At 72.6% G+C, this 230,686-nt stretch carries 169 protein-coding genes, 1 tRNA gene and 2 pseudogenes (2 of these 172 running past the window's edge); 85 read left to right on the forward strand and 87 right to left on the reverse strand.

Annotation, left to right across the window (positions count from 1 at the left end):
- Positions 1 to 1,063, reverse strand: the 5' portion of a protein-coding gene (locus WMF34_RS21705; RefSeq protein ID WP_437994425.1) for a chemotaxis protein CheB. Its footprint begins 3,020 nt before the window's first position; only the first 1,063 of its 4,083 coding nucleotides appear in the window; its start codon is at positions 1,061 to 1,063; its stop codon lies off the left edge, out of view.
- 165 nt (positions 1,064 to 1,228) lie between these two features.
- Entirely contained in the window at positions 1,229 to 2,413 is a 1,185-nt protein-coding gene (locus WMF34_RS21710) for a lysylphosphatidylglycerol synthase domain-containing protein (RefSeq protein ID WP_437994426.1), read from the reverse strand.
- A gap of 304 nt (positions 2,414 to 2,717) precedes the next feature.
- Between WMF34_RS21710 and WMF34_RS21715 the strand changes: the two genes are divergently transcribed.
- Positions 2,718 to 4,007, forward strand: a complete 1,290-nt coding sequence (locus tag WMF34_RS21715) for a PAS domain S-box protein (RefSeq protein ID WP_437994427.1) — start codon at positions 2,718 to 2,720, stop codon at positions 4,005 to 4,007.
- Positions 4,008 to 4,060: 53 nt separating this feature from the next.
- Here WMF34_RS21715 and WMF34_RS21720 read toward each other — a convergent pair whose 3' ends face one another.
- From WMF34_RS21720 to WMF34_RS21735, 4 genes are all read right to left on the reverse strand, one after another.
- Entirely contained in the window at positions 4,061 to 5,029 is a 969-nt protein-coding gene (locus WMF34_RS21720) for a hypothetical protein (protein WP_437994428.1), read from the reverse strand.
- Between the two features lie 155 nt (positions 5,030 to 5,184).
- Entirely contained in the window at positions 5,185 to 6,003 is an 819-nt protein-coding gene (locus WMF34_RS21725) for a HugZ family protein (protein ID WP_012236827.1), read from the reverse strand.
- 62 nt (positions 6,004 to 6,065) lie between these two features.
- Complete coding sequence (locus WMF34_RS21730; RefSeq protein WP_437994429.1) at positions 6,066 to 7,895, reverse strand: radical SAM protein; 1,830 nt, start codon at positions 7,893 to 7,895, stop codon at positions 6,066 to 6,068.
- Between the two features lie 26 nt (positions 7,896 to 7,921).
- Positions 7,922 to 9,205, reverse strand: coding sequence for a glycoside hydrolase family 1 protein (locus WMF34_RS21735; protein WP_012236830.1), 1,284 nt, complete (start codon positions 9,203 to 9,205; stop codon positions 7,922 to 7,924).
- 58 nt (positions 9,206 to 9,263) lie between these two features.
- Here WMF34_RS21735 and WMF34_RS21740 point away from each other — a divergent pair, with 58 nt between their 5' ends.
- The 4 genes from WMF34_RS21740 (at position 9,264) to WMF34_RS21755 (ending at position 14,715) form a co-directional block, all read left to right on the forward strand.
- Positions 9,264 to 10,028 carry a tetratricopeptide repeat protein gene (locus WMF34_RS21740; protein ID WP_157906827.1) on the forward strand — a complete coding sequence of 255 codons (765 nt, stop codon included), beginning with the start codon at positions 9,264 to 9,266 and terminating at the stop codon, positions 10,026 to 10,028.
- A 101-nt stretch (positions 10,029 to 10,129) separates the two neighbouring features.
- Positions 10,130 to 11,827 (forward strand): AAA family ATPase, encoded by a 1,698-nt coding sequence (locus tag WMF34_RS21745; RefSeq protein WP_437994430.1) that lies wholly within the window; start codon positions 10,130 to 10,132, stop codon positions 11,825 to 11,827.
- A 291-nt stretch (positions 11,828 to 12,118) separates the two neighbouring features.
- Positions 12,119 to 13,369, forward strand: coding sequence for a zinc-dependent alcohol dehydrogenase (locus tag WMF34_RS21750; RefSeq protein WP_437994431.1), 1,251 nt, complete (start codon positions 12,119 to 12,121; stop codon positions 13,367 to 13,369).
- Positions 13,370 to 13,707: 338 nt separating this feature from the next.
- Positions 13,708 to 14,715, forward strand: a complete 1,008-nt coding sequence (locus tag WMF34_RS21755) for a cation diffusion facilitator family transporter (RefSeq protein WP_437994432.1) — start codon at positions 13,708 to 13,710, stop codon at positions 14,713 to 14,715.
- A 105-nt stretch (positions 14,716 to 14,820) separates the two neighbouring features.
- On the opposite strand, the gene WMF34_RS21760 is transcribed toward WMF34_RS21755, so the two are convergent.
- On the reverse strand, positions 14,821 to 16,713 hold the full coding sequence (locus tag WMF34_RS21760; RefSeq protein ID WP_437994657.1) for a phosphoenolpyruvate carboxykinase (GTP): 1,893 nt from the start codon (positions 16,711 to 16,713) through the stop codon (positions 14,821 to 14,823).
- Between the two features lie 495 nt (positions 16,714 to 17,208).
- Here WMF34_RS21760 and WMF34_RS21765 point away from each other — a divergent pair, with 495 nt between their 5' ends.
- Entirely contained in the window at positions 17,209 to 19,941 is a 2,733-nt protein-coding gene (locus tag WMF34_RS21765; protein ID WP_437994433.1) for a protein kinase domain-containing protein, read from the forward strand.
- A 155-nt stretch (positions 19,942 to 20,096) separates the two neighbouring features.
- Here the strand turns inward: WMF34_RS21765 and WMF34_RS21770 are convergent, their stop codons facing one another.
- On the reverse strand, positions 20,097 to 22,058 hold the full coding sequence (locus WMF34_RS21770) for a DUF6345 domain-containing protein (protein ID WP_437994434.1): 1,962 nt from the start codon (positions 22,056 to 22,058) through the stop codon (positions 20,097 to 20,099).
- 220 nt (positions 22,059 to 22,278) lie between these two features.
- On the opposite strand from WMF34_RS21770, the gene WMF34_RS21775 reads away from it, so the two are divergent.
- The 6 genes from WMF34_RS21775 (at position 22,279) to WMF34_RS21800 (ending at position 32,090) form a co-directional block, all read left to right on the forward strand.
- The gene (locus WMF34_RS21775; RefSeq protein WP_437994435.1) at positions 22,279 to 23,391 is read left to right on the forward strand and encodes a polyprenyl synthetase family protein; all 1,113 of its coding nucleotides are present in this window, start codon (positions 22,279 to 22,281) and stop codon (positions 23,389 to 23,391) included.
- A complete protein-coding gene (gene mvk / locus WMF34_RS21780; protein ID WP_437994436.1) occupies positions 23,388 to 24,416 on the forward strand; it encodes a mevalonate kinase in 1,029 nt (342 codons plus the stop codon). The genes WMF34_RS21775 and mvk overlap by 4 nt, the downstream gene beginning before the upstream one ends.
- Positions 24,413 to 25,420 (forward strand): diphosphomevalonate decarboxylase, encoded by a 1,008-nt coding sequence (gene mvaD, locus WMF34_RS21785; RefSeq protein ID WP_012236839.1) that lies wholly within the window; start codon positions 24,413 to 24,415, stop codon positions 25,418 to 25,420. The genes mvk and mvaD overlap by 4 nt, the downstream gene beginning before the upstream one ends.
- Positions 25,417 to 26,418: a hypothetical protein gene (locus WMF34_RS21790; protein ID WP_437994437.1), complete on the forward strand. Its 1,002-nt coding sequence runs from the start codon at positions 25,417 to 25,419 to the stop codon at positions 26,416 to 26,418. Before mvaD ends, WMF34_RS21790 begins: the two co-directional genes overlap by 4 nt.
- Before the next feature lie 510 nt (positions 26,419 to 26,928).
- On the forward strand, positions 26,929 to 27,834 hold the full coding sequence (locus WMF34_RS21795) for a hypothetical protein (RefSeq protein ID WP_437994438.1): 906 nt from the start codon (positions 26,929 to 26,931) through the stop codon (positions 27,832 to 27,834).
- 104 nt (positions 27,835 to 27,938) lie between these two features.
- Complete coding sequence (locus WMF34_RS21800) at positions 27,939 to 32,090, forward strand: PAAR-like domain-containing protein (RefSeq protein ID WP_012236846.1); 4,152 nt, start codon at positions 27,939 to 27,941, stop codon at positions 32,088 to 32,090.
- Between the two features lie 15 nt (positions 32,091 to 32,105).
- Here the strand turns inward: WMF34_RS21800 and WMF34_RS21805 are convergent, their stop codons facing one another.
- Positions 32,106 to 33,044, reverse strand: coding sequence for a hypothetical protein (locus tag WMF34_RS21805; RefSeq protein WP_437994439.1), 939 nt, complete (start codon positions 33,042 to 33,044; stop codon positions 32,106 to 32,108).
- Between the two features lie 91 nt (positions 33,045 to 33,135).
- On the opposite strand from WMF34_RS21805, the gene hisC reads away from it, so the two are divergent.
- Positions 33,136 to 34,227 (forward strand): histidinol-phosphate transaminase, encoded by a 1,092-nt coding sequence (hisC, locus tag WMF34_RS21810; RefSeq protein WP_437994440.1) that lies wholly within the window; start codon positions 33,136 to 33,138, stop codon positions 34,225 to 34,227.
- The gene (locus WMF34_RS21815) at positions 34,218 to 35,438 is read left to right on the forward strand and encodes a tetratricopeptide repeat protein (protein WP_437994441.1); all 1,221 of its coding nucleotides are present in this window, start codon (positions 34,218 to 34,220) and stop codon (positions 35,436 to 35,438) included. The genes hisC and WMF34_RS21815 overlap by 10 nt, the downstream gene beginning before the upstream one ends.
- 36 nt (positions 35,439 to 35,474) lie before the next feature.
- On the opposite strand, the gene WMF34_RS21820 is transcribed toward WMF34_RS21815, so the two are convergent.
- From WMF34_RS21820 to nuoE, 8 genes are all read right to left on the reverse strand, one after another.
- Positions 35,475 to 36,479 carry a hypothetical protein gene (locus WMF34_RS21820; protein ID WP_231864982.1) on the reverse strand — a complete coding sequence of 335 codons (1,005 nt, stop codon included), beginning with the start codon at positions 36,477 to 36,479 and terminating at the stop codon, positions 35,475 to 35,477.
- A gap of 195 nt (positions 36,480 to 36,674) precedes the next feature.
- Positions 36,675 to 38,201, reverse strand: a complete 1,527-nt coding sequence (locus WMF34_RS21825; protein ID WP_012236851.1) for an NADH-quinone oxidoreductase subunit N — start codon at positions 38,199 to 38,201, stop codon at positions 36,675 to 36,677.
- Positions 38,198 to 40,213: a complex I subunit 4 family protein gene (locus tag WMF34_RS21830; protein ID WP_012236852.1), complete on the reverse strand. Its 2,016-nt coding sequence runs from the start codon at positions 40,211 to 40,213 to the stop codon at positions 38,198 to 38,200. Before WMF34_RS21830 ends, WMF34_RS21825 begins: the two co-directional genes overlap by 4 nt.
- Positions 40,210 to 42,774: an NADH-quinone oxidoreductase subunit L gene (nuoL, locus tag WMF34_RS21835; protein WP_437994442.1), complete on the reverse strand. Its 2,565-nt coding sequence runs from the start codon at positions 42,772 to 42,774 to the stop codon at positions 40,210 to 40,212. Before nuoL ends, WMF34_RS21830 begins: the two co-directional genes overlap by 4 nt.
- 1 nt (position 42,775) lies before the next feature.
- Positions 42,776 to 43,087: an NADH-quinone oxidoreductase subunit NuoK gene (nuoK, locus tag WMF34_RS21840; protein WP_012236854.1), complete on the reverse strand. Its 312-nt coding sequence runs from the start codon at positions 43,085 to 43,087 to the stop codon at positions 42,776 to 42,778.
- Positions 43,087 to 43,725 carry an NADH-quinone oxidoreductase subunit J family protein gene (locus WMF34_RS21845; protein ID WP_012236855.1) on the reverse strand — a complete coding sequence of 213 codons (639 nt, stop codon included), beginning with the start codon at positions 43,723 to 43,725 and terminating at the stop codon, positions 43,087 to 43,089. Before WMF34_RS21845 ends, nuoK begins: the two co-directional genes overlap by 1 nt.
- Entirely contained in the window at positions 43,722 to 45,074 is a 1,353-nt protein-coding gene (nuoF, locus tag WMF34_RS21850) for an NADH-quinone oxidoreductase subunit NuoF (RefSeq protein ID WP_012236856.1), read from the reverse strand. Before nuoF ends, WMF34_RS21845 begins: the two co-directional genes overlap by 4 nt.
- 4 nt (positions 45,075 to 45,078) lie before the next feature.
- Positions 45,079 to 45,561: an NADH-quinone oxidoreductase subunit NuoE gene (gene nuoE / locus WMF34_RS21855; RefSeq protein WP_044965469.1), complete on the reverse strand. Its 483-nt coding sequence runs from the start codon at positions 45,559 to 45,561 to the stop codon at positions 45,079 to 45,081.
- Positions 45,562 to 46,229: 668 nt separating this feature from the next.
- On the opposite strand from nuoE, the pseudogene WMF34_RS21860 reads away from it, so the two are divergent.
- The 3 genes and pseudogenes from WMF34_RS21860 to WMF34_RS21870 all read left to right on the forward strand — a co-directional run.
- Positions 46,230 to 46,295 (forward strand): annotated as a pseudogene (locus tag WMF34_RS21860) (zinc-ribbon domain-containing protein); the annotation flags it as partial.
- Between the two features lie 39 nt (positions 46,296 to 46,334).
- Complete coding sequence (locus WMF34_RS21865; protein ID WP_269454246.1) at positions 46,335 to 47,618, forward strand: hypothetical protein; 1,284 nt, start codon at positions 46,335 to 46,337, stop codon at positions 47,616 to 47,618.
- Positions 47,619 to 47,711: 93 nt separating this feature from the next.
- Positions 47,712 to 48,095, forward strand: coding sequence for a DUF2752 domain-containing protein (locus WMF34_RS21870; protein ID WP_012236859.1), 384 nt, complete (start codon positions 47,712 to 47,714; stop codon positions 48,093 to 48,095).
- A 134-nt stretch (positions 48,096 to 48,229) separates the two neighbouring features.
- Here the strand turns inward: WMF34_RS21870 and WMF34_RS21875 are convergent, their stop codons facing one another.
- Together WMF34_RS21875 and WMF34_RS21880 are read right to left on the reverse strand one after the other, a co-directional pair.
- Positions 48,230 to 48,796, reverse strand: a complete 567-nt coding sequence (locus WMF34_RS21875; RefSeq protein WP_012236860.1) for a hemerythrin domain-containing protein — start codon at positions 48,794 to 48,796, stop codon at positions 48,230 to 48,232.
- A gap of 153 nt (positions 48,797 to 48,949) precedes the next feature.
- Positions 48,950 to 50,017 (reverse strand): serine/threonine-protein kinase, encoded by a 1,068-nt coding sequence (locus tag WMF34_RS21880; RefSeq protein WP_437994443.1) that lies wholly within the window; start codon positions 50,015 to 50,017, stop codon positions 48,950 to 48,952.
- A gap of 308 nt (positions 50,018 to 50,325) precedes the next feature.
- Here WMF34_RS21880 and WMF34_RS21885 point away from each other — a divergent pair, with 308 nt between their 5' ends.
- Complete coding sequence (locus WMF34_RS21885; RefSeq protein WP_012236862.1) at positions 50,326 to 50,880, forward strand: 3'-5' exonuclease; 555 nt, start codon at positions 50,326 to 50,328, stop codon at positions 50,878 to 50,880.
- Positions 50,881 to 50,899: 19 nt separating this feature from the next.
- On the opposite strand, the gene WMF34_RS21890 is transcribed toward WMF34_RS21885, so the two are convergent.
- On the reverse strand, positions 50,900 to 53,392 hold the full coding sequence (locus WMF34_RS21890) for a hypothetical protein (protein ID WP_437994444.1): 2,493 nt from the start codon (positions 53,390 to 53,392) through the stop codon (positions 50,900 to 50,902).
- 33 nt (positions 53,393 to 53,425) lie between these two features.
- On the reverse strand, positions 53,426 to 55,261 hold the full coding sequence (locus tag WMF34_RS21895) for a hypothetical protein (RefSeq protein ID WP_437994445.1): 1,836 nt from the start codon (positions 55,259 to 55,261) through the stop codon (positions 53,426 to 53,428).
- A gap of 137 nt (positions 55,262 to 55,398) precedes the next feature.
- Between WMF34_RS21895 and WMF34_RS21900 the strand changes: the two genes are divergently transcribed.
- Positions 55,399 to 56,091, forward strand: a complete 693-nt coding sequence (locus tag WMF34_RS21900) for an HAD family hydrolase (RefSeq protein WP_437803879.1) — start codon at positions 55,399 to 55,401, stop codon at positions 56,089 to 56,091.
- 16 nt (positions 56,092 to 56,107) lie between these two features.
- Here WMF34_RS21900 and WMF34_RS21905 read toward each other — a convergent pair whose 3' ends face one another.
- Both WMF34_RS21905 and WMF34_RS21910 read right to left on the reverse strand, forming a co-directional pair.
- Positions 56,108 to 57,319, reverse strand: a complete 1,212-nt coding sequence (locus WMF34_RS21905) for an AAA family ATPase (RefSeq protein WP_437994446.1) — start codon at positions 57,317 to 57,319, stop codon at positions 56,108 to 56,110.
- 674 nt (positions 57,320 to 57,993) lie between these two features.
- Complete coding sequence (locus WMF34_RS21910; protein ID WP_049876318.1) at positions 57,994 to 58,833, reverse strand: helix-turn-helix transcriptional regulator; 840 nt, start codon at positions 58,831 to 58,833, stop codon at positions 57,994 to 57,996.
- Positions 58,834 to 58,974: 141 nt separating this feature from the next.
- Here WMF34_RS21910 and WMF34_RS21915 point away from each other — a divergent pair, with 141 nt between their 5' ends.
- On the forward strand, positions 58,975 to 60,060 hold the full coding sequence (locus WMF34_RS21915) for an aldo/keto reductase (RefSeq protein WP_437994447.1): 1,086 nt from the start codon (positions 58,975 to 58,977) through the stop codon (positions 60,058 to 60,060).
- A gap of 69 nt (positions 60,061 to 60,129) precedes the next feature.
- On the opposite strand, the gene ileS is transcribed toward WMF34_RS21915, so the two are convergent.
- A complete protein-coding gene (gene ileS, locus WMF34_RS21920; protein ID WP_437994448.1) occupies positions 60,130 to 64,029 on the reverse strand; it encodes an isoleucine--tRNA ligase in 3,900 nt (1,299 codons plus the stop codon).
- Between the two features lie 98 nt (positions 64,030 to 64,127).
- Between ileS and WMF34_RS21925 the strand changes: the two genes are divergently transcribed.
- Positions 64,128 to 64,721 carry a Uma2 family endonuclease gene (locus tag WMF34_RS21925; protein ID WP_012236870.1) on the forward strand — a complete coding sequence of 198 codons (594 nt, stop codon included), beginning with the start codon at positions 64,128 to 64,130 and terminating at the stop codon, positions 64,719 to 64,721.
- A 34-nt stretch (positions 64,722 to 64,755) separates the two neighbouring features.
- On the opposite strand, the gene WMF34_RS21930 is transcribed toward WMF34_RS21925, so the two are convergent.
- The 5 genes from WMF34_RS21930 to WMF34_RS21950 form a co-directional block, all read right to left on the reverse strand.
- A complete protein-coding gene (locus WMF34_RS21930) occupies positions 64,756 to 65,373 on the reverse strand; it encodes a thiamine phosphate synthase (protein WP_437994449.1) in 618 nt (205 codons plus the stop codon).
- Between the two features lie 31 nt (positions 65,374 to 65,404).
- The gene (locus WMF34_RS21935; RefSeq protein ID WP_437994450.1) at positions 65,405 to 65,722 is read right to left on the reverse strand and encodes a hypothetical protein; all 318 of its coding nucleotides are present in this window, start codon (positions 65,720 to 65,722) and stop codon (positions 65,405 to 65,407) included.
- 107 nt (positions 65,723 to 65,829) lie between these two features.
- Entirely contained in the window at positions 65,830 to 67,101 is a 1,272-nt protein-coding gene (locus WMF34_RS21940) for a glycosyltransferase family 4 protein (RefSeq protein ID WP_044968912.1), read from the reverse strand.
- A 281-nt stretch (positions 67,102 to 67,382) separates the two neighbouring features.
- Complete coding sequence (locus WMF34_RS21945) at positions 67,383 to 68,648, reverse strand: glycosyltransferase (protein WP_012236874.1); 1,266 nt, start codon at positions 68,646 to 68,648, stop codon at positions 67,383 to 67,385.
- A 301-nt stretch (positions 68,649 to 68,949) separates the two neighbouring features.
- Positions 68,950 to 69,732 (reverse strand): thiazole synthase, encoded by a 783-nt coding sequence (locus WMF34_RS21950; RefSeq protein WP_012236875.1) that lies wholly within the window; start codon positions 69,730 to 69,732, stop codon positions 68,950 to 68,952.
- A 236-nt stretch (positions 69,733 to 69,968) separates the two neighbouring features.
- Here WMF34_RS21950 and WMF34_RS21955 point away from each other — a divergent pair, with 236 nt between their 5' ends.
- The 4 genes from WMF34_RS21955 to WMF34_RS21970 all read left to right on the forward strand — a co-directional run bounded on the left by WMF34_RS21955 (position 69,969) and on the right by WMF34_RS21970 (position 74,691).
- On the forward strand, positions 69,969 to 70,553 hold the full coding sequence (locus WMF34_RS21955) for a hypothetical protein (RefSeq protein WP_437994451.1): 585 nt from the start codon (positions 69,969 to 69,971) through the stop codon (positions 70,551 to 70,553).
- Positions 70,540 to 71,535, forward strand: a complete 996-nt coding sequence (locus WMF34_RS21960) for a matrixin family metalloprotease (RefSeq protein WP_437994452.1) — start codon at positions 70,540 to 70,542, stop codon at positions 71,533 to 71,535. The genes WMF34_RS21955 and WMF34_RS21960 overlap by 14 nt, the downstream gene beginning before the upstream one ends.
- Positions 71,536 to 71,549: 14 nt before the next feature.
- Positions 71,550 to 72,743, forward strand: coding sequence for a ribonuclease D (locus WMF34_RS21965; RefSeq protein WP_437994453.1), 1,194 nt, complete (start codon positions 71,550 to 71,552; stop codon positions 72,741 to 72,743).
- A gap of 190 nt (positions 72,744 to 72,933) precedes the next feature.
- Positions 72,934 to 74,691 (forward strand): mechanosensitive ion channel family protein, encoded by a 1,758-nt coding sequence (locus WMF34_RS21970; protein WP_437994454.1) that lies wholly within the window; start codon positions 72,934 to 72,936, stop codon positions 74,689 to 74,691.
- On the opposite strand, the gene bioB is transcribed toward WMF34_RS21970, so the two are convergent.
- The 8 genes from bioB to WMF34_RS22010 form a co-directional block, all read right to left on the reverse strand.
- Positions 74,633 to 75,682 carry a biotin synthase BioB gene (gene bioB, locus WMF34_RS21975; RefSeq protein WP_044968914.1) on the reverse strand — a complete coding sequence of 350 codons (1,050 nt, stop codon included), beginning with the start codon at positions 75,680 to 75,682 and terminating at the stop codon, positions 74,633 to 74,635. The two genes, WMF34_RS21970 and bioB, sit on opposite strands and share 59 nt — an antisense overlap.
- A gap of 181 nt (positions 75,683 to 75,863) precedes the next feature.
- Positions 75,864 to 76,916, reverse strand: a complete 1,053-nt coding sequence (locus WMF34_RS21980) for a type IV pilus twitching motility protein PilT (protein ID WP_012236881.1) — start codon at positions 76,914 to 76,916, stop codon at positions 75,864 to 75,866.
- A 111-nt stretch (positions 76,917 to 77,027) separates the two neighbouring features.
- The gene (locus WMF34_RS21985; protein ID WP_437994455.1) at positions 77,028 to 77,717 is read right to left on the reverse strand and encodes a thiamine biosynthesis protein; all 690 of its coding nucleotides are present in this window, start codon (positions 77,715 to 77,717) and stop codon (positions 77,028 to 77,030) included.
- Positions 77,714 to 79,099: a phosphomethylpyrimidine synthase ThiC gene (gene thiC / locus WMF34_RS21990; RefSeq protein ID WP_437994658.1), complete on the reverse strand. Its 1,386-nt coding sequence runs from the start codon at positions 79,097 to 79,099 to the stop codon at positions 77,714 to 77,716. The genes WMF34_RS21985 and thiC overlap by 4 nt, the downstream gene beginning before the upstream one ends.
- Before the next feature lie 157 nt (positions 79,100 to 79,256).
- On the reverse strand, positions 79,257 to 79,703 hold the full coding sequence (locus WMF34_RS21995) for an ExbD/TolR family protein (RefSeq protein ID WP_437873578.1): 447 nt from the start codon (positions 79,701 to 79,703) through the stop codon (positions 79,257 to 79,259).
- Between the two features lie 5 nt (positions 79,704 to 79,708).
- Entirely contained in the window at positions 79,709 to 80,125 is a 417-nt protein-coding gene (locus WMF34_RS22000) for an ExbD/TolR family protein (protein WP_012236885.1), read from the reverse strand.
- Positions 80,126 to 80,236: 111 nt separating this feature from the next.
- Positions 80,237 to 80,953, reverse strand: coding sequence for a MotA/TolQ/ExbB proton channel family protein (locus WMF34_RS22005; RefSeq protein WP_437994456.1), 717 nt, complete (start codon positions 80,951 to 80,953; stop codon positions 80,237 to 80,239).
- Positions 80,954 to 81,142: 189 nt separating this feature from the next.
- Complete coding sequence (locus WMF34_RS22010) at positions 81,143 to 81,934, reverse strand: energy transducer TonB (RefSeq protein ID WP_012236887.1); 792 nt, start codon at positions 81,932 to 81,934, stop codon at positions 81,143 to 81,145.
- 266 nt (positions 81,935 to 82,200) lie between these two features.
- Here WMF34_RS22010 and WMF34_RS22015 point away from each other — a divergent pair, with 266 nt between their 5' ends.
- Positions 82,201 to 85,395: a TonB-dependent receptor gene (locus WMF34_RS22015; protein ID WP_437994457.1), complete on the forward strand. Its 3,195-nt coding sequence runs from the start codon at positions 82,201 to 82,203 to the stop codon at positions 85,393 to 85,395.
- A gap of 30 nt (positions 85,396 to 85,425) precedes the next feature.
- Positions 85,426 to 86,403, forward strand: a complete 978-nt coding sequence (locus WMF34_RS22020; RefSeq protein WP_437994458.1) for a hypothetical protein — start codon at positions 85,426 to 85,428, stop codon at positions 86,401 to 86,403.
- A 255-nt stretch (positions 86,404 to 86,658) separates the two neighbouring features.
- On the opposite strand, the gene WMF34_RS22025 is transcribed toward WMF34_RS22020, so the two are convergent.
- The 3 genes from WMF34_RS22025 to WMF34_RS22035 form a co-directional block, all read right to left on the reverse strand.
- The gene (locus WMF34_RS22025) at positions 86,659 to 87,960 is read right to left on the reverse strand and encodes a hypothetical protein (protein ID WP_012236890.1); all 1,302 of its coding nucleotides are present in this window, start codon (positions 87,958 to 87,960) and stop codon (positions 86,659 to 86,661) included.
- An 86-nt stretch (positions 87,961 to 88,046) separates the two neighbouring features.
- Positions 88,047 to 88,712, reverse strand: coding sequence for a class I SAM-dependent DNA methyltransferase (locus WMF34_RS22030; RefSeq protein ID WP_012236891.1), 666 nt, complete (start codon positions 88,710 to 88,712; stop codon positions 88,047 to 88,049).
- An 8-nt stretch (positions 88,713 to 88,720) separates the two neighbouring features.
- Entirely contained in the window at positions 88,721 to 89,698 is a 978-nt protein-coding gene (locus WMF34_RS22035; protein WP_437994459.1) for an NAD-dependent epimerase/dehydratase family protein, read from the reverse strand.
- Positions 89,699 to 89,785: 87 nt separating this feature from the next.
- Between WMF34_RS22035 and WMF34_RS22040 the strand changes: the two genes are divergently transcribed.
- The gene (locus tag WMF34_RS22040) at positions 89,786 to 90,712 is read left to right on the forward strand and encodes a lysophospholipid acyltransferase family protein (RefSeq protein ID WP_012236893.1); all 927 of its coding nucleotides are present in this window, start codon (positions 89,786 to 89,788) and stop codon (positions 90,710 to 90,712) included.
- 28 nt (positions 90,713 to 90,740) lie between these two features.
- Here WMF34_RS22040 and WMF34_RS22045 read toward each other — a convergent pair whose 3' ends face one another.
- From WMF34_RS22045 to WMF34_RS22085, 9 genes are all read right to left on the reverse strand, one after another.
- Positions 90,741 to 91,727, reverse strand: a complete 987-nt coding sequence (locus WMF34_RS22045) for a S66 peptidase family protein (RefSeq protein WP_437994460.1) — start codon at positions 91,725 to 91,727, stop codon at positions 90,741 to 90,743.
- Complete coding sequence (locus WMF34_RS22050; RefSeq protein WP_437994461.1) at positions 91,717 to 97,026, reverse strand: hypothetical protein; 5,310 nt, start codon at positions 97,024 to 97,026, stop codon at positions 91,717 to 91,719. The genes WMF34_RS22045 and WMF34_RS22050 overlap by 11 nt, the downstream gene beginning before the upstream one ends.
- Positions 97,027 to 97,204: 178 nt before the next feature.
- A complete protein-coding gene (locus tag WMF34_RS22055) occupies positions 97,205 to 98,728 on the reverse strand; it encodes a protein kinase domain-containing protein (protein WP_437994462.1) in 1,524 nt (507 codons plus the stop codon).
- 248 nt (positions 98,729 to 98,976) lie between these two features.
- On the reverse strand, positions 98,977 to 99,993 hold the full coding sequence (locus WMF34_RS22060) for a hypothetical protein (protein ID WP_437994463.1): 1,017 nt from the start codon (positions 99,991 to 99,993) through the stop codon (positions 98,977 to 98,979).
- Positions 99,993 to 101,090 (reverse strand): tetratricopeptide repeat protein, encoded by a 1,098-nt coding sequence (locus WMF34_RS22065; RefSeq protein WP_437994464.1) that lies wholly within the window; start codon positions 101,088 to 101,090, stop codon positions 99,993 to 99,995. The genes WMF34_RS22060 and WMF34_RS22065 overlap by 1 nt, the downstream gene beginning before the upstream one ends.
- A 78-nt stretch (positions 101,091 to 101,168) precedes the next feature.
- The gene (locus tag WMF34_RS22070) at positions 101,169 to 101,477 is read right to left on the reverse strand and encodes a hypothetical protein (RefSeq protein WP_437994465.1); all 309 of its coding nucleotides are present in this window, start codon (positions 101,475 to 101,477) and stop codon (positions 101,169 to 101,171) included.
- Between the two features lie 56 nt (positions 101,478 to 101,533).
- Positions 101,534 to 102,610, reverse strand: coding sequence for a DUF4190 domain-containing protein (locus WMF34_RS22075; RefSeq protein WP_012236900.1), 1,077 nt, complete (start codon positions 102,608 to 102,610; stop codon positions 101,534 to 101,536).
- A 66-nt stretch (positions 102,611 to 102,676) separates the two neighbouring features.
- On the reverse strand, positions 102,677 to 103,798 hold the full coding sequence (locus WMF34_RS22080; RefSeq protein WP_044965481.1) for a hypothetical protein: 1,122 nt from the start codon (positions 103,796 to 103,798) through the stop codon (positions 102,677 to 102,679).
- A gap of 257 nt (positions 103,799 to 104,055) precedes the next feature.
- Positions 104,056 to 104,142, reverse strand: a tRNA-Leu gene (locus tag WMF34_RS22085).
- A gap of 392 nt (positions 104,143 to 104,534) precedes the next feature.
- On the opposite strand from WMF34_RS22085, the gene WMF34_RS22090 reads away from it, so the two are divergent.
- From WMF34_RS22090 to WMF34_RS22130, 9 genes are all read left to right on the forward strand, one after another.
- Positions 104,535 to 105,866, forward strand: coding sequence for a dihydroorotase (locus WMF34_RS22090; protein WP_437994466.1), 1,332 nt, complete (start codon positions 104,535 to 104,537; stop codon positions 105,864 to 105,866).
- Complete coding sequence (gene rimO, locus WMF34_RS22095) at positions 105,863 to 107,329, forward strand: 30S ribosomal protein S12 methylthiotransferase RimO (protein WP_437994467.1); 1,467 nt, start codon at positions 105,863 to 105,865, stop codon at positions 107,327 to 107,329. The genes WMF34_RS22090 and rimO overlap by 4 nt, the downstream gene beginning before the upstream one ends.
- A 109-nt stretch (positions 107,330 to 107,438) precedes the next feature.
- On the forward strand, positions 107,439 to 107,828 hold the full coding sequence (locus tag WMF34_RS22100) for a hypothetical protein (RefSeq protein ID WP_012236904.1): 390 nt from the start codon (positions 107,439 to 107,441) through the stop codon (positions 107,826 to 107,828).
- Positions 107,829 to 107,957: 129 nt separating this feature from the next.
- Positions 107,958 to 109,439: a sigma-54-dependent transcriptional regulator gene (locus tag WMF34_RS22105; protein WP_437994659.1), complete on the forward strand. Its 1,482-nt coding sequence runs from the start codon at positions 107,958 to 107,960 to the stop codon at positions 109,437 to 109,439.
- 84 nt (positions 109,440 to 109,523) lie between these two features.
- Positions 109,524 to 110,183, forward strand: coding sequence for a type IV pilin protein (locus tag WMF34_RS22110; RefSeq protein ID WP_231864986.1), 660 nt, complete (start codon positions 109,524 to 109,526; stop codon positions 110,181 to 110,183).
- A 156-nt stretch (positions 110,184 to 110,339) separates the two neighbouring features.
- Positions 110,340 to 110,951, forward strand: a complete 612-nt coding sequence (locus tag WMF34_RS22115) for a type IV pilin protein (protein ID WP_012236907.1) — start codon at positions 110,340 to 110,342, stop codon at positions 110,949 to 110,951.
- 79 nt (positions 110,952 to 111,030) lie between these two features.
- The gene (locus tag WMF34_RS22120) at positions 111,031 to 111,642 is read left to right on the forward strand and encodes a type IV pilin protein (RefSeq protein ID WP_012236908.1); all 612 of its coding nucleotides are present in this window, start codon (positions 111,031 to 111,033) and stop codon (positions 111,640 to 111,642) included.
- A gap of 60 nt (positions 111,643 to 111,702) precedes the next feature.
- A complete protein-coding gene (locus tag WMF34_RS22125) occupies positions 111,703 to 112,200 on the forward strand; it encodes a hypothetical protein (protein ID WP_012236909.1) in 498 nt (165 codons plus the stop codon).
- Positions 112,197 to 113,186, forward strand: coding sequence for a hypothetical protein (locus WMF34_RS22130; protein WP_437994468.1), 990 nt, complete (start codon positions 112,197 to 112,199; stop codon positions 113,184 to 113,186). Before WMF34_RS22125 ends, WMF34_RS22130 begins: the two co-directional genes overlap by 4 nt.
- 452 nt (positions 113,187 to 113,638) lie before the next feature.
- On the opposite strand, the gene WMF34_RS22135 is transcribed toward WMF34_RS22130, so the two are convergent.
- Both WMF34_RS22135 and WMF34_RS22140 read right to left on the reverse strand, forming a co-directional pair.
- A complete protein-coding gene (locus WMF34_RS22135) occupies positions 113,639 to 115,792 on the reverse strand; it encodes a PEGA domain-containing protein (protein WP_437994469.1) in 2,154 nt (717 codons plus the stop codon).
- A 576-nt stretch (positions 115,793 to 116,368) separates the two neighbouring features.
- Positions 116,369 to 119,188 carry a hypothetical protein gene (locus tag WMF34_RS22140; protein ID WP_437994470.1) on the reverse strand — a complete coding sequence of 940 codons (2,820 nt, stop codon included), beginning with the start codon at positions 119,186 to 119,188 and terminating at the stop codon, positions 116,369 to 116,371.
- A gap of 160 nt (positions 119,189 to 119,348) precedes the next feature.
- Here WMF34_RS22140 and gatC point away from each other — a divergent pair, with 160 nt between their 5' ends.
- The 7 genes from gatC to WMF34_RS22175 all read left to right on the forward strand — a co-directional run bounded on the left by gatC (position 119,349) and on the right by WMF34_RS22175 (position 127,079).
- Positions 119,349 to 119,660 carry an Asp-tRNA(Asn)/Glu-tRNA(Gln) amidotransferase subunit GatC gene (gene gatC, locus WMF34_RS22145; RefSeq protein WP_012236913.1) on the forward strand — a complete coding sequence of 104 codons (312 nt, stop codon included), beginning with the start codon at positions 119,349 to 119,351 and terminating at the stop codon, positions 119,658 to 119,660.
- 5 nt (positions 119,661 to 119,665) lie between these two features.
- A complete protein-coding gene (gene gatA / locus WMF34_RS22150) occupies positions 119,666 to 121,219 on the forward strand; it encodes an Asp-tRNA(Asn)/Glu-tRNA(Gln) amidotransferase subunit GatA (protein ID WP_012236914.1) in 1,554 nt (517 codons plus the stop codon).
- Positions 121,220 to 121,235: 16 nt separating this feature from the next.
- Complete coding sequence (locus WMF34_RS22155) at positions 121,236 to 121,832, forward strand: GNAT family N-acetyltransferase (protein WP_437994471.1); 597 nt, start codon at positions 121,236 to 121,238, stop codon at positions 121,830 to 121,832.
- A 78-nt stretch (positions 121,833 to 121,910) separates the two neighbouring features.
- Positions 121,911 to 123,083: an NAD-dependent epimerase/dehydratase family protein gene (locus WMF34_RS22160; protein ID WP_437994472.1), complete on the forward strand. Its 1,173-nt coding sequence runs from the start codon at positions 121,911 to 121,913 to the stop codon at positions 123,081 to 123,083.
- A gap of 20 nt (positions 123,084 to 123,103) precedes the next feature.
- Positions 123,104 to 124,369, forward strand: coding sequence for a lysophospholipid acyltransferase family protein (locus WMF34_RS22165; RefSeq protein ID WP_437994473.1), 1,266 nt, complete (start codon positions 123,104 to 123,106; stop codon positions 124,367 to 124,369).
- A 29-nt stretch (positions 124,370 to 124,398) separates the two neighbouring features.
- Positions 124,399 to 125,571 (forward strand): tRNA pseudouridine synthase B, encoded by a 1,173-nt coding sequence (locus WMF34_RS22170; RefSeq protein WP_437994474.1) that lies wholly within the window; start codon positions 124,399 to 124,401, stop codon positions 125,569 to 125,571.
- 164 nt (positions 125,572 to 125,735) lie between these two features.
- Entirely contained in the window at positions 125,736 to 127,079 is a 1,344-nt protein-coding gene (locus WMF34_RS22175) for a hemolysin family protein (protein ID WP_231864988.1), read from the forward strand.
- Between the two features lie 243 nt (positions 127,080 to 127,322).
- Here WMF34_RS22175 and WMF34_RS22180 read toward each other — a convergent pair whose 3' ends face one another.
- Positions 127,323 to 128,528 carry a formin gene (locus tag WMF34_RS22180; protein WP_437994475.1) on the reverse strand — a complete coding sequence of 402 codons (1,206 nt, stop codon included), beginning with the start codon at positions 128,526 to 128,528 and terminating at the stop codon, positions 127,323 to 127,325.
- Between the two features lie 686 nt (positions 128,529 to 129,214).
- Between WMF34_RS22180 and WMF34_RS22185 the strand changes: the two genes are divergently transcribed.
- Complete coding sequence (locus WMF34_RS22185) at positions 129,215 to 130,090, forward strand: alpha/beta fold hydrolase (protein ID WP_437994476.1); 876 nt, start codon at positions 129,215 to 129,217, stop codon at positions 130,088 to 130,090.
- Positions 130,091 to 130,130: 40 nt separating this feature from the next.
- Here the strand turns inward: WMF34_RS22185 and WMF34_RS22190 are convergent, their stop codons facing one another.
- From WMF34_RS22190 to WMF34_RS22210, 5 genes are all read right to left on the reverse strand, one after another.
- Positions 130,131 to 132,497, reverse strand: a complete 2,367-nt coding sequence (locus WMF34_RS22190) for a Tex family protein (RefSeq protein ID WP_012236922.1) — start codon at positions 132,495 to 132,497, stop codon at positions 130,131 to 130,133.
- A gap of 55 nt (positions 132,498 to 132,552) precedes the next feature.
- Positions 132,553 to 133,836: an imidazolonepropionase gene (gene hutI, locus WMF34_RS22195; protein WP_437994477.1), complete on the reverse strand. Its 1,284-nt coding sequence runs from the start codon at positions 133,834 to 133,836 to the stop codon at positions 132,553 to 132,555.
- The gene (nagZ, locus tag WMF34_RS22200) at positions 133,833 to 134,948 is read right to left on the reverse strand and encodes a beta-N-acetylhexosaminidase (protein WP_012236924.1); all 1,116 of its coding nucleotides are present in this window, start codon (positions 134,946 to 134,948) and stop codon (positions 133,833 to 133,835) included. Before nagZ ends, hutI begins: the two co-directional genes overlap by 4 nt.
- A gap of 136 nt (positions 134,949 to 135,084) precedes the next feature.
- Entirely contained in the window at positions 135,085 to 136,098 is a 1,014-nt protein-coding gene (locus tag WMF34_RS22205; RefSeq protein WP_012236925.1) for a zinc-dependent alcohol dehydrogenase family protein, read from the reverse strand.
- Between the two features lie 51 nt (positions 136,099 to 136,149).
- Complete coding sequence (locus WMF34_RS22210; RefSeq protein ID WP_437994478.1) at positions 136,150 to 137,145, reverse strand: DMT family transporter; 996 nt, start codon at positions 137,143 to 137,145, stop codon at positions 136,150 to 136,152.
- 146 nt (positions 137,146 to 137,291) lie between these two features.
- Here WMF34_RS22210 and WMF34_RS22215 point away from each other — a divergent pair, with 146 nt between their 5' ends.
- Together WMF34_RS22215 and WMF34_RS22220 are read left to right on the forward strand one after the other, a co-directional pair.
- Positions 137,292 to 138,362 carry a CAP domain-containing protein gene (locus tag WMF34_RS22215; RefSeq protein WP_437994479.1) on the forward strand — a complete coding sequence of 357 codons (1,071 nt, stop codon included), beginning with the start codon at positions 137,292 to 137,294 and terminating at the stop codon, positions 138,360 to 138,362.
- Complete coding sequence (locus WMF34_RS22220) at positions 138,359 to 139,543, forward strand: GspE/PulE family protein (RefSeq protein ID WP_012236928.1); 1,185 nt, start codon at positions 138,359 to 138,361, stop codon at positions 139,541 to 139,543. Before WMF34_RS22215 ends, WMF34_RS22220 begins: the two co-directional genes overlap by 4 nt.
- A gap of 54 nt (positions 139,544 to 139,597) precedes the next feature.
- Here the strand turns inward: WMF34_RS22220 and WMF34_RS22225 are convergent, their stop codons facing one another.
- The 7 genes from WMF34_RS22225 to WMF34_RS22255 all read right to left on the reverse strand — a co-directional run bounded on the left by WMF34_RS22225 (position 139,598) and on the right by WMF34_RS22255 (position 150,066).
- Positions 139,598 to 140,989, reverse strand: a complete 1,392-nt coding sequence (locus tag WMF34_RS22225) for a GH1 family beta-glucosidase (RefSeq protein WP_012236929.1) — start codon at positions 140,987 to 140,989, stop codon at positions 139,598 to 139,600.
- A 181-nt stretch (positions 140,990 to 141,170) separates the two neighbouring features.
- A complete protein-coding gene (locus WMF34_RS22230) occupies positions 141,171 to 142,229 on the reverse strand; it encodes an ABC transporter ATP-binding protein (protein WP_012236930.1) in 1,059 nt (352 codons plus the stop codon).
- A 2-nt stretch (positions 142,230 to 142,231) separates the two neighbouring features.
- Positions 142,232 to 143,191 carry an ABC transporter ATP-binding protein gene (locus tag WMF34_RS22235; protein WP_012236931.1) on the reverse strand — a complete coding sequence of 320 codons (960 nt, stop codon included), beginning with the start codon at positions 143,189 to 143,191 and terminating at the stop codon, positions 142,232 to 142,234.
- The gene (locus tag WMF34_RS22240; protein ID WP_012236932.1) at positions 143,181 to 144,137 is read right to left on the reverse strand and encodes an ABC transporter permease; all 957 of its coding nucleotides are present in this window, start codon (positions 144,135 to 144,137) and stop codon (positions 143,181 to 143,183) included. Before WMF34_RS22240 ends, WMF34_RS22235 begins: the two co-directional genes overlap by 11 nt.
- Positions 144,138 to 144,158: 21 nt before the next feature.
- On the reverse strand, positions 144,159 to 145,136 hold the full coding sequence (locus tag WMF34_RS22245; RefSeq protein WP_012236933.1) for an ABC transporter permease: 978 nt from the start codon (positions 145,134 to 145,136) through the stop codon (positions 144,159 to 144,161).
- A 48-nt stretch (positions 145,137 to 145,184) separates the two neighbouring features.
- Complete coding sequence (locus tag WMF34_RS22250) at positions 145,185 to 146,906, reverse strand: ABC transporter substrate-binding protein (RefSeq protein WP_012236934.1); 1,722 nt, start codon at positions 146,904 to 146,906, stop codon at positions 145,185 to 145,187.
- A 757-nt stretch (positions 146,907 to 147,663) separates the two neighbouring features.
- A complete protein-coding gene (locus WMF34_RS22255; RefSeq protein WP_437994480.1) occupies positions 147,664 to 150,066 on the reverse strand; it encodes a right-handed parallel beta-helix repeat-containing protein in 2,403 nt (800 codons plus the stop codon).
- A gap of 1,093 nt (positions 150,067 to 151,159) precedes the next feature.
- Here WMF34_RS22255 and WMF34_RS22260 point away from each other — a divergent pair.
- Positions 151,160 to 151,969, forward strand: coding sequence for a hypothetical protein (locus WMF34_RS22260; RefSeq protein WP_012236936.1), 810 nt, complete (start codon positions 151,160 to 151,162; stop codon positions 151,967 to 151,969).
- A 213-nt stretch (positions 151,970 to 152,182) separates the two neighbouring features.
- Complete coding sequence (locus WMF34_RS22265; RefSeq protein WP_437994481.1) at positions 152,183 to 153,724, forward strand: Glu/Leu/Phe/Val family dehydrogenase; 1,542 nt, start codon at positions 152,183 to 152,185, stop codon at positions 153,722 to 153,724.
- A gap of 76 nt (positions 153,725 to 153,800) precedes the next feature.
- Here WMF34_RS22265 and WMF34_RS22270 read toward each other — a convergent pair whose 3' ends face one another.
- On the reverse strand, positions 153,801 to 155,789 hold the full coding sequence (locus WMF34_RS22270; RefSeq protein ID WP_437994482.1) for a sigma 54-interacting transcriptional regulator: 1,989 nt from the start codon (positions 155,787 to 155,789) through the stop codon (positions 153,801 to 153,803).
- A gap of 129 nt (positions 155,790 to 155,918) precedes the next feature.
- Here WMF34_RS22270 and WMF34_RS22275 point away from each other — a divergent pair, with 129 nt between their 5' ends.
- Both WMF34_RS22275 and WMF34_RS22280 read left to right on the forward strand, forming a co-directional pair.
- Complete coding sequence (locus WMF34_RS22275; protein ID WP_012236939.1) at positions 155,919 to 156,233, forward strand: Mpo1-like protein; 315 nt, start codon at positions 155,919 to 155,921, stop codon at positions 156,231 to 156,233.
- 330 nt (positions 156,234 to 156,563) lie between these two features.
- Positions 156,564 to 157,382, forward strand: a complete 819-nt coding sequence (locus tag WMF34_RS22280; RefSeq protein ID WP_231864992.1) for an SDR family NAD(P)-dependent oxidoreductase — start codon at positions 156,564 to 156,566, stop codon at positions 157,380 to 157,382.
- 18 nt (positions 157,383 to 157,400) lie between these two features.
- On the opposite strand, the gene WMF34_RS22285 is transcribed toward WMF34_RS22280, so the two are convergent.
- Together WMF34_RS22285 and WMF34_RS22290 are read right to left on the reverse strand one after the other, a co-directional pair.
- Entirely contained in the window at positions 157,401 to 159,260 is a 1,860-nt protein-coding gene (locus WMF34_RS22285; RefSeq protein WP_437994483.1) for a response regulator, read from the reverse strand.
- A 203-nt stretch (positions 159,261 to 159,463) separates the two neighbouring features.
- Positions 159,464 to 160,462, reverse strand: a complete 999-nt coding sequence (locus WMF34_RS22290; protein ID WP_437994484.1) for a ferritin-like domain-containing protein — start codon at positions 160,460 to 160,462, stop codon at positions 159,464 to 159,466.
- A 333-nt stretch (positions 160,463 to 160,795) separates the two neighbouring features.
- On the opposite strand from WMF34_RS22290, the gene WMF34_RS22295 reads away from it, so the two are divergent.
- Positions 160,796 to 162,355, forward strand: coding sequence for an HAD-IG family 5'-nucleotidase (locus tag WMF34_RS22295; protein ID WP_044965488.1), 1,560 nt, complete (start codon positions 160,796 to 160,798; stop codon positions 162,353 to 162,355).
- A 49-nt stretch (positions 162,356 to 162,404) separates the two neighbouring features.
- Positions 162,405 to 162,728 (forward strand): hypothetical protein, encoded by a 324-nt coding sequence (locus WMF34_RS22300; protein WP_012236944.1) that lies wholly within the window; start codon positions 162,405 to 162,407, stop codon positions 162,726 to 162,728.
- Between the two features lie 31 nt (positions 162,729 to 162,759).
- On the opposite strand, the gene WMF34_RS22305 is transcribed toward WMF34_RS22300, so the two are convergent.
- Positions 162,760 to 163,614, reverse strand: coding sequence for an SUMF1/EgtB/PvdO family nonheme iron enzyme (locus WMF34_RS22305; protein WP_012236945.1), 855 nt, complete (start codon positions 163,612 to 163,614; stop codon positions 162,760 to 162,762).
- Between the two features lie 85 nt (positions 163,615 to 163,699).
- Between WMF34_RS22305 and truD the strand changes: the two genes are divergently transcribed.
- The 8 genes from truD to WMF34_RS22345 all read left to right on the forward strand — a co-directional run bounded on the left by truD (position 163,700) and on the right by WMF34_RS22345 (position 171,383).
- Positions 163,700 to 164,962: a tRNA pseudouridine(13) synthase TruD gene (truD, locus tag WMF34_RS22310; RefSeq protein WP_437994485.1), complete on the forward strand. Its 1,263-nt coding sequence runs from the start codon at positions 163,700 to 163,702 to the stop codon at positions 164,960 to 164,962.
- Positions 164,963 to 165,021: 59 nt separating this feature from the next.
- Positions 165,022 to 165,789: a MotA/TolQ/ExbB proton channel family protein gene (locus WMF34_RS22315; protein WP_012236947.1), complete on the forward strand. Its 768-nt coding sequence runs from the start codon at positions 165,022 to 165,024 to the stop codon at positions 165,787 to 165,789.
- Entirely contained in the window at positions 165,789 to 166,292 is a 504-nt protein-coding gene (locus WMF34_RS22320; RefSeq protein WP_012236948.1) for an ExbD/TolR family protein, read from the forward strand. The genes WMF34_RS22315 and WMF34_RS22320 overlap by 1 nt, the downstream gene beginning before the upstream one ends.
- Positions 166,293 to 166,311: 19 nt before the next feature.
- Positions 166,312 to 167,331 (forward strand): energy transducer TonB, encoded by a 1,020-nt coding sequence (locus WMF34_RS22325; protein WP_437994486.1) that lies wholly within the window; start codon positions 166,312 to 166,314, stop codon positions 167,329 to 167,331.
- Between the two features lie 68 nt (positions 167,332 to 167,399).
- Positions 167,400 to 167,873, forward strand: coding sequence for a cyclic nucleotide-binding domain-containing protein (locus WMF34_RS22330; protein ID WP_012236950.1), 474 nt, complete (start codon positions 167,400 to 167,402; stop codon positions 167,871 to 167,873).
- A 116-nt stretch (positions 167,874 to 167,989) separates the two neighbouring features.
- Positions 167,990 to 168,667 carry a hypothetical protein gene (locus tag WMF34_RS22335; protein WP_157906836.1) on the forward strand — a complete coding sequence of 226 codons (678 nt, stop codon included), beginning with the start codon at positions 167,990 to 167,992 and terminating at the stop codon, positions 168,665 to 168,667.
- 257 nt (positions 168,668 to 168,924) lie between these two features.
- On the forward strand, positions 168,925 to 170,364 hold the full coding sequence (purF, locus tag WMF34_RS22340) for an amidophosphoribosyltransferase (RefSeq protein WP_012236952.1): 1,440 nt from the start codon (positions 168,925 to 168,927) through the stop codon (positions 170,362 to 170,364).
- 32 nt (positions 170,365 to 170,396) lie between these two features.
- The gene (locus tag WMF34_RS22345; RefSeq protein ID WP_012236953.1) at positions 170,397 to 171,383 is read left to right on the forward strand and encodes a hydroxymethylglutaryl-CoA lyase; all 987 of its coding nucleotides are present in this window, start codon (positions 170,397 to 170,399) and stop codon (positions 171,381 to 171,383) included.
- 187 nt (positions 171,384 to 171,570) lie between these two features.
- On the opposite strand, the gene WMF34_RS22350 is transcribed toward WMF34_RS22345, so the two are convergent.
- Together WMF34_RS22350 and WMF34_RS22355 are read right to left on the reverse strand one after the other, a co-directional pair.
- Positions 171,571 to 173,238, reverse strand: coding sequence for a putative metal-binding motif-containing protein (locus WMF34_RS22350; RefSeq protein WP_437994487.1), 1,668 nt, complete (start codon positions 173,236 to 173,238; stop codon positions 171,571 to 171,573).
- Positions 173,229 to 173,690, reverse strand: a complete 462-nt coding sequence (locus tag WMF34_RS22355; RefSeq protein WP_231864993.1) for a hypothetical protein — start codon at positions 173,688 to 173,690, stop codon at positions 173,229 to 173,231. Before WMF34_RS22355 ends, WMF34_RS22350 begins: the two co-directional genes overlap by 10 nt.
- A 235-nt stretch (positions 173,691 to 173,925) precedes the next feature.
- Between WMF34_RS22355 and WMF34_RS22360 the strand changes: the two genes are divergently transcribed.
- Positions 173,926 to 174,909 carry a lamin tail domain-containing protein gene (locus tag WMF34_RS22360; protein ID WP_231864994.1) on the forward strand — a complete coding sequence of 328 codons (984 nt, stop codon included), beginning with the start codon at positions 173,926 to 173,928 and terminating at the stop codon, positions 174,907 to 174,909.
- A 76-nt stretch (positions 174,910 to 174,985) separates the two neighbouring features.
- Here WMF34_RS22360 and WMF34_RS22365 read toward each other — a convergent pair whose 3' ends face one another.
- Positions 174,986 to 175,786, reverse strand: a complete 801-nt coding sequence (locus tag WMF34_RS22365) for a peptidylprolyl isomerase (protein WP_012236957.1) — start codon at positions 175,784 to 175,786, stop codon at positions 174,986 to 174,988.
- 66 nt (positions 175,787 to 175,852) lie between these two features.
- Here WMF34_RS22365 and WMF34_RS22370 point away from each other — a divergent pair, with 66 nt between their 5' ends.
- The gene (locus WMF34_RS22370; protein WP_437994488.1) at positions 175,853 to 176,599 is read left to right on the forward strand and encodes a DUF192 domain-containing protein; all 747 of its coding nucleotides are present in this window, start codon (positions 175,853 to 175,855) and stop codon (positions 176,597 to 176,599) included.
- Positions 176,600 to 176,638: 39 nt separating this feature from the next.
- On the opposite strand, the gene WMF34_RS22375 is transcribed toward WMF34_RS22370, so the two are convergent.
- The gene (locus WMF34_RS22375; RefSeq protein ID WP_012236959.1) at positions 176,639 to 177,490 is read right to left on the reverse strand and encodes an MBL fold metallo-hydrolase; all 852 of its coding nucleotides are present in this window, start codon (positions 177,488 to 177,490) and stop codon (positions 176,639 to 176,641) included.
- A gap of 131 nt (positions 177,491 to 177,621) precedes the next feature.
- On the opposite strand from WMF34_RS22375, the gene WMF34_RS22380 reads away from it, so the two are divergent.
- The 6 genes from WMF34_RS22380 to WMF34_RS22405 all read left to right on the forward strand — a co-directional run bounded on the left by WMF34_RS22380 (position 177,622) and on the right by WMF34_RS22405 (position 185,135).
- Complete coding sequence (locus tag WMF34_RS22380) at positions 177,622 to 179,067, forward strand: hypothetical protein (RefSeq protein WP_437994489.1); 1,446 nt, start codon at positions 177,622 to 177,624, stop codon at positions 179,065 to 179,067.
- Between the two features lie 381 nt (positions 179,068 to 179,448).
- Positions 179,449 to 180,306 (forward strand): formylglycine-generating enzyme family protein, encoded by an 858-nt coding sequence (locus WMF34_RS22385; RefSeq protein WP_437994490.1) that lies wholly within the window; start codon positions 179,449 to 179,451, stop codon positions 180,304 to 180,306.
- A 217-nt stretch (positions 180,307 to 180,523) separates the two neighbouring features.
- Positions 180,524 to 181,381, forward strand: a complete 858-nt coding sequence (locus WMF34_RS22390) for a 1-acyl-sn-glycerol-3-phosphate acyltransferase (RefSeq protein WP_044965490.1) — start codon at positions 180,524 to 180,526, stop codon at positions 181,379 to 181,381.
- A gap of 255 nt (positions 181,382 to 181,636) precedes the next feature.
- Positions 181,637 to 183,064, forward strand: coding sequence for a serine/threonine-protein kinase (locus WMF34_RS22395; protein WP_437994491.1), 1,428 nt, complete (start codon positions 181,637 to 181,639; stop codon positions 183,062 to 183,064).
- Positions 183,061 to 184,092 carry a hypothetical protein gene (locus WMF34_RS22400; RefSeq protein WP_437994492.1) on the forward strand — a complete coding sequence of 344 codons (1,032 nt, stop codon included), beginning with the start codon at positions 183,061 to 183,063 and terminating at the stop codon, positions 184,090 to 184,092. Before WMF34_RS22395 ends, WMF34_RS22400 begins: the two co-directional genes overlap by 4 nt.
- Entirely contained in the window at positions 184,092 to 185,135 is a 1,044-nt protein-coding gene (locus WMF34_RS22405) for a hypothetical protein (RefSeq protein ID WP_437994493.1), read from the forward strand. Before WMF34_RS22400 ends, WMF34_RS22405 begins: the two co-directional genes overlap by 1 nt.
- A 54-nt stretch (positions 185,136 to 185,189) precedes the next feature.
- Here WMF34_RS22405 and WMF34_RS22410 read toward each other — a convergent pair whose 3' ends face one another.
- The 5 genes from WMF34_RS22410 to WMF34_RS22430 form a co-directional block, all read right to left on the reverse strand.
- Positions 185,190 to 185,966, reverse strand: coding sequence for a hypothetical protein (locus WMF34_RS22410; RefSeq protein WP_437994660.1), 777 nt, complete (start codon positions 185,964 to 185,966; stop codon positions 185,190 to 185,192).
- 18 nt (positions 185,967 to 185,984) lie between these two features.
- Positions 185,985 to 186,701 (reverse strand): DUF2914 domain-containing protein, encoded by a 717-nt coding sequence (locus WMF34_RS22415; protein WP_437994494.1) that lies wholly within the window; start codon positions 186,699 to 186,701, stop codon positions 185,985 to 185,987.
- Between the two features lie 276 nt (positions 186,702 to 186,977).
- Positions 186,978 to 187,172, reverse strand: coding sequence for a hypothetical protein (locus WMF34_RS22420; protein ID WP_044965495.1), 195 nt, complete (start codon positions 187,170 to 187,172; stop codon positions 186,978 to 186,980).
- 313 nt (positions 187,173 to 187,485) lie between these two features.
- Entirely contained in the window at positions 187,486 to 187,719 is a 234-nt protein-coding gene (locus WMF34_RS22425; RefSeq protein ID WP_012236968.1) for a hypothetical protein, read from the reverse strand.
- A 72-nt stretch (positions 187,720 to 187,791) separates the two neighbouring features.
- Positions 187,792 to 188,385 carry a hypothetical protein gene (locus WMF34_RS22430; RefSeq protein WP_437994495.1) on the reverse strand — a complete coding sequence of 198 codons (594 nt, stop codon included), beginning with the start codon at positions 188,383 to 188,385 and terminating at the stop codon, positions 187,792 to 187,794.
- 229 nt (positions 188,386 to 188,614) lie between these two features.
- Here WMF34_RS22430 and WMF34_RS22435 point away from each other — a divergent pair, with 229 nt between their 5' ends.
- On the forward strand, positions 188,615 to 189,883 hold the full coding sequence (locus WMF34_RS22435; RefSeq protein ID WP_437994496.1) for a serine/threonine protein kinase: 1,269 nt from the start codon (positions 188,615 to 188,617) through the stop codon (positions 189,881 to 189,883).
- Positions 189,880 to 193,095 carry a serine/threonine protein kinase gene (locus WMF34_RS22440; RefSeq protein ID WP_437994497.1) on the forward strand — a complete coding sequence of 1,072 codons (3,216 nt, stop codon included), beginning with the start codon at positions 189,880 to 189,882 and terminating at the stop codon, positions 193,093 to 193,095. The genes WMF34_RS22435 and WMF34_RS22440 overlap by 4 nt, the downstream gene beginning before the upstream one ends.
- Positions 193,096 to 193,290: 195 nt before the next feature.
- Here the strand turns inward: WMF34_RS22440 and WMF34_RS22445 are convergent, their stop codons facing one another.
- Positions 193,291 to 194,091 (reverse strand): hypothetical protein, encoded by an 801-nt coding sequence (locus tag WMF34_RS22445; RefSeq protein WP_437994498.1) that lies wholly within the window; start codon positions 194,089 to 194,091, stop codon positions 193,291 to 193,293.
- A gap of 503 nt (positions 194,092 to 194,594) precedes the next feature.
- On the opposite strand from WMF34_RS22445, the gene WMF34_RS22450 reads away from it, so the two are divergent.
- The 7 genes from WMF34_RS22450 (at position 194,595) to WMF34_RS22480 (ending at position 208,635) form a co-directional block, all read left to right on the forward strand.
- Positions 194,595 to 196,952: a cyclic nucleotide-binding domain-containing protein gene (locus tag WMF34_RS22450; RefSeq protein ID WP_437994499.1), complete on the forward strand. Its 2,358-nt coding sequence runs from the start codon at positions 194,595 to 194,597 to the stop codon at positions 196,950 to 196,952.
- Between the two features lie 292 nt (positions 196,953 to 197,244).
- Positions 197,245 to 200,334, forward strand: a complete 3,090-nt coding sequence (locus tag WMF34_RS22455) for a vWA domain-containing protein (RefSeq protein ID WP_437994500.1) — start codon at positions 197,245 to 197,247, stop codon at positions 200,332 to 200,334.
- An 11-nt stretch (positions 200,335 to 200,345) separates the two neighbouring features.
- Positions 200,346 to 202,046, forward strand: coding sequence for a DUF4215 domain-containing protein (locus WMF34_RS22460; protein WP_437994501.1), 1,701 nt, complete (start codon positions 200,346 to 200,348; stop codon positions 202,044 to 202,046).
- On the forward strand, positions 202,030 to 204,510 hold the full coding sequence (locus WMF34_RS22465) for an NAD(P)-binding domain-containing protein (protein ID WP_437994502.1): 2,481 nt from the start codon (positions 202,030 to 202,032) through the stop codon (positions 204,508 to 204,510). The genes WMF34_RS22460 and WMF34_RS22465 overlap by 17 nt, the downstream gene beginning before the upstream one ends.
- Before the next feature lie 45 nt (positions 204,511 to 204,555).
- Entirely contained in the window at positions 204,556 to 206,121 is a 1,566-nt protein-coding gene (locus WMF34_RS22470) for a vWA domain-containing protein (RefSeq protein ID WP_437994503.1), read from the forward strand.
- Positions 206,122 to 206,252: 131 nt separating this feature from the next.
- Positions 206,253 to 207,545: an endolytic transglycosylase MltG gene (gene mltG, locus WMF34_RS22475; RefSeq protein WP_437994504.1), complete on the forward strand. Its 1,293-nt coding sequence runs from the start codon at positions 206,253 to 206,255 to the stop codon at positions 207,543 to 207,545.
- Between the two features lie 439 nt (positions 207,546 to 207,984).
- The gene (locus WMF34_RS22480) at positions 207,985 to 208,635 is read left to right on the forward strand and encodes a hypothetical protein (RefSeq protein WP_437994505.1); all 651 of its coding nucleotides are present in this window, start codon (positions 207,985 to 207,987) and stop codon (positions 208,633 to 208,635) included.
- A 12-nt stretch (positions 208,636 to 208,647) separates the two neighbouring features.
- Here the strand turns inward: WMF34_RS22480 and WMF34_RS22485 are convergent, their stop codons facing one another.
- The 3 genes from WMF34_RS22485 to WMF34_RS22495 are packed head-to-tail and all read right to left on the reverse strand — an operon-like array spanning position 208,648 to position 213,556.
- Positions 208,648 to 210,138 carry a cation:proton antiporter gene (locus tag WMF34_RS22485; RefSeq protein WP_437994506.1) on the reverse strand — a complete coding sequence of 497 codons (1,491 nt, stop codon included), beginning with the start codon at positions 210,136 to 210,138 and terminating at the stop codon, positions 208,648 to 208,650.
- Positions 210,135 to 211,472: a cation:proton antiporter gene (locus WMF34_RS22490; RefSeq protein ID WP_012236981.1), complete on the reverse strand. Its 1,338-nt coding sequence runs from the start codon at positions 211,470 to 211,472 to the stop codon at positions 210,135 to 210,137. The genes WMF34_RS22485 and WMF34_RS22490 overlap by 4 nt, the downstream gene beginning before the upstream one ends.
- Entirely contained in the window at positions 211,469 to 213,556 is a 2,088-nt protein-coding gene (locus tag WMF34_RS22495) for a mechanosensitive ion channel domain-containing protein (protein ID WP_437994507.1), read from the reverse strand. Before WMF34_RS22495 ends, WMF34_RS22490 begins: the two co-directional genes overlap by 4 nt.
- 152 nt (positions 213,557 to 213,708) lie before the next feature.
- Between WMF34_RS22495 and WMF34_RS22500 the strand changes: the two genes are divergently transcribed.
- The gene (locus tag WMF34_RS22500; protein WP_437994508.1) at positions 213,709 to 214,800 is read left to right on the forward strand and encodes a glucokinase; all 1,092 of its coding nucleotides are present in this window, start codon (positions 213,709 to 213,711) and stop codon (positions 214,798 to 214,800) included.
- A 340-nt stretch (positions 214,801 to 215,140) separates the two neighbouring features.
- Positions 215,141 to 217,402, forward strand: a complete 2,262-nt coding sequence (gene thrS / locus WMF34_RS22505; RefSeq protein WP_012236984.1) for a threonine--tRNA ligase — start codon at positions 215,141 to 215,143, stop codon at positions 217,400 to 217,402.
- A gap of 2 nt (positions 217,403 to 217,404) precedes the next feature.
- Here the strand turns inward: thrS and pgl are convergent, their stop codons facing one another.
- Genes pgl through zwf form a run of 3 tightly spaced genes read right to left on the reverse strand, consistent with a single transcriptional unit; the run spans position 217,405 to position 220,807 of the window.
- Positions 217,405 to 218,130 carry a 6-phosphogluconolactonase gene (gene pgl, locus WMF34_RS22510; RefSeq protein ID WP_012236985.1) on the reverse strand — a complete coding sequence of 242 codons (726 nt, stop codon included), beginning with the start codon at positions 218,128 to 218,130 and terminating at the stop codon, positions 217,405 to 217,407.
- Positions 218,131 to 218,153: 23 nt separating this feature from the next.
- Positions 218,154 to 219,221: a glucose-6-phosphate dehydrogenase assembly protein OpcA gene (locus WMF34_RS22515; protein WP_231864997.1), complete on the reverse strand. Its 1,068-nt coding sequence runs from the start codon at positions 219,219 to 219,221 to the stop codon at positions 218,154 to 218,156.
- Positions 219,218 to 220,807, reverse strand: coding sequence for a glucose-6-phosphate dehydrogenase (zwf, locus tag WMF34_RS22520; protein ID WP_012236987.1), 1,590 nt, complete (start codon positions 220,805 to 220,807; stop codon positions 219,218 to 219,220). The genes WMF34_RS22515 and zwf overlap by 4 nt, the downstream gene beginning before the upstream one ends.
- A gap of 345 nt (positions 220,808 to 221,152) precedes the next feature.
- On the opposite strand from zwf, the gene WMF34_RS22525 reads away from it, so the two are divergent.
- The 4 genes from WMF34_RS22525 to WMF34_RS22540 all read left to right on the forward strand — a co-directional run bounded on the left by WMF34_RS22525 (position 221,153) and on the right by WMF34_RS22540 (position 228,024).
- On the forward strand, positions 221,153 to 221,434 hold the full coding sequence (locus WMF34_RS22525) for a DUF433 domain-containing protein (protein WP_231864998.1): 282 nt from the start codon (positions 221,153 to 221,155) through the stop codon (positions 221,432 to 221,434).
- A 354-nt stretch (positions 221,435 to 221,788) separates the two neighbouring features.
- Positions 221,789 to 223,087: a hypothetical protein gene (locus WMF34_RS22530; protein WP_231864999.1), complete on the forward strand. Its 1,299-nt coding sequence runs from the start codon at positions 221,789 to 221,791 to the stop codon at positions 223,085 to 223,087.
- Between the two features lie 327 nt (positions 223,088 to 223,414).
- A complete protein-coding gene (locus tag WMF34_RS22535) occupies positions 223,415 to 227,218 on the forward strand; it encodes a serine/threonine-protein kinase (RefSeq protein ID WP_437994509.1) in 3,804 nt (1,267 codons plus the stop codon).
- The gene (locus WMF34_RS22540; RefSeq protein WP_437994510.1) at positions 227,215 to 228,024 is read left to right on the forward strand and encodes a lysophospholipid acyltransferase family protein; all 810 of its coding nucleotides are present in this window, start codon (positions 227,215 to 227,217) and stop codon (positions 228,022 to 228,024) included. The genes WMF34_RS22535 and WMF34_RS22540 overlap by 4 nt, the downstream gene beginning before the upstream one ends.
- A 79-nt stretch (positions 228,025 to 228,103) precedes the next feature.
- Here WMF34_RS22540 and WMF34_RS22545 read toward each other — a convergent pair whose 3' ends face one another.
- Entirely contained in the window at positions 228,104 to 228,838 is a 735-nt protein-coding gene (locus WMF34_RS22545) for a Uma2 family endonuclease (RefSeq protein WP_012236992.1), read from the reverse strand.
- 271 nt (positions 228,839 to 229,109) lie between these two features.
- Here WMF34_RS22545 and WMF34_RS22550 point away from each other — a divergent pair.
- Positions 229,110 to 229,811, forward strand: a pseudogene (locus tag WMF34_RS22550) (DNA alkylation repair protein); the annotation flags it as partial.
- A gap of 166 nt (positions 229,812 to 229,977) precedes the next feature.
- Here WMF34_RS22550 and WMF34_RS22555 read toward each other — a convergent pair.
- Both WMF34_RS22555 and WMF34_RS22560 read right to left on the reverse strand, forming a co-directional pair.
- A complete protein-coding gene (locus WMF34_RS22555) occupies positions 229,978 to 230,526 on the reverse strand; it encodes a DUF892 family protein (RefSeq protein ID WP_437994511.1) in 549 nt (182 codons plus the stop codon).
- A gap of 94 nt (positions 230,527 to 230,620) precedes the next feature.
- Positions 230,621 to 230,686, reverse strand: the final stretch of a protein-coding gene (locus WMF34_RS22560) for an alpha/beta fold hydrolase (RefSeq protein ID WP_437994512.1). It continues 2,124 nt past the right edge of the window; only the last 66 of its 2,190 coding nucleotides appear in the window; its start codon lies off the right edge, out of view; its stop codon occupies positions 230,621 to 230,623.

Consider the following 230,686-nt stretch of genomic DNA (forward strand, 5'->3'; position numbering starts at 1 on the left):
CGAAGACCTTGAACGGGCGGTGGCCGCCCCCGGACGTGAGCTCGTGGAGGAGGATGGCGAGCGAATAGACCTCTTCGCCCGTCGCGCAGCCGGCGACCCACACGCGGAACGGGGCGTCCCGCGGCCCCGAGCGCAGCAGATCGGGGAGCACCGAGCGCTCGAGGATGCCGAACGCCTCCTCGTTCCGGAAGAAGCGCGTCACGCCGATGAGGAGATCACGGTAGAGCACGTCGAGCTCGCTCGACTTGCTCTTCAGGCGCTTGACGTACTGCTCGATATCGTCCGTATGCGCGAGCTGGATCCGCCGCTCGATGCGCCGGGTGACGGTGCTCGGCTTGTAGTGCGTGAAGTCGATACCGAACTGCTCCTCGAGCATCCCGTAAACCGCGCTCATCCCCTGATCGACGCCGACCGCGTCCCGCTCCGGCCGGCGCCCCTTGGACCTCACGTGCTCGAGGAGGACGCGCGGCATGTCCTGGGGAGGCAGGACGCAGTCGGCCACACCGGCGTCTCGCGCGGTCTTCGGCATCCCGTCGAACTGCGCGCTGTCGACGTCCTGCACGACGACCAGCCCGCCCGCATCGTGGACCGCGCGGATCCCCCGCGAGCCATCGCTGCCGCCCCCGGAGAGGACCACGGCGATCGCCCGCGGGCCGCAGTCCTGCGCGAGGGATCGAAAGAACACGTCGATGGGCAGCGCGAGCTCCTGGTCGCGATCCCTCTCGCTGAGGAGGAGGCGGTCTCCAGAGATGATCATCTCCTTCTTCGGCGGGATCAGGTAGACGTGGTCGGGCTCGACCTGCATGCCGTTCTCGACGAGGTGAATGGGCAGCTCGGTGCGGCGCCCGAGGATCTCGTCCATCAGGCTCTTGAAGTCCGGCGACAGGTGCTGGACAACGACGAAGGCCATCCCGCTCTCCTTCGGGATGTTCGCGAAAAAGTGCTCGAGCGCCTCGAGCCCCCCCGCCGAAGCGCCGATTCCTACGACGTAGGGCGCCACCTCTGGCCGGGCTGTGCGGGTTCTTGTCTTTGTGGCGTCGCGCACCTCGCGCTCGGTCGACATGACCGACCTCGACGGCAGCAAGCGTGCCCAGGCTGGGGCCGCTGGCGAGCGCCTTCACCTGGGCCAAAATCCCCTGAATTTCGGCGGAGGGCGGATGTCAGATGTGTGGCAAATTGCCTCGCTGCGCGCCACATGTGGTGGTCTTGCGGCGTCGCGACGGCCTCGTCATCTCGTCACCACACCGTCTCGTCCTCTCGTCGCCTCGCTCCCCGCCATGGGGGCGGGCGCCGGGCGGAAGGCCGCCCGGCCGCCGAAGAACACGAGCAGGCCGAGCGCTATCCACACGAGCTCCTTGGCGCGCTTGATGAGGACGAAGGCGGCGCCCACCGTGGCGGCGGCGGGCACGCCGAGCGCGGTCAGGAAGGCGACATAGCCGGCGTCCTGCACGCCGAGCCCGGCAGGCACGATGAAGGCGGCGGCGCGGAGGAGCGCGAGGACGACCTCGAACGAGAGGACCTCGGAGAGCGAGACGTCGACCCCGAGGAGCCGGAGGAAAAGGTACGTCTCCGCCCCCTCGGCGAGCCACATCCCGAGCAGCAGCAGCGCCGCCGCGGCGAGCGCAGCGCGACGCTCCCCGAGCGCGGCCGCGTGCCGATCGGTCGCGGAGAAGGCCGCGGCCCTCGCGTCGACATAGGCCTTCACGCGCTGGCCGGGCAGGCGCTTGAGCCACGCGAAGACCCGCGACGCGACCGTGCCCGAGAAGAGCGCGCCCCCGAGCGCGAGCGCCACGACGAGCAGGCCGAGCCCCGAGAGGACCACGAGCCACGGGAGCCCCGGCCCGCCGATCAGGGGGCGCGAGGCGCGCTCCAGATGGCCAAAGCCGAGCGCGAGGGCGATCGCGACATACGCCGCGTTCGCGAGGACGATGAGCGCCCTGCGCGCCGCGATGCCGGCGACGCCCTGCGGCCCCGGGATCCCGCACCACCGGTGCAGCAGATAGAACGTGACCGACTCGGAGAGGGCAGCGCCGGCGGGGACGCTCATGCTGAGCGCCTCGGTCGACAGCGTGAGCGCGAGATACCGGGAGAACGGCGCGGGGCGGCCGGACGCGGGGTTGCGCGTGCGCGTGTGCGTGTGCGTGTCGAAGACGCGCCGGCTCGCTTCGGCCTGGAAGAGCCGCGCGACGAGGTTGGGGACGAGGGCGAGCGCCATCATCGGCGCGGACACGGAGGCGATGAGCGCCGCGACGCTCGGGAGATCCGCGCCGCGTAGCGTGCTCCAGAGCGCCGCCGCCGCGACGGCGACCCCGAGCCACCTCAGCGCGACGGCGCCCGTGCCCGGGCGGGAGCGCGCCCCGCGGAGAGGCTCATCGTGGGCGTCACGGGCAGCGTCAGAGGCAAGGAGAGTCATCGCACGTTCGCGCTCCGGCGCCGGCCGAGGGCCTGAGGTCGAGTGCTCGTATCGCGCAGGCGCGTCGTGCGCTGATGTCATGGGCGCAACGCCGCGACGACACGCCACGACACGCGCGGCGGTGCGCCGAGCTCGTCCGCTCCGGTCGAGCGCGCCCGACGCGCCCGGACAGCCGACCGACGAGCGCGCGGCGTGACGTCGCGATCGGCTATCTTCCTGGTTCGTTGGAGACGCGCTGGAGGGGCGAGCGGCTCCTCGGCGGGGTGGGAGGGGGGCGGCCGGAAGGATGGAAGGAAGAGCGAACGTGGAGACGGATCAGGACAGCATCGAGCGGCTCCGGGTGGAGAACGCCGGCTTGCGCAAGGAGATCGACAGGCTCCGTGAGCAGCTGGGGCGCCGGGAGGAGCGGACGCGGCTGATCCTGCAGGCGGCCGGCGAGGGGTTCCACGTCGTCGGGATGAACGGCGAGATCCTCGACTGCAATCCATCCTTCGCCGGCATCGTGGGTTACGACCGGAGCGAGCTCCTGACGATGAACATCGGCCAGATCGACCCGCGGCCGCCGCACGAGGTCGTCATGGTCATCGAGGAGATCAAGGCCAGGGGGTCGCTCCGCTTCCTCGCGAGGCACCGCCACAAGGACGGCCACCTGATCGACGTCGAGGTGAGCTCTCACCTCGTCCAGAGCGGTGACGAGCAGTTCTTCTCGGCCTTCTCGCGCCCCCTCACGGAGCAGCTGAAGCGCGAGCAGGCGCTGCGCGAGAGCGAGCAGAAGTTCCGGGCGATCTTCGACGAGACCTCGATGTTCATCGGCCTGCTCACCCCGGACGGGGACCTGATCGAGCGCAACCGGACGATGGCCGATTTCACCGGGGCGCGGCCGGGCGAAGCGCGCGGCGGGCCGCTCTGGGAGGCGCCGTTCTGGGTCGGCGGAGCGAGCGCTGGGGAGCGGATCAGGGAGTGCGTCCGCCGGGCAGCTTCGGGCGAGCCGTCCTCGTGCGAGGTCCAGATCCACGGGCCCGGCGGGCGCGTGGCGACGCTCGACCTCAAGATGAAGCCGATCCTCGACACGCTGGGCCAGAGCGTCCTCCTGATCGCCGAGGGCTACGACGTGACCGAGCTCCGGCGGGCCGAGGCGGAGCGCGCGGCGCTTCAAGCGCAGATGATCGACGCGCAGGAGGCGACGATCCGGGAGCTCTCGACGCCGCTCATCCCGCTCGACGCGGGGATCCTGGTGATGCCCCTCGTCGGGCGGCTCGACCGGGTGCGCATCGAGCAGCTGCTGGAGCGCTTGCTCCAGGGGGTGGTCGCGCAGCGCGCGGCCGCGGTCATCCTCGACGTCACCGGCGTGCCCGTGGTGGACGCCGAGATCGCGGACTCGCTGATCAGGGCGGCCCAGGCGGTCAAGCTGCTCGGCGCGGAGGTCATCCTCACCGGCGTCGGCCCCGAGGTGGCGCAGACGATGGTGGGTATCGGCATCGACCTCCGGGAGATCGTCACGCTGAGCTCGCTCCAGAGCGGGCTCCACCACGCGCTGGGGCGCTCGCGCCGCGGCGGGAAGAGGTCGAGCAGCCCGCGGCGCCGCGACGGGTGACGGGCTGCGGCGCTCCTGCCCGGCGGGGCGTCGCCGTCAGGATCGCGCTCGGGTCAGCGGCGGATCGGCTCGGCGAGCCAGCGGACCAGCGCATCACTGTCGAGATCGAGCAGGGCATCCTCGACCTCGCCCGGCCCGATGGCCTGTGCGCGCTCGACGATCGAGCGCTCCTCCTCGGCGGTCGGCTGGCGCCCGACTCGCCGCGCGAAGAGGCGGCCGAGGAGCTCGGCGATGGCCTTCTGCGCCCCCGCCTGCGCCCCCGCCCGAGCGGCCTCCTGCGCGGCCACCTTCGCGCCCTCCTGTTCGGCCTCGGCGAGCATCTCTTCGATGATCGGTATGGTCCGGAGCAGCTTCTTCTCCGTCTCCCTGTCCTCCATCAGCATGACGAGCTCCTTCCGCAAGTTGTGCCCCCAGGGGTCGATGGCGGCCATGACCAGGAGCGCTGTATATAGCTCGATCCGTTCCTCGACGGTCGCCGCCCGCGCGGAGATCTCCGCGACGACCTCACGCATCGCCGCAGCGGTGGCGTCCCTGGTAAGCGGCGCGAACACGAGCCAGAACACGCTGCCTCGCGCCCGGAGCTCGGCCATCGTGCGCTGGTAGACCGCGTCGACACGAAAGTGCGCGCCGCTGAACGGCCGCCCCCGCCAGGAGGTACGACGCTTCCCTGTCGCCGGTAAACGCCGCCTGCGACCCGAGAGGACCACGGCGACGCTCTCGATCGGCGGTACCGGCGCTCCGGGAGCCTCGCGCCGGAGCGCGGAGAAGAGGAAGCCGAGGTACTCGAACATCTGGTCGGGTACGTCGTCGCGCAACGCGAAGCAGAACTCGACGTGCAGCACGCGCAGCTCGGCGCCGACACGCAGGCGCAGCGCCTTGTCGAGGCGCCGCTCGAGCTTCGTGACCTGGGTGTCGATCCAGCCGAGAACCTCGACCGACCTGTCCTCGGGGACAAAAACGCACGCCAGGTCGTCAGGAAACCGTCGGGCGATGTGGCGTAACGTGATGTCGGCGTCTCCCATGCGGCGCGATCTCGGCAGATCGCATGCCATGGGCCGGAGCGCCGGAATCAGCGTCGTCCTGGCAGAGAGGAGCGCGCTCCGGGGCTGGCGCCGCCATGGCGGACGGCGGCCTCGCCCGCGCCGGCTGCGGCAGGGCGCGCCCGCGCGGCGCGCCGCTAGGCGATGCGGCCGCGCGCCTCGCGCACCAGCGCCACCATCGCCTTCCGCACCTCGTCCGTCGTCGAGACCTGCGCGTCGAACGGGAGGCGCGTCGCCTTCGGCCCCGCCGGCGTGATGACGTCGAGCTCGAAGCCGTAACGATCGACCGAGGTCATCGTGGCGCCGGTGGCGTCCTTGATGCCGGCGAGGACCTTCGCGTACGCGAGGACCGCGTCGGCGTGATCGGTGTTCATGTGCTCGAGGATCCCCGCGGCGTCAGCGGCGAGCGGATCGGGCTCGGCGGCCGCGTACGCGTCGGCCTCGACCCAGGACATGCGGCCGAAGCCGCCGACGTAGCGGATCGACACCGGGTCGAGCCGGTAGAAAGAAAAGTCCGTGAAATCCACGTAGTACGACGCGCGCGGGTGCGCCGCGAGGAAGCTCGTCCGGGCGGCGGCCGCCTCCGCGCCCTCGAGGGGGCGGCACGGGCCGATCAGGGTCATCCGGCCGAGCGCGAGCGGGTCGGCCAGGCCCTCGGCGGGCTCGGCGAGGAGCAGCGACGCCTCGGCGCGGACCTTGAGGTTGCCCGTGTGCTCGGCGAGCGCCGAGAGCAGCAGCAGCGGGCGCCCGTGCGCGTCCACGGTGACGGCGACGAGCGAGCCGTACGGATAGCCGGCGGGATCCCGCGCGAGCGTGCACAGCGTGGCGGCGCGGGCCCGCTGCGCCAGCGTGCGGCAGCGCTCGGCGTGGCTCGGCGCCTTCGCGCCCTGGAGAGGTGGGTCCGCCGCCGGCTCCGGGCCGGCGCCGGGGCGGCCGTGGTCTGTGCTCCTCGACATGGCAGGGCGGGTAGCACGCCGGGAGGGCCGGAGGAACCGAGGCGGCGCCGCGCCGCCCCGCGCTACGACGGCAGCACCCGGAGCCGCCCGCGCTGCGCCGCTGCGTCGCGGGCGGCGGCCTCGGCCGCGCGCGGCGGCGCCGGCCGCGCCACGGCCTGCGGCCACACCGCGAAGTCCTCCGGGAGCGGCCCCGGGAGCGCCGGCTGCGCCGTCCGCTCCAGGAGCTGGAAGTCGCAGCGCGCGACGAGATCGAGCGGGAGCCCCTTGCCCGGCCCGCCCTTCGCGAACCACGCGCGCGCCGCCTGCACGTTGCGGATGAGCACGGCGTGCTGCGGGTCACGCTTCGCCGCCGCCGTGAAGTGATCCTGCATCGCCTGCCAGTCGCGCCGGCCCGCCGCGACGCACGCGAGCGCGTTGAGCGCGAGCCCCGGCAGCGGATGGCCGAGCTCCAGCGCGCGCGCCGCGTGCCGCTCCGCGAGGTCGAGCTGCCCCGCGTCGAGGTAGGCCACGCCGAGCTCCAGGTGCGCCGCGTGGTGATCGCCGAGCCGCTCGAGGATCGCCAGGCGCTCCCCCACCCCCTCGCGGTAGAGCTCGCGCAGCCCCTTGTTCTTCTCGAACCAGGCGCTCATCAGCGCCGTGTCCTCCTCCGAGGCGTCGAACGGCGTCTTGAGCTCCTGGAAGTCGCCGCGGAAATAGACGTCGCGCTGAAGCCAGCCGGCCGCCTCGGCGTCGTCGAAGTCGCGCGTGCCGGGGTAGATGGACAGGCACGAGAAGATGTACTGGTGCGGCCTCGCCGCCTCCAGGAACGCGAGCGTCTCCCGGAACGTCTCCGCCGTCTCGCCGCGGTTGCCCAGCATCATGTAGTAGCGGACCTGGATCCCGTACTTCTTCGCGAGCTCGGTCGACTCGATGATCTTCTTGACCGTGATCTTCTTGTCGATGTTCTTCAGGATGGACGGCGACCCCGACTCGACGCCGAGGCTCAGGCGCTGGCAGCCGGCGAGGCGCATCTCGCGGAGCAGCTCCTCGCCGAGCACGTCGACGCGCGTGTCGCAGCTCCACAGGAAAGAGATCTTCCGATCGCGGATGCCGCGGCAGATCTCGATGACGCGCTTCCTGTTCGTCGTGAAGGTGTCGTCCTTGATCTGGACCATCTTCACCGGCAGCTTCGCCACGGCGGCCTCGATGGAGTCGAGCACGTAGGGCACCGACTGGCCCCGGAAGCCGCGGCCCCAGGTCGCCTCGGCCCCGCAGAACGTGCACGCCCAGGCGCAGCCGCGCGAGGTCATCACGATGTGCGTGGCGAAGTGGTCGTGCGGCGACGCGAGCGCGTCGAGCTCCTCGATCGCGGGCCGGGGCGGGCCGAGCTCGACCCGGCCGTCGACGCGGTACGCCGTGCCGGCGACGCCGAGCGCGGGCCGGCCGGCCTCGAGGCGATCGAGGAGCTCGAGGAACGAGTGCTCGCTCTCGCCGAGCGTCACCGTGTCGATCTCGGGGTGGTGCCGCAGCATCTCGGCCGCGAGCGGGGTCGCGTGCGGCCCGCCGACGACGATGTGCGCCCCGGGGTGGAGCCGCCGGATGCACCGGGCGGTGAGCGCCACGCCGCGCCGGTTGGCGGTCCAGCACGACAGGCCGAACACGTCCGCGCCGAGCTCGCGCACGACCCGCTCGACCTGCGAGAACGGGTACGACGAGAGGTTCAGCACCTTCACCTGGTGGCCCGCGCGGAGCGCCTGCGCGCCCAGCGAGAAGAGCCCGTACGGGGTCTGGTGGAAGTCCGGGTCGAGGTCGCCCTCGCGGTACTCGGCCGGCGGGCCGTCGCCGCTCGTGTCGGGCGCCTCCCCGGGCGCGGGGATCTTCCAGGGCGGTGGGTAGAGCAGCGCGATGCGCATCGATCCTGCCTTTCCGGTGCCGTCCGTCACGCGGGCGCGGCGCCGCGCTCGCGCTGTGCGCCGCCTGGGCCGTCTGCCTCGATGCGGCGCGCGCGCGCGATCCGGGCGTAGAGCTCGGCGCTCGGCCGCGGGCTGCGCTCCTGGGTCACGCGGTCGACCTCGACCAGCCCGAAGCGCGGGGCGTACCCCTCGGCCCACTCGAAGCCGTCGAGCAGCGACCAGTGCATGTACCCGCGCACGTCGACGCCGCGCGCGATGGCCCGCGCGACCTCCGCGAGGTGCCCCACGAGGAACCGCGGGCGCTGGTCGTCGTCGGCGTCGGCGATGCCGTTCTCCGTGATGTAGATCGGGACCCGGGCGCGGGGCCACCAGGCGTCGAGCACGTAGCCGAGCCCCTCCGGGTAGATCTCCCAGCCGAGATCGCTGACCTCCGCCCCCTCGGGGACGAGCCGCCGGAGGAACCCCGCGCGCGCGTGCGCCGCCGAGAAGCGCACGAGGTCGCGGCTGTAGTAGTTCACGCCGAAGAAGTCGTGCAGGCCGCTGTCGCAGACGGCGCGCGCGAACGCGTCGTTGAACAGCCGCTCGAAGAGGGCCGCCCACATGCGGTCGGCGAGCCGCCCGAACCGCTCCGGCTCGATGACGCGCAGGTGGTGCGCGACGCCGACCGAGATGGAATGCCCGCGCCGGCCCGCGGCCTCGTGCATGGCGCGGTACATGGCGGCGTGGGCGCGGAAGAGGTTCTGGTGGGCGCGCACCGCCTCGACGGGCGAGCTCCGCGCCGGCGGCCAGACGCCGAGCAGGTGGGCCTGCAGGGCGAGCATGTTGGGCTCGTTGATGGTGACCCAGAGCTGGCACAGGTCGCCGAGCGCCTCGACGGCGCGCTCGGCGAAGCGCGAGAGGAGCGCCGGCAACTCCTGCGAGAGCAGGCCGCCCCGCTGCGCGACCCAGCGCGGCAGGGTGACGTGATGGACGGTGACCATCGGGGTGATCCCGGCGTCCCGGTGCGCGCCGAGCACGTCCCGGTAGTGATCCCACGTGGCCGGATCGAACTCGCCCGGCTCCCGCTCGACGCGGGCCCACTCGATGGAGAGCCGGTGCGCCCCCATACAGAGCCGCGCCTGGAGCGCGACGTCCTCGCGGAAGCGGTGCAGCTGGTCGCACGCGTCGTCCGGCGTATCGCCGCCGCGGACGCGCCCCGGCTCGCGCGCGAACGCGGCCCAGTCGCTCTGCGCGCAGTGCCCCTCGACCTGTGTGGCGGAGGCGGCAGTGCCGAACAGGAACCCGTCCGGGAAGCGCAGATCCTCACCCATGAGCGCGCATCCTACGCGAACTCGCGCCGGGCGGCTGCCTTCCGGAGCAGCCGTCCGATTGCTCCAGGGGCCGGGCGCCGGTACGCTCGGCCCGGTGTGCGCGGCGCGGTGCGTAGATGCGGGGGGCGCGCGGCGGAAAGCGCGCGCCCTCGCCGCCGCCTCGCTCGCCGCGGCGCTGCTGCACGGGGCCGCGCCGGCCCGGGCGGACGGGGTCGGCTGGGCGACGGCCCAGGCCGCCGAGCTGACGCGCCAGGCCGAGGCCCGCGCCTCGGCCGGCGAGGCCGATGTGGCGCTGCAGCGGTACCTGGAGGCGGTCCGCTTCGACGCGACCTACGGCCCGGCGTACCTCGGCCTGGGCGCCCTGTACGAGCGGGCGGGCGATCCGCGCGAGGCGGAGCGCGCGTACACCGTGGGGCTGGACCACGTGAGCGGCTTCGTCGAGGGCCACCGCGCCAGGGCGGCGCTGCGGTCGCGCGAGGGTCGGCGCGAGGAGGCGATCGACGACCTGGAAGCGGCGGCGGCGCTCCGCGGCGACGACGGCGAGCTGCTCCAGGAGCTCGCGGCCGCGTACGTGGCGGCGGGCGCGCTGCCGGCTGCGCTCGGCGTCGCGCGGCGGCTCTCGGCGCTCGCCGCGCGGGGAGGCGATCGCGCCCTCGCGGCTGCGGCGGCGACGCAGGCGCGCGCGCTGTCGGTGCTTGTCGGCGAGGCCGATCCCGTGCGCGCCGGCGGCGCCGATCGCGGCACGGTCCGGCGCGCGCTCGCGCGATACGCCGCGGCGCCTGAGCGGGGGAATGCCGCGGATCCGCGGCGCCAAGGGCGGTGACGCCACGACGCCGGCCCGGCGGCCGTATCGGGCACGGGGAGCGGCCTGCGGCGCGGCTCGCTTGACCTCCTACCAGACGGGTCGCATACGGCTGGAATCCCATGTCCCTCCGCGTCCCGCTCGGCATCGACGACTTCCGAAAGCTCCGCGAGTCCGGGCTGGAGTACGTCGACAAGTCCCACCTCATCCTGGAGCTCGTCGACAAGGGAGGCGTCGAGGTCGTCCTCCTCCCCCGCCCCCGGCGGTTCGGAAAGACACTGAACTTATCGATGCTGCGCTGGTTTTTCGAGAAGCGGCAGGAGGACCTGTCCCACCTGTTCGAAGATCTCTCGGTATGGCGGGCCGGAGAGCGCTATCGCGAGCACTTCCAGCGGTATCCCGTCATCTACCTGACGCTGAAGGGAGCGAAACAGGAGACGTTCGAGCGCTGCTGGGCTGCCCTGCGAGAGAAGATCGTCGAGCTCTACAACCAGCACCGCCACGTGCTCGACAGCGGCCAGCTCGGGGAGGTGGAGCAACGCCGCTACAAGGAGGTGCTGGACGGTACGGCGTCCGAGGCCGTTTATGGTCGGGCGCTCCTCGATCTGTCGAGCCACCTCCACCGCCTCCATGGCGAGCGCGTCGTGATGCTCATCGACGAGTACGACGAGCCCATCCACGCCGGGTATCTGCACGGTTATGCGCCTCGGATCCTCGACTTCGTGCGCACGTTCCTCACCGAGGGGCTGAAGGGCAATCCGCACCTCCACAGGGCCGTCCTCACCGGCATCCTCCGGGTGGCGCGCGAGAGCATCTTCTCCGGGCTCAACAACGTGGTCGCCTATTCGCTCCTCCGATCGGACTTCAACACCTGCTTCGGGTTCACGGAGGCCGAGGTGGAGGCGCTGCTCGAGAAGGCGGGGCGGCGCAGCCTGCTGGAGGTGATCCGCGCCTGGTACAACGGGTACGACTTCGGCGGCGCGGTCATCTACAATCCCTGGTCGATCCTCAGCTTCCTCGAAGGGCAAGACCAGGATCCGCTCCCGTTCTGGCTCGGCACGAGCTCCAACGATCTCATCCAGAAGGTGATCGAGGAGCACGCCGTGACGCTGCAGCCCGCGCTCGAGGTGCTGATGGAGGGAGGCGAGATCGAGCGCGTGCTCGAGGAGAACGTGGCCATCGGCGACCTCGCGCAGAACGAAGATGCGCTGTTCGGTCTGCTGGTCTTCTCGGGATACCTGCGCGCCGAGAAGCGCTCGCGCGGCCACGGGGAGCAGCCCGCGCACGCCCTGAAGATCCCGAACCGCGAGGTGCGGCTGCTCTACACGGGCACGTTCCGCCGCTGGGCGGAGGCGCGGCTCAGGCGGCAAGGCAGCAGCATGCAACGACTCCTCGCCGCGCTCCTCTCGGGCGACGCCGCGGGGTTCGAGGCGGAGCTCCAGGCCTTTGTCACCGGCGTGCTCTCGTACCACGACGCGACGAGGGTCGATCCGAAGGCGGTCTATCACGGCTTCGTCGCCGGCCTGCTCGCGGCGCTCGAGCCGGGCCATCAGGTGCGTTCCAACCGCGAATCCGGGCAAGGGCGGCCCGACGTGATGATCCGGCCGGCGCAGCCGGGCCGGCCTGGCGTCGTGCTCGAGCTCAAGGTCGCCCGCGCGCCGCGGGTCAGCCTTGAGCAGGCGCTCGACGACGCGGTGGCGCAGATCCGGGCGCGCGACTACGCCGCCGAGCTCCGCGCGAGCGGCGCCGCGCCCATCTTCGCGCTGGCCGTCGCGTTCGACGGCAAGGTCGTCCGCGTACGATCCGGCGAGCCCGGATAACCGGGCTCGCCCGCGGCGGGCGGCCCCGGACGGGGCAGATTGTCACGATCGCCCCGCCGCCCGAGGAGCAGCGCGCCGCGGATGCGGGCAGCGCGCTGGCGCTGGTTCTCCCGGTGATGTCCCGCTGGCACCTCGGTTGCTGCGCCCTCCGCGCCGCGGCTACACGCGCAGGCTGGCACGGGATCGGCACGGACACGCGGCGTCCAGAACTCGGCCATCTCTGCAGAGCGCGGCGGCCTGTGCCTCTCGGCCGGCCGGCGCGCCGCCCCTCGAGGGAGAAAGCGAGAACCCATGAAGGCGGTAGTGTTTCACGGCGTCGGCGACATCCGGATGGACGACGTCAAGGAGCCGAAGATCAAGGAGCCGACCGACGCGATCCTCCGGATCACGGCGAGTGCCATCTGCGGGACCGATCTCCACTTCGTCCGCGGGACGATGCCGGGGATGGTGCCGGGCACGGTCCTCGGCCACGAGGCGGTCGGCGTCGTCGAGGAGCTCGGCGCCGACGTACGGAACCTGAAGAAGGGCGATCGCGTCGTCGTGCCCTCGACGATCGCGTGCGGCTACTGCTCGTACTGTCGCGCCGCGTACTACGCGCAGTGCGACAACGCGAACCCGAACGGCAAGCACGCGGGCACGGCGTTCTTCGGCGGCCCCGCCATGTCGGGCCCGTTCGACGGGCTGCAGGCCGAGCTCGCGCGCATCCCCTTCGCGGGCGTCGGCCTCGTCAAGCTGCCGAACGGCGTCAGCGACGACCAGGCCATCCTGCTCTCCGACATCTTCCCGACGGCGTACTTCGGCGCCGAGCTCGCCGAGATCAAGCCCGGCGACACGGTCGCGATCTTCGGCTGCGGCCCCGTCGGCCTGTTCACGATCGCGAGCGCCAAGCTCATGGGCGCGGGGCGCATCCTCGCCGTCGATCGCGTGCCCGACCGGCTCGAGATGGCGCGCGAGCAGGGCGCCGAGACCGTCGACTTCTCCGCCGAGGACCCGATCGAGGCCATCCTGCGCCTGACCGGCGGCATCGGCGTGGACCGGGCGATCGACGCCGTGGGCGTCGACGCCGAGCGCCCGCACGAAGGCCCCGCCCACAAGGAGGCGAAGCAGCAGGCCAAGGCGTTCGACCTCGAGGTCAAGCAGATCTCCCCGGACGCGCGGACCAAGGGCGACGCCTTCCGCGCCGGCGACGGGCCGTCGCAGGTGCTGCAGTGGGCCGTCCGGTGCGTGGCCAAGGCGGGGACCATCGCCGTCATCGGCGTCTATCCGCAGACGTCGCGCACGTTCCCCATCGGAGAGGCCATGAACAAGAACCTCACCCTCCAGATGGGCAACTGCAATCACAGGAAGTACATCCCGAAGCTCGTGGACCTCGTGCAGACGGGGCAGGTGGAGCCCACCGCGATCCTCACCAGGAAAGCGCCCCTGGAGTCGGCGATCGACGCCTACAAGGCCTTCGATCGGCGAGACACCGGGTGGGTGAAGGTCGAGCTCCGCCCGTCGCGGGCGGGGATGGCTGCCCACCTGGACCGCGCCGTCGCGTAGCGCGGCGCCGCCTCCGCGACGCCGAGCCTCGCCGGAGCGCGTTGATCTGCGAGACATGGGGCTGCCGTCGACGCCGGAGCGCTCGAGTCCGCGCGCCTCGCCGAGGCGACGCGGCCACACGACCGGCGTGAAGCGCTTGCCGCGGCGACCAGGCGGGCTTCGCTGCGGGTCGCGCTGCGGCCAGGGGCACGCTGCAGGCGGCGATCGCGGCCTTCAGGCCCGCCCGCAGGTCCCGGAAGGTCTCCACGCCCGATCAGGCGTGCGTCGCGGTGCACCCACTCGGGTGGTCCTGACCACGCGCATGACGGGCAAGGGCGTCGCGGGGTAGCCTCCCGGCCATGAGCGGACCACGTCCTGCCGCCCGCCTCGCCCCCGTCCCCCGCCCCGACCCCGGCGATGCGCCCGCCGCCCGCGCCGTCGACCGCGGCGCCGCGCCCTCCGCCGAGCGCCGCCTCGACCCTGCCGACCGCGCCCGCGCCGCGCTGCGCGCCGGGCGCATCGCGGCGCTGACCGCCGGCGGCCTCGCCCTCGGCAAGCTCGTCGCCGGCCAGCTCGGCCAGTCGATGGCCGTGACCGCGAGCGCCGTCGACTCGCTCACGGACCTCTTCGCCTCCTCGGCGAACGCCCTCGCCATCCAGCTGGCCCACGCCGCGCCCGACCGCTCGCACCCGTTCGGCCACGCGAAGATCGAGACCCTCGCGACGGCCGGTCAGGGCCTGCTCATCGGCGGCTCGGGGGTCTACCTGCTCATCGAGGGGATCCGGCGGCTGCTCTCGCCCGAGCCGCTCCGCCTCGCCGCCGTCACGCTCGGCGCGATGGCCGCCGCCGCGCTCATCACGGGGGCGCTCGTGGCCTACCTCGGCCGGGTCGCCGCGCGCACCGGCTCGAGCGCCATCCAGGCCGACGCCGTCCACTACCGCACCGACATCGCCGCGAACCTCGCGATCCTCGCCGGCGTCGCAGTCACGTACGCGACGGGCTTCTCCCGCATCGACGGCGTCCTCTCGGTCGCGGTCGCCGTCTACATCCTCACGTCCGCGGGGACCCTCCTCCGGCTCGGCGTGCGCGACCTCATCGACACGAGCGCCCCGGAGGAGCGCGTCGGCGCCATCGCGGACGCGCTCGACGCCATGCGCGCGCGCGGTGAGCTCCTCGGCCACCACAGGCTGCGCACGCGGATCGCCGGGCGCACGCTGTTCGTCGAGGTGCACATCGAGCTCTCGGGCGACCTCCCCCTCGCGCGCGCGCACGCGACCGGCGACCGCGCGCGCGACGCCATCCTCGCCATCGAGCCCGACGCAGAGGTGCTCGTGCACATCGACCCCGAGCGCGACGAGCCCGCGTGAGGGCCCCCGGCAACGCCGCTCGGCCCGGCTGGGCGCTCGTTCGGCGCCGACGCGGGGGAGCGCCCGCGCAGTGCGCCGCGCGGGCGCCCTCACCCGGGAAGGCCTCTATGCGCTGGGCTCGTCGACGGCGGCGTCGTCTTCGTGCTCCTCGAGGTAGCGCTCGGGCGCGAGCTCCCACCGCTCGGGCGAGCGCCAGAGCTGCGACAGGAGCAGCTCGCGCATCAGCAGGATCTCCTTGGGCAGCCGGTCGTAGAGCCGCTCGAAGAGCTCCCCGTGCGAGCCGAACTCGACCTTCCACGCCTCGCGGTCGACCGCCATCAGCTGGTAGAATTGCTCTTTCGAGAAGCGGTCCATGCCCCGCCACTCGATGTCTTCGTAGCGCGGCATCCAGCCGAGCGGGCTCTCTTCCGCGAAGCCGCGGCCGTGCACGCGATCGACGATCCACTTGAGGACGCGCATGTTCTCGCCGAAGCCCGGCCACAGGAAGTTGCCCTGGTCGTCCTTGCGGAACCAGTTCACCGAGAAGATGCGGGGCGGATTGACGATCTGGCGCCCCATCTGCAGCCAGTGATTGAAGTAATCGCCCATGTGGTAGCCGCAGAAGGGCAGCATCGCCATCGGGTCGCGGCGCACCTGGCCGATGTTGCCGGCGGCCGCCGCCGTCATCTCCGAGCCGATCGTCGCGGCCGTGTAGACGCCGAAGCTCCAGTTGAACGACTGGACCACGAGGGGCACCGTCGTCGCGCGCCGCCCGCCGAAGACGATCGCGCTGATGGGCACCCCGTTCGGGTCGTCCCAGCGCGGATCGATCGACGGACACTGCGACGCAGGCGTCGTGAAGCGCGCGTTCGGGTGGGCGGCCTTGCGGCCGCAGTCCGGGGTCCAGGGCTTCCCCTGCCAGTCGATGAGCTCCGGCGGCGGCTCGTCGGTCATCCCTTCCCACCAGACGTCGCCGTCGGGCGTGAGCCCCACGTTGGTGAAGATCGTCCCCTTCCGGATGGTCGCCATCGCGTTCGCGTTCGACTTGTCCGACGTCCCCGGGGCCACGCCGAAATAGCCCGCCTCGGGGTTGATCGCATAGAGCTGCCCGTCCCGCCCGGGCTTCATCCAGGCGATGTCGTCGCCCACCGTCGTGATCTTCCAGCCCGCGAACGCCTTCGGCGGGATGAGCATGGCGAAGTTCGTCTTGCCGCACGCGCTCGGGAAGGCCGCGGCCACATACGTCTTCTCTCCCTTCGGCGACTCGACCCCCAGGATCAGCATGTGCTCCGCGAGCCACCCCTGCTCCCTGCCGAGGACCGAGGCGATGCGCAGCGCGAAGCATTTCTTGCCGAGCAGCGCATTGCCGCCATAGCCGCTCCCGTAGGACCAGATCAGCCGCTCTCCCGGGAAGTGGACGATGTACTTGTGCTCCGCGTTGCACGGCCACGGCACGTCGGGCTGTCCCGGGGCGAGGGGCATGCCGACCGAGTGCAGGCAGGGGACGAAATCGCCGTCTCCGAGCGCCTCGAGCACCTTGCGCCCCATGCGCGTCATGATGCGCATGCTCGCGGCGACGTACGGCGAGTCGCTGAGCTCCACGCCGATGTGCGCGTAAGGCGAGCCGATCGGGCCCATGCTGAACGGGATGACGTAGAGCGTGCGGCCCCGCATCGACCCGGCGAAGAGCCGGCGCAGCGTGGCCTTCATCTCCTGCGGCTCGGCCCAGTTGTTGGTGGGGCCGGCGTCCTGCTTTCGCCGGCTACAGATGAACGTGCGGTCTTCGACCCGCGCGACGTCGCTCGGGTCCGAGCGCGCGAGGTAGCTGTCCGGGCGCTTCTCCGGGTTCAGACGGATGAGCGTGCCCGCCTTGACCATCTGGTCGCACAGCGCGTCGTACTCCTCCTTCGAGCCGTCGCACACGTGCACGTTGTCCGGCTGGCACAACGCGACGACCTCGGCGATCCATTGCCGGAGCTTCTCGTTCGCGATCTTCGCCCGCAGGCCGGGGATCGACACCGGCGGCGGCGGCTCCGAGTGGAACGAGCTCTGGCTGTTCTGGCTGGCTGCTACGGACACTTGCGTACCCTCCTGGCTCTCTGGGTCGAACGCGCTCTGCAAAGCGCAGGCCCTGCCCGCCCTCGACGCCAATTCTGGCCGAAATGCGGCCGGAAGGCTGCCCTCATTCTTCCTGAGCCCGATCGCTACAGCAGGGCTGCGCGCACCACGTGCGCCCCGGGGGGCGAGCCCTGCGCCGCGCGCTGGGTCGTCGAGCCGCCCGAAATCCTGCCGACATCCGTCCGAGGGTGGCTCCGAGGGCTGCCTCGCTGGCAGATACGTGTGCTTGGACGCGGGTGAACGCGGGTGAACGCGGGTGAAGACGCAGGCGGAAACGCAGACGACGACGCCGGCCTGCCGTGATCCAGCCCGCGGGGGCGTTGACAAGGATAACGGGCTTTGCTCCCATACCCAGTCCGCTCGGAGCATCGCGCGCCCCTGAGGACGGCCGGTAACATGGTGGGCACGGGTCAAGACACCTCGGACGCGGAGCCGACCCAGGCGGCGATCATGGGCAAGTACCGGCTGATCGCGAAGCTCGGCCGGGGCGGGATGGGCGACGTGTTCCTGGCGATCGCGCGCGGGCCGGGGTCCTTCAACAAGCTCGTCGTCGTCAAGCGCCACCGCGGCGTGGGCGGAGCAGGCCGAGACGGCGAGAAGGTCGTCGCCATGTTCCTGGACGAGGCGAAGCTGTCCGCCCGCCTCAACCATCCCAACATCGTCCAGACCTACGAGGTCGATCACGACGACGCCGGCTACTTCACCGTGATGGAGTACCTGGAGGGCCAGCCGCTCAGCGCGATCATGCGGGCGGTGGCCGAGGGGGAGCCGGGCGCGGCGGGCTTCACGCGCGGCGTCTTGGTGAGGATCGTGGCCGACCTCCTGAGCGGCCTCCACTACGCGCACGAGCTCCGCGATTACGACGGCGCGCCGCTCGGCGTCGTCCACCGCGACGTCTCCCCGCACAACATCTTCGTCACGTACGACGGCGCGGTGAAGCTGCTCGATTTCGGCATCGCCAAGGCGTCCATCAACGCCGACCTCACCGAGACCGGGAAGCTGAAGGGCAAGGCGTCGTACATGGCGCCGGAGCAGGCCGTCGGCAGCGGGTCGACCGATCGGCGGGCCGACATCTTCGTCGCGGGGATCGTGCTCTGGGAGCTCCTCACGCGGGAGCGGCTCTTCGGGGGCGACGCCGTGAGCGCGCTCTGGAAGCTGGCGGCCGTGGACGAGATCCCGCGGCCCTCGCTCCTCCGGCCGGACGTCCCCCCGGCCCTCGACGCCATCGTGGCGCGGGCGCTCGACCGCGATCCGGCGAAGCGGTTCGCGACCGCGCAGGAGATGCGCGCGGCGCTCGAGGACCACCTGCGCGCGGCGGGCGAGGACGTCGGGTCCGACGAGATCGGCGCGAGCATGCTGGGGGTGTTCGCGGAGCGCCGGGCGAGCATGCAGCGGCAGGTCAAGGCGTACCTCGAGCAGAGCGCGCAGGGCGCGGACCGCCCGAGCGCGCCCGTCGAGCCCCGCCTCTCTCGCGTGAGCCTTCTCGAGGGCGCAGAAGGAAGGCGCATCCAGCCCGTGATCGCCCTCGACGAGGAGCTCGGGCAGAGGACCTCGGGGACGCCGGGCCCCGGGCGCTCCGCCTCGGACTCGACGAGCCTGAAGTCGAACCTCCGCACGGCCGCCGGATCTCAGCAGCGCAGCTACTGGATCGGGGCGCTCGGCGCGGCCGTTCTGGTCGCGGCGGCGGCGTTCTCCACGCGCCGCCCTGGTGGGCAGGCGCCCGCTGCCGGCTCCGCCGCGGCCGTGCTCGTCGAGCCGGACGCCGGCGCTCGCTGCACCGGGGTGCTCCGCGTCCGGATCACGACGGGCGACACGGGGACGGCCACCGACATCTCGCCGCCCTACAACTACGGGGTCTACGACTACCTGCGTCACCTCAACGACAGTCAGGGAGGGCTCCGGGGCTGTCCCATCGACGTCGACATGAAGGACGCGCAGTACGACCCCGCCAGGACGGAGGAGGTCATCGAGGCGTGGCGGCGGCAGCCCGGGTGGAGCGAGGTCTCCACGCTGTTCGTGTTCGGCACCGGGCCGACGACCCGCGTGGCCCCGAGGCTCACGGAGGAGAAGAAGCTCATCATTCCCGGCTCGTACGCCGGCTCGCTCGCCACGCCGGTGCCGATCTCGGCGGACGTGTCCCATGCCGAGTTCAACGCCCTGGGCCAGAGCGCCTCCGTGACAGAGCACAAGACGAGCCCTGGATATCCCTACATCTTCTTTCCGGCCACGGACTACTCGACAGCGATCCGCATCGGCATCAAGGCCGCCTGGAAGATCGCGCCCGGGCGCATCGCGATGGTGCACGACACGATAGACAAGTGTCTTTACTGCGTCGATCCGCTCGCCGCGGGCAAAGCCTACGTGGAGGAGCTGCCCGGGATGCTGCTCGGCGAGGATCTGATCGTCCCACAGACGTCGTCCCTCGAGGACGAGGGGCGCATCGTCGACGCGGTGATCGGCTATGTGAAGCGGGAGATCGAGAAGAAGCGAGCGGACCCGTCGTATGTGCCGGCGAGCTGGTTCTGGGCCGGCAACAGCGTGCTCTCCTCGTCCTTCGTCGGGAAGGGCGCGGCCGCGGCGCAGAAGCTCATCCAGCAGGCGTTCCCGGGGTCGGAGAAGGGCCGCTGGCAGCTGCGCGTGATGGCGAACAACTGGGGCATCGGCGAGAGGACCCTGGCGATCTGCGGCGCCGACTGCGCGGGGATCTTCTATGGGCTGTTCCCCGTGCCCGTCTACGGCGACACCCAGCACTCGAGCGGGATGGCGGAGATGCTGCGGATCCACAGGACCTACCGGGAGAAGGACGGCCACCCGCTGGAGCTGTACCAGGACCAGCCCTACGTCCAGGGCCACGCCGCGGCGCTCATGTGGCGCAAGGCCGTCGAGCGGGCCGTCGACGCCGGCCGCACGCACCCGACCGGAGCGGACCTGAAGGCCGCGCTCGAGGGCTTCCAGAACGTGGTGCTCGACGGGATGACGGCGGGGCCGATCTCGTTCAGCGCGACCGACCATCGGCCGCAGGCGAACGAGTCGGTGTACACCATCGGGGCCGCGGACGGGGGTGGGGTCGGGTTTCGGTTCGTCGATCACTGCTCGATCGAGCTCGACGCGAAGTGGCTCGGGTACTGAGCTGAGCCCGCGCCGCGCTGCCGGGAGTGGCAGAGAGGCCCGAGAGAATGGAACCGCCAAGACGCCACAAGACGCCAAGATTCTCTATGTTTCTTGGCGTCTTGTGGCGTCTTTGGCGGTTCCTCTCTCTCCGCGACGAACCTCCCGCAACAGGGCTAGGTCGGCCCAGAGATCCGCCAGAACCCGATCCTCGCGGCCCCCGTCAGATCCGGCCCGACCGGCCCCTTCCCCCAGAAATGGTCATCGTAGTTGGGCACCGTCCACCCCTGCCCGTACGCCCCCATCACCGCGTAGATCACCTCGTCGTCCGGCTGGACCTCGATCGCCGTCGTCACCCACGCCTGCCGCACCGGCGCCGGGCTCGCGTCGTCGAGCAGGTAGCGCGCGAACATGGATCCTTCGGTCGTGTCGTCGAACGACTCCGTCGCATAGCCGAGCAAGAGATGCAGCCCATCGAACGCGCCCGCCCACCGGTAGCGCCACGCGCCGCCGTCGTCCTGGAGCGGGCCGCAGGCGGCCACAACCATCCACTCCAGGTTGGCGTTGCCCCAGCGGGCATCGCTGAAATGGAGGACCCGGTCGTTCATCGCGCTGCAGAACATGAACCCGACGCCGTTCGCGTGCCCCGTGTAGAACGTGAGATCCACCGAATCCGCGAACGACGCGTCCTGGCCGCCCAGGGCCGGATCCTTGAAATCGACCTCCCACGCGCGCTGATCGCCCCAGTTGAAGCGCGAGTCGATGCCCCCCTCCCGGAAGCTCTTCAGCAGCCCGTCGACGTTCGCCGCCGAGTGATCCAGGCCGCCGCAGAGCCCGACCCACTCGGCGCCGACCACCGCGCGGCCGTCGTCGACCGGCGACGGGAGCGGCGGGCGCGCCGCGCCGAGCCCCGCCGACGCGCGGCCGAACGAGAGCCGCTGCGCCGCCGTCGCGACCAGACCGTCGGCGTCCGTGACATAGAGCGAGAGCGTCTCCGTCTCCCCGCGAAGGCCAGAGACGCCAGACACCTTCACCCGCGCGCCGCCTTCGCGCGCGTCGCCAGCCGAGTCGAGCCCCTCGAGCGAACGCGCCGACGATACCCACCTGTACGTGTATGGAGCAGTACCTCCGGTGACGCTCGCCTCCGCGAGCGCGGTCGCGCCGTCCACACGCACCGAGATCTCCGCCCTCGGAGCGTCTATGACGGCCGGCACGATCCGCTTGCGGACGTCCACCACCTCCCCGCCGACCGTCCGCCGTGCGCTGCACACGTAATGGGGCAGGATCCGCCGCACGTCGCGGGAGAGCGGCGGCGCGTAATAGACGAGCTCCGGCTCGGCCGCGATCACCGCGCCGCTGCCCAGCGCGCCGGCGCACAGCGCGGGGGCCTCGGAGGCCGGGACGATCGCGACGTCCTCCCCTCGCGCGAGCTCGCGCCGCGCGTAGATCAGGTGCGTCACGGCGCCCTCGCCGTCGAACGTCACCCGGACCTTGGCGCCGGGGCCGATCAGCCGGATCCCCTCGAGCTCGTCGCGAAAGCTCACCTGCGTGTCGAGCTCGGCCCGCGCCACGGTTCGCCCCTCCGCGTCGACCGCCTCGAGCAGCGCGTGGCCGACGGCGATGTCGCTCCCGGCCGGCAAGCCCGCGGCGTCCAGCGCGGCCCACGCCAGCGCCGCCGCGTCCGGCTCCGGCAGGACGCGCAGCGCCGCGAGCGCCTCGAAATCCAGGGCGTCATCGCCCGCCGACGTCTCGAAGCCGCGCTCGTCGCGGAACCCGGGCGCGGGCGGCGCGCCGGCCTTCCTCGTGGGCAAGCGCTGGAATCGCGCGCTGTCGAGGTAGCGGATCGCGCCGTCGGCCACGAGCGCGGCGGCGCCCCCCCGCGCGGGATCCTCCGCGAGCCCGAGCGCTGCGGCGAGCGCCGACGCCCGCGCGACGTCGGCGCCGCCGCCGATCACGCGGTACGCGGGCAGGGATCGCGGCTCCCTGCCAGGCGACCCCGCGGCGGGCGACGCCGCGCGGAGCACGCCGCGATCGGCGCTCTCCTGAAGATCCTCGCGGGCGTCGCGGCCGCCGCACCCGGCGGCGCCGAGGGTCACGAGGAGAAAGACGCCCAACACCCCATCCGGTGATCTCTTCATCAAAGTCCCCCTTTCCCTGCGGCCACGGCGAGGCTCGGCGCGCAACTCCGCACGAGCGATCTCGCAGGGAGCCTCCGCGCGGCGCTCGCGGCCCGCGACGCGAGCGCCACGCATTGCACGACCCAAGCCACCTCGGCCGCGCCGCTCCGCGGCGCGACTCCCCGCGCTCTCGGCCGAGATTGACCGCCTCGCGTCCGGCTCCTAGGCTGCCGCGCATTCCATGACAGCGCACACGAAGGACGGAGAGAGCGCGCCCGGCGCCGGCGATCGGACGCTCGAAGGGACAGCGGATCCCGGCGCGCGCCTGTTCCTCGACTTTCTCTCCTCGATCCGCCCCCGCGTCGACGCCGCGCTCGATCAGCGCTGGCGCGACAAGGCGGCCTCCGTGCAGCGCTACGGCCGCGAGGTCGAGGCCATGGTCTCCGAGGCGCGGAGCCTCACCCTGCGCGGCGGCAAGCGGTTCCGCGCGGGGCTGCTCGTCGCCGCCTACCAGGGCGTCGCGCCGGACGCGCCGCTCGGCCCCGCGATCGACGCCGGTGTCGCGCTCGAGCTGCTCCAGACGTACCTGCTCATCCAGGACGACTGGATCGACGGTGACACCGTCCGGCGCGGAGACCGCACCGTCCACGTCGCGCTGACCGAGACGCTCGGCGATCCGCACCTCGGGGCCTCGTCCGCGATCCTCGCGGGCGACCTCACCTGGAGCTTCGCGCTGAGCACGCTCGCGGGCGCGGACGCGCCGCCGGAGACGACGCTCGCGGCCGTCCGGCTGTTCTGCAAGATGCACGAGGACGTCGTGATCGGGCAGCACCTCGACGTGGTCGGCCGGGCCGAGGACGTCGAGCAGATGCACGCGCTCAAGACCGGCAGCTACACGGTGCGCGGCCCGCTCGCGCTCGGCGCCACCCTGGCCGGCGCGCCGGCCGAGACGGTGGCGGCGCTCGAGCGGTTCGCGGCGCCCGTGGGCGTCGCCTTCCAGCTGCGCGACGACCTCCTCGGCACCTTCGGGAGCGCCGCCGCGACCGGCAAGCCGGTCGGCAACGACCTGCGCGCCGGCAAGCGCACCGCCGTGCTGGCCGCGGCCGAGGGGCGCCTCGACCCCGCGGGCCGGAGCGCCGTCGAGCGCGCGCTCGGCCGCAAGGAAGCGAGCGACGACGCCGTGGCGGCCGCGACGCTCGCGCTCGAGGCGTGCGGCGCGCGGCGCGCGGTCGAGGAGCGGCTCTCCGCCCTGTGCGGCGAGGCCGAGGTCCTCGCGCGCTCGCTGCCCGTGAGCGCGCCGGCGCGGCAGATCCTGTGCGGGGCCGCGAGCGCGCTCCGGTGGACCGGCGCATGACCGAGGCGCTCGGCGAGGCGTCCGGCAAGGTCATCCTGCTCGGCGAGCACGCCGTCGTGTACGGGGCGCCCGCGCTCGCGGCCGGCATCGAGCGCGGCGCCCGCGCGCGGGCAACCCGCTGCTCCGGCGCGAGCGCCCTCCTCCTCGGCGGGCGCGAGCTCCGCGCGGCGCCGGCCGAGGAGGACGTCGCGCGGGCGTTCGCGGCGCTCCTCGGGGCGCTGCCCGACGTCGGCCCGGTGCGCGTCGAGGCCGAGAGCGATCTGCCGCCCGGCGGCGGCCTGGGCAGCTCGGCCGCGCTCGGGGTCGCGATCGCCCGGTCGGTGGCCGCGCTCGCGCGCGCGCCCGCGGCCTCCGCGCGGACCGCGTCCGAAGGCGCGGCCGCCGCGCACACCGCGGCCGACGCCGCCGCCGTGACCGACGCCGCCGCCGCCTGGGAGCGCGTGTTCCACGGCAACCCGTCGGGCATCGACACGACGGCCGCGGCCCGCGGCGGCTGCTTCCGCTTCACCCGGGCGCACGGCGCCACCTCCGTCGCCCCGCGCGACGACCTCTGGCTCTGCGTGGGCTCGACCGGGGTGTCTTCGTCCACGCGCAGCATGGTCGAGCTCGTGGCGAGGCTCTTCGAGCGCAAGCCCACGCTGGCCGCGACGTCCATCGCGGGCATCACCGCGCTCGTCGAGAACGCCGCCCTCGCGATCGAGGCGGGCGACGCGGTCGCGCTCGGGCGGCTGATGGACCTGAACCAGATGCTCCTCGCCGGCATGTTCGTCTCGACCGAGGCGATCGAGGCCCTGTGCAAGCTCGCGCGCGAGGCCGGCGCGCTCGGCGCCAAGCTCACCGGCGCCGGCGGCGGCGGCTCGGTCATCGCGCTGCTCCCGCCGCCTCCGCCGGGCGACCGCGGGGCGGCGGCGTCGAACGGCGCCGCGGACCGCGTGCTCGCCGCCTGGCGCGACGCGGGGTACAGCGGCTTCGTCACCCGGGTGAAGGCGGGCGTGACGAGGACGGAGTCACAGGAGCAAGCATGAGCGTCGTGAGCCGGGCGACCGCGATCGCCCATCCGAACATCGCCCTCGCGAAGTACTGGGGCAAGCGGGCCGATGGCCACAACCTGCCCGCCGTCCCGAGCCTCTCGGTGACGCTCGCCGGGATGGCGACGACGACCGAAGTCGCCTTCGACGCGTCGCTCGACCGCGACGAGCTCCACCTCGGCGGCGCGGCCTTGCCGCCGGACGCGGAGGCGACGCGCCGGGTCGCCGGGCTCCTCGACCGGGTCCGCGCCGCCTCGGGGCGGCGCGAGCGCGCCCGCGTGGTCAGCCGGAACGACTTCCCCACCGCGGCGGGCCTCGCCTCGAGCGCGTCGGCGTTCGCCGCGCTCGCGCTCGCCGCGAGCGCCGCCGCGGGCCTGCCCACCGCGCCTGCGCTGGTCAGCGATCTCGCGAGGAAGACCTCGGTCTCGGCCGCGCGCTCCGCGTTCGGCGGCTTCGTCGAGCTCCGCGCCGGCCGCCCCGGGGACGAGGCGCTCGCCGCGACGCCGCTCGCGCCCGAGGACCACTGGCCGCTCGCGGTCGTGATCGCGGTGACGCGCGAGGGCCCGAAGGACGTGGGCTCGAGCGACGGCATGCGGCACACCGCGATGACAAGCCCCTACTTCCCCGCGTGGGTGGACGCGGCGCCGTCGCTCTTCGACGCGGTCCGCGCCGCGGTCCTCGCGCGCGACCTCGCCGCGCTCGGCGCCGCGGCCGAGGCGAGCGCCCTGTGCATGCACGCCTCGAGCATCGCCGCCTCGCCGGGCCTGCTCTACTGGACCGGCGCCACGGTCGAGGTGATCGCCGCGGTGCGGAGGCTCCGCGCCCAGGGGACGCCGGCGTTCTTCACCATCGACGCCGGCCCGCACGTGAAGGTCTTCACGACGCCCGAGGCGCAGGCCGCCGTGGGCGCGGCGCTGCTCGCCGTCCCTGGCGTCCTCCGCACCATCACGGCGGTCCCCGGCGGCGGAGCCCGCCTCGCGCCCTCGTCCGGGGGCGCGTGATCGTCCGGGCGCCTGGCAAGCTGGTCCTCTCGGGCGCCTACGCCGTGCTCGAGGGCGCGCCCGCGCTGGTGGCCGCCGTCGATCGGTACGTCCTCGCCGACCCGGCGCGGCCCGCCGCGCTCGTCACCGACGAGGTCCAGGCCGCGATCGACGCCGGCGCGCTCGACGCGGCGGCGTGGTTCGACGCGTCCGCGCTCCGCTCGGCGGAGCCGGAGCCGCCCCTGGCCTCGCCGGGCGCGCCGCCCCGCGACGCGAGCCGCAAGCTGGGCCTCGGATCGAGCGCCGCCATCCTCGTCGCGACGCTCGCCGCGCGCGCCGCGGCGGCCTCGGAGGCGCGGGCGGCGCGCGGCGTCCAGCGCGTCCAGCGCGCGCCCGCGTGGGACCCCCGCGCGCTCTTCCTCGACGCGCTCGCGGCGCACCGGCTCGCTCAGGGCGGAGGCAGCGGCGTGGACGTCGCGGCGAGCGTCCACGGCGGCGTGCTCTGCTGCCGGCTCGGGCCGGGCGGCGAGCTCGACGTGGCGCCGCACGCCCTGCCGGGCGGCCTCGTGATCGAGGTCTTCGCCAGCGACGCCTCGGCGCGCACGAGCGCCATGCTCGAGCGCGTGCGCGCGCTCGCGGCCCGCGAGCCGGAGGCGCACCGCGCGCTGCTCGGCGCGGCCGCCGAGGGGGCGCGCGCCGCAGTCGTGGCCGCGGACGCCCGCGCGCTCGTGGCCGCGCTGGATCGGCAGGTCGACGCGCTCGCCGAGCTCGGCGACCGTTCGGGCGCGCCGATCGTCACCCCCGCGCTCAGGCGCCTCCGCCCCGCCGCGGCCGCCGAGGGCGCGGCGATCGCGCCGAGCGGCGCGGGCGGAGGAGACGTCTCCCTCTTCGTCGGCGGCGCGCCGCCCTCGACGGCATGGCTCGCCGCGGCGCGTGAAGCCGGCCTCGAGCGCGTGCCGATGTCGCTCGGCGCCCCCGGCGTCCACGTGCTGGACGCAGCCCCTCCGCTCCCCGCCTGAGCGCGTCCCCTCGCCGATCGTGCGCCGCGCGGTGCCGGAGCGCTTGGCACGGAGCCCGCTCTGCTCGCTCCCGGATCGACCGCGGCGCTGCGCTCGGGCGACGCACCGCGGTCCTTCATGAGGCCTTCGGGACGCGAACAGCAGGGAAAGCATGGACTTCGTGGAGCCGGCGATGCTGCAGCGCCGCCGTGAAAGCTTGAGTTTTCATGGTGATACCGCCTGGACGGCCGATGAGCGCGGTGGGCGCCCGGTCCTCCAAGGCGGGCTCCGCGGGCAGGAGGCTGCCGGCGCGGGCTCGGCGGGCGTGACCTGCGTTCACAGCGCGGTGACGGATCGGCGCGGGGGCGCGCGCAGGCGCGCCGGACCGCCGGCCGTCGGTCGCGGTTCGGCCGCGGGGGGTGGTGAACGGGGTGAGGTGGCACGAGGACCAGAGGACCAGGTGAGGAGGGGGGCTCCATGACGACGTGCGATCGAGAGCTTTGCCGATTGGAGGATGTGCTTGGCGCCAGCATGGCCGAGTCGAGGGCCATGCTGGCAGCGTTCGGCGTCCAGGTCGCACCGCTGCGGAGGCGCACCGCGAGCACGTACCTGGGGCGGGTGCTGGTCCACCCGTACAACCTGCTCGTCGTGGGGAGCGCGCTCCTCCTGAGCTTCATCGGCTGGAGCCCGCTGCTCCTGCTGCTCGGGCTCGGGGCCGAGCTCGTGATCCTGTGCGTCGTCCCCTGGCGCGGCTTCTTCCGGCGCAGCATCGACGCGCAGCTCGACGAGGTGGATCGGGCGGCCTGGTCGAGGGCGCGCGAGTCGTTGATCCGGCAGATGGACATCCGGCACCAGCAGGAGCTCGCGCGGCTCGACCGGCTGATCGATCGCACCCGCGAGAACATCCGGCGCCGCGGCGGATCGGTCCCGCCCCTGCTCGACGAGGGCTTCGGCCTGAGCCGCCTCATCATGAGCTACATCCGCCTCGCGATCGCGCACAAGGCCGGCCAGGAGTCGCTCGCGATGACCAACCACGGCGAGCTCATGGACACGATCCGCTCGCTCGAGGCGGTCCGGAGCACGTCCGCGGGGCGGACCCGCGGGCTGTCCGAGCGGCGCCTCTCGATCGCCTACCGGCGCGCCGAGTGCTGGAGCCAGACCCGCGAGGGGCTGGAGGTCGTCTCGCAGAAGCTCGCCACCATCCTGGAGCTCATCCAGCTCATGCACGAGCAGTCGATGACGCCCGTGGATTCGCCCGCGACGTGCGTGGAGATCGACCGGTTCATGCGCGAGCTCGACGATCTCGACAACGGCGAGAGCACGCAGCGCGAGCTCGCGGAGCTCGACATGGACATGGACAGGGCGTTCGAGCTCGAGGAGCTCGAGACCGAGCACATCCAGCACAGCCGCCCTCCGATGCGCCTCGTCGCGCGTTGATCCCGCTCGTGACGCCTTGATCCCGCCGTCGCGCCGCGTGCCGCGATGAGGACGTGCTCGCCGTTGCGGACCCGTTCAGGGGCGTGAGAGCATCCTTACCCACCATGGGTAAGGTCACTGCCCTCCACATGGACACCATCACCGAGAAATCCGGTCACCAGATGACCGGTATGGCGGTGAGCGTGTGTCTGACCCCGGCCGCGCCCAGCCCGTTGCCGATCCCCTACCCCACCATGGGCACCGTCGCGGAGGGGATCATCGACCCGTGCATGCGCACGAAGATCGAGGGCGCGAAGATCCTCACCGTCGGCGGCTGCATGAAGGCGTGCCACGGCAACGAGCCTGGCACGCTCAAGGAGGTCGTCAGCCTCAACACCGGCGGGCCTTGCTTCCCGTGGCTCGGCGCGCCGAACGTCATCATCGAGCTCGGCATGGCCGGCATCACCGGCAGCATGGGCCAGATGAACAAGAGCATCACCGTCGGCGCCGGCGCCAGCGCGAGCGGTGCAGGCGGGGGCGGCGGCGGCGGAGGGGGCGGCGGCGGCGGCGCCGGGGGCCCGCCCGGGGGCAGCCCGCAAGGCGGCGGCAACGGCGGCGGGGGCGGCGGCGGCAGCAACAGCGGCGCCGCGCCGCCGAGCCCTCCGGCGCCGCCGGGCGCCGAGGGCCAGGCGGCCGCGGGCCATCCCATCGACGTCGTGACAGGGACGCTGTTCACGATCCCGGCGGCCGACTTCACGCTGACCGGGTTCCTCTGGGTCCAGTGGATCCGCACCTACAGCACCTCGGCCGTGCGCCACCGCTGCGGCCTCGGGTGGGGCTGGTCGCACAGCCTCGCCTGGCGCGCCGAGCGCAACGGCGATCACCTCGTCCTCGTCGACGACCAGCAGCGCCGCACCGAGATGCGGCTGCCCGCGGCCGGTGAAGCGCTGCTCCTCCCCCACGGCCGGAAGGTGCACCTCGACGGGGACGCGATCGTCGTCGACCTCGGCGACGACCTCGCGCGGATCCTCCGGCCCACCGCGGATCCGCGGGCGTACGCGCTCGCCGAGCTGCGCGACGCCTTCGGCAACGCGGCCACGGTCGAGTGGGATCACGACGAGGTCGTGGCCATCACCGACTCGGTCGGCCGCCGCGCGGAGGTCTCCCGCGACGGGAACCTGCGCATCTGGTCCGTCGCCGTCGCGGACGAGGGCGGCAAGGAGCACCGCCGGCGCCTCGTGACCTACGAGCTCGACGGGCGCGGAGACCTCGTCCGCGTCATCGACGTGGGCGGCGCGGAGACCCGGTTCAGCTACGACGACGAGCACTACCTGCGCTCGGAGACGCGGGCCGACGGCGTCGTCTTCCATTTCGTGTACCAGGACGCGGGCGGCGAGCGGCGCTGCGTGGAGACCTGGGGCGAGCTGCCCGGCGGCGACCTCCTCGCCGCGCTCGGCGCCCCCGAGGCGCACGCGGCCGGCGGTCCCCGCGGCCTCTTCCACACACGCGTCGCGTACGGGCCCGAGCCTCACCAGACGACGGTGACGGACGCGCTCGGCCACGTGCATCGCTACCAGGGCAACGCGCTCGGCCTCGTCGAGCGCTACGTCGACCCGCGCGGCTACTCCATGCTGTTCACGTACGACGGGGTCGGGCGCCTCATCGCCGTTACCGACGGCGCCGGGGCCACGCAGCGACGCCGCCACGATCTCGCCGGACGGCTGATCTCCCTCAGCGACGGCGGCGGCACGGTCCGGTACCAGACGGACGACGAGCGGCAGGGCGTCACCACCATCGCCCCGAACGGCCACCGCTCCACCGAGCGGCGCAGCCGGGGGCGCGTCGTCGAGATCGAGGACGCGCGCGGCAAGACGACGGCCGAGTACGACGCGCGCGGCAAGAACACGAAGATCACGTACCCGAGCGGCCTCGTCGACACGCTCGAGTACGACGCTCACGGCAACCTCGTCCGCTACGCCCAGGGAGAGCGCGTGTGGACCTACGTGTACGATCTCCTGGGCATGCCCGTGCGCATCGAGTCGCCCGGAGGCGCGGTGACGTCGCTCGAATACGACTCCTCGGGCAACATCGTCAGCGCCGTGGGGCCGAGCGGGCAGCGCACCGAGCACGCCTTCGACGGGCTCGGGCTGTGCACGGCGACCTCGTACCCCGGCGGCGGCCGCGCGCACTACCGCTACGTGGCCAGCGCGCTCGTCGAGCAGGTGCTGCCGGACGGCTCGCGCTGGACCATGGGCTACGACGCGCTCCTCCGGCTGAGCTGGATGCAGAACGCCGCGGGCGAGCGGCGCTCGTTCGAGTACGACGCGTCCGGCAACCTCGTCCGCGAGACGACGTTCACCGGGCTCCAGTACCGCTACGAGTACGACGGCGCGGACCGGCTCGTGTCGATCCTCCGCCCCGACGAGTCGATCGTGCGCCTCTCGCGCGACGGCGCGGGCAACGTCGTCGCGCGGGAGTACTCGTCGGGCCTCGTCGAGCGCTTCGAGTACGACGCCCTGGGGCGCGTCGCGCGCGCGACGAACGGCGCCTGCACGACGGAGCTCGCGTACGACGAGCGCGGCGCGATCCTGCGGGACACCCAGACGTGCGGCGGCTTCAAGTTCGTCACGAGCTACGACTACGATGAGGGCGGCCAGCTCGTGGCGCGCCGGTACTCGTCCGGCTGGCGCGTGGCGCTGGAGCACGACGCGTACGGACGGGTCGCCGCGATGGGCGTCGGCCATCCGGACGCTGCCGAGCGCTTCGTCTTCGAGCGCGACGAGCAGGACGGCGAGCGCGCCCGCCGGCGCGACGGTGGCGCCGGCGCCATCCTGACCCGGCGCAACGCCGAGGGCTTCCCCGTGGAGATCCAGGTGGAGGGCGCGCCGGGCGACGTCGTCCGCTCCCGCGCCTACCGCTGGCACCCGGTCGGGGCGCTGGCCGCCGTGATCGACAGCGAGCGCGGCGAGCGCCGCTACGAGCTCGACGCGCACGGGCGGCCCGTGGACGTCCGCGGGCTCGGCGCGACGGAGGCGTTCTCCTACTCGCCGCACGGCACGGCGATCGCGCGGGGTGAAGCGTCGGTCGGCGCCGGCGGGCGGCCGCGCGCGGCGGGCGATCAGGTCCTGACCTGGGACCGGCTTGGCCGGCTCTCGGGCCGGGACGCGCCCGATCCGCGGCGCACGTGGCGGTACGCCTTCGACGAGAACGATCGGCTGACCGAGGCCGTGCGCGGCGACGGGCTGAAGATCCAGTACATCTACGACGCGCTCGGCCGCCGCGTGGCCGAGATCGTCGGCCAGGGGAGCACGTGGTTCGGCTGGGACGGCGACAGCATCGTCGAGGAGCGCTCCTCGGGCGGGCAGGTCACGCGCCGTGTCTTCGACGCGTCAGGCCACGTGCCGCTGCTCGAGTCGCAGGGCGGCGCGGGCTTCCGCCTCGTGGCGACCGACGCCGCGGGGACGCCGTGGCTCACCCTCGACGCGGCCGGCGAGATCACCGAGCTCGATCTCACCACCTGGGGCGAGGTCGCCCACGAGCGCGGCGAGCCGGGCGCGCTCCGCTTCGCCGGGCAGCGCGCCGACGAGCTCACCGGCCTCCACTACAACCGGTACCGCTACTACGCGCCCGACCTGCGCGTGTTCATCACGCCGGATCCCATCGGCCTCTCGGGCTCGCTGCAGGAGATCGGCTTCGTCCCGAACCCGACGCTCTTCATCGACCCGCTCGGGCTGCTCACGATCATCACGGCCTCGAACGATCCCAAGCTCCACAACGCCTACTATTCGCAGTACGCGGCGAAGTACCCGGGCGCGACGATCCTCAAGCCGAACCAGGTCGTGCCTGGCAGCCTCAAGGGGGAGACCGATGTCGTCGTCGACACCCACGGCTGGCCGGGCAGCGTCGAGTGGGCGGGGAAGAAGATCTCGGGGGCCCAGCTCGCGGACAAGCTGAACGCCGCCGGGTTCAACGGGAAGATGCCTGGAGCGCGCGTGGAGGTCGTCACGTGCAACGGCGGGACGAAGCCGAACTTCATGGGCCGCAGCGTCGCCCAGGCGGTCGCGGACCGGACCGGCGCGACCACGTCCGGCGCGACAGCGAAGGGCGTCCCTGGCGTGGCCTCCGCCGGGGCGATGGGCAACGCGGGCGCCTCCGGCCTGGTCAGCGGGATGCCGACGGGACTCGGGTCCGGCAACGCTCCGGGCGGCCTGCACGTCAGCGGCGGCGGGCACCTGATCAAGGACATCAAGCCGCGCTGGTACACGTTCGGGCAGTGACGGGCGGCCCGCCGCTCAGGGCGCGCCGGCGGTCGCGCCCTCGAGCGGCTCCGGCGACCCGATCCAGGCGGCGAGCCGCACCTCGTCCTGCGGCGGCGCACCCAGGACGACGACGAGGAACGGGCCGTCGCACACGAAGTAGCGCTCGTACATATCGCCGCGCCCGAGGGTGAGCGGCCCGGCCTCGGTCGGCGGGAGCGCGTCCCAGCCGAGGCGAAAGCGGACGGCGTGGCGGGCGTCCCCGATCCGGCGGCCATCCCCGTCCGCGAGCGGCTTGCCGGCGAGCTCCTCGTGCACACGGGCCGCGCACAGGTCGATCGGGGGGATCTTCAGCGCGCAGCGCCGGTCGAAGGGCTTCACGCCGAACCATCTCCCGAGCCAGCCCCTCGGCCTCCGCGCCGTCGCCACGACCTTCGCGACGACGGCCCCGAGCGTCTCGGGGCGCGGGCACCGGGCGACAACCACGCGCTCATCACCCCTGGCCTCCATCTCGATCACGAAGTCGTCGGGGCCGCTGTGGCGATGCACCGTCAGCTGCGCCGCGGCCCGCGACCACGTCGCGTCGTCGACGTCGTTCCAGAGCCCGAACGCAGGCAGGACGCGCTCGCCGAAGAGGACACCTTCACGCCGGCTGGCGAAGGGCGCTGCGAACGACGGGCGCACGAACGAGAACGCGTACGCCCCGAGGGCGTCTCCGGGCGCGCTCTCCGGCAGCGCGCCCTCAGGCAGCGGCCCGAACCTGCGCGCGCCCTCCTGCGCCACCTCCCGGAGCGCCTCTGCCGCGGCGCCGACGCGCGCGACCGACCAGGGCGACCCGGCGGCGCGCGACACGGCGGACGCCTCCCCCGCTCGCTCCTCCAGAGGGAAATCCGGCGAAAAGATCAGGGTCTGGTCTGGAGCGATGGGGGACGACAGCGACGGCACGAGCACGGTCGCGCGGCTCATCGTGGGCATGAGGTCCTCTGGTCCTGGAAGGAGGCGGATAGTATACCGCTCCCCTCCGCCTCCCCTCATCGCCGCGCCCGCGACGACCGTGGACCGAGCCATGCCGCTGCCCGATTTCCTCCCTGCGCTGCTTCGTCCGGAGCTCGCCGAGCTCCACGCCTACACCCCGGTCGCGGGGCATTTCCCTGTGCGCCTCGACGCCAACGAGAGCCCGCCGCTGCTCTCGGCCGAGGCGCGGGCGGCCCTCGCGCGCGCCGCGGCGCCCGAGGACTGGGGCCGCTACCCCGACGCGCGCGCCCTCGATCTCCGCGAGGCCATCGCCGCCCACTGCGGCGCCGAGCCCGACGAGATCCTGGCCGGCGTCGGCTCCGACGAGGTGATCTCGATCGTGCTCACCGCGCTCAGCCGCCCGCGGCAGGGCGCGGACGCGGCGAGCATCGTCACGGTCAGCCCCACGTTCGTCATGTACAAGCTGAGCGCGCGCGCGCGCGGGATGCGCGTCGTCGAGGTCCCGCTCGACGCCGGCTGGGATCTCGACGTGGCGGGCCTCCGGCGCGCCGTCGATTTCGCGCGCCCCAACGTCGTCTTCATCGCCTCGCCCAACAACCCGACGGGCGCGCTCATGTCGGAGGACCGCCTCGAGGCGGTCGTCACCGCGGCGAGCGACGCCCTCGTGATCGTCGACGAGGCGTACATCGACTTTGCCCCGCGCGACCAGCTCGCCCTCCTGCGCAAGCACCCGAACGTCGCCGTGCTGCGGACGCTCTCGAAGATCGGCCTCGCGTCGCTGCGGATCGGCTGGCTCATCGGCGCCCGGGAGCTCGTGGCCGAGCTCGACAAGGTCCGCCAGCCCTACAACCTGCCCACCCCGTCGCAGCGCGCGGCCGCCTTCGCCCTGCGGGAGCTCGGCGGCGAGCTCCGCCGCGCCGCCGCCGCCGTGACGGCCGAGCGCGAGCGCCTCGCGGCCGGGCTCGCCGCGCTCGGCCTCTCGGTCGCGCCGAGCCACGCCAACTTCCTCTGGATCGGCACGCGCCGCCCTGCCGGCGAGGTCTTCGAGGCGCTCGCGGCGCGCGGCGTCCTCGTGCGCAGCTTCCACGCGGCGGGCGGGCGCCTCGCGCACCGGCTCCGCATCACCGTCGGCCTCCCGGAGGAGAACGATCGCCTCCTCGCAGAGATCGCCGCGTGCGCGTAGCCGTGCCGCGCTCCGCCGCGCGGCGCGCGCCGCGCGTGTTCCTCGCGCCGCTCGCGGTGCGCGCGGCGTTGACGGCGTTGACGGCGTTGACGGCGTTGACGGCGTTGACGGCGTTGACGTCCATTGCCGGCTGCGCCGCCCCCCGGGTCGCGCGCTCGATCGACGGCCAGATCATCGAGGGTCGTTACATCGCGGCGCACGCCTATGCGCTGTATGCGATCGGCGCCGAGGCCGAGGCGCGCGGCGATCTCGCGACGGCGCTGGAGGCGTACGAGCTGGCGGAGAACGGAGACCCCGACAGCGCGGACATCTGGACCCGTATCGGGTCCGCGCGCTGCCGGCTCGGGCGCGGGGAGGCGGCGGGCGCCGCCTTCGAGCGCGCCCGCGCGATCGAGCCCGACTACGAGCCGGCCTACCGCGAGCAGGCGCGCTGCGATCTCTCGGCGGGGCGGCTCGAGGCGGCGCTCGGGCGGATCGATCGGGCGATCCTGCTCGATCCGGATCGTGACGACGGCGCCCTGCTCCGGGCCGAGATCCTGCGGCGGCTGGGCCGCACGGGCGACGCGCGCCTCGCCTTGCGGGCGCTCGTGGTGCGGCGCCCCTGGTCGACGGAGGCGTGGCGCGCGCTGCACGCGGCGGCCGTCGAGGCGGGCGATCGCGCGGCGGCCGAGCAGGCTGCGCGGCGCCTGCGGGAGCTGGCTGCGCCGGGAGCAGCCGTCCTGGGGCGGCGCATCCCGCCACGGGGGCAGCTGGCCGAGGTCGACGAGGCGCTCGTCCTGGGCCAGCTGCGCCGCGCCCGCCGCCTGGCGCGCGACGCGGATCTGACGCCCGCCGACGTCGCGGTGCGCGCCGCCGCGCTGGGCCGCATCGGCGAGGCCCGCGAGCAGGCCGAGCTCGTCTCCGCGGCCGATCCGGCGAGCGCCGAGGCGCTCGTGGCGCTCGCGGTGGCGGCCGATCTGAGCGGCGATCTCGACGCGCTGGCGCGGGCCTGCGACGCCCTCGACCTGCCCGCGGCGGCGGGCGGCCCCACGGTGGCCCCCTCGCGGCTCGCCCGGCTCCTCTTTGCCGAGCTGCTCTTCCGTCGCGTCGGCCGCGACGCCGCGCTCACCTGGCTCGGCCCGCCGCCGCCCCCTGCGCTCGTCGCCGGGGATGCGCTGTTCCAGGAGGTCGAGCGGCGCGTCCACCGAGAGCTCGCGAGCGGCGCCCCCTGATGGGCGGGTCAGCGCCGCGTGCCCCCGCCGTGGACCTCAAGGCGAGGGCCTGGTGTGCGGCTTCTCCTTGTACTTCTTGAGATCGAAGTTGAGCTCGAAATCGAGCGTGTTCTCGCCCTCCTTGATCTCGATCTCCCTCTTCACGTCCTGATCGATGGCCGGCAGCAGCGCGGCGGTGAGCACCTTGCCCACGGGGATGCCCTTGATCTCGTAGCTGCCGTCGAGCCCGGTCACGTCGTGGGTCGCGAACTTGAGCACGAAGACCTCGGCCTTGAGGAACGGTTTCGGCAGCTTGTCCACGAGGTGGTAGTAGCCTGGCTGCGGCGGGTAGAACTTCACCGGGTCGCCTTGCGGCACGGCGACGAGGACCGCCATGAAGGGGGCGCCCTCGAGGTTCGGCATGTACGGCTCCAGGGGATCGAGGTTCGCGACCTCGAGCCGCTGGCCATAGGACATGACCACGGTCCGCTTCGAGAACGCGCACCCGTGGATGGTCACCTTCTCCGCCTCTTCGCGTTCCGGCACGTAGCCGCTGTAGTTGACGACGGTGACGAGCGCGTCGGCGACCCCGTTCTGCTGTCCGACGCGGAACAGCCGCCCGTAGGTCGCGGCGGCCTCACCGCACTTGCCGATGGGGAAGCTGAGCCCTGTATCGGGCGGCGGGTCGCCCTTGATGGTGACGCGTCCTCGCAGCGTCCCCGTGGGCCCGCTGTACGGCGCCTGTCGCTTCGGGTTCATCACCTTCGCGACGTCCTCGGAGGTCAGCGAGATGTCGCGCGCCTCGCCCGCCCCGGCCTGCGCGCTCCCCACAGCGCCGGCGCTCGCGCTCCCCGCGGCCGCCGGCGCAGCGCTCCCTGCAGCCGCCGGCGCAGCGCTCCCCGTGGCCACAGGCACCGCGCTTCCCGCCGGTGTCGCGCTCCCCGCGGTCGCGCCGCCGCTCGCGTTCCCTCCCTGACACCCGAGCGCTCCGAGCAGCGCAACGCACGCCGCTCGCATCCTCGCATTGCCCGCTCTTCTCTGCAGCTTGTCGCCGGTTCGCATCGGCGCCGACTCTAGCAACTCGCGCGCCCCGCGCAGCACCGCGGATTCATCGCAAAAAAACGCGCGCCCACGGCGACCATCACCCCCCGCTGCCAAATCAGTTGGCGACGCGGTGCCCCGCGGATGACAGCGGCAGGCCCTCGGAGAGGAGCCCCCCCGGCGGAACCAGCGACAGACGTGAGTGTTCGAGGAGGTCTAGCGAGACGCCAGGACCGCGCGGACCGCGATCCCGAGCGAGGTCGTCGGCCAGATGCCGAGGACCATCACGAGCACCGCGGACACCACCAGGGCCGCGTTGACGTAGCCCGAGCGCATCGGCCGGGCGATCGGAGCGCCCGGGGCCGGCTCGCGCATGTACATGTACACGAGCACCCGCAGGTAATAGTAGGCCGACAGCACGCTGTTGAGGAGCAGCGCCACGGACAGCGTGTACAGCTCCGCGCCCATCGCCGCCTTGACGATGTAGAGCTTGCCGAAGAAGCCGGCGGTCGGCGGCACGCCGGCCAGCGACAGCAGGAAGAGCGAGAACGCGAGCGCCGCCACCGGGTGCCGCTTGCCGATGCCGGAGAGGTCCTCGTAGCTCACCGCCTCGGCCCCGCGGCTGCCGCAGAGGATGAGCGTCCCGAAGGCGCCGACCGTCGAGACCGTGTAGGCGAGCAGGTAGAACATCACGCTCGCCTGCGCGTCCTCGCTCGCGCGCACCGTCGCCGCCACGCCCACGAGCAGGTACCCGGCGTGCGCGATGCTCGAGTACGCGAGCATCCGCTTCACCGACTCCTGCCGGCCCGCGATGAGGTTCGCGACCGTCATCGTGAGCAGCGCCATCACCGCCACGGCCGGCGGCCAGCCCGCGGCCCACGACGAGAGCGCCGGGCTGCCGAACGCCCCGAGCAGCACCCGCAGGAGCGTCGCGAACGCCGCGCCCTTCACCGCCACCGCCATGAACGTCGTGGCCGGCGTCGGGGCGCCCTCGTACGCGTCCGGCGTCCACATGTGGAACGGCACCGCGCTCACCTTGAACGCGAGCCCGACGAGCACCAGCGCCGCCCCGATGAGCAGCAGCGCCGGGTTCGGCGCCGCCGCCCCCTTCGCGCCCGCGATGGCCTCGCCGATCCCCGCGAGGTCGGTGTGCCCCGTCGCCCCGTAGATCAGCGCGCCGCCGTACAGCAGCAGCGCCGCCGCGAACGAGCCGAGCAGGAAGTACTTGATCGCCGCCTCGGTGCTCCGCGGCGACGTCCGGCGGAACCCGGTCAGCGCGTACGCCCCGAGCGACATCGTCTCCAGGCCGAGGAAGAGCGTCAGCAGATCCCCCGCGCCGGCGAGGATGATCGCCCCGACCGTCGAGAAGGTCAGTAGCGGGTAGAACTCCCCGCGATCGAGCCGGTGCTCCGGGAGGTACCCCCCGGCGAGCAGCGCCGCCAGCGCGCCGCCCAGGCAGAGCACGAAGGAGAAGAACAGCGTGAACCGGTCCATGACCAGGTACGGGGCGAGCGAGTCGAACCCCTCCAGCGTCTCGGGGCCGACGAACCCGACCGCGCCCGAGAACACCGCCCCGGCGAGGAGCGTGATCGCGGTCCCGAGCGCCATGTCGGACGAGGGGCCGGAGCGGCGATCGTGCGACTCCTCGCGGCGGTGCGAGAACGCCTCCGCGAGCATCAGCAGCGCGCCGCCGAGCGAGATGACGATGAGCGGCGATACCGCGATGTACGGTCCGAGGATCATCGCGCCGCCTCCCCCGCGCGCGCCGCGAGCGCGCCGTCTCCTCGGCGCGCGCCCCGATCGCGCCGAGCCTGCTCGTCTTCACCCGCCCCCGCCTCGCCCTCACCGGAGCCCAGCGAGGGCGCCCCCTTCAGGAAGGCGGGGGAGAACGTGTCCTCGGGCAGGAGCTTCGCGTTCCGTTCGTCCGCGAAGAGGATCGCCTGCCCGGAGACGACCTTGAACTGGTTGTAAGTAGACAGGACCGACTCCTTCATCCGATCGAGGAAGATCGCAGGGAACAGGCCGATCACGAAGATCATGAGGATCAGGGGCGCGAGCGCGAGGCCCTCGCGGGGCGTCACGTCGGGCAGGTGCTTGTTCTTCGGGTTCGTGAGCGGCCCGAAGAACATCTTCTGCACCACGCTCAGCATGTAGACGGCGGCGAGGATGACGCCCGCCGCGGCGCCGATCGTGTGGATCCCGCTGAACGTCCCGAGGCGCTCGGAGGCGTAGGTCCCCATGATGATCATGAACTCGCCGATGAACCCGTTCGTGCCGGGCACGCCGACGGAGGCGAACGTCACGATCAGGAAGAGCGTCGCGTAGACCGGCATCACCTTGGCCAGGCCGCCGAACTCCGAGACCTCCCGGGTGTGCCGGCGGTCGTAGATCACGCCGACGAGGAGGAAGAGCGCGCCGGTGGAGACGCCGTGGTTCACCATCTGGATCACCGCGCCCTGGATCCCGCTCGGCGTGACGCCGAAGAGCCCGAGCATCACGTAGCCCAGGTGGGCGACCGACGAGTACGCCACGAGGCGCTTCACGTCGGACTGCTTCCAGGCGACGAGCGCGCCGTAGATCACCCCGCCGAGGATCGCGATGCCCGCCAGGTTGGCCGCGAGGCTGGAGGCCGGCCCGGGGAAGAGGCCCATCGAGAAGCGCAGGTACGCGTACGTCCCGATCTTCAGCATCACCGCGGCCAGGATCACCGAGCCGCCGGTCGGCGCCTGCACGTGGGCGTCCGGCAGCCACGTGTGCACCGGCCACATCGGCACCTTGATGAAGAACGCGATCGAGAACGCCCAGAAGCAGAGCATCTGCGCGCCCCGGGGCAGCACGACGCGCGAGAGCGCCAGGTAATCGAACGTGTAGGCGCCCGTGAGCTTCTGGTTCGCCCACACGAGGTACACGATGCCCGCGAGCATCAGCATCGAGCCCGCCATCGTGTAGACGAAGAGCTTGATCGCCGCCTTGATCTTCTCGACGCCGCCCCAGATGCCGATCATCACGAACATCGGCACCAGCATCAGCTCCCAGAAGAGGAAGAACAGGAACAGGTCGAGCGCGACGAACGCGCCGAGCATCGCCCCCTGCAGGAACAGGAGGCAGAAGCAGAGCTCCTTGATCCGGTTCTTGATGGATCCGAACGACGCGTACGCCGCGATGGGCGCGATGAACGTCGTCAGCAGGACGAGCCAGAGGCTGATGCCGTCGATGGCGACGTGCCACCGGATGCCCAGCGCAGGGATCCACTCCTTGATCGACTGGAAGTGCCAGCCCACGGTCATCGGCACGGTGAGCAGCCACAGCGAGGCGAGGAAGCCGGCGCCGAGCACGGCCAGCGTGAAGCCCCGGAGCAGCGAGAGCAGCTGCCGCGGCATGAAAAGCACCGCGGCGGCGCCCACGAAGGGCAGCCCGATGAGCACGTTGAGCAGCGACGACCACTCCCCTGTCGCCTCCGCCGCCTCCGCCGCGGCGCCGGACGGCCAGAGCCACTGCACGAAGAGCACCGTGAGCGCCGCGATGAGCCCGAGGCCAGCCCGCTGCCACGGGGTGTACCCCGCGGCGGCGTGGGCCTCTCCGTGCTCGTCGCCGTGGTGGTCGTCGCCGTGGTGGTCGTCACCGTGGCCGCCGTGGTGATCGTCGCCGGCGTGGGCGCCGTCGGCGCCCTGCCCGTCGCCCGGCGGGAGGATCGCCCCCACGACGCCGGCGGCGAGCGCCGGCCAGTAGTGCGTTACGAGGTCGAGCGCGCTCATTGCAGGCCTCTCGGCTGGATCAGGTCATGGATCTGCTCCGCCGGGGTCGCCCCCGGGGGCAGCGCGGGCACGTCCGAGCCCAGCATGGTGGTCGGGCCCGCGGGGGTCTTGCGTCCCGTCGGCCTGGAGAACGAGAACGTCTCGGTCGCCTCGCGGTCGAACGCGTTGCGCACGCGGAGGACGACGTCCTTCGTCTCGCCGGGCTCGAGCTTCACCGTGACGTCGGCCGCCTCGGAGAAGTCGCGCGCCGGCAGGCCGGGCGCCTCCCAGCGGTACCGGTAGCCGAGCCCCGGCGCGGCCGAGAGCCTCACCTCGCCGGACCGGCGCAGCTCCGCGTCATCGACGTTCGCGTCCGCGTGCGGCTTGACGAGGAACCAGCCGACGCCGGCGAGGCCGATGACCATCGACGCGGCGTAGACCTGCACGCGGCCCGTCTGGAGCGCGCGCAGCACCGTGCCGAAGAACCCGACCAGCGCCGCGGAGAGCTTCGCGATGATGCCGTCGATGATCCACTTGTCGGCCATCGTGAAGATGTCGGCGATCGCGTCGACCATGCCCACCACCGTGGCGTTGTAGAGCTCGTCGATCCGCCACTTGTCGTAGATGAGCCGGTAGAGCCCAGGGAAGCTCTCGGCGAAGCGCCGCTCGGGCTCGCCGCGCTTGTTCCAGTACACGAGCATCGCCAGGAAGATGCCGGTGAAGCAGGCCGCGACGCCGGGCAGCATCATCGGGAAGAGCAGCCCCTCCACCCCCTCGCGCGCCTTCACCGCCCGCTCCGTCAGCGAGAAGACCGGCTGGAGCAGGTGCGCGAGCGGCGCGAACGCGTGGTTGTGGGTGAGGTGCACGAGCGGCTCCGCCATGAGGAAGCCGGCGAAGACCGACAGCGCCCCGAGCACGATCAGCGGGATCGTCATCGGCAGCGGCGACTCGTGCGGCTCCGGGCCCTCGAGCTTCTCGCCGTGCGCGTGCCCGTGGTGGTCGTCGTGGTGGCCGTGCGGGTGCGGGTCCTTCCAGCCGCGCACGATCGTCCAGCCGCGGAACTCGCCGTGGAACGTCTGGAAGTACGCGCGGAACATGTAGAACGCGGTCATCGTCGCGGCGAGGATGCCGACCCAGTAGATCGCCGGGCCGAGCCACTCGGGCCACTGCCACACCGGCTGCCCGCGCGTCGAGACCGACTCGATCCGGCTGGAGAAGGCGCGCCACAGGATCTCGTCCTTCGACCAGAACCCGGCGAACCCGGGGAAGCCCGCGATCGAGAGGCACGCGAGGAGGAAGGTCCAGCGCGTCAGCGGCATGTGGTTCTTGAGGCCGCCCATGTTGCGCATGTCCTGGGACTGGTCGGTGTCGTGGATGCGGGCGTGCATCGCGTGGATCACCGAGCCGGCGCCGAGGAAGAGGCAGGCCTTGAAGAAGGCGTGCGTGAGCACGTGGAAGAAGCCGGCGGCGAACGCGCCGACGCCCACGCCGATGAACATGAACCCGAGCTGGCTCACCGTGGAGTAGGCGAGCACCTTCTTCAGGTCGTTCTGGAAGAGCCCGATCGAGGCCGCGAACAGCGCCGTGGCCACGCCGGTCACCGCGACGACCGCCATCGCGAACGGCGACAGCACGAACACCGCCGAGAGCCGGGCCACGAGGTAGACGCCCGCGGTCACCATCGTCGCGGCGTGGATGAGGGCGGAGACCGGCGTCGGGCCGGCCATCGCGTCGGGCAGCCAGACGTAGAGCGGGATCTGCGCGCTCTTGCCGGCGCAGCCGAGGAACAGCGCGAGCGCGGCCAGCGTCCCCGCGTACACGAGCACCGGCTGCGACGGGATGAGGAAGCTCAGGAAGCCGGGCACGGTGTCGGCCGACATGTTGCCGATCGGCCAGATCTTCACCGCGGCGAGCAGGTTGCCCGCGTTCGCCGCGATGCCGTCGAAGTTCAGCGTGCCCGTGTAGTAGGCGAGCATCGCCATCGCCACGAGGAGGCCGAAGTCGCCGATGCGGTTCACGACGAACGCCTTCTTGCCGGCGCTCGCGTTCTTGTCGTCCTTGAACCAGAACCCGATCAGCAGGTAGCTGCACATGCCGACGCCCTCCCATCCCACGAAGAGGACGGCGAGGTTGTCGCCCATGATCAGGACGAGCATCGAGAAGATGAACAGGTTCAGGTACGCGAAGAACCGGTAGTACCCCGGGTCCTCGCGCATGTACGCGGACGAGTAGAGGTGGATGAGGAAGCCGACGCCGGTGATGACGAGGATCATCGTCCCGCTCAGGCCGTCGACGCTGAAGGCGACGTCGATCGGGATCGACTGGCCCATCCGGCCGGTGATCGAGAACCAGCGCCAGGCCGTCCAGGTGAGCTTGCCGCCCTCGTGCGGCAGCATCAGGAACGTCGTGACGGCCGCCAGGAAGGCGCCGCCGAGCGCGGCGAGCGCCATCAGCCGGACCGCGTCCTTGCCGAGGCGCTTGCCGAAGAGGCCGTTCACGAACGCGCCGAGCGCCGGCAGGCCCAGAATGACCGCGAGCAGCGCGAACTCGGACGCGGGGAATAAGACTCTCAGGGCTTCCACGCTAACTCCTCAGGAGATCGGCGTCGTCCGAGCGCATCGTCTTCCGGATGCGGTAGAACGCGAGCACGATCGCGAGACCGACTGCGGCTTCCGCCGCCGCGATGGCGATGACGAAGAAGGTGAAGATCTGCCCGGCGTGATCGTGCGGGTGCACCCGGTTGTACGCGACGAGCGTGAGGTTCACGGCGTTGAGCATCAGCTCGATGCTCATCAGGAGGACCAGGAGGTTCCTGCGCAGCAGGAAGCCGATCGACCCGATCAGGAACAGCACCGCCGCGACGACGAGGTAGTACTCGATGGGGACGGAGATCATCAGTGCGGCTCCTTCGCCGACAGGGTGGCGTGTCCCGCGAGGGCGCCCGGCTGCGAGGCCCCCTGATCGCCCGGCTCGGGCGACGCGGTGTCCGGGCCTTCGCCGGCGGGCAGCAGCGTCGGGTCGACCTGCTTGCCGCGGGCGACGGCGACGGCGCCGATCACGGCGACGAGGAGCAGCGCGCCCGAGAGCTCGAACGGCACGATCCCCTTCGTGAAGAGCTCGTGCCCGAGCCCCTCGATGGTCCCGAGCGACTCGGGGGCGGCCGGGACGGCCAAGACCCCGGGCTTCGACGCGCTCGCGACCAGGGCGAGCGCGCCGATGCTGCTCGCCCCGAGGACGCCGGCGCCCACGTAGCGCGGCACCGCGGTGCGGGCGTCGCGCGGCGACGTCGCCGACGGGCCGAGGAGCATGATCACGAAGAGGAAGAGGATGACGATCGCGCCCGCGTACACGAGGATCTGGATCGCGGCGAGGAACTCCGCCGAGAGCATCAGGTAGAGCCCCGCGATGCCGACGATCGACGTGAGCAGGCCCATCGCGCCGCGGATCGGGTTCCTGGCCGCGACCGTGGCCAGGCCGCCGAGCAGGACGAGCAGCGACGCCAGCCCGAAGAAGGCGAACTCGAAGATTTTCACGGCGTAAGCACCCCTGTCGACGAGCGGCCCTTGGTCTGGATGTACGCCTCGAACTCCTTGCGGAACTTCCGGAGGAAGCCGAGCGCGGGCATCGCCGTGCCCTCGCCGAAGGCGCAGATGGTGTTGCCCATGATGTTGTCGGCGATCTCGTGCAGCCGATCGAGCTCCTCGATCGTCCCCTCGCCGTGAACGATGCGATCGAGGATCCGGTGGATCCAGGCGCTGCCCTCGCGGCACGGCGTGCACTGGCCGCACGACTCGTGGCGGTAGAAGCGCATCAGGTTGTGCATCGCGAGGACGGGGCACGCCTTGTCGCTGAGCACGATGGCGCAGCAGGTCCCGAGCATCGTCCCGAGCGCGCGGAACGTGTCCACGCCGAGCGGCACGTCGAGCACGCTCTGGCCGTGCCACGGGTGGAGCGGCGACTTGTCGCTCGGCGCGTTGACGACCTCGTCGGCGCGCAGGATCGGGCACGACGAGCCGCCCGGGATGACCCCGAGGAGCTTGCCGTGCTTCACGCCGCCGCCGTACTCGTAGATGAGGTCGCGGAGCGTGACGCCGACGGCGGCCTCGAAGATCCCGGGGTTGTTCACGTGGCCGCTCACGCCGAAGAGCCGGCAGCCGCCGTCCTTCAGGTGGTGCAGCGAGGAGAGCTTCGAGAAGTTCTCCCCCCCGAGCTCGAGCGCCGTGGGCACGGCCGCGATCGTCTCCAGGTTGTTCACGGTCGTCGGCATCCCGAACGCGCCGAACTGGGCGGGGAACGGCGGCTTGAGCCGCGGCTCGCCGCGCTTGCCCTCGAGCGAGTTGAGGAGCGACGTCTCCTCGCCGCAGATGTACGCGCCGGCGCCGGTGTGGACGTAGACCTCGACGGGGTAGTCGATCCCGAACGGGCGCTTGCCGAGGTAGCCCTTCGCGCGCGCCTCCTCGATGGCCCCCCAGAGCCGCGCCTTCGAGAGGTGCAGCTCGTCGCGCACGTAGATGTACGCGGCGTGGGCGCCGATCCCGAAGCACCCGATGATGCACCCCTCGACGACGGCGTGAGGGTTCTTCTCCATCAGGGTGCGGTCCTTGAAGGTGCCGGGCTCGCCCTCGTCCGCGTTGATGACGAGGTAGTGCGGCCGCTCGGGCTTCGGGGGCCACGGCATGAAGCTCCACTTCACGCCCATCGCGAAGCCGGCGCCGCCGCGGCCGCGGATGTTCGCCGCCTTCATCTCCTCGACGAGCGCCTCGCGCGTCATCCCGAGGGCGCGCTTCGCCTGCTGGTAGCCGCCGCCCTTCTCGTAGACGGCGAGCTTGTGGCCGTCGGGCGTGTCGTAGTTCTTGGTCAGATAGCGCGTCAGCCGGAGCATCTCGTCACCTCGTCAACCGATCGAGGATCGCGTCCACCTTCTCGAGCGTGAGGCCCTCGTGGTAGTCGCGATCGACCTGCATCATCGGGGCGGTGCCGCACGAGGCGAGGCACTCTGCGGTGCGCAGCGTGATCTTCCCGTCCTTCGTGGTCTCGCCGGCGTGGATCCCGAGCCGCTTCTCGCAGTGGTGGAGCACCTGATCCGCGCCGTTCAGCGCGCAGCTCAGCGTCCGGCACACCCAGACCTGGTGCTTGCCGACGGGCTCCTTGTTGAAGAGCGTGTAGAAGGTCGCGACCCCCTGGACGTGCGCCGCCGAGAGGCCGAGCTGCTCGGCGACCCAGCGGAGCACCCGCTCGGAGACCCACCCCTCCTGTTCCTGGCAGAGGTGGAGCACGGGGATGCACGCGGCCTGGCGGTTCGGGTAGCGCGCGAGGATCTTCTCGAACTCGGTTCGCCGCTCGGCGGTCAGAGCAAATTGTTCGGTCATGTCGGCTGTTGGCACGGTCCGCTGGCTCCCTGGGCGCGCCGCGCTCGCGGCGTGCCCGCTTCCACATGCAGTCGGGACCCCGCAATGCGGGCCCCTTTCAGCGAGGGTCCGCCCGGCAGACCGGGCGCTACCTCGTGCGCCTCCGATCTGGAGGCGCCTGCCGGAGGCGGACAGCCCCGCGCACCGGCGGCCGGGCATTCGGTTGTCCGTCGTACGGAGCCGTCCCGAGGCGCGGGCACGCTAGTGAGCGACGGTGGTCACTGTCAAGGCGCGCCGGGGGGGAAACATAAAAGCGGACCACACAAAGCCCGCCGCTGCCCAGAAACCGGACCTCTCCCCCCCGAGGTGGCCGCCCCCTCGATCGTTCTCCTAGTAGTCGTGGACGTGGACGTGGACGTGGACGTGGACGTGGACGTGGACGTGGACGTGGTCGTGGTCGTCGACGACCCCGCGGCCCCCCGCCTGAATCCCCGCCCTCCGCCTGGAGCACGTGGCTACGCGGTACTCCCTGGGTTTTCTGACGAAGACCGCGTAGCCTGCCGAGAAGTCCGCAGCGTTCTTCGTCTTTCACTTGAGAACCGGAACGCGCTTCAACTACCCTCGGCGCCCATTACGACGCGCAGGGGCGCGGATATCCGTAGCAGCGAACCCCCCGCCGGAGGTGGTGCGTGTTCTGTCCGAATTGTGGGACGCAAAACTCGGAAACGGCGTCCACGTGCACGAAGTGCGGCTACAACCTGAAGAGCGCAGCCGCGCCGAAGTTCAAGGGCACCATGCTGATGAGTCAGCCGTCCTCCGGGGCGGGCGCGGCGGGTCCGCGCGCGCCGGGGGCGCCTCCGCCTCCGGCGCCTCCTGCCGGAGCGCCGCCGGGCATGGCCGCGATCCCGAGCCCGCCGCAGGGCCTCGCCGGCACGGTGGTCGGCGTCCCGCCGGCGGGGCTCGGCGCTTCGGCGGGGCCTCCCCCTGCCCCGCCGCCTCCCGGCATGGGCTACGGCTCGCCGTCCCCCGGCGGACAGCAGCCGTCTGGCCCGGCCTTCGGCGGCGCGGCCGCGAGCCCGTCGGGCGGCTATGCGCCGTTCGGCCAGCAGCCCCAGGGCGTGAACCCGCTCGGCGGCACCATGGCGATCGACCAGCTGCCGGGGTACGGCGCCCCGGGCCAGCCGCCCGGCGGCATGGGCGGGGCCGCGGGCGCGCCGCCCGGCGCGTTCCCTCCGCCCGGCGGCTACGGGCAGCCCCCGCAGGGCGGCCCGGGTGGGAATCCTTTCGGACCGCCCCCGGGCCAGGACCCGATGGGCGGCCCCGGCGGCGCGCCTCCCGGCTACGGGCAGCCGCCCGGTTACGGGCAGCCGCCTGGCTACGGGCAGCCGCCCGGCTACGGGCAGCCGCCTGGCGGTGCGCCTCCCGGTTACGGGCAGCCTCCGCAGCACGGCGCCAGCGGGTACGGGCCGCCTCCGGGCCAGGACCCGATGGGCGGCGGCTACGGCAGCCCCCCGGGCGGCAGCTACGGCAGCCCTCCGGGCGGCGGCTATGGCGGATCGCCGGCTGGCGGCTATGGCAGCCCTCCGGGCGGCGGCTACGGCGGGCCGCCCGGCGGCAGCTATGGCAGCCCTCCGGGCGTGAGCGATCCCGGCTACGGCGGGTCGCCCGGCGGCGCTCAGATGTCGGCGCCCGGCCAGTTCGGCCAGGCTGCCAGCAACCTGGGCGTGTACGGCGGCGGCGGCTCGATGGCCCCGGGCGCGAAGGGTGAGATCCGCAACCCGGTCACGGTGTGCGTGATCGGGATGGTCTGCTTCCTCTACGCCCTCTGGCAGATGTGGGCGATGCTGAACGAGCTCCAGCAGGCGACGAAGGACCCCGAGTTCAAGCCCTGGTACCTCTTCATCCCGTTCCTCAACTACTACTTCCTCTGGGTGAAGGTGCCGGAGCAGGTGACCCGGGCCAAGCAGATGGCCGGCTCGCGCAACCAGCAGGCCGAGGGCATCGTGCTCTACGTCTTCCTCCCGCTCTACGCCCTCGCGAAGGACCTCAACGAGGTCTGGGACCCGAACGCCGCCTGACCCGCGCCGCGGTCCTCCGCCGTGTCGCCGTCCAGCTCGACCGAAGCCCGTTCGCCCGCTCCGTCGGCCCTGTCCCGATGGAGCGCGGCGCACGTGCGCGGCCGCGCTGCGCGCCTGGGCACGGTGGCGGCGGTGCTCGGTCTCCTCGTCGCCTGCGGCGCCCCGCTCTGCCCGTTCGCGATCGTCACCCGCCACCCCTGCCCCGGCTGCGGGCTCACCCGCGCGACGCTCGCCCTCGCGCAGGGCCACCTGGCCGACGCGCTGCGCCTCCACCCTCTCTCTCCGGTCATGGCGCCGCTCGTGATCGCCGCGCTCGCGTACAACGCGGCGATCTACGTGAAGGACGGCCGCATCGCGGCCGCCGAGGGGGTGCAGGGCGCGTGGGTCACGCGGCTCGGCATCGCGCTGGCGGTCCTGATGCTCGCCGTCTGGATCGCGCGCTTCCTCGGCGCGCTCGGCGGCCCCGTCCCCGTCTAGAGCGTCGCCCCCTGCAGCGCAGAGCGACGGTCACCCGCACAGGAGACGGGTCCAGATCGGCGTTTTCGGCGCGGAAGCGAACGAAGGTGCGCTGAGCACCGAAAACGTCGAGATGGGCCCGTATCCGAAGCGGATCAACAGCCGCGGACGCGGAGCGCTTCGCCCCGGCGCCGCGACACGGGGCGCAGGGCGCGCACGGCGTGGGCGCCGCGCCGGGGCCAGCCCCGCTGCGAGCGCGCGAGCGGGGCGCCCGCGGGCACGCCGACGCGCAGCAGCACCTCGTAAGCGCGCTCCAGATCGCTGCCGATCACGTCGAGCTGCTCGTCCGTCAGGCCCCGCTTCGCCTTGGGGAACAGGATGTCCTCCTCCTCGTCGGCGTGGTGGGCGAAAATGTCCCGCAGGAGCCGGAGGCGCGCCTCGAAGCGCACATCGGTCACGCGCGTGCGCAGCAGGTTGTCCGCCGCGAAGCGCGCGAGGCCGTGCTTCTCGTACGCGTCGTGGAGCGGCTTCCTGTCGCCGGCCATCCGCTCGGCACACACCGGGTAGAGGTACGTCTCCTCGATGCGTACGTGCGCGTCGATCATCCGGGAGAGCTGCGCGACCATCGCCGTCCGGAGGCCCGGGCTGGGCTCGGCGGCGATGCGCGCCATCAGGGCGCTGACTTCGAGATGCTGCTGCTCCAAGAGATCGAGTGCGTCCATGGGGTTCCCCTCGCGTGAAGCTCACCGCCTCGCGCCGCCGCGCTTGAGCAGCGCGTGCACAGCCCCGGATCGCGGTGCCGGGCGGCGCGGTGCAGGCGGCACCGTCGTGGCAAGGAGCGGGCCGGCGCCGGGGCGCGCGGAGCGCTGCCTTGGCTACACCGGCACGCCGGCGAGGGCGTCGCGCATCGCCGAGGCGCTGGGGAAGCGGTGGTCCGGGTGCTTGGACAGGGCCCGCGCGAGCACCTCGTCGAGCACGCGCGGGACGTCACGGCGCTCCCGCCGGAGGGGCACGGGCGCGGACCGCACGATCGCGACGAGCACGTCGAGATCGCCCCGGCCCCGGAAGGGGAGCTTGCCCGAGAGGGCGTAGTAGATGAGCAGCGCGGCCGCGAACAGGTCGCTCCGCTCGGTGATCGCGCGGCTCCGCATCGCCTGCTCCGGCGACATGAAGAGCAGCGTGCCGACGAGCGACCCGGGGCTGTCCGGCGTCACGCCGTCGCCCGTGTCGACGCCAGGCTCGTGCGCGAAGCCGAGATCGATGAGCTTGACCGTCGTCGCGCCCTCCCCCTCCCCGGCGCCCCGCGCCCCGGGGACGAGCAGGATGTTGCCGGGCTGGAGGTCGCGGTGGACGACCTTCGCCGCGTGCATCGCCGCGAGGCCGGCGAGGATCTGGTCCGCGAGGGCGAGCGCGCGGCCGATCGGCAAGGGGCCGCGCTTCCGGACGTCCTCGCTCAGCGTCACGCCGTCGAAGAGCGGCATCACGAAGAACGGCCGCCCGTCCTCGAGGCGCCCCTCGCCGAGCACGGGGCAGACGTTCGGGTGGTCGATGCGGCGGGCGAGCCGCACCTCGCGGGCGAACCGGCTCTCGATCCCGGAGTCCCCCGCGTGCACGCGCCGGAGCGCCTTGAGGGCGACCGGCTCCCCCGTGGCGGCGCGGCGGGCCGCGTACACCGCGCCCATCCCCCCCTCGGCGATGAGCCGCTCGATGTGCAGTCCGTGCTCTGTACGACCGACGAGCGGGTCGACGGCCAGCCGCCCACACGCCGGGGCCCCCGTGGTGATCCCGCCTACCACCTCGGCGCCACGCCCCGGCGGGAGCCCCTTCGGCGCCCCCCGCTCGCGGCCCGCATGGCGGACGATCCCGGAACGAAGCGGCAGCCGTCGCTCCTCGGCTGGACCGCGGCCCTGGTCGGCAGGGTCAGGCAGCGCCTCAGCGATCACGGACCTCTCCCTGGCCGAACCGGAGGAGCAACGCAGTTGGGAGCCAGGATCCACGTAGAGAACCTCGTCAGAAATTACCTGACGAGTGTCCATGGACCAGGCCCGCCAAGCAAGCGGATTGGGTGCCGAAACGACCAACGACGTGTGGGTGCACCTCCGGCTTATGTCCCGTTTCTACTCAGTTTTTGCCCGGACGAAGCGAACCGCCCAAGGCGTTTCCGGACGGTCGGGAAAATCCTGAAGGAAATTGCGTCCCGATCCCCGTTACCTTCGCGGCGCACTCCTCACTACATGCCGAGGGCGACGACGTGGCGAAGCGTCTTGATCTCATTCTCGTGATCGACGTGGAAGCGACCTGCTGGGACGGCGACCCGCCGCCGGGCGAGGAGAACGAGATCATCGAGATCGGCGTGTGCCCGCTGGAGGTCGCCTCGTGCCGGCGCCGGGAGCGGCGCTCGATCCTTGTGCGCCCTGAGCGCTCGCGCGTGAGCCCGTTCTGTACGGCGCTCACGACGCTGACGCAGGCGGATGTCGACGCGGGCGTGTCGTTCAGGGAGGCGTGCGCGACGCTCCGGAGCGAGCTCAAGGCGCAGGATCGCCTCTGGGCGAGCTACGGCGACTACGACCGGCGCATGTTCGAGCGGCAGTGCCAGTCGCGCGGCGTGCCGCTCCCGTTCGGGCCGAGCCACCTCAACGTGAAGAGCCTCTTCGCGGTGACGCACGCGCTGTCGCGGGAGGTGGGGATGGCCGAGGCCCTGGAGCGCGCCGGCCTGCCGCTCGCGGGCACGCACCACCGCGGCGTCGACGACGCCCACAACATCGCGGGCCTGCTCGCGCACCTCCTGCTGGCCGCGCGGCGGTGACGTCGGCGGCGCCGGGCGCTCAGGCGATCGGCGCCGCCTCGAGGGCCTCGGGCTGCGCCCCTGCGGCGTCCCGGGGCGGTGGCTCGCCGGCGGCGGCGCCTCCGGACGACGCCGCTCGCTCGTCGCCTCCCGCGGCGGTCGCCCCGGCTGCGGCGGGCGGCACGGTCGCCGCGGCGAGGAGGTAAGCGAGGCCCGCGCCGAGCAGCAGGGCGCTGTAGCCGAGGTTCAGCGCGCACAGGGCGCCGAGGGCCATCGCTGTCGCGCCCGAGAACGCGCAGAGCGCCCAGCACCACGGCAGCAGCGCCGACGAGACCGAGTCCACGATCTTGACCCCGAGCGGCGCGAGCGAGCCCGCGAGCACGCCGAACGGCACGAGGATCGCGATGGCGAGGAGCGCGCGCGGGAACGCCCCGAGCCCGAGGCCCCACCGCGCGAGCGGCACGAGGCCCACCGCCGAGAGCGCCGCGGCCACGGCGAGCGCCTCCGCCACCCTCGCGGAGACCTCCGTCGCGGCGCCCGGGGCCACCCGGGCGGTGAGGTAACCGCCCACGCCGGCCGAGACAAGGAGGATCACGAGCACGGCCGGGAGCTCGTGCGCGGGCAGGTCGAGCAGGAGGAGACCGTGCCGGAACACGGCGAGCTCGACGAGCGCGAACCCCGCGCCGATCGCGGCGAAGAACGCGAGCGCTCGGGCGGGCGGCGTCGGCGGCGCGGTCGACGCGCGCGCGGTCTGCGTGGGCACGTCCTGCGGCGCGAGGCGCCCGCGCCGACGGCGCGCGGCGAGCGCCGGGAGCAGCACGCCGAGCGCGGAGAGGACCGCGCCGACGGCGAGCAGCAGCGCGAGCGCGAAGAGGGCCGTGTGCCCGGCGCGGAGGGCCCCGACGTCGCCGAGCACCGCGGGCAGGCGGCGCGCCGGGACGGTGTACGAGAAGAACGGCCTGTCGTCGGTGGGCGGCGTCAGATCGGCCTCCACGGCCGCGCCGTCGGCGACGCGCGCGGCCGCCGCGGAGGCCGCGGAGGCCGAGGGCGCGGCCGCCGCGACGAGCAGGCTGCGGACCGGGGTCGCCGGGCGGTCGGGGGCGAGGACCTCCGAGAACCTGTGCTTGCGGCAGTGGCGGCGGAGCGCGTCGACGTCCTCGCGCGCGAGCGGCGTGCGCCGGGCGAGCAGCGCGGTCCTCTGCGCGGCGCTGCACGCGAAGAGGTGGTCCTTCGGCGCGGCCACGCCCGCGCGGCGCAGCGCCGCGGTCACGAGCGAGAGCAGCCGATCGAAGTCCGCGTCCGCGCGGGCCAGGACGAGCGTGCCCTCGGGCAGGAGGCGCGAAAGGAAGTCCCCGACGCCCTCCAGCGTGTGGAGCCGGCTCTCCGAGAGCGCGAGCGCGCCGGTCGTCGACGCTTCGACCGTGTCGGCCGACGGGATCACGATGTTCCGGAAGAGCAGCGGCGTGCGCCGGGCGAAGCTCCGCCCGTCGCCCACCACGAGGTGGACCTCGGGCTTGTCGAACAGGTTGCCGCTGAACGCGGCGTACCTCCCGCGCATCACCTCGAGGACGCCGTGGTCGCCCTCGACGGCGACCACGTCCTTCTGCCCCGCCTTGAGCGCGGCGCGCACGTCGCGCCCGCCCCCGGCGCCGACGACGAGCGCGGGGCCCTGGTCCTTGTGCAGCGCGTACGCCATGTCCTCGGGCTGCGGCGGGGGCGTCGCCTTCGCGTCGAGGATCGGGCTCGCCGCGGCGCCGCCGAGCCGCATCAGCGCCGCGCCGGCCTTCGGTCGATCGACGGAGATCAGCGAGCGCTCGGTCCAGGCCTCGTGCTCGGTCCGGTCGGGCGACGGCCGGCGGATGCCGGCGAGCCGGAGCCACGGGGCGCCGACGTCGCCGGCGAGCAGCACGAAGGAGCCGAGCAGGAACGTGGCGACGAGGCCGCCGGGCGCCCGCTGCTCGCCCTCGCAGCAGCGCGACCCGAGGTAGAAGAAGATGCCCGCCACGGCGAAGAAGATCGCCGCCGCGAGCGCGGCGCGGGGCGCCCCCGCGCGGAGCGCGCCGGCCGCGGCGAGCCCGCCGAGCGCGCCGCCGACGAGATCGAGCAGGTAGAGCCGGGGCATCTCCGGCGCCGCGTGCCGGATCGCGGCCGCGAGCGCGAGGCCCGCGAGCGCGAACGGGACCGTGGAGGCCGCGTAGCACAGCGCGAGCCACGGGAGAGACCCCGGCGCGGGGACGGACAGGGGCTCGCGGTGCGCGAGCAGGATGACCGCGGCGAGGGTCGCGCCCGACGCGAGCGCTGCGAGGGTCGCCATGCGGGCGAAGAGCGCCGGCGGGCGGGCGAGCGACGGCACGACGTAGAGCAGCGCGCCGCCCACGCCCGCGCCGACGAGCGACAGCGAGACCGCGAGGAACGCGTGGATCTCGCCGAACAGCGCCGCGTAGATCCGCGCGAGCGAGATCTCGAGCAGGACCGAGGCGCACGCGAGGGCTGCGACGCCGCTGAAGAGGCCGCTCCGCTGGGGGACCCGCATGGGCCCGCTCCTACCACAGCGCGAAGCGGCGTTTCACCTCTCTCGACCGAGCGGGGCGAGCGGCCACGGCGCGAGCAGCGGCACCGGGGCGCTCTGTCGGCCCAAACGCGGCTCCGCCGCGCCGCTTTGTCGGATCGCGCGCGCGCACTCGTCGACGGTCAGGCGGCGCGGCCCGTACGCGGAGGCGTTGGCCGCGTCGGCGTCCATCAGCCGGGTCGGCGTGTCGATCCCGAAATCGTCCGGGTGCCCCGGCTCGTCGAGCAGCACGTGGCCGAGCTCGTGCGACAGCGCGAACGACGCGCGATCCGCGCGCAGGCCCGCCCGATCCTCGATGATCGTGTTCCGGATCGCCCCGCCGTCGGCGAAGATGAACGACTCGCCGATCCGCCCGCCGCCCGCGAAGCTCGGGACCATCACGACGTCGACGGTCGAGGGGTCGCCGTCGTCGAACGCCTTGAGCAGCGCCCGCTCCTCGACCGTGCCGGCGATGGCGTCCGTGTCGCTGAAGTGCTGGAGGCCGTCGTCGAGGTCCACGGCGCCGATGCACGCCGTGAGCGTCGCGTCGGTGCTCAGCGCGCCCGCCGCCGGCGGCTCGATGGTCGCGAGCGCGCCGCCCGGCCGCCGCACGAGCACGTCGGTGGTCCCGTAGGCGCCCGCGCCGATGGCCGGGTTGTCGGAGAGGCGCACCGAGAACCCCGCCGCGCCGATCGCCGCGGCGACGGCCCGGGCCGCCGCGTCGGGGCGCGCGCGGCGCGCGATCGCCGCGGTGACCTCGTGGCCGTCGACGCGCACCCGGATCGCGCCGCCGCTGGCCGGCAGGCCGTGGTCGCAGCCGATCGCGAGCAGGTGCGGGCGCGGCGGATCGACGAAGGTGACGTCGAGCGCCTCGGGCGGGCCGAAGCTCACGCCGCAGGCGCCCCAGAGGGCGTTCGCCCGCTCGACCTCCGCGCGCGCGATGGCGAGCGCGCCCGCGTCGTCGCCGCCCATCGGCGGCGGGCCGCCGGCGCGGGGGCGCACCATGACGATCCGGAGGCGCGCGCGCGTGCGCCCGAGCGGCCCGAGCGGCGAGGCGCGCGGGCCGGCGACGCGGATCATCTGGACCTTCGGCCCGCCGGGCAGCGCGACGACGAGCGCCCCGCCGACCTCGCCCTTCACGGAGCGATCGACGATCATCGGGTGGTTGCGATCGATGTCGTCCGCGACCACCCGGAGGGGGCGCGTCGATCCGCACACGAGGCCCGGCGGCACGTCCTCCGGGCACAGCACGTGGCCGAGCGGCACGTCGGAGAGGCGATCGATCGCCGCGCCGGACGGCGCCGCGGAGTGGACGTCGAGCGTGAGCGGCAGATCCTCCGGCGCGCCGATGACGAGCAGCCGGAGCGCGTCGGGATCGTCGAGGTTCGCGAACGGATCGTCGCCGAGCCGGTCCGGGGGCGTGCGCTGCAGCGAGGCGTGGGAGCGCGCCATGTCGATGCGCCGCCCGGCGCCGTCGATCGCGCGCACCTCGAACGCGCTGATCGTCCGCGCCTCGCCGAAGAGCGCGATCTCGCTGCGCCCGGCGCGGACCGCCTGGATCTCGACGCGGCGGGCGCCCGCGGGGATCGCCGCGCCGGGCTTGACCGGGCTGCCGTCGACGAGGAGCCGCAGGCCGGCGGGGATCGCCGCGGGCGCCTGGCTCGCGCCGCGCGGCGCGCGCAGCGCCAGGAGCTCCGGGGCGGGCGGCGCGCGGGGCTGCTCGCCGTCCGGCACGCCGTCGGCGTCGTCGTCGTCCAGATCGACCGCGATCAACGCCGGCTCGGCCGCCGCGGCGCCGGCCGGGCCGAGCAGCCCGCCGAGGAGGACCGCGAGTGCAGACAGCCGCCTGTTCATGTCGTCATCGCCCTGCCCGCTCGCCCTCCCCGGCCAGTCTATCGCGACTCCGGCCGAGCGCAGCCGGCGCGGCGCGGGAGGGGCCGTCGGGAGCCCTCCGATGGCGGTGCGTCACGCCCTGCGCCACGTGTCGCGCCATGGTCAGCGTCAGCGCCGTCATTTTCGGTGTCGACGGCACGATCCTCGACACCGTCGATCTGCACGCGGCCGCCTGGCAGCAGGCCTTCCGGCGGTTCGGCCGCGAGGTCCCGCGGGAGAAGCTGCGCAGCCAGGTCGGCAAGGGCGCGGACCAGCTGCTGCAGACGTTCCTCTCGCCCGAGGAGCTCGGCTGGATCGGCGCCGGGATCTCCTCCCTGCGCGACCAGATCTACGGGCGCGAGCTCCTCCCGGGCGCCCGGGCGTTCCCCTGCGTGCGCGAGCTGCTCCAGCGCGTCGCGCGCGACGGGCGCCGGATCGTGCTCGCCTCGCCGACGCCGCGCGGCGAGCTCGACGCCAGCGTCGAGCTCGCCCGGGTGGGCGATCTGGTCTCGTGGACGGTCTCGGCCGACGACGCGGACAGATCGAAGCCGCGCCCCGACGTCCTCGAGGCGGCGCTCGACCGGCTCGGCAGCGTCGATCCTCGCGAGGTCGTGCTCGTCGGCGACGCGCCGTCCGACGCCGAGGCCGCGGCGAAGCTCGGCCTCCTCTCGGTGGGGCTCCTCTGCGGAGGCTTCCCTGAAATGGAGCTCCTCGAGGCCGGGTGCGCGGCGATCTACCTCGATCCGGAGGATCTCCTCGCGCGCTACGGCGCGTCGCCGCTCGCGCCGCCGGGGGAGCGGCTCGCGTCGTAGCGGCGCTCGGGCGGGCTCAGGAGGCGCCGGGCGGGCGCGCGGCCACCGAGCGCTGGCTCTCCGGGGCGCCGAGCCGCTCCCGGAGCGCCTTCCGCTGCGCCTCGTCGATGGATGACGCGGCGGTCGAACCGTCGCGGCGCTCCACCGAGTAGACGGCGTCGGGCGGCAGGAGATCGAGGAGCGCGGGGCTCTCGGTCGTGAGCAGGAGCTGGCGCTGGGCGGACGCGCCGCGCAGGTACTCGAGCAGCGGAGGCAGCGCGGCGCGATCGACGCCCGCGTCGGGGTGCTCGAAGCCGGCGAGCACGAGCGGGGGCTCCTGCGAGAGCGCCGTGACCATGGCGGCGAGCCGCAGCGTGGCGTCCGGCTCGTCCGCGGCGGCCCGCCAGCGCTCGCGCCCGTCGCCGTCGACGCCGTGGCGCAGCTCCGGGACGAGGAACCCGCCGGACGAGGACGCGCGGGCGCCGTCGACATCGCCGATCACCTGTGACAGCCCCGCGAGAAACTCGTCCTGCCATCGCTCCTTCGCGAGCGCGCGGAGAACCGAGCCCCAGTTGTCGCCGCTCGCCTTGAGGCGCCGGGAAGCGCTGATCTTCTGGGGCGAGCGCAGCGTGCGCGGCGCGAGGGAGTAGAGGACCGCCCGGCGCAGCTCGTCGAGCATCGGCGTGAGCGGTCCATCGGAGAGCAGCGGCAGGACGAGCTTCGTGCCGCTCACGGCGATGGGGGCGACGCCGCGGTACGCGAGCGTGCCGCTGCGCCCCTTGTCCTTGCGCGAGAACCCCTTCGGGCTGCCCTTCAGCCGGTCGAAGGAGACCTCGGGCGCGTCGCTGCCGGCGTCGAAGACCTCGCGCAGGCCAGGCTTGACGAGCCGCGTGAGCGCGCTGCGCTGCCACCACGCGGCCGTCTCGCTCTTGACGCGCGCCTCGCCCTCCCGCTCTCCCGGCGCGAGCTGCACGAGCCAGAACCCGTGGCCCTCGGTCCTGGAGACCGCGACCCCGAGCGTGGTGAGCGCGCCGTCGCCGCGCGCGCCCCCCAGCGCGCCGCCGCCGCGCCGGTTCGCCGCCGCCAGATCGAACGCCCCGTTGGCGCACTCGGCGAGGAACCGCACCGCGTCGAGCAAGCAACCCTTGCCCGAGCCCGGCGGACCGACGAGCGCGGTCAGCGACCCGAGCGTGAGCTCGAGGCCAGCCCCGACGCTGCCGTAGTTGCTGACGTAGACGTGGGTGATCATCGCGGCGCGGAGCCTCGGTTCGAGGACGTCCACCCCCCTGCCCGCGCTGCGGGACCGCTGGCCAGGCGCGCCTGAGAGACCTTCCAGGACGCTGGAGAGACCTCCCGGGACGCTCGAACGAGCTCCCGGGACGCCAGAACGACGTCCCGGGACGCCAGAACGACCTCCAGGGACACGCCACCGCGCTCCTGGGGCGCGTCGCGTTGCGCTCCCGGGACATGGCACGGCGCTTCCGGGACATGTCGCCAGGCACCAGGGACAGCACGCCAGGCTCCAGGGACAGCACGCCAGGCACCAGGGACAGCACGCCGGGCTCCAGGGACAGCACGCCGGGCTCCAGGGACGCCCGGACGGCGTGGGAGAGGTCCCGGAAGCGCTATCTCCTTCACGCCACGGAGAGATCCTGCCGCCCGGGCAGGCTGTCGCCCGTCACGAGCCGGCGATGCGCGGCCCTCGGTCCCGGTACCGTCCTGAAAATCTCCGATGCGCCCCACCCGACGAGGATCATCGAACGCCTCGCCAGCGATGTCCGCAACAAGATCCTTGCGGAAGCCGCGCCGCCCCGCGATGCGAGGCGATCACACCCGCAGGATCGTAAGGCCCGGCACGTAATCGCGCCGGAGCCCCACGATCCGCGCGGTCGCATCGAACGCCCTGGAGCCCCCTTGGAGCGTTCACCCACGGCCTCCACCCGAGCCGCTGATCTCGCCGGTCGAGCGTCGCTTCATGAACGCCACCGGCGAGAGCCCCGCGAGCTCACGGAACTCCCTGACCAGGTGCGGCTGATCGCAGTACCCGCTCGCGAGGGCGATCTCCGACCACGACCCGCGGGCGACCTGCGCGTTCGAGACGACGCGCTGGAAGCGGGCGATGCGCGCGTACTGCTTCGGCGAGACGCCGACGGTCGCAACGAAGGCGCGTCGCAGGTTCCGCGGGCTGACGTGGAGCGCGCTCGCCGTCTCTTCCACGGTGATCCCTCCGAGCGAGAGCTTCCGGAGCGCGGCGCGCGCGACGGCCGCCGACGCGGGCTCGAACACGTCGGGACCGAGCATGCGTCCCTCGAGGGCGCGTTCGATCGCCTCCAGGCGAGCTCGCGCTGGGTCCCGCGTGACGCCGGCCCCGACCGCCACCAGCTGCTCGAGCAGGGCGTCGGCGCGCCGGCCCCAGAGATCGCGCGCCGGGACGATGCGATCGGCGAGCTCGTCCATCGGCACGCCGAAGAAGGGGTACGCGCCGCCGGGTCGAAAGACCACCTGCACCGCGAGCAGGAAGCGCGGCACGCGCTTGTACACGGCGCGCGTCTTGGGCCCGAGGACGACGAGGTCGGCGCGGTCCGCGTCGAGCAGGCGAAAGACCAGCGATGTCGTGCCGTCGGGCAGCAGGTCGAGGTTCGTGATCGGCGGCGCGCTGGCGCGGACGGCGGCGACGAAATTGCGAAGCGCGCGCGATGCCGGCGCGCCGGCCTCCGGGCGCGGGGCGCGCCGCGCGACGGCCTGTTCGATCGATCCCAGCACGGCGCGATCGTGCGCTCGCCTCGGGCCGCCATCAACCCACCCGGCCCCGTCCCGGCCGTTTCCTCCAAGATTGCACGCCGGCACGGGCGCACGCTGCGGTCCAGCGAGGGCTCTTCAGCCCGAACCCCCAGGAGGACCACGATGAACCTCGACCACTACGTCACCCTCGGCCGCTCCGGGCTGCGCGTCAGCCCCCTGTGCCTCGGCGCCATGACCTTCGGCGAAGACCACGGCTTCGGATCCAGCGTCAAGGAGTCCGAGGCGATCCTCGATCGCTTCATCGAGCGCGGCGGCAACTTCATCGACACCGCCAACGCCTACACCAGGGGCCACTCCGAAAAGATCATCGGCGACCACCTCGGCCGCCACCCGAGCAAGCGCGACCGGGCGGTGATCGCCACCAAGTTCACCGCGAACCTCTACCTCGGCGACCCCAACGGCGGCGGCGCCGGGAGGAAGGCCATCTTCGCGCAGTGCGAGCAGTCGCTGCGCCGCTTGCAGACCGACTACATCGACCTCTACTGGATGCACGTCTGGGACAAGCACACGCCCATCGAGGAGACCGTGCGGGCCCTCGACGATCTGGTGGCGGCCGGCAAGGTCCGCTACGTCGGCGTCTCCGACACGCCGGCGTGGAAGGTGGCGCAAGCGCACGGCCTTGCAGGCTTCCGCGGGTGGGCGCAGTTCATCGCGCTGCAGATCGAGCACTCGCTCCTCGAGCGCACGGTGGAGGGGGAGCTCATCCCCATGGCGCGCGAGCTGGGCCTCGGCGTCACGCCCTGGTCGCCCCTCAAGAGCGGCGTGCTCACCGGAAAGTACACGCGGGAGAACGCCGGCAAGCACAAGGCCGATCGCGGCCCGTTCGTGCTCTCCGCGCTCACCGACAAGGCGTACGCCGTCGTCGACAAGCTCGTCGAGATCGCCGGGGCTCTCGACACCACGCCGGCGCGCGTGGCGCTCGCCTGGGTGGTGGCCCGGCCGGGCGTCACCTCCACCATCATCGGCGCGCGCACGCTGGCGCAGCTCGACGACAACCTCGCCTCCCTGGAGGTCGAGCTCGCGCCCGATCAGGTGGCCGCGCTCGACGCGGTCTCGGCGCCGACGCTCGACTTCCCCGCCGGCTTCCTGCGCATGGCCGGCGCGTTCACGAACGGCGGCACGACGATCAACGGCGAGAGCGCGCCGGCGTGGCCGATGGCGCCGAAGAACGACGGCGAGCGGTACTGAGCACGCGCCGAGCGCCCGGGCTGGGGCGCTCGGCCGAGTCTCCGTCGCGGCAGCGCCCCCCCGGCGCCCTCACGCCGTCCGCGCGACCGCGATCGCGAGCGCCTCGCCGTCGACGTTGACCTCGCGCCGCTCGGCCTGCCCCCACGCCGCGGGCGCCGCGCCCAGCACGAGCTCGGCGGCGAGCGCCTCCTGCATGAGCATCTCGCGCGCCGCCTCGGCGACCTTGCGGGCCCGCTCGCCGCCGTCGAGCGCGAGCCGGATCCGCTCGGTGAAGCCGAGGTCGAGCTCCTTGCGCAGCCCCTGCACCCGCGAGAGGATCTCCCGGCCGAGCCCCTCGTCGCGGAGCGCGTCCGTGAGCGCCGTGTGCAGCACGACGACCCCCGCGCGGCCGCCGGCCGCCGCGAACCCCTCGCCCGCCTCGACCGCGACGTCGATCTCCTCGGGGCCGAGCTCGACCTGCTCGCCGTCGAGCGCGATCGCGATCTTGCCCTCGGTCGCGAGCGCCGCGCGGAGCGCCGCCGCGTCGGCCTTCGCCAGGACCTGCTTCGCGAGCTGCACCTTCTTGCCGAGCTTCGGCCCGAGCGCGCGGAAGTTCGGCTTGAGCACGTAGCGGACCGCGCTCCCCTCCTCGCCGGGCTTCAGGAAGCGCACCTCGTGGACGTTGAGCTCCTCGGCGATGAGCGGCACGTGCTCGGCGAGCGCCGCCGCGAGCCCCTGCTGCGACAGCACGATGTCGGCCCGCGAGAGCGGCTGCCGCACCTTGAGCTTGTTTGCCGTGCGCACCTGCAGGCCGAGCGAGACGAGCTCGCGCACCGCGCGCATCTCGATCGCGAGCGGCTCGTCCACCGCGGCGGCGTCCGCCTCGGGGAACGCCACGAGGTGGACGCTCTCCGGCTGCGACGCGGGCCACGGCCGCCGCACCAGGTTCTGGTACATGGCCTCGGCGAGGAACGGCGTGAACGGCGCGCTCAGCTTGGCGAGCGCGACGAGCACCTCGTACAGCGTGAAGTACGCGTCGCGCTTGTCCTGGGCCGCCCGAACCGCGCCCGGGGCGATCTCCGGGGCGTCTCCGGGAGAGGACGGCGAACGCCGATCCTCGACCCACGTCGGAGAAGGAGCCCAGAAGCGCGCGCGGCTCCGGCGGACGTACCAGTTCGAGAGCGCGTCCACGAGATCGACGAGCCGCTGCGCCGCCTCGTACAGCCGGTACTCGTCGAGGTGCTCCGTCACCTCTCGCGTCGCGAGCGCGAGCTCCGACAGGATCCACCGGTCGAGGAGCGACCGCTCCCGCGCCGGCCGGTAACCGGCGCTCGCAGCGAGCGCCGCGGGCGACGTGTCGGTCGCGCCGGGGTTCCCCTCGGCGGGCGAGAAGCCGTCGATGTTCGCGTAGATGGTGAAGAACGAGTAGACGTTGCGAAGCTTGACCGCGAACTCCTTCTGGTACGCGCGCACGTTCGTGAGCGAGTGGCGCGTGTTCGTCCACGGCGGGGAGGACGCGTAGAAGAACCAGCGGAACGCGTCGGCCCCGGGCGCGGGCGTCGCCGGGTCCTCGATGAAGACGCGCTGGTCCTGCGGCAGCCTGGGCACGTCGTTGGGCATCACCGAGAGCGCCTTGTCGGCCGGCGAGAGGCCGAGGCGCTCGAGGTCTCCGCGCGAGAGCGCGACGATGCGGCGCGGGAGGCGCTTGTTGCCCGTCGTGGGCCTGAGCTCCAGCGTCACCGCCGCGCCCTCGCGATCGGCGCGGTAGACCCGCACCTTCGCCGAGTCGCCCGTGAGATCGAGCCCCTCGTAGTCCTCGCGCGCGATGTAGGCGACGCCGTCCTTCATCGCGCCGATGCCGGCCTCCGCGCCGTCGGCCGCCGCGAACTCCATCCGGACGCGCTCGAGGATGACCTCGGGCGGCGTGTAGTTGCCCTTCGACTTGCTCTCCTTCTTGCCCTCGCGGTCGCCGACGTGCCCGAGCACGACGCACGTCTGGTACGGGTGCGGGTAACTCCGGACCCGCGACAGCCCGAGCTTCTCCTGCGTCGCATCGTCGAAGACCAGCGTCGAGACCATCAGCAGCGAGTAGAACCAGCCCCGCGTCTGATCGATCGCCTCGCTGATGAAGTCCGCCGGGAACGCGCGATCGAACAGCTCCTTCGAGCCCTCCGCGTGCGGGTAGCCCCACTGCGCGAACGGCATGCTCCCGCTGTCGAACCAGGCGTCGATGACCTCGGTCACGCGGCGCATCTCGCCGCCGCAGGTCGGACACGGGAACGTCACCTTGTCGATCCACGGCTTGTGGACGATGAGGTGCTCGTTCAGGCCGGGGTCGGCCTTCCTGGCGTCGCGGAAGTGGTCGAAGGCGCGCGGGTTCAGCGCCTCGATCTCGGCGACCGAGGCCGGGGCGAGCTGGTGCTCCTCGTCGTTCGCGCAGACCCAGACGTTGAGCGGCGTCCCCCAGTACCGCTCGCGCGAGAGCGCCCAGTCCACGTTGTTGGCGAGGAAGTCGCCGAAGCGGCCCTCCTGGATGTGCGACGGGTGCCAGCGGACCGCGCGGTTGTTGGCGATCGCCTTGTCGATGTTGTCCCGGGTCCTGATGTACCAGGCCGGCCGCGCGAGCTGGATCAGCGGGTCGTCGTCCGCGCGCCAGCAGAACGGGTAGTCGTGGCGGTACTTCTCCTCGTGGACGAGCAGCCCGCGGGCCGCGAGATCCTTGATGATCAGCGGATCGGCGTCCTTCACCCAGAGGCCCGAGAACGCCGTGAGCCCCGGCTCGAACGTGCCGTCCGGCCGCACCGCGCAGAGCATCGGGACGTCGGCGCCCGGCTCGGCGAGCTCCGCGATCCGCCGCCGGTGCGCGTTGAAGTCGTCCTCGCCGAACGCGGGCGCGACGTGGACGACGCCGGTGCCGGAGTCGAGCGTGACGAAATCCGCGCCGAGCACGACCCAGTAGAGCGGCTCCACCTCGCCGTCCTTCCTGCGCAGAGAAGCGCCCTCGAGCGACCTCGTGAAGGCGTCGAACGGCGGGCGGTAGCGCTTGCCGACGAGCTCGCTCCCCTTGAGCTCGCGGAGGACGGGCAGGTCCCGCTTGAACTTCTTGGCGAGCTCCTCCCGCAGCGCCGCGGCCACGATGAGCTTGCCGGCCACGGGCGCCGCGCCGCCCGCGGGCGCGCCCGCGTCCACGACGACGTAGTCGAACTCGGGCCGGACCGCGGCGTAGCCGTTCGAGGGCAAGGTCCACGGGGTCGTCGTCCAGGCGCAGAGCGCGGTGTCCGGCTCGTCGACGAGCGGGAACGCGACGAACACGCTGGGGTCGTCGACCGTCTTGTAGTTCGAGCCGACCTCGGCCGCGCTGAGCGCCGTCCCGCCCTGGGGCCACCACCAGCAGACGCGGTGGCCGCGGTAGAGCAGCCCCTTCCCGTGCAGCTGGGAGAGCGCCCACCAGACGCTCTCGACGTAGCTCCGGTGGTAGGTGACGTAGGCGGTGTCGAGGTCGACCCAGAAGCCGATCTTGTCGGTCAGGTTCTCCCACGCCTCGGTGTACCGGAAGACGGAGTCGACGCAGCGCGAGATGAACGGCTCGACGCCGTACCGCTCGATGTCGGCCTTGCCGTGGATGCGCAGCTCCTTCTCGACCTCGACCTCGACCGGCAGCCCGTGCGTGTCCCAGCCGGCCTTCCGCGGCACGTCGTAGCCGCGCATGGTCTTGTACCGGGGGAAGATGTCCTTCACGGCGCGCGTGAGCACGTGGCCGTTGTGCGGCATGCCGTTGGCGGTCGGCGGGCCCTCGTAGAAGACGAACGTGCCCCGCGAGGGGCCGGTGGCGCGGGTCTCGGCGCGGAGCGTCTTCTCGAAGATGCGGCGCTGCTTCCAGAAGGCGAGGATCTTCGCCTCGTCGGCGGGGAAGTTCAGCTCGGTCGCCACCCTGTCGAACAGGGGCTCGGGCGGGCCGTCGGTCGGTTTCTTCGAGGACGCTTCGGACATGGCCCGGCCTAGTAGCAAGGCCGATTGCCAGCGTCGAGGGAAGCGCTGGGCCGGCGCGGAGCGCGCGCGACGAACGGCAGGGGTGCTAGGATCTGACGATGAGCGCGCAGCACCCGCTATTTCCAGGCAATGCGCCCGAGGTCGAGGCCGCGTTCCAGGCCGTGCCGGACGAGATGGTCGCCGAGATCCTCGACGGGGAGCTGTACACGTTCCCGCGGCCGGCGCGGCCGCACACGCGGGCGGCGTCGCGGCTCGGCACGAGTCTCGGGGGACCGTTCGATCTGGGCGCGGGCGGGCCAGGGGGCTGGGTCATCCTCGACGAGCCCGAGCTCCACCTGGGAGCGCGGCCCGACAAGGTCGTGCCCGATCTCGCCGGCTGGCGCCGCGAGCGCATGCCAGATGCGCTCGGGCCCGAGGACGCGCCGGCGCACTACGACATCGCACCGGACTGGGTCTGCGAGGTGATCTCCCCGCGCACCGAGCGCGTCGACCGAGGCAAGAAGATGCGGATCTACCGGCGCGAAGGGGTCCGCCACGCCTGGCTGCTCAACCCGGTCGCGCAGACGCTCGAGGTCTACCGGCTCGACGACGGGCGGTGGTTCTTGCTCGACACGTACGAAGGCGACGAGATCGTGCGACCGGAGCCGTTCGACGCGATCGAGCTGCCGCTCGCCGCGCTCTGGGCGCGGTAGCGCGCGGCGTCGGCAGGGCGCCGCCGCGCGCGGCTCACCCCGCGCGCTGCGCTGGCAGAGCCCCGCCGAAGTCGGCGCGGATGGCGGCCACCCCGTCCGCGCCCGCCGCGAGGCAGGCCGGCGCCGAGGCCGCGTCGATGCCGCCGAGGGCGAGGAGCGCGACGTCGCGCGAGGCCGCGGCCAGGCGGGCCCGCGCCTCGCGCAGGGCCGCGAGGCCGAGCGGCGGGCCCTTGCCGGGCGTCGCGAAGATCGGCGAGAGCACGGCGGCGTCCGCGCCGGCCTCGGCCGCCCGGAGCACCTCGTCGACGCCGTGGCAAGCGACGGAGACGAAGGCGCCCGCCCCGAGCAGGGCGCGCGCGTCGGCCACCGCGACCGAGCGGCGGCCGAGGTGGACGCCGTCGGCGCCGAGGAGGAGCGCGAGATCCAGGCGATCGTTGACGACGAACGAGGCGCCGAGCGCGGCGGTGGCGTCGCGCAGGCGCCTGCCGAGCGCGTGGAGCGCCGCGCCGGAGAGCTCGGGATCGCGGAGCTGCACCGCCACGCGGGCGCGGGCCTCGGGGGGCAGGGCGCCGAACGCCGAGAGCCGCGCGAGCAAGACCGGCTCCGGGACGTCCGCCGCCTGGGTGATCAGGGTCAACCTCGGGGTGAGCATGGCCGTCCTCCAGCGCGCCGGCGGCGGCGCGTCATCGCGCTCCGTCGCCCGGGGGGCGCTCCGCCGGGGCGCCCGCCTCGCCGAGCGCGTCGAGATCCTGCCGGGCCATCCGGGCGAACCGGCTGGCAGGGTACCGCTCGACCAGGAAGTGCAAGGTGTCGACCTGGGCGCGGCGATCGCCGCTCGCCTTGAAGCGCTCGGCCAGCGCATACAGGGCCTCGCTCGGGTCCTCGTACACGCGACGATCCGGGTCGACCTCGCTCGCGCACTGGTAAGGCGCCTGTGCGACGGCGGCGAAGATCGCGATCGAGCCGAAGGCCGCGCGGAAGCCGGTGAACACGAGCGGCATTCGCCGATGAACGAGCGCGAGCGTCAAGAGGACGCCGCGGCCCCGGCGACGCCGCTCCTCCGGCCGAGCCGCGCAGGCCCCGCTCGGCCGGGCGGCCGGCGGCGGGGCTAGTTCAGGGAGGCGCCCGCCCGGGCGGCGCCGTTCTCGAGCCCGCCCTTCGAGGCCGGTGCGCCGAAGGGCGCGTCGCCCGCGTCCTTATCGCCGGTGATCGACAGGGGCTCGCCGCGGGCGCGCAGGAGCGACTCGTGGAGGGCGCGCGCGCTGTCGTCCCAGTCGCGCCTGCCGGCGAGCTCCGCGATCCGCGCCGGATCGTAGTCGGCCCGGGCGGCGCGGAGCAGCGCCTCCATCAGCGCGCCCTGGTTCCCCGGCGGGATGAGCTCGCCGAGCTCGGCGCTGCGCAGGACGTCGGGGATGCCCCCCACGCTCGTCGCGACCACGCGGCGCCCCGAGGCGAGCGCCTCGAGCAGGACGTTGGGCGTGCCCTCGTGCTTGCTCGGGAGGGCGAGGGCGTCGCACGCGCCGAGCCACAGCGACACCTGATCGTGCGGCAAGTAGCCGGTCACCGTCAGCCGGCCGCCCAGACGGGCGGCGGCGGCCCTGCACGCCTGCTCCTCGGCGCCGCTGCCCACGAGCGCCAGCTCGATGTCCGGGTGGACCGGCGCGAGCCGCTCGAACGCCTCGATCAGATCGAGCACGCCCTTGTCGCGGCTCAGGTGGCCGACGAAGACGATCAGCCGCGAGCTCGGCGACTTGCCGAGCGCGGCGCGCGCCTCGGCGCGGTTGCGAGGCTGGAACGTCTTCACGTCGACGCCGTTCATGACGATGTCGATGCGATCGCGCGGCACGCCGAGCGCCGCGACCCCGTCCGCGAGCTTGCGGCTGACCGTGACCACCCGGGCGGCGCGCGTGAGCCCCCAGCCGAGCGGCCGCCGCATCCTCCGGTCGCGCGGGATCACGTCGATGTCCGAGCCGTGCGTCTTGATCACGGCCGGCACCCCGAGCAATCGCCCCAGACAGACCGCGGCAAAGCCGTCCGGGTAGGCGAAGGCCCCGACGATGACGTCGGGCAACGGACCGCGCCCGATGAGCTCCGGGAGCATCGACGCCGCATACAGCGGGCCGTTCAGGGCGGGCACGATCCTCGGCACGTACAGGTACCGCGGGTGCCTGACCGGCAGCCCGTCGATGACCTCCTCGCGCGGCGCGCTGGCGCCGATAGGCCACTTCGAGAGGCGCTCTATCCCGGGGAACCACGGGATCGTGGCGAGCACCCGGACGTCGCAGTAGCGCGACAGCGCGGCGAACTGCCGCCGATTGTACGGCGCCTCGTCCGGGTGAACCGCGTTCGGAAAGATCTTCGTGATCAGCAAAACGCGCATTCGCCGCAAGAGCTCCTCCTCTCCGAGCGAGCCGGGCCGGCGAGCGCCTCGAAAGAGGACGTCGCTCGCGCTCGGTCTCATATTCGGTCTATCCAGTCTATCCAGTCTCGCCAGTCTCGCTCAGTCTCGTCAATCCCGCCAATCTACGCTCAGTCTCGCTCAGCCTAGCTCAGCGTCCCATTTTGCCTCGCTCAGCATCGTTCGTTGTCCCATTTTGCCTCGCTCAGCATCGTATTCGCCCTGGTCAGGTTCGATTCAGTCTCACCTGGTATCGAATGTCGTTACACGTCCAGACCGACCCGATGACCAACCCGTCCGTTGCCGTCGTCCCGTCCAGCGGCCGGCCCGGAGGCCCCCGCGGGGGTCGACCACGCGCGCTCCCGGGACGGGGCGTCGCCCCCGCGCCGCCTGGCGATGAGCTCGTCGAACAGGCGCACGTGCGCGTCGACCATCGCTTCCAGGCTGAACTGCTCGGTGAACTTCGCGGGGCCGCGCGCGCGCGCTCGCTCGCGGAGCTCCCCGTCGCGGGCGACCCGCGAGAGGTGCTCGACCAGCGCGCCAGGGTCCTTCGACGGGACGAGGAACCCGTCGACGCCGTGCTCGACGATCTCGGGGACGCCGCCGACGCGGCTCGCCACGATCGGCTTGCCGAGCGCGAGCGCCTCGAGCAGCGCGAGCGGCAGCCCCTCCCAGAGCGACGGGAGCACGTAGGTGTCGAACGCGGAGACGAGCTCCGGCACGTCCGAGCGATACCCGGGGAAGATCACCCGGTCGCCGAGCCCCGCGTCCCTGGCTCGCTGCTCCAGCTCCGGCCGGAGCGGGCCGTCGCCGGCGATGACGAAGCGCGCCTCCGGCGCGCGCCGCAGCACCTCGGGCGCCGCCTCGAGGAGGTAACGGAGCCCCTTCTGCTCGATGTGCACCACGGCGCACCCGAACACGAACTCCCGCTCGCCGATGCCGAGCTCCGCGCGGACGCGCGCGCCCGCGCCGCTCTCGCGGGCGCGGGCGAAGCGCGTCCCGTCGATGCCGTTGTGGATGACGCGGACCGGCGCGCGGACCTTCACGTCGTCGACAAGGATGCGCCTGAGGTCGTGCGACACGGCGACCATCTCGTCGGCGAGGTAAGCGTAGTAGCCGAACTTGCGCCGATCGAAGCCCTTCGCCCGGTTGATCTGGTTGTGCTCCGAGTAGACGATCAGCGGCCGATTCCGGAGCAGGCGCGCCGCGAAGCCAGCGAAGATGAGCGGAGCACGGTTGTGGACGTGGACGATATCGACCGAGCGCTGGTGAAAGAAGCGCCGGATCCAGAGCAGCGCCTCTGGATCACTCTTGAGGCCCGGCAGCACCGGCCGGAGGTCCTTCGTGATCACGAGGCACTTCGAGCGGGGGAGCTTGACCTCCGAGAACAGCCGTCCCTCTCCGTCGAGGCAGATCAGCGAGAGGTCGAAGCCGTGATCGCCGAGGCGATCGAGGAGGCTCAGCACCACCTTCTCGAGCCCGCCGACCTCGAGGTTGTTCACGACCATGCAGACGTTGGGCTTGCTCATATTCTCCTGAGCGGACCGTCAGGTCGCCGCGGTCGTCGTCGGAGCGCCGTGACGCGCCACGACAGCGTGTCGACCGTGCGATGAGCGTTCCGTGTCATTTTGGCTCAGGTAGGTGAGCGTATCATGACATGCGGGTGCTGTTCGCTTGACTTGGCGGCGCCGCAGCAGCGCCGTGCTGGACGTCGGAGTTGCTCGTTCATCATCCCTCATCGCGCCCGCGAGCGCCTCCCGCATCGGTGGAATATGCCGGGAACGCGAGCGCGCGGAGATCGAGGTGCGGGGCCACACCCGCAGCGCCGCGCTACAGCGCGGCGATCTTGCCCTGCTCCGGCGATGACGCCGTCGCATAGAGCTTCTTCGGCATCCGCCCCGCGAGATACGCCATCCGACCGGCCCTCACCGCGTCCTTCATCGCCTGCGCCATCAAGATCGGGTCCCGCGCGCCCGCGATGGCCGTGTTCATCAATACCCCATCACACCCGAGCTCCATCGCCACCGCGGCGTCGCTCGCAGTCCCGACTCCCGCGTCCACGATCACCGGCACCTTCGCTGTCTCTCGGATGATCATCAGGTTGTACGGGTTGCGGATGCCGAGCCCGCTGCCGATCGGCGCCGCCAGGGGCATCACGGCCGCGCACCCGATGTCTTCCAGCTTACGACAGACGATCGGGTCATCCATGCAGTAGGGCAGCACCGTGAAGCCCTCCTTCACCAGGATCCGCGCCGCCTCGAGCGTCGCCTCGTTGTCCGGGAACAGCGTCCGTTCGTCGCCGATGACTTCGAGCTTCACGAGATCGGACAGGCCGAGCTCGCGCGCGAGCCGGCAGGTGCGGACCGCGTCCTCGACGGTATAGCAACCGGCCGTGTTCGGCAGGATCGTGACGCGTCCCTGCTGGAGCAGCGACATCATCGACCCCTCGCCCCGCTCCTTCAGATTGACGCGGCGGAGCGCCACCGTGACGACCTCCGCGCCGGACGCTTCGAGCGCGCGACGGGTCTCATCCAGGTCCTTGTACTTGCCCGTCCCCACGAAGAGGCGGGAAGTGAACGTGTATCTGCCGATCGTCAACGCGTCGCTCGTCATCGCAGGCTCCTCGGTCTCGACCCAGACGATCTGCTAGTCGGACCGGGACACAGGGTCCAGCGCGTCGACGAAAACCGGCGCTTCCGGCGCGCCTCGCTCGGCAGCATGGTATCTTTGCGCCCATGTCTCCCAGAGCTCTTGGCATAGCCCTCCTCGTCGCGTTGCCTCCAGCCCTCACGCTCACGCCCCTCCCGACAGCGGACAGCCATGCGCAGGCCGGCCAGGAACGCGCCGGGGTGAGCCGCGGCGCGCTGCTGTCCGGTCCGCGCGCGGCGCAGGCGGCCGTGGCCATTCAGCTCTCGCTGGACGAGCTCGTCGCCGCGGCCTCGTACGTCGTGGTCGCGACCGCGATCGAGCAGCGCAGCCAGTGGGAAGAGCTCGGCGGGGCCAGGAGGATCGTCACCTACACCCGCCTGTCGATCGACCGGACCGTGGCCGGACAGCCCGACGGCGAGGTCTGGGTCAGGACGCTCGGGGGCGTGGTCGGGGACGTCGGACAGCACGTGTCGGGCGACGCGCAGCTCGCGATCGGCGCGCAGGCGATGGTCTTCGTCTCGAAGGTGGGCTCGGCCCTGGTCGTCTCCGGGATGGCCCAGGGCCACTACCCCGTCGTCGACGGCGAGGACAAGCCGACGGTCGCAGGCGGGGCCGGCGCGCGGCGCATCGCCGTGCGGCGGCTGGCCGCGAGCCCCGACAGCGGGACCGTCCTGCCGCGGCCGGGCCCCGCGATCTCGGCCCGCGAGCAGCTCATCGGCGCGGCGCTCGACGCGGCGATCGACGCGGTGAACCAGGCATGGAAGGCGAAGCATGCGCAGAAGTGATCTCGCGCCGTGCCCCGCCGGCGCGCGCCGCCCCGCGCGCGCCCACGCCATCGCCGCGGTCTGCAGCGCGCTCGTCGCCGCGGCGCTCGCCTACCCCGGGGACGCCCTGGCCTTCTGCCGCACGAGCGTCTGTCCGCCGGAGAAGACCGCGTCGGGGAAGGCGGAGACCGCGGCGGTCTGCACGCCGCCGCAGGGCAACGACTGCGGCACCCCGCTCGCCTGGCCTTCGCCGTGCGTGAGCTACTCCCTCCAGGAGGACGCCTCCGCCCAGGTGTCGCTCCGGGAGGCGGAGGCGATCTTCGAGCAGGCGTTCGCCGCGTGGACAGAGGCCGACTGCGGCGGCGGGCAGACCCCGCGCATGGAGGTCACCTACCTGGGCCCGGTCGCGTGCGACGCGCACGAGTACAACAAGCGCAAGGCGAACGCGAACATCATCATGTTCCGGGACGACGGGTGGCCGTACCTCGACAGCGGGAACACCCTCGCGCTCACGACCGTCACCTACCACCTCAAGACCGGCGAGATCTACGACGCGGACATGGAGGTCAACTCGTTCGACGTGGTGCTCTCGCAAGGCGACGACAGCGGCTCGTTCGACCTCCTGAGCATCGCCACCCACGAGGCCGGCCATTTTCTCGGGCTCTCGCACTCGAGCGATCCCAGCGCGACCATGGTCGCGGGCTACCGGCCGGGGCTCCGCGACCTCTCCCAGGACGACCGCGACGGGATCTGCGCGGTGTACCCGCCCGGGGCGCCGATCAAGGGCTGCGACCCCACGCCGCGCCACGGCTTCTCTGCCCTGTGCGCCGCGGATCAGCCCGAGGTGAAGGAGTCGGGCGGCTGCGCCGCGGCCCCGCGCGGCAACGCTGGCCAGGGCGGGCGCGGCGGAGGGCTCGTCCTCGCCGCGCTCGCGCTGGTCGGCGTGGCCGCGCGGGCGCGGCGCGGCGCGGCCCCGCGGGCGGGCCGGGAGGAGGCCTGCTGAGCCAGAGCCCTCCCGTGCTGGTCGAGCGCGAAGGCGAGCTCGCCCGGCTGATCGAGCGCGCCGGCCGCGCCGACGCGCTCGCGGTCGACGTGGAGGCCAACGGGCTGTTCGTGTACCGCCCGCGGCTCTGCACCGTCCAGCTCGCCTTTCGCGAGGGGGACGGCATCGCGGTCGGGATCGTCGACGCGCTCCGCGTGCCTGTCGCGCCGCTCGCGCGGCTCCTCGGGGCCGCCGGTCCGCCCAAGGTGCTGCACGATCTCACCTTCGACGCGCGCATGCTCGCCGAGGCGGGCGCGCCGCTCGGTGGCGCGCACGACACCTCGGTCGCCGCGCGCATGCTGGGGTGCGCGGCGACGGGGCTCGGCGCGCTGCTCCTCTCGGAGCTCGACGTGAAGGTCGACAAGCAGCTCCAGCAGCACGACTGGGGGCGCAGGCCGATCGAGGACGCCGAGCTGCGCTACCTGGCCGACGACGTGCGCCACCTGCTCCCGCTCCGCGCGCGGCTCGCGGAGCGCAGCCGCGCCCTCGGGATCGACGAGGAGATCGAGGAGGAGTGCGCCTACAAGCTCGCGACCGCCCTCGGGCCGCCGCGCGATCCGCGGCCCGCGTACGCGCGCATCAAGGGGGCCCAGGCGCTCGATCCGCAGGGCCGGGCGATCCTGCGGCGGCTCGTGGCGGCGCGCGAGGCCGCCGCCGAGGGGGCCGACGTGCCCTCTTTCAAGATCGTCGCCAGCGACGTGCTGCTCGAGCTCGCGCAGCGGAGGCCTGCCAGCGCAGACGACGTGCGCGCCGTCCGCGGGGCCGCGGCGGGCCGCGCGGCCGGGTGCGTCGCGGCGTGGCTCCGTGCGGTCGAGCAGGGGCGCAGCGACGGCGACGTGCCCGAGGACGAGCGCGCCCTCTTCCAGCAAGCCCGCCCGCCCAGGAAGGAGCTCGCCGCGCGGCGCGCGGTGGAGACCCGGATCGCGGCGTGGCGCAGGGCCGAGGCGAAGGCGCGGAAGGTGGACGAGCAGGTCGTGCTGCCCGGTCACTGCGCGCAGGATCTCGCGGAGATCGCGCTGGCGGAGGGCCACGCCGGGGACGAGGCGATCGCCGCGGCGATCGCGCGCATCCCGGGGCTCGGCGCGGGACGGCTCGCGCGTTACGGCCGCGCGCTCGCGGCGCTCGTGGCCGCGGCGCAGCCGGGCGAGCCGCCTGCCGCCGCGAGGTAGCGCCACGCGTCGGCCGCACGTCGGTTGCGCGTCGGCCGCGCGTCGGTTGCGCGTCGGTTCAGCAGATCGGTTCCGCGCGTCCGCGATCCCCTGCGAGATCTCCGACACGTGGAGCCCGCTGCGAGCGAGCGCACGTGGCGCGCGGGCCGCCCGGTCGACAGAGCCGCCGGGCGATGGAATAGCAGGGCCCATGCCCTCGACCGATCACCCCAAGGCGCCGAGGCGGCTCCGCCTCTGGCCGCCGGCGATGTGGCTCCGCGCCCCGCTCGCCTTCGCGCTCGTGTTCGGGTGCGCCCTCCTGGGAGCGAGCGCCGGAGAGCTGTCCGCTCCGCCGCCCCCGCCGTCGCCGCCGCCCGCGGCGAACGCCGAGGTCGGCCCGGAGCCGGAGCCGACCCCGGTCGCGCCCGACTCGCCTCGAGCCTCCATGCGCAGCTTCGTCGAGCTGTGCCGCGCGGGCGACTACGCCGAGGCCGCGCGCTACCTGGACGTGCCGCCGAGGGCGAACGGCGCGGCGCTCGCGCAGAAGCTCAAGGCGGTGCTCGATCGGCACCTCTGGCTGGAAGTGGAGACGCTCTCGCCGCAACCGCAGGGGGACACGCAGGACAACCTCGGGGCCGGCGTGGAGCAGCTCGGCAAGATCCCGACGCGGACGGGGTCCCAGCCGGTGCGCCTCGTGCGGCGCACGACGCCCGACGGCGTGCGCTGGATCTTCTCGCGCGCCACGGTGGAGCGCGTCGACGAGTGGTACGCGCGGCTCGAAGATCGCTGGCTTCGCGATCACCTGCCGCCGGCGCTCCTGCGCCCCGGCCCGCGCGAGCTGCTCTGGTGGCAGTGGCTCGCGCTGCCGGTCCTCGCGCTGGCCGGCTGGCTCGTCGGCGCTGTGCTGAGCTACCTCGTCCGCGCCCTGCTCCGCCGCGTCATCGCGCGGACGGAGTCCACGCTCGAGGACGTGCTCCTCGGGGGGGCGCGCGGTCCGTTCACGTTCGCGGCGGCGCTCCTCGTGATCACGGTCGCGCTCCCGTGGCTCGGGCTCTACCTGCCGGCCGAGGAGTTCCTCGACAAGGTGCTGCGCGCCGGCGTCTTCGTCGCCGTGTTCTGGTTCGCCCTGCGCACGATCGACGCCGTCGGCGGCCGCCTGCTCGCCGCCCCCGCGACGCGCGACAACCCCGCGGCGCGCTCGCTCGTGCCGCTCATGGGGCGGATCGCGAAGGTCTCGATCGTGATCATCGGCGTGATCGCCGTGCTCTCGGAGCTCGGCTACCCGGTGGCGAGCCTCATCGCCGGCCTCGGCATCGGCGGCGTCGCGCTGGCCCTCGCCGCCCAGAAGACGGTGGAGAACCTCTTCGGCTCGGTCGCGATCGGCATCGACCGGCCGTTCCAGGTCGGCGACTTCGTGAAGGTGGACGCGCTCCTCGGGACGGTCGAGAGCATCGGGCTCCGCTCTACCCGGATCCGCACGCTCGATCGGACCGTCGTCACGATCCCGAACGGCAAGCTGGCCGATCTCCAGATCGAGTCGTACACGGCGCGCGACAGGATACGCCTCGCCTGCGTGCTGGGGATCGAGCGCGACACGTCGCCCGAGCAGCTCCGCGCCATCGTGGAAGAGTGCGAGCGGGCGCTGCGGGAGCACCCGAAGATCTGGCCCGATGACGTCGTCGTGCGCTTCATCGGCGTCGGGCCCTCGTCGCTCGACGTCGAGGTGATGGCCTGGTTCCAGACGACCGACTTCGGTGAGTTCCGGGAGCTCCGGCAGGCGATGCTGATCACCTTCCTGCAGATCATCGACATGGCCGGATCGAGGCTCGCGTACCCGACGCAGACGCTGCACGTCGCGCCGCGCGGAGGGGATCAGCCGCAGCCGGAAGCGGCCGCGGCGGGCGGCTCGGCTAACGGGCGGCGCGCGCCGCGGCGGGCGCCATCGGCTGAAGCCCCGCCTTCTCGATGAGCGCGCGGTCCTCGTCCTGGCCGGGGTTCGGCGTGGTGAGCAGCCTGTCTCCGTAGAAGATCGAGTTCGCCCCCGCGTACATGCAGAGCAGCTGCGTCTCGCGCGAGAGCTCCGTCCGCCCCGCGGACAGGCGCACCATCGCGCGCGGCATCATGACCCGCGCGACAGCGATCATCCTGACGAACTCGATCGGATCGACCGGGGGGAGGCTCTCGAGGGGCGTCCCGGGCGAGCGCACGAGGGCGTTGATCGGCACGCTCTCCGGGTGGGGGTCGAGGCGCGCGAGCTCGACGAGCATCTCGCAGCGGTCGGCGATCGACTCGCCCATGCCGATGATGCCGCCCGAGCAGACGGTGATGCCCGCCCGCCGGACGTTGCGCAGGGTGACGAGCCGCTCGTCGTACGTGCGCGTCGAGATGATGGATTTGTAGGCCTTCCGCGAGGTGTCGAGGTTGTGGTTGTAGGCGTCGAGGCCGGCCTCCTTCAGGCGGCGCGCCTGGTCGTCGGTGAGCATGCCGAGCGTGCAGCACGCCTCGAGGCCGAGGGCCTTCACGCCGCGCACCATGTCGAGGACGCGCTCGAAGGCGGGGCCGTCCTTCACCTCGCGCCACGCGGCGCCCATGCAGAACCGCGTCGAGCCGCCCTCGCGGGCGCGCTCCGCGGCGGCGAGGACCGCGCCGACGTCGAGCATGCGCTCCGGCCCGACCTCGGTCTCGTAGTGGCTCGACTGCGGGCAGTAGGCGCAGTCCTCGGGGCAGCCGCCCGTCTTGACGCTGAGCAGGGTGCAGAGCTGGACCTCGTGCTCGCCGTGGAACGCGCGGTGGACCGCGCGGGCGCGGTCGATCAGCTCGAAGAGCGGCAGGTCGTGCAGGGCCACCGCCTGCTGGACGGTCCAGTCGTGGCGGGGCGCGCCCGCCGGCGGTGCGTGCCCGGCCGGGCCGCTGCATCCATTGCTGTGCTCCGCCGCCTCTCGTTCGATCCCTTCGAGCATGGGCTCGCTCATAGCCGGGCTTGAGGCGCCGCCGCAAGCAAGGCGCGATCGAGCGTGAAATGAGCCGCCAAGGCGCCAAGGGCGCCAAGAACAGAAAATTTCCTGGCGTCTTGGCGCGCTTGGCGTGCTTGGCGGTTCGAATTTCTGCTCTTTTCCGGCGGTCTTGACCCGATTGCCGCCTCTAGAGCGCCGTTACCGCCTTCGCCGTCTCCTTGGCGATAGCCCCCTGGGCGACGAGCTGCCTGAGGTGCGCGTCGAAGGTCTGCATGCCGTACGGCGTGACCCCCTTCTCCATCAGCTCGCGCAGCGACGGGCTCCCCTCCGGCCGGCGGATCGCCTCGCGCACCGCGGCCGTCCCGACGAGCACCTCGGCGGCGAGGACCTCCCCCGCGCCGTCGCGGCGAGGGAGCAGGCGCTGCGCGACGACGCCCTGGAGACAGTCGGCCAGCCGCTCGCGCACCTCGCTCGGGCTCTTGCCGAGCGCGATCAGCCGCGCGAGCGCGCGCGTGACGTCCGCCGAGCTGACCGCCGCGAGCACGAGGTGCCCGGTCTCCGCGGCGTGGAGCGCGAGATCCAGCGACTCGCCGTCGCGGAGCGCGCTGATGAGCACGACGTCCGGGTCCTGCCGCAGCGCGGAGCGCAGCGCGGTCGGGAAATCCGCGGTGTCGACGCCGATCTCGCGCTGGCTCACGCTGGAGCGGTTGTCCTCGTGCACGTGCTCGATCGGATCCTCCAGGGTCACGATGTGGCGCGGCACGGTCGCGTTGATGTGCCCGACGAACGCGGCGAGGGTCGTGCTCTTGCCGCTGCCGGCCGTGCCCGCGACGAGGACGAGGCCGTGATCGTGCTCCACCATCGCCCGGACCGCCGAGGGCACGCCCAGCTCCTCGAACGTCGGGATCTTGAGCGGGATGCTCCGCAGGATGATCGCGAGCGAGCCCCGCTGGCGATAGATGTTGACGCGAAACCGGCCGAGGCCCGGGACGACGTACGCGGCGTCGAGCTCCTGGAGCGTGGCGAGCAGCTCGCGCGAGGGGCGCCCGGCGAGCAGCACCCGCGCTGCGGCCTCGCTGTCCTCGGGCCGGATCCTGTCGACGCGGAAGTAGACCATGTCGCCGCGCACCCGCGCGCCCGGCGGCTGACCGACCTTGAGGTGGATGTCGCTGGCGTGGGCGGCAAGCGCCTTGCCGAGGAGCTGATGGAGGAAGGCCTCGGAGGTGTACGGCGTCGTCACGGGGGGCAAGGTACCAAATTGGAACCCGACCGGCCCAAAGCGCGGCTGCACGAACCGAAAGCCCACACCGCCGCGCGGGACGGCCGCGCGCCCGCCCCGCCGCGCGGGACGTCAGGGACGCGGCGCCGCCGGGCCCCCCGCGGCGCCCGCGACGGAGCCCTCGGGATCCAGATCTGCCGGAATACGGAGAGGATCGACGAGCCCCCGCTCGGCGAGCGCGCGCGCCGCCGAGATGGCGAGCGCGCGCTGGTCCGAGGGGAGGTCGCGCCGGCCCGCCAGCTCGACCAGGGCCGCGGCCGCGCCGCGCGCCCCGTCCGGGTCGAGCGGCTCGCGCGGGCGCGGTGGCCGCCCGGCGATCCCGAGGAGCGCCTCGAGCAGGGGCGGGAGCGACGGCCCGGACGCCGCGCGGGCGCGCTCGGCGAGCGGCCCGAGCGCCAGGTCGGCGTCATCGGCGTACGGCAGCGCGCGCAGGGCCGTGAGCGCGATGTCGCCGCCGTCGTCGAGCGCGGCGAGGAGGCCGGAGGCGCCCTCGGCCTCGGCCAGCCGGGCGCAGTCCAGCGGGTCGTCCCCCGCGGCGAGGCGCCAGCGCGGATCGGTGAGGCGAGGGCTCGGCGGGCGCGGCGCCAGGGAGGGCGAGGCAGCGGCCGAGGCGGGCGACGCAGCGTCGCGGGGGGCGCTCCCCTGCTCGCGGCGACAGCCGAGAGGCGCGAGCAGGACGAGCGCGACGAGGGCGAGGCGCGCCGCGACAGGCCCCCTCCGCCGCGCGCGGCGGACGCCCTCGCGGCCCCTCCCCTGCTTCACGGCTGATCGAGGATCGAGAGCGACCGCTTCGCGGGCGCGTTCTCGGGCTCTTGCCGCGCGTTGTACTCGTCGACCACCCGGTTGATGTGCATCGAGCAGAACTTCGGCCCGCACATCGAGCAGAACTCCGAGGTCTTGAAGTACTCCTGCGGGAGCGTCTCGTCGTGCATCGCCTGGGCCGTCTCCGGATCGAGCGAGAGCGCGAACTGCTGCTTCCAGTCGAAGGCGTAGCGGGCGCGGCTCAGCGCGTCGTCGCGATCCCGCGCGCCCGGGCGCTTTCGCGCCACGTCCGCGGCGTGGGCCGCGATCTTGTAGGCGATGAGGCCCTGCTTGACGTCCTCGGGGTTCGGCAGGCCGAGGTGCTCCTTCGGCGTCACGTAGCAGAGCATCGCGGCGCCCGCGAAGCCGGCCATCGTGGCGCCGATGCAGCTCGTGATGTGGTCATAGCCAGGAGCGAAGTCGGTGACGAGCGGGCCGAGCACGTAGAACGGCGCCTCGTGACAGAGCTCCATCTCCTTCTGCACGTTCATCGCGATCTGATCGAACGGCACGTGCCCGGGGCCCTCGATCATCACCTGCACGTCCTTCTCCCAGGCGCGCTTCGTGAGCTCGCCGAGCGTCTTCAGCTCGGCGAACTGGGCCGCGTCGCTGGCGTCGTGGAGGCAGCCGGGGCGGAGGCCGTCGCCCGCCGAGATCGTGACGTCGTACTTGGCGCAGACCTCGAGCACCTTGTCCCAGTGGGTGTAGAACGGGTTCTGCTGGTGGTGCTCGATCATCCACTGCGCCATGATCGAGCCGCCGCGCGAGACGATGCCCGTGATCCGGCCCTTCACGAGCGGCAGGTGCTCGAGCAGCACGCCCGCGTGGATCGTGAAGTAATCGACCCCCTGCTTCGCCTGGTGCTCGAGCATGTCGATGAGGTCCGCGGCCGTCATCTTCGCGGTGCCCTTGCACGCCTCGAGCGCCTGGTAGATCGGCACCGTCCCGATCGGCACGGGGGAGTCCGCGATGATCGCGCGGCGGATGCCGTCGATGTCGCCCCCGGTCGACAGGTCCATCACGGTGTCTGCGCCGTACTTGATGGCGTAGCGCAGCTTCTCGAGCTCGCCGCTCACGTCGCTCGTGGTCTGGCTGTTGCCGATGTTCGCGTTCACCTTGCAGAGCGACGCGATGCCGATGCACATCGGCTCGAGGTTCAGGTGGTTCTTGTTTGCGGGGATGATCATCCGGCCGCGCGCGACCTCGCTGCGGATGAGCTCGGGCGCGAGCTTCTCACGGCGGGCGACGTACGCCATCTCCTCCGTGACGACGCCCTTCCTCGCGAAGTGCATCTGGCTCTGGTTCGGGCTCCCGGCGCGCTTGCTCACCCATTCGGACCGCAACATCGACGACCTCGCTTTCGAGGTGGGCGGTTTAGGTCGCGACCGCGCGCGACGCAAGCGCCGCGTCGCGCCTGGCCGCCCGACCTCGAGGCGGCGAGAGAGCGCGCCTCTACCAGCGCTCGCCCAGCGCTCGCCGCTGGCCACGCGCGCGCCGCTGTCAGGGCGGCGGCGCTTCGGGGAGCTCGGTCATCATGCCGAGCGTCTGGGCGCCGGCGGCCTTCGCGCCGTCGAGCACCTCCACGACGGTGCCGTAGACGGCGCCGTCGTCGGCGACGACGAAGACGATCCTGTCCTGAGGCCTGCTGTAGCGCTCGATCAGCGGCCTGAGCGTGCCCACGAGCTCGGCGCGCTCGACCCGCTCGTCGTTCACCCGCAGCTCACCTTGCGCGCTCACCCGGACGACGAGCTGGTCGGGCGGCGGCGGGGTGTCCTGCTTGACCTGCTCGGTGTCCGGCACGCGCACGCCGATGTCCTTCTCGAGCAGCGGCGTCACGACCATGAAGATGATGAGCAGCACCAGCACGACGTCGACGAGCGGCGTCACGTTGATGTCGGAGTTCAGGGGCACCGCCGGCTTGATGACGAACTTCCTCTTCGCGCTCATCGCCGCTATTTCCCCTTCAGCTCCTCGACCGCCAGCGAGACGCTCTTCGCGCCCGACTTGCGCGCCGTCTCCATCACCCTGCGGACGTCGCCGAACGAGAGGCGCTGGTCCCCCTTGACCAGCACCCTGCGCCCCGGCTGCGCCGCGAGCTCGCGCGAGAGCCGCTCGGCGAGCCCGGCGTCATCGTATCTGTCGTTCTCGACCCACACCGTCTTCTCCAGCGTCACGGAGAGGATCAGCGGGTCCACCTCCTTCTTCTCCTCGTCCACCTCCGCGGCCTGCGGCAGCTTCACGTCCTTGCCGCGCTGGAGCATCGGCGTGACGACCATGAAGATGATGAGCAGGACGAGGACGACGTCGACGAGCGGCGTGACGTTGATCTCGCTCTTGGGGCCCCTCTGCGGGCCGACACCCATCCCCATCGGAACGCTCGCTTCCCTGCTGGGCGCGTCACCGCCCGCCGCGCCGCGGGCGCGAGGCGCCGGGCGCCGCGCTCCGCGGAGAGGCACGCGGGGTGTCGCGCGGGTCCCCTGTCAAGCAGCCTCTTCGGCGGCCGGCGCGAGGCGCCCGTCGAGCCGCTTCGCCACGACGTCGAGGAGCTCGTTCGACGACTCCGAGATGTCGATCGCCCGGGCTTCGACCCAACCCTGGAGATAATTGTAGCCCATGACGGCCGGGATCGCGACGATCAGCCCGAAGGCGGTCGTGATGAGCGCCTCCGCGATACCCGCCGAGACGGTGCCGAGGCCGCCGGAGCCAGAGGCCGCCATCTGCTGGAACGCCGTCACGATGCCCATGACCGTCCCGAGCAGCCCGACGAACGGCGCCGTGGATCCGACCGTGGCGAGCAGGCCATAACCTCGCTTCAGGCTGAGCACCTCGCGCTGCGCCTGCCGCTCGAGCGCCCGCGAGACCGACTCGAACACGCCGTCGCGCTCGTGCCCCTGCGCCGGCAGCCGCGAGGGCGCGCTCGAGGCATAAGCGGCGAGCCCAGCGCCGATGACGCGCCCGAGATAGCCGCTCTCGCCGCCCGGCCTGGCGGCGGTCCAGGCCCCCTCGAGCTCGCCTCGAGCGAGCATCGGCCCGACCCGCGCCGCGAACGCGCGGGAGGCGGCGCGCGACAGGAACGACACGACGAGGCGCTCGCCCAGGACGATCAGCGACGCAACGGACATGATGGCCAGCGCGAAGACAATCAGCTTCGCGAAGAGCCCCATGTGGCCCCACAGCTCGATCAACGTGAATTGCATCGTCTCGCGCCTCCCGGCGCCCCATGTCGCGTGATGGTTTTGGTGCTGCTGGAGCAACACCTCAGGTGCTGCTGGAGCAGCACCTCTGTGGATGCCGAGCGGACTCGGCAGCACCGCAGCGCGGACCTGCCCGTACCCTTCTCTACTACATACTCGAGCGGTTCAATAACACCCCTGCGCGCCCGGACGTCAAGGGAGCTTGAGCCGGATGTGGAACACGTAGTCCACCGAGACCGGGCGCCCCTGATACATGACGGGGGTGTAGCGATGCGTCGCGAGCGCATCGAGGATCGCCCGATCCATGTGAGGAAGCGACTTGGCCATCCGGCAGCCGGTCAACGAGCCGTCCAGCTTGATGATGCACTTGACAATCGCGAGCCCCTCGACGCGCGCGGCGAGCGCCTCTCGCGTGTACTGCGGGTCGCGCCCCGCGATCCTCGAAGGCCGGGTCATTCCGGCGCCGAACGCCAGCACCACGTTCTGCGGCGGCGCCGTGCTGCCCACCTGGCCGCCGACCTTGCCGCCCAGCTGACCGCCCATCTGCCCGCCGACCTCGCCGCCGACGGTGCCCCCCTGAACGCCGCCCTGGACTCCCCCCTCGACGCCGCCCGGCTGCTCCGGCGCATCCTCCTTGACCGGCTCCGGCTTTGGCTCTGGCTCACGCGCCTTGGCCTTGGGCTTCTCCGGCATGTCGTAGATGGTGTCAGGCGTCTTGACGGGCTTCGGCTGCTCGATGCGCTCCACCTTCGGCGGGCGCTTCGCGCCGCCGCCCGGAGGCGGAGGAGGCGGTGGAGGAGGAGGAGGCGGCGGCGGCGGGGCGAAAAATGTGACCTCGACGTCCTTCGGCGTCTCGGCTCGAGGGCGCGTCGCCTGCCAGAGGATGGCCCCCGCGACCGCCACGTGGGCGACGATGGAGAGCGCTGTCCCCGTCCCTAGCCGCCCCTGGGTGGCGGTAGCGCGACCGAGTACCGAGTCGAACATGAGGGGTCGTAACTCCTAGGACTCGAGCCGATCGAGGTAGAGAAGCCGCGACGTATGGAAGCGTGCGGCGCCTACCCGGAGTGTACAAGCGCGCGAGTCCTACAAAAAAGTCTATTGTCTGGCGCGATTCCTGTCTAGGGTAAGGAAGGACTCGAGGGGCATACATTTCTGGAGGGAATTCCGTGAAGTTTCTCGAAAAGAGGCTGGAACACGGAGGGCGCTCACGTGCGCCGTTGGGGCCGTGGGCGGCGCTGCTGCTGTTCGCGATGACTTTGTTGACCGCGTACCCTGCGTTCGCGCAGACGGGCAGCGGCGTGCTCCTCGGGCGGGTAGTCGACGCGTCGAACAGGGCGCCGGCCGCCGATGTGGTCGTGACGGCGACATCGCCAGCGCTGCAAGGGGAGCAGCTGGTCGTCACGGACGGCACTGGCCAGTACCGTATCCCGAACCTGCCGCCGGGCGACTACACACTGCGCTTCGAAAAGGACACGTTCAAGCCGTACGCGCGCGGCGGGATCGCGGTCCGCGCCGCGACGACCATCCGCGTCAACGTCGAGCTGCTCCCGGAGGCGCTCAAGGCGGCGGAGATCGTCGTTGTCGGCCGCGCGCCGACGGTCGACGTCGGCTCGAGCAGCGTGAGCCAGAGCATCACCCAGGACTTCACCCGGCGCATCGCCGTCTCGCCCCCCACGGGGAAGGGCGCCACGACCCGCTCCTTCGAGTCGGTCGCCGCGACCACGCCCGGGGCGCAGGCCGACAACTTCGGCACGTCCATCGCCGGCACCTCCTCCCCCGAGAACCAGTACGTGATCGACGGTCTGTCGGTGAACGACCCGGCCTACGGGATCATCGGCACGCCGCTCACCATGGAGTTCATCAAGGAGGTCAACGTGGTGGCCGGCGGGTACATGCCCGAGTTCGGCCGCGCGACCGGGGGTGTCCTCGATGTCGTCACGAAGAGCGGCGGCAACGCCTTCCAGGGCTCGGTCTTCTTCAACATCGCGCCCGGCATCTTCGAGGGCGCGCCCAAGGCGGTCCGTCGCCAGGGCGAGACCATCCAGACGGACGAGACCCTGTCGTCGATCCGCGACTACGGGTTCGAGGTCGGCGGCCCCATCCTGAAGGACAAGCTCTGGTTCTACGCGGGCGCCGATCTCGCGTTCAAGAGCAGCTCGTTGGAGCGCAACCTGTTCGCCACGCGCTACGACCCCATCACGTTCGAGCCGGTGACGGATCCCAGGACCGGGCTCAACGTCGTCGACCGGCTGCCGGGGACGCAGCGCTTCTACCGCGCCGAGGAGCAGACGCTGCAGTACCTCGGGAAGCTGACCTACCAGATCGATCCGGACCACAGCGTCGCGCTCTCGGTCTACGGCTCGCCCTCCACCTCGGGCGGCAAGGGCACGTTCGGGTTCGACCCGCAGCGGGGCGTGACCGAGCTCTCCAACATCACCGGCGAGTATGGCGCGACGGCGCACGAGTACGTGGCGTCGTCCACCGACGTCGCGCTGAAGTGGTCGTCTGCGTTCAAGAACAAGACCCTGCTCCTCGACGCGACGCTCGGCTGGCACGGCCAGCGGAGCGCGCGGCTGCCCCCGGACGGCTCGGAGCTCGGGACGCGCGAGGGCCTGGCGGGCGTGCCCCTCATGGTCTGGCAGCGGTACGACCCGACCCCGTACTCGATCTACGATTTCGAGAAGCTCTCGCCCGAGGCCCGGGCCATGTGCCAGCCGCTGACGACGCAGACCGGCGAGATCGCCGCGGTGCCCTGCGCGGTGCGCCAGTACTGGCAAGGCGGCCCCGACTTCATCGATGACGCCTCGCTCAACCGCTTCCAGCTGAAGGCGATGGTGACGAGCATCTTCGAGGGGCTCGGGCACCACGTGGTCAAGGCCGGCATCGACGGCGAGATCACGACGTACAAGCACATCAAGGCGTACGCGGGCGGCACCACCTACGTGGAGGAGGGGGGCGGGGACATGTCCCACGACGAGCGACAGTTCGGCTTCCTGACCGGTCCGGACGGCCTGACGACCGGCCCCGGCGCCAGGGACTATGTGATCCAGGACAAGCTCACGGTGTCGTCGCTCGGGGCGACGATCGGCGCCTTCGCGCAGGACAGCTGGAGCATCCTCGACCGGGTGACGTTGAACATCGGCCTGCGCTACGACGCGCAGTACCTGTACGCGAGCGACGGCACGCTCGGGCTGGCGCTCGCGAACCAGTGGTCTCCGCGCGTGGGCGTCGTCTACGACATCACGCAGGAGGGCCGGTCGAAGGTGTTCGCGAACTACGCGCGGTATTACGAGAGCGTCCCCCTCGACATCATGGATCGCACGTTCGGCGACGAGCGGTACATCCGCTCCTCCCACCGCGGGGGCGCCAGCGGCTGTAACCCTGGAGACCCCGAGGACGCGACGGGTTATGGCGAAGGCCAGTGCCGGAACGACGACAGCCGGGTTCCATACGACGAGGCCTTCGGCGCCTCAGGGGCCTTCAACCACGACCCGAACAGGAACTGGTTCACGTTCGGCGGCGGCAAGGCCCCGGTGGATCCGGATCTCGAGCCGCAGTCGTCCGACGAGATCGTGATCGGCGGCGAGTACGAGGTCATCCCGAACGGGCGTGTCGGCGCGCTGTACACGAAGCGCTGGATGAACAACGTCATCGAGGACATGAGCCGGGACGAGGCGAACACCTACTTCATCGGCAACCCCGGGAAGGGGATCGCCAAGGACTTCGCGGAGGCGAGGCGCGATTACGACGCGCTGACCCTCTATTTCAACAAGACCTTCTCCGACCTGTGGCTCGCCCAGGTGAGCTATACGCTGTCGTACCTGCGAGGCAACTATCCGGGCCTCTTCAAGCCCGAGACCGACCAGCTCGATCCGAACATGAACACGGAGTTCGATCTGGCGTCGCTCCTCGTCAACCGCGATGGGGCCCTGCCCGGCGACAACACGCACGAGATCAAGGTCTACGGCGCGAAGGCGATCGAGCTCCCGAAGGGCATGGTCCTCGACCTCGGCCTCACGTACAGGTCCCGCTCGGGCGCCCCCATCGGCGCCTGGGGAGCGCACTACCTGTATGGCACCGACGAGGCGTTCATCCTGCCTCGAGGCGAAGGCGGCCGCCTCCCCTGGATCCACAACATCGACGGTCACATCGGCTATTCGGTCAAGCTCGCGAAGGACAGCGAGCTCACCGTCACCATGGATGTCTTCAACATCTTCAACTTCCAGGAGACCGTCCAGGTGGACGAGCGCTACACGAGCGAGTACGTCGACCCCTGCGTCGGTGGAACGAAGGAAGATCTGAACCCGAGCAGCGGCCCGACGTGCGTGAAGAACCACAACACCGGCGAGCCGCTCGATCCCAAGGCCGTGAACCCGAACTACGGTGAGCCGACGCAGTTCCAGACACCGCGGCAGTTCCGGTTCGGCGCGCGGGTGACGTTCTAGGCGCGTCGCGCGCGGGAAAGGATGCAAGCGATGAAGAAGCGATGGCTTGTTTGGATGGCAGGGCTCGCGGCGCTCTCACCGCTCGCGGCGATGTCTCCGGGCTGCTCGCAGCCCAAGCCCGAGTGCACGGTCGGCGGCGCCCTCGCGTCCCCGTTCGCGGCGAAGTTCACCCGGATCGACGGGGATGCCGATGGCCCGTGTGCTCGGAAGGACGGGACTGTCGAGCTGGTCGGGATGCAGGTGTACACTCGGGACGAGAATGGCGACCAGCTCCCCGACAGCGAGAAGCTCGTCGCGATCCAGACCCTGGAATTCGGCACGTGGTATCGCGGCGGCGCCGCGATCGACCCGAACCCGGATCTGAACCCGTTCGCGATCGGTGCCTTCGCGTCGCGCGAATCGGATGGCAACGAGATCTGCACGGTGCCGACGTTCGATCCCGCCGAGGTGGTGTTGCTGCCCGGCGGCGAGGGCGGCGCTGGCGGCGAGGGCGGAGCCGGCGGCGCTGGCGGAGCCGGTGGTGCCGGCGACGGCGGTGCCGGTGGTACCGGCGACGGCGGTGCCGGTGGCGCCGGGGAAGGTGGCGACGGCGGTGCCGGTGGCGCCGGGGAAGGCGGTGCCGGTGGCGCTGGTGGCGCCGGCGGTGCGGGCGAGGGCGGCGGTGGGGATGGCGGCGTACCGCCGGTGGCGCCGGGATCGCACAAGCTCGAGTGGCGCAACATGCGCGTGTACGTGACAGCCTCCAACCTCGGCAATCAATTCGAGGCAGAGGTCACCTACTCGGAGGAGAGCTGCTCGGCGACGTACAAGGTCGTCGGAGTCTGGCCGGCCATCGATTGTCGGGTCTACGCCCCGAATCCCGAGCCCGGGGGCGCTCCGATCCCCACGGACAAGGGCGATGATGCCCTCTGCGTGAATGCTCGCATCTCCCCGGAGCTCAAGGTGAAATGCGACGCCGGCGCGGGCCTGTGCGTGCTCGACGCGGACTCCATCCCCGCCCTGAAATAGGCAACCTGACGGGCGGGGCGCCCATCGCCCCGCCCGCGCGCCTCCGGTCCCTCTCCCCTCACCTCCCGCAAAACGTCATCGCCCAGGCGCATCCCTCGTCGTCCGAAGGCGGCAGGCTCGAAGAGCCCCTGTTCGCCGCGCAGCGCCGGCGAGGGTCGAGGGTCGAGCGAGAGGTGACGAGCGTCCGCGACGACGCGCTCGGCCGGCGGCCCCGAGGTCAGCGCAGCTCACGGCGCGATCCCTCGGACCGCCGGCTCACGGCGCGGGTTTGACGGCCAGCCTCGCCAGCGCCGCGCAGCCGGCCCCGCTCGCGATCTCGAGCTTCGCCGTGAGCGCGCACAGGCGCGACGCCCGCTCGAGCGCCGCCGGATCGCCCGATACGATGGCCCGCTTGGACTCGTATCCGGTCCGGACCGCGAGCATCGTCTGCGCGCGGGGGGGCAGCTCCGCGCGCCGCGCCACGAGCAAATCGCCGAGCTTCGGGCCGGGATCGGCGGCCGGCGCCCACGTCCAGACCGACGCGACCAGGGCGTCCGCGAAGGCGGCGCGCAGCTCGTCGCCGCCGCGCGCGCCCTCGCACGGCAGCGCGGGACCGGCCGGTCCGACGTCGGTCGCGAGGAGCCTCCGCCCCGCGATCCGCCGGAGCAGATCCTTCTCCACGCCGGCGATCTTGCCGTCGTCGTCCGAGAACGCCCCCGCCTTGAACCGCACGGCGAGCGCGGCGCACTTCTCGTCGCGCTCCGCGCGCAGCCGCTGCTCCTCGCGGGCCCTCTCCTCGGCGCGCAGCCGCTCCTCGCGCTCGCGCGCCTCGCGGGCCTCCACCGCGGCGCACTGCTCTAGCCGCGCGGCCACGCGCCGCTGCTGCTCGCTCGCCGCGCGGCCGAGATCGTCCTCCGCGATGTCGCGGACCGCGCACACCTCCGGGCGCTCCAGGACCGCATCGACGCGCGCGCGGGCGGCGCGGAGCCGCACGATCACCGACAGCGCCGCGACGATCACGAGCGCCGACACCACGATCGACGCGATCCTGCGGAGCCTCCGCCGGCGATACGCCTTGGCGAGCGCGCCGCCGCCGCTCTCGTCGAGCAGCTTGCGGCAGCGGCCGATCATCGCCTGCCATTGCGCGATGTCCTCGGCGAGCACCTGGAGCGGCTCCGCGAACGGGCGATCGCGCCGGACCTTGTTCGCCAGCCGCTCGAGCCACATGCCGGCGTCGGGGGCCCGACCGTGGTCGGTCACCTCGGCGACGCCCTCGAGCAGCCCGCCGATGCGCCCGGCGTAGACATCCCAGGCGAGGAGCGCCTCGGACTGGCTGTCGCCGAGCCGCTCGATGGCCTCGCGCACGTCGGCCATCGGGAGCAGGCGCTCGACGTCCTCCCGGCGCACGCCCGCGAGCTTCGCGGCTTGATCGACGCCGCGCTGGAAGCCTCCGAGGAGCCCCTCCGGCGCCAGCTCGCGGAGCCCCTCCGGCACCCGCCTCGCCTGCATGCACGCACCGGCGTGGTGCAGCGGGCCCATCGCGCAGGTCAGGAAGGTGCCGCCGAGCTTCACGTCCATCGAACCGTGGCTCTCCTCTCCAGGACTCTCCACGAGATACCCTGGACAGCGCGGCGCGGAAAGGCTCGCCGCGCTGTCCAGGGTGATCAACGGCCGCCGCGTGAGACCTCGAGGTCCCAGAGCGCGTAGAGCACGTCGACGTCGTACTCGGTGTGTCGCCAGCCGGGGTGGAGCCGGTAGCTGCGCGGGAGCAGGCCAGAAGCCAGGATGGCGTCCGTCTGCTCGGCGAAGGTGTAAAGATACATCTTCACGCCGGTCAGCTCGGCGTCGGAGAGCGGGCGCGCGTGGCGCTCGTGGAGCCGGACGTTCGGCCTCCGCTCGACGATGCTCACCAGCAGGCGGCCGCCTGGGCGCATCGCGCCGGCCAGGTTCTTGAGCACGAGCGGGAGATCGTCGCAGAACTCGAGGGTGCCGAGCGCGAGGGCGACGTCGAACCGCCCCCAGGAGCGGGGGATCGGGAGGTGGTAGTCGTGCCGGTGATAGGCGCCGTGGGGCCGCTTCTCGCGCGCGATCTCGAGCATCCCCTCGGCGATGTCGAAGCCCACGACCTCGACGGACGGCGGGAGATCGCGCGTGAGGTGGCCCGGGCCGCAGCCCGCGTCGAGCACGCGGGCGCCCTCGGCGACCGCCTCGCGCAGGAACGCGCGCACGGGCTTCTCGTAGTGCTGGATGTCTTTCCAGGTGGAGACGTAGTCGGGCGCGAAGTCCTCGTAGTAATCGACGAGCCGCTCGATCCGGGTCGCTCGCTTCATGACGCCTTTCAGGTGATGTCGTCGACCGCCTGGACGGTCTCCTGGATGTCGTGCTCGTGCGTGTAGCCGAGGATGTCGCGCGCCCGCCGATCGTCGACCATGCACACGTAACGGATGTGATCGAGCTCGGGCGCCGGGAACGAGGTCGCCCTGAACCGCCAGAGCCGCGGGATGATCGTCTGCATGACGAAGTGCGGGATCGCCGCGCGCGCCCGGCCGGTCATCTCGATGACGCGCGAGAGCGGCAGCGGCGCGGGCCCCGCGAGGTTGAAGATCCCGCGCACGCCGGGGCGGAGCGCCGCGAGGATCGCGGAGACCACGTCGTCCTGGTGGATGACCTGCACCATCGGGTCGAAGCCGAGGAGGGTCGGGATCACGTTGAGCCGGAGGTAGTTCGACGGCGCGTTCCGCACGGAGCCGAGGATGTGGACCGGCCTGAGGATGACCGTCTCGGTCTGGGGGTGCTTCCAGAAGAACGACTGCGCCAGCATGTCGACCTCGATGAGGTCGCGGATCTCGCTGAACGACGCGCCGCCGAGCAGCGGGGCCTCCTCGGTGATGAACTGCGGGTTGTCGGGGCGCGGCCCGTAGGCGTTCGCGCTCGACAGCACGATGAGCTTGGGCACGTCGTACTGCGCGACGAACTCGAGCAGCCGCTGGAACCCAGCGAGGTTCCAGCTGTGGTGCTCCATCTGGCTCACCCGCGGATCGTGCATGACCCCGAGGTGGACCACCGCGGCGAGCTGCTCCTGGCGGAAGATGTCCTGGGTCTTCTTGCGGCGGATGTCGATCTGGTGATGCTCGATGTCCTTGGGGCGCCCCTCGAAGCTGCGCCGGTCGACGCCGATCACGCGCCGCTCGCGGTGGAGGCGCCGCGCCAGGCGCCGCCCTAGGCGACCACAGATGCCGGTGATGAGGATGGACCGGAGGGACGGATCGGTGTCCGCGGCGGGACGGCGGCCTCGACCGAACGTTCGTTCGCTCATCGGAGCGACGGTCGCTTCGAGGAGGCCGATGGTCAAGCCCTTCGTGCCGGTGCAGGCCCACGCGAGTTTTGCTATCGTCCGCCGCTCATGGCCAGCAGAACGACGCTCGCCAGGCTGAGCCACTTCGTCACCCACAGCGCGCTGCCGCTGGCGCGCGTCGGGGTCGACAGCCTGCGCGGCACGATCGACGACGCGACCATCCGGCTGCTCGGTCAGGACTTCGAGGACCGTCTGCGCCGGGTCGCGCTGCCTCACGCGGCGGACGGGGTCGACCCCTTCGGGCTCGACCGGGAGTGGGCGAAGTACGCGGTCGGGGTCGCCGCGTTCTTTCATCGTTTCTATTTCCGGACCGAGGTGTTCGGCATCGAGCGCGTCCCGGCCGGCCGTGTGCTCCTCATCGCGAACCACTCGGGCCAGCTCCCGTTCGACGGCATGCTCATCGCGGCCTCGCTGTTCCTGGACGCGGAGCCGCCGCGCGTGATGCGGAGCATGGTCGAGAAGTGGACGCAGACGCTGCCGTTCGTGGCGACCTTCTTCTCGCGCGTGGGCCAGGTGGTCGGCGTCCCCGAGAACGCGCGCCGGCTGCTCGACATGGGCGCGGCGATCCTGGTGTTCCCGGAGGGGACGAAGGGGATCTCGAAGGGGTTCTCGAGCCGCTATCAGCTGCTCGACTTCGGGCTCGGGTTCATGCGGCTCGCGCTCGAGACCGACACGCCGATCGTGCCCATCGCCGTCATCGGGGGCGAGGAACAGTACATCTCGCTCGGCAACCTCGAGTCGGTCTCGAAGGCGCTCGGCATGCCGACGTTCCCGATCATCCCACAGCTGCTGCTCCCCGGCGGCCAGCTGCCGCTGCCGACCCGATACCGGATCTACTTCGGCGAGCCGATGACGTTCCACGGCGACCCCGACGACGACGACGCGGTGATCCAGGAGAAGGTGGCGCTCGTGAAGGGTCGGATCCAGTCGATGCTGAACCGCGGCCTGAAGGAGCGGAAGAGCGTCTTCTGGTGATCGCGTGATCGCGTGATCGCGTGGGCGCTCAGGCGCCCGCCAGCGTGACCGCGGCGTCGGGGCCGTGAGCGAGGACGCGCGCGTGGCCGCCGAGGATGGCGGGCTCGTTGCGATGGCCGTGGCCGATCGGAAGCCCGGCGACGACGGGGATGCCGAGCGGGAGGAGCCTGTCGCGGAGGACCTCGTCCACCGTGATTCCATCGGGGCCTGGCGCGCACTGATCGAAGTCGCCGAGGACCACCGCCGCGGCCGGGGCGAGGTGGCCGCCGACCTCCAGCGTCGCGAGCATGCGATCGATGCGGTAGGGCCGCTCGGTGACGTCCTCGAGCAGGAGGATGCACCCCTCCGGGACCCGGAGCCGCCCCGCGGCGGCGCAGGCGTGGAGCAGGGCCAGGTTGCCGCCGAAGAGCGGCCCCTCGGCCACGCCGGCGCGCAGCGTGGTGAGGCCGTCGAAGCGGCGCTCACCCAGCGGATCTTCGAGGGCGCGGATCAGCGCGGCGCGGGCGCGGGCGTCGCCGCGCCCGAGCGCGGTGACATGGATGCCATGGAGCGACGCCACGCCCGCGCGCGCTGCCTCGACGTGGAGGGCCGTGACGTCGGAGAAGCCGACAATCCAGCGGGGGCGCGCTGCGAGGGCGCTCCAGTCGAGCCGGTGGACGAACCGGTTCGCGCCGTAGCCGCCGCGGGCCGCGAAGATGGCCCTGACGTCGGGGTGCGAGAGCGCGCGGGCGAGCTCGTCGCTGCGCCGGGCGTCGCTGCCGGCCAGGTACCCGGCCCGCGCGAACAGCCCGTGATGGGAGGGTGCCGACAGCGATGGCGGCCCGCCCCGCCGGCCGTCGCCGTCGAACGGAGGCCCCTCGCCCGCGTCGAAGAGGACACGGTAGCGCTGGGCGAGCCAGCCGATGCCGACCCGCGCGAGGACGTGCTCGAACGGGCTGGAAGGGGCGATCACCGCGACGGTATCGCCCGGCCGTAGCGCCGGGGGCAGGATCGGCGGACGAGAGCTAGCGAGCACCAGGGTCGTCGTCGAGCAACTCCACGTCTTCCGCGTCGGTGTCGACGTCGATCGCGTCGGAGCCATGCAAGGGCGGCACGACAGGCGCCATGGGGGCAGCGGGCGCGACGGGCAGCGCAGGGGCCGAGAGGGGCGCCTCCTCGTGCGCTCGATGGGCCTCGTCGTTGTCGACGTCGCCGAGCGTCTGTGGCCCTGGGTGAGCGTCGAACTCCGACCCCTGCGCGGGAGCGGCTGGCGCATCGGAATACGCAGCCGGAGCAACGTGGAGGACCTGGGTGGCGCTATCCAGAGGGAGCCTCTGCCCCTCGCGCAGAACCACATCGCCAAGGGCAGCGCCGCTGCCCGTGTCGGCCGCGTCGGCGTGCGCAGCGGCGCCGTAGGCCCAGACCTGCTGCTCCGGCTCGACCGGCAGCGCTTGCGAGGCGGCGGCGTCCGCCGGCTGCGCCTGGGGAGCCGACAGCGCCTCCGCCGCCGGGTACGCCTCAACCGCCGGGTACGCCTCAACTGCCGGGTACGCCTCAACCGGCTGCGCCTCTGCCGCCGGGTACGCCTCAACCGGCTGCGCCTCCGCCGCCGGCTGCGCCTCTGCCGCCGGGTACGCCTCAACCGGCTGCGCCTCCGCCGCCGGCTGCGCCTCGACGCCCTCGTGCGCCTCGGAGCCCGCGTAGCCGTTGCTCACCGCCGCCACCGCGCCGGCCTCGAGGCCGAGCGTCTCGAGCGTCGGCGCCCGGGGCGCGAGCGGCGGCTCGGTCAGCGGCGGGCCCGGCGCGCGCGTCGGCAGCGAGGGAGGCGGCGGGGTGCGCTTGAGCTTGCCGGTCTTGGCCCGCTCGAGGCCCGCGGTCGCGTCCGAATCGCCCGCCTTCATGCGGAGGACGCGGCGCCAGGCGTCCGCCGCCTCGCGCGCCTCGCCGAGCTCCTCCTCCCAGAGGCGCGCCACCTTGCGCGCGAGCTCCGCCCGCTGCGCCGGATCGCGGCCGCGGAGGATCTGGTCCTCGTAGAGCTGGATCATGCCGCGGTGATCGCCGAGCTCCAGCAGGAGACCCGACAGGTCGTTCATCACGTCCTGATCCGAGGGCGACAGGTCGTGAAGCTTCTTCAGATCCGCCGCGGCGCCCTGCCGGTCGCCGAGCACGTCGCGCCGCAGCCTGGCGCGACGCTGCAGGAGCTTGCGCACGAGCGGGCCGTCAAAGACCTCGTCGAGCGCGCGGTCCAGCGTCGCGCTGACGCGGGGCAGGTCGCCCACGTCGCGCCCGAGGGCCTCGAGCGCGTCGAGCGAAGCGTCGTCGACCTGCGTGAGCACGGCGTCGCCCAGCCAGCCGAAGGCGCGGTCGACGTCGCCGAGATCCTTGTAGGCGATCGTGGCCGCGCGCCGCAGGAGCGCCGCCCGGGTGCGGCCGCCGTCGCGCGAGCCCTGGCCGCCGGCCGCGAGCGCCTCGGCGAGGACGGTGCGCAGCGCCGTCGACCGCGACCGCTCGTCGTCGTCCCGCGCCACCTGCTCGAGCGTGGCGATCGTCTCCTCCTGGACGCCGCCGCCGAGGGCCAGCTCGAAGAAGCTCCTCGCCCGGTCGATGGCGCCGCGCTCGCAGGCGATCTGGGCGGCGCGGACGAGCGCCGCGAGGCGATCGGCCGGCGTGCGGCACCGGCCGACCTGGCGCTCGAAGAGATCGATGATGAGGCCCGGGGCCTCGGCCAGCGCCGCGAGCCGCTGGAGCAGCGGCTCGACCTCGGCGGTCGGCACGCTCGCGAGCGCGCCCTCGCCGTGGTGGATCGACTCCAGCGGATCGGCGCCCACGGAGACCCGGACCTCGGCCTGCCGCACGAGCTCGGCCGCCCGGGCCGCGCCCGAGAGATCCCTCGCGAGGAGCTCGTGCGCGACGGTGAGGGCCTCGCGATCCTGCAGCTCCACCGCGATCGCCTCGAGCTTCTCCGCGAGGCCGGCGTCGGCGGTGCGGGAGCGCGCGAGCTCCATCGCCACGCGCGCGGCGTCCTTCTGGCGACCGACCTCCACGAAGCGCTCGAAGGCCCCGCGCAGGGCGACCTCGCGCCCCGCGCGCGCGATCGACTCGTTCCAGGCGACCAGCTTGGTCGCGACGATCCCCTTCCACCCGTTCCGATCGCCGAGCGCGACGTACGCCTCGCGGCACGGCTCGTCGCCCTGATCGGCGAGCCGCTCCAGGAGCGCCAGCGCCTCGTCGCTCTTGCCCAGCTGCTGGTCGAGGATCTCGGCGAGGCGCCGGGTCATCTGCGACGCCTCGTCGTCGTCGCCCTCCATCTCGATCAGGATCGCCATCAGGCGCGCGACCTTCGGCCAGTCGTTCAGCCGCTCGGCGAGCCGCAGGAGCCGGGCGACCGCGTCGAGGTCGTCCGGCTCGACGGCGTGGACGATCTCGAGCGCCCGGACGGCGCCGCGCGGATCGTCGAGCGGGCCCTCGTACAGCGCCGCGAGCCGCTGCGCGATGTCGATCTGGTCGTGGCCGTACACGAGCACGAGCTCACGCTCGAGCGCGCCCGCGACCCCCCTCGGGTTGCCGCGCCGCTCCTCCAGATCGGCGATCCCCTGCAGCGCGATCCGGTTCTGCGGATCGAGCGTCGCCACGACCGCCTCGTAACGCGCGATCGCGGCCTCGAGGTCGCCGGGGCCCTCCGCGAGCATGCGCGCCTCGCGCAGGGCGAGCGAGATCTTGCCGGGCTCGCTGTCCGTCAGATCGCCGAGCTTGCGGAGGAGCTCCGCGCCCTGCTGGTGATCGCCACGCTCGCCTGCGTCCTGGGCCAGCCGCTCGATGGCCTCGGCGTCGTCGCCGTCGGCGAGCAGGAGCGTGAGCGTCGCGCGCTCCCCGTCGCGATCGCCGAGCTCGCGCTGCAGGGCCGCCGCGGCCCGCCGCGCCGCGACGCGCTCCGCCCTGTCGCCGAGCACCTCGGCCCGGCTCAGGAGGAACCGCACGAGCTCGGGCCACCGATGGGCGCGCCGGTAGAGATCCTCGATCGCGGGGGCAGCGTCGGTCGCCGGATCGATCTCGACGGCGCGCTCGACGCGGTCGAGCGCGCCGTCGACGTCCCCGGCGCTGAGGAGCAGCTCGGCGGCCTGGACGAGGAGCGCAGGGCGCGCCTTGCGGTCCGCGAGCAGCGCGCGCTCGCAGAGCGCCCTCGCCGCCTCGGCGAGCCGCCCCGCCGCGACGTAGGCCTGCTGCGCGAGCTCCCACAGCCTCGGTTGGCGCAGCAGCTCGGCGGCCTGGCCGTAGGCGTCGCCCGCGGCGCCCGGCTCATCGAGCCGCATCCGGAGCTCGCCGAGCTTCTGAAGGAGCGGCCCGTGGTTCAGCTTCCCCCTGAACCAGGACGTCGCGTCGGCGAGGACCCGCGCCGCGAGATCGAAGCGCTCGCCGCGCTCGAAGAGCTTGACGGCGGACAGGAGCGCCGCGCCGTCGTCCGGCGTGAGGCCCGCGATCCGCACCCACGCCTCCGCGGCCGCGATGGGGTCGCGGCGCTTTTGCTCATGGAGCGCGACGAGCGCCCTCTCGATCTCGACCCTCTGCGCGACGTCGGCCGTCGCCGCGGCGTCGTGCTCGAGCAGCGCGGCGAGGTCGTCCCACCGCGAGCTCAGCTCGAGCAGCCGCCTCAGCTCGGCCTGCGCCTGCGCGTCGCCGGGATCGAGCTCGGAGAGCAGCTTCCAGGCCTGGACCGCCGAGTCGACGTCGCGCAGCTGCGCCTCGCACAGCCCGGCGACGTCGCGCAGCTGCGCCTTCCTGCGCTCGATGGGCGCCTCGGGGACGCGCGCCGCCGCGAGCAGGACGTCCCGCAGCTCGACGAACATCCGCTTCTGGCGCAGCTGCTCCTCGACCTGCGCGAGCACGTCCGGGTTGGCCGGCTCGCCCTTGAGCACCTCGCGGAGCTTGGCGAGCGTCAGCGGCTTGCGGAGCTCGGCCGGCTCCTCCCTCGGCGGCTGTAGCGCCTCCGAGGGGACCGAGCCGCCGAAGGCATCAGGCGCCGGCGCGGCGCCGGCCAGGCCGTACGCCCCCGGCGCCGCGGCATCCGCGGGCGAAGCCAGCGTGTCCGGCGCCGTCGACCCCGGCGCGGGAGCGAACGAAGGCGCCGGCGCGAACGCGGCCACCCCCGGCTCGACAAGCCCAGCGGCTGCCGGCGACGAGAGGAGGCCCGAGGGCGGCACGGACGCGTGCGCATGGGCGGCTCCCGCGCTGGGCGGCACCGACGACCGGTGCGCAGGCGCGGCAGCCACGCCCAGGGGCGGCGGCGGCGCCGACGGCAGCCGCGGGGGGGGCGGAACGGACGCCCGCTTGCGCGCCTCGGGGGCCATGAACCCGTTCGGGTTGACCTGGAGGTAGGCGACGTAGCGCGGGCGGAGCTCCGCGATGCGGCCCAGCTGCTTCCCGTAATGGTCGGCGAGCTGCATCGCGCGATCGTGCCCCGGCGCCGAGCGGAGGGCGTAGACCGAGTACGAGTAGCCGTACTCCCCGTCGTAGGTCTCCGCGAGCGCCACGAAGAGCTCCGCGGCCTCGTCACGCTCTGGCTGCGGCACCGGCTCGCCCGCCTCGATGCGGTCGACGATGGCGACGCCGAGCGCCTGGATGAGCCCCACGTCGTGCGGCACGAACGCGCGCGCGTTCCGCAGCGCCACGGTGGAGCCCGCGAGATCGCCGGCGCGGCGCCGGATGTCGGCCTCGTCGCGCAGCAGGGCGAGCCGCCGCTCCGGGTCGTCGACGAGCGCCTGCTCCATCGCGAAGTACGGGATCGCCTCGGCGTACTGCTGCTGGGCCTTCAGCATCTCGCGGGCGGCGTAGATGGCGTAGACGTTGTGCGGATCGAGCTCCGCCAGGCGGCGCCAGTTCTCGAGGGCGCGCTCCGGCCGCGAGAGCGGCGGCTCGCTCCACAGCCGGCCGAGCTCCTCGTGCAGGGTCGAGACCTGCGCGCGCACCTCGGGCCGCTCGAAGAGCAGCGGCGTGAGCGCCTTGACGAGCCGCTCCAGGAGCGCGACGAGCGCCTTCTGATCGCCCTTGTCGCGGTAGAGCTGCGCCAGCCGCTCCGCCGCGGTCCGCTGCGTCGGATCCTTGTCGATGGCGATCATGAGCGTCCGCGCGGCGTGGTGCGCGTCGCCGATGGTGGTCGACCACACGTTCGCGGCCTCGCTCAGCCAGTGCGCCGCGTACGATGGATCTGCGGTGGAGCTGCCGACGCGCTCGAGCAGCATGGCGTACGAGCGTGGGTCCTGCTCCCCGGCTCGGTGAGCATACGCCAGGGCTTCCCCGTCATGCGGATTCGTGACGAGCCGCTGAACGAGCGTTTCCATCTCCCGGGGATCCATCGGTGCGCGGCGAAGTTACACGTTAGCCTCGGGCTCGTACAGCGACTCTCGGCGTCCTTCGCGATTGGACGCCGCCGTCTCTCGCGCGACGGGACTCCATGGAAGAGCGGGCCTTCGGGGGCCCACGTCGGCCTTGCGCAGCGGCGCCGCGCGCGTGCCGTCATCAGTCGAATTTCACATACGGCTTGCGCGGCTGCGCTGGCTTTCGCCTCGGTGTCGACGCCGAGGGTACGCCCGTGGGCGCTGGCGCCGCGCTGGCGACACCCGCGGGCGGCGGCGCAGGCGCGGTCGGCGCGGCGGACGGCGCCGGCGCGGCGGGCGGCGGCGCAGGCGCGGCGGGCGGCGGCGCAGGCGCGGTCGGCGCGGCGGGCGGCGGCGCAGGCGCGGTCGGCGCGGCGGGCGGCGGGGCGGCGCGCGAGATCGCGCTGGCGAGTGCCCTCGCTTCCAGCGCTACCCCTTTCTGAAGGCTGCGCGCGCCGCCGTCCGCAGGCCGGCGGAGCTCGCGCACGGCGAGCGCCATCACGATCAGGGACAAGGCGACGGCGCCGACGGCCACGCGCGAGGTGCGCCTCCGTGGCGCGGGACGCAGCGTGCTCGGCGCCTGCGCGGCGCCTTCGCCGTCGCCCACGACCGCGAGCAGCTCGCTCGTGGCGCCGACCTCGGCGGGCTGAGCCGGGCCGAGGCGCTCGCGGTCGAGGCTCGGCCTGGCCTCGTCCATCGCGCGATCGAGCTCGGCGATGAACTCCAGGGCGCTCCGCGGCCGATCCTCGGGCCGCTTGGCCAGGGCGCGCTGCAGGAGCTGCGAGAGCGACGGCGGGATCCTGGCGTCCGGCGCGGCCTCGCTCGCCGGCACGGGCGACGACTTGATGTGCCTCGCCATCACGACGACCGCATCGTCGTCGATGAACGGCGGCCTCCCGACCAGCATCTGGTAGAGCAGGACGCCGAGCGAGTAGAGGTCGCTCCGCGCGTCGAGCGGCCTGCCCTGCGCCTGTTCCGGCGACATGTACCGCGGCGTCCCGAAGACGGTGCCTGCCTGGGTCTCGAGGGCGTCGACCGGCCGCTCTGTCCCGGTCATCACCTTCGCGATGCCGAAATCGAGCACCTTGCCGATCTCCTCGTGCTCGCCCGCGGGGGGCCTCGCCAGGAACAGGTTGTCCGGCTTGAGGTCCCTGTGGATGATCCCCTTGTCGTGCGCCTCGGCCAGCGACAGGAGCGTGTGCCGCGCGAAGCGGGCGGCGTCGCCCAGGCGCAGCCGCCGCAGGCGCTTGAGCCGCTGACCGAGCGACTCGCCCTCGAGCAGCTCCATCGCGAGGTAGAGGGAGCCGCTGCTCGACGTCGTCCCCTCCACGGGCGAGCTCTGCTCCGCGGAGCGACCGCGGCCGAAGGCCGCGTCCGTCGCGTCGTCCACGATCTCGCCGAAATCGAACACGGTGACCGTGTGCGGCGACCGGAGGAGGCTCATCGCGCGCGCTTCGCGGGTGAAGCGCGCCTTCGCCTGCGCGTCGAAGGCCCTGTCCGACCGCAGTATCTTGATGGCCACGTCGCGGCCCATCGCCTCCTGGCGCGCGCGGTACACCGTGCCCATCGAGCCGGCGCCGAGCTTGCCCACGATCACGAACCGATCCGCGATCGTGATCCCCAGGAACGGATCTCCGTCGGCCTCGCCGAGCACCTCGCGGCTCACGAGGGCCAGCCCGTCGTGGGGGCAACGAGGCAGCCTCGCGCTCTGGCCGTCCTGGGAACCGCGCTCGCCTGTGGGAGACGGAAGCTGGCTGGACGAGCTCCTCCCCTCCGGCGCGACGGCCCCGAGGTGGTGACAGCGCGGGCAAATCAGCCCCATGGCCCTGCCGGGCTCGCCGGGCGACCCGGGGGCGCTGGCTGGGAACTGGCCGTCAGCTGCACGAACTACCACCGCGATGGGGGGATCGTCCGTTACTTGGGCTCGCATCGCAAGGCCCACGACTCGCCTGTCGCTCGCGGGTGGCAGCCGAAGAACGCGGCGTCGCCGCAGGACGCATCGCTGCAGCAGACGTCGCTACAGAATGGCTGCGTTTGTTCAGGGTCCTTGATGCACATACCACTCCGACAGTCCTCGGGCGTGGAGCACGGAACGCCGATGGCCGCGAGGCTGTCCTCGGACAGCAGCGTGATGCACGCGCGGACGGTCGAGCGTCCGTCGATCGCGAGCTCAGCGCAGCCGACGCGCTGCCTCACCTCGCCGGGCGTGTCCGGGCACATCTCCGAGCCACAGCACGGGATGGTGCAGCGGCCGTACCCTTCCACCTCGACGCAGAGCCCGGACGCGCAGTCCTCGTCCCCAGTGCACCGTTCGAAGTAGCCTCCATCACCCGAGGCGGCGGCCTGGCACGCCCAGGCCGGACCCGACGAGACGAGGCCGGTCGTGAGCCGGCACGCCGCGCCGTTCGTGGCGCAGCTGGTGTCGGAGCAGCAGGCGTCGACGCAGGCGCCGTCGTTGCAGATGCCAGATCGGCAGTCGCCGGGCGCGGCGCATCGCGCGCCGGAGAGCCCCGTGCCCACGTCGGGCCGGCCGACCTCCCGGCCGATGCGGCAGAGGCCGCTCCCTCCGCCGTCGGGGATCCAGCAGACCGCATCCCGGACAGGATCGCAGTCGCTCGAGCTGCAGCAGGCGCGCGAGCAGACGAGCGGCCCCTCGACGTCGAACAGCGCGGGATCGAGGCAGAAATCGAGCGCTCCGCAGTCCTCGTGCCGCGCGCAGCGCGCGCCCAGCGCGCGCTCCAGCGGCAGCTCGGCGCAGGCGCCGTCCCTGCAGACGGCGCCCTCGGGGCAGGCCGGCGGCCCGAGCGCGCCCTCGTCCGAGCAGTGCACCGGGCCCAGCGTTCCGTCGACGAGGACCTGGCACCCGGCGCCGAGCGACACGAGCGCGGCGAGCCCGCGGAGCAGCCTGCGCCGCGCGGCGCTCGCACGCATCAGAACTGCACCCAAAGCCGGGCTCCCTCGGCGCCCAGCGACAGGCGGATCCCCTGCGCCCCCGCACCGGCGCCGCGCGGGAGACGGCGATCCTGCCCCGGCGTCAGCGCACGCGCGCCGACGGCCGAGGCCCCGCGAGCGGCTGGGCTCGCCGCGGGGGCCTCGGGAGACAGGTACAGGTAGAGCGCCGCTGCCCCGGAGAGCCCCGCGACCAGAAAGGCGACATCCGCGGCGACGGCGCACCGGTGAGCGGCGCTCGCGTCGGCCTGCAGGTCGGCGATGGAGACGCCGGCCCCGGTGCGCTCGCCGGCACCGGGATCCCGCGCCACGGCGAGCGCGGCGAAGACGCCGCCGACCACGAGCGACCCTGCGGCGATGCCCCCGCTGACGCCGAGCCAGGTCGCGCGCGGCGTCGCGCTGCCGACCGCGACGGGATGGCGCGGCAAGCGCGGCAAATACGGCAGCGCCGTCGAGACCGAGGCGGCCTTCGCGGGCGCGGACGGCGGCGCCTTCGCGCTGGCGAGCTCTCGCTTCGCGCCCTTGAGCCGCGTGAGGACCGCGTGCACCTCCTCACGCGCCTTCGGGAGCGCCTCCATGTGGAGGTAGCGGCGGTAGTAGCGCTCGGCCTCGTCGATCTCGCCCAGCCGCTCGTGGATCATCGCCAGGTTGTAGATGAGCTCCTTGCCCTCGGGATCGAGCGCCACGGCGGCCTCCAGCTGCGCGATGGCCGCGCGGTACTCGCCGCGCTTGTAGCGCCGCTGCGCCTCGTCGTGCAGCGCCGTCGCTCGCTCGATGCGGAGCCGCTTCTCCTCCTCGTCTCGCGAGAGCGGCGGCGGGGCCGGAGGGCTCGGCCCGCCGCCCTCCGGCGGCGGGGCGGGAGCGCTCGGCCCGCCCCCCTGCGGCGGCTGCGCGGGCGGGGCAGCGGGCGCGACCAAAGGCGCGCGGAGCGGCTCCGGCGGGGGCACCTGCGCCGCCAGCGCCGGCGGCGCGCCGTGGGCGACCGCCGCGGCGGCCGCGACCGCGGAGGCGAAGCCCACGACGATGCGCCCGGCCTCGGGGCCGATCGAGCGAGGCAAGCGCGCTGTGTGGCTCGTCACGGCCGCCCACCATAGCGTAACTTCCGCGCGGATAACGGCGTCTCGCGGCGGGTGGGGTGAAGGACGCCGCCGCGGCGATCACCTGAGCTTGCAGCTGTACTCGCCGGCGAACAAGAGCGCCCGCTCGCACCTGACGTCCACGACGCGCTTCGCCGTGGTGAACTCGAAGGTCTGGCCGAACGGCGTCCGTTCCAGCCGCGTCATCTGGGCTCTGCAGCCCTCGCTCGCGCGGCGCGGCTCCGGCGCGCCCGCGGCGCCGTCCTCGCCGCACGCGACGAGCGCCGCCCTCCGTTCGACGTCGGCGTTGTCGGAGACGACGTTGTAGACCGCCGAGACGCTGAACGCGACGCAGAGGGCGAAGAGGGCGAGCTGGCCGAAGCGCTTCACAGCCCGAGCTTACCCCGTCCGGCGCGCGAGGGGCTCGCCGCCGCGCGCGACCCGCCTCAGAGCCGCATGCCCGAGCCGGGCAGCGGGTTCCACGGCTGCCGGCGGGTCGTGTACTGGCCCCGCACGAACGCCCCCAGCACGGGCGCGATGTTGCGCGCGATGTCGTCGTCCCACTCGCCGCCGTTGATCCCGTCCTGCGGGGAAAGATCCGGCGACAGCAGGAAGAAGCCCGGATACAGCCGCCGCGGCACCTTGATCTGATCGAGATCTTCCTTGAAGAGATCGATGTCCACGCGCACGAGCCGCACGCTCCGGAGGGCCGTCTGCATCAGCGGATCGCCGAGCGAGCGGTCGACCCCGCGGCACGGCTCGCAGGGATCGCTCGTCGTCATCACGAGGACCTTCTCGCCCTGGGCGTATGCCTCCGCGCGCTGCTTGGCGAGCTCCTCGCTGAGCACGGACACGTCGACGCCGATATCGACGATGGAGACCCCGCCGATGCGCCGGTGGGTCGTGTGCTGAGGGACGCTGCCGCTCGGCTGCACCGCCGGAGGACGCGCCTCCGGCAGCGGCATCGACGGCGACGCCGTGCTCGCCGGCTCCGGCGAGGCCTCCCCTTCCGGGAGGGCGGAGGCCGTCTCTCCGCTGTGATGGGTGCTCCACATCCACACGCCGAAGCCGATCGCGGAGCTCCAGCAGAGCGTGAGCAGGACGCCGAGCGCGAGCCCGACGCTGGCGAGCGCGTACCCCCTGCGCACGGCCGGGTCCTGCTCGATCTCGCGGCGAGCCGCCCAGCCGAAGGCGATCGCGGCGATCGCCCCGAGCGGCCCGAACAGCGCCGCGACGAGCGAGCTCACGGCCAGCGTCGAGAGCTGCCGTCGCTCCGGCGGGGGCGGCGGCGTGAGGTAGGGATCCTGGATGATCAGCCGCGCCGCCTGCGCGCGGCTCGGCTGCGCTGCTGCCGGCGCGAGCGCGACGCGCCCGCGGGCCGCGACCGTGTCGCAGGGCGGCGCGCCGGCAGGCGGCTCGCTTTCGCAGGGCAGGGCGCCCGTCTGCACGTCCCTGAGCGCTGCAGGAGGCTCGTTCGCATCGCGGTTCGGCAGTGGCTGAGTCGGGCCGAATGCGTGGCTCACGCCCTTCATCCTAGCGCCGGAGGCCGCGCTACGCCCGCCGCACGGGCCCTCTCGTCGCGTGAGCGCTCAGGGGATGCAGGTGCGCTCGAGCACACGCAAGACTGCGCGCTTCGTGCTCACACCGGTGCTCATGGGCTCCGTCCATGCGACGCCCACCCGCTCACCGGCGAGCGCCACGCTGGGAGAATCCTTTACGGGAAACACCCCATCCGACACCCGGATCCCTCGAGCGGAGGGCGCTCCGTCGGCGGCCAGCTTCACGAGGAGGGCTTGCCCCTCCACCTTGCCATCGTGGCCGACCCACGCCACGAGAGCCCCGTCGCCGCTCGGCGCGAGCGCGCGCCACTTGCCCTTGCCAACGACCCAGGGCGCCCCGCGCGGCCGCGCCTCGGCGTCCAGCGCGCGGGCGATCAAGGTGGCTCCCTCGCTCCAGACCAGCAGCGCGCCGGCGCTGCCCGTGGCCACAAGGCCGAGCCGCTGATCCCTGTCCGGTGTCTCCTGAGCGGCGCCAGCCGGTCGGTCGCCGCCCTGTCGCTGCGCAACGACGTGGGCATTCCCTTCCCTGCCCGCGGCGTCGAACCGCGAGGCCCGGATGCTCCCGTCCTCCTCGTCCTGCCAGGCGACGAGGTAGCCACCGGACGCGTCGGCAGCGACCGTCGGCCACCGCGGCTTCTTGGCGCTTCGCGTGACCCCGACCGCCTTCAGCTGTGGCTGCGCCGGATCCACCGGCGCGAACTGGAACACCCCCAGGCGCTGGCGGTCCGGTCCGAAGGGCGCCGCTGCTACCAGGGCGCCACCTGGAGCGGGCGCGAGGGCGACATGGTCGCTGACCTCCCTCCCGATCGCGCCGACGCGCTGGATCCCGACCGGCGGGTTCGTCTCCCAGCGGGGCCGCGCGTACGCGAGCCCCTCCGCGTCGAACCACGTGACCGCCCATTCGTCGCCCGAGGAGAAGATCCGGAGCCCTGCGTCCCGCGTGCTCGAGATCGCCCTCGCGCGAGCGACCTGCCGGGCCTCGTTATCGAAGCCGGCGAACGCGATCTGCGCGTCCCCTCCCTTGAGGTCCACGAGCCACACGGCCCCGAACGAGCCGTCGGCGCGCCCGGCGATCCCCATCCCCTCGCGCAGGATGTAGGTCGCGATATCACCCGACTTCGCCTTGCACCCTTCGAGGGAGCCGATGGGCACGAACTCCTGGACGCCGGTCCCGCGCGGCAGCTCGGGCTCGGCCGGCGCAGTGGCAACGGCGGGCTCGGTCGGGGCGCTCGACGCGGCGGCGGCCGCGGGGACCGCCTCCGAGGCGCTCGGAGCAGGGGCTGCACTCGCGGCTCCTCCCGCTGAGGGGGAGGAGCGGCGATCACAGGAACTGCTGGAGACGACAAGCAGGGACAGAGCCACGACCTTGGCAAGAGTCGTGGCTAGGGAAGCAGGATAAGAAGAGCGCTTGGTGCGAAGCAGAGGACTTGAACCTCCACGGGAGTTACCCCACTGGAACCTGAATCCAGCGCGTCTGCCAATTCCGCCAGCTTCGCGAGCGGGGACGGCATCACTACCTCACCCCCTCGCGTTCCGTCAAGCGCTGTGTCACGCCCCGAGCGTTTTTCTTCCGCCTGCGGTTCCGTCCGTTGTGTCGGTTGCGTCGGTTGCGTCCGCTACGCCCGGCTCTTCTCTTCCCAGCTGACCCTGGCGCGGTCTCCTTGCCGCGTTGTGGTGGGCACTTCCCCCCCTGCCGGAACGATGGAGCCGCCAAGGCGCCATTAAGACGCCAAGATTTTGTGTTTTTTCTTGGCGTCCTTGGCGCCCTTGGCGGTTCAAAAGGCCCCACCTTCGGCCAAAGTACCCCCCAGGACCGCCGCGTTGGTTCCCCCGCCGACGCCGCACCGGTGCACGGCGAGGAGCGCCTGTGCTAGGGGAGCGCGCTCCCATGGCGGCCATCGGCTCACCTCCTCCCCTCCTTCTCTTCGTCGGCGTGCGCGCCGTCGACCCGGCACAACAGCTCGACGACGTGATCGATGTCGTCGTGGAAGACGGCGTCATCACCCGGGCGGGACGCGGCGCAGCGACCGACGAGCTGCGCCGCGCCGACCGGACCGAGCTCATCCAGGGCGATGGGCTCCTGCTCCTCCCCGCGTTCGTCGATCTCCACGCCCACCTCCGCGAGCCCGGGCAGGAGTACAAGGAAGACATCGCCTCCGGCCTGGCGGCCGCGGCGGCCGGCGGCTTCGCCCACGTGTGCGCGATGCCGAACACGCGGCCGGTCAACGACACCCGCTCCATCACCGAGGCCATGATCGCGCGAGCCCGCGCGATCGGGGGGCCCGCGCTCCACCCCATCGGCGCGATCACGATGGGCCAGAAGGGCACGGAGCTCACCGAGATGGCCGACCTCAAGGACGCCGGCGCCGTGGGGGTCTCCGACGACGGCCGCTGCGTGACGTCGAGCTCCGTCATGCGCCGCGCGCTCGAGTACGCGAAGACCTTCGATCTCACGATCATCCAGCACGCCGAGGACCACGCGCTCACCGACGGGGCGCAGATGCACGAGGGGGCGATCTCGACGCGGCTCGGCCTCCGGGGCTGGCCGCGCGTGGCCGAGGACATCATCGTCGCGCGCGACGTGCTGCTCGCCGAGGCCACCGGCGCGCGCTACCACGTCGCGCACATCTCGTCGCTCGGGGCGGTCCGCATCCTCCGCGAGGCGAAGGCCCGCGGCATCGCCGTGACCGCCGAGGTGACGCCGCACCACCTGACGCTCACCGACGCCGCCGTGCTCGGCTACGACACGGCGTGCAAGGTCAACCCGCCCCTGCGTGAGCAGGCGGATGTCGACGCGCTCCGCGAGGCGCTCGCGGACGGCACCATCGACGCGGTCGCGACCGATCACGCGCCGCACTCCACGCTCGAGAAGGACTGCGAGTTCGCCGAGGCGTCGCCCGGCCTCATCGGCCTCGAGCTCGTCGTCCCGGTCCTGCTCGACCTCGTCCGGCAGGGCGCCCTCCCCCTCGGGCGGCTCGTCGACGCCCTCACCCGCGCCCCCGCCCGCATCGCGCGGCTCGAGGCGCCCACGATCAAGGCCGGCGCCCGCGCCGAGCTCTGCCTCGTCGATCCGAACCTGAGCTTCGTGCTCGACCCGGCGCGCCTCCGCTCGAAGAGCAAGAACACGCCGTTCCTCGGCCGGCAGCTCACGGGCCGCGTCAAGATGACGCTCGCCTCGGGGCGGGTCGTCTTCGTCGACGGCGAGGGAGCGGCGACATGAGCTCGCGCAAGGTCCATTTCGTCAGCCTCGGATGCCCCAAGAACCGCGTCGACTCCGAGGTGATGCTCGGCGTCGCCCGCGCGGCCGGCTTCGCGCACGTCGACGACGCCGCCGAGGCCGAGGTGATCGTCGTCAACACCTGCGGCTTCATCGGCGAGGCGAAGAAGGAGTCGATCGACGCCATCTTCGAGATGGCGCAGCACAAGGAGCACGGCAGCTGCAAGCGCCTGGTCGTGGCCGGCTGCCTGTCGCAGCGCCACCCCGAGGAGCTCGCCCGCGAGATGCCCGAGGTCGATCACTTCCTCGGGTCGAGCGACATGCTCAAGCTCGGCCGGGTGCTCGCGGGCGACGCGGAGCGGATGCTCGTCGGCAACCCCGCCGAGTGGCTGATCCAGGCCGGCGATCCGCGCACCCTCTCGACCCCCGGCGGCAGCGCTTACGTCAAGATCGCCGAGGGCTGCAACCGCACCTGCTCGTTCTGCGTGATCCCGGACCTGCGCGGCGCGCAGCGCTCCCGGCCCATCCCGGACGTGGTGCGCGAGGTGGAGCAGCTCGCTGCGGCGGGCGTCCGCGAGATCAATCTCATCTCGCAGGACACGATCGCCTACGGCCGCGACGCGGCGGGCCGCGCCGAGGGCGGCGCGCGCGCGACGCTCGCGCAGCTCGTCGAGCGGGTCGCCGACGTGCCCGGCGTGCGCTGGGTGCGGCTCTTCTACCTGTACCCCGAGACGATGACCGACGACCTCGTCGAGCTGCTCGCCGGCCACCCGCGGGTCGTGCCCTACGTCGACATGCCGCTCCAGCACGCCGCCGACGCGATGCTGCGGCGGATGCGGCGCGGCCACGGCGGCGATCGCCTCCGCCGGGTCGTCTCCACGCTGCGCGAGCGCGTCCCCGACCTCACGTTCCGCACCGCGTTCATCGTCGGCCACCCCGGCGAGACCGACGCCGAGTTCGAGGAGCTCTGCGACTTCGTGCGCTGGGCCGAGTTCGAGCGCGTCGGCGTGTTCCGCTACTCCGACGAGGAGGCGAGCCGCAGCTACGAGCTCGAGGGCAAGGTCCCCGCGCGCACGGCCGCGAGCCGCTACCGCCGCCTCATGACGCTGCAGCGCCGCATCTCGCACAAGAAGAGCGCCGCCATGATCGGCCGCGAGCTCGAGGTGCTCGTCGAGGGGACGAGCGACGAGCACGAGTACGTGCTCATGGGCCGCCACGCCGGTCAGGCGCCCGAGATCGACGGACAGGTCTACCTCTCCGGCGGCGAGGTCCGCCCCGGAGAGATGTGCCGCGTCCGGATCACGCAGGCGAGCGACTACGATCTCGTCGGCGAGCTGCTCGACGACGAGGAGAGCGGGCGCGGCGCCGGGCTCCCCCCGGCCGCGGATCTCGGCGCCGTCACGGCGAAGCGGCGCGTCGCCCTGCGCGTGCTGCAAACCGATGGACGCGAGCGCCAACAGAATTGACGGTCCGGCGATCGGGTCGCGGCGCGATCGCTGAAAATCCCGCTGCATAGCGGCGCTCCGTGGCGGAGGGGGCGCGGCACACGGTGTGCTATGACGCCGTGCCGTGCCGATGCTCCGCCGCGCTGCGCTTCACCTCGCCGTCGCCTTCGCGATCTCGCTGCTCGCCGGTGCGGCGTGCCTGAGCCCGACGCTGCCGCTCCCCCCGCCCGAGCCAGCCGACACGATGCGGCCCACCGCAGATCGCGAGGGAGTGTGGCAGATCGCGGGCAACTGCAGCCCTGGCGCGCGCGTCAGCCTCTTCAACGAGCGGACGCAGCGGGGCGTGATCGAGGACGACACCGACGGGAACGGCCGTTACCTCCTCGAGATCGAGGCCCAGCTCTGCGACACCCTGCTCGTATGGCAGGAGCTGGAGGGCAACGGAGGCGAGGAGAGCGCGGCGCAATCGTTTGTCGTCGAGGAGCGCACACCGCTCGGCGTCGTGAACGCCTGCCCCTGAGCGCGCGACGAAGCCCCATGCGCCGAAGTGGGGCAGTCACGACGCGGTGACGTGATGACGACGCGGCGCGCCGCGCCCGATGCCCCCCCTCGACGCGTGAGCGGAGCATCGTGATAGGGTGTTGGCGTGATGGCGTCGATCCCGCCGAGCATCCCGCAGAACGCCACCCGGGTGCTGGTCGTCGATGACGAGCCGGGCCTCCGCCAGGTGCTCCACATTGCCTTCCACCGCCAGGGTTACGAGGTCGTGGTCGCGCCCGGAGCGCGCGCCGCCATCGAGGCCATCCGCCAGAACCCGCAGCCGTTCCCGCTCGTCCTCACCGACCTCGTGATGCCCGACGGCTCGGGGATCGAGGTGCTCACGGCCGCGAAGGCGCGGAGCAACGCGACCGAGGTGATCGTGATGACCGCGCACTCCACGGTGGAGAGCGCGCTCGACGCGATGCGCCACGGCGCGTACGACTTCGTCACCAAGCCGTTCTCTCCGGCGGAGCTCACCGCGCTCGCCGCGAAGGCGCTCGAGAAGAGCTCGATCGTCGCGGAGAACCAGCGGCTGCGCGCGCAGCTCGAGCGGCTCGATCTCCCGTCGCGCGAGCCGCTCGGCACGAGCGCCGCGATGCAGCGGATCGCCGAGCTGATCGCCAAGATCGCGCCGACGCGCACCACCGTGCTGCTCACGGGCGAGAGCGGGACCGGCAAGGAGCGGGTCGCCCGCGCGATCCACGACCAGAGCGATCGCGCGGCCAGGCCGTTCCTTGTCGTCAACTGCGGGGCGCTCCCGGAGGCGCTCATGGAGAGCGAGCTGTTCGGCCACGAGAAGGGCTCGTTCACGGGCGCCGGCGCGCGCTCGATGGGCCTGTTCCGGGAGGCGGACGGCGGGACGCTGCTCCTCGACGAGATCGGGGAGCTGCCGGCCGCGCTTCAGGTGAAGCTCCTCCGCGTGCTCCAGGAGCGGAAGGTCCGCCCGGTCGGCGCCGCCGCGGAGATCTCGGTGGACGTGCGGGTCCTGGCCGCGACCAACCGGGACGTGGAGGCCGAGGTCCGCCAGGGCCGGTTCCGGCAGGATCTCTATTATCGGCTGAACGTCATCCGCATCGAGCTGCCGCCGCTGCGCGAGCGCCCCGGGGACATCTCGCGGCTCGCCGAGCGCTTCCTCCGCCGCTTCGCCGCCGAGCTCGGCAAGGACGTCCGCGGGCTCACGACGGACGCGGTGCGCGCGCTCGACGCCTACGGCTTCCCGGGCAACGTGCGCGAGCTCGAGAACATGATGGAGCGCGCGGTGGCGCTCGCCGGAGGGCCCACGATCGGCCTCGGCGATCTCCCGACCGCCGTCGCCGGCCTCAGCGCGAGCCCGGCGCCGCTGCTCGCGCAGCTCCCGCCCGAGGGGTGCGCGCTCGACGAGGTGATCGGCGAGGTCGAGCGCCGGCTCATCCTCCAGGCGCTCGAGCGCACCGGCGGCGTCCGCAAGGCGGCCGCGAAGCTTCTCGGCGTCTCGTTCCGGTCGCTGCGCTACCGCCTCGCCAAGCACGCCCTTGCGGCCGATGGGGAGGGAGACGACGACCCGGAGGGAGGATCCCGACGAGAATCGTCACCGCCGGGCGCCCTGGAGTGACGGTTTTCGTCACCACCGCAAAAGAACACAACCCCACACCTCAGGCCCCTGCCCTCCTGACCTCAAGGAAAACCGAGGCAACTCATGAGCTTCTCGCGCAACTCGAAGACGGCGCCGCGCCGCGCGCTCCTTGGCACGTCACCTGCTGGAGCGTCAGGGCGCATGCGGAGCAGGCGGCGACAGCGAAGCGCAGCGAGCCGAGCGTTCACGCTCGTCGAGCTCCTCGTCGTCGTCGCGATGGTGGGTGTCCTCGCGGCGATCGCGATGGTCGGATACCGCAGGTACATGAACGCGGCGGGCGTCGCCGAGCCGAAGGCGGTCATTCAGGGCATCCGCGGCGCGCAGGAGGCCTACAAGGCCGAGATGCTCGTGTACCTGAATGTCTCTGGCACGCTCAACGACTGGTATCCCTCGGCAACGCTGGGCGCTCACAAGACCGCGTGGAGCAACCCGAGCCACAGCGATTTCGCGAACTGGCAGATGCTCAACGTGACGACGGACGGCGCGGTCCGGTTCGGGTACGCGACGGTGGCGGGCGTGACCGGCGGGCTCGAGCAGACCACCGGCACAACGTACACGTGGGCAGGTTTGCCGATGTCGCCGCTGGTGGATCCGCAGTTTGCGCCCAGCGGGCCCTGGTATGTCGTCCAGGCGGCCGGCGATCGGGACGGGGATGGAACGCTGGCATTGCTCCTGACGGCATCCACGATGTCGGGGATCTACATGGAGAACGACACGGAGTGACGGAGTAGAGGAGTTTCGCCCCGGCGCGGCGCGGAGAGCGCCTGTCCGTGGGAGAGGTTTTCGCGCTGCGGGCCGGCCGAGCCCGCACCAGGCGACATCATGGTCAGTCTCGGCAAAGCATCCAATTAAAGAAAGCATCACGGAGGATCGACACTCATGCGTGCAATCAAGCGATATGACAGGAGAGGCTTCACGCTCGTCGAGCTCATGATCGTCGTCGCCATCATCGGCGTCCTCGCCGCGCTGGCGATCTACGGCGTTCGCCGGTACCTCGCGAGCGCGAAGACCTCGGAGGCCAAGAACTCCATCGGCGCGATCGCCCGCGGCGCCGCCGCCGCGTACGAGCGCGAGACCGCCGCCTCAGAGATCTTGACCGGCGGCACCTCGACGGCCGCGAACCACGCGCTCTGCGACTCGGCGACCGCTCCGGTTCCGGCGGCTGTCCCAGCGGGCACGAAGTACCAGCCGAGCTCGGTGGCGACGGAAGACTTCAACGCGGGCACCTCGACCCTGGGTTGGCCGTGCCTCAAGTTCGCGATGACCCAGCCGATCTACTACCAGTACCACTACACCAGGGGTGCTCGCACCGGTGTGAGCACGACGTCGCCCGACCCGACGGCCAACGGCGCCACGGACTCGTTCGAGGCGGGCGCCGCGGGCGACCTCGACGGTGACGCCACGCTCAGCGCGTTCGCGCGCGGCGGCAGCGTCTTCAACGGGGAGCTGGTCCTGGCCACGCAGGTGTTCATCGAGAACGAGTACGAGTGACCCGCTCCGGGCTGTCCGGCTCATCGGAGCCGGACAGCCCCGGTCCACCAGCGTCGTCTGCGAACGGAAAGGGCGTGTCATGTCGAGCACGACATCGGTCCGTGGACGAGGCTTCACACTCATCGAGGTCATGATCGTGATCGCGATCGTCAGCGTGCTCGCCGCCCTGGCGATCGTCGGCGTGCGCAGCTACCTCGCCACCGCAAAGACGGCGGAAGCGAAGCAAATCGTCGGCGCCATCACCCGCACCGCGATCGCCCAGTACGAGCGCGAGCGCGACGTCTCGCAGATCCTGGCAGCCACGGGCGTCGTCTCGGCAAACACGCACCTCCTCTGCACCTCGGCGACGCCGGTCCCGCTCACCTTCACCGCCGTCGAGGGGACGAAGTACCAGCCGAGCAACGCGCCCGGCGTCGACTTCAACTCGGGCTCGACGCTCGAGGGCTGGCAGTGCCTCGGCTTCTCGATCAGCCAGCCCATCTACTTCCAGTACTCGTACCAGGTCGGCGGGAGCTACGTCAGCCAGGGCCTGCCTGGCGCGCCCCTCCCCACAGGGGACGGGTTCGAGGTGGGCGCAGTCGGCGACCTGAAGGCCGACGGGCAGAGGTGCACGATCACCCGCATCGGCGAGGTGCGCGACGGCGAGATCGCGACAAGCACCACGATCTACACGAACATCGACTCCGACTGAAGCGAACCGTGCCTCCCTCGCGCTTGTTCGATCGTGGAGGGGTGAGGTAGAGAGGAGCCCATGACCTGGCGCTCCTGGAGCGCGCTGGAGCTCAGCGCGGCCTTCGCGGTCGGCGGCAGCGTCCTCGCCGTCGCCGTCCCCGCGTTCTTCCGAAATCTCAGCGCGTCCAAGCTGAGCGAGCCCATCGAGGGGCTCGACCGGCTGGTGACGAGCGCGGTCGCCTACGCCGAGTCGCGGCCGCAGGAGATCAGCTTCCCCCCGTCCGCCCCGCTGACCCCGGCCCAGGTGCCGCGCGGCGTGCGCGCGGTCGATCCGCCGGAGTCGTGGGAGCACCTCACGTGGCGGTCGCTCGACTTCCGCTTCGAGGGGCCCCACGCGTTCTCCTTCCAGTTCACGAGCGAGGCCGACGCGTCGAAGGCCATGCGCTTCACCGCGACCGCGCACGGCGACCTCGACGGCGACGGCGTGCTGTCCACGTTCGAGGTGCGCGGCGAGCGGATCCCCGGGGAGCCGGCCCGCGTGCTGCCGGGCATGTTCGTGGACCGCGAGGTGGAATGATGGGCCTCCCTCCGGTGCGCGGGCCAGGGGCCCCTCCGGCGGCTCCCTCGCTCCTCGCCCGTTTCGCTGGCGCGCGCGATGCGCTCGTCACGGTCGCGCTCTCGGCCGCCGCCGCCATCGCCATCGGGAGCGTGCGCGCGCCGGCCGCGGACCTGGAGCGGCGCATCGCCGAGACCTCCGACGTGTATGTCCTGCCGCCGCCGGACGAGGTGGTCACCCTGTCTCTCGGCTACCGCGCCGCGCTGGCCGATCTGCTCTGGTCGCACGTGCTCGTCTCGCAGGGCCTGCACACGATGGAGCGGCGCCGGTTCGAGAACCTCACCCTGCTGCTCGACGCCATCAACGCGCTCGACCCGACCTTCCGCGACCCCTACCTGTTCGCGGACGCGCTCATCACGTTCCAGACGAGCGAGACGCCGCGCCACGAGATCATCAAGGCGCGAGAGATCATGGAGCGCGGGGTCCAGAACCGCCCCCTCGACGGCGAGATCTGGCTCGCGCTCGGCCAGTTCGTCGGCTTCATCGCGCCGGGCACGTACCTGACCGATCGGGAGGAGAAGGCGCGGTGGCGCCTCGAGGGGGCCCGGATGCTCGCGCGCGCCGCGGAGCTCGGCGGCGGCGACGCGAACATCAGCTGGCAGGCGCTCGGCGGCGCGGGCATCCTGGGGCGCGCCGGCGAGCGAGAGGCGCAGATCCGGTTCCTCCAGCGCACGCTCGCCGTCACCGACGACAAGGAGCTCAAGCAGAAGATCCGCGCGCAGCTCGACAAGCTCCTCGACGCGCGCGACGCAGAGAAGTACCGCCGGCGCCTCGACGGGTTCCGCGAGCTCTGGCGGCGCGATCTGCCGTTCGTCAGCAACACCGCGATCCTCGTGCTGGGCCCCCCGCGCGACCCGGCGTACTGCGCCGGCGGCGCGCACGCGGACGAGCCGCGCTGCGCGACCACCTGGCGGGCCTGGGCGGAGCGGGTCGAGGGCGAGCAGTGAGCTGCCTCGGGCGCTGAAACGGCGCGCGCCGGACGCCGGCACCACGCCCGGGCGTCCCCGGAGCGGGCCGAGCGAACCGCCAGCGCCAGCAAGGCCAGCGCCCGGCATCGCCCGGACTCGCTGGCAGCTCGTCCGGGTGTCCCTGGCGGCTCTCGTGACGTCCCTGCCGGCTCTCGTGACGTCCCTGCCGGCTCTCGTGATGTCCCTGGCGGCTCTCGTGACGTCCCTGGCGACTCTCCCGGCGTCCCGAGCAGCTGGTCTTGGCGTTCCAGGCGGCTTTTCTCGTGTCCCTGGCGGCTCTCCAGGCGTCCCAAGCAGCTGGCCTTGGCGTTCCGGGGGGCTTTTCTGGTGTCCCTGGCGGCTCTCCCGGCGTCCCTGGCGGGTCCTCAGGCGTCCCTGGCGGGTCCTCAGGTGTCCTGGCGGCGCTCCAGGCGTCCCTGGCGGCCAGGTGTTCATTCGAACTTGACGGCCGCGGTCTTGGTCTCGCCTGCCTTCACCGTGACGGTGACCGACTTCTTCCCGAGATCCGGGTGGATGAACATCACCGTGTGCGACCCCGCGGAGACGCTGACACCCACCTTGGGCGTGCTCCCCAGCGGCCGCCCGTCGAGGACCACCTTCGAGACCGGGATCGAGTTGATGTTCAGCGTCGCACCGCCGGCAGCTGCCGCGGGCTCCGGCGCGTCCGCAGGCGCTTCCACCTTCGGCGCGGCGGCCACGGGCTCCGACCTCGGCGCTGCCGGCGCCGGAGCAGGCGCTGGCGCTGGCGCTGGCGCGGCCGGCTCGGACTTGCGCGCCTCGTCGAGCGCGATCCGGATCGTCTTCTCGGCCTGCCCGTCCTCGAACGAGATCGCCTGAGAGAAGTCCTGGTGCCCCCTCTTCGTCGCCACGATCTTCCAGCGCTCGGACGCGGTGACATCGACCTTGACCGGCGGCTTCTTCCAGGCCGAATCGGGCAGCTTCTTCTCCGTGCCCTTGGCGCTCACCAGCTTGACCGAGGCGCCCGACGTGGCGAGCTCCAGCGTCACCTGCCCCTTCAGCACCTTGAGCGCGACCGCGCCGAGGTCCTTCATCTGGCCCTGGCCGACCTCCACCGTCTGCTCCAGGGGCTCGAAGCGCTCGCCGCCGTCGAAGCGGATCTTGTGCTCGCCCGGCGGCACGCTGACCTCCACGGGGAGCGCGCCCTTCTCCTCGCCGTCGATGAAGACCTTCACGCCGGGCGCGCCTGACGCCTTCACGCCGGTCGTGGTCGACGCGCTGGTGGAAGACCGCTCGGCGCCGGCCGCGTCGAGCGTGATCACGACGACCTTCTCCTTGCCGCCCTCGACGATCTCGACGGCGTCGCGCGGCGGGAAGTCGGGGGCGAGGATCTTGACCACCTTGGAGCCGGGCTCGAGATCGCGCACGACGCAAGGAACGGTGTCGCAGCGCTTCTGGCCGTCGAGGAAGATCTCGGCCCGGTCGACGGCGCCGCCGCCCGGGGTCTTCAGGTCGATCGTGAGCGCGCCCTTCTTCGGCACCAGCATGACCACCGCCAGGATGAGCACGGCGACCAGCGCGAGCCCGCCGAGGAGCACGCCCGCCTTGCCGGCGCCCTGCTGCGCCACGTGGCGCGGGCGGATCTCCGTCGGCTCGTCCTTGCGCGACAGCGCGCGGAGCCCGAGGTCCGGCGGCATCGCCGGCGCGGGCGGGGCGCTCGGGATCGGCGGCGGCGCCGGGACGGGGGTGCGCCCCCGCGAGGCCGACGCCGCGCCGCCAGAGCTCGCGACCAGCGCCGCGGCCGCCTTCGGGATCGCCGGCGAGCCCGCCGCCGGCAGCGCGCTCGATCGCCCAGGATTGTAGTCGTTCCCCTGCTTGTCGTAGACGTGGGTCGACTCCTCGTCGTCGTCCCAGTTCATGTCGACCGCGGTGCCCTTGACCGAGCGAGGCTTCGCGTCGTCACCCGCCTTCTGCGGCGGCTTCACCGACGGCAGGCGCACCGGCGGAGGGACCACCGGAGGCAGCGAGCCCGAGGCCCCGCTGACCGGCGCCGGCGGCAGCGGGCTCTTCGACGGCAGGGCCGGGGCGCTGATCGCGGGCAGGGACGGCTGGCGCGACCGAGGCGGCACCACGGGCGGCAGGGAGCCCGTCTTGACCGAAGGAGGCATCGGCGGCGGAAGCGACCCCGGGCTCGTCCCCTTCGCCGACAGGGGCGGCGGGAGCGACGCCGGACCGGTCCCCTTCTGCGTCACGGCCGGCGGCGGCAGCGACGGCGGCGGCAGCGACGGCGGCGGCAGCGACGGCGGCGGCAGCAGCGACGACGGACCGGTCCCCTTCGGCGGCACGGGCGGCGGGAGCGACCCCGGGCTCGTCCCCTTCGACGGCACGGGCGGCGGGAGCGACGACGGGCCAGCCCCCTTCTGCGCCACGGGCGGCGGAAGCGGAGACGGCACGCCGCTGGGGAGCGTCGCCGCATGGTTCGGCGGCGGCGGCACCGCCGCGCCGACGAGGGTGCGCGACCGCGCAGGCGGCGACGGAGGTACGAGGGCGGTGCTCGTGGCGGGCGACTTCTTCTTCGCGAGCCCCTCGAATACGTCCAGATCGCTGCCGCCCTTGTTGTCCGCCATGTTCGAGAACTCCTCAGGATATGCGGCGCCGTTCGCCGCGGCGTCCCTGAAACGGAAACGGAAACGGAAACGGAACCGGAACCGAAAACGACCGCGCATGCTCCGCGCGACGAACGTGAGCTCGATGCACAAGCGCTCGTCGCGGGCGAGCTCGGAGCGCGCTAGAATCCCCTGATCCGCTGCAGCGTACCGCTGGTCCGGTGACTTCGCGAGCGCCATCGGGAGGATCTCGGCGGCAGCGAGGCGCCGCGCGCGCCGCGATCTCGCGCGGATCCAGCGCTCCACCGCCGGCGATGCGGCGCGCGACGAGCGCGACGTCCGCTGCGCGCGCGACGTCCGCCGCGCTCCGCAACGCGACGCTGCGCGCGATCCACCACCCGCACATCGCGCGCGCGCCGCGCGCGACGTCCGCTGCGCGCGCGCCCCCGCCCGGCGAGCCAACGCAGATCCGCGCCGAGATGTCGCAAGCTCCGAAGGATCGCAATCGCTGCACCGGCCGACGTGTATTAGTCCGTCGGGCCGCCAGCGCACAAGCGCCTACTGCACGTCAGGGAAGGGCCGGGGGCGCCGTCACGCTCACGGATCGCCGCCCGCCGTTTCCTCTTTCTTCGGCTTTTTGAAGTACCGAACGCGCTTCTGCTGCAGCGGGTACCAGACGCTGTGCGGAACGATCGGTGTGGATTCGAACATCCGGCCGGCGCCGGGCGCCTCGGCGCGCGTGAGCCGGACGGCGCGCGGGCCAGACGGCGGATGGACGGCGGCGCCGGCGAGATCGGTATCGCCGCCGAGGGCCACCGAGAGCGGCCGAGGCAGGTAGATCCGCGAGGAGCAGCCGAGCCCCGCCAGGAAATCCTGGAGCAGCTTGGCGTCGCGCGGATCGGCAGGTGCCGTGGGCGGCGCCGATGCGTCCGGCGCCAGCGCGGCGTCCGGTGCGCTGGACGGCCCGGCCGCGGCCCGCTCGACGTAGATCAGCATCCCATCCTCGTCGTTGACGCCCAGCGCGGCCACGGCCCTCGCGCTGCCGAGCGCCCCCGTCGCGATCCGGACCGCGCCGCGCACCGGGGAGGTCGGCGAGGCGGAGAAGGACCCGGCCGAGTGCCAGATGCTCGACCCCTCGCCCTGCCCCGCGCCGGGCGTCGCGGCGCCGTCGCTGAAGACCGCCACGGTCGCTCCCGCGCCGGCCGGCGGGGGCGCCCCGGGCTCGCCCAGCGGCGCGGCCGCGACGGTCCGCGGGTCCACCTTGAGCACCCGCAGCCGGACATCGGGCCGCGCGGGATCAGGGCGGATCTCGGTGAGCGCGAGCGCATAGGGGAAGCCGTGCTGCGGGAGCCCCTGGGTGCGCCAGGCGCCCTCCCCCGCCACGGCCGGCGCCGCGCGGGGCGCCAAGGGCGGCCCCGGCAACAGGTGCCGCAGCGTCATGTAGAAGAAGTCGCGCGCCTCCCGCCGGATGTAGCGGGGGAAGTTCATCAGGCCCATGCCGCGGATGAGCCGGCGGCCGCGGAACCGGTAGCCCGAGAGCCCCGAGACGTCGCCCTCCGTCTCCCACTCCCCCTGGAGCGCGCGCCCGAGCGGCGGCAGCTCGCCGCTCGGCGCCACACGATAGAACTCGAGCCCGCTGTGGCCCGCGTTCATGTCGAGCGCGATCCCGTAGGAGCAGCGGGCCTGGATCATCGCCTGGGCCAGGGCCTCGGGGCTCACGTCGGCGCCATAGAAGTAGGCGACGAAGCGCTCCCGGGTCAGGCAGATGCCGGTCCTGACCGTGTGCGTCTTGTCGGCCCACCCGGGCGGCGTGCCTCCCCACCACGTCCGGCCGAAGGGATTCCATTTCTCGTCCTCGACCATGACCGTCATGTTCTGGCGGAACGAGAGCATCCATTCGGGGACGGTCTCGTCCTCCGACCAGCTCCCGAAGACGGTGCTGCCGTCGCGCCGGACGGCCACCGTCGCGGCGTAGGGCTTCGGCGGCAGGTACATCACCCCGTCGGCCATCATGCCGAACTCGCCGTGCATCGCCTGGAAGCCGGCGTTCGACGCGGCGACCACGCGCTTCATGACCTCGGGCGTGCGCGGGATGAGCCCCGGCCCGGCCTCGCCCGTCGCGCCCTTGGGCTCCACCGTGCCCGCCATCATGTGGAGCTCCACCTGGCGCGGGTCCCAGAGCGCGATGTAGACGCGCGTCGCCTTGCGCGAGCGGTCCGTCCGGAGGAACGTGGTCATGAACGCCGGCGGGAGCCCGTCGAGCTGGCGCACGAAGGCGTCGCCCCCCTGGGGGTTCCACTGCCCCTCGCCCGGCAGCGGCGGCGTCACCCAGGGTTCGAGCCGCGCCGGCGGCCAGCCGATCTCGGGATCGATCGGGATCTGGCGGACGGGCGGATCCAGCTCGCTCTGGCCGAGGTCCGCGGCGATGTCCTCCGCGCCGGTGTCGCCCGTCACCGCCTCCTTGTTGCGGAGGACGAAATCCAGCGCCGTGAACGCCACGGCCTTGACCGTCTGCATCGCGGCGTCGCCGATCACGAGGCGCACCCGGTCGACCGCCCAGGTGACGAGGTTCCCCGGCCGCGCGACCTCGGACGCCTCGGCGCGGATCCACGCGGGCAGCGCCGCGTCGTCCACGCCGCGCACCGGCAGGCGGGCCTCGCGGCCGCCCGCGCGGACGACGACCGCGCTGTCGTCCTCCAGCGCGACGGCGACGTCCCCCGCGTCCGGGCCGCGGCGGCTCCGCGGCGCCTCGGCGCCCGGCTCCTCGGCGCCCGGCTCCTCGGCGCCCGGCTCCTCGGCGCCGTTCTCCTCGCTCCGGGCGAGGTCGATCGCGAAGGTCCGCCGGCCGATCCCGCGCAGCCGGCCTGTCGCCTGCCAGCTCGTGACGGCGTGCTGGAGCCGCTCGACGAGGGACCAGTCCGCGCCGCCCGAGAGCTGTTGCCCGTCCAGCTCGAGCACGTGCACCGTGGGCGACGCGGCCTCGATCAGCGGGCGCGAGACGTAGGCGAGGGCCTCGCCGCGGAGCACGGGCTTCGACTCGTCCGCGCCGCTCGTCTCGGTGAGGTTGTGGATCGCCGAGACGTCGAGCAGGACGCCCTCCGGCGAGAGCCTCGCGTCGACGAGGTACAGGTCGGTGGGCTCCCCGCGCTCGCCGCCGGCGCGCACGCCGCGCGCGCCGCGCACGACCGCGCGCGCGTCTGTGCCGAACGGGCGGAGGCCGCCGCGCGGCGGATCCACCCACACCATATCGCCGGCCGCCGCGGCGACGCCCCGCTCCGCGAGCTCCGCGGCGAGCGCGGTCGAGCGGTCGCGAGCGCCTCCGCCGACGGCGGGCGACATCGCCACGGCCGCGGACGCGCAGAGGACGAGGATGCCGATGCGCTCGCGGCGCAGGGAGGGCGTTTTCGGGGACTGCATTCGCGGACAACGCGCGGAGGGGCGGGGCTCCTGCCCGGGCGATCGAGGACGACCGGACGCGCGCGCGGCAGCCGTTATCACCGTTTTTGTACCGCGGCCAGGCTCGGGGGCGCGCGGCGCTGGCGTCCGCGGAACCGGCGGTGCTACATCGGGCGCGCCCATGTCGAACGCTGACTCGCCCCCTCTCCGCCGCGACGAGGCGCTGACGATAGCGCGCCTCGCCCACCTCGACCTCTCCGCCGAGGAAATCGAGCGCCTCACCGGTGATCTCGGCAACATCCTCAGCTACGTCCGGCAGCTCGAGGAGCTCGACGTCTCGGCGGTGCCGCCGACGGCGCACGTGCAGATCGAGCGGCTGCCGCTCCGCGCCGACGAGGAGGCGCCGAGCCTGCCGCGCGAGGTGGCCCTGCGGGAAGCGCCGCGGGTCGAGGACGACGGGTTCGCCGTTCCGGCGTTCGTGGACGAGGGGTGACGCCGATGGACACAGCGATCCTCGATCGATCCATCCCGGAGCTCGCGGCGCTCGTGCAGCGCGGCGAGGTGAGCGCCGAGGAGGTGGCCAGGGCCGCGCTCTCGCGCATCGAGCAGCGCGACGGCGCGCTGGGCGCGTTCCTCACCGTGCAGGGGGAGCAGGCCGTCGCGGCGGCGCGCGCGCTCGACGCGCGGCGCGCGCGGGGCGAGGCGCTCGGCCCGCTCGCCGGCGTGCCGATCGGCCTCAAGGACGCGCTCTGCACCGAGGGCGCCCCGACGACCGCCGGCTCGAAGATCCTCACGCGGGCGGCGGCGGGCGGGGACGGCGCGTCCAGGGCGCCCGACCCGGCGCGCGGGTTCCGCCCGCAGTTCGACGCGACGGTCGTCACCCGCCTGCGCGAGGCCGGCGCGATCCTGCCGGGCAAGTGCAACATGGACGAGTTCGCGATGGGCTCGTCGAACGAGAACAGCGCCTTCGGCCCGGTGAAGAACCCGTGGGATCCGTCGCGCATCCCCGGCGGATCGTCCGGCGGAAGCGCGGTCGCCGTGGCGGCGGGGATGACGCCCGGCTCGCTCGGGTCGGACACCGGGGGCTCCATCCGCCAGCCGGCGAGCCTCACCGGCGTCGTCGGCATCAAGCCGACGTACGGCCGCGTCTCTCGCTATGGCCTCATCGCGTTCGCCTCGAGCCTCGACCAGATCGGGCCGTTCGCGCAGGACGTGAAGGGCGCGGCGCGCCTGCTCGAGGTGATCTCGGGCCGCGATCCGCGCGACGCGACGAGCCTCGACGCCCCGGTGGGCGCCTGCGAGGCCGCGTGCGGCCGCGACGTCGCGGGGCTGCGCATCGGGGTGCCCGAGGAGTACTTCGCGAAGGGCATCGACGCGCGGGTCGAGGCGAAGGTGCGGGAGGCCATCGAGGGGCTGCGCGGGCTCGGCTGCGAGATCAAGCCCGTGCGCCTGCCGCACACGCGGTACGCCGTGGCGGCCTACTACATCGTCGCGACGGCCGAGGCGTCGTCCAACCTGGCGCGCTTCGACGGGGTGCGCTTCGGGCTGCGCGTGGAGGGCGACCGCGGCGGGAAGGCGGACCTCCAGGGCCTCTACGGCCGGACGCGCGGCGAGGGGTTCGGCCGGGAGGTGAAGCGCCGGATCCTGCTCGGCACGTACGTGCTGTCCGCGGGCTACTACGACGCGTATTACCTGCGCGCGCAGAAGGTCAGGACGCTGATCCGGCGCGATTTCGACGAGGCCTTCCGCGAGGTGGACCTCATCGCGGCGCCGGTCTCGCCGACGGTCGCGTTCCGGCTGGGGGAGCGGGTGGACGATCCGCTGTCGATGTACCTGGCCGACGTCTACACGCTGCCCGCCAGCATGGCCGGGCTGCCCGCGATCAGCGTCCCGTGCGCGACCGCGCAGGCGCCGGACGGCGGGCCTCCGCTGCCGGTCGGCCTGCAGCTCATCGGCCCTGCGCTGGAGGAGGCGCGGCTCTGCCAGGCGGCCTACGCGTGGGAGCAGATCTCCCCGGTGCGCGGGCTGCGCGCGCGCGTGTCGAACGCGTGACGAGCGGAGCGCGCCGATGAGCTCCGCGATCACCGTGGCGGCGGCTGGCCCCGAGCACCTCCCGGGGCTCGAGGCGCTCTTCGAGGCCGCCGGCACGCCCTGCTACTGCCGGTACTACCACTTCGGCGGCACCAACAACGAGTGGCTCGCGCGGTGCTCGGACGGCCAGGGCGAGAACCGCCGGGAGTTCGCCGAGGCGCTCGCCTCGGGCAGCGACGAGGCGCGGGGCGTCGTGGCGCTCGCGCCGGAGGCGCCCAACGTCGTCGGGTGGCTCAAGGTCGCGCCCGCGGCGGCCGTGGCGAAGGCGTACGAGCGACGCCTGTACCGCGGGCTGCCGTGCTTCGCGGGCGATCGCGCCGGCGTCTTCCTGATCGGCTGCGCCGTCGTGCACCCGGGCCACCGGCGGCGAGGCGTCGCGACCGCGCTCGTCGCGGGCGCGGTGGAGCTCGCGCCCTCCTGGGGCGCGCGCGTCCTCGAGGCCCTGCCGCGCCGCCCGAAGGAGCCGGTGAGCGACGAGGAGCTGTGGACCGGCCCGGTCTCCGCGTTCACGAGGAACGGATTCGCCGAGGTGCACGCGTTCGAGCCGTATCCGGTCCTGCGCCGGGTGTTGTGACAGCGCCGCGGCGAGCCCCGGCCGGGGTCGCGCTTCACTTGCGCGCGCCGGCCGACCAGGTAGTGTCGCGCCCCGCGCATGGCTCCCACCTCCGAGCACCCTGAAGCCGCGGCCCACGACGTCGCCGAGCGGAGCTCCGCCGCCGGCGCGGATCACGCCGCGCCTGCCTCCTCCGCGGGCGTGGCCACGGCCGGCGCGAGCGAGCCCCCGGCGTCCGCGGCGGCGGAGGCCTCGCCGACGAGCCGGCGCGCGTCGTCCAGCTCGAGGGGCCGGGTCATCGCGCTCACCGGCGCCGCGTCCTTCCTCGGGCGCAACCTGATCGGGATCCTCGAGGAGGACCCGCGCATCGCGCGCGTGGTGGCCATCGACATCAAGCGGCCGGACACGGGCGGCTCCAAGCTGCGCATGCACACGGTCGACCTGACGGAGCCCGCCTCCGAGGAGCGCGTCGCCGAGGTGCTCGCGGCCGAGCAGGTGGACACGCTCGTCCACCTCTGCTTCCTGTCGTCGCCCACCCCGGCGACCGCCTGGGCCCACGAGCTCGAGTCGGTCGGCACGATGCACCTGCTCCACGGGGCGCGCCAGGCGAGCCTGCGCAAGCTGATCCTCTGGAGCCAGACGATCCTCTACGGCGCGCACCCGACCAACCCCAATTTCCTCACGGAGAAGCACCCGCTCCGGGCGGACCCGGACGAGCGCTTCTTCGCGGACAAGATGGCCGCCGAGCGGGAGCTCAACGCCTTCGGCGCGAAGGCCAAGGGCACGACCGTCACCATCCTGCGGACCGCGCCGATCCTCGGCCCGACCGTCCAGAACTACGTCACCCGGTTCCTGGCGCGGCGCCTGGTCATGACGATGCTCGGCTTCGATCCGCTGTGGCAGTTCATCCACGAGGTCGACGCGATCGCCGCCTTCAAGCTCGCCATCGACAGCGATTTCCCCGGGACCTTCAACATCGTGGGCGACGGCGTGCTGCCGCTCTCCACGATCGTGCGCCTCGCGGGCCGGACGGCGGTCCCGGTGCTGCACAGCGCCGCCGGGCCGCTCGCCTCTGCGCTCTGGGCCGCGCACGCGGCGATCGCCCCGCCCAGCTTCCTGCGGTACCTGCGCTATCTCTGCGTGGCGGACGGCGAGAAGGCGGCGCAGGTGATGGGGTTCCGGCCGGTCTACACGACGCGCGAGGCGTTGCTCGACTACACGAGCGCGCAGCGGCTGCGGGACGTGCGCCTGCTGCAAGAGACGCCCGCGTGATGCGGTTCGGGGGGTGAGCGATGGGCACGGAGCACGATCGAGAGCTCGAGGAAGCAGGGGCAGGGAATGGATCGCCGCCGTCGACGCGCGGGCGCCCCGATCGGACGGGGCCCGGGCAGGTCGTGCCGAGCGCCGACATCGAGGACGAGGAGACCCGGTACCTGGCGCCGATCGGCCCGACGGAGCCCTCGGACGGGCGGAAGACGCAGTCGTCCGAGGTGCACGCCCCGGTCGTGCCGGTGACGGCCGAGGAGCTCCAGCGCCAGATCAGGGAGCTCGAGGCGCGGCTCAAGCGGATGCTCGCCGGGGGGCCATCGCCCGACGCGAGCGGCGCGGTGGGAGGCATGCCCGAGACCGAGCGGAGCCCGCGCCTGGGCGGAGCGCCCGCCGCGTCGGCCGGCTTCGCCAGCGAGCCGCCGCTGTCCGAGCCCGGGACGGCGCGCGACGTCCTGTCGACCGACTTCTACCTGCGGCAGTGGGGCCGCGCCGGCCTGCGCCGCCGCTCGGAGGAGGTCGACGAGTTCGGCTTCGATCCCAAGTACGAGGCCCGGTACAGGTCGCTCTTCGACTTCCTGCACAGGTACTATTTCAGGATAGATATCGAGGGCATCGAGCGTATCCCCGCCGAGGGGCGGTGCCTCGTCGTGTCCAACCATTCGGGCGGGCCCATCCCCTACGACGGGCTCATGCTGCGGGCCGCGGTGCGGCGGGAGCACCCGGCGCGGCGGGAGCTCCGCTGGCTGGCCGACGATTTCGTGTACTACCTGCCGTTCGCCGGCACGATCATGAACCGGCTCGGGGCCGTGCGGGCCTGCCAGGAGAACGCGGAGCGGCTGCTCGCGGGCGAGCGGCTCATCGCGGTCTTCCCGGAGGGCGTCAAGGGCAGCGGGAAGCTCTACAAGGACCGGTACCAGCTCCAGCGGTTCGGTCGCGGCGGCTTCATCCGGCTCTGCCTGCGCACGCGCACGCCGCTCGTCCCGTGCGCCATCGTGGGGGCCGAGGAGACGAACCCGCTGTTCTACCGGGTCGAGCACCTCACGCGCGCGCTCGGCATCCCGTACCTGCCCATCACGCCGACGTTCCCCGCGCTCGGGCCGCTGGGCCTCGTTCCGGCGCCCACCAAGTGGAAGATCCGCCTGGCCGATCCGGTGCGGTTCGACGCGTACGGCCCGGAGGCGGCGGACGATCAGATCCTGGTGCGGCGCCTCGCGGAGCGCGTGCGCGCGACGATCCAGGGGCTCATCGACGAGACCCTGGCCACCCGGAAGTCGATCTGGTTCGGATGAAGCGATCTGCCGAGGCGAATCCTCACTCCATGCCCGAAAATACGAACGAAGGGGATCCGCCCGCCGAGCCCGAGCGAGCGACGCACAGGGGCGCGCGGCCGGAGGGCGTGCTGGTGATCGACAAGCCGCGCGGGCCGACGAGCCACGACGTCGTGGCCCGCCTGCGCCGCGCCCTCGGCGTGAAGCGCATCGGGCACGCGGGGACGCTCGACCCGATGGCGTCCGGCGTCCTCGTGGTGCTCGTCGGCGAGGCCACCAAGCTCGCCCCGTACCTGACCGCGCAGGACAAGCGCTACACGGCGCGCGTCGTCCTCGGTGTGGGGACGGACACCCTCGACGCGGACGGGGAGATCACCGCGACGCAGCCCCTGCCGCCGTGGCTCGACGCGGAGCTCGGCGCCCTCGCCGGGGCCGGCGGGCCTCCCGGCGGCGAGGCGCTCGCGCGCGCGGCGCCGCGCATCGCCGCCGCGATCGACGCGGAGCGGGCGCGGCGGGAGCAGGCGCCGCCGGCCTACTCGGCCATCAAGGTCGCCGGGCAGCGCAGCTACGCCCTGGCGCGCGCCGGCCAGGCGGTGGAGCTGTCGGCGCGGGCCGTCGAGGTCCGGTCGCTCGAGGTGACCGGCGCCTCGCGCGGCGTGCTTGGTGCACCTGCCACGGGCGCCGCGCCGGCCGCGGGCGCCGCGCCGGCCACGGGCGCCGCGCCGGCCACGGGCGCCGCGCCGGCCACCCTCGATCTCGAGCTCGGGGTGAGCAAGGGCTATTACGTGCGCTCGCTGGCGCGCGACCTGGGCGCGCACCTCGACGTGCCCGCGCACCTGTCCGCGCTCCGCCGCACGGCGAGCGGCAGCTTCACCGTGGAGCAGGCCGTGTCCCTCGACGCCGGCGCCGAGGCGCTGCGCGCATCGCTGCGCCCGCTCGCCGACGCAGCCGCCGCGAGCCTCCCGGTCGCCCGCCTGACCGAGCACGGCGCCCGGCGCGCGCGCATGGGACAAGCGCTCACCGAATCCGACTTCTCCATGGCTCCCGCGCACCCTGGCGCCGCTGTATGGCTCGATCCGGATGGGGCTGTCGTGGCGCTCGGCGCCTCGGAGGTCGCCGATGTGGACGCCGGTGAGGGCCATCCAGCGCCATCGCCGACTCGGTTTTCCGTCCTGCGCGGTTTTTCTGAAGCGCCCGACATGCGTGGGAATGCTGCTAGATAAGAGAAACCCACAGCACACGGCAATTCCCTGGACTTCGGCAGATCTACGGCGCATGTCACTGGCGGCGCTCGGCAGGATCGGTCGAGCTGGGGAGTCCGCCTGCGGGCGAGAGCGGCAAGAACGCGTGGTTCCGTCATCTCCTGAGATTTCGCGTCCCGGTCCGGTTGCGCTCCCCTCGCCTGTTCCGTTACGATTCGTCCGTTAGGAGCCTCTGTTTGAGTCCCGATTTCGTTCCATTGCCAGCGCTCGGCGCTGCAGTTCTCTCCGCTGTACTTGGCTCGCTGTTCGTCGGCGCCGACACCGCACTGACGACGTTGAGCGCGACGAGGCTCGGCGCGCTGATAGAGCAGGCGACGGGCCCCACGAAGGCCGCCTACGAGCGGATTCGTCAGGAAGACGCCAAGCTCCGTTCCCGCTACCTGCTCGGCTGGGTCGTATCGACCAGCCTGACGGCCGCCTGCTTCGACCTCTTCTTCCGGCGGACTGTCCCTGGCGCTGCGCTCTATCTCGGGCTGGCGACCACCATCGTCCTCAGCGGAGCCCTTTACGAGGTCAGCTCCACGCTGGGCCGCAAGCACGCCGATCGCGCCGCATCGATGGCGGTCCGCTTCTTGCGCCCTCTCGAAATCGCGATGCTGCCGCTCGCCGTACCGCTCGGCTGGATCGGCTCCAAGCTGGGGCCGCGGGATGGTGAGCAGCCGTCGGATCCGCGGGTTGCCGAGGCGGAGGTCGAGATCCTCGTCGATGAGGTCGAGCGTTCTGGTCTCTTCGGGCGAGAGCCGGCGGAGATGATCCGGAATGTGCTCGAGTTCGCCGATCTCACGGCGCGGGACGTGATGGTGCCGCGATCCAAGGTCGAGGCCATCGAGATCTCCACTCCGCTGGAGAAGGTGCTGGAGATCGTCACCGAGAGCGGGCACTCGCGGTATCCGGTCTACAAGGATCAGACCGACAACATCGCTGGTCTCCTCTACGCGAAGGATCTGTTCAAGGTCCTCGAGGAGCGCCGGCTCAAGAACACGACGCTCCGGGAGATCACGCGGAGCCCGGCCAATTTCGTCGCCGAGTCGCAGCCCCTCTCTTCGTTGCTCCGGGAGATGAAGAGCCGGAGACAGCACCTCGCCATCGTGGTCGACGAGTTTGGCGGGATGTCGGGGATTGTCACCCTGGAGGACGTGCTCGAGGAGATCGTCGGAGACATCCGGGACGAGCACGACGAGACGGACGACGGCGCCGCCATCCAGGATCTGGGCGACGGCCGCCTGGTCGCCGACGCGGCCGTATCGATGAGCGATCTCTCGGCCTACCTGGGCGCGGAGCTCGATCGGGAGGGCAAATACGATTCGCTCGGCGGGATGCTCACGCAGCACGTGGGCAAGGTGCCCGAGGTCGGCACGGCCGTGAGCAAGTTCGGCCTGCGCTTCATCGTGCGCGACAGCGACGAGCGCCACATCGGCAAGGTCGAGATCGTCCGCCCCCGCGCCATGGGCGCCGGCGGCGCCGCCTAAAGCCCCCGCGCCGATCCCGCGCGCAGAAGGGGCAGCCATCCGCCCGCCCGCCCCTCGGCTCCCCCACACCGCGACGCCAGGCCCCCCAGCGCGCCGCGGTGCTTCCGATCTGCGCCGGCCGAGCGGCGCGCGCCCGCACAGGAGACGGGCCCAGATCGGCGTTTTCGGCGCGGAGGCGTACTCCAGTACGCCGAGCACCGAAAACGTCGAGATGGGCCCGTATCCGAAGCGGGCGCGTGCCGCTCAGCGGGCGAGGGAGAGTTTGCGGAGCTCGTTCGCGAGATCGTCGCCCTCCTTGATGAGGCCAGGCGTCTCTTCGACAGGGTTGTCCTTGTTCCCGTCGAGCGTCTTGCGGATGTCCGCCATCGCGCTGGCGAGCCTGAAGACCATCTGCTCGCTCGTGAGGCCTGCGACGGACTGAGGATCGACCGGGAGGGCCTGCAGATCGCCGCCGACGATGTCGCCCTTCGTCCAGCGGGCGGCCTCCTTCTCGGCGGGCCTCAAGCCCTGCTGCGTGCGCTCGAGGCGGGTCACCGTGTACTTCGCCGGCCAGTCCTTGCCGAACGGGAACGGCGCCTTGTTGGGAACGAGCTCGGCCAGCGTCTTGTCGCCGTCCCGGCGGAAGACCACCGAGAAGTTCACGACCGGCTCCTCCTGCTCCTTCCACGATTTCTCGACGGGAGCCTGCGCGGCCGAGAGGACGTTCTTGAGGCTGTCCTTGGTCTTGTTGAGATCCTGGACCGCCGTGGTGTAGGCGAGGACTTGGCGCATCACCCGCCCCGGGAGGCCGCCGATCTGCTTGCCCTCCAGGTTGGTGGCATCGAACGGGACGTTGATGCCGCCCAGCTCGGCCACGAGCTGCGTGGGGAATTTCTTCCCCTCGAGCGCCGTCCGGCCCGCATCGAGCTTCTCCTTCAGCTCCACCATCTTCTCGTTCGCGGCCTTCACGTCCTTCGCGAGCGCCGCGGCGCCGTCGACCGCGAGCTTGCCGCGATCGCCGCGCTCCTTCGCGCCGCCGATGGCGAAGCCCACGCCGATGCCGACGATCGCCGCGAGGCCGGCGTAGAGCGCCGTCTTCTTCGAGGCCTTCCGCCGCTCCTGCTCGACCTCCTCGCCGACCTCGACCTTGATGGTCTGCGCGGCGGCCGTCGGCTTGGGCGGCGGCGTCTGGATCACAGGGCGCGGCGCCGGCGCGAACGGAGGCAGCGGGATGCCTGGCGAGATCCCGGGCGGGGGCGCGATGCCCCCCACGGAGGGCATCGGCGGCCGCGCGCTCGGATGCGGCGAGGGCACGCCGATCGGGCCCGCGTTCATGTCGGGAGGCGGCCCCGATCCGGGCTGCGGGCCAGGCACGGGAAGGGGGACGGCCGCTCCCGGCGCCCCGCCTATCGCCGTTTTGCCAAGCCGAGCCTTCAGATCGATTTTGCTCTTCTTCTTTTCTTCAGCCATCGGCTCCTCGAGGACGGGATCGCTGCACCACTTCGCGCTGAAAACTCCAGCTCGCCCGAGGGAATCGACCCACCACGGCCCGAACCGGAGCTGCCCCTGCGCGAGCGGCAACAGAAGACGACACGGGCCGGCCTCCAACAGACCGACATGGGAGCGGGGAGGGAAAGATCAGCAACACGACGGGAGCGCCGGGCGAGCGGACAACCCGCCGGGCACGTTAGCGGCGCGCCGCCTGGAATGTCAACGCGATGGCGATCGCAGCGCAGGATGTGTTTCGACGGGCGATCGCCAGGCCACACGGGCCACCCTGCCCCACGGCAGCCCCCGCCGGCCCGCGGCTGCGCCTCGCCGGGTCTGCGCCGGCGTCCCCCGCCCATCCTGCGGGCGACCGCCGGCAGCCTGGCCCTCCGCGGAGGGACCGGGTAGGAAGCAGGGGGTTCATGGTCTCGTTCAAGTTCGGCGGGGGTCGGCCGCCGCGGCTCCGCTCTCCTTCCGGTTCCGGCAGCGGACCGCAGGCGCCGCCAGCTTCATCCACCGGCAACAGACCGCAGGCGCCGCCCGCGGCTTCGTCCGGCGACGGGCGGCAGCCGTCCCCCCCGCCTTCCAGCGGCGGGCGGCAGGCGCCGCCCCCTCCTGCCTCCAGCGGGGGCCGGCGGGGGCCGCCCCCGCGGCGGCCATCGCTCCGGATGGAGACCCGGCGGGTCACGAGCTTCGATGGAACCGACATCACCTACCGCGTGACGCCGCCGCCGTTCGAGGGGGCGAAGACGGTGGTCCTTGTCAACGGGCTGGGCGGGCCGTACCTCGCCTGGCGGGCGCAGGTCGAGTACCTCTCCGACCAGTACCGGTTCATCACGTGGGATTACCGCGGGATGTACGCGTCGAAGCGCCCGTCACCGGACGTTCCGGGCGCCTATGCGGTCGCGAACCATGTCCGCGACCTGGAGGCGATCCTCGCCGTCGAAGGGATCCGGCACGGCGCGCTGATGGGATGGAGCGTGGGCGTCCAGGTGGCGCTGGAGGCGTTCCGCAGGCTCCCGGGGTTCGCCGCGAACCTGGTCCTGCTGAACGGCACCTACCGCCGCCCGCTGGAGACGATGGGGCCGCTGCCGGGGCTCGGGCGGCTGTTTCCGCCGTTCGTGGCGTTCGCGGCGCGCGCTCACACGCTGGCGGCCCGGGTGACGCGCAGCACCGTCGGCCCGCCGGACGCGGTGCTCTGGTTGAAGCGAATGGGGCTGCTCGGCAAGACGCTCGACAGCGAGGCGTTCGCCGAGCTCGTGCAGCCGTTCGGCCGGCTCGACATGGACGCGCTCTTCAGCAACCTCCGCGCGCTGGACGCCCACGACGCCGAGTCCGTGCTGGAGCAGATCGACGTCCCGACGCTGCTCATCACCGGCGATCGCGATGCGTTCACCCCGCGGGCGCTGGCGCAGTCGATGGCGCGCCGCATCCCGATGGCGGAGATCCTCGTGGTCCGCGGCGGGACCCACACCACCGCGGTCGAGTTCCCCGAGCTCGTGTCGCTCCGGATCGAGCGCTTCTTCGCCGAGCACGGGTTCTAGCGCGGCCCGCCTGGCCCGGGGCCAGGCGGGCGCGCGCCGATCACTTCCGGAGCAGATCGGCGAACGGGTTGTTGCGGAAGCCGCCCGACGAGCTCCCCTGCCCCTTCCCTTGCTGCCCCTGGGCCGGCCGGCGGCCGTCGCCGCGATCGTTGCGGCCGCGCGCGTCGCCGCCTGCAGAGGGGCCGCCCGCCTGGGGACGCGCGCCGGCGGGAGCGCCGCCCTTCTTCGCGGTGAGCGAGATGCGCTTGCGCACGAGGTCGATCTCGAGCACACGCACCTTGATCTTCTCGCCCACCTTCGCGACCTCGTTCGGGTCCTTCACGAACCTGTCCGCCAGCTGCGAGACGTGCACGAGGCCGTCCTGGTGGACGCCGATGTCGACGAAGGCGCCGAACGCCGTGACGTTGGTCACCACGCCCTCGAGCTCCATGCCCGGCTTGAGATCCTCCATGGTCCGCACGTCGTCGCGGAACTTCGGCGGCTCGAACGTGGCGCGCGGGTCGCGGCCCGGCTTCTTCAGCTCGCTCAGGATGTCGTTCAGCGTGAACGAGCCGACGTCGCCGGCCTCGTATTTCTTCGGATCGATCCGCGCGATCGCCGCCGTGTCGCCGATGAGCGACCCGACCGGCACGCCGAGATCCGCCGCGATGCGCTCGACGAGGCCGTAGCGCTCCGGGTGCACGGCGCTCGCGTCGAGCGGGTGCTCCCCGCCCCGGACCCGCACGAAGCCCGCGGCCTGCTCGAACGTCCGCGGGCCGACGCCGGGCACGTCGAGCAGCGCCTTGCGGCTCTTGAACGCGCCGTTCAGGTCGCGGTGGGCGACGATCTTCTTCGCGAGGCTCGGGCCGATGCCGGCGACGCGGGCGAGCAGCGGGGCGCTCGCCGTGTTGAGCTCGACGCCGACCAGGTTGACGCAGCTCTCGACGACTTCGTCGAGCTTCCGCGCGAGCAGGCCCTGGTAGACGTCGTGCTGGTACTGGCCGACGCCGATGCTCTTCGGGTCGACCTTCACGAGCTCCGCGAGCGGGTCCTGCAGCCTGCGGGCGATGCTGATCGCGCCGCGCACCGTGAGGTCGAGGTCGGGGAACTCCTCGCGCGCGACCTCGCTCGCCGAGTAGACGCTCGCGCCCGCCTCGCTCACCGGGACGCAGAACAGCTCCTTGAGGCCCTCGGACGCGAGCACGTCCTTCACGAACGCCTCGGTCTCGCGGCCGTGCGTGCCGTTGCCCACGGCGACGGCGCGGAGCGGGTACTTGCGGCAGATGCGGCGCAGGTCCTGGCGCGCGCGCTCGAGCGAGTCGCTGCTCCCGACCAGGTAGATCGTCGTGTGCTCGAGGAGCTTGCCCGTCTCGTCGACGACGGCGCACTTGCAGCCGGTGCGCTGGCCGGGGTCGATGCCGAGCACCGCCTGCGTGCCGAAGGGCGCCGCGAGGAGGAGCTCGCGGAGGTTCTGGGCGAAGACATCGACCGCGGCGCGATCGGCCTGCATCTTGAGGTCGACGCGCACGTCGCTCTGGACCGCGGGGAGCAGGAGCCGCTTCACGGCGTCGTCGGCGGCCTTCGTGAGCTCGCCGGCCCACGGCGATTTCGGCTTCAGCCCCACCGCCGCATGGATCGGCGGGACGAGCGGCTCGGGCGCGAGCTCGATCGAGGCGCGCAGCACGCCCTCGGCCTCGCCGCGGCGGATCGCGAGATAGCGGTGCGACGGGATGTTCGCGACGGGCTCCTCGAAGCTCCCGTACATGTCGAACTTCGTCTGCTTGGCCGCGTGCTCCTCGTTCTTCTGGACCTTGATGACGCCTTCCTTCGCGTAGGCCTCGCGGACGAGCTTGCGCACGTCGGCGTGCTCGGCGATGCGCTCGGCGCAGATGTCGCGCGCGCCGGCGAGGGCGGCCGCCGCGTCGGGGACCTCCTTCTCGGCGCTGACGAACGCGCGGGCCTCCTCCTCGGGGCTGCCGTCGCCCGGCTGCGACCACATGCGATCCGCGAGCGGCTCGAGGCCCCGCTCCTTCGCGATGATGGCGCGCGTGCGGCGCTTCGGCTTGAAGGGGAGATAGAGGTCCTCGAGCTCGGCCTTGGTGCTGCAGGCGCGGATCTTCGAGGCGAGCGCGTCGGTGAGCTTGCCCTGCTTCTGGATCTCCGTGAGCACCGTGGCGCGGCGCTCCTCGAGCTCGATGAGATAGGCGCGGCGCTCCTCGATGGCGCGGATCTGCACCTCGTCGAGCCCGCCGGTCGCTTCCTTGCGGTAACGGGCGATGAACGGCACCGTCGCCCCCTCGGCGAGCAGCTTGGCCACCGCCGAGACCCCCTGGCGCGGGAGGCTCAGCTCCTCGGCCAGGAGCGGGACCGGATCGAACGAGCTGTCCGCGCGGCTCGGGACAGCGACAGGGCTCTGCGTCTCAGTCATGGGCGCGGCATACGCGCAGGGTGCACGCGCGTCCAGGCTTGACTTGCGGTCTGCCTCAGCCCGCCGCCGCGATGACCTCGCCGTCGCGCAGCACGGCCCGCGCGCGCGGCGCGCCCCAGGGCTGCACGATCGCGTTCTCGTGCGGCAGGTCCCACACGGCGAGATCCGCGCGCAGCCCCGGACGGACGGCGCCGCACACGCCGCGTAGGCCGAGCGCGGCCGCCGCCTCGCGCGTCGCGCCCAGGATCGCCTCGACGACCGTGAGCCCGTAGAGCCGCACCGCGAGCGCGAGCGCGAGCGGAAGGCTCTCGGTCGGCGCCGTGCCGGGGTTCGCGTCGCTGCCCACGATCAGCGGGACGCCTGCGGCCCGGAGCGCGGCGACGGGCGGCGGCTCCTGCCGCAGCGTGAAGCTCGCCACGGGCAGCAGCGCGGCGGCGACGCCCGCCCGGGCGAGCGCCGCGATGCCCTCCGGCGCGACGTGCTCGAGGTGATCGGCCGACGCGGCGCCGAGCGCGGCCGCGAGCTCGGCGCCGCCCACGTCCGCGAACTGCCCGACGTGCACGCGCACGCCGAGCCCCAGCGCGCGCGCCCGCTCGAGCACCGGGCGCGCCTCGTCCACCGAGAACGCGCTCCGGTCGATGTACGCGTCGACGTAGCGCGCGAGGCCGGCCGCGGCGATCGCGGGCAGCCAGGAGCGCTCCACCGTGGCGGCATAGGCCGCGCGATCGCCGCCGGCCTCGGGCGGCAGCGCGTGCAGCGCGAGGTACGTCGGAACGACGCGGGGCAAGCGCGCGTCCCTCCCCGCCTCGGCGACCGCCTCGAGCTGCTTGCGCTCCGTCGCCTCGTCGAGGCCGTAGCCGCTCTTGGCCTCGACGGCGGTCACGCCGAGCGCGGCCATCCGGCGGAGGCGGGCGCGGAGCGTGTCCGCGAGGTCGCCGGCGGTCGCGGCGCGCGCCGCGCGCATGCTCGCGACGATGCCGCCGCCGGCCGCGGCGATCGCCTCGTAGTCGCCGCCGGCCATGCGGATCGCGTACTCGGCGTCCCGCGAGCCGATCCAGGGCGCGTGCGTGTGGCAATCGACGAGCCCGGGCGTGACGACCCCCGCGGCATCGATCGCGAGCGGCACGCCGGCCCCGGGCCGCAGGACCTCGCGCCGCGGGCCGACCGCGTCGATCGCGCCGCCTCGCACCACGATCGCGGCGTCCTCGATGACGCCGAGGGGATCGCCGGCCGAGGCGCGGGACGGGTCGCAGGTGACCAGCCGGCGCGCGGTGATGGCGAACGGGCGCTCGGGGTGCTGCGCGGCCTCCGCTCGCGCGGCGCCCGGCGGCGCCGTCACGTCGCCGCCCCCGCGGCGCGCGCGGCGCGCGCCCGCTCGATGTCCTCGATCACCGCCCGGGACGCGGGCCCGCCGGCGATCTCGGCGAACGCCGCGGGCGACGAGACCGGCCGCGGCGGGCACCGCCGGCGCAGGCCCAGGCACCGCGCGGCCGCCTCGGCGCAGCGCTCGCGGAAGCGGGGCTCGCGCTCGGCCTTGCGCACGAGCGCCTCGTGCACGCGATCCTGCAGGTCCTCGCTGTGGCAGACGAGCAGCGCGTCGCAGCCCGCCCAGACCGCCGCGGCGGCGGCCTCCTCGACCGCGTTGTGCGCGGCGATCGCGGCCATCTCGAGATCGTCCGAGAAGAGCACCCCCTCGAAGCCGATCTCGCCGCGCAGGAGGTCGGTGCAGATGGCGCGCGACAGCGTCGCCGGGACGCCCGGATCGAGCGCCTCGACGACGATGTGCGCCGTCATGAGCGACGCGACCCCGGCGCCGCAGGCGGCGCGGAACGGCGGCAGCTCGATCTCGTCGAGGCGGCCGCGCGCGTGCGAGAGGGTCGGGAGCGCGAGGTGGCTGTCGAGCGCCGTGTCGCCGTGCCCCGGGAAGTGCTTGCCGCAGGCGAGCACGCCCTCCTCCTGGAGCCCCTCCAGGAACGCGACGGCGCCCCGCGCGACCGCGCCAGGGTCGCGGCCGAACGCGCGATCGCCGATGATCGGGTTCGCCGGGTTCGAGTCGACGTCGAGCACCGGGGCGAAGTTCAGGTTGATGCCGACGGCCCGGAGCTCGGACGCGACGGCGCGCGCCGCGCGGCGCAGCAGCGGGAGGTCCGCGAGCTCGCCGAGCGAGCGCATCGACGGCAGCGTCAGGAAAGGCGCGGGCAAGCGGGTGACGCGGCCCCCCTCCTGATCGATGCCGATGAAGGGAGGCCGATCTGGCCCGCCCGCCTCGGCGAGCGCCTGGCAGAGCCGCGCCGTGGCGGCCACGTCAGGGACGTTGCGCCGGAACAGGATCGCGCCGCCCCGCCGCCCCTCGGCGAGGGCCTTCAGGTACCGGGCCGGCGGCTCCGCGCCGTCGAAGCCGCCCACGATGAGCTGACCACACAGGACCTCGAGCTCCAGATCGAGCCGCATCGTCCACCACCTCTCGCGCGGCGCAGGCGAGTGGCCGGCCGCGGAATCCGTTCGTAGACGACTCGTAAACGACTTGGGCCGACGAGGCCACTTCCGAGGGATGCCGGAGGGACGCGACGCGCCGCGGCCGGCTCCCTCAGAACCGGATCGCGATCTTCCCGAAGTGTGAACCGCTCGCCATGGACTCGATCGCCTGGCGCACCTCGGCGAAGGGGACCACGCGGTCGACGACCGGCCGGAGCCCGCTCGCCGCGATCGCGCGGTTCATGTCCTCGAACATCGCCCGCGACCCGACGAAGATGCCCTGCGCGGTGATCTGCTTCATCAGGATGGGGAACAGGCCGACGTCCCCCAGCGCGCCGCCCGTGAGCACGCCGATGAGGCTCACGCGGCCGCCGAACCGGACCGCGCGGAGCGAACGGGCGAGCGTGCCCGCGCCGCCCACCTCGATCACGTGATCCACCCCCGCGCCGCCGGTGAACGAGCGCGCGGGCGCGTCCCAGTCGGGGTTCGCGCGGTAGTTGATGGTCTCGGACGCCCCGAGCGACCTGGCGCGCTCGAGCTTCTCGTCGCTGCTCGAGGTGACGATGACGCGGGCGCCCGCGAGCCGGGCGAACTGCAGCGCGAAGATCGAGACGCCGCCCGTGCCCTGCACGAGGACCGTGTCGCCCGCCTTGATGTGGCCCGCCACGAAGAGCGCGTTCCACGCGGTCACCGCGGCGCACGGCAGCGACGCGGCCTCCTCGTCCGTGAGGTGCTGCGGGACCGCGACGACCCCCTCCGCATCGAGCAGCACCCGCTCCGCGGCCACGCCCGGCAGCTCCCCGCCGAGCGCGCCCCGCGCCTTGTCCGCGGAGAGCTCCCCGTCGATCCATCGCTGGTGGAAGATCGGGCTCACGCGATCGCCGACCTTCACCCGCGTCACCCCGTCCCCCACGGCGACGACCTCCCCGACCCCGTCGGAGAGCGGGACGAGCGGCAGCGCGAACTTCGGGTTGTAGAGCCCCTTCGCGACGAGCAGGTCGCGGAAGTTGAGCGACGCCGCCCTCATCTGGAGGACGATCTGCCCAGGCCCCGGCTCAGGATCCGGAAGATCGATCGGGCGGAGCGCGTCGAGACCGAACGAACCCTGGAGAGCGAACGCTTTCATGCAGATCCTCCTTGAGCGGAGATCCGCTATCCCACGCGGGGTGGAGGCCGGTCAACGCGCCGCTCGACGCCCTGGCCCCCGCGCGTCGCGCAGCGCCTGGGAAGCGAGCCAGAGGCCGGCCGCCGTCACGAGCGCCGCCCCGAGCAGCTGGTCCGCCGACGGGCTCTCGCCCAGCCAGGCGGCGGCGAGCACGTGCGACAGGACGACCCCGACGTAACCGATCGCGCCGACGCGCGCCGCGCTGTCGAGCGCGTAGGCGCGCGTCATCGCGAGCTGCGCGAGCCCGCCGGCGAGCCCCGTCCCGATCAGGAGGAGGGCGCCGAGGGCGTCGGGCGTCCGCCAGACCGGGCTCGAGAGCGCGACCATCGCGGCGCTCGCCACGAGCGAGAAATGCAGCGCGATCGCCTCGGGGCTCGCGCGCTCCCCGCCTGCGCCGATCCTGCGCAGCCAGATCATGGCGAACGCGGAGAAGACGGCGCCGAGCGTGGCGATGAGCGCGATCTCGCCCGCGATCGCAAGCCTCGGCGCGGCGACCAGCCCGACGCCGGCGAAGGCGAGCAGGGTCGCGAGCCAGAGGCGCGGGCTCGTCCGCTCGCCGAGCAGCCGGGGCGCGAGGAGCGCGACGAAGATCGGGCTCGTCGCGCCGAGCGTGACCGCGTCGCCGAGCGCGATCTGCGGCGTGCCGAGCGTGTAGAAGCCGCAGAGCATCGCCCCGGTGCCGCAGAGCGAGCGCGCCCACGCGAGCCGCCGGTCGCCCCTGCCCACGGAGAGCGGCGCACGGCGGACGAGAGCGACGCCGAGCGCGGTGGCCGCGCCCACCAGCGTGCGCGACGCCGCCACCTCGGGCCACGGGGCGTGCTCCGAAGAGAGCCGCGCGAGGACGTTCATCGCGGCGAAGAGCGATTGGGCCAGGAGCATCCACAGGACGCCCGCGGTCGGGTGCGCCGCGCGCCCCTCGCGCTCCGCGGCGAGGACGATCGCGGAGGCCCCGGGCGGGTGCGCGGCGACCGCGCCCTGCGACGATGACGACGTGCTCACGTAGCGCATCGATTACCACCTCGACCTCGCCGCCGTACACGCCGCCGTGCGCCCGAAGGCGTCGGCGCTCCCGGGTGCGCGCGCGACATCGAAGCGCTACGGTCGCAACGATGCGCGCGATCATCGGAGCCACGAGGAGAAGCAGGACAGGAGCGATGGATGGTCAGCGGGAGCGCCGGTCCGGGGCGCGCTGGCTCGGGCTCGTCGCCGCGGGCGCCCACGCGCTCGCGTGCGGCGCGAGCGGCGCGAACGAGCCGGCGGAGGAGCCGTCCGGGGGCAAGGCCAGAGGCGAGGCGGCGGAGGAGAGCGCGCGCCCCTCGGAGGGCAAGGCCGCCGGCGTGGAGGCCGGCCGCGAGGCCCACGGCGCCCAGGCCCCGCCCGCGCCGGGCCAGCCGATGACCCGCGCGGAGGCGGCGCGGTACGTGCTCGGCCTCGTCAACCGCGATCGCGCGGCGCACAAGCTGCCGCCCGTCCGGTGGGACGAGACCGCGGCGCGCGCGGGGCGGCGGCACGCCGAGGACATGGTCCGGATCGGCTTCACCGGCCACTGGGGCAGCGACGGCTCGGTCCCGGAGGAGCGCTACACGGCCGCGGGCGGCGACGGGTTCCCGATGGAGAACGCCGGTTGCTTCGCCGACGCGATCCCCCGCGAGCTCGATCCGGATCCGCGCTTCTCCGCGGAGAGCCTCGAGCGCGTGCACCAGGCCTTCATGAACGAGAGGCCCCCGGCCGACGGGCACCGGCGCAACGTGCTCACAGCGTCGCACACGTCGCTCGGGGTCGGGCTGGCCAAGGCGAAGGGGTTCGACATCGCCTGCGTGGCGCAGGAGTTCGTCGACGACTACGGGACGTACCAGCCGCTGCCCAGGCGGGCGAAGATCGGCGAGCGGATCCGGGTGAGCGGCGAGATCGCCGCGCCGGCGAAGATCGCGGGCGTCGGGCTCTCGCGGGTCGAGCCGGGGAGGCCGATCAAGCCGGAGAAGCTGCTCAAGATGGGCGGATACCCGATCCCGCCCCCCTACGCGACGTTCTTCCCGAAGGGCTTCAAGACGCCTATTCCTCTCCAGGTGACCGGCAATCGATTCGACATCCAGGTCCCGCTGGACGACCGCGGGCGGCCCGGGCTCTACGGCGTCAGCGTCTGGGCCACGTTCCCCCCCTCGGACGAGCTGAAGATGGTCTCGCTCCGCACGATCGACGTCGTCGGCAAGGGAGGCGCGCGATGAGCCAGAGCCGCCCCCCCACGGCGTCCGAGGAGCTCGACGCGGTCAAGGTGCTCGATCACCTCGTCCGCCGCGCTGTCTCGATGGGCGCGAGCGACATCCACGTCGAGCCGAAGCGCGACGGCATCCGCGTGCGCTACCGCGTCGACGGCGTGATGGTGGCGCAAGGGCAGATCCCGATCGAGATCGCGCCGTCGCTCACCTCGCGCGTGAAGGTGCTCGCGCGGATGGACATGACCGAGCGGCGCCTGCCGCAGGACGGCCAGTTCAGCCTCGAGCTCCACGGCCACCCGCTCATCCACCTGCGCGCCTCGACGTTCCCCGCGATCCACGGCGAGACGCTCGTGCTGCGCGTGCTGCTGAGCCACCAGCTGATCCCGCTCGACAAGCTCGGGCTCGCCGAGGGGGACCTGCCGCGGCTCGAGCGGCTCGCCGACCGGCCTTCGGGGCTGATCGTCGTGTGCGGGCCGACCGGATCCGGCAAGACCTCGACGCTCTACTCGCTGATCAAGGTCATGAAGACGAGCGAGCTCAGCATCGTCACGCTGGAAGATCCGATCGAGGTCGAGTTCGCCGACATCACGCAGGGGCAGACCAACCCGAGGCAGGGCTTCACGTTCGCGACGGGCCTGCGCGCGATCCTCCGGCAGGACCCGGACGTGATCATGGTGGGCGAGATGCGCGATCCCGAGACGGCGCAGATCGCGCTGCAGGCGAGCCTCACGGGGCACCTCGTGCTGTCGACGCTGCACACCTCCGACGCGGTGGACACGGTCGCGCGCCTCGTCGACCTCGGCGCGGAGTCGTGGATCGTGGCGAACGCCCTGCTCGCCGTGGTCGCGCAGCGGCTCGTGCGCAAGCTCTGCGAGGAGTGCGCGGAGACGTACGAGCTCGAGACCGCCGTGACGGGCGAAGAGGACAAGGTCCTCATCGAGAAGGGCGCCGAGCTGAAGCGCAGCGTCGGGTGCCAGACATGCCACATGACGGGCTACCGGGGGCGCATGGGCCTGTTCGAGATGCTCGAGCTCGACGACGACCTGCGGGATCTCGTGAAGGCGCGGGCGGGGAAGCGCGCGTACCGGGACGCCGCGCGCAAGGTAGGGCTCGTGCCGCTCCGCGAGGCCGGGCTCGCCAAGGTGAAGGAGGGGCTCACCTCCCTGGACGAGGTGCTCCGCGTGACGTGACGGTCTCGGCCAGACGCGCCGCGGTTCGCCCTGCGATCCGCGGCGCGCCGCCGGTCAGGTCGCCTGCGAGGAGCCGTCGTCGACCGCGTTGGCGGCGATGACGCCCTTGTACCAGAGCGCGCTGTCCTTCGGGATGCGCCGCTGCGTCTCGTAGTCCACCCAGACGATGCCGAACCGCTGCGAATAGCCGCGATCCCACTCGTAGTTGTCCATCAGCGACCACACGAAGTACCCCGCGAGCGGCGCCCCCGCGTCCATCGCGCGCCGCGCGGCGACGAAGTGATCGCGCAGGAACTGAAGCCGCCGCGTGTCCGGGATGCGGCCGTCCTTGTCCGGCTCGGTCGAGTAAGCCGCGCCGTTCTCCGTCACGTAGAGCTTCGGCACGCCGTACTCCACGTGCAGCCGGAGGAGCAGCCGCCGCAGCCCTTCCGGGTAGACCTCCCACTGCATCTCCGTCTGCTCGGAGAGGGGCGCGACGTGCACCGTCCTCGGCAGGTTCTGCTCCTCGGGCACCTTGCTGCTCCGCAGGACCGCCCGCGAGTAGTAGTTGAGGCCGAGGAAGTCGCACTGCGTGGCGATGATGTCGAGATCGCCCGGCTTGCACACGGTCAGCCCCTCCGGCGGGAGGTGGCCCAGCGCGATGTAGTCCTCGATCATGTCCGCCGGGTAACGCCGGCCGTACAGCGGATCGAGGAACCAGCGGTTGAAATACCCGTCGTAGTGGCGGCACGCGTCGTAGTCGGCGGCGCTGGGGGACGCGGGCATCGCGTAGTTCATGTTCAGCGTGATGCCCACCTCGGCGCCCGGGCAGTTCTGGCGCACCACGGGCACGGCGAGGCCGTGGGAGAGCAAGAGGTGGTGGCTCACCGCCAGCGCCTTCTTGAAATCGCGCATGCCCGGCGCGTGGATCCCCTTCTCGTAGCTGAGGAACGCCGTGCACCACGGCTCGTTGTGCGTGATCCACTTCTTCACGCGATCGCCGAGCTTCCGCGAGATGACGTCGGTGAACTCCACGAACGCGTCCGCCGTCGAGCGGTGCTGCCAGCCCCCGACCTGGTCCTGGAGCACCTGCGGCAGGTCCCAGTGGAAGAGCGTCGCGTACGGCTCGATCCCGGCCGCGAGGAGGCCGTCCACGAGCCGGCTGTAGAAGTCGAGCCCCTTCTGGTTCACCGCGCCCCGGCCGTTCGGGAGGATGCGCGGCCACGCGATCGAGAACCTGTAGGCCATCATGCCCAGGCTCTTCATCAGCGCGATGTCCTCAGGCCACCGGTGGTAGTGGTCGCACGCGACGTCGCCGTTGGTCCCGTCGACGATCTGACCGGGCGTCTTCGCGAAGCGATCCCAGATGGACTCGCTGCGGCCGTCCTCGTTCGTAGCCCCCTCGATCTGATAGGAGGACGTCGCGGTCCCCCAGACGAAATTGTCGGGAAATCTCAGAGACGGCATGTCTATCTGTGGTTCTCCTTAGAGCGGTTTTCAGCTGAGCCTGGTACGAGCGTCGCAGAGCGGCGGTCACCCGCACAGGAGACGGGCCCAGATCGGCGTTTTCGGCGCAGAAGCGCACTCCTGTGCGCTGAGCACCGAAAACGTCGAGATGGGCCCGTCTCCGAAGCGGGTGACCGCCGCTCTAGAGAGGTCCGGCCTCGACGGAGGCGGGCACCGTGCGATCGTAGAGCGCGGAGGGCGCGATGACGGAGCCGGGCGCGTAGAGATGGCAGCGGACCCAGTGCCCCGACCCGACGTCGACGGCCCCCGGCATCTGCTCCCGGCACGTGTTCATCACGCTCGGGCAGCGGTCCGCGAAGGGGCAGCCCGGCGGCGGGTTGATGAGCTTCGGCGCCCCGGAGCGGGCGGGGAGATCGCCGCGGATCGAGCCGTTCGGATCCGGAACCGCCGAGAGCAGGAGCTTCGTGTACGGGTGCGCGGGCTGCTGCATCAGCTCCTCGCTCGGCGCGCCCTCCACGATGTGGCCTGCGTACATCACCATCGTGCGATCCGCGACGTAGCGCGCGCTCGCGATGTCGTGCGTGATGTAGAGGTAGGAGATGCCGCGCTCCTCCTTGAGCTTCTCCATCAGGTTCAGGACGCCCATGCGGATCGAGACGTCGAGCATCGAGATCGGCTCGTCCGCGAGGATCACGCTGGGATCCACCGCGAGGGCGCGGGCGATCGCCACGCGCTGCCGCTGACCGCCCGACAGCTGGTACGGGTACTTGAGCGCGACCTCCGCGGGCGGGTTCAGATCGACCGTCTTGAGGAGCGCGTGCACCTTCTCCTTGAGGATCGCCGGGGTGGGCGCCTTGTTGTGGAGCAGGAGCGGCCGCTCGAGGTGGTAGCCGATCGTGTGCACCGGGTTGAGCGAGCCGAACGGATCCTGGAAGATCATCTGCACCTGCCCGCGGTAAGCGAGCGAGGCGCGGGTCGGCTCCTCCTTCAGCACGTCGCGACCCTTGAACAGGATCTGCCCGCTGCTCGGCGGCATCAGCCGCGCGAGGAGCCGTGCGATCGTGCTCTTGCCGCTGCCCGACTCGCCGACAAGCGCGATGACCTCACGCTCTGCCAGCGAGAACGATGCGTCGTGCAGCGCCCGGAGCTGCTGCGATCGCAGCCCGCCGCCGACAGGGAAGTACTTCCCCAGGCGCACCACGTCGAGGACAGGCGAGACAGAAGGTTGCGTCATCGTCATCGTCAGTAGAGGTGGCAAGCGCCGCGGTGCTCGGGCGCGATTTCACGAAGGACGGGCAGCTCGTTCTGGCAGGTCGCGAAGGCCTGCGGACACCGGGGGTGGAAGCGGCAGCCGGCGGGCGGGTTGCGCATGTCGGGCGGCGAGCCCGGGATGCCCTGCAGCTTGCGGCGCGGCCCACGGACCGAGGGGAACGACCCGAGGAGCCCCTGCGTGTACGGGTGCTTCGGATCGCTGAAGAGGTCCTTGGCGCGGGCGGTCTCCGCGAGCTTGCCGGCGTAGAGGATGGCGATGCGCGTGGAGAACTCGGCGATGAGCGAGAGGTCGTGCGTGATGAAGAGGATCGAGAAGCCGAGGCGCTCCTTGAGCTCGGCGATCTGCTGCAGGATCTCCCGCTGCACGACCACGTCGAGCGCCGTCGTGGGCTCATCCATGATGAGGAACGGCGGCTTGAGCGCCATCGCGATCGCGATCACCACGCGCTGCCGCATGCCGCCCGACAGCTGGTGCGGGTAGCTGTTGAGGCGCGACGAGTCGATGTTCACGAGCTTGAGCAGCGCGGCCGCGCGCTCCATCGCCTGAGCGGGCGTCACGCCGTCGTGCGCGATGATCGGATCGGAGATCTGCTCGCCGATCGTCAGCACCGGGTTGAGCGCGGTCATCGCGCTCTGGAACACCAGCGCCATCTTCCGCCAGCGGAAGGCGCGGAGCTGCTCCTCGTTCATCGCCAGGACGTCCTGCCCGGCGAAGTACACGTGCCCGCCCGTGATGACCGCCGGCGGGCGGAGCAGCCGCATGATGGCCATCGCCACCGTCGACTTGCCGCTCCCCGACTCGCCCGCGAGGCCGAGCACCTCGCCCGGGGCGATGTCGAAGGAGACGTTGTCGACCGCACACACCGGACCCGTCGGGGTGATGAACTCGACCCGGAGATCCTGAACCGAGAGAAGCGGACTAGGCGCCATGAGTCCTCACCACCGGCGTTGACGAACCCGCCGTGACCTTGCGGCTCCTGAGGAGACGCGACCAGGCTCCCTCCGAGCGGAGCCGCGGATTCGAGATCTCGTCGATCGCGTAATTGATGAGCGTGAGCGCGAACCCGACCAGCGCGACACACACGCCGGTGGGGACAATGGTCCACCAGGCGCCCGTGAGGAGCGCGGCGTTGTTGCTCGCCCAGTAGAGGTTCGTGCCCCAGGTGACGGCGCTCAGGTCGCCCAGCCCGAGGAACTCGAGGCCGACCTGGGCGCCGATCGCGTAAACCGTCGCGCCGATGAAGCCGGACATGAGGAGCGACGTCATGTTCGGCAGGATCTCCACGAAGATGATGCGCGCGCTGCTCTCGCCGCTCACGAGGGCCGCGGACACGAAGTCCTTGTCGCGCAGCGCGAGCACCTGCGAGCGGAGCACACGCGCGTTCCACGCCCAGCCCGTGAGGACGAGGACGAACAGGATCGTCATCGGCCCGGCCGGCAGGTAGGCCGCGATGACCACGGCCATCGGCAGGCCAGGGATGATCAGGAACACGTTCGTGAGCAGCGAAAGGACGCTGTCGATCCAGCCGCCGAAGTAGCCCCCGGCCATGCCGATCGCCGCGCCGATCGCGATCACCGCGAAGCCCGTGGCGAAGCCGACGGCCAGCGAGGTCCGCGCGCCGACGATCGTCTGCGCGAGCACGTCCTGCCCCTGGCCGTTCGTGCCGAACAGGTGCTCGGCGGAGGGAGCCTCGTGCGGCATGCCCACGAACGCGTGCGGATCTTGCCCCACCATCGAGGGGCCCAGCAGCGAGAGGAGCAGGAAGAAGAGCACGATGAGCGTGCCCACCATCGCCTTGCGATTCGAGAGGAGCAGGCGGAGCCACCCCGCCGCACGGGAGCCGCCGCCCCCGCTGTTGCCTTGTTGCGCAGCCATCGCTTCTCCTGGACCCAGCCGTCAGCGCCCGCGGGCGCGGGGATCAAGAAACACGTAGATCACGTCGACCAGGAAGTTCGCTCCCAGCACGGCGAACGTGATGGTGAGGAAGATCCCCTGCATGAGCGGGTAATCCTGGTTTCGAACCGCCTGGATGAGCAGATAGCCTTGCCCCGGATACGAGAAGACGATCTCGGTGAGCAGCGAGCCGGCGAGCACGAAGCCGAGCGCCATGCCGAAGCCGGTGACGTTGGGCAGGAGCGCGTTCCTCGCGGCGTAGGTGAACATGACCCGCCACTGCGAGAGCCCCTTGGCCTGGGCCATCGTGATGTACTCCTCGGACAGCACGGTGACCATCGCGCTGCGCATGCCGAGCATCCAGCCGCCGATGGTGGCGATGACGATCGACAGGGCGGGCAGGATCATGTGCGAGAGCACGCTCCCGATGAACTCCAGGCTCCACTCGGGCGAGAGCGTGTCGCTGTAGGCGTGGCGCAGCGGGAAGGCCCCGAGCACGAACCCGAGGAGGTAGAGCGACACCATCGCGAGCCAGAAGTACGGGAACGCGCCGAGGAACATCAGGACCGGCGGCATGACCGAGTCGAGCCAGCCGCCCCGCTTCCACGTCGCGATGATCCCGAGCAGCGTCCCCAGGCCGAAGCTGACGATCACGGCGGCACCCGACAGGAGCAGCGTCCAGCCGAGCCCCGTCGCGATGACCTCCGTCACCTTCGCCGGGAAGTGCGCCACCGAGGTGCCGAGATCGCCGACCAGGATGTGGCTCAGGTAGGTGAAGTACTGCTTGTAGAGCGGCTCATCCGTGAACCCGAACGCCTTCCGCAGCGCCTCGATCGCCTCCGGCTGCAGCTGCCCCCGGAAGCGCACGAACATGGCCGAGGCTGGATCGCCCGGCATGGCGCGCGGAATGAGGAAGTTCAGGGTGAGCGAGGCCCACGCCGCGATGAAGTACAAGCCCAGCTGTCGCAGAAGGTAACGCACAGAAGCTCTCTCTTTTAACCTGCGCTCCGGATCAGGTCACGCCCAACTTCACTTCGGCTTGAGCTCGGTGAGGACCAGCAGGTACTCCGGCGGGTTGTTGGGCGACAGCTTCGCGTACGGGTTCTCCTTGCTGGGGAACCCGGTGAAGCGGCGTGTGTTGTACTCGCCCCAGGACGGCCCGGGGAACAGCGGGATCGAGGGCGCCGTCTCGGAGAAGATCTCCTGGAGCTGCTCGATGAGCTTCTTCTGCTCCGCCGGCTCGGTCGCGGCCTCGAACGCCTCGAAGAGGCCGTCGGCCTGCTTGGCGCCGAAGCGGTGCCAGTTGCGCGCCGACGTCTCGCCGACCGGCTTCGCGGTCGCGGTGCCGAGGAGGTCCCGGTAGAAGTTGTATGGGGTCGGCTCCTCGTTCGACCAGCCCATCGACAGGTCGAACGTGCCCTTCTGGAGCGCCTCGAAGAACGCGCTGAAGTCGTACGTCTTCAGCGTGGCCTCGACGCCGATCTGCTTCACCTGCTGCGTGACGATCTGCGCCGCGCGCACCCAGTCGGACCAGCCCGTGACGACGTTGAGATCGAAGCGCAGCGGCTTCCCGTCCTTCACGCGGATGCCGTCGGCCCCCTTGGCATAACCCGCCTCGTCGAGGATCTGGTTCGCCTTGGCCACGTTGAACTTGACCCAGTCGCCCGCCTCGACCGTCTTCTGGCTGCGCCAGCGCTCGTGCGCGTCGCTCAGCGCCGTCGCGTCCGCCGGCCGCGTGTAGTTGTTCATGGCGACCTTGACGATCTGCTCGCGGTCGAGCGACATGCTGATCGCCTTGCGCACCCGCGCGTCGTCGAGGGGCTTCTTCGTCGTGTTCGTGTAGACGAACACCGTGCTGCCGACGAGCGGGAACCAGTAGTGGTGATTCGCCGGGTCCTTGCCGACGTAGACCTTCTCGATCTCCGGGACGAAGTTGCCGGCCCAGTCGACCTCGCCGTTCAAGAGCGCCAGGTTCGCCTGGTCGTTGCCCGGGTACGCCGGGAAGCGGAGCCCCTTGATCGCCGGCTTGCCCTGCTGCCAGTAGTTCGGGTTCCGGCCGAGCTCGTAGATCTGGTTCTGGAAGGTCTTCACCTCGGTGAAGGGCCCCGTCGCGACCGGGTTCTCGTTCGTGTACGTGACCGGATCCGCCACGTCCTTCCACTTGTGCTCCGGAACGATCGGCTGGTGGCCGAGGAAGACGAGCCCGGGGACGTACGGCCGCGTGAGCGTGAACTCGACCGTGGAGTCGCTCTTGGCCTCGACCGAGGTCAGCCACTTCCAGACGCCCTGCAGGTCGAGGGCGACGTGCTTCTTCAGGAGCCCGAAGGTGAAGGCCACGTCCTTCGCCGTGAACGGTTGGCCATCGGACCACTTGACCCCGGGCCGGGTCGTGACGGTGAGCGTCTTGTTCCCGTTACCCCACTCGTACTTCGACGCGAGCCAGGGGGTGAACTCGCCCTTCATCGTGTTGTAAACGAGGAGCGGCTCGTAGATACCAGCGACGGTTGGCCAGCGAACGTTGCCTGGTGCGAGCAGAGGATTGAAGTTCCGCACCCATGACGCTTGCTGCTCGATCGAGACGGTCAGGAAGGTGTCGGCGGCCGGTGAGGGTTTGCCCGGCCCCGGCGCGGTGCTCGCGCCGCCCGCGGACTCCTTGGTCGGTTCGGTCTTCCCGCACCCCGCTGTGACACCGACCGAAAGCAGCAACGTCGACAACACGAACGTCCGACGCGGCAACAACCAGTTCCTCATGAGAATGCTCCTCGCGGGGCCCTCGTGGATACGCCCGAGCGCCCACCGTCCCTCTCCCACTCCTCAATCTCCCTGGAAGCCACCACGCGGCAGAGCGGCTCGCCGGAATTCGACACCGCGACGCAGTGCGCCATACCAGCATCCAGGCGTCGGCACTGTAGCCGTTTTCGCACAGCAGTGTCAACGGGGATTCGAGGTCGCTGTCAAGTTCTCGCGCCGCTTACTCAGGCGCGTTTTCAAGGGAGATGTCGTGGTGCGTCATGTCTCGCAGCAGCAACTCCGTCTCATGTGGTGCTCATGGTGTCATCACGCGTCATGAGGAATGATGGCTTAAGCACTTGCACTGTTATTTTCTTTGGCCGCAGTAAGAAAGTAAGCAGTCACAGACTGCGTCGGTTCAGGCACCCGAGGTGCGCCGCGGTCCACGCGCGTCCGGGGCTGGTCTATACAGACGTCCGCGGGCGATTACAAGACCAGAAATTTCCAACTTCGCGCCGGTGGGCCGGTGGACAGGCGGCGCGCTCCCAGGGCGAGCGCGGACACCTCCTGGGCGGGCAGAGAGGGAAGGCCGCGTCAGGGGCTGACGCGGGCGGAGCGTCGGGCGCGGTCAGCGTTGTGGTGCGGGCCGCTGTTCGACGCCTGATGGGCTGGTCCTCTCCGCCGTGGCCGTGAGTACCACGTATCAGGAAAGGCTCCCTTCGATGTCATCAATGTTTCGCGCGCGGGCGCGGGTCAGACGAGCGGCCGCGCCCGCGTTTCATGGAAGCGGGGGAGCGGACGCTGGCACGCGCAGCTCGCTGCCGAAGAGCTCGTCGGCGGTGCAGTTCTCGAGGAACGCGCTCTGCTCACCCAGCTTCAGCTGAGGCTCGGGCGAGCCCTGCACGACCAGCCCGAAGCGGTTGTCCAGGGCGCGAACCCGGGAGAGGCGACCCGCGCTCCGGTCGTACAGGATGCCGGCGCGCGCACAGCCTTCCACCCGCACGTCATCGAGCGCGACGGTGGAGCCGGCGAGCGCGAGGACGCCGTCGGCGACGAGCTCGTCGCGCCGGCTGCCCCGTGCGGCGCGGGGATCACCCGTCACCCCGTCGACGACCGTCTGCGAGATCTCCGCCTCGGAGGCGAACAGCACCACGCCGGCCGTGCGGCTCCCGCGGACGAGGGACGAGGCGAGCCGGATCTCGTACCCCGCGGCGGCGACGCCGATGCCCGTGCTGTCGTCGTCGCCGCCGCCGTCGACATCGTCATCGTCATCGTAGGATTCGCCGCCCGCGGTGCCGTCGATCAGGTTCCCGATGATCTCGACCCTGCTGCCGAGGATCTCCGTGCCGGCGAAGACGCCGACGGAGCGGTTGCCGCTCACGACATTGCCAGCGAGCACCGCGGTGGCGCCCCGGTAGATGACGATCCCCTGCCCCACCGGCGCGCGGCGGTCCGGGGCGACATGCCCCTCGACGAGGTTGCCTGTCACGGTCGCCTCGGACCCGTCATATCCCACGAGCAGGCCGGTGCCCTCGTTGCTGCGAATGGCGTTCGACACGAGCGTCACCCGGCCCTCCGCCACCGTCAGCCCGGCGCCGTCCCCCCAGCCGCCCTCGGCGATGGTGCCCTCGATGAGGTTGCCGCCGGCGATCAGCTCGGCGGAAGAGTCGCCGACGTGAACCCCGGTGCCGCGGTTCCGGACGACCGCGCTGTCGTGGAGGCGCATCGCCGCGCCGCGGGCGACGGCGACGCCGAATCCGCCGAGCAACGACCCGGTCGGGGCCGCCACCGTGCCCTGCACCAGGCTCCGCGTCATCGTCGCCGCGCTGCCCTCGCCGATGACGGCGACGCCGATCTCGGTGTTGCCGAGGACCACGCTCGAGTCGATCGCGACGCGCGCTTGCCTCGCCGCATACACGCCGACGCCGTAAGGCGGGTCGGAGCTCCCGGGGCTCGTCCCCTCGACGAGGACGCCGGAGAGGGTCGCGGACGCGCTGGCCGCCACGAGGATCCCGGACAGCTGGTTTCCAACGACAGCCGTGCTCTCGATCGACGCCTCGGCGCCGTCCTGCACGACGATCCCCTGGCCGTCCGCCGGGTAGCGCCCCGACGACAAGGTCCCCTCGACGAGGCTCCCCACCACGGACGCCGTGGCGCCCGCCTGGAGCGCCGCCACGCCCGCGGCGCGGTTGCCCGTCACGGCGCTCTCCTTCACGAGGAGCGCGCCGCCGGCTTCCGCGGAGGCTCCGATGCCGGTCCCTGCGCTGCCGTCGCGCGTCCCCTCGATCCAGCTCTGCGCCACCGAGAGGCGGGCGCCGTCGCCCGACAGGACGCCGGCGTGCATGGCGTCCTTGATGTGAACGCGCTCGAGCGTCACGGCGCTCGCGCCGGTCGCCACGACGCCGGCGCCGTCTCCGCCGATCCCGATCCCCCGGAGCGTCACCTCCCCTGCGTCGAGCACGGCCACGATCGCGGGAGGACGCACGGCCGAGCTCACCCCGCGGATCCGCACGCGCGAAGCGCACGGGCCGGCGATCACGAGCGGCTTCGTGATGACGACCGGCTCGTCGTAGGTCCCCGCCGCGAGCGCGATCGTCCCGCCGGCGGCGACGAGCCCCAGCGCCGCCTCGATCGTCGTGACCGGCCTCGCCTCGGAACCGTCGCCGTCTGCGCCGGAGTAGCTCGGATCCACATAGACGTTCCCGGACACGCGCGGCACGCTCCCCCACGGCCCGCGCCCGCAGCCGGCGGGGCCGTCGACCGGCACACACCCCGCTTCCGGCGTCGCGAACATGCCTGTCGGGCACCTCGCCATGGCCGGCCTGCAGAGCCCGTCGTCGCCCGCGAGCTCCGGAGCGCAGCGGGGGATGCCAGCGGGAACACAGCCCTCATCGAACTTCGGGATCGTCCCCGCAGGGCACTTCTCCATCGATGGATGACAGAGTCCGTCGTCCTCCACGAACAGCTCGGCGCACCCCTGGATGCCCACCGGCATGCACGCATCCGCGGGGCCGAGGACGTGCCCAGGCGCGCAGCTCGGCGCGCGCGGCGCGACCCCCTCGCATACGGGCGGGGCGCCGGAGCTCCCCGAGGTGTCGCCGCACGCCGCGACGAGCGGCAACAGGGCCGCGATGCAGGCGGCCAGGCAAGATGAACCCGCGCGCGTCGCGCAGAAGCGCATGCAATCCCCTCCTTGGAAAGCGCAGCCTCGCGCCTCGCGGGCTCCCGCTCCTCGGGCGAACAGCTCTCCAGAGCTCCCGCAGCAGCGCGGAGACCGCGCGTGGCCTCCAGAAACAGGCGCTCCGAGCGCCCGAGATCGTCGATGAGCCCGCGCCAGGGTGACGAGGACGCCCCATGTGCGCCTGTGCGCCTGTGCGGCGCCGCGCGAGCTCCTTTAGCGTAATGAATCCTACAACGGGAGATGCGCTCCTGCCAGGCAAAGGAGCCGTGATCGCGCCGACTTTCCCTTCGCTGCAGCGCCACGGACGGCTGCGCCGCGCCGGGTCTCCCGGGCGTGGGCGCGCGAACCTCGCCGACACCGAGGCTCGCGCGCGGCCGAGCGTGTCGGTCAGACGTCTTCTGTCAACCACGTCGAGCCGGGCGAACGCGGCGCAGGGAAGCTCCGCGAAGGCCGCCGCTCCCGCCGCATCGCGGGCCCGCCGTCCGCGGCCGAAGGCGGCGGCCGCGCCGTCGTTCCGGACGACGGGCCGGACGACGGGGTGACGCGCGGCGCGGAGCAGAGCGCGGCACAGGCGCGCAACGACGGCGAGGTCGCCGCAGGAGGAGCGCCGCACAGGGCCCTTGTCGGCCGAAGTGGGCTGAGCACGGCGTGACCAGATGGCCGCAAGCGATGAGAACATCGCCGCCGACGAGCGCAGATGTCGAGTCGCAGCAGCCCCTGATTGCAGGGATCGACCAGGTCTTCGGAAATGCGGCTTGCCGAGCGCGATAAAGCCGCAAGTCGGGTCGTCCTCCCCCTGTCTCGTGCCGTCCCGCCGCGCGCGACGCGCGGCGGGCGCCCCGCGATGGGCGTCGACATTTGCCTTTCTCCAGCGCTCGAGAGGCTCCCACATCGGCGCGCGCCGGCGCGGCGGCTCCCCGGCGCGATGAAACGGGGAGAACGCTCCCTCGGCGCGGATTCAGACAATGCACTTTCGCCGTCGCCGACGCGGCAGGCTCTGCACACGAGGAGTCAGGCACGCAGCCTGCTCTCCACGCCGTTCAACATGCCGGCGCGGGCCCGAGGGCCGTAGCAGGGCATGGAAGGAGGACGGATGGTTCGCTCAATCGATATGAAGATGGCGCACGCGGCGATGCTCTTTTCTGTGTTGATGACCGGGTGCGCAGTCGACGCGGTGGCTCCGCAAGAGGCCGACTTGGACCAGGCGGACGTCGACGTGGCGTCGAGTGAGCAGGCGTTGGAGGGCGAGGAAGCGACGGACGAGGAGACGCGGGGCGGCGGCCTGATCGGCGCGCCCGGGGTGCCGGGCAAGACCGATATCGGCCAGGCCCCCATCAAGGGCGGTGGCCCGCTCCAGGGCCCCGGCGGCATCGGACAGGGCCCCTTCAAGGGCGGCGGCCCGCTCCAGGGCCCCGGCGACATCGGACAGGGACCCATCAAGGGCGGCCTCGGCGGCCCCGGCGGCCCGCTCCAGGGCCCCGGCGACATCGGACAGGGCCCCTTCAAGGGCGGCGGCCCGCTCCAGGGCCCCGGCGGCGTCGGACAGGGTCCCATCAAGGGCGGCCTCGGCGGCCCGCTCCAGGGCCCCGGCGGCCCGCTCCAGGGCCCCGGCGACATCGGACAGGGCCCCATCAAGGGTGGCGGCCCGCTCCAGGGCCCCGTTGGTCAGGTCGGGCAGATGCCCGGCGGCCCGGTCGGGCAGATGGGCGGGATCCCCGGCCTCGGCGGCTACCCGGGAGGCCTGGGCGGCTACCCGGGGGGCATGGGCGGATTCGGGTGGCCGCTCGGTATGGGCGGCTATCCGTACGGCGGCTTCGGCTTCCCCGGCGGCTTCGGCGCGCCGCTCGGTGGCTTCGGCGGCGGTGGGTGCTGCGGCGGCGGTGGTCTCCCTGGCTTTCCCTGAGGTCGTTCCCTGGGCGCGACGGCCACGCTGCCGCCGCGAGCCGTGGTGAATCGATACGAGGATCCGCCCGAACCTGCGGGGAGAGTCACATCAGCTCCCCGCGAGGCGGGCGGCCCGTCCGTCGACCGGCCTCTGGAGAGCGGGCGCCCTCCGTCGAGCGCGGGGCCCGCGAAACGTTGGACCCCCGCCGCGCGGTCGAGGCAGCATACGGCGATGGAAGACGCCCCCCTCCTAGAGCGCGAGCCGGAGACCAACATCTTCGGCGAATCCATGGTGGTGTTTCACACCGCCGCGGACCTCATCGGCCTGGCTCCCCGCATCCGGCTGGAGCTCGAGCAGCCCGACTACGAGCACATCTTCTACATCACCACGCAGCTCCAGGACCGCCTCGTCCCCTTCCGCGGAGAGGCGGCCGCGGCCTACGAGCGGCTCCCTGCGTCGGTGATCCCGAACCGGGCCGCGATCACCCCGCTCTTCAACGGCAAGCTCATCCTCCGCCCCGAGGCGCTCCGGAGCGGCTCGATCCACGTGCAGGACGGGACGATCCGCCTCGCCGATCAGGGCCTTTACCGCATCCAGCCCGGCGCGTTCGTGCGCTTCAAGGCCTATCGGGTCCAGCACAACCAGGCGCGAGGGCCTTACAAGGGCGGGCTGCGCTTCCACAAGGCCGTGTCGCTCGACCTGTTCAACGCGCTCTCCGCCGAGATGACCTGGAAGACGGCCATCGCCGATGTCCCGTTCGGCGGCGCCAAGGGGGGTATTCGCATGGACCCGCGCGAGCACAGCAAGGAGGAGCTCGAGGCGATCTCGCTCCGGTACATGTACCGGCTGAAGCAGCTCATCGGGCCCAACGTGGACATCCCCGCGCCCGACGTGGGCACGAACGCCGAGGTGATGGCGTGGCTCCTGCGCCAGTACAGCGACGGCGAGCGCGAGCGGGTGAACCACCGCGGCGTCGTCACGGGCAAGGACGTGCGCATCGGCGGCTCCGAGGGGCGCGTCAAGGCGACCGGGCAGGGGCTCGCGTACTGCATCGAGGAGTGGTACGCGCAGCGCGGCGCCCCCCTCGCGGGAGCGCGCTTCATCGTGCAGGGCTTCGGCAACGTCGGCTCCGCCGCCGCCGAGATCCTGTGCCGGATGGGCGCGCGGTGCGTGGCCGTGCAGGACGCCGACGGCGCGATTTACGACCCGAACGGCATCGACGTGGGCGCGCTGATGGCGCACGTCAACGAGAACCCGCAGAACCTCCGGCGGTCGGTCGCCGGCTACAGCGGCGCCCAGGCGATCGCGCGGGACGATTTCTGGAGCGTGGACGCGGACATCTGCATCCCGGCCGCGCTCGGCGACGCCATCACCGGCGAGGTGGCCGAGCGGCTCAAGGCGAAGCTCGTGGCCGAGGGCGCCAACCGCCCGACCACGACCGAGGGCGACAAGGTGCTCGCGGAGCGCGGCATCAGCGTCATCCCCGACATCATCGGCAATGCGGGGGGCGTGACCGTCTCCTATTACGAGTGGATCCAGAACAAGCGCATGGAGCACTGGACCGAGGGCGAGGTGAACGCCCGGCTGGAGCGCGCCATCAAGAGCAACTACCGCCTGATCTGCGACATCGCGGAGGACCGGCCGCGCCGCTCGGAAGATCACGACTCGACCGGGTTCGTCCTGGGCAAGCGCCTGCCGATGCGGCTCGCCGCGATGGTGCTCGCGCTGAAGCGGATCGAGGCGCACTACATGCTGGAAGGGTTCTCTCAGTGATCTCGGCAAAGCGACGAACGCGGCGCCGGAGCCCGGCCATCCCGCGGGCCGGGCTCCGGGCGGGCGGCGGGCGGACCTAGCGAGCGACGCCGTACCCGAGCTTCTTGATGCCGTAGACCTTGATCTTGTGCTGGAGCGTTCGCAGCGGCAGCTCGAGGCGACGCGCCGCCTCCGTCTGGTTCCAGTCGGACGCGCGCAGCGCCTCGAGCAGGAGCTCGGCCTCGATCTGCTCCAGGCGCGTCTTGAGGCCGACCGCGGGGGCCGCCGCCTGCCCTGGCTCGGACGCGCGCGGGGGGAGCGGCTCGGACGGGCGCGAGGGCAGCGGCTCGGACGCGCGCTGGGAGAGGGCCGGCGCGACGCCGGGCTCGGACGAGCGCGAGACGTCCACGGCGCGAGAGGGCGTGGGCGGCGAGCTGGGCGAGGTCACCGCCAGGCGGATGCGCTCCGGGAGATCGCGCGCCATGATCGCGTCGCCCTCCGCGATCACCACCGCCCGCTCGATCGCGTTCCGGAGCTCACGCACGTTGCCGGGCCACGAGTAGCACTTCAGGAGGGCCAGCGCCTCGGGCGCGAGCGACTGGACCCTGCTGATGTTCGCCGAGTTCGCCTGCGCCAGGAAGCCCGCCGCGAGCGTCGCGATGTCGTCGCGGCGCGCGCGGAGCGGCGGGATGTTCAGCGTCATCGCGTTCAGCCGGTAGAGCAGATCGAGCCGGAACGTGCCCGCGTCGCACATCGCGTCGAGGTCGCGGTGCGTCGCCGCGATCACGCGGACGTCGACCTCCAGCTCCTTGGTCGCGCCGACGCGAGTCACCCGCTTGGTCTCGAGCACGCGCAGCAGCGCGGCCTGCGCTGCCGCGGGCAGCTCGCCGATCTCGTCGAGCAGGACCGTGCCGCCGGCGGCCGCCTCGAAGACGCCCTTGTGCTGCTGGCTCGCCCCGGTGAAGGCGCCGCGCTCGTGGCCGAAGAGGGTGCTCTCGACGAGCAGCGCCGGGATCGCGCCGCAGTTCACGCAGATGAGCGGCTCGCCGCGGCGCGGGCTGCCGTCGTGGATGAACCTCGCGAGCACCTCCTTGCCCGTCCCGGTCTCGCCGCGCAGGAGCACGGGGATCGAGGAGCGCGCGGCCCGCAGCGCCACCTCGACGAGCGATCGCATGAGCGGGCTCTTGGTCGCGAGGAGGTGGCCGTTGGCCTCCCACTGGCTCTCCGGCGGCGCGCCCGGCGGGCCCGCCTCGTCGGGCGGCCGGGTGCTGTCGACCTTCGGCGTGACGTAGACCAGCGCGCCCTCCGGGGGCGCGAGGCGCACGGGCTCGGCGGGGGTGGCGCTCCGCGACGCCTCGTGGCTGACCTCGATGAGCTTGTCGATGGACGTCGCGGCGTCGGGGGACACGGCGACCCCCGCGACAAGCACGGGCTCGCCCTCGCGGCGCGCGACGATCGCCTTCGCGAGCTCCTCGGCGAGCTCGGGGGTGATCTCGGGGAGCAGGATCTCGAGGGTGTCGGCGCTGTAGAACGCGACGCGATCGACGGGCCTCAGCGCCTCGCGCACGCGGAGCCCCCAGTGGCGGAGGTGGCTCGCCTGCGCGCCGAGCGAGCGGACCACGACGAGCGCGAACTTGCGTCCGAAGAACCTGGACCGCACGATCTCGGCCTGGAGCGCGAAGCGGAGCGCGTCGGAGCCCTCCAGGCCGAACGGGGGCATCTCGCTCCCGGAGAGCACATGGACCGACGCGACGATGCCGCCGAGCAGCACCTCGTCCCCGGCCTTGACCACGCCGCTCTCGACCCGCTGCCCTGAAATGCGCGTCCCGTTGCGCGAGCCGAGGTCCTCCACCACGACCTCGCCGCCCACGAGCGTGAAGCGCGCGTGCCGCCGCGAGATGCTCCTGTCCCGGATCACCACGTCCGCCGGGGCCTCCCTGCCGACGACGACGCCGACGCCGGGGCTCATCGGGGCCATCTCGACGCCGTCATGATGATAGACGAGCAGGAGCACACGCCGCTTCTCCGAGCGCGCGCCCTGGAGGAGCTCCCCTGTCTTGATGGACAGTGGCGCGGTCGTCGCCATGGGGCCGGTCCTGTAACCGCTCACACTGCCCAACTACGCCTCATTCCTCCCAACGGCAACCGGGAAGCGGCGGCGCCCCCGGTCTTCGACGAAAGCGCGCGCGGGGCGTCCGCATGGTAAGGAGGTCGGATGCTCCGTCTCAACGCCGAATGGACACAGGTGCTCCGCCGGTACAAGGAAGACCACCAGGATCCACGCAACCAGGCGTGTCACCAGGTCGGCATACCGCTCATCGTCGCGAGCTTCCCCGTGGGCGCGACGCTCATCGGCCTCCCGCTCGCGGCCGCGATGTTCGCGACCGGCTGGGGCTTCCAGCTCGCGGGCCACTGCTTCGAGGGGAAGAAGCCGTCGTTCGTGGACGACAAGCGGAGCCTGATCATCGGCGTGCTCTGGTGTCTCGAGAAGTACGGCCTGCGCGTCTTCGAGGAGACGCCCGCCCCCTGACGCTCCTCGCCAGGCGCTCCCCGGGCGCCGTCCACGTGCGCGGCTGTGACGCGGACAGATCGGCTTCCTGCATCAGAAAACCTGGAACATGGCTTTCTGTGCCGCTGTGCTGCATTGCGCAAAGCTTTCTTGACGTGATGCACGCACGGTCGTACCTGTGTCGCGGGCGGGGGCGACGACACTTCCTGTTCGGGGTCCTCGGCAGGCACCGCGCCCGCCGGCGCATCGACGTCCGCCCGCGCCTCTGTCCCGACGAGCTCCCGGAGCGTCGGGACCGGCCCGCCGCAGGCGATGAGATGGACGAGGACGAGGAGACGGGGGATGGGGAGCATGAGGGGGAAAGTCGCCGTGATCACCGGGGGCACCTCGGGGATCGGGCTCGCGACGGCATCCGCGCTGGCGCGGCAGGGCGCCCGGGTGACCGTGCTCTGCCGCCGGACCGGCTCCGACGGCGCGAGGAAGCTCGCCGCGCTGAAGGTGCTCGGCGAGGTCAACCTCGTCGAGTGTGACCTCGGCCGGCTCGCGTCCGTGCGCGCGGCGGCCCGCCAGGTGGCCGACCGGTGCGGGGTCGTTCACCTGCTCGTGAACAACGCGGGCGTGTTCCTGCGCGAACGCGCGGAGTCGGCCGACGGCCTCGAGATGACGTTCCAGGTGAACTACCTGTCGCATTTCCTGCTGTCGAACCTGCTGCTCGACCGGCTCAAGGCCGCGCGCGACGCGCGCGTGGTCAACATGGTCGCGCCGGTGGACAGCATCCGGCTCGACTTCGATGATCTCATGTCGAAGCGCTCGTATTCGTTCCTCTCCGCCTCCGCGCGGTCGAAGCTCGCGCTCGTGCTCTCGGCGCGCCGCCTCGCGGAGAGGCTCTCGGGCACAGGAGCCCAGGTGCTCTGCTACTACCCTGGCCTCGTGCGCTCAGGGCTGTTCGAGGGGACCTCTCGCGTCCTCAAGGCGCTGATCGACGTCGTGGGCGCGACGCCGGCGCAGGCGGCCGCGAACCTCCTCGCGATCCTGGCCGAGGCGGCGCCCGCCGGGAGCCCCGCCTTCTTCGAGCGGACCAGGGCGAGGCCCCTCAAGGGAATGGCGACCGACGCAGAGGCGGCCTCGCGGCTCTGGGAGATGAGCTCGAGGCTCGTCGGCTTCACCTGAACGGAAGGGCCCCCCGGCTCACCGGAACCCCCGCTTCTTGAGCTCCGCGGCGAGCGACGACTGCACGCGCTCGACCTCCCGGCCGATGGCCCGCACCGCCTCCGTCGCGCTCTCGAGCGTCCCCGCGCGCGCCTCGCGATCGAGCCGGGCGCAGAGCTCCTTCAAGCTGGAGGCCGCGAGCGCGTCGGCGCTCTCGTAGAGCGCCCAGGCGAGCCGCTCGAGCTCGCCGAGCGCGCCCTGCGCCGCGGCCTCGCGCATCGAGGCCACCCGGGTCGGGGCCTCCGTGAGGAAGAGCTGGATCATCTCGGTGACGAGGTCGGGCTCGACGGCGCGCAGCCCGCCCCGCGGCCGCGAGGAGGCGGGCTGGCCGCGCTTCGACGTCGGCGGGGGCGAGGGCGTGACCAGGGTCGGCGGAGCGAGGTCCACGCTCGGCGGCGCGCCGTCGGGGTGGGCGGCCTCGTACGCGCCGGACCGCGACGCCGCGCCGGGAGGCCGCCGCCCGCGATCGGGCTCGTCCTGCCTCGGCGGCTTGGACGAGGCCGTCCCCCGCGGCGACCTCGGCGGGTGCGCGCGCGCCCCGGCGGACACGTGCTCCGGCGGCAGCCCTGCGAGCAGCCGCAGGCTCGAGTGCAGCTGCGCGCGCCGGATCGGCTTGATGAGCACGGAGTCGACCTCGGCGCGGCTGGGCGCCTCCCTGCCGGCGTAGGTCATGAGGCCGACGCGGACGGGCGCGATCGCGGGGTCCGCCTTGATGCGCTGGAGCAACCTCAGGCCGTCGAGATCGGCCAGCTCGAGGTCGATCAGCACCATGTCGTAGGCGGCGCCGGCGTCCGCCGCCTCGCGCAGCGCGGCCAGGGCGGCGGCGCCGCTGCCCGAGGTGCGGCACGCGAGCCCGAGCTCCTCGCTCAGCTTTCGCACCACCTGACGCACCGAGCCGCTGTCGTCGACAACGAGCACCCGCTTCCCGGGCAGGTCGATGCGCGGGATGAGCGCGCGCTCCGCGCCGCGCGCGCGCCGCTCGAACGGCAGCGCGAACGAGATCCCATGCCGGCGCGCATCGATGTCCGCGGGCTCGCAGAGCTCGCCGCCCATCGCGACGACCAGGCGCTTCGCGACGGCCATGCCGGACGCCACGCCGAGGTCCCGCCCGGACGCAAGCCGCGCTCGCCCGCCGGGCGCGCCCGCTGCCCCCGGCGCCTCCGCGCCGTCCGCGCGCCCTGCGCCGCCGACGAGGCGCACGTCGAAGCGCACCCGCGCGCGCGCTCGCTCGGGCGCACCGTCGAGCCTGCCCCTCACCTCGTCGTTGCGGGCCGCGTCCAGCGCGGCGCGCACCAGCACCTCGCCTCGGGGCGCCGCGCCGATCGCGGTCGCCACGACGTTCAGCAGGATCTGCCGCATCCGCGCGGCGTCGCCGCGCACCGCCGCCGGCACGTCCGGCTCGACGTCGAGCACGAGCTCCGTCCCCTCGTCATGCGCGCGATCGCCGAGCAGCTCTGCCGCGTCCTCGATCGCCCGCCGCAGATCGAAGTCGGCGTGATCGACGTGCGGCCCACGGCCGTCCGGCTGGCCGAGCGAGATGAGATCGTCGACCATCGAGAGCACCGCGTCGCCGCTGCTCCGGATGCGCCGCGCCCAGGCGCGCTGCTCCGGGTCGAGCTCGCTGTCGAGCAAGAGGCTGCTGAATCCGACGATCCCGCTGAGCAGCGTCCGGATCTCGTGCCGCATCTGCGCGACCGCGCTCGCCTCACCCTCCTCGGGGACGAGCGCCCATGGCCGCGCGGCTGGCTCCTGCGGCGTGAGCGCGCGCTCCGCGGACTCGCTGCTCCTCGTGCCGGGGCTGCTCTCTGGACCGCTCCGGCGCTGCTCTTTGCCTGCCATCGACGCCCCGCCACGCCGTGGTCGCCCGCCCCACGCGGACCCCACGACGCCGGAGCTTCGAGTGTACTGCTTACAATGCCCCGGAGAGAAGCTCGCCGTGCGCGCCGCGACGACCGCTCGGCGCCGTGCGCGCGCCAGGCACGCGCGATTTGCGCGTCATTTGCGCGTCATTTGCGCATTATTTACGCGTCATTCACGCAATGTCAGCGTCCGTCAGCTCCCGCGCTCCGCGCCACGGCGGGGGCGCTCGGCGGCGTTTCCCACGGTTCGCGAGGCCCATGGGGGCGACGCGCGTCCCCGAGCGCCGTCACGACGACGCGCTCGCGATCGACCGCCGCCTCCGCCGAGAGCACGCTGACGGCCGACGGGTCCTCGGACGACGCGAGCGCGCGCCGGCTGTGCCCGAACAGGCGCAGGAGCAGCTCCGGCGGGGCGAAATCGAGGTCGCTCTCGTGGACGAAGAGCCGCCCGAGGTGCTCGGCGTAGGCGCTGGCGAGCACCTGGAAAGGGATCCTGTCGAAGGCGAGCGCGCGCCGGCGGCTCGCTGCCGCCGACCCGAGCAGCGCCGCGAAGAGGGTCGTGTAGATGGCGCGGAGCCTGATCCGCATCGAGGCCGGGCTGCGCTTCAGGGCCTCGCGCAGGAAGTGGACGTTGAGCGGGACGTGAAACGACTCGTCGCGCGTCAGGATCGTCAGCATCTGGCGCACCGCCGGGTACCGGGCTTCCCGCAGCGCGAGGCGATAGGTCGTCGAGCCGATGGTCTCGAACATGAGGTTCGTGAGCACGATCGTCTCCACCCGCTTCGCGCGGCCGTACAGGCGATAAAAGGTGCCGGTGACGCGGCCCATGGGCCGGACCTCGCCGCCGATGTGCGCGAGGAACTTCGTGAGCAGCTCGCGGTGCCACCCCTCCTCGTCGCCGTAGAGCCGCAGGCACTCGCCGAGCTCGGGGTCCCAGGCGCTCACCTCGTCGGCCAGCGCATGCGCCTGCATGAGGCCGGACTCCTCGGCGCGGAACGCGGCGTTGAAGAAGGCGATCGCCGCCTGGCGCTCTCCCTCGCTCTCCCACGGGATCGGCCGGGAGAGGTCGAGCTCTTCGTCGTACATCCGCTCCGCGCGGCGGCGCAGCATGCTGAGCCACCACGAGGTGGCGCGCTGGACGGGGGGCTTGCGGGAGATCGGCTGGGACGCTGCAAAAAGCATCGGGCAAGGACCCCGTCGGTGACGGATGAGGAGCCGTCTCCTCGATCGCACACGACGGGACGGGACGGGCGGCACCATAGCGCAGTTGTTCAGCGCGGCGCACCCGGGTGCGCCGCGCGCCTGAGCGCGCGCCGCGGGCGGAAGGCTGCTCGGGGGCGACGGATCCCTGCGCGCTCGCCTACGCGCTCGCCTACACGCTCGCCTACACGCTCGCCTACACGCTCGCTCGACGGGCCCACGGGCGGCGCCGGGCGGACGACCCCGGGGGGCATCGGTCGTCGCCCTGGCGCGCTTTGTACGCCCCTCCGGGTGGGATACCATAGTCGACCCACTGTGTTCTTCGAGCAGCTCGAGCTCCCCCTCGGAGGGCTCTATCCCCAGACCGAGCCCACGCGCATCCCACGGACCCGGCGCGTCTTCGTCAACCGCAACCTCAAGCTGGCGGGGATCGACTGGGTCGGCTTCGACATGGACTACACCCTGGCGATCTACAACCAGACCGAGATGGACAACCTCTCGATCCAGGGGACCGTCACGAAGCTCGCCGCGCGAGGCTACCCCGAGGAGATCCTGCGGCGCCTCCGCTACCCGATCCACTTCCCGATCCGCGGCTTGCTGATCGACAAGCGCTTCGGCCACGTGCTCAAGATGGACCGGTTCAAGGTGGTCCAGCGCGGGTACCACGGCCTCCGGGAGCTCACGAAGGACGAGCTCCGGTCGCTCTACCAGCACCGGAAGATCCGGCCGAACACCGCCCGCTACCACTGGATCGACACGCTCTACGCGCTGAGCGAGGCCACGCTCTACGCCGGCATCGTCGACGCCCTCGAGGAGCGCGGCGTCGCGCTCGACTACGCGCGGCTGTTCACCGACATCCGCGAGTGCATCGACGAGGCGCACCGGGACGGCACCATCCTCGACGTCGTCCTGTCCGACCTGCCGCGCTTCGTCGAGCGCGATCCGAACCTGGCGCAGACGCTCCACAAGTTCCGCTCGGCGGGCAAGAAGCTCTTCTTGCTCACGAACTCGCGCTGGCCGTTCACCGAGAAGATGATGACGTACCTGCTCGGGGACGCGATGCCGGAGTACCCGAGCTTCCGGCACTACTTCGACGTCATCGTCGTCGCCGCGCAGAAGCCGGCGTTCTTCCAGGAGCGCCGCCCGCTCCTCATCCGCGACGGCGCCGAGCCCCGCCCCGCCACGGCCCCGCTCGAGCGCGGCGCCATCTACGAGGGCGGCAACCTCAACGACTTCGAGAAGTTCCTGAACATCTCCGGCGACCGGGTCCTCTACGTCGGCGATCACATCTACGGCGACATCCTCCGCTCCAAGAAGGAGAGCGCGTGGCGCACGGCGATGATCATCCAGGAGATGGAGGCGGAGGTCGCCGCCCACGAGTCGTGCCGCCGCGAGCACATGGAGAGCGCCCTGCTCGAGGGGCGCCGCGAGGAGCTCGAGGACCAGCTGCGCTTCTACCAGCAGCGCTACAAGGACCTCACCCGCAAGATCGAGGAGGAGCAGCAGAGGAGGAACGGCGCCACCAACGGGGGCGGAGCGCCGCTGCTCGCGGAGGCGAACGGCGAGCACGTCCAGATCGACTACGCGACGTCGTTCTACGAGGCCGAGCGGGGCCGCACCAAGCGCGCGGTCGAGCGCATCCGCGGCCAGCTCCGGGCCGTCGACGCGGAGGTCGGCAAGCTGGAGCGCGAGATCGCCCGCCGCTTCCACCCCTACTGGGGCTCGCTGCTCAAGGAGGCGAACGAGACGTCCAGCTTCGGCGATCAGGTCGAGGAGTACGCCTGCATCTACACGTCCCGCGTCTCGAACCTGCTCGCCTACTCGCCGCTGCAGTACTTCCGGAGCCCGCGCGACCTGATGCCGCACGAGCTCTGATCGCCGAGGCCTCCGCGCCGGTGCGCGGGCGCCGCATGAGGAGATCGCCATGAGCATCGCCCGCCCCCGCCCGCTGTTCGTCGCGCTCGTCGCCCCCGCCCTCCTCGTCGCCGGCTCCGCCGGCTGCGGCAAGCGGGCCTGCTTTCACTGGACCGAGCTCGAAGGGGCGTGCCCGTCGAGCGACGAGGCGCGCGTGTTCTTCGAGAACCCAGGCTGCGTGAGCTCCATCGACTCCATCGACAGCGAGGCGGATTTCGACGGCGAGCTCTGCTGCTACGACGTCACCACGGTCGACACCGGCGACGAGGAGTGCACGACGCAAGGGCCCATGTCCGGCAGCGCCGGCGGCGGACGCCCCCCCATCCCCAAGTAGCCTGGGGGCGCAGCGCGCGGCCTGCGCCGCGTCACTTGCAGCAGCGGAAGCCGGTCGAGTAGTCGTGGTATCCGCGCGCGTGCGCGGTGGTCTTGTACTCGCAGCCGTCGCCGTGCTTGGCGCTGTCGAGGTAGTAGCCGCCGCGGAAGGTCCCGCGCGGCGCGCTCGTCCACTCGTGCAGGTTGCCCACCATGTCGTGGACGCCGAAGCTGCTCTTGCAGCGGCGGAACGCGCCCGAGGACGCCAGCGTGCCCGGGAGCTGGTTCAGGCGGGCGTCGTTCATGTTGGCCCACGTGAACGCCGACTGCGGGGCCTCGCCCCCCTGGCCGAAGTAGCGGTTGAACGACGAGACGCCGCTGTCGTTGCAGGCGCCGCGCTCCCGCTCGCGTCCGTAAGGGAACACCGTGGCGCGCTTGCCCTTGCACGCGGTGACCCACTCGTCGTCCGTGCAGAGCCGCTTGCCGGCGTTCTGGCAGGCCGCCTCGGCCTGATCCCGGCTGATGTACGCCTGCGGCTTCACGCCGCGCCGGCTCACCGCCTTCACCTTCAGCTTGCCGACCGGCTCGAACGGCGAGTGCCGGCGCTTTCCGCCGCCGGAGAGCAGCTCGACGGTGCTCGCCTCGAAGCGGTCGATGCAGAACGTCCCGCGCACCGAGGCCATCCCCGCGGGGCACGCGGCGCGCGCGGCGGCGGCCGTCCGGGGGCTCGGTAGCCCGAGGACCGCGAGGCCGAGCGCCGCGACGCCCGCGACGAAGGCCGGCGAGCGCGCGAACGACAGGGCGGGCCGGCGCGCGGGGGGGTGAGACGGGAAAGGGGGTCGCATCGCGGAGAGGCCCAGGCCCGGGGCGAGCTCCTGGCCATAGCCGATCCCCGGCGCGGCGGGCAAATCGCCGCAGCTGGCGGAGGCGGGCCCGGGCGCGCGCGCTGCGGGCGCTGGACGAGCGGGCGATTTCGGTCACGCTGGCGCTCCCATGACAGCCACCGACCCGCCCGCCGCCGGCGCCACGGCCGCGGGCTCGCGCGGCGACCTCCCCGCGCCCGCGGGCTCGCCCGGCGATCTTCCCACGGCCCTGCTCCGGAGCTCCCCCGCCGACTTCATCGTCGAGGAGCTCCCCGCTTACGCGCCGAGCGGCCGCGGTGAGCACGTGTTCGTGACCTTCCGCAAGACGGGGCGCACCACGCTCGACGCGGTCCGGGCCATCGCGCTCGCGCTCGGGGCCGACCCGGGCGGCGCCGGCTTCGCCGGCATGAAGGACCGGCACGCGATCACCACGCAGACCGCATCGTTCCAGCTCCCCCTCGCGCAGGATCCGGCGCCCCTGCTCGAGAAGGCCGAGCTGCCCGGGATCGAGGTCCTCGCGGTCGCCCGGCACGACAACAAGCTCAAGCCGGGCCACCTCCTCGGCAACCGGTTCCGGATCGCGCTCCGGGGCATCGCTCCCGCGGCGCTCCCGCTCGCCGAGCGCCGCCTCGCCGAGATCGGCCGCGCCGGCGTGCCGAACGCGTTCGGGCCCCAGCGGTTCGGGAGGAACGGCGACAACCCCGAGCGCGCGCTCGCGTGGATCGCGGGCCGGGAGCGCGGGCCCCGGGACAAGCGCGAGCAGCGGCTGCTCTTCTCGGCGCTCCAGTCGCTCTGGTTCAACGAGGTGCTCGCGCGCCGCGAGGCGGACGGCACCTGGAGCACGGTGCTCCCCGGCGATCTCGCCAAGAAGCGCGACAGCGGCGGGCTGTTCCTCGTGCCGCTCGAGGGCCCGGAGCTCGCGGACGCCGAGGCGCGCGCCGCCGCGCTCGCCATCTCGGCGACGGGCCCGATGTTCGGCCGGAAGATGCGCTGGCCCGAGGGCGCCCCGGGCGCGCTGGAGCGCGAGGTGCTCACCGCGGCGATCGGCGACCCTCGCAGGCTCGACGCGTTCGCCCACGCCGGAGAAGGCACGCGGCGCCCGCTGCGCCTGGAGGTGGACGGCCTCGAGGTATCCACCTTGGACGCGGCCGCCGGGGAGGCGGCGGTGAGCGCCACGACGCCAGGAGCAGCGGACGATCCGGATGTACGGCACGGAATCGTCGCCTCGTTTGTGCTACCGAAGGGCGGCTACGCGACGACCGTCCTTGGGCGAGTCTTCCGGCTCGTCGACGCCTCCGCCCCCCGGCCCTCCATCGGCAGGCCGGGGGCGGGCAGCGCCCCTCCTCCGGAGGAGGACGAAGTCGAGGAAGGGCAGCCCGCCGTCGACCCGTAGATGATCTTCGAAGCGCGGCTCCCCCCCACCCCCCCATCGGAAAGGCACCAAGGAACAAGATGAACCTCGTCGAGTGGCTGCAGCGCATCATGGTCGGATTCGGGGCCGCCTGGGTCATGTGGTTGATGATCGCCCTCAGCGTCGTCTCGGTCGCCATCATCCTGGAGCGCGCCTGGTTCTTCTGGTCGCTCCGCGACGATCTCACCGTCCTCGCGCGGGACCTCAAGACGTCCCTCGACGACTCGATCGAGGCGGCGCGGCGGCGGATGGACGCCTCGCCCTCGGCCGAGGCGGCGGTCGTCGCGGCCGGCCTCGCGGTGGCGCACCAGGGGCCCGAGGCGGCCGAGGAGGCCATGGCCGGCGCCGCGGCGCTCCAGCGCATGAAGCTCGAGCGGCGCCTCGCCTACCTGGGCACGCTCGGCAACAACGCGCCGTTCATCGGGCTGTTCGGCACCGTCATCGGCGTCGTCGGCGCCTTCGACGCGCTCGGCCAGGCGGCGAAGACGCCGGTGGCGCAGGCGACGTCGCAGGCCATGGCGCCGCAGGCGGTCATGTCGAGCATCGCCGAGGCGCTCGTCGCGACCGCGGTCGGCCTCGCGGTCGCCATCCCTGCGGTCGCCGCGAACAACTTCTTCCAGCGCATGATCAAGTCGACGCTCGCCAACACCGAGGCGCTGACGCGCGTCCTGCTCGCGCACCTCAAGATCGATCCGGCGTTCGCCGGGGCCGCGCCCGCCGCCGCCGTCGAGCAGCCGCGCGGCAAGGCCGCGAGGGCGTCGCGGCAGGACGAGCACAAGAAGGGCGGCGCGGGCGAGGAGGAGCGCTGATGGCCGCCACGAGCCGCAACGACGATGACGAGATGATCAGCGGCATCAACGTCACGCCGCTCGTCGACATCACCCTCGTCCTCCTCATCATCTTCATGGTGACGGCGAAGATCATCGTCTCGCAGTCGCTCCCCCTCGACCTGCCGAAGGCGGCGCAGGGGCAGGAGGTGCAGCTCATCTTCGGGCTCGAGCTGCACGCGAACGGCGACACGCTCGCCGACGGCAAGAAGCTCGCGAGCGAGGACGCCATCCTGCCGATCGCGCGCGAGGCCCAGGCGAAGAACCCGGAGCTCCGCGCCGTGATCCGCGCCGACACGACGGTCCCGCACGGCCGCGTGATCCGCGCGCTCGATCTGCTGAAGCAGGCCGGCGTCTCCAAGATCGCGTTCGGCGTGACGCCGATCGCGCCCGAGGCCGGCGCGGCCCCGGGCACGGCGCCGGGTTCCCCCGCCGCGCCTCCCCCGGCAGCCCCCGCGCCCGCAACCCCGAGCCCCGCGCCGTGAGCGCGCCGAGCGAGACCTTATGAGCCAGGCCACGAGCGATCGCGCCGCGGGGGCGGTCCACGACGGGCGCCGCCGGGGCAAGCGCAGCGGCGCTGAGCCCGGGGGCGCCCTCGATCCCTCGGCCCCCCTCGCCTCGCCGGCGCCTGCCCGCGCCGGTGATCGCCGGCGCAGCGCGGATCCGCTCGCCGCGGTGCTCGCCCTCGGCGACCGCGCGTCGCGCGTGGGCGCCTTCCTCGGGGTCACGCTGGCGGTCACGAGCCACGGCGCGGCCTCGGCCCGGGCCATCGTCTCGGGGTCGCTGCGCGACATGCGGCACGTGGTCGAGGAGATGCGCACCGGCATCCACGACTACCTCTGGGCGATCTACGAGGTCGACATCCCGCCGCCGAAGGTCGAGGCGCCCAAGCCGCCGGAGCCCGAGCCGCCGCCGCCCGCGCCCGAGCCCGAGCCCGTCCCCAAGGTCGCGCCGCCTCCCCAGGCGAACACCCCGCCGCCCAAGGACGACCCGTACGATCCACCCCCGGCCGCCGCCGAGGCATCGAAGGTCCTGACGAAAGAGCCGGATCCGGACGAGGTCCTCGACATGACCGATCAGGGGATCGCGAGCGGCGAGGGGCAGGGCGTCGGCTACGGCCAGGTGGCCGGCGCGGGCACGGCGAAGACCCCCACGTTCAACCCGAACGCGAAGGTCGGAGGCGTCGGCGGCGGCAAGGGAACGGGCGACCCCGTCCCGCCCCCGCCCCCCGCAGGGCCGGACCGCTCCGCGCCGCCCGGGCTGATCGGCAGCAGCAACTGGAACTGTCCTTTCCCTCCGGAGGCCGACGTCGACCAGATCGACCAGGCGAAGGTCGTCCTCATGGTCACGGTGCGCCCCGACGGCAGCCCGCTCTCGGTCAAGGTCGTCAGTGATCCTGGCCACGGCTTCGGTCGCTCCGCGCGGATGTGCGCGCTCGGCCGCCGCTACAACCCCGGCAAAGATCGCTCGGGCGCTCCGATCGCCGCCACGACGCCGCCCATCACGGTGACGTTCACGCGCTAGCTGCTCGCCGCGAGCTCCCTTTAAATTCGCTCCGCGCCCTTCGCCTCGGTTATCCTCATCGGCGGCTTGTGATCGTCCCCGAACGGATCGAGCAGCTCTCGAAGGTCCCCCTCTTCAAGGGCCTCACCCCGGCCGCGCTGGAGCTCATCTCGCGCGTCGCGAGCGAAGAGACGCACGCCCTCGGCACCAAGATCTTTCAGCACGGGGATCCGGGCGACAAGCTCTACATCCTGCTCGAAGGCAAGGTCCGGATCAGCCGAGAGATCGCCGGGATCGGCGAGGAGGCGCTCGCGGTGCTCGGCCCTGGCGCCGTGTTCGGCGAGATGGCGCTGCTCGACGAGGCCCCCCGCTCCGCCGACGCGCGCGTCCACGAGCGCTGCCGGTTGCTCACCGTGTCGAAGGACGCGTTCGAGGACCTGCTCTTCCTGCACAAGGAGCTCGCGTACGAGGTCCTCTGGAACGTCGTCCGGATGCTCGTCCAGCGGCTCCGCGAGACGAACAACAAGCTCACGTTCCTCTCCGTCTCAGGCAAATTCGAGTAGAGTGCCGGCCAGATCGCCCGGCGACCGTGGGAGCGCGCCTGCGCGGCGCGGCCTGCCGCACGGGGGGCGGCGTTCGGCTCGAACTCAACGTTCCTTGGAGGACTATGGCAGCCAGAATGAAGCACGCAGCGCTCGCCCTCGCGCTCTGGATGGGCGCCTTCGCGGGGGCCTGTGGCCCCAGCACGCCGCCGCCCGAGACGGCGGCCGACAAGAACGACTTCGACGGCGAGTCGAGCCCGGACGAGGGCAAGGCGACCGCCGACGCCGAGGGCGCGAAGCCGGAGAAGGCCGCGGAGGCGCACGAGCACGAGGAGGAGCACGAGGCTCCCGCCAAGTCGACGCCGATCCAGGCGACCAAGTTCGAGGCGGATCTGAAGAAGATCGGGATCAACCTCAAGAAGATCCCCGAGCTCGAGAAGCTCCCGGCGGGGCAGAAGAAGAAGGTGATGCCGCTGCTCCAGAAGGCGCTCGGCTACGACACCTGCGAGGGCTGCCACGTCGAGGGCGACTTCAAGAAAGAGACGCGGGACATGAAGATCGCCCGCGAGATGTGGCGCAACTTCGTGGTGCCGCTCCGCAGCGAGAGCGGCGGAACCCTCTTCTGCGACAGCTGCCACGCCGGGAACGAGCACGTCCTGAACCGCAAGGACAAGAAGGCCCTGCAGGCGTTCATGGAGGAGGAGTACGAACACAAGCTTTCTCGGGCGAACAAGGAGGACATGGAGTGCGGCACGTGTCACGGCGACGCCATGGAAACCAAGATCATCGAGAAACTCTGGAACATCCCGAAATGACGGGAGCCGCCTGGACGACGCGCGAGGCGCCGATCCAGCAGCGGGGCACGACGGAATCCGGCGAAGCCTCATCACCCTGCCCGCCGGACGCTAGTTAGCTGCCTTACATTTCAGCAGGAGCGGCCTCGTGGCCTGCCTGCGCTCCGATCTCGCACCAGCGTCCACTTCCATCCTGCGCCGGCGCTCGGCCGCCTCATCCTCGACGACAGATCGCCATGACGGTGGGTCATGCACCGTTTTCGTACTAGATAGGCGGCATGTGCGGTGTGTTCGGAATCTTTGGCCACCCCGAGGCGGCCAACATGGCCTACCTCGGGTTGCACGCGCTCCAGCACCGAGGGCAGGAATCCGCGGGTATCGTCAGCAGCGACGGGGAGCGCCTCTTCGGTCACCGCGCCATGGGGCGGGTGCAGTCCGGCTTCTCACCGACCGATCTCGCGACGCTGCCCGGCGATCGCGCCATCGGCCACGTCCGCTACTCCACCGCGGGCGGCTCGCACCTCAAGAACGCGCAGCCGCTCGGGGTCGACTACGCGCGCGGCTCGCTGGCGGTCGCGCACAACGGCAACCTCACGAACCATGAGGCCCTGCGCGATCGGCTCGAGGCGCGCGGCTCGATCTACCAGACCGCGAGCGACACCGAGTCGATCGTCCACCTCATCGCGATGAGCAAGAAGGAAGAGCTGCGCGACCGCATCGCGGAGGCGCTCACGCAGGTGGAGGGCGCGTACTCCCTGCTCTTCCTGACCGAGCGCGAGCTCATCGCCGTGCGCGATCCGCGCGCGATCCGGCCGCTCTGCCTGGGCGAGATGGCGAGCGGGAGCGGCGTCACCCACGTGGTCGCGAGCGAGTCGACGGCGTTCGACCTCATCGGCGCGCGCAAGGTGCGCGACGTCGCGCCGGGCGAGATGCTGATCATCAGCGCCGACGGGGTGCGCTCCGAGTTCCCCTTCGCGCAGGAGCCGCGCAAGCTCTGCATCTTCGAGCACGTCTATTTCGCCCGGCCCGACTCGACCATCCAGGGCGTGAGCGTCTACGAGGTCCGCAAGGCGTTCGGCCGGCGCCTCGCCGCCGAGCAGCCGGTCGAGCCCGGCGACGATCTCGTCGTGATCCCCGTGCCCGACTCGGGCGTGCCGGCGGCGATCGGCTTCGCCGACCGCGCGCGCGCCCCCTTCGAGATGGGGCTCATCCGCAGCCACTACGTCGGCCGCACGTTCATCGAGCCGCAGCAGTCGATCCGGCACTTCGGCGTCCGGCTCAAGCTCAACCCGAACCGGGCGGTGATCGAGGGCAAGCGGGTCGTCGTCATCGACGACTCGATCGTCCGCGGGACGACGAGCCGGAAGATCGTCAAGATGATCCGCGACGCCGGCGCGCGCGAGGTGCACGTCCGCATCTCGAGCCCGCCCACGCGATGGCCCTGCTACTACGGGATCGACACGCCCACGCGATCGGAGCTCATCGCCTCGAGCCACTCGGTGGACGAGATCTCCAGCTACCTGACGGCCGACAGCGTCGGGTACCTCTCGCTGGAGGGCCTCGTCGAGAGCGTGCGGTCCCTCGAGGCGCGCGCCGGGGACGCCTCGGGCGCGCGGCCGTCGGCGGAGAGCTACTGCCACGCGTGCTTCTCCGGGAGCTACCCGATCCCCTTCACGCCGGCCGCGCCGAACCGGCAGCTACGGATGGTGAGCGGTTGACGCTGCCCCGCTCCGGCGCCGAGGGTCCTCCGATGACCGAGGGGACCGCCGATCACGAGAGCGCGGATCGCGCCGCGGCCTCGGCGCCGCTGTTCGCCCGCGTCGCCGACGAGGTCTCGATCTACGAGGTGAGCCCGCGGGACGGGCTCCAGAACGAGTCGGCGATGATCCCGATCGAGGGCAAGCGGCGGCTCATCGCGGCGCTCGTCGGCGCCGGCCTCCGCAGGATCGAGATCACGAGCTTCGTCTCGCCGAAGTGGGTGCCGCAGCTCGCCGACGCCGAGGAGCTCGCGCGGACGCTCCCGGCGGAGCGGGGCGTGACCTTCAGCGCCCTGTGCCCGAACGCGCGCGGCCTCGAGCGCGCGCTGGCGGTGGGCCTGCGCGAGATCGCCGTCTTCCTGAGCGCGAGCGAGGCGCACAACCGCGCCAACATCAACAAGTCGATCGACGACACGCTCTCGGTGTTCTCGGAGATCGTCCCTCCGGCGCGCGAGGCGGGCCTCGCCGTGCGCGCCTACGTCTCGACCGTGTGGGGCTGCCCGTACGAGGGCGACGTCGACCCTGCCCGGGTCGTGCGCATCGCGGAGCGGCTCATCGACCTCGGCTGCTACCAGGTCTCCCTCGGCGACACGATCGGCGTCGGCACCCCGCGGCAGACGCACGACATCGTCCGCCGCTTCCTCGACGCGATGCCGCCCGAGCGGTTCGCGCTGCACCTTCACGACACGCGCGGCACGGCGCTCGCGAACATCCTGGTCGGCCTGGAGCTCGGGGTGCGCGACTTCGACGCGTCGGTGGCGGGCGTCGGCGGCTGCCCCTACGCGCCAGGCGCGGCGGGCAACATGGCGACGGAGGACCTCGTGTTCATGCTCCACGGGATGGGCGTCCGGACCGGCGTCGATCTCGACAAGGTGATCGAGGCGGGGAACGTCGCCGAGCAGGTCATCGGCCGCCCGCTCCCGGGCAAGGTCCACCGCGCCGGCCCGTTCCGGCTCCGCCGCCAGCCGACCCGGGACTGAGCGCGGCCCAGCGGGCGCATCTTCGTGCGCTACGGGCTCATCCGCGTCGTTCGGCTCGCTGCGGCGTACTTTCGTACGCCTCACTCGCCTGCCTAGCGGCTGAGCCCGTAGCGCACGAAGCTGCACCCGCTGGAGGCGGACCAGCGGGGCGCCGGCCGGCGCGCCGCGCTCGGCCGCGAGGCCGCCGTCAGTCGCCCGCGATGCACCCGAGGCGCGTGAAGAAGACGTGGTGCTCGCCGCCCTCGCGATCGTCGCGGAAGAGGATGCCCACGTCGCCCTCCGGCCCGAACGTCGCGACCGGGCTGATGCTGTCGCGGGGCGCGAACGTGAGCCGCTGCTCCGCGCTGATCGGCGCGAGATCCGCGTTGACCGTGACCGCGTAGAGCTCGTAGCCGTCGTTCTGATCGCGGTCGTCCGAGTAGATCGCGAGCAGCCGGTCGCCGAGCGGGCGCAGGAACGGGTACCTGGAGCGGAAGGGCCCGGGGTTCGAGATGGGCGTGGGCGGCGTGAGGATCTCGCCGTCCTCCGAGACCGCCGACGCGTAGATGGCCTTGGGGCTCGCCGACTTGTCGAACCACGCGATGACGTAGCGATCGCGGTTCCAGACCACCGTCGGATAGACCGCGTCGGTCTCGCCGGTCGTCAGCGTGACGACCTCCGAGCGCGGATCGAGCTCGGCGGTGAACGTCCGGAACTGGATGAAGTGCGTGGTCGCGTCGCCCGTGGACCACGCGACCCCGATGCCGCCCTGGCCGGCCGCCGCGGAGGGCGCCTCGTTGCCGAGGCCGTTCGACGCCTCCGTGAGCTGGACGTTGTCGCCGATCAGGTTGCCGTCGATGTCGATGCGCTGCGCGAACAGATCGAAGAGGCCGTTGCGCTCGTCCTGCCAGACGGGGATGAACTCCGCGTCGTTCCAGGTGAGCGTCACGTTGACGGAGAAGCCGGGCGCCCTCGAGAGCCGCCGATCGCCGCCCTCCACCTTCTGGCCTTTCTCGTCGAGCAGGGAGAAGTACACCTCGTAGTCGCCGTCGCGCCGGTCCTGCCAGGCGGCGCCGTACCGATCGCCGACCCACACGATCGGCCCGCCGGAGGCGTCGCCGTTCTTCGGCGTGATGATCTCCTCGCCCGGCGCGAGCGGCTGCCCGTCGACGCTGATCATCGAGCGGTACACGTTGAAGCCCTGCGTGGTCCCGGTGTAGAGCGACGCGTACGACGTCCCGCTCCAGGCGAGCCCGCCAGAGCCAGCCGGCGCGATGTCGCCCGAGATGCGGGTCGCGTCGGTGTCGAGCGGCACGAAGCGCGCCCCGTTGTCGACCGTGCCGTCGCAGTCGTTGTCGACGCCGTCGCAGATCTCGATCCCCCCAGGGAAGGCCGCGGCGCTCGCGTCGTCGCAGTCGTCGCCGCACGCGAGCGGCTCGCCAGGGATCGTGCCGGGCAGCGCCGCGCGGAAGCCGTCGCCGTCGATGTCGAGCGTCGACGGCCCGTAGACGCACGCTCCGGTCGCGCTCTCGCACGTGTCCTTGGTGCAGGGATCGCTGTCGTCACAATCCACCGGCTCGAGCGCGACGCACTCCCCGCCGCGCCGCGGGGCCGCGCCCTCGGACGAGGGCGCCGCGCCGCCGTCGGGCTGCCCCGCCTCGAAGAGCTGGCAGAACACAGGCTTGCAGAGATCCTCGATGCCGGGACAGTCGGCGTCCACCTCGCACTCCGGCGCGGGCGGCGGGATGTTCAGCCCTGTCCGCGCCCCGCACCCTCCTGAGAGCGACCCGCCGCCAAGAACCGTCCCGAACAGGGCCGCCGCCAGCGCCGCCTTCCGGCGCGCGCGCCGACCCAGGGCGTACGTCGTCACAGACATCCGCCCATCCCCGCGACGTCGATCGGCTCGCACACGAACCCCGGATCGCAGTTGTCGTCGCCGCTGAGCGCGCAGAGCTCGACGCACTGGGTGCCCGAGCCGGTCACCACGCAGGCGAACCCGGCGCCGCACTGGCTGCCGCCGCTGCACGGATCGCCCTGTCGGCCTGGACCGGCCGGCGCGCAGTACGCGCCGTAGATCTCCTGCCCGCACGGCTCGTCCGGATACAGCACGTAGATGAAGCACCCCTCCCCCGGGGCGCAAGAGCCGCTCGACTGATCGTACGGATCGCACGCGAAATCGGTGACCGGCGGCCCGGTATCGGGACAGCCGGGGTCTTCGTACTCTTCGAGCGGATCCCTCCCCGGGTCCGAGCCGCCTCCCCCGCCGGTCGGGACGGGCGGAGCGCCGGCCTCGCCGCCGCCCCCGCCGTCCGCGGACGGATCGTCCACGATGACTGTCTGGCCGCAACCGACAGCGAGAGCGAGCCCAGGGAGCGGAACGCAGAGGAGTGTCAGGAGGAGCGAGGAGCACCGTCGCATGTCGCCATGCTATCGATTCCTCGCGCGCCCGCCATGCATTTGGCAGCGATGGCAGTGTCCTGACGCCACGACGAGCGGTGGATCGTTTCCCCCAGGCTGCAATCCCACTTGCCTGTTGGCCGGCACTCTGATGTATCTCTCAACAATGCACACGCGCAACCTGCTCACCATCGCACTCCTCGCAGCTCCCCCTCTGGCGCTCGCCCCTCTCATGGCGTGCGGCGGCGATGACGAGGCGGGAGGAGGTGGAGCGAGCTCCTCCAGCACCACCTCGAGCAGCTCCGGCGAAGGCGGCGGCGGCGGTGAGGCCGGCGGCGGCGGTGAAGGCGGCGCGGGCGGCGCGGGCGGCGCGGGCGGTGGAGACGGCGGCGGCGGCGGCGGCGTGGTCCCCGGTGAGCCCGCCGGCCACCTGCTGATCTCGGAGGTCGCCGTCAGACCTGGAGCGGGCGAGTTCATCGAGATCTGGAACCCGACCGAGGTCGAGATCGACCTCACCAACTACTACCTTTCGGACAACAGCGTTTATTATGCCATCACCGCGGGGACCGCCTTCGCGCCGACCGGCAGCGCAGGGACGGACTTCCTCGTCCAGTTCCCCCCCGGGACCATGATCGCGGCGGGCGCGCGCCTCGTGCTGGCGAGCGACGAGGGCTTCGAGCTCGAGTACCAGCGGTGCGCCGACTTCGCCTTGGACGAGATGCCCATCCCCTGCGAGGGGGGGGACGTGCCGCCCATGATCGCGCCCACGAACGGCGCCCTCGGGGCGCAGTCCGGCGCGCTGCTCACCGACGGCGGAGAGATGGTGATCCTCTTCGAGTGGGACGGCACGGAGCGCAGCCCGCTCAAGGACGTCGATTACGTCATCTGGGGCGAGGAGCTGGGGAACTCGGCGATGGTGTACAAGACAGGCAAGACCGGTTATGCCGATGACACCGCGCGCGGCAGCCAGCGGCCGGCCGCGGCCGCCGGCAGCGGGGCGAGCATGGTCCGCTGTAGCGATATCGAGTCCGGCGAGCTCTTGACCGAAGGCAACGGCATCAGCGGGCACGACGAGACGAGCGAGTGGCTCGACATCAGCTTCACCGTCGCGTCCACGCCGACGCCCGGCGAAGAGAACGACTGCCCGTGAGCGCGCCCGCTCCGAGCTCGGCTCCTCGCCGCGGGGCGGCGGGAGCCCGGGCTCGGCGCGGGGCGCCTCGAACCGATCACTGCCGGGTGATCGTCACCTTCTTGATGACCGGCGGGGTGACCGGGCGTTCGCCCTTGACCTCGACGCCGGCCAGCTTGTGGACGAGCTCCTCGGGCCCGCACTCACCGAAGATGGTGTAGCCGTTGTCGAGGTGGAACGCCGCCGCGTCGGTGATGAAGAACTGCGCGGAGTTCGTGTTCTTGCCGCGGTTCGCCATGCACAGGAGCCCTGCGCGATCGTGGCTGCCGTCCTCCCAGACCTCGTCGGGGATGACGTAACCTGCCTCGCCGGTGCCGTTCTTCTTCGCGTCGCCGCCCTGGATCATGAATCCCTTGATGATGCGGTGGAAGATGGTGCCGTCGTAAGCGGGCTTCTTCTCCCACGTCCCCTCCGGCGTCTTCCAGGGCCTGATCCCTCGCGCCAGGCCGACGAAATTGGCGACGGTGATCGGGGCCTTGTCGTCCAGGAGCTTGCAGGACAGCGTGCCGAGATCGGTCTCGATCGACGCGGTCAACGTCTTGCCCGGCGGGAGCCCCTTGGTGGCGTCGTCGAGCGTCCACTTGCCCTTGACCGGGTCGTCCTCGCTGGGCTTGACCTCGGCGACCGGCTTCGCGGTGACCTTGCGCCTCTGCGGCTGAGGGCGCTCCTTCTCTCCCGTCTCCGCCTTGCCTCCGGCGGCCAGCCCCGTCGACGCAGGCGTGGTCTTCGGCTTAGGCGCTTCTTCGGCCGTGGGCTCGGGGGTCTTCGAACATCCCGCGAGGGCCGAGAGCGTGGCGAGGGCGGCGATGGACTGAATGGCGAGGGTTCGAGCGTTCATCGTGCGACGATTTCCCGCGTCGCGGTCCAGCGGTCAAGGACGAGCGTCGCCGTGGTAGGAAGCGGCATGAGCTCGCGCTGCGCCCTCGCGACCCGTCCGTTCACGTCCGTCACGTCCGTCACGTCCATCACGTCCACCACGTCCGCCTCGCTGGCCATCCCCGCCGCGCTCGCCTCGCTCGTTCCCGCCCTGGGCGCGCTGTTGCTCGGGATCGCCCTGGGCGCGTGCGAGCGCCGCGTCGACGAGCCGCTCCCGCTCACGCCCAGCAGCAACGTGGGCGACGTTGCGCCGCCCGCCTCGACCGGGACGCCGCCCGCCTCGACCGTGGAGCGGGACGCCGGCCGCTGCATCCAGCCGACGCCGTCGACGCCGGAGCGGCCGTCTCCAAGGCTCACCGGCCCGGATCCGGCGTGCCCCGAGGACCCGACCGGCCCGTTCCAGCTCGCGACCGGCAAGGTGACCTTCCTCGAGGCCAAGGCCCCCGATGTCACCGTCGAGATCGCCAGGAGAGAGCAAGAGCGCGCCCGCGGCCTCATGTACAGGACGAGCATGGCGGAGAACCGCGGGATGATCTTCGTCTTCCAGCAGCGGAACAATCACTCGTTCTGGATGCACAACACGTGCATCCCGCTCGACATGCTGTTCATCGACAGCGACGGTACGATCGTCGGTATCGAGGAGAACACCCCGACGCTCACCGACTCGACCTTCGACGTCGGATGTCCGTCGACGTACGTCCTCGAGCTGAACGCCGGCTGGGCGCGGCGCCACGGCGTCGTCGCGGGCCAGAAGGTGCGGATCGAGGGGATCTGACGCGCGCCCGAGCCGCGGCTCCTCGGCCGGAGCGTCGTTTCATATCCCCGTGAACAGACCGAGCTGGCGCGGGGGAGCCGGCGGGCCGAGCGACGAGCGCGCCGCACCGGGCGGAGGGGCCGGCGGCGCCGCCGCGTCGAGGACGAGCGGCCCCCGAGGCGGCGCGGCGACGAGGCGCGTGCGCCGGCCGTCGAGCGCGTCACGGGCGGCGTCGAGCGCGAGCTCCGGGCGGTTGTTGACCTCGGAGAGGTGCATCAGCGCGACCGTGTGCGTGCCGCCGGGCAGCGCCGCGAGCAGCTCGCACGCCTGCGCGTTCGCCAGGTGGCCCCGCGCCGAGCGGATCCTGCGCTTGAGGTGCTGCGGGTACGGGCCGGCCTCGAGCAACCCCGCGTCGTAGTTCGACTCGAGCATCACCACGTCGCAGCCGGCGACGTGCTCCAGGAGCCCCGGAGGGACCTCGCCGAGATCCGTCACGAGCGCGGCCCGCCGCGCGCCGTCGTCGACGACGAGCGCGACCTGCGCCGCGTCGTGCGGCAGCGGCGTCGGCGAGAAGGTGAGCGCGCCAACCGCGAACGGCTCGCGCGACGAGAAGGCCCGGACGCGCTCTCGATCGCCGAGCTCCGCCGCGCGCGCGGTCGCCTCCGAGGCGTAGATCGGGATCTTGTGCTTCTTGTTGTACCTGGCGGCCACGCCGACGTGGTCGGCGTGCGCGTGTGTGATGACGATCGCGTCGGGCAGCAGCCTGCCGTCCGCGCCGCCCGCGTTCGCCGCCGAGAGGCACTGCTCGAGCACCCGCGGCCCGACGCCCGCGTCCACGAGGACCCGCGTGCCGCGGGAAGCGAACAGCGTGGCGTTGCCTCCGCTCCCGCTCGCGATGATGGTGATCTTCATACCGGGCTCCGGGGACCGGACTACAGGCGGCTCCGTGACCCGTAGCGCAGGCGAGGGCTCGGCTGCAAGCGCGCTGAGCCGCGCGAAGCGCTCGCGACGGCGCCCGATCGACGCTACAGGGATCCCACTTCGTGGCGCCCTCCCCTCGCCCCGCTTCCGCCTCTTCCCCCGACACCGACGCGGAGGTGCCGCTCGCGGCGCCGCGCGCCCCCGGCGAGAGCGGCGCCGCACCGCTCGCCCCAAGCGAGAACGGTGCGCCGCGCGCCCCCGGCGAGAGCGGCGGTGCGCCGCGAGGCGCGCGCGGCAAGCGGCGCCGCCGCGCCCTGATCGCGGCGCTCGTGGTCGTCGCCGTCGTCGCGGCCGCCGTCGCCGCGCTCGTCGTGCTCGGTCCTCCCGCGCTCCGCCGGCGCATCATCGCCGAGGCCCGCGCGCGCGGCGTCGCGCTCGATCCCGGGAAGATCGACGTCGATCTCGGCTCGATCCGCCTGCGCGACGGCCGCTTCTCCCTCCTCGGGGTGCGCGGGATCTCGGGCACGGTCGCGCGCGCCACCATCGAGCTGCGCGGGCTCTCGCCCGCGCGGATCGCGACGGAAGGCGTCGAGCTCACCCTCGTGGGGACCGACGCCCTGGAGGATCTGCCGGCGTGGGTCGCGCAGTACGGCCCGCGCGCGGCGGCGCTGCCGCTCACCACGGGCCGCGTCCGCCTGGGTCTCCGGGATCACGAAGGCGGACCGGAGGTGCTCGCGCTGGCCGACGGCGCCCTCGAGCGGCGCGCGGCCGCCCCGGCCGAGGGCGCCGCCGCGCCGCCCGGCGCGCCGCGGCCGGAGCTCGGCGTCCTGAAGCAGGCTCGCGTGCTCGTCGCCGGCAAGGAGATCGCGCGCACCGACATCGCCTGGTCCATCGGCGCAGCGTCGATCACCCTGGGCCTCGGCGGCGAGGACCTCGCCTCCGCGCCGCTCAGGGCCGAGCTCCGGCCGCGCCCCTCGCCGAGCGCCTCGATCGAGCTCGCGCCGACGCCGCTCTCCGCCGTGGGCGCGCTCCTCGGCGTCGACGTCGGCGCCTCGACGATGGTCGTCGCCGGAACGCTCGAGCTGCGGCTCGCGGATGGGGCGGACCGGACCGCCCTGTCCAAGGCGCCGCTCGAAGGGCCGATCGCGCTCACGGTGAAGGGCTTCACCCTGCCCCACCCCAAGGAGCTCGACGGGCTCCTCTTCGGCAACACCACGACCGTCAAGGCGGACGCGCGCCTCTCTGCGGACCGCCAGCGCGTCGCGCTGAGCGGCGTGGAGGTCGCCGCCGGCGCCCTGAACCTCAAAGGAACGGGCACCGTCGAGCGCAACGGCGCGGACGCCGCGATCGCGATGGATCTATCTGGATCCATCCCATGCTCGCTCCTGGCTGGCTCTGCCGCGATGTCGCACCTGACCGGCGCCGTGGGGCTGCTCGCGCGCGACCTGGTGAGCCGCGCGCTCGCGGGCTCGGTGGCGGTCCAGGTCCGGGTCGACGCGCGCGCGAGCCGGCTGACCGCCGCGCGTGTCACGCCGAGCGCGATCCTCCGATGTAAGCTCCGCTTCTAGCGGATCGCTCGGCCGCGCCGGGTGCCGCGACCCGGAACCGAGAACCCGAATTCCGGGAGGAGAGATCGGTTCGGCACCGACGAAGTGAACAAGCCATGGAATTTTCTCTTCCTGGCGTTCAAGGTACCCCGGTCGCTGCTCGACGGTTGAACTGCTTTTTCCCGGCGCTGTCGCGTCCGAGCACCGCTGTCGCGCGTTGCCGCCCCCTGCGGGCGGACTCCGTCCGAGCGCAACGAGGATCGATGAGGGAGGAAGGCGGAGGACGAATGTCGATGTCGAGGACGATCTGACGCGATGAACCACGGCGCGGAGCACGGGAAGCGCGGCGCACGCTCGACGCGTGACGGCCGCCCTGACACGTTGTTCGATGAGGAGCCCGCAATGCGCTCTGGAGCTCTCCCCCTCGCCGCTCGGCTCACCTCGCTGCTAGGGCTCGTGGCGATCTTCAGCGCTGCCTGCGACGGCGGTCTCGGCGCCGGCATGGACGACGCCCCGGGCGGCGGGGGCGCGGCGGCGGCGTCGGCCTCCTCGTCCTCCTCGTCGGCTTCCGCGACATCGGGCGGAGGCAGCGGCGCGGGAGACGGCGGGGGCCCCGGAGAAGGCGGCGTCGGGGGAGGCAGCGGCGGAACCGACGAGCAGGACTTCCCCCTCGACACGGCGCCCCCGGCGCCCTGCCCGCCCGACATGGCGGAGGTCCAGGGATACTGCATCGATCGCTTCGAGGCGCCGAACGTGGAAGGCGCCTTGCCGCTCGTCATGGAGAGCGCCGTCTCGGCGCGCGCCTGGTGCGAGGCGCGCGGAAAGCGCCTCTGCACCGAGGACGAGTGGGACGCGGCGTGCCAGGGCCCCGAGGCGTTCGTCTATCCGTACGGGAACACCCACGAAGCGGAGCGCTGCAACGACAACAAGACGTGGAGAGCGCCCGACGAGAGCGCGCTCGGCTCCTGGCCTTCCGGCGAGGCGCTGGCCGAGGTCCAGGCGCTGTACCAGGGCGAGCCGAGCGGCTCGCGACCCGGGTGCGCGAGCGCGTTCGGCGTCCACGACATGACGGGGAACGTCGAGGAGTGGGTGGTGCGCACCCGATACCACGTCAACGAGTATCCTCACGTCCTCAAGGGCTGTTACTGGTCCGGCTGCTTCGGCGGCGCGAAGCCGCGGTGCGGCTCCACGAACCCGGCGCACGGGGATGGGTTCCGCTACTACGAGACCGGCTTCCGGTGCTGCCGTGACGTCGAGTGAGCGAGCCGGCGGCGACGATCCGGCCCACTCGCGCGCGGCGCGCAGCGGGCGTTCGGCGCGACCGCAGGCGGCGCGTCGCGGGTGACGGACGCCATCCCGCGCCGAGGCCTCGCGGCAGGCGTCCTGAACGAACCGCTTCCCCTCGGTTCGGCCGCACGCTAGGGCACCGTGAACGGTGCTGACCTTACCGAGAGAGCCTCGCCCCAGCCTCGACCTCGTGAAGGACGCGATCGCGGCGTTCGCGCTCAAGGGCCGCGGGCGCGCCCGCCCGGACGATCTCGACGCGCGCGACCCGGCGTTCATCGCCCGGGTGCTCCCGCTGCTCGGCTTCCTCTACGACGACTACTTCCGCTGCGAGACAGAGCTCGAAGAGCAGCTGCCAGACGGCCCCTTCCTCGCCGTGAGCAACCACAACGCGATGACGGGAATGCCCGATATGTACTGCCACATGACGGCGTTCTGGCGCCTTTATGGGCCCTCGCGGCTGTCCTACGGGCTGATGCACGATCTCCCGTTCAACGTCCCGAAGGCCGGCGCCTGGCTCAACGCCTGCGGCGCCATCGCCGCGAGCCCGGAGAACGGGCGGCGAGCGCTCGCCCGCGGCGCGGCGGTCCTGGTCTTCCCCGGCGGCGATCTCGACGCGTGCAAGCCCACCTCGGCGCAGTACACGATCCGCTTCGGCCGGCGCCGCGGCTTCGTCCGGCTCGCCATCCGCGAGGGCGTGCCGATCGTGCCGATCGTGAGCGTGGGCGCGCACCAGTCCCTCTACATCGCCACGGATGGGAGCAGGCTGGCCAGGTGGCTCCGCCTCCCCGAGCTCGCGCGCTCGAACGTCGCGCCGCTCGGCCTCGCCTTGCCGTGGGGGCTCATCGTCGGCATCCCGATCCCCCATGTGCCCCTGCCGGTGAAGATCCACACGAGGGTGCTCCGCCCGCTGCACCTCGGGCTCCCGAGAGAGGCCGCGAGCGACCCGGACGAGGTCGAGCGCGCATTCGCGCGGATCGTCGCGCGCATGGAAGCCGGGCTCGACGAGCTCCGCGCGGCGGGCAGGCACGGTCTCTTTCCGCGTGGTTGATGGGCCGCGTGGTTGATGGGCCGCGTGGTTGATGGGCCGCGTGGTTGATGGCCGCGTGGTTGATGGGCCGCGTGGTTGACAGGCGAACCGCAGGAGAATGGCGGCGCCGTGGCGTGCGGTGACGTCCGGAGCGCGCCCATGGCCCGAGCGGGCGGCGCGCGGCGCTCCAAAACCAGCCGGCCCGCGACAAAGGGCGCTGGGCCTCGCGCGGCGCTCGGAAAACCGAGTCCGTTCATGTAGGCTTGAACGCCAGCCGTGACCCCCGACCGCACCGCGCAGCTCCTCGCACCGCTGGCCCAGCCGGGAGAGCTCATCGCAGCCAAGTACCGCGTCGAGCGGGTCGTGGCCATCGGCGGAATGGGCGTCGTGCTCGCGGCGCGCAACGAGGATCTCGACCAGAAGGTCGCCATCAAGATCCTGCGCCAGGACGCCCTCGCGAACCAGGAGGCCGTCACGCGCTTCCTGCGGGAGGCGCGGACGGCGGCGCGCCTGTCGGGCGAGCACGTCGCGCGCGTGTTCGACGTCGGCACCACCGAGACCGGCGTGCCCTTCATGGTGATGGAGTTCTTGACCGGGCTCGATCTCCAGCAGGTCATCGATACCCATGGTCCGCTGTCCATCCAGGACGCTGTCGATTACGTACTGCAGGCGCTCGAGGCCGTGGCCGAGGCGCACGCGGCCGGCGTCGTCCACCGGGACATCAAGCCTTCGAATCTGTTCCTCGCCGAGCACGCGGACGGCACACGGCACATCAAGGTCCTCGATTTCGGCATCTCGAAGGGGCAAGGCCTCGACTCGCCCGCGGAGCCGGGGCTCACGTCGACGAAGCAGGTCATGGGCTCGCCCGGGTACATGTCGCCCGAGCAGATGATGGCGCCGAGGACCGTCGACGGGCGCGCCGACGTCTGGTCGTTCGGTGTGCTGCTCTACACGCTGGTGACGGGCGAGCCGCCGTTCCAGGGCGAGACGGTCGCCGCGGTGATGGCGAACATCCTGCACCAGCCGGTGCCGCGGCTCCGCGACAAGCGCAGCGACGCGCCGGCCACGCTGGAGCGGATCGTCTCGCGCTGCCTGGAGCGCGACGTGAGCGAGCGGTACGCCAACGTCGGCAAGCTCGCGCAGGCCCTCGAGCCGCTCGGGTCGAGCTTCGCGAAGCTCTCGACCTCGCGCATCCAGAGCGCGATCGGCGCGGCGTCGCCGGCCGGACAGACCTTGCTCAACTCGAGGGCGGCCGAGGACAGCGACAGGCTGTCCGGCGCGTCCTGGTCGCACACGAGCAACCGGCGCCGCTCGCGGCGCAGGCTGCTCGTCGCCGCCGGCGTGGCCGCGTTGCTGACCAGCGCGGCCGGGGCGGGCGTGTGGCTGGTCGCGAGCGTGCGCGTGGCGCCGCAGGCGCCGAGCGCCGCCGTGTCACAGAAGCCCGAGCGCGCCGCGGTCGACGCGCTCGGGCCCCAGTCCCCCGCTGCAGCGCCGGGCGCTCCGTCCGCGACCGCCAGCGCCACGGCCGAGGCGTCGAGCCCGGCGGCGCCGCCGGTCCCTGCGCCGAGCGCGGCTCCCACGGGCAGCGCTGCGGCCGACGCGCGCCCGAAGGCGACCGCCTCCGGAGCGCCACTCAAGCCGGGCCACCCGCCGAGACCGCCGAGGTCGATCAGCGAGGACGAGATGCTGAGGAGCCGCCATTGAGATCGTTACGAGCGCGACACGCGGGCGCATGGCTCGCGCTGCTCTGTGGGACCAGCCTGACCTCACCGCTCCTGGCGCAGCCGACCGCGGCGGACAAGGCGCTCGCCGAGGGGCTGTTCCAGGACGGCAAGAAGCTCATGGACGAGGGCAAGCTCCAGGAGGCCTGCCCGAAGCTCGCTGAGAGCCAGCGCGTGGATCCCACGGTCGGGACGCTGCTGAACCTGGCGGTCTGCCACGAGAAAGAGGGCAAGACGGCCAGCGCATGGGCCGAGTTCACGGAGGCGTCCTCGCTCGCGGCGAGCGCCGGGCAGCAGGATCGCGCCCAGTTCGCGGCCAAGCGTGCGTCCGAGCTGGAGGCCAGGCTGACGCGCCTCGTCCTGGACGCGGCGCAGGCGGCGCAGGCGGCTCCTGCGATGACGATCACGCTGAACGGCAAGGAGCTGAGCGCCGCCGCGGCCACGGGCTCGGGCATCCCCGTGGATCCGGGCACGGCGGCGATCGAGGCCAAGGCGCCGGGCAAGCAGCCCTGGTCGCAGCGGGTGACGCTCGACCCCGGGCCCAGCACGACGCGGGTGACCATCCCGCCGCTCGCGGACGTCGCCGTTCAGGAGGCGAAGGCGGCTCCCCCTGCCCCGCCGCCTGCCCGTCCGGAGGCCGCGAAGCCCGAGGCGACCGGCAACCCGATGCGCGCGCTCGGCTTCGTCGCTGGCGGCGTCGGGATCGCCGGGATCGGCCTGGGGGCGGTGTTCGGGGTGCTGACGATACAGAAAGCGGGGGATGTCGAGGAGGGGTGCAGCGGCAGCTTCCGCTGCAGCCGCGCGGACGTCGAGGCGAACGAGAGCGCCCGGACGACCGCGATGGTCTCCAACATCGCGCTCGGCGCCGGGCTGGTGTGCCTCGGGGCCGGCGTCGCGATGGTGCTGATGTCCCCTCGTTCGCCGGAGCAGGCTGCCGCGGTCGAGCGCGTGTGGGTCGCGCCCAGCGTCGCGTCGGACGGGGGGCGCGTGGTGCTCGGAGGCCATTGGTGATGCGAAGCTCGAAGCGCTCTGCCGTGACGCTGGCGCTCGCCGCGCTCGCGCCGGGCCTCAACGGTTGCGCTGAGATCGCGGGGCTCGAGGATCGCCAGGTGATCCCGCTGATCGTGATCGCCCAGAACCAGGCAGAACCTCGCGCCATCGCGCTCGACGAGGAGGCGATCTACTGGACCAACGGGCGGAGTGACGGTGCACAGGGGAGCTCCACGGGCGGCGCGCTCCGGAGGCAGATCAAGGATGATTGGGAGGTCGTCGATCTGCTCGCGCCTTCCAGCGAGGTGCCGGGTGCGATCGCGCTGGACGCGACGCACATCTACTGGTCGAGCACCGACGCCGCCTTCGAAGGTGAATGCGTCAGCGCCGATGGGGATGATCGAGACAAGCTGTGGAAGCTGCCGAAAGCCGCGCCGGTTCCCGCGGCTGGCGGGGAATTGCTGTGGGGTAGCTGCGGCGCCGCGGAGGCGATCGCGCTGAGCGCCGACAACGTCTACAGCGCTCGGCCGAACGCCGACCGCATCACCTGGGTGCCCAAGCGAGGCGGCACGCGAAAGGACCTGACGGAGGCGGGCGGCGAGCCGCGCGGCGTCGCGACCGACGGCCCCCTCGTCTACTGGACTGATCCGGCGGAGAACACGCTCTCCGTCATCGACACGAGCAGCGATGCGCTCGAGGAGGAGCTCCTCTCGAACCTCACAGACCCGGGGCTGCTCGTGTTGGATGAAGCCAACCTCTACTGGCTCACCGGAGACAACGTCATGCGGTATGCGCGGAGCGGAGCGGCCGGAGACGTCGAGGTGCCCCTCCTCGAGGATGGACTACCGAGCCCTCCTACCGGGATCGCGACGTATGGGGACTACCTTTACATCACCGTCAAGGAGGCAGGGAGCGTCTACCGGCTCCGCAAGGGCGGCGCCGCCGGCGCTCCGGAGGTGATCGCGGCGAATCAAGGCGGCCCGACGGGCATCGCCGCGGACGGGACGGGCGTCTACTGGACGAACTCCGTTTCGGGACAGATCGTCCGCTTCAGCGACGAGTGACGCGCAGCCGCCAGCCTGGCGGCCGCCTCGCGCGTACCGCTGGGCCCCCGCGGCTCAATCGATCTGCAGGTGGTAGTGGGGCGGCCGCGACTCCTCGAGCGCGAACACGCCCCCGACCTCGTCGACGCCCTCGAGGAAGGCGCGCTTCTCGGCGGGTGTCATGTCCCGGTTCCGGATGTCGACGGCGCCCTCCCGGAGGTGCGCCGAGATGAACACGCCGCGATCGATCTGGGCGCGGATCACCCGCTCGAGGGCGGCGATCATGGCCTCCGGCGGGTGCTCGGCCGAGCGCCCCTCCTCGTAGGCGCTCTTGATCTCGCGCGCCGCCGTCTTGTCCTTGTAGAGGCCGAGGACATCGGCGCCGTGCCGGAAGAGCTCGTGCATCGCCTCGGCCTGCCGCGCGGGATCCCGCGTGCCGCTCGTGACCACGAGCTCCTTTCCGGTCCGCCGGAAGTAGGCGGACGCGAGCTCCGCGACCTTCTGCTCCACGGCGGGCGCGAGCTCGACGCCAGGCAGGACCACGTAGCGGCGCTCCTCGTCGGCCTCCGCCGGCGTCGCGCCGCGCGCGGGCGGCTCGGCGTCGGGGGGCTCGTCCTCGTCGCTCTCCTGGACCTGCAGCGAGAGCACCCGGGCCGCGGGACCGTCGGGGACCCAGAAGCCGAACCACCCTGCCCGCGCGCCGGGGGCGGGGACGGTGACAGGTGGGCGTGGCGTCCCGACAGGCTCGGGCGCCGGCGCGGCCCGGGAGACGCAGCCTCCCGCAGCGAGCGCGAGGGCGATGACGGCGGCGCGGCGAGCGCCCTGGAGAGCGGAGGAGCGCGAGCACAACATGCGAGCCACGGGCGCCTCCTACTTCGTGATCGTGAACGAGGCGCGCGCGAGCTCCTTGCCCGCGGCGTCGCTGACCGTCACCGACCAGAGCCCCGCCGCGCGCGCCTTCCGCGTGGCAGCCCACGTACGGAAGCGCCGCTGCGCGCCGACGGCGAGAGGGATGCGCAGCGGCGCGCCGCCATCGGGCGGCGTGAAGGCGACGCTGATCTCCGAGGTGGCCTGGTCCTTGTTCGAGAGCTCGACGAAGGCGTAGAGGCGGTCGATCTCCGCGCTCGCGAACGAGCTCGCCGGCTCGATCGGCTCGCGGCCGGCGATGCCCTTCGAGACGACGAGCCGTATCACCTGGAGCTCGGGCGCCCGAGCGGCGCCCTCTCCCACGCCGCCCTGCGCCGCGCCCGCGGCGGTGCGCGCCTCAGCCGACCCCGACCTGCGGCGACGCTCCCGACCCGGGCCGCGGGCGGGCGACACGTCCGCCGCGTCGAGGCGGTCTGCGTCGCTGCGGCCCTCGTCCGCGGCGGTGCCGCTCACGGCGGCCCGGAGCGGCACCGCCGCGTCCGATCGCGCCAAGCCCGCCGCCGCGCTCGCCTGCCCCTCGGACCCGCCGCCCGGCCTTCCCTCCGCCGCGCGGCTCAGCGCGGGAAGCTCTTCCCGGGAGATCCGCGCGATCGCCTCGCTCGGATCGCTGCAACCGAGCCCCGCCCCGCCGAGAGCGGCGGCGGCGAGCGCCAGGACCATGGTTTTCCGTGTCGTTCCCCGGGTGTCCACACCGACGAGGTGCCACGATTCAGCGAAGGGGGCGAAAAAACGGCAACCCGACGCCCAGCGACCCAGCGGCTCGCGCCAGGCTCACGAGGGATCGTCACCGCACGCTGGACGTGGGGTCCGGGGCGCGGCCATCCCGAGGCTCCGAGATTTCATCAGGGAAATCCTGACGCGTGGCAGCACCGCGTCGCGATGTGCCGGCGCTCCGGTGGGAGCGCACGTCCGCGAGGCGCCTCGCGGCGCTCCGGGTCAGTGCTTCGGACGGGACCGGCGTGGACCGCTGGTCGACTCGCCCTCTGGCACCGTGGCGAAGCTGGTGATCGCGCTGTCTTCGATCATCAGGATGAGCAGGCCCCCGCTCGCGCCTCGTGCCGTCCTCGCCCGGGATCCCTGGCTTGTCTCCCGCGACGGGTGATCCGAGCTCTCCGCAGAGATCCGCTTCATCTCCAACTCCTTCAAGACTTCAGTCCTGCTGTTCACGCCCCGGCCGGCTGACCTGCGAGGACTTCCGTGCACCGCGTCTGGGGCGAAAACGGAACCGGGCGCGAGAACGTCAATGTTCGCAGAATAGTCACGAATCCGACTGAAAATCACCTGGAAAGCGCCGCGCCCGGCGAGTTCTTTCCGGCAGAGGCTCAAGCGTAGGTTGCGCAGGTTGCGTCGGTTGCGCCGGTTGCGCCGGTTTTCGTTTCAACGGGGATCTATTGAGATTTCATCGGGATTTCCGCGGGAGGTCAGGCGGTAGCGCGACAGGGATTCAGCGGCGGCCGAAGCCGGGCAGCTGGCGGGTTGCGGCCACCACCTCGTCGCAATCGATACAGCGCATGAGCCCGTCGACCAGTTCCATGCTACCGAGGCTGCCGCACTCCGGGCAGCGGTTGGCGAGCTGGTGCTTGCTCTCCTCGCAGAGCCGGCTCTGCTCCGCCTCGGCCTCCGCCTCGACGCGGAAGATCTCGGCCGGCGTGCGCGCCTCTCGCTTTCGGTCGTCCATGGCGCGCAACGTATCATGTGCTCGGCGCGCGCGGCGAGCGCCGCGCTCGCAGCCGCTCGGCCTGTCGCTCGCTCACCGCACGGACTCGATCATGCTCCGGAACGCCGGCCGCGCCGACTGCACGGTCTCGTCAGGCCCGACGATCCTGAAGAACCAGTTTCCGCGATCCGGCGTCCTCACCGCCGCACCGACGAGCCGGTAGTTGTCCTTCACCATCTCCACGGGCGATCGCTTGCGAACGCCGGACTGCGGCCCGAGCGCGATCTTGTAGGTGCCGGCCACCTCGACCAGCTCGACCGGCATGCCGCGCACCTCGAGCGACGCGCGCCTGGCCTTCGCCCCGACGTCGCCATCGAACTGCGCGAACCACTCGTTGAAGCGCGCGTCGACGTCTCCCTTGCTCCCCAGACCGAACGAGAGGACCTGCACCTCGGCGTCCTCCTTGTCGTTCGCCGCCCTCGGCACCTTGTAGAGGGCCTTGCGCGGGCCGGCGCGCGGCACGTCGAGCGCAGCCCAGCTCCCCGGAACGTCCCACGCGAGCCGCGCGGCGGATGGCGCGCTGGAGACGGCCGGCGGCGGCTCCGGCTCCGCCGGGGTCCTCGAGCAGGCCGAGACCGCGAGCGCCATCATCGCCGCCCGAGCGAACGACACCCGGCGTGGGAGCATGGGGGGCGGTTCTACCACCGCGCCCTCCATCGAGGCGCAAGATTTCGATACCCCGCGCGGCAGGGAACCGCGATCCTCTCCTCGGGCGACGAGCCGCCCGAGCGGGGGACGTCGCGCGCGCTGGAGGGGCCCGGCCGCGATCCGGGCGCGGGCTCGGGTGTAAGCCATCGGCCCTGCTCGCACGTAGAAGAGACGCCCCGGTCAGGGAGAGGGAGAGGAGACGGCGCGCATGGATCAGATCGGCGAGTACCTCGTTCGACGCCTCGTCGGCGAGGGCGGGATGGGCAAGGTCTACGAGGGCGAGGAGCGCCTGTCGCGCCGGCGCGTCGCGCTGAAGGTGCTCCGCCCCGAGCTCGCCCGGAGCGAGCAGGGACGCCGGCTCTTCCTGAACGAGATGCAGATCCTCGCGCACCTCGAGCACCCGAACATTGTCCGGAGCCTCGCCAGCATCGAGGCCTCCGGCGAGCTCGTGATGGTGCTCGAGTACCTGGACGGCCAGACGCTGCGGTCCGTCCTTGGCGCCGCCGGCCGCCTTCCCTGGCCGGAAGCGGTGCGGATCGCGGCCAGCGTGGCGAGCGCCCTCGCGGCGGCCCACGGGCAGCAGCCGCCCGTGATCCACCGCGATCTCAAGCCCGAGAACATCATGGTGCAGCGGGATGGCGGCGTGAAGGTGATGGACTTCGGCATCGCCAAGGTCGTGGAGGCGATGAACCAGACCAACACGCAGAGCGTCGGCACCCTGCAGTACATGAGCCCGGAGCAGATCGACGCGCGATCCATCGATCACCGCTCGGATCTCTACTGCCTGGGGCTCATCCTGTACGAGGCGCTCTCCGGCAGCCCGCCGTTCCAGTCGGCGTCGCCGCGGGAGCTGCTCAACCTGCAATGCACGGCAGAGCCGCCGCCGCTCAGCGACGACGTGCGAAGCGGCCTGCCCCGCGGCGTCGAGCAGCTGCTCTTCCAGCTGCTCGAGAAGGCGCCCGAGGATCGGCCGTACCTCGCTCAGGACATTGTGGATCGGCTGGAGCCGTTCCAGACCGCGGTGAGCGCGCCGCTCCGCACCGGCGATCGCGACCGCGCGAGCGCGCCGCTCCGCGCCGTCGCTCACGACCGCGAGAGCGCGCCGCTCCGCGCTGGCGACCGAGACCGCGCGAGCTCGCCGCAGCGCACCGGTAACCGAGACCGCGCGAGCTCGCCGCAGCGCGCCGGCGATCGCGACCGCGCGAGCGTGCCGCACCGCGCCGACGACCCCGACCGCGCGAGCTCGCCGGGCGCCGCGCGCGTCACCGGCGGAGCGGACGCGCCTCGCGCCGACACGATCGCCCTCGTCGAGCAGATCGACCGGCCGCGCGACGTCCCGACCCGGCTCGCGATCGCGATCATCGCGACGCTGTCGGCGCTCGCGGGCCTCGGGACCTGCGCGCTGCGCTCGACGAACGGCGCGCCGGAGCCGCCCGCCAGCACGGCGACGCCGGCCGCCCCGGAGGGGGCGCGGTGAGGCGAGCGTCGCCGGAGCAGGCAGGCTACACGGAGGGCGCGCCCCTCCCGGCCGTGGGCTGCGCCGCGCGATGGCGCTGCAGCGCGGGCGCAGGAGAAGAGCTGTGGCGGCTCGGCGCGGCGGACCAGGACGCTCCGGCAGGGCCCGAGCCCCAGGCCGTCGCGACGCGCCTCCTGTCGCTCGGGAGCGCCGGCGTCGGCGGCTTCATCGACGGCGGCGTCGCCCCGCCGGCCGAGGGCGAGCGCGCCGCCGCGGCGAGCCCGGGCGGCGCGCGCGTCTGGCTCGCGCGGCGGCTCGCGGGCGCGCCCCTCTCGGACTGGATGCGCGCGCGGCGCGGGCCCGTCCCCTTCCAGGAGGCGCTCGGGCTCGCCATCCAGGTCGCCCGCGCGCTCGCCGCGTGCGAGCGCGCCAGCCTGTTCCCGGGTCCGCTCTCGCCCGACGCGGTCCTCGTGGACGACGCGGGCCGCGTGACGCTGCCCGCGAGCGCGCTCGTCGCCGCCCTCGTCGGCGGGTCGGCGAGCCGCGGCGCCGCCACGGCGCCCCGCGCCGAGGGCGCGCGGGTGTCCTCGGAGATCCCGCCGCTCTGGACGCCGCCCGCGCAGGCCGACGGCGCGATCTGGGACAGCGCGGCGAACCGGTACGCGCTCGGGCTCGTGCTCTACCGCCTGCTCGCGGGAGAGCACCCGTTCGCGGGCGCTGGCCTGCGGCACGCGCTCGGCGAGGCCGCCCGCGCGGAGCCGCCGCCGTTCATCGAGGGCGTCGCGACCTCGCTCCCCGCGGGCCTGCAGGGCTACGTGCTGCGGCTGCTCCATCCGGACCCGTCGGAGCGGGCGCCGCGCGCCGAGGAGATCGCCGATGCGCTGAGCGGGTTCCTCGACGAGCGCCCGCCGGCGCTTCCAGCGCGCGCCGCCCGGACCTCCCGTCGCGCTGGCGCGGCCACCTCGGCGAGGACCGGCCCCGCGCCGCGCGAGCGCGCGCGCCCGGGCGACGCGGGCGACCACCCCCCGCCGCGCGGCCCAGCCGGCGCCGCGGCGCGGCTGTGGCGGATCGCGCCGCTCGGCGCCGGCGCGCTGATCGCATCGGCCGCGCTCGCGCTCTCGCGGGGTGAGCCCGGTTCAGCGGCGCCGCGCGCGGTCGCCGTCGCGCCGGTCGCGCCGCTCACGCAGGCGCGGACGGCGGCGGAGGACTGCGCGGCGTGCCACGGCCGCCAGGCCGCGGAGTGGCGCCGCTCGGTGATGGCGCACTCGGTGAAGAGCCCGCTCTTCAACGCGCTGGAGAGCCTCATCGAGGAGCAGGTCGGGCGCACCGCCGACTGCCCGAACGGCGCGGGCATCCTGCGCAAGGCCGATCCCGCGCGCGCCTGCCGCGACGGGCGGAGCGGCGTCGCCGTCACCGGCTCGGGCGGCGAGCACTGGTGCGTGAACTGCCACAGCCCGGCGGAGAACCTCGACACCGCGATGCCCGCGTGGGACGGCCGCGCCGGCGGCGATCCCCGCGCGCGCCTCCCCGTGCGCGACCTGCTCACCCGGCGCGGCCTGGAGGGGATCTCCTGCAGCTTCTGCCATCAGGTGCACGGCCCGGTCGGCCCGCGGGGGCGCGCCGGATACCAGGGCAACCCCACGTGGACGTCCTTCGTGACGGGCGCCGTCTTCCCTGCGCGCCCCGAGGACGGCCGCGGCCTGTTCGGGATCGCGAACAGCGGCTACGACCTCCGCCCCGAGGAGCTGCTGCTCCCCTCGGAGCCCGGCGCGGCCGCGCGCGCCGGGCTCCAGCCGGCGGGATCGGCGGGCGCGGTCGAGCCCGTGGTGCACGGTCGCCCGTCGGCGAGCGCGCGGGCGTACCTGCGCTCCAGCGAGTTCTGCGGGGCTTGCCACGACGTGCGCCTCTTCGGCAGCGACAGCCTCGCCGCGGCGCGGGGCGAGCACTTCAAGCGGCTGCGCAACGCCTACACCGAGTGGTCGGACTGGGCGAGGTCCGAGGAGCGCGCGGGCCGCCCGGCGGCGACCTGCCAGGACTGCCACATGAGCACCTACCCGGGCGTCTGCGAGGCGGCCCCGGCGGCGGGCGCCGCGCAGGCGTCGCCGGCAGATCCCGGGTGCCCGCCCGGCACGCGCTTCGCCCCGCGGCGGCCCGGCGCGCGCCCGCGGGGCCGCATCGCGGATCACTCCACCGCTCTGGCGGACGTCGCGACCCATTACTTCTCCGGCGTGGATGTGCCGCTGTCGGACGAGTTCCCCGACGCGCTCATCGATGAGCCGTCGCTCGACGTGCACGGCATTCCGGCGGGCGCGCGCCGCCGCCGCGATCTCTTGCTCCGCCATACGTTCCGCTTCGAGCTCGGCGCCGCGCGCCGCGCCGGCGCGGCCGGGGATCGCGTCGAGATCCCGGTAGAGATCGAGAACACCGGCGCCGGGCACAAGGTGCCGGCCGGCTTCAGCCAGGAGCGCGAGTTCTGGGTTCACCTCGTGGTGAGGGATGGAGAGGCGCGGGTGGTCTACGAGGTCGGCCGGATCGACCGCGCCGACGAGGATCTGAGAGACAAGGTGTTCGCCCGGGTGACCACCGATCCCGACGCGAACAGCCCCTTCGCGCCGGCGGGCGCTCCAGGCGGGCTGTTCGGCGCGGACGTGCGCGACGGGCCTGATGTCCCCCTCTGGACCCCACCCCCACGGCTCGGCGGCACCTCGTTCCGGGGGCGGGGGCTCATCAACTTTCAGAACGGCTTTCTGCGCTGTGTCCGATGCATCGGCGTCGTGGCCGCAGACGGCACCTGCCAGGCCGGGCCCGGCCAGGGGCTGCACCACGCCGATCGGTTCACGGACGGCGATTACGACCTGGACACCGGCGCTTGCGGCTCGAACCTCTCCGGGCAGAACGCCTTTCTCGAGACGTATTTTCCGGTCGGCGCGCTGGACGCGAGCCGGGGCGTCGTCAAAGGGCCGGACGCGATCATCGATACGCGCTCCGCGCCGCCCGGCGTGCCGATCCGGTACACCTACGATCTCCGCACCGGCCAGCGGCGCGGCCCGCTCCGGGCCGAGGCGAGGCTGCTCTTCCGGGCGTTTCCCCCGTTCCTGATCCGCGCCTTCGCCGCGTACGAGCGGGAGCAGGCGCGGCGCGGCCTGCGGCCGACCGGCCCGCTGGTCACCGACGCGATGCTCGAACGCCTCGAGATCGTCGAGCTCGCGCGGGCCGAGGTCGAGATCCCCTGAACCGAGGTCGCCGCGATGAAGCAACGGAAGCAACGGACACAACAGACGCCAGCGACGCGCCGGACGAGGCAGGCACCTCGACGCGCCGGCCGACAAAAAGGGGCGAGCCCCTACCCCGGCCTGCGGGGTAAGGGCTTCGCTGGTCAGGCGCTGACGAGCTCAGCGCGCCGTGGTCATGAAGCGCGTCGCCGTCGATCAGGGAGGGGGCGGGGGCGGCTCGGTCGGGAGCGGATCGGGCAGCTTGAACAGCCTGCCGATCCGGTAGGGGCGCGTGGAGGGGGAGTAGTAGCTCGTCTGCGACGACGTGACGCTCCACGTGAAGCCGAGCAGGATGCCCGAGAACGAGTCGGTGTACACACGCACGTAGCCCGTCCCGGCGCCCGGCGTCATGTAGCCGCCGGTGCACTGCCCGCTCCACCGGCTGTCCTTGTACTTGCCCTCGGCGCACCCGTGCGACGAGCTGGTCGAGTCCGCGATCGGCACGGCGAACTGCTCCGTCCCCGAGTAACGGGGGTTGATCTGCGGGAGGATCTTCTCGGGCGCGCCGGTGACGATCATCGTGTGGCCGGCGAAGGTGGACGTGGCGCCGATGGTGAAGATATCACCCTTCTGGATGTCGACCGCCCGCTCGACACGGCGGAAGTACGTCTCGAACCCGCCGGGGGCCGCGCCGACCTTCGGGCTCGCGTTGACGATATCGAAATAATAATCGGACGTCGGGCTGTTCTTGCCCCACATCGCATAGATGTCCTGCTGGGTGTACCCCATCGCCTTCTGCAGCGACAGCGTGAAGAAGCACGCGGCCTTGGTCATGCCGGTCCACGCCTTCGACTGGTCGGCGTCGTCCCAGGTCATGAAGCAATCGGGCTCGGTGCCCCACTCGTTGCTGACGGCGTTGTCGATGAACTCGAGCGCCCAGTCCTCGGGGCCCTTCGCGCTCGCGGAAGCCGAAGCGAGCGTGATGAAAGACGCGGCAGCCAGGGAAGCAACAGCCAAACTCGTCGTGCGCCTACTCATACTTCTACCTCGTTGATTTGGAATGACATTGCATGTGCACTCAAGAACAGATGCTAGTCATTTCATGCCGAACCCTCAAACGAACCCTGGCGCCGAAGATGCCGAGTCTAGCAGGATGGATATTCACTGTAATCGGCTTGGGTGTCAAGGCATTTTCGGGGCGCTCGTCCTTTTTCTGCACCTTCTCGAACGTGAAGTAAGACCATGTCGTCCCTTAAGACAGCGGATGCGCGACGGTGTGGAGCGACGGTATCCGACGCCATGACACGCCGGCCTCGTCTGCTCCGCGTCCACGCCCGCGTCCACCCCCGCGTTCTTCGCGCCGGTCGTGCTCCTTGCGCTCCTTGCCCAGCTTGCGCTCCCTGCCCGGCTTGCCCCGCTCCTGTCGACCTCGCTCCGGGGGGCGGCTCGGGCCGTGATCGCGCGGCGAGGGCGGGTCGGGAGGAGCGGCGGCCTGCGTCCTTCGACCAGGAGACCTGCTGATGCACTCATCGGACCACACCCACGGCGGCGCGCGCGACGCAGGGTCTGACCGCCCCGAGGCGTGGCCGCCGGCGGTGTTCGACGCCCCCTTGCTGCGAGGGCTCGACGAGCGCGCCCGGCGTGAGATCGCCGGGGCGGGGCGGCTCCGCTCCCTGTCGCCCGACGAGGTCGCCTATCGCGCGGGCGACGCCGGCGACGCCTTCTTCGTGGTCGCGTCCGGGCGCGTCGCCCTGCGCGCGACGCGCCGCGGAGACGATCGCGATACCGAGGTGCGCACCGCCGTCGCGGGCGACGTCATCGGCGAGGAGGCGGTCGTGGGGATGTCGCGCAGGACCACCGCAGTCGCGCTCGCCCCCAGCGTGCTCGCCGAGATCCCGGTCCACCTGTTCCGGCGCGCCGCCGGTCGCTCCGGCAAGGCCGAGATCGCCGAGAGGCTCGAGCGCGCGCTGCGGAGGAGCGCGACACGCGACCTCCTCAGCATCCTCGCCTTCACGCGTGACCTGGACTCAGACGACGTCGAAATTCTGCTTGACGCAGTGAGTCACAAACACTTCGAGCGCGGTCAGGCCATCTATCGCACAGGCGATCCGGCCGCCGAGCTCTGGCTCATCGCTGAAGGGATGGTGCAAATTCAGACCGAGGACGGAGATCGGATTCATGTGCGCGCGTACCTCACCCGAGGTGATTTCTTTGGAGACGTCGAGCTCGACGAGGGCCGCTGCCGGGCGGCGAGCGCCGTGGCCAGCGGCGCCACGGCGCTCCTGGCCGTGCCGTCGAAGACGTTCGCCGCGCTCGCGCGGAAGCACCCTGATCTGATCCCCCGACTCCGGCGCATCACCGGCGAGCACCACGAAAGGCAGGAGGCGGTCATCGCCGGCCATGCGCGCAATCACACGGCGCACATCTTCAGGGACCTCTATCGCCTTCAGGTCGCGCGGTCGCTCCTGGTCATCGATCTCGAGACGTGCGCGCGCTGCGGACACTGCGCGTGGTCGTGCGCCGACGTGCACGGGGTCTCACGGCTCGTGCGCCGCGGAGACAAGGTGCGCGCGCGGGTGGACGACGCGGAGCAGGCCGCGCAGAAGGAGGCGCCGCGCAGCCTGCTCTTGCCGAACTCCTGCCAGCACTGCGAGAGCCCCGCCTGCATGATCGAGTGCCCCACCGGCGCCATCGGCAAGGACACCGGGGGAGAGGTGTTCATCCGTGACGCGCTCTGCACCGGCTGCGGCGCCTGCGCGAAGGCGTGCCCGTGGGAGAACATCGCGATGGCGCCGCGCCCCGCGGCCGCGCCGCGCCCGGGAGGCGCAGGCTTCGCGGACATCGCCGTGAAGTGCGATCTCTGCCGCGACTACGACGGCCCCGCGTGCGTGAAGGCCTGCCCCACGGGCTCGATCTTCCGCGTCAACCCGGCGGAGGAGATCGCCGACGTGCGCGACCTGCTCGGCGGGGCGCGGCGCGAGCAGGAGCGCGCCGCCGCGCCACGGAGCGGCGCGGCGCTCGTCGCGGGCAGCGCGCTCGCGGCGGCCGGGCTCGGCGCCGCGGGGCTCTTGGCGCACGCGCGCGGCGGCGCGCGCCCGGGCGAGGGCGCCGCCTTCTCGGCGGGCGTCGCCGCCGCGGTCGGCATGGCGCTGCTCCTGCTCTACGCGCTCCCCAAGCGCGCGGGGCGATGGGCGTGGATGCGGCCCAGGCGGCGCGGCGACACGGCCGTGGAGGGCGGCGATGCCGCGCCCGTGAAGAGCCGGCTCCGCCCGCACCTGACCGGGCATCTCGCGATCGGCCTCGTCACGGCCGGGCTCGCCCTCGCGCACGCGCCGTGGCCGCGGTCCGGCCGCCCGACGCTGGGCGCGGCGCTGCACCTCGTGTTCTGGGCCACCGCGGCGGCCGGCGCCTTCACGGCGCTCGCGTACCGGCTCGCGCCGCGGCGCCTCGCCCGGATCGAGCGCACCGCCGCGCTGCCCGAGGATTTCAGCGCAGCCCGGCGCGAGCTGCTCGACCGCTTCTACCGCGAGGTGAGCGGGCGCAGCGATCTGGTCAAGAAGATCGTCGAGAAGATCCTCGTGCCCTACCTGCAGAGCCCCCTCGGCCCGATCGCGCTGCTCGCCTCGGGGCGCGGCCTGCGCGAGGAGGAGCGCGCGCTGCGCGCCCGCATCGACGCGGTCCTCGAAGGGCGCGGGGCCGAGCGGCTCGCCGGCCTGGCGGAGCTCATCCGCCTCGCCGTGGAGCTGCGCGCGCTCCCGGCCCAGCGCGCGCTCCTCGCCGCGCTCCGCGGAGGGCTGCCGGCGCACATCATCACTTTCGGCGTCGCCGCGGCGCTGCTCGTGCTCCACGCGATGACGGCGGCGAGCGTGCCTCGATGAGCGCGCGCCTGACCGGGAGCGCGCGCACGCCGCCCCACACGGCCGCCGCTGCGGCGAGGGACAGCGCACCGGGACGCCCCGGACTCGCTATGAAATGGTTGCGAGGCACGGCATTTCTTTGTGCGCCGCGCGCGTCTCCGCCGGCGCGGCGACGCGCGCATCGGCGCGCGCACGTGAGCGCCGCGACCGCTTTTCGCGAAGCAGACAGCGCGCAGGCGAGAGGCCTGGACTTTGCCTTCTGCGCCCAGGTACAATTTTCCCGACAGCACCCTAGTGGAAGGTAAAGAAGCCGATGGCTGGTCCTTCGACCAAGTGGATGGGAGCGCTCTCCCGATCAGGCTCCCCCAGCGCGTGGGCGCCGAGAGCGCTGCTGCTCGTGACGCTGCTCACCGCGTCGGCCCTCATCGCCGGATCGTGCCGTGGAGGCAACAACGCCGGTGAGCCGCCGCAAGGGGGGACGGACTGGCCCGACGCAGGGCCGGGGACGGGCGACCCGTGCGTCGACGGCGAAGAGATCGAGTGTCACGTCACCGTCGGCGAGCACGAAGGAGTGCTGACGTGCCTCGACGGGATCCGGCGCTGCGAGAACGGGCGTTACGGCAGCTGCAACGGGACGATGACGATGCGGAGGTCGCCGTCCGGCTCGGCGCCGCGGGGGAGCGGTGAGAGCGGGTATCCCCGCCCGCTCGCCAACTCCGACGCCTCCGACGGCGGCCTGTGCGCGACCAACCCGTGCGACCCGACGTGCCAGTCGTTCGAGGAGACGCCGGACGGGGGGCCCATCAGCCTCGGGGGGACTGGCCCGACGTACACGTGGGCGGTCGGCGACATCAACGAGCTGCCCGAGAACATCGCGCGGCAGGGCACGCACCAGCCGTGCACGACCAGCGAAGACTGCCAGTTCGACCAGTACTGCGACAACCCCGCGCGGGGCGCGTGCGTTCACGATCCGTGCGGGACCGGCGTGTCGCTGCTGGAGAATTGCAGCGGGTGCGCCAAGAAGGTCTGCGACGCGAACCCGAACTGCTGCACCTATACGACCGTACCGGCCGACTGCGGACACGACGCCTGCGTGGTCACCCCCGGCGTCGCGAGCAACATGACCACGACCTGCGGCGACGCGTGCGTCGAGACCATCTGCGCGAACCATCCGGAGTGCTGCGATATCACGTGCCCAGCGTTGGATTGCAATACCGTCATCGGGGGGGACAGCGCCTGCATGTTCCCAGGCCGCTGCTCCACGCACAATAGCGGGCCCCTCATCGGCTCATGTCCCCCGGGAACCACACTGTTGGGCACCGGCCGCTGCACCGGGACGTGGAGCGCGACCTGCGCTGGCTATGTCGCCACGGAGTGCGGTGGCAAGACGTGCAGCGCGACCGTGCCGAGATGGGACGCGAGCTGCGTCGCCCTGGCCGGGTCTTTGTGCGGCTCCGCCTGCGACACCGATCCAGGCTGCGCGCACGACAAATGTTACACCGGCGAACGGCTCGTTGCCTCCTGCAATTCGTGCGTACAGAGCATCTGCGAGACGGTGCAAGGCGCGAGCTGCTGCTCGCCGACAGGCGCGTGGACACAGAGCTGCGTGGACCTCGTGGAGAGCGTCTGCGGCGAGACCTGCCCTCAAAAAGGCCTCTGCAAGTCGTACATGCCGAACGAGACGGACCCGACGTGCGCCCAGCCGGACCTGACGATCGGCGTGCCCTGCGGCGGGACGATCCCGGTCTGCAACCGCGGCACCACGACGGCCCCGGCAGGCATCAACATCCACCGTTATCCTGCGGGTGCAAACCAGATTCCGTCCTCCGCCCCGAACCGCATCCTGAACGCGTGCAGCCCGAGCGGCGGCACCCTCGCCTGCACGACGACGCAGCCGATCGCCCCGGGCGAGTGCATCAGCGTGGCCGGTTGCACCGGCGTCACCGACGGCATGGAGCTCGTCGTCAATCCCCCTGGCGCTGGGCAGATCGCCGAGTGCCGGTGCGGCAACAACGGGAGCATCTATCAATCGGCCATGTGCGAGTCGCCCGCGTGCATCGCCACGGCCAGCGTGTCGCTTGTCAGGCCGGTCACCCTGTTCGTGGCGCTCGATCGATCCAACTCGATGCGGCAAACGCTGACGGGCACGGACATCAGCGCCCAGCGGTGGAACCCGGCGAGGAACGCGCTCCAGGCCTTCTTCCAGGATCCGGCGTCGGCCGGGCTCGGCGTCGCTTTCCGGTTCTGGCCGCACAACAATCCGGGCAACTGCGACACCTCCTCCTGCGACAAGGCCGGCGGAGACGGCTGCAGTAACGCGATCATCCCGTTCGATGGCACGGCGGCACGGCGGCTGACCGAGGAGCCAGCACCGTGGGATCAGCAAGAGAACGCGCTCGTCAACGCGCTCTTCCCCGGCCCCGGCACCAGCGGCGATACGCCCATGGACCCGGCGCTGCACGGCGCCACGACCTGGGCGATCAACTACAAGAACGCCCATCCCGAGGAGGAGGTCGCGGTCGTGCTCGTGACCGACGGCATCCCGTCGGACTGCAATACCACCCCCAACCACATCGCGGCCCGGGCTCGAAATGCCTTCGTGAACCACGGCGTCCGCGTGCACGCGGTAGGCTTCGGCAACTCGAACGCGGAGATCATCAACCTCATCGCGGATCAAGGCGGTGGGCAGGCGTTCAACCTCAACGCCGGAGCGACGTTGCAGGGCAACCTCCTCAATGCGCTCGTCTCGATCCGCGGCGAGGCGCTGCCCTGCGACGTCACCGTCCCCACCGCGGGCGTCTCGGATCCAGCGTCGGTGTCCGTCGTCTACGAGAACGCCGCCGGGGTGGAGACGACGCTCACGCCCCGGGCCGGTATCGGCAGCTGCGGCACGGGCTGGTACTTCGAGCCCGGGAACACGAACGTGAAGCTCTGCCCGCAGACCTGCTCCGACATCCGCGAGAACCCGGGCGGGAAGGTCCGGGCCATCGTGCCGTGCGTGACGACGAGCGTCACGTCCATCACCACGGACTGGGAGCAGTACCGCGGCGTCTGTCCGCCGGGGACCAAGACCCAGTGGGGATACCTCAGGTACAGGACGACGACCCCGGGCGACTCGAGCGTCGAGTTCTTCGTGAGAGCGGCGGATGACCCCGCCGATCTCGGGTCGGCGACGGTCAGGACCGCCGCGACCGCCCACGCCACGCCGACCGACACCCGGATCTGCGATGAGACCTCGGCGCCGCCGTGCGCGGTCGATCTCTTCGACGTGCTGCAAGAGCTGCCGGACGCTCGAACGGAGTACCTCGAGGTCCGGATGAGGCTCAATCCGACGAGCAGCGGAGGGGGCGGCGTTCAAGTGCAGGACTGGGAGATCACGTATTCATGTCCGGATACAGAATGAGCCGAAGCACCATGGCAGCCGCGCTGGTGTGCGCGGCAGGGGTGGTCGCGGCGTGCGGCGGCGATGACGACGCCGGGCGGCCGAGGCCCCCGTCGGCCTCGAGCGGCGCCGGCGCAAGCGGAGGCGGCGACGGAGGCGGGGGCAGCGGGGGCGGCCCCCCGGGCGACTGCGGGAACGACGTCGCCGAGCAGGGCGAGGCGTGCGACGGACCCGATCTCAACGGCATGACCTGCCAGAGCCTCGGCTTCGATGCCGGCGAGGTCCGGTGCAGCCCCGAGTGCACCCCCGACGCCTCGGGCTGCACGGGCGTCGAGGTGTGCCAGGACGGGCGAGACAACGACGGCGACGGCGCCGTCGACTGCGACGATCCGGAGTGCGACGAGGCCTGCGCGGACATGTGCGCCGCGCCCGTGGCGCTCGCGGATCCCGGGGCCACGACCGGCGACACAAGCGGCCACGCTGCCGTCCGCAGCAGCTGCTCGCTGGAAAGCCCGGGCATCGCCTACACGTTCACCGCGACGACCACCGGGTTCCTCGACGTGGTGCTGACCCCGCACACGGACGCACCGCTCGTCGCCGAGCTGCGCAACGCCTGCGACGATCCCGCGACCCGGGTCGAATGCGGCATGCCCAGCGTCGGCGCGGGCATCGACAACCGGCTGACCGTGCCCGTCCGCGAGGGCGAGGCGTTCTATGTGGTCGTCACCGGAGCGAACGCGAGCCAGGCAGGGGCGTTCGACCTCGGCGTGCGAAGCCGGCAGACCGCCTGCGGGGACAACATCCAGGATCCGACGGAGCAGTGCGACAACGCCCTCGATCAGCCGGGCGACGGCTGCAGCGATAGCTGCCAGCTCGAGGCGACCGAGGTGGAGCCCAACGACGACATCGCCACCGCCAACACCTACACCATTCCGTTCTTCGCCGCGATTCATCCCCCGACCGATGACGATGTGGACGTCGATGTCGTGCGCGTCACCGTGCCGAGCGGGCCGACGGACCTCATCGCGGAGACCGCGGCCGTCACGAGCTCCGACTGCCTGACCGGCCGGCTCGACAGCATCATCGAGATCCTCGATGAGAGCGGCGGGCTGATCGTGCGGCGCGACCGCGGGGACAACGGCCTTTGCGCCCGCGCCGTCGCGCCGTCGCTCGCCGCGGGCGATTACTATGTTCGCGTCTCGCCCGTGGTCGGCTCCGGGGCGGCGACGTTCCCGTACCGCCTCGACGTGACGCTCGTCTCCGAGGTCTGCGGGGACGGCACGATCAGCGCCGGGGAGCAGTGCGACGACGGCAACAGGGACGCTCTCGACGGGTGCAGCCCCGGCTGCCGCTTCGAGCTCGACGAGACGGAGCCGAACGGCACCCCCGCGCAGGCCGACGCGTACGCCGCCTCGTGGCTCGCGGAGATCTCGCCGGCAGGCGACGTCGACGTGATCGCCGTGAGCGTGCCGGGGCCTCGCTCGACGCTGTACGTGAACGTCGGCGATAACAATACCGAGGCTTGTCTGAGGGGGCAGATCGACAGCTACATCGAGGTCCTCGGGGACGACGGGACCACCGTGCTCGCGTCCGACGACGATGGAGGGGTCGGCTATTGCTCCTACGCCTCGCTCACCGACCTCGCCGCGGGCACTTACTATGTGAGGCTCCGCGCCGCGCCCCTCGTCCCCGACGCGACCTTCTTCTATCGATTGAATGTCACGCTCCTCTAGCCCGACCGGCGGAGGCCGCCGTCCGGCGGCGCCGCCATCCGGCGACGCGGACGCGGACGCGGACGACGCGGCGCGCCCGCCCGATCCCTCGAGGACGCTCTACCGCGCCGATCTCTCCGATCCGCGCCAGCGCGCCGCCCAGCCGCGGGAGGTCGTGCGGGGGCGCGCCGCGCGCCGCGCCGAGGCGACCTCCGACGTCACCCGCTTCCGGGGCGTGCTGCCGGCGACGCTCGCGGGCGCCGTCGCGACGGGCGCGGCGGCGCTGCTCTTCCCGCCGCCGGGGGGGCACGCGGCGCCGGGGCCGCTCTCGCTGCCCCACGCGCGCGCGCAGCTCGCGTGCGCGTCGTGCCACGCCGAGCAGGCGCCCGCCGCGCCGCGAGAGGCCGCCGCGGCCCGGGAAGCCGCGCCCTCGCGCGGCGCCGCGGCAGGCGCGCGCATCGATCAGGCCTGCGTCGGGTGCCACGGCGCCCACGGCTCCACCCGCAGGAGCCACGGGCAGCTGCTGGCGAGCGGCGCGCTGAGCTGCGCCACCTGCCACCCCATCCACCGCGGCGATCAGGGCGTCGTGTTCGATCCGGCGAGGCCGCCGGTGCGCTTCGCGCCGGGCGCCGAGGTCGAGCTCCCGAGATCGGCCTTCCGCCCGGGCCAGCCGGCCACCGTGGCGATCGTCACGGCGGGGAGCTGCGTGCCGTGCCACGACCTCGCCGCGCCGCGAGATCCCATCGCGCGCTGCCTCGTCGCGGCGCAGGCGCCGCTCGGCGATGCGCGTCCGATCACCTGCTTCGACGAGCACCGCCCTGCCCTCCCCGAGGACGCAGCGGCCGGCCGCGCGGCCGGCAGCCCGCGCCCCGCCGGCCGCGCGGGCGGCGGCACGAGCCCCGCCGGCGTCTGCAGCGGCCAGCACACCGAGGACCGCGCCCTCGCCTGGGATGCGACGCGCGACGCCGCCGCGGCCTTGCCCGTCGTGAAGGCCGGCGCCACGCCCGGCGCGCCCGCCCTGCTCTGGATGGGCGCAGGCCTCGCCGCCGCCGCCCTCGCGTTCGCGGGCGCCCGCGGCGGCCAGGCGCTGCGCGCGCGCCGCGCGCGGCGAGCGGCGCGCGACGCCGGGAGCGAGGACGCGATGCTCCGCCCCGCGGCGCGCGTGCGCCTGCCCCGGATCGACACGACCACCTGCCTCGGCTGCTACGCGTGCGTCGACGCATGCCCGTACGACGTGCTCGCCATCGAGAAGTACGTCGCGGTCGTGGCCCGCCCCGAGGCGTGCTGCGGCCTCACCCTGTGCGAGCAGCGCTGCCCCAACGGGTCGCTCACCATCGAGGGCGGCGCGCCGATCGCCGATCGCCCGCGCCTCGGCGACGACCTCGGCAGCCTCGACGTGCCGGGCCTGCACCTCGCCGGCGACGTCACCGGGCTCCCGCTCATCAAGAACGCCATCCACCAGGGCGCGCACGCCGCGACGCGCATCGCGGAGGACCTGCGGCAGGCCGGCCCGCGCGGCGCGAACGGTCAGGAGCTCGATCTGATCATCGTGGGCGCGGGGCCCGCCGGGATCAGCGCCGCGCTGCGCGCCAAGGAGCTCGGCCTCTCGTTCGAGGTGATCGAGCAGGGCAGCGTGGCGCAGAGCATCCAGAGCTTCCCGCGCGGCAAGCTGGTCTTCGATCAGCCGCTCGACCTGCCGATGACCGGGAAGCTGTGGCTGAAGGAGTCGACCAAGGAGGAGCTGCTCTCCCACTGGCTCCGCATCGTGCGCAAGGAGCGGCTCCCGATCCTGCAGGACACCCGCATGGTGTCGGTCGCCCGCGCGGCCTCTGCCGGCGCGCCCGCCGTCGGCGCGACGGCCGGCAAAGGCGCGCCCGCGGAGGCGCACGCCACGGCCGGCTTCGTCGTCGTCACCGAGCCGCGCGAGGGCGGACCGCGCACCGAGCGCCGGGCGCGGCGCGTGCTGCTCGCCATCGGCCAGCGCGGCTCACCGCGCCGGCTTCCGTTCGAGCTATCCGCCGAGGTGGAAGGTCGGGTGTACTACCACCTCGCCGACGCCCGGAGCCTCGCCGGCAGTCGCGTGCTGATCGTCGGCCTCGGCGATGTCGCCATGGAAGCCGCGATCGCGCTGTCCCGCCAGCCGGCCACCGACGTCACCGTCGTCTACCGGGGCGCCGGGTTCCGCCGCGGGAAGACCCGAAACATCGAGGAGCTGCGCAGGCTTGCAGCGGCGTCTCGCCTCTCGCTCCTGTTCGAGACCGACGTCTCCGCCCTCGCCGCGGATCCGGGCGGCGCGCTCGTGGCGACCCTCGCGTCGCCTTCGGGGGCCCGGGCGCACCCCTGCGACGCCGTGCTCGTCCTGATCGGGAGCATCCCGCCGTGGAGCGCCCTCCGCGCCGCCGGTGTCCGGCCGACCGCGGAGCCGTCAGATCGTTCCGAGCTCGGCGACGTACAAGGGACCACGCCCGCGGTCCCCGCGCCGTGAGTCCATCGTAAGCTCGGGGGGCCCAGGCCGTTCTCTGGAGGAGCCATGAAGCCGACCCACGTCGCCCTGTTCTCCGCCCTCGGCATGATGTTCACGAGCCTCTCCGTCTACTCCCTGGCTCCGTCCGGGGGCGGGACCTCCGTCACGGCGGTCCCGGAGGTGATCACCGAGCCGCCCCGCCAGGTCCCCGAGGTGACGGGCGGCGCCGTGGCGGCGATCGATCCGAGCCGCTTCACCACCGGATCGAGGCTGATGCTGGAGGGGCGCGTCGGTCACGCGCGCCTGCCTCGCTCGGCGCAGGAGACGTTCCTGATGTTCGAGGTCCGCGGCGACGGGTCGCCCGCGAGGTCGCTGGCGCAGGCGAACCTCTCGCTCGTCATCGATCGCTCCGGCTCGATGAAGGGCACCCGCCTCACCAACGCCGTGCAGGCGGCGACGACGGCCGTGAGCCGCCTGAACGACGGCGACGTCGTGTCGGTGGTCACGTTCGACACGAGGACCAGCGTGGTCGTGCCGCCCACGACCGTCGGGCCGGAGACGCGCGGCCGCATCCTCGCGAGCGTCCGCGGCATCTCGCTCGGCGGCGACACGTGCATCTCGTGCGGCATCGAGGAGGGCCTCTCGCTGCTCGGTCAGACCAGCGCCGGCGTGAGCCGGATGCTCGTCCTCAGCGACGGCGACGCCAACCACGGGGTCCGCGACGTCCCCGGCTTCCGCGCCATGGCGCAGCGGGCGCGCGATCGCGGCGTCGCCATCACGACCATCGGGGTCGACGTCGATTACAACGAGAAGATCCTGTCGGCGATCGCGCTCGACTCGAACGGCCGGCACTACTTCGTCGAGAACGACGCCGCGCTCGCGCGCATCTTCGAGGCGGAGGCCGAGCAGCTCACGACGTCGGTCGCGAGCGGCGCGGAGCTCGCGATCGACCTCGCGCCCGGCGTGGAGCTCGACCGGGTCTTCGATCGCTCGTTCCGGCGGGCCGGCGATCAGGTCATCGTGCCGCTCGGCGCGTTCGCGGCGGGGGAGGTGAAGACGGTCCTGCTCAAGGTGCGCCTCGGCGACCTCGGCGGCGACGCGCGCGGCGAGTCCCCCGTGGCCGACGTGGGCCTCACCTACCGGGACCTCGTCGCCAGGACCGACGCGCGGTGCGCGGGCAAGCTCGGCGTCGCGATCGCGGACCGCGACGCGGACGCGAGCGAGCTCGACGCGCTCGTCGCGGGCCGCGTGCAGCGCAGCGAGACGGCGGCGGCGCTGAAGCAGGCCAACTTCCTGTTCGAGCAGGGGCGGCTCGACGAGGCGCGCAGCAAGCTCGACGCGCAGCAGGAGTCGCTCAAGAAGGCGGCCGACAAGGCGAAGGCCGTCGCCCCGGCGAACCGCGCGAAGGACGTGGCGTCCGATTTCGAGGGCCAGCTCGCCGCGCTGGAGCGCGCGGGCACGGACTTCGCCACACCGCCGGCGTTCGCCACGCCGCCGCCGGCCGCCGCCGCGGCGCCGGGCGGCTTCGCGCAGGCCCCGGCGGCGGCGCCGCGGCCCGCCCCGGCGCAGTCCCGCCAGGGCAAGAGCGCCGTCCGCCGCAACGAGGCGGAGGCCTTCGATCTGGCGCGCTGACGCGGGGCGCCCGGCGCGAGCGGCGCGGACGGCGCGCTCCGGCCCCGACCCTGAGCGCGCGCTCCGGCCCCTGCCCCGTGGCCACGCGGGGCGTTGACGCGCGTCGGGCTTTCGGGTTTTGACTGCCTGCGGTGGGCGTTCGACCTAGGGCGAGCCGGCCGGGAAACCGCCGGACGGGTGGCGACGGCAACCGCCGGACGGGTGGCGACGGCGCGCAGGGCTCGCCGCCGCGCGAGCCGCCGTCGACCCGGAAGGCGACCCCCGCGCGGCGCGCGCGCGGCGCGGGGCAGCGCTCGCCGGCGTCGCGGCGCCCTGCCCAGCCCCGGGCCGGGCGCGGGCGCGCGCTGCTCCTCGGGCTCGCGGGCGTGATCGCGGTGGCGTGCGCCGCGCTCCTCGCATTGGTGTTCGGCTTCGGGCGCGCGAGGGCGCCGGACCGGGGCCGCGTCGTGGAGATCAACTGGCCGGACGGGCTCGACGCGGGCGAGGCGGCTGCGCTGCTCGCGGCCGAGGGGCTCGTCGAGAGCGAGCGCGCCATGGCGCTCTACCTCGGCGCGACCGGCGGCACCGAGGCGTTCGTGCCGGGCCCTCACCTGCTCTTCGAGGGCGCGACGCCGCGGGAGCTGCGGCAGCTGCTCGCGCGCGCGGAGGGGCGCCCCACGGCGAAGCTCACGATCCCCGAGGGCTTCAGCCGCTTCGACATCGCCGCCCGGCTGGAGAAGCTGCGCATCGCCGGCCGGAAGACGTTCCTCGCGGCGACCGCCGACGGCGCGTTCCTCGACGCGCTCGGCATCGAGCGCGGCGGCGCCGTGGGCGCGGAGAGCGCGGAGGGGTACCTCTTCCCGGCGACGTACGAGCTCGCGCTGGACTCCGACGCGCGCGACGTGGCGCGGCGCCTCGTCGCCGAGTCCGACCGGCGATGGAGCGCGCTCGCGGCGCAGGGCAAGGACGGGCTCGCGGCGCTCCAGGCGACGCTCGGCTGGGGTCGCCGCGAGGTGCTCACGCTGGCCTCCATCATCGAGAAGGAGGCGGTCGTCGAGGAGGAGCGGCCCCTCATCGCGAGCGTGTTCCTGAACCGGCTCCTCGATCCGAGCTTCCGCTCTCGCAGGCTGCAGTCCGACGCGACGGCGCTCTACGGCTGCGTCGCCTGGCCCGAGGAGGCGCCGTCGTGCGCCGAGTGGAGCGGCAAGGCCACGCCCGCCGTGGTGCGGGATCCGAAGAACCGCTACAGCACCTACGCGCACCCGGGGCTGCCGCCCGGGCCGATCGCCAACCCCGGGGCGCCGTCGATCGCGGCCGTGCTGGCGCCCGCGGCGACGAAGTACCTCTATTTCGTGGCCGCGGGCGGCGGCCGCCACCGGTTCAGCGAGAGCCTGGACGACCACAACGACGCCGTGCAGAAGCGCCGGGACGCGACGGCTCCCTAGGCGCGGGACAGGGACGCAATCCAGCACACAAACTGCCGCTTCCGGCGCGCTCGGGAAGCTTCCGGCGCGTTCCGGAGCACGAGATTTCGCGGACTTAGCGGCGCCCGCCGCACCGTTGGCGCCATCCAGCGCCCGCCGGGAGACGGATTTCCCGGCAAATTCCGCATCCCGCCCCGCGTCGGAAGCCTTCGGAGCGCGTCGGAAGCCTTCGGAGCGCGTCGGAAGCTTTCGGAGCGCGTCGGAAGCCTTCCGGCCGGCGCCGGATGCCTTCGCGCGCGCGACGGACCCCTTCCCTCCGGCAACGGAGTCCCTCGCGCGCATCACGGCGGCCCTCCGCGCGAAGCGATCGGATCGTCGTTCCTCGCGTTGCCTCGGCCGCGCTCGCGCCGTCCCCGCTTCCTGGATCTGCGCGCGCCGACGTGTAGATTCGCGCGCCATCATGCGCCGTCCCGCTCCGTTCCTCGTCGCGCTCTCCGCTCCCCTCGCCTTCGCTGCCGCGGCAGCCAGCTGCTCGCCCCGCGCCGCGCCTCCAACGGAAGTGACGCAGGCCCCTTCCACGACCGCCGCGCCGTCGGCTCCCCTCGACCCGCCCGCCTCGGCCGCGAGCGCTGCCCCCGCTGCCAGCGCCGCGTCCACCGCCGACGCCGCGGCCCCTGCCGCCAGCGCCGCGCCTGCCGCCGATGCTGCGCCCCCTGCCGCCAGCGCCGCGCCCGATCCGGCGTCGGCCGCCGCGGCGCCGGCCGACGCCGGGCCGCTCCCGAAGGTCAAGGTCGCCAACATCGGCATGCACATCGGCGGCGGCCCGCACGACGACTTCACCAAGGAGCCGATCAAGCGCTCGGTCGCGCCCCACTTCGACGAGTTCCGCCGCTGCTTCGCGCTCGCCGAGGACCCGACCAAGGGCGGCGACTTCGGCATCGATCTCCGCATCGAGAAGGACGGCGGCAAGGCCGAGGTGCGCAAGCCGCGGACGGCGCTCAAGGGCCAGGCGTTCACGAAGTGCGTGGTCGGCGTCTTCGAGCAGATCGACTTCCTGAAGCCCAGGAAAGGCCCCACCGTGGTGAGCTACTCGCTCCGGTTCACCCCGTGACAGGGCCGCGGCTCACCCGTGGCGCCCGAGGTTCGGCAGCGACCCGCGCGAGGCCTCGACCGCCGTCTCGCCGGCGCGGTCGAGCGCGTACTTGAAGAGGATCGGGCCGAACACCTCGTTCAGCGCGACGCAACCGATGACGAGCGCGCCGAAACCGGCGCCGATCGACGGGAACGCGCGCTCGATGGTCAGGCTGATCCCCAGCGTCAGCCCGGCCTGCGAGACCAGCCCGCACCACGACCACCGCCGCAGGAGCGGCGGATCGTCCGCCAGCCGGTTGCCGATGCGGTTCGCGACCCACGTCACCAGGGCGCGCGAGACGCCGAAGAGCAGCGCGACAGGCCACATATGCCGCAAGAGGGGCAGGTCGAGGTGCGCGCCGGCCGTCGCGAAGAACAGCACGAACACGACGCTCGCGGCGTCCTCGACCGCGTGCACCAGCTTCTCGCCCTGCTTCGACAGGTTCGCGACGACGAAGCCGGCCACCACGAACACGAGCAGCGCGTCGAAGCGGAGGTACCGCAGCACCTCCGTCGCGCCGAAGCCGAGCGCCACGAACACGAGGATGAGCTGGCGGCCGATCAGCCGCATGTAGGCCGCGAGCGCGAGGCCGAGCGTCGTGCCGATCGAGATGCTCCCCAGGATCTCGCGGCCGAGCAGCTCGATCTCGTGCATCGACATCGTCGCGCCCGGCTCGATGAGCGGCCGCACCGTGGAGAGCGCGACCGCCGTCACGACGATGACGACGATGTCCGACGTCATCACGAACGCGAGCGTGTGCATCGCGACGGGGCCGGTCGCGCGCGTCTGGGAGAGGATCCCGAGCACGGCCGAGGGGCTGCGGGTGACCGCGATGACGCCCCACAGGACGGCCACGCCGAACGCCGCCGTCGTCGAGAGCTCGGCCGCGAACGGCACCAGCGAGCGCGCCGCGTAGAAGACGCCCGTCATCACCACGAAGACGAGCGCCGTCTGGACGAGGTTGTGCAGCAGGATGCTCTTGAGGCTCTTCTTGACGATGTCGATCCGCAGCTCGGCGCCGCCCGCGAGCGCGATGAGCGCCAGCGCCAGCGTGTTGACCCGCGAGATCTCCTCCACGGCGTGGTGGTCGACGAGCTTCAAGACGTGCGGGCCGGCGACGATGCCCGCGAAGATGTAGCCCGAGATGTGCGGCAGGCGGAGCGGCTCGACGAGCTCGCTCGCGAGCGTGCCCGCGAGCAGGAGGAAGCCGATCGAAGCGACCGCCCCCGCGGGCCCGTTCTCGTGAGGGACCGCGCGCGTCGTCGCGTAGAGCAGCCCGAACAGGATCACGAGCGCCACGGCGTGCGTGAGGTGGTTCAGCGGCCCCTTGGGGGCCGACCCGTGGTGGCGCGCGGAGGGCGCGCCCTGCTGCTCGGCGGGCGCGACCGGATCGGCCGGCGCGGCCGGGCCGGCGGGCGACGCGGGCGAGGCGGGCGAGGCGGGCGACGCAGGCTCGACGTCAGGGAGTGCTGCGGCGCTCACGGCGACACCTCTTCGTTCCTCATCCCTCCCCCGCGCTGCGCCGCGGGCGACGGCGGGCCGCCCCTCTCGCCTCCGTCGCCGGGCGCGGCGCCGCGCCCGGCGCGGGCCAGGCCGCGGCCGAAGAAGAGCGACTCCCGCTCGGGCGCGGCGAGCTCGCCGGCCTTGCGGAGCGTGGCGCGAAGCACCTGCGGTCCGACGAACTCGCCGAACACGGCCGCGGCCGCCGCGGCGAAGAGGACGGTGTGCCCGACCGGGCCCGGAAAGCGCAGCGCGAAGGCGAGGCCGACGCTCATCGCCACCGCGCCGGACGAGAGCAGCCCGAGGCCGAGCCACGGCGACGTCTCGCGCGCGTCGGGCGACACGACGCGGAAGACGAGCCCGGTCGCGAGCTTGCCCACGAGCCTCGCCCCGAGCGCGATCGCCACGATCCAGGGCAGGAACGGCGCCGCCTTCGGGTTCACGTGCGCGCCCGCGAGCAGGAGCGCCGGCAGGATGACCGGACGCTCGGTCGGCGCGACCATGGCGACGATCTCGTCGCGGTGCCGCGACAAGGCGGCGATCGTCACGCCCATCGCGAACGCCGCGAACAGCGGCGACAGGCCGACCCGGGCGCTCGTGCCCATCGTCAGCAGCGAGGCCCCGAGCAGCACGCCCCAGCTCTGGATCAGGCGGAAATCGCTCCCGAGGAGCACGACCGCGATGAGCCCGAGCACCACGCCGATGAGCGCCGTCACGACCGTCCACCCCCAGAACGGGATCGGCCACTGGACCGTCGCCTGCGGGACGAGCGCGAACGCGCCGCCCATCATGAGCAGCGGGCCGAGATCGTCGCAGTCGGCGATGTCGGCGATGAGGTCCGAGAGCTTGCCGCTCGCGCTGTAGCGCTGCGTGACCCACAGCACCGCGTGCCGCGTCGTCTCGGCGGAGACGGCGCCCACGCCCGCCGCGAGCAGCACGCGGTCGCCGCGATCGAGCGAGGGCGCGACGTGGGCCGCCGCGAACCAGACGGCGGCGGCCACCGCGCCGCCGGTCAGGAGGCTCATGAGCACGCAGAGCGCCATCCGGGACGGCCGCACGCGGCGGCTGCCGACGAAGCCGAAGTCGAGGCCGACGACCACCGCGAGCCAGCCGAGCGCGACGCCCGCCACGGGCTCGAACGCGGCGAGCGACGAGGGCTCGAGCAGCCCGAGCGCCGAGGGCCCGAGCACGAAGCCGAGCACGACGTACTCGGCGCCGGAAGGGAGGCCGATGCCCCGGAGCACGCGGCCGCTGACGAGCGAGCTGCCGAGGTACGACAGCACGAGGAGCCCCATCAGGAGCCAGACGGCGTTCACGAGGCGGCGCTCCGGTCGACCGGCGCGGGCGCGGCGCGCCGCGCGCCGCCGGAGGACGCCGGCGCGCGCCCGAGCCGGATGTCCGCGGCGACGAGGGCCTGCGCGACCGCGGTGAGCCAGCGGCTGCGCACGTCGTCGCCGTCGCAGGCCATCGTGGCCCGGAAATGAGCGCCCCCCTCGTCGATCGCGACGAGCGCGGCGCGGGCGCGGCTGCCGAGGCCCGAGCTCGTCTTCAGGAGCAGCTCGCGCACCCGATCGAGATCGGCGGCGGGGTCGACGCTGATCTCGACGGCCACGATCGGAGGGCGGCCGCGGATGCGCGTCGGGTGGAACAGGCTGAGCAGGTGCGGCACGCGCACGACGCAGCCGTCCTCGTCCTCGAGGCGCGCCTCGAACAGCGTCAGCTCGCGGACCCGCCCGGCGCGGCCGCCCACGTCGGCGATGTCGCCGACGCGCAGGCGCCGCCCGTAGATGACCGAGAGGCCGACGGCCGCCGACGCGATGAGCGGCGTGCTGGCGAGCCCGGCCGCCGCGAGCACGACGAAGCCGATCCGCGTGAGCGCCCCCTCGTCGGTGCCGGTGATGAGCGGGGCCGCGAGGAGCAGCGCGGCCACGAGGATGCCGAAGCGGACGAGGACGCCGGTGGCGACCGCGAGCTCGGACGGGAGCCACCCGAGCGACGTCTCACCCCGGCCCACGCTCCCGAAGAACAGCCCCACGAAGCGGATGAGGACGATGACCGCGAGCGTCGCGAGGATCGCGAGCACGAGCACCGGGACGCTCCGCGCGATGCGCCCCATGAGCTCCGACAGGGGCGCGAGCACGAAGCCGGTGAGCTTCTCGCTGGTGCCGCGCGTGGAGGCGAACAGGGACAGCGCGAAGAGGATCCAGATGTAGGCGATGCCCAGCCGGACGAGGACGCCGGCGGCGCCGAGCGCGACCGAGAGCGCGCCCTGCGACGCGGCGGGCCGGAGCATCTCGATGCCGCGGACGTGCAGCGCCGGGAGCCGCTCCGGGTGCTCGGCGACCCAGGCGCGCCCTCGCTCGACGAGCTCGCCGACCTTGCGGAGCAGGAGCAGCGCGATCAGCCCGGAGAAGACGAGCAGCGAGAACGAGAAGACGCTCGTCGCGAGGCGGCTCCGGCTCTGCTCCTTGGCCAGGACGTCGCGCACCGTGCCGGCGACCGCGGCGGCGTGGGCCGCGGCCGTGGTGTGACCCGCCGCCGCCGCGTCCTCGGGGCCGAGGTAGACGAGCGGGCGGTCGCCGACGTAGACGACCGCCACGCCTTCCTGCTCGTCGACGCGGATCTCGGGGACCGCCTTCTCCTGGGCGGCGCGCTCCAGCACGCGCGCCGCCTCACGGGCGCGCTCCGGAGGAGAGAGGCTGCCCCGGTGCACGCGGAGGGCGAAGACCGTCCTGCCGAGCAGCTCGACGCGCGCCTCGGGCTGCTCGACCACGGGGGGCGGCGGCGGGGGGTCGGGAATCACCGGCTCGCCTTGGTCAGGGGCGGGGGCCGGCGGCCCGACCAGCGCGGACGCCGGCGCGACCGGCGCAGGCCGCGGCGGCGCGGGAGGCCGCGGGGCCGGGGCGGGCGCCAGCACGACCTGCGCGGACGCCGGAGGAGCCTCCGCGGGCGATGGCAAGACCTGTACGAGCGGCGGCTGGACCGAAGAATCCGGCGGGGGCGCGAGCTGCGTGGGCTCGAACGAGGCCGGCGGGGACGCGAGCTGCGAGGGAGAGGGCGCGGCCTGCGACGCCGCGGGCGCGGTCTGCGAGGCGGCGGGCCCGGCCTGCGACGGCGCGGGCACAGCCTGCGAGGGCGCAGATGCGGCCTGCGAGGGCGCAGATGCGGCCTGCGACGGCGCGGACGCGGCCAGCGAGGGGGCGGACGCGGCCTGCGAGCGCGCGGGCGCGGCCAGCGAGGGGGCGCGCGCGGCCTGCGAGGGCGCGGGCGCGGCCAGCGAGGGGGCGTGCGCAGCCTGCGAGCGCGCGGGCGCGGCCTGCGCCGGCCCGGCGAACGCAGCGCCGGCGGGAACGATGAGGCCGGCAAGCGCGACCAGGAGCGCGGGGAACAGCCGCTGCACGCAGGCACTCTCGGCCGGAGGCAGGCCGCCGGTCAAGCGGCGCAGGACGTGAAACGGCCTCGGCCGGCAGCCCGCGAGCCACGCCGCCGTCGCCTCCGGGCGATCAAGCGCGCTCGAGTCCGCCCGGAATCCTCGATCCCCGAGCTCGCTCGATGATCGATCGCCTTGCCGCCGAGGCACGGCGCTGGCAGGGCGCCCGCGTGGCAAGGACCAACAGATCGGGGGCCCCGTCGCTGCTCGTCGGCGACATCGGAGGCACCAACACCCGGCTCGCGCTCCACGGCGCCTCCGGCGGCCGGCCCCTCTCCGAGGCCGCCTTCCGCAGCCGCGACCACGCGAGCTTCGAGGAGATCGCCCTCCCGTTCCTCGTGCGCAGCGACGCCCCTCACCCCGCCGTCGCCGTGCTCGGCGTCGCGGGCCCCATCAAGGACCAGGTCGCCACCGTCACGAACCTGCCCTGGCGCCTCGCGGAGCGCGAGCTGTCGCGCCGGCTCAAGATCGCCCGCGTGCTCCTGGTGAACGACCTCGTCGTCGGCGCCACGGGCTGCCTGCACGTCGCCCGCGCGTCCATCGAGCCGCTCACGGAGCGCAGGCCGCGGCCGAAGGGGAACAACATGGCCGTCATCGCCGCCGGCACGGGGCTCGGCGAGGCCCGGCTCCTCTGGAATGGCGCCCGCCACGTCACGCTGCCGACCGAGGGAGGTCACGCCGACTTTGCCGCGCGCTCCGCGGTCGAGGCCGAGCTGTGGCAGTTCCTCGCCGAGCGCCACCCGGACCACGTGAGCTACGAGCGGGTCCTCTCGGGCGACGGGCTCGGCGCCCTCTTCGACTTCTTCGCCCGCGCCGCCCGCGTGCCGCGCGCGATCGAGCGCCGCCTCGCCGAGGGCGACCGCAACGCGGCGATCGCCGAGCTCGGGCTCGCCCGCGCGTTCCGGCCCGCCGCGCGCGCGGTCGACCTGTTCGTCGAGATCTACGGCGCCGAGGCCGGCAACCTCGCCCTGCGCGAGCTCGCGCTCGGCGGGGTCTTCGTGCTCGGGAACATCGCGAGGAACCTCGTCCCCCAGAGGCGCGAGCTGTTCATGAAGTCCTTCGTGAAGAAGGGGCGCCTCACGCCGCTCCTCGAGGAGGTGCCCGTCGCGGTGATCACCGATCCCCTGGTCGGCGTGCGGGGCGCGCTCGCCGTCGCCAGAGAGCTCGCCGCCGCGGAGCAGCCCCGGGCCCGCGCGGCGGCCCGGAGGTCCTGACGCCCCGTGTCCTCTTGCCCATGACGGAGGCATGGAGTCGCGCGCGCGACTCCATGCCTCCGAATCGAGCAGCGCTGTCGGTCCGAGGCGGATGAGCGCGAGTTCGCCCCGGGGTGCCGAGGGGCCATATCGCGCGGCGCCGCCTCGCGCCGGGCACGATCCGAGCACGATCCGAGCAGGAGCGGACGAGCTCCTCGCGGGCGGCCTCACGCTCGCCCTCACGTTCAAATCGAGCGGCCGCGCGCGGCCGCGCGGCGTTGACACGTTGGTGCCATGGTGCTTTAAGACCGACACACCTGACGCTCGTACAGTCGGGGGAAAGAGAAAAGAAGGTCACGTCATGGCAACTTCGGTCGTTCTACCTGATGGGAAGGTCCTCGCGCTCGAGGATGGCAACACGGCGTTCGACGCCGCCCGGGCCATCTCGCCGAGGCTCGCCGAGGCCGTCGTCGTCGCGCGCGTCGACGGGGAGATCCAGGACCTCCGCGTGCCCCTCCGGGACGGCGCGAAGCTGGAGTTGCTGAAGGCCGACACGCCCGAGGGCAGGGACACGATCAACCACTCGGCCGAGCACCTCATGGCGACCGCCGTGCTGCGGCTGTTCCCGGGCGCCAAGGTCACGATGGGCCCGAAGAACCATGGTGACGAGTTCTATTACGACTTCGACGTTGCCGGTCGGACCTTCACCCCTTCCGACCTCGAGATGATCGAGGCCGAGGTGAAGAAGCTCATCGAGCAGAAGATCAAGTTCGAGCTTCATTCCGTCCACAAGAAGAACGCGCTGACCTACTTCGAGAGTTTGGGGCAGAAGAACGAATACAAGGAGGAGATCCTGTCCTGGATCCCCGAGGACAGCATATCGATCTATCGCTGCGGCGAGTTCGTGGATATCTGCCGCGGCCCGCACCTGCCCCACGCGGGGTTCATCAAGGGGTTCAAGATCACGTCGTCCTCGGCGGCCTACTGGCGCGCCGACGCCACGAAGCAGTCGCTCCAGCGCGTGCGCGGCGTGGCGTTCCCCAACAAGGACGACCTCGACAAGTACGTGCGCCGCCTGGAGGAGGCGAAGAAGCGCGACCACAGGACGCTCGGGCGGGATCTCGAGCTCTACCTCGTCTCCGAGCGCTACGACACCCACGCGTACTCCGAGAAGGACGAGATCGACCTCTACGTCGGCGTGGACGCGGAGGCGCCCCTCGACCGCGCGCTCGTGGAGCACACCCTCGGCGCCGCGGCCTCGGCGTTCCCCGGGCGGACCCTCCGGCGAACGGTGAAGTTCGGCGAGGCGCCGAAGGCGGCGGCGGGCGCGGGCGGCGGCGACGAGGCGCGCCCGCGCCTGCACGTCCGGCTCCGCGGCGCGGCGGCGCAGGAGTCGAAGAGCGCCTTCAGGGCCGCGGTGAGCGCCCGGAAGGACGCCGACGTCGAGGTGCACTTCGAGCCGCACTTCGTCGAGGAGATCGGCGCCGGCCTCGTCATGTGGCTCCCGAAGGGCGGGCTCCTGCGCACCATCATCGAGGACCAGTGGCGCAAGATGCACCTCGAGGAGGGCTACGACATCGTCTACTCGCCGCACATCGCCAAGGCGGACCTGTGGAAGACCTCGGGCCACTGGGACTTCTACCGGGAGGGGATGTTCTCCCCCATGTCGGTGGACGGCCACGACTACTGCTGCAAGCCCATGAACTGCCCGTTCCACATCCTCATGGTCAAGAGCCGGACGCGGAGCTACCGCGAGTTCCCGATGCGCCTCGCGGAGCTCGGGACGGTGTACCGGTACGAGGCCGCGGGCGTCATGCACGGCCTGATGCGCGTGCGAGGGTTCACCCAGGACGACGCGCACCTGTTCTGCCGCGCGGACCAGGTCGAGCAGGAGATCCACCGCGTGCTCCGCTTCATCCTGAAGATGCTCCGCACGTTCGGGTTCGAGCAGTTCGACATCAACCTCTCGACACGGCCGGAGAAGTACGTCGGCGGCCTGGAGGACTGGGCCAAGGCCGAGAGCACCCTCGCGGGCGCCCTCAAGGCCCTCGGCCTCGAGTACACGGTGGACCCGGGCGGCGGAGCGTTCTACGGGCCGAAGATCGATATCAAGCTGGTCGATGCGCTCGACCGTAGGTGGCAGTGCTCGACGCTCCAGTACGACTTCAACAACCCCGAGCGCTTCACGCTCGGGTTCGTGAACGCCAAGGGAGAGCTCGAGCAGCCGATCATGCTCCACCGGGCGCTCCTCGGCTCGATCGAGCGGTTCATCGGCGTGCTCCTGGAGCACCACGCGGGCGCCCTGCCGGCGTGGCTCTCACCGGAGCAGGCGCGCGTCGTCACGGTGTCGGACAAGCACAACGACCACGCCGAGCAGGTCACCCAGGCGCTGCGCGCTCACGGCATCCGGGCGAGCTTCGTCCGGAGCTCGGAGAAGCTCGGCGCGAAGATCCGCGAAGCGCAGGTCGAGAAGATCCCGCACATGCTCGTCATCGGGGACAAGGAGGTGGAGGCGAAGGGCGCCACCGTCCGGCTGCGTGACGGGAGCGACCGCGGCTTCATGAAGACCGAGGCGCTCGCCGAGTTCTTGCGCGAGCAGTGCGCGATCCCCGTCGTGACGTGACGTTACCCGGCCTGCGCGGCGGCGGCGTCGAGCAGCCAGACGAGCCGCCCGGGCCCGCCGCGCACGACCCGCGCCGGCACCTCGTCGGCCGGGCCGGGCCGCTTCGCCTGCGCCACGACCCCGCGCTTGCCCGCCCCGCGGGCCAGCAGCAGCTTCAGCCGCGCCTCCTGGATCACCGGCGCCGTCAGCGTCAGCCGCGGCTCCAGCCCCTTGTCCGGCTGCGCCGGGATCGCGGCGACCAGGCGGTCCTCGATGCCCGCCGCCCCCGTCCCGGGGAACAGCGAGGCCGTGTGCGCGTCGTCGCCGATCCCGAGCGTCATCACGTCGAAGGAGACCGCCGACGCGACCCCGAACCGCGCCCGCAAGAGCCGCTCGTACCGCGCCGCCGCCCCGGCGAGGTCCGGCGACTCGCCCTCCATGCGGAAGAAGCGCTCCTCCGGGATGGGGGCCGCCGCCAGATCCCGGCGCGCGGCGCCGTAGTTCGAGCGGGGGTGATCGGGCGCGACCGCGCGCTCGTCCACCCAGAACCACTCGGTCTGCGCCCACGGGAGCGACAGCGCCGCGAGCCGCTGGTACGCCTCCGACGGCGTGCTCCCGCCCGACAGCGCGATGCGCGCGACGCCGCGCGCATCGATCGCCGCCGCGATGGCGCGCGCGATGAGCTCCGCCCCGAGCCGCGCCAGCTCCGCAGCGTCCGCCGCGACGAGGGTCTCCTCACCACCGTTCATCTCGGTCCTCCTGTCGGCCCTCGTCAAAGGGCGCTCCACTTTGCCGCGGCGAGCACCGCCTCGCGCAGCAGCCGATCGCCCTCCAGCGAGTCGATCGTCTTCGCCAGCACCCACGTCTCGTCCCGGTAGCCGAGCGGGTGCAGGTGCTCAGCTGACCGCGCCCCCTCCATCGTCCACCGCACCGTGCCGGGCGCCTTGTCGAGCCGCACGCAGCCGAGCGTCAGCGGCTCGCCGCGCAGCGACGTCCACAGGCGCACGCCGTCGAGCCGCCGCCACGCCTGCGCGTCCGCCGGCGGCCCGTCGACGAGCGCGATCTCGATCGGCGCCCCGTCCGCGCCGCGGGCGCGGCCGATCACGCCGCCGCCGGACGGCGCGGGCCCCCGCGACTCGAACGTCCAGCCGAGCCGCGAGCCCATCCAGCCGAGGAACAGCGCCGCCGGATCCGGCTTCGCCCCCGCGCTGCGCGCGATCTCCACCCGCCGGATCGCCCGGCACGCCTCGGGCATGTCGTCGAAGAACCGCGCCACGAGCTCGCGGAACGAGAACGTCCGCACGAACGCCCGGTCCGCGAGCGGCGCCCTCGTCCCGCGCGCGACCTCCGCGATGCGCTCGATGCACGTCTCGGCCGAGTCGAACACCAGCCGATCGCAGATCGGCGCGAGCGCGTCGCCGAGCACGTTCGGCGCGCCGGGCGCGAGCTCGACGATCACGGTCACGTCGGAGATCGTGAGCGCGCTCACCACCGAAGCCACGCGCTCGGCCGCGGCCACCCCGAACGTGAGCTCCACGCGGTCGTAGCAGATCGGCACCTCGCCGGCGCGGCGGCACGTGGCCGACCAGTCGGCCTGGACGCTCAGCGGGTCGAGCCGGTCGTCGAGCGTGATGAGCAGGGTGCGGCCCGCGTGCGTCTCGGCGAGGTCCTCGGCCTGCTCCTTCAGGCGCTCGACCTCGGCGCGGCTCCCCACCGCCACGAAATTGAGGGTCGAGGCGCGCGTCTTCGGGGCCGGCTCCGCCCGCGACTCGTCGGGCGCCGACCAGAACTCGGCGAGCTCCGACTCGACCCGCTTGATGATCTCTGCGACCGCGCTCACGGCCGCCTCCACGCCCGCTCCGGGGCCTTCCCCCCGTCGCCGGCCCCGCACACCGCGCGCACGTCGTCCAGGGACGGCTCGACGAGGGCGTCGGCCTCCGGCGGGCCCCAGCTGCCCGCGGCGTAGCGCGCGATCGGCGCGCTCTGCGTCCTCCACCCCTCGAAGATCGGATCGACGAAGCCCCACTGCGCCTCGACCTCGTCGGCGCGCGTGAACAGCGTGGCGTCGCCGCGCAACGCGTCGAGCAGGAGCCGCTCGTACGCCTCGGGCGTGCTGGAGCCGAACGCGGCGCCGTACCGGAAATCCATCGTGACGCCGCGGATCGCGATGCCGCCGCCCGGGATCTTCGCCGCGAAGCGGAGCGAGATGCCCTCGTCGGGCTGGAGGCGCATCACGAGCGCGTTCGGCTCCTCGGTGGCGCCGGGGGCGCCCTTGAACAGGCCGTGCGGGAGCGGCTTGAAGTGCAGCACCACCTCGGCCACCCGCTTCGCCAGGCGCTTGCCGGCGCGCAGGTAGAACGGCACGCCGCCCCAGCGCCAGCTGTCCAGGTGGAGCTTCATCGCGACGTAGGTCTCCGTCGTCGAGTCCTTCGCGACGTCCGGCTCCTCCGTGTAGCCGGGCACCTTCTCGCCGCGCACCATGCCGGGCGCATACTGCCCGCGCACCGTCGACGACAGCGCGTCCGGGCCCGCGATCGGCCGGAGCGTGCGGAGCACCTTCACCTTCTCGTCGCGCACCGCGTCCGCGTCCCACGACGACGGCGGCTCCATCGCGACCAGCGTGAGCAGCTGGAGCGCGTGGTTCTGCACGATGTCGCGCGTGATGCCGACCTTCTCGTAGAACTTGCCGCGGCCCTCGACGCCGATCTCCTCGGCCACGGTGATCTGCACGTGATCGACGTGCTGGCGCGACCAGAGCGGCTCGAAGATCGTGTTGCCGAACCGCAGGACGAGGAGGTTCTGGACGGTCTCCTTCCCGAGGTAGTGGTCGATCCGGTAGATCTGCGACTCCGCGAGGTGGGCGAGCAGGTCGCGGTTGAGGGCGCGGGCGCTCTCCAGATCCTCGCCGAACGGCTTCTCGACGACGACGTGCTGGAACGGCGCGTCCTTCTCGTGCGACGGCGGCGCGACGAGGTTCGCCGCGCGCAGGCCGCGCACGATGGGCGCGAACTGGTCGGGGGCGACGGCGAGGTAAAAGACCCGGTTTTTGCGGGTGCCGCGCTCGGCGTCGAGCCGCTCGAGCTCCGCGGCGAGCCGGGTGTACGTCTCGGCCTCGTCGAACGCCCCCTGGACGTAGCTGATCCCCTTCTCGAGCTCGCTCCAGGTCGCCTCCTCGAGCGGGCGCCGCGAGTACTTCCCGACGGCCTCGCGCATCTCCTTCGCGAAATCCGGCTTCGGGCGCCGCGCCACGCCGACGACGGCGAAGCCGCCGGTGAGGAGCCGGCTGAGCGTCAGGTTGTAGACCGCGGGCAGCAGCTTGCGCCGCGTCAGGTCGCCCGAGGCGCCAAAGATGACGAGCGCGGCCGGCGAGGCGGTGCGCTCCTCGGGCATCCCTTCGCGAAGCGGGTTCTTCTCGGCTTGGGTCATGGTGGGTGAGCTCCGGTCGGTGACGGCGACGGGCACGATGCTCGCGCGCCTCCGCGGCGTAGGGTAGTCCCGATCGCGAGCGCGGGCGCAGAACGATGCGAGAACGATGCCGGAGATCGCGCGACCCGGGCGCCACGCGGGGACGACCGCGCGGGCGCGCACCGCCCGCACGCCCGCGCGGTCGCCCGCGCGCCCGCACAGCGCAGCGCCCGCGCCGAGCGTGCCCGCCGGCTCGCGGCGCCCTTCCATCCGATCGCGACCGGTACTAGGCTCCTCCGCGCGATGGCCGCGCCGGTGCTCCCGCGAATCCGCGTCCCCCACCCCCACGTGCGATGCGATAGCCAGGTGCTCGCCGGAAGCCCCCACGTCCTCGGGTCGCGCGTCCCGGTCCGGCGGCTCTGGGCGTGGCACCGCGGCGGCGCGTCGGTGGAGACGCTGCTCAAGCGGTACCCGAACCTCGGGCCCGCGCGCGTGCTCGACGCGCTCGCGTTCGCGTACGACAACCAGGACCTCATCGAGGCCGACATCGCGCGCGAGCAGCTGCTCTTCAAGAAGCAGGGCGGGCCCACGGTCGGCGCGCGCCCGCTCGCCCAGCTGAACCTCCCCTTCGACGAGGACGACGAGTAAGCGACGCCCGAGAGGGCGCGGCGGGCGAGGGACGGGGCGCGCGCGAGACGCCGCGGGCGAAATGCCGTGCGCGCCATGGGAAGCCCCTCGCGCGATATATCCAGGGGAAACGCCTCGCGCCACCTGCGATGCAGACCGCCGTCCCCGCGCGATGAGCTCAGCTTGATTCTTTACAGCCATCCTGACTTGGGGCAATGAGGGCCGTCCGTCGCTGGAGCCCGCGGTGCGTGGCTGCTCAACAGTGCGAGTGACCGTCGCGCAGGATCGCGGCTGTCCCAGCTTTCAAGGTCGCGGCTGCTGGTGTAGGGTCCGCGCTCCATGGGGTACCGATCGAGGTGCCGGAGGGATTCTGAGATGAGCGTCAATCGATGGAAGTTGTTCGCGATGCCCGTGGCCCTTCTCGGCCTGGCTTCGCCTCTCCTCGTGAACTGCGGCGGTAAGGGGATCCCTGGCGCGGACAGCCTTCCCGGCCCCGCCGGTGATCTGGCGTCGGCCGCGAGCGGCTGCGACGAGATGAAGAACGGCGGCATCGCGAACCTGAAGTTCGACGGCGGCGCCGAGGTCGAGGGCAAGATCAAGGGCTTCCTCGAGGCGGCTGCGTCGCTCGACAAGCTCACCGTCGCCATGGAGGCGGACCTCATCGCCTCGTGCGCCAAGCTCGGCAAGGACCTCGGCATGAGCGACGCCGAGCTCAAGGCCGACCCGAGCGGCGGCAAGGGCGCCGAGAAGGTCTGCGGCGCGGTCTCGGCCAAGGTGAACGCCGCCGTGAAGGCGAACGCCGAGGCGAAGATCACCGTCCAGATCGATCCGCCGAAGTGCTACGCCGACATCACCGCCATGCAGAAGTGCCTCGGCGACTGCGGGTCGCCGGTGCAGCCCGGCAAGCTCGAGGCGAGCTGTGAGGGCGGCGAGATCAGCGGCAAGTGCGACGCCGAGTGCAAGGGCAAGTGCAGCGTCGAGGCCGGCGCGGCGTGCACCGGCACCTGCAACGCGAGCTGCTCGGGCAAGTGCGACGTCGGCTTCAAGGGCACCTGCGGCGGCAAGTGCGACGGCAAGTGCGACGGCAAGGACTCGAAGGGCGCGGCGTGCGCCGGCACCTGCGAGGGCAAGTGCGACGCCAAGGCCGAGGGGTCCTGCTCGGGCACCTGCGAGGGCAGCTGCTCCGGCTCCTGCGAGGTCAAGGCCGCGGCGAAGTGCTCCGGCTCGTGCTCCGGCGGCTGCAGCGCCGAGATCAAGGAGCCGAAGTGCTCGGGCGAGTTCAAGCCCCCGAGCGTCGACCCGAGCTGCCAGATGCAGTGCACGGCGAAGACCGCCGGCGAGGCGAAGTGCGATGCGCCGAACGTCCGCATCGTGGCGAACGGCAAGGTGAACGCCGACGCGCAGAAGCTCGTCGCCGCGCTCCGCACGTCGCTCCCGGCGATCGCGAAGGTGCAGCTCGGCTCCGGCAAGAAGCTGGCGGCGGCGGTGTCCGGCGTCGGCAAGGCGGGCGTCGAGGTGAAGGACGTGGCGCTCAAGGCCGGCGGCAAGGCGGTCGCCTGCGTCGCGGCCGCGGTCGACGCGTCGGCCAGCGCGACGGCCTCGATCGACGTCAACATCAAGGCGAGCGCGAGCGTCAGCGGCTCGGCGAGCGGTTCGGCCAGCGGCGGGACCTGATCCCCGGCGCGGCCTGAGCGCGGGCGCGGCGGCGGTCCCCTCCTGGGGGCTGCCGCCGTCGTCATTTCAGGCGCCGAATCCAGGCCCGCGGCGCAGATCTGGATGCGAGCTCACCTTTCCGGTCGCGGCGCGAAGGCCGAGATCGGCGCCGGATGCGCCGTCCAACGTTGCCGGCAGGTTTCTTGGCCAGACAGCCGCGATGCGGCAAGCCGTCAAAGCGGCGTGCCTCCGGGAGGCGGCCAGGCCATTGCGCGCTGTCGCGGCGCTCGTCCGGGGTATCATGGTGCATCTGCGAACGATGACGGGGTACTCGGAAGGGCAGGAGCGATGGTCGGCGATCCCTTGATCGAGCGCGGCGCCAGGATCGGCGAGTACACGATCGAGGATCGCCTCGGCGAGGGCGGCTTCGGCGCCGTGTTCCGCGGCCGCGACGGGGCCGGCAACGACGCCGCCATCAAGATCTTCAAGGACGTGAGCGCCCAGAACGCCGGGCAGCTCTTCGCCCAGCAGAACGAGATCGAGGCGCTGCTCCGCCTGCGCCACCCCTCGCTCGTCAAGCTCTCCTCGTACGGCGTCCTGGACGGCGTGGGCCTCTACCTGGCGATGGAGCTCGTGCAGGGCGAGACGCTCGACCGGTACCTCGCGCGGATGGGCTCGCTCGACACGATCGAGGCCCTGCGCATCGCGCGCCGCGTGGCCGAGGCGCTCGCGCACTGCCACGCGCTCAACGTCCTGCACCTCGACCTCAAGCCGAGCAACATCGTCCTCACCGATCCGTACGAGCCCCGGCTCAAGATCCTCGATTTCGGCCTGGCGACGCTCACCGTGAGCTTCCAGCCCGAGCACGCCCGCGTCAACGCGGGCACCATCGCGTACCTGGCGCCCGAGTGCCTGAAGCGGGGCGCGCTCGGGCGCCCGAGCCCCCGGATGGACCTCTACGCGGTCGGCGTCATGCTCTACGAGCTGCTCGCCGGCCGGCTCCCGTTCTCGGACGGCACCGTCAACAGCGTCATCAACCAGAAGGTCTACGGCACGCTCGTGCCGCTCGCCCACGCGGCGCCCGAGACGCCGGCGCCCGTCGTCGCGCTCGTCGAGGAGCTCCTGGAGCGCGACCCGGCGCGGCGCTTCTCCAGCGCGGCCCGGCTCTGCGCTCGGCTCAAGGAGCTCTACTACGTCACGCTCCACGGCACCTCGCAGCCCCCGGCCGGGGCCGAGGACGAAGCGCACGAGCGCGACGCCGCCGCGCCGGAGGCCTTCGACGACGCGCACGACGCGCCCTTCGTCGGCCGCGAGCAGGAGCTCGGGCGGCTCATCGAGCTCGTCCAGGGCGCGGTGCGCGGCGAGCCGCGGCCGGCCGTGGTGGTCGGCGACACGGGCGTCGGCAAGAGCCGCCTCGTCGCCGAGCTGCTCCGGAGCGCCGAGCAGGCGGGCACGGCGATCGTCGCGTACGGCCGGTGCAGGGAGCTCTCCGGGCTCGTGCCCTACTCCGCGATCCGCGAGGCGCTGACGCAGATCGCGCTCTGGCTGGAGCGGCACGGCGACAGCCGGGCGGCGCGCATCCGCCGGCTGGTGAGCCTCGTCATCGCCGACGACGCCGCCCTCCTCCGGGGGCTCGTGCCGGAGCTGACGCGCGCGGTCGGGCTCGCCGACGAGGGCGGCGCCATCGGCCCGGGCGGAACGCGCTGGATCGCCGAGCTGATCCTGCGGCTGCTCGGCGCGATCTCCGAGGAGATCCCGGTCGTCCTCGCGATCGAGGACGTGCACTGGGCCGACGAGGCGACGCAGGAGGTGCTGCAGCGCCTCTCGGATCAGCTCGGAGAGATGCCGGTGCTGCTGCTCGCCACGGCGCGGCCGCCCTTCGCGCGCGGCTCGTCGCTGCCTCCGCCCGGCTCGTCGCTGCCTCCGCCCGGCTCGTCCGCGCTGCGCGGCCCGGGCTCGTCGCCGATGACGCCGCGCGCGGCGGGGTGGCTCGCGTGGAAGGACGTCGAGCGCCTCGACCTCGGCCCGCTCCGGCCCGAGGCGAACCGGGCGCTCCTCTCCGCGCTCGGCCGCGGCGCGGGGGACGACCTCGTCCAGGAGCTCGTGCGCCGCGTCCCGCTGCTCGCCGCGGGCAACCCGCTCTTCAACATCCAGGTCGTCCGCAACATGGAGACCGAGGGCTTCCTGCACCGCAGCCGGAGCGGCGCGCTCGAGATCTCCCGCGCCGACGCGCACTACCTCGCGCCCGCGTCGGTCTCGGACGTCCTCTCGCGCAGCATCGACGCGCTCGATCCCACGACGGTCCAGGTCCTCGGCGTCGCCGCGCTCATCGGCCGCCAGTTCCTGCGCGACGATCTGGTCGAGCTCGGGCTCTTCGACCCGGCGGAGGTCGACCGCGCCCTGCGCGACGCCGCCGCGCACTACGTCTGCCTCGGCGAGGACGGAGGCCTCGCGTCGTTCTCGCACGACGCGGCGCGCGAGCAGCTCGCCGCCCGCGTGCCGCCCGAGGAGCGCCCCGACTACCACGGGCGCATCGCGCGGCGCATCGAGCTGCGCGGCGGCGATCCGGGGACGCTCGCGCACCACGTCGAGCGCGCCGGCGAGCTCGACCGCGCCGCGTCGACGTACCTGCTCGCGGCGAGCGAGGCCGATCGGCTGCAGGATCCGCACGGCGCCAGCCGCCGGCTGAAGCAGGCGCTCGCGCTGCTCGAGCGGCTGCCGCTCGACCCGGCGCGGATCGAGCTCAGGGCCCGCTGCGCGCACGAGCTCGCGCGCGTGGCGTGCCTGCTCGGCAGCACGGCGGAGCCGCTCGATCTGCTCCGCCGCACGCAGGGGGCGCTGCCGGAGACGCCGCTCGTCACGGCGGCCCTCTCCAGCGCGCTGTCGCGCGTGCACTATGTGCGGGGCGAGTTCGCCGACGCGGTGGCCCACAGCCGCAAGGCGCTCGAGGCGATCGGCTCGAGCCCGGAGCTGCGCCCGTACCAGTGCCTGCCGGCGAACATCCTCGGGCGCGCGCTGTGCGCGGCCGGCAAGGTGGGCCCGGCGACCGAGCCGCTCCGCCGCGGCTGCGAGCTCGCGGAGGCGGCGGGCGAGTACGTCGAGCTCTGCCACTCGCGCGGCATCCTCTGCGTCGCGCTGAGCCAGTCCGGCTTCTACGCCGAGGCCGAGCAGAACGCCGCGGACGCCGCGCGCCTCGCCGAGCGCCTGCGCGACCCGGTGCGGCTGCTCGGCACGTGGTTCTACCACGCGGTGCTCGCGGAGGGCCGGTTCGACTGGGATCTCGGGGTCCGGTCGACAGCGCAGCTGCTCTCGTACGCCGAGGAGCACGGCCTGAGCGGGCTCTACCTGTACATGGGGACGATGTACGCGGGCCGGCACCAGTTCCACATGGGCCAGCTCACGCGGGCCCGCGTGCTGATCGCGAACGCGGTCAACCTGAGCGGCGTGCTGGGCATCGGCATGGGGCGCGGCTGGGCGGAGGGGTACCTGGGCGACGTGTATTTCGTGCAGGGCCTGCTTCGCGAGGCGCTCGCCGCCTACGAGCGGGCGATCGAGATCGGCTCGGCGGGGACGGGCGACGCGTACGCCGTGAGCCTCGGCCGGGTCGGCCGGATGCACGCGCGGGCGCTGCTCGCCGACGAAAGCGGCGCCGGCCAGGCCAGCGAGCTCGCCGTATACGGCCGGGAGACGCTCGATCTCATCCGCGCGTCGGGCAACCGGACGCTGCTGGTGACGGCGCTCGAGCGTCACGCCGAGGCGTTCGACGCGCTGGGCGACGGGGGGGCTGCGCGCGGCGTCCGCGCCGAGCGCGCGGCGCTCGTCGGGGAGCTCGGCCTGACGGATCCGACGTTCTGGCCGCGCGTCCCGGCCGAGGCGGCGTTCCAGGGCCCCCCGCGGGCGTACTGGGCCGATCTGCCGCGCGAGGTCCGGAGCGCGGGCCCGAGCAACGTCGGCACGACGCAGATCGTGGGCGCGACGGTGGCGGAGCTCGCGGCGGCGGCGACGATCGCGGTCCCGGAGGAGGATCTCGGCGGGCCGACGATCGTGGCGATCCCGCGGCTCCGCCACGTCACGCTGCTGGAGACGCTGGCCTCGGTGGAGGGCTTCGTCCCCCGCTTCGACGGGCCGGAGGCCCCGCCGGTCGCCAAGTGACGGCGGAGGCTGCGCGGCCGGCGCCTGCCGGAACTGTCGAGGTCGTGCGCACGGCGCTCGCCCACACCTGGGCGATGCTGTTTCTGGTCGTGCTGCTCCCCGTCGGGCTGCTCTGCTTCCCCTTCGATCCCCGGCAGCGGATGCACGATCGGCTCTCGGTCGTGTGGGCGCGCGGGGCGCTCTGGCTGGTCGGCGTGCGCATCGAGGCCGAGGGCGTCGAGCACGCCCGGCCGGGCGAGCGGTACGTGATCGCGGCGAACCACCAGAGCACGCTCGACATCCTCGCGTTGCTCGTGGTGCTCCAGGGGCGCACGCCGCTCCGGTTCCTGGCGAAGCGCGCGCTGTTCCGCGTGCCCGTGCTGGGCTGGGGCATGCGCCTGTACGGCCACACGCCTGTCGACCGGCGGCGCGCCCGCGGCGCGCTCGCGGATCTCGGCGAGGCGCGGCGCAACGTGATGCAGCGGTGGTCGACGGTGTTCTTCCCCGAGGGCACCCGGAGCGCGACGGGTCGGCTCCTGCCCTTCCGGCTGGGCGCGTTCCGGACCGCCTCGGCCGCGGGCGCGCGCGTCCTGCCGGTGACCATCGACGGCGCGGGCGCGCTGCAGCCGAAGGGGCGTTATGCCGCCGCGCCCGGCGTCGTGCGGGTCGTTGTGCACCCGCCGCTCGACCCGCCGGGCGCGTCCGCCGAGGCGCTGCACGCCTCGATGGAGGCGTGCAGGTCCGCCGTGGTGTCGGCGCTGCCGGAGGCGCTCCGGGACGGAGGCGAGGCGGTCGCTCGCCCGGAGCACCCCGAACAGCGTCGGTGAGGCGGGCATCACGGCAGTCCAGAGCCTCCGGGTCGAGCTTCAGCTCTCCCGGGAGGCTCCCGGCAGCCTCCGACCAGAGCTAGCCGCCGCCGGGCAGCTTGCCGAACCGCTGCTCGTACTCGGCCAGCCGCGCTGCGAGGAGCGTCGCCTCGTGCTGTGCCGCGCGTGCCCGCTCGTCGGCGGCCCGCGCCTGCTCCTCGCCCGTGGGCACCACGCGCCCTTCCGGGTCGAGCCAGCGCAGCCAGTCGGCCTCGAGGCCGTGGTACGTGCCGCGGCGGACGCCGAGCCCGAGGTGCAGCCGCGGGCTCGCCACGTCGCCGCCCGCGCCGGGCGCGACGGGCGCGTACGCCATCGTGGCGAGATCGAGCGCATACGCCTCGAGGACGCCCGTGAACGGATCGAACAGGTAGTACTCGGGCACGCGCAGGAGCTTCGCGTAGATCCGCATCTTGTCGATGCGATCCACCTTCTCGGTGCTCTCGGAGAGCAGCTCGATCACCACGTCGGGCGTCCTTCCGTCCTCTTGCCAGACGACCCAGGACTTGCGCTCGCGCCTCACCGTGTCGAGCACCACGAAGACGTCCGGCCCGCGAAAGTCGTTCTTCTTCGCCTGGAGCTCGCTGAAGTAGACGGCCATGTTGCCGCCGACGTACACGTCGTCGCGCTCCTTCCACAGCAGATCCAGCGCCTCGATGAGGAGGTCCATCTGCTTGCGATGCCGCTCGGACTCCATCGGCTCCCCGTCGTCGTACGGCAGCTCGTCCTCGCCGGGCGGCGGGATCGGGACGAACGAGGTGTCGCGCTGAAAGGCCATGCGTCGCTCCTCCAGGGAGAGTACCGCTCGTCGCCCTCGCCGTCGAACGCGTCGCGGAGGGCCTCCCGTACCACGGCCCCACACCGGCCGCGACGGAGCTCCGTGACGATGCCAGCGGCGCCAGCGGCAACCGACGGCCCGCCGCTCCCGGCACGCTCTGCGCCTTTCGCCCACGCCGCGTCGACAAGCGCCCCCCGGAAGAACTCTGCATGACAAGATTCGAGACGAGCGCGCAATGGCACACAATGGACGGGAGGGTTAGGTGAAAGCCATGGATGTCACCAAGGTGATGGGCGAGCTGGAGCGGCTCGGCACCGAGCAGAACCGCAAGGTGTACCGGCGCCACGGGATGACCGATCCGCTCTTCGGCGTGAGCTTCGCCCACATGAACGCGCTGGAGAAGCGGATCAAGCGCGACCACGAGCTCGCCGAGGCGCTCTGGGCGACGGGCAACGGCGACGCGAGGACGCTGGCGGTGGCGATCGCCGATCCGGAGCGCTTCACCTGGGACAAGCTCGAGGCGTGGCTCGACGGCCTGCGCTCTCCGCTGCTCATCGACCTGCTCATGAAGCGCGTCGCGCTGAAGACGCCGTTCGCCCGGGACGCGATGGCGCGCTGGACCGCGTCGAGCGACGAGTGGATCGGCCGCGCGGGCTGGACGCTCCTCGGCCTGCTCGCGATCGAGGACCCGTCGCTGCCCGACAGCGTGTTCGAGGAGCGGCTCTCGGTGATCGAGGCGTCCATCCACCGGGCAAAGAACCGCGCCCGCGAGGGGATGAACAGCGCGCTCATCAGCATCGGCGGGCGGAACGAGCCGCTGCGAGGCAAGGCGCTCACGGTGGCGCGGCGCATCGGCAAGGTCGAGATCGACCACGGCGAGACGAGCTGCAAGACGCCCGACGCGACCGCCTACATTGAGAGCATCTGGGCCAGGAAGCCGGCGAAGCCGGCCGCCGCTGCGAAGCCCGCCAAGGCCGCTGCGAAGCCCGCCAAGGCCGCCGCGAAGCCCGCCAAGGCCGCCGCGAAGCCCGCCAAGGCCGCCGCGAAGCCCGCCAGGGCCGCTGCGAAGCCCGCCAAGGCCGCCGCCGCAAAGCGAGCCTAGCCCGCCAGTTCCGCCACACGCGCCGTCCGGCGCTGGATCACACCGGGTGCGCCGTCGTGAACAGCTCGCCTGGCGGCCCGAGCAGCTCCTTGCGGGTAAGCCGCTCGACGACCTTGCGCGTGAAGATCAAGTGATCTTCCTCCTCGTGCAGGCGGCGCCGGAACGCCTGCCTCGCCTCGCTGTCGTCCGCCTCGTCGGCGAGCTCGAGCAGCAGCTGCCAGCCGGCGTTGTCGACGAGCTCCGCGGTGAGCAGCGCGTGGAAGAGGTGGGTCGGGTTCATGTCCCCGTCGAGCACGATCTGCTCGATGCCCCGCGACTCGACCGCGACGAGCCGCGACATGTCCGTCTCGGCGTGCGCGTCCCCGCCCAGCGCGCGGATCTGCGCCTCGAGCCACTCCTCGTGCTCCTTCTCCTGGTCCCGGTGCTCCTTGAGCTGACCAAGCCGGGTCATCAGGAGGGGATCGGCCGCGCGGCCGATCTTCTCCACGATGGCGTCGTAGAGCTTGACGCCTGCGCGCTCGAAGGTCAGCCGCTCGCTGAGCAGGTCGATGGCCTTGTCCCTGTTCGTCTGTGCAAGCTTCTTCATGGATGCCTCCGACCGGGGCGCATGCGATTCGCAGGCCGCCGCGCGCCGCGCCTGCGAGGCGGGCAGAGCGCCGGCCGGGCGCGGCGCGCGGCGATCAGAGGTGCTCTGTCAGGTACTCGACGATGGCGCGGTTCGCGTAATGGCTCGCGGCCGGCGACCG

It is taken from the genome of Sorangium sp. So ce145 (genome assembly GCF_051525985.1).
GTDB lineage: Bacteria > Myxococcota_A > Polyangia > Polyangiales > Polyangiaceae > Sorangium > Sorangium cellulosum_B.

Excerpts from the sequence above, each read along its gene's own strand:
- WMF34_RS21710 (WP_437994426.1), bottom strand. The coding sequence starts at position 2,413 with ATGACTCTCCTTGCCTCTGACGCTGCCCGTGACGCCCACGATGAGCCT.
- WMF34_RS21720 (WP_437994428.1), bottom strand. The coding sequence starts at position 5,029 with ATGGGAGACGCCGACATCACGTTACGCCACATCGCCCGACGGTTTCCT.
- WMF34_RS21725 (WP_012236827.1), bottom strand. The coding sequence starts at position 6,003 with ATGTCGAGGAGCACAGACCACGGCCGCCCCGGCGCCGGCCCGGAGCCG.
- WMF34_RS21730 (WP_437994429.1), bottom strand. The coding sequence starts at position 7,895 with ATGCGCATCGCGCTGCTCTACCCACCGCCCTGGAAGATCCCCGCGCCC.
- WMF34_RS21735 (WP_012236830.1), bottom strand. The coding sequence starts at position 9,205 with ATGGGTGAGGATCTGCGCTTCCCGGACGGGTTCCTGTTCGGCACTGCC.
- WMF34_RS21745 (WP_437994430.1), top strand. The coding sequence starts at position 10,130 with ATGTCCCTCCGCGTCCCGCTCGGCATCGACGACTTCCGAAAGCTCCGC.
- WMF34_RS21750 (WP_437994431.1), top strand. The coding sequence starts at position 12,119 with ATGAAGGCGGTAGTGTTTCACGGCGTCGGCGACATCCGGATGGACGAC.
- WMF34_RS21755 (WP_437994432.1), top strand. The coding sequence starts at position 13,708 with ATGAGCGGACCACGTCCTGCCGCCCGCCTCGCCCCCGTCCCCCGCCCC.
- WMF34_RS21765 (WP_437994433.1), top strand. The coding sequence starts at position 17,209 with ATGGTGGGCACGGGTCAAGACACCTCGGACGCGGAGCCGACCCAGGCG.
- WMF34_RS21770 (WP_437994434.1), bottom strand. The coding sequence starts at position 22,058 with ATGAAGAGATCACCGGATGGGGTGTTGGGCGTCTTTCTCCTCGTGACC.
- WMF34_RS21775 (WP_437994435.1), top strand. The coding sequence starts at position 22,279 with ATGACAGCGCACACGAAGGACGGAGAGAGCGCGCCCGGCGCCGGCGAT.
- mvk (WP_437994436.1), top strand. The coding sequence starts at position 23,388 with ATGACCGAGGCGCTCGGCGAGGCGTCCGGCAAGGTCATCCTGCTCGGC.
- mvaD (WP_012236839.1), top strand. The coding sequence starts at position 24,413 with ATGAGCGTCGTGAGCCGGGCGACCGCGATCGCCCATCCGAACATCGCC.
- WMF34_RS21795 (WP_437994438.1), top strand. The coding sequence starts at position 26,929 with ATGGCCGAGTCGAGGGCCATGCTGGCAGCGTTCGGCGTCCAGGTCGCA.
- WMF34_RS21800 (WP_012236846.1), top strand. The coding sequence starts at position 27,939 with ATGGGTAAGGTCACTGCCCTCCACATGGACACCATCACCGAGAAATCC.
- WMF34_RS21805 (WP_437994439.1), bottom strand. The coding sequence starts at position 33,044 with ATGCCCACGATGAGCCGCGCGACCGTGCTCGTGCCGTCGCTGTCGTCC.
- hisC (WP_437994440.1), top strand. The coding sequence starts at position 33,136 with ATGCCGCTGCCCGATTTCCTCCCTGCGCTGCTTCGTCCGGAGCTCGCC.
- WMF34_RS21820 (WP_231864982.1), bottom strand. The coding sequence starts at position 36,479 with ATGCGAACCGGCGACAAGCTGCAGAGAAGAGCGGGCAATGCGAGGATG.
- WMF34_RS21825 (WP_012236851.1), bottom strand. The coding sequence starts at position 38,201 with ATGATCCTCGGACCGTACATCGCGGTATCGCCGCTCATCGTCATCTCG.
- WMF34_RS21830 (WP_012236852.1), bottom strand. The coding sequence starts at position 40,213 with ATGAGCGCGCTCGACCTCGTAACGCACTACTGGCCGGCGCTCGCCGCC.
- nuoK (WP_012236854.1), bottom strand. The coding sequence starts at position 43,087 with ATGATCTCCGTCCCCATCGAGTACTACCTCGTCGTCGCGGCGGTGCTG.
- nuoF (WP_012236856.1), bottom strand. The coding sequence starts at position 45,074 with ATGCTCCGGCTGACGCGCTATCTGACCAAGAACTACGACACGCCCGAC.
- nuoE (WP_044965469.1), bottom strand. The coding sequence starts at position 45,561 with ATGACCGAACAATTTGCTCTGACCGCCGAGCGGCGAACCGAGTTCGAG.
- WMF34_RS21865 (WP_269454246.1), top strand. The coding sequence starts at position 46,335 with ATGCTGATGAGTCAGCCGTCCTCCGGGGCGGGCGCGGCGGGTCCGCGC.
- WMF34_RS21875 (WP_012236860.1), bottom strand. The coding sequence starts at position 48,796 with ATGGACGCACTCGATCTCTTGGAGCAGCAGCATCTCGAAGTCAGCGCC.
- WMF34_RS21890 (WP_437994444.1), bottom strand. The coding sequence starts at position 53,392 with ATGCGGGTCCCCCAGCGGAGCGGCCTCTTCAGCGGCGTCGCAGCCCTC.
- WMF34_RS21895 (WP_437994445.1), bottom strand. The coding sequence starts at position 55,261 with ATGAACAGGCGGCTGTCTGCACTCGCGGTCCTCCTCGGCGGGCTGCTC.
- WMF34_RS21900 (WP_437803879.1), top strand. The coding sequence starts at position 55,399 with ATGGTCAGCGTCAGCGCCGTCATTTTCGGTGTCGACGGCACGATCCTC.
- WMF34_RS21905 (WP_437994446.1), bottom strand. The coding sequence starts at position 57,319 with ATGATCACCCACGTCTACGTCAGCAACTACGGCAGCGTCGGGGCTGGC.
- WMF34_RS21915 (WP_437994447.1), top strand. The coding sequence starts at position 58,975 with ATGAACCTCGACCACTACGTCACCCTCGGCCGCTCCGGGCTGCGCGTC.
- ileS (WP_437994448.1), bottom strand. The coding sequence starts at position 64,029 with ATGTCCGAAGCGTCCTCGAAGAAACCGACCGACGGCCCGCCCGAGCCC.
- WMF34_RS21925 (WP_012236870.1), top strand. The coding sequence starts at position 64,128 with ATGAGCGCGCAGCACCCGCTATTTCCAGGCAATGCGCCCGAGGTCGAG.
- WMF34_RS21930 (WP_437994449.1), bottom strand. The coding sequence starts at position 65,373 with ATGCTCACCCCGAGGTTGACCCTGATCACCCAGGCGGCGGACGTCCCG.
- WMF34_RS21935 (WP_437994450.1), bottom strand. The coding sequence starts at position 65,722 with ATGCCGCTCGTGTTCACCGGCTTCCGCGCGGCCTTCGGCTCGATCGCG.
- WMF34_RS21940 (WP_044968912.1), bottom strand. The coding sequence starts at position 67,101 with ATGCGCGTTTTGCTGATCACGAAGATCTTTCCGAACGCGGTTCACCCG.
- WMF34_RS21945 (WP_012236874.1), bottom strand. The coding sequence starts at position 68,648 with ATGAGCAAGCCCAACGTCTGCATGGTCGTGAACAACCTCGAGGTCGGC.
- WMF34_RS21950 (WP_012236875.1), bottom strand. The coding sequence starts at position 69,732 with ATGACGAGCGACGCGTTGACGATCGGCAGATACACGTTCACTTCCCGC.
- WMF34_RS21960 (WP_437994452.1), top strand. The coding sequence starts at position 70,540 with ATGCGCAGAAGTGATCTCGCGCCGTGCCCCGCCGGCGCGCGCCGCCCC.
- WMF34_RS21970 (WP_437994454.1), top strand. The coding sequence starts at position 72,934 with ATGCCCTCGACCGATCACCCCAAGGCGCCGAGGCGGCTCCGCCTCTGG.
- bioB (WP_044968914.1), bottom strand. The coding sequence starts at position 75,682 with ATGCTCGAAGGGATCGAACGAGAGGCGGCGGAGCACAGCAATGGATGC.
- WMF34_RS21995 (WP_437873578.1), bottom strand. The coding sequence starts at position 79,703 with ATGAGCGCGAAGAGGAAGTTCGTCATCAAGCCGGCGGTGCCCCTGAAC.
- WMF34_RS22000 (WP_012236885.1), bottom strand. The coding sequence starts at position 80,125 with ATGGGGATGGGTGTCGGCCCGCAGAGGGGCCCCAAGAGCGAGATCAAC.
- WMF34_RS22005 (WP_437994456.1), bottom strand. The coding sequence starts at position 80,953 with ATGCAATTCACGTTGATCGAGCTGTGGGGCCACATGGGGCTCTTCGCG.
- WMF34_RS22010 (WP_012236887.1), bottom strand. The coding sequence starts at position 81,934 with ATGTTCGACTCGGTACTCGGTCGCGCTACCGCCACCCAGGGGCGGCTA.
- WMF34_RS22015 (WP_437994457.1), top strand. The coding sequence starts at position 82,201 with ATGACTTTGTTGACCGCGTACCCTGCGTTCGCGCAGACGGGCAGCGGC.
- WMF34_RS22020 (WP_437994458.1), top strand. The coding sequence starts at position 85,426 with ATGAAGAAGCGATGGCTTGTTTGGATGGCAGGGCTCGCGGCGCTCTCA.
- WMF34_RS22025 (WP_012236890.1), bottom strand. The coding sequence starts at position 87,960 with ATGGACGTGAAGCTCGGCGGCACCTTCCTGACCTGCGCGATGGGCCCG.
- WMF34_RS22030 (WP_012236891.1), bottom strand. The coding sequence starts at position 88,712 with ATGAAGCGAGCGACCCGGATCGAGCGGCTCGTCGATTACTACGAGGAC.
- WMF34_RS22035 (WP_437994459.1), bottom strand. The coding sequence starts at position 89,698 with ATGAGCGAACGAACGTTCGGTCGAGGCCGCCGTCCCGCCGCGGACACC.
- WMF34_RS22040 (WP_012236893.1), top strand. The coding sequence starts at position 89,786 with ATGGCCAGCAGAACGACGCTCGCCAGGCTGAGCCACTTCGTCACCCAC.
- WMF34_RS22050 (WP_437994461.1), bottom strand. The coding sequence starts at position 97,026 with ATGGAAACGCTCGTTCAGCGGCTCGTCACGAATCCGCATGACGGGGAA.
- WMF34_RS22060 (WP_437994463.1), bottom strand. The coding sequence starts at position 99,993 with ATGCGTGCGAGCGCCGCGCGGCGCAGGCTGCTCCGCGGGCTCGCCGCG.
- WMF34_RS22090 (WP_437994466.1), top strand. The coding sequence starts at position 104,535 with ATGGCGGCCATCGGCTCACCTCCTCCCCTCCTTCTCTTCGTCGGCGTG.
- rimO (WP_437994467.1), top strand. The coding sequence starts at position 105,863 with ATGAGCTCGCGCAAGGTCCATTTCGTCAGCCTCGGATGCCCCAAGAAC.
- WMF34_RS22100 (WP_012236904.1), top strand. The coding sequence starts at position 107,439 with ATGCTCCGCCGCGCTGCGCTTCACCTCGCCGTCGCCTTCGCGATCTCG.
- WMF34_RS22105 (WP_437994659.1), top strand. The coding sequence starts at position 107,958 with ATGGCGTCGATCCCGCCGAGCATCCCGCAGAACGCCACCCGGGTGCTG.
- WMF34_RS22110 (WP_231864986.1), top strand. The coding sequence starts at position 109,524 with ATGAGCTTCTCGCGCAACTCGAAGACGGCGCCGCGCCGCGCGCTCCTT.
- WMF34_RS22115 (WP_012236907.1), top strand. The coding sequence starts at position 110,340 with ATGCGTGCAATCAAGCGATATGACAGGAGAGGCTTCACGCTCGTCGAG.
- WMF34_RS22120 (WP_012236908.1), top strand. The coding sequence starts at position 111,031 with ATGTCGAGCACGACATCGGTCCGTGGACGAGGCTTCACACTCATCGAG.
- WMF34_RS22125 (WP_012236909.1), top strand. The coding sequence starts at position 111,703 with ATGACCTGGCGCTCCTGGAGCGCGCTGGAGCTCAGCGCGGCCTTCGCG.
- WMF34_RS22130 (WP_437994468.1), top strand. The coding sequence starts at position 112,197 with ATGATGGGCCTCCCTCCGGTGCGCGGGCCAGGGGCCCCTCCGGCGGCT.
- WMF34_RS22135 (WP_437994469.1), bottom strand. The coding sequence starts at position 115,792 with ATGGCGGACAACAAGGGCGGCAGCGATCTGGACGTATTCGAGGGGCTC.
- WMF34_RS22140 (WP_437994470.1), bottom strand. The coding sequence starts at position 119,188 with ATGCAGTCCCCGAAAACGCCCTCCCTGCGCCGCGAGCGCATCGGCATC.
- gatC (WP_012236913.1), top strand. The coding sequence starts at position 119,349 with ATGTCGAACGCTGACTCGCCCCCTCTCCGCCGCGACGAGGCGCTGACG.
- gatA (WP_012236914.1), top strand. The coding sequence starts at position 119,666 with ATGGACACAGCGATCCTCGATCGATCCATCCCGGAGCTCGCGGCGCTC.
- WMF34_RS22155 (WP_437994471.1), top strand. The coding sequence starts at position 121,236 with ATGAGCTCCGCGATCACCGTGGCGGCGGCTGGCCCCGAGCACCTCCCG.
- WMF34_RS22160 (WP_437994472.1), top strand. The coding sequence starts at position 121,911 with ATGGCTCCCACCTCCGAGCACCCTGAAGCCGCGGCCCACGACGTCGCC.
- WMF34_RS22165 (WP_437994473.1), top strand. The coding sequence starts at position 123,104 with ATGGGCACGGAGCACGATCGAGAGCTCGAGGAAGCAGGGGCAGGGAAT.
- WMF34_RS22170 (WP_437994474.1), top strand. The coding sequence starts at position 124,399 with ATGCCCGAAAATACGAACGAAGGGGATCCGCCCGCCGAGCCCGAGCGA.
- WMF34_RS22180 (WP_437994475.1), bottom strand. The coding sequence starts at position 128,528 with ATGGCTGAAGAAAAGAAGAAGAGCAAAATCGATCTGAAGGCTCGGCTT.
- WMF34_RS22185 (WP_437994476.1), top strand. The coding sequence starts at position 129,215 with ATGGAGACCCGGCGGGTCACGAGCTTCGATGGAACCGACATCACCTAC.
- WMF34_RS22190 (WP_012236922.1), bottom strand. The coding sequence starts at position 132,497 with ATGACTGAGACGCAGAGCCCTGTCGCTGTCCCGAGCCGCGCGGACAGC.
- nagZ (WP_012236924.1), bottom strand. The coding sequence starts at position 134,948 with ATGCGGCTCGATCTGGAGCTCGAGGTCCTGTGTGGTCAGCTCATCGTG.
- WMF34_RS22205 (WP_012236925.1), bottom strand. The coding sequence starts at position 136,098 with ATGAAAGCGTTCGCTCTCCAGGGTTCGTTCGGTCTCGACGCGCTCCGC.
- WMF34_RS22210 (WP_437994478.1), bottom strand. The coding sequence starts at position 137,145 with ATGCGCTACGTGAGCACGTCGTCATCGTCGCAGGGCGCGGTCGCCGCG.
- WMF34_RS22215 (WP_437994479.1), top strand. The coding sequence starts at position 137,292 with ATGGATGGTCAGCGGGAGCGCCGGTCCGGGGCGCGCTGGCTCGGGCTC.
- WMF34_RS22220 (WP_012236928.1), top strand. The coding sequence starts at position 138,359 with ATGAGCCAGAGCCGCCCCCCCACGGCGTCCGAGGAGCTCGACGCGGTC.
- WMF34_RS22225 (WP_012236929.1), bottom strand. The coding sequence starts at position 140,989 with ATGCCGTCTCTGAGATTTCCCGACAATTTCGTCTGGGGGACCGCGACG.
- WMF34_RS22230 (WP_012236930.1), bottom strand. The coding sequence starts at position 142,229 with ATGACGATGACGCAACCTTCTGTCTCGCCTGTCCTCGACGTGGTGCGC.
- WMF34_RS22235 (WP_012236931.1), bottom strand. The coding sequence starts at position 143,191 with ATGGCGCCTAGTCCGCTTCTCTCGGTTCAGGATCTCCGGGTCGAGTTC.
- WMF34_RS22240 (WP_012236932.1), bottom strand. The coding sequence starts at position 144,137 with ATGGCTGCGCAACAAGGCAACAGCGGGGGCGGCGGCTCCCGTGCGGCG.
- WMF34_RS22250 (WP_012236934.1), bottom strand. The coding sequence starts at position 146,906 with ATGAGGAACTGGTTGTTGCCGCGTCGGACGTTCGTGTTGTCGACGTTG.
- WMF34_RS22255 (WP_437994480.1), bottom strand. The coding sequence starts at position 150,066 with ATGCGCTTCTGCGCGACGCGCGCGGGTTCATCTTGCCTGGCCGCCTGC.
- WMF34_RS22260 (WP_012236936.1), top strand. The coding sequence starts at position 151,160 with ATGGTTCGCTCAATCGATATGAAGATGGCGCACGCGGCGATGCTCTTT.
- WMF34_RS22265 (WP_437994481.1), top strand. The coding sequence starts at position 152,183 with ATGGAAGACGCCCCCCTCCTAGAGCGCGAGCCGGAGACCAACATCTTC.
- WMF34_RS22270 (WP_437994482.1), bottom strand. The coding sequence starts at position 155,789 with ATGGCGACGACCGCGCCACTGTCCATCAAGACAGGGGAGCTCCTCCAG.
- WMF34_RS22275 (WP_012236939.1), top strand. The coding sequence starts at position 155,919 with ATGCTCCGTCTCAACGCCGAATGGACACAGGTGCTCCGCCGGTACAAG.
- WMF34_RS22280 (WP_231864992.1), top strand. The coding sequence starts at position 156,564 with ATGAGGGGGAAAGTCGCCGTGATCACCGGGGGCACCTCGGGGATCGGG.
- WMF34_RS22285 (WP_437994483.1), bottom strand. The coding sequence starts at position 159,260 with ATGGCAGGCAAAGAGCAGCGCCGGAGCGGTCCAGAGAGCAGCCCCGGC.
- WMF34_RS22290 (WP_437994484.1), bottom strand. The coding sequence starts at position 160,462 with ATGCTTTTTGCAGCGTCCCAGCCGATCTCCCGCAAGCCCCCCGTCCAG.
- WMF34_RS22300 (WP_012236944.1), top strand. The coding sequence starts at position 162,405 with ATGAGCATCGCCCGCCCCCGCCCGCTGTTCGTCGCGCTCGTCGCCCCC.
- truD (WP_437994485.1), top strand. The coding sequence starts at position 163,700 with ATGACAGCCACCGACCCGCCCGCCGCCGGCGCCACGGCCGCGGGCTCG.
- WMF34_RS22315 (WP_012236947.1), top strand. The coding sequence starts at position 165,022 with ATGAACCTCGTCGAGTGGCTGCAGCGCATCATGGTCGGATTCGGGGCC.
- WMF34_RS22320 (WP_012236948.1), top strand. The coding sequence starts at position 165,789 with ATGGCCGCCACGAGCCGCAACGACGATGACGAGATGATCAGCGGCATC.
- WMF34_RS22325 (WP_437994486.1), top strand. The coding sequence starts at position 166,312 with ATGAGCCAGGCCACGAGCGATCGCGCCGCGGGGGCGGTCCACGACGGG.
- WMF34_RS22335 (WP_157906836.1), top strand. The coding sequence starts at position 167,990 with ATGAAGCACGCAGCGCTCGCCCTCGCGCTCTGGATGGGCGCCTTCGCG.
- purF (WP_012236952.1), top strand. The coding sequence starts at position 168,925 with ATGTGCGGTGTGTTCGGAATCTTTGGCCACCCCGAGGCGGCCAACATG.
- WMF34_RS22345 (WP_012236953.1), top strand. The coding sequence starts at position 170,397 with ATGACCGAGGGGACCGCCGATCACGAGAGCGCGGATCGCGCCGCGGCC.
- WMF34_RS22350 (WP_437994487.1), bottom strand. The coding sequence starts at position 173,238 with ATGTCTGTGACGACGTACGCCCTGGGTCGGCGCGCGCGCCGGAAGGCG.
- WMF34_RS22360 (WP_231864994.1), top strand. The coding sequence starts at position 173,926 with ATGCACACGCGCAACCTGCTCACCATCGCACTCCTCGCAGCTCCCCCT.
- WMF34_RS22365 (WP_012236957.1), bottom strand. The coding sequence starts at position 175,786 with ATGAACGCTCGAACCCTCGCCATTCAGTCCATCGCCGCCCTCGCCACG.
- WMF34_RS22370 (WP_437994488.1), top strand. The coding sequence starts at position 175,853 with ATGAGCTCGCGCTGCGCCCTCGCGACCCGTCCGTTCACGTCCGTCACG.
- WMF34_RS22375 (WP_012236959.1), bottom strand. The coding sequence starts at position 177,490 with ATGAAGATCACCATCATCGCGAGCGGGAGCGGAGGCAACGCCACGCTG.
- WMF34_RS22385 (WP_437994490.1), top strand. The coding sequence starts at position 179,449 with ATGCGCTCTGGAGCTCTCCCCCTCGCCGCTCGGCTCACCTCGCTGCTA.
- WMF34_RS22405 (WP_437994493.1), top strand. The coding sequence starts at position 184,092 with ATGCGAAGCTCGAAGCGCTCTGCCGTGACGCTGGCGCTCGCCGCGCTC.
- WMF34_RS22410 (WP_437994660.1), bottom strand. The coding sequence starts at position 185,966 with ATGTTGTGCTCGCGCTCCTCCGCTCTCCAGGGCGCTCGCCGCGCCGCC.
- WMF34_RS22415 (WP_437994494.1), bottom strand. The coding sequence starts at position 186,701 with ATGGTCCTGGCGCTCGCCGCCGCCGCTCTCGGCGGGGCGGGGCTCGGT.
- WMF34_RS22420 (WP_044965495.1), bottom strand. The coding sequence starts at position 187,172 with ATGAAGCGGATCTCTGCGGAGAGCTCGGATCACCCGTCGCGGGAGACA.
- WMF34_RS22425 (WP_012236968.1), bottom strand. The coding sequence starts at position 187,719 with ATGGACGACCGAAAGCGAGAGGCGCGCACGCCGGCCGAGATCTTCCGC.
- WMF34_RS22430 (WP_437994495.1), bottom strand. The coding sequence starts at position 188,385 with ATGCTCCCACGCCGGGTGTCGTTCGCTCGGGCGGCGATGATGGCGCTC.
- WMF34_RS22435 (WP_437994496.1), top strand. The coding sequence starts at position 188,615 with ATGGATCAGATCGGCGAGTACCTCGTTCGACGCCTCGTCGGCGAGGGC.
- WMF34_RS22450 (WP_437994499.1), top strand. The coding sequence starts at position 194,595 with ATGCACTCATCGGACCACACCCACGGCGGCGCGCGCGACGCAGGGTCT.
- WMF34_RS22455 (WP_437994500.1), top strand. The coding sequence starts at position 197,245 with ATGGCTGGTCCTTCGACCAAGTGGATGGGAGCGCTCTCCCGATCAGGC.
- WMF34_RS22460 (WP_437994501.1), top strand. The coding sequence starts at position 200,346 with ATGGCAGCCGCGCTGGTGTGCGCGGCAGGGGTGGTCGCGGCGTGCGGC.
- WMF34_RS22465 (WP_437994502.1), top strand. The coding sequence starts at position 202,030 with ATGTCACGCTCCTCTAGCCCGACCGGCGGAGGCCGCCGTCCGGCGGCG.
- WMF34_RS22470 (WP_437994503.1), top strand. The coding sequence starts at position 204,556 with ATGAAGCCGACCCACGTCGCCCTGTTCTCCGCCCTCGGCATGATGTTC.
- WMF34_RS22480 (WP_437994505.1), top strand. The coding sequence starts at position 207,985 with ATGCGCCGTCCCGCTCCGTTCCTCGTCGCGCTCTCCGCTCCCCTCGCC.
- WMF34_RS22500 (WP_437994508.1), top strand. The coding sequence starts at position 213,709 with ATGATCGATCGCCTTGCCGCCGAGGCACGGCGCTGGCAGGGCGCCCGC.
- thrS (WP_012236984.1), top strand. The coding sequence starts at position 215,141 with ATGGCAACTTCGGTCGTTCTACCTGATGGGAAGGTCCTCGCGCTCGAG.
- pgl (WP_012236985.1), bottom strand. The coding sequence starts at position 218,130 with ATGAACGGTGGTGAGGAGACCCTCGTCGCGGCGGACGCTGCGGAGCTG.
- zwf (WP_012236987.1), bottom strand. The coding sequence starts at position 220,807 with ATGACCCAAGCCGAGAAGAACCCGCTTCGCGAAGGGATGCCCGAGGAG.
- WMF34_RS22530 (WP_231864999.1), top strand. The coding sequence starts at position 221,789 with ATGAGCGTCAATCGATGGAAGTTGTTCGCGATGCCCGTGGCCCTTCTC.
- WMF34_RS22535 (WP_437994509.1), top strand. The coding sequence starts at position 223,415 with ATGGTCGGCGATCCCTTGATCGAGCGCGGCGCCAGGATCGGCGAGTAC.
- WMF34_RS22545 (WP_012236992.1), bottom strand. The coding sequence starts at position 228,838 with ATGGCCTTTCAGCGCGACACCTCGTTCGTCCCGATCCCGCCGCCCGGC.
- WMF34_RS22555 (WP_437994511.1), bottom strand. The coding sequence starts at position 230,526 with ATGAAGAAGCTTGCACAGACGAACAGGGACAAGGCCATCGACCTGCTC.